The following is a 162,369-nucleotide window of genomic DNA, read 5'->3' as shown; positions in this document are numbered from 1 at the left end:
TCCGGGGGCTCCGGGGGCTCCGGGGGCTCCGGGGGCTCCGGGGGCTCCGGGGGCTCCGGGGGCTCCGGGGGCTCCGGGGGCTCCGGGGGCTCCGGGGGCTCCGGGGCTCCGGGGCTCCGGGGCTCCGAGACATCCGAGACATCCGGGGACATCCGGGGATGTCTGGGGCGCGTTGGGGTGGCCTTGGGCCGAATCGAGGGCCGGACGTCGTGCCCGGCCGGGCCGCTCAGCCCTTGACCTGATCGCGCACGGCCTGCCAGAAGGCTTCGACGACGTCGCGCTTGGTACGCTCGCGCCGGTTGCTGGCATCCGTATGGGCGAGACGGTCGCGATACAGACGAATCTCCATATCCAGATGCCAGGGCGCAGCCCCCTTGGCCGACGCCGCGAGATCGACCAGTTCGTCGCGCGCCACCGAATCGACCACGGCGCTCTCCGGCAAGAACGCCACGCCGTGCCCGGCGAGCACCATCGCCTTGAGCGCCTCCGCCATGTCCGTCTCATAGACCTTGTCGAGATACGGGGGGCTGGACGCATCGCCCGCGAGCAGATCGGCCATCCGTCCCAGATAAGCGTTCGACGTGTACGCCAGATAAGGCACCGGCGCCTCGGGCGTTCCCGGCAGACGGAAACGGGCCCGTTTTTGCGCCGTTGGCGCGCTGTAAGGGCTGAAGCGCTCGCTGCCGAGTACGATCATCTCGTAGCGCGCCGCGTCGAGTTGCAGCGGCTGACTGGGATGGTAGTAGCACATCAGCAGATCGCAGCCGCCGTCGGTGAGCGACATGGCGGCATCGTGCACGTTGAGCGCGCGCAGACGACTGCGCAACAGCCCCAGACGCTTCTCCAGCGTCTTGAGCCAGCGCGGGAAGAACGTCATCGAGAGCGTGTGCGGGACAGCGAAGTCGAGCACCGAATGGTCCGCCGAGCGCTGCTCGCGCAGCAACGCGCGCGCTTCCTGGGCCTGGGCAAGCAGCGTCAGGGCCTGCTCGTAGAACACCTCACCGGCGGGGGTCAGACGTGTGGGGTAGCTGGAACGATCGATGAGCTCGCTGCCGAGCCATGCTTCGAGCGACTGGATACGTCGCGAGAACGCCGGTTGCGTCACGTGACGCAACTCGGCCGAACGGCTGAAACTGTTCGTCTTGGCGAGCGACACAAAGTCCTCGAGCCATTTGATTTCCATGCGGCACCCCGCGTCGGCAATGTCAGCGCGCTAGTCTACTCAATCGCCCGACAGGATGACAGGCCTACGCCCATCATCCGCCGACCACCCGCGCACCATCGGCGCCAATGCCGCTCAGGACACCACCGTCGCGAAATGCGATGCCTCGGCATCCCCTTCCCCACCGCGACGCTGCTGCTGCAACGCCCACATCTGTGCGTAGAGCCCCTCGGCGTGCAGCAACTGGGCGTGCGTGCCGCGCTCCACGATGCGTCCCTTATCGAGCACGATGATCTGCGCGGCATGCACCACCGTCGAGAGGCGGTGCGCGATGACGAGCGTGGTGCGTTCGCGCGCGATATTGCGCAACTCCGTCTGGATCGCCTGCTCCGAGCGCGAATCGAGGGCCGATGTCGCTTCGTCGAAGATCAGAATGTGTGGATTCTTGAGGATGGTTCGCGCAATCGCCACGCGCTGCTTCTCGCCGCCGGAGAGCTTGAGCCCGCGCTCACCGACCATCGACTCGTAACCGGCCGGCAGGCTCTCGATGAAGTCGTGAATATGCGCGGCGCGCGCGGCGGCAATGACCTGCTCGCGCGACGCCGACGGATTGCCGTACGCAATGTTGTAGTAAATCGTATCGTTGAACAGCACCGTGTCCTGCGGAACGATGCCGATGGCCGCACGCAGCGAGTCCTGCGTGACGTTGCGAATGTCCTGCCCGTCGATGGTGATCTGCCCTGCTGCAAGGCCCGGGAAACCGACATCGTAGAAGCGGAACAGCAAACGCGAGAGCGTCGATTTGCCCGAACCGCTATGGCCGACGACCGCCGTGGTCGTGCCCGCGGCGATAGTGAAATCGACGTCATGCAGAATCTGGCGCGACGCTTCATAACCGAAATTCACATGCTCGAAGCGCACGCTCCCGCCGGTGCACACGAGCGGCTGCGCACCGGGCGGATCGGCGACTTCGCGATTGACGTCGAGCAGCGTGAACATGCGATCCATGTCGGTCATCGCCTGCTTGAGCTCGCGATAGATCACGCCGAGGAAGTTCAGCGGAATGTAGAGCTGCAACATGAACGTGTTGACGAGCACCAGATCGCCCAGCGTCATGCGCCCGCTCATCACGCCCTGCGTGGCGTGCCACAGGATCAGGATGAGGCCGCTGGCGATGATCACCTGCTGACCGAAATTCAGCACCGAGAGCGAGTTCTGCGAGCGGATCGCGGCGGCGCGGTAGCGCTTGAGATTCTCGTCGTAACGCTGTGTCTCGAACGCCTCGTTGCCGAAGTACTTCACCGTCTCGTAATTGATGAGCGAATCGATGGCACGCGCGTTCGCCTTCGAGTCGAGTTCATTCATCGTGCGGCGAAAGTGCGTGCGCCACTCCGTGACCTTGACCGTGAAGACAATGTAGAACGCGAGCGCCACGAGCGTGACGACGGCGTAGAAAGCCTCATAGCGCACCACGAAAAAGCCGAGCACGAGCGAGACTTCGATGAGCGTGGGCAGAATGCTGTAGAGCGAGTACGAGATCATCGACTGGATGCCGCGCGTGCCGCGCTCGATATCGCGGCTCATCCCGCCCGTCTGACGCTCCAGGTGAAAACGCAGCGATAGCGCGTGCAAATGACGGAAGACCTTGAGCGCGATTTGCCGCACGGCGCTTTCCGTCACCTTCGAGAACAGAATTTCGCGCAGCTCGGTGAACAGCGACGTGGACAGCCGCACGAACCCGTAGGCGATCACCAGCATACCGAGGCCGCCAACGACGATCAGGCTGGGATCGCGCGTGGCGCGCGCCGTGGCCGAGAGCGTCGCCACGGGGCCGAGCGCGTCGACGATGTGCTTCATGATGATGGGCACGCCGAGGTTGGCGACCTTGGCCAGGATCAGGCACGACAGGGCGAGTGTCACGCGTGCGCGAAACTCCATCAGATACGGAATCAGCGACTTGATGACCTGCCAGTCGCCGCGCGGCACCTTACGGGTATTGGGGTTGGGCGAACTGGCGCTCGCCGGCGCGGGCTCGGCCGGAGTGAAACGTCTCATGATGAGGTGGTGCGGCGTCCGGCTCGGGTGAGGGCTTTCCGCTAGAATCGTTGATGGCGTATTTTCGCAGAACCCGGCGTCTCATGCTGAACCGACGCCGGACAGCTTTCCCGCTCTAGCAAGGAACCTCATGAGTACCCCGACCCCCGCCCTCACGGCCCTGCCCGAAGAAAAAGAACTGGCGTTGCGCGTGCTGCCCATGCCCGCCGACGCCAACGCCCACGGCGACGTCTTCGGCGGCTGGATCATGTCGCAGGTCGACATCGCCGGCTCGATCCCCGCCGCACAACGCGCCAACGGGCGTGTGGCGACCATTGCCGTGAACTCGTTCCTGTTCAAGGAGCCCGTGTTCGTCGGCGATCTGCTCAGTTTTTACGCAACGATCGTGAAAACGGGGAACACCTCGGTCACGGTCTACGTCGAGGCGTACGCACAGCGCATGCGCCTGTCGCACGAGATCGTCAAAGTCACCGAGGCGATGGTGACGTACGTCGCGACCGACGAAGACCGTCGCCCGCGCCCGCTGCCCAAGCTCGACGACGCGAGTTGAGCAGCCGTTCGAGTCTGAGCGTCTGAGCTTACGAGAACTGACTGAAGTCCGGCTTGCGCTTCTCGAAAAACGCGTTGAAGGCCTCGCGGGCTTCCGGCGACAGGAGACGCCTGGCGAACTCTACGCCTTCCTCGCCAATACGTGCCTGCACGTCGCGCGCACCGTCGGCCTTCATCAACTGTTTGGTCACGCGCAGCGACCCGGCGGGCATGGCGGCCAATTGTGCGGCGCGCTTGGCAGCGTATTCCAGCAGTTCGGCGGCCGGCAGAATGCGGTTGACGAAACCCATCGCCACCGCCTCGTTGGCGTCGAACGGCTCGCCGAAAAGCAGTTTCTCGGCCGCGCGATGATAGCCCGCCACGCGCGGCAGCAGCCAGCTCGACGCCGCCTCCGGGCACAGCGCCAGTTGCGAGAACGGCAGCGAGAAACGCGCCGAGTCGGCTGCGTATACGACATCGCAGTGCAACAGCAGCGTCGTGCCCACGCCCACGGCATTGCCCGCCACGGCGGCCACAATCGGCTTGCTCGCCTGACTGATCGTGCGCAGGAACTGGAACACCGGCGCACGCTCGTCCTTCGGCGGGTTCTTCAGGAAGTCTTCGAGGTCGTTGCCCGCCGAGAAGGCCTCGGGCTGCCCCTGAATCAGGATCACGCGCAGCGACGGATCGGCTTCGGCCTCGGCAATGCCGTCGGCGAGCGCCTGATACATGGCGGCGGTAATCGCGTTTTTCTTGTGCGCGCGGTTGAACGTCAGCACCTGCACGGCGCCCTGACGCTGCACCAATACGTCTTCCATCGTGTATGTCTCCTCGGAACCAGATGACAGCGCCGGGGCCAGTCACGCATTCGCGAAACCGCACCCCGGCGCCCTGAGCCGTCATTTATTCAGTGGCTACCTGAGCCTCCAAACCCCGTCTGTCGAATACGGACGAACGGGGCCGGAGAGAGACGGCGTCCACTTACCTGCCTCACATGCGCTCGATAATCCCCGCAGCGCCCATGCCGGTCCCGACGCACATCGTCACCATGCCGTACTTCAGGTTGTGACGGCGCAGCGCGTGCACCACGGTCGCGGCACGAATCGCACCGGTGGCCCCGAGCGGGTGACCCAGCGCAATCGCACCGCCCATCGGGTTGACCTTGCTGGTGTCGAGCGACAGATCCTTGATGACGGCGAGCGCCTGCGCGGCGAACGCTTCGTTCAGTTCGATCCAGTCCATGTCCTGCTGACGCAGGCCCGCGGCACGCAGCGCCGCCGGAATCGCTTCCTTCGGACCGATGCCCATGATTTCGGGCGGCACGCCGCGCACGGCGAACGACACGAAACGCGCAAGCGGCGTGAGGTTGAACTGTTTGAGTATCTTTTCGCTCACGACGAGCAGCGCGCCAGCCCCGTCCGACGTTTGCGAGCTGTTACCGGCCGTGACCGAGCCCTTGTTCGCGAACACCGGACGCAGCTTGCCCAGACCTTCGATCGACGTGTCGGGCCGCGGGCCTTCGTCGAGCGAGAGCGTGCGTGTCTTGATCGACACGTCGCCCGTCGCCAGATTCGGGAAACGCTCGACGATCTCGATCGGGGTGATCTCGTCGGTGAACTCGCCCGCCTGCTGAGCCTTGATCGCCTTCTCGTGCGAAGCGAGTGCGAAGGCGTCCTGCGCGTCTCGGGTCACGCCCCACTGCTGCGCGACCTTCTCGGCCGTCAGCCCCATGCCGTAGGCAATGCCCACGTTCTCGTCGCGCTCGAAGATCGACGGCGAGAGCGACGGCGTGTTGCCCATCATCGGCACCATGCTCATGCTCTCGATGCCGCCCGCGATCATCGCGTCGGCTTCGCCCACCCGAATGCGGTCGGCCGCCATCGCGAGCGCCGTGAGGCCCGAGGCGCAGAACCGGTTGACGGTCACGCCGCCTACCGTGTTCGGCAGGCCCGAGAGCAGCGCACCGATACGCGCCACGTTCAGGCCCTGCTGGGCTTCGGGAATCGCGCAGCCGATGATCGCGTCTTCGATGACCGACGGATCGATACCCGGCGCCTGAGCGAGCATGCTCTTGAGGATGGTCGCGAGCAGGTCGTCCGGACGCGTGTTCTTGTAGCTGCCCTTGGGAGCCTTGCCGATCGGCGCACGCGTGGCGGCAACGATGTAGGCGTCTTGCAGTTGTTTGCTCATGTCAGTCTCCGATCGGCTTAGTTGCGCACCGGCTTGCCGGTTTGCAGCATGCCCATGATGCGTTCCTGGGTCTTCGACGTGCCCAGCAGTTCGATGAAGGCACGACGCTCCAGCGCCAGCAGCCATTCTTCGTTCACGAGGCTGCCTGCTTCCACGTCGCCGCCGCACACGGCTTCGGCAATGCGCGAGGCGATCAGGAAATCGTGTGCCGAGATGAAATTGCCGTCGCGCATGTTCACGAGCGACGCCTTGATCGTCGACACCCCCGAGCGACCCGCCACCGGAATACCGGCCGGCTTGAGCGGCGCACGATAACCGGCGATCGCCAGCGCCCGTGCTTCGTTTCGCGCAACCGAGAGCAACTCGTGCACGTTGTAGACGATGGTGTCCGTCGGCTTCAGATAGCCCATGTCGCGGGCGTCGAGCGCCGAAGCGGAGACCTTCGCCATCGCGGCGTTGGTAAACGACTTCGTCACGAACTGGAGATACTGAACGCTGCCCGCGGCCGTAGCCGCTTCGGCCGCACGAATCGCCGCTTCCTTGAGCCCGCCGCCGCCCGGCACGAGGCCGACGCCGACTTCCACGAGCCCGATGTAGCTCTCGAGCGCCGCCACGCGCTTGGCGCTATGCAGCAGCAGTTCGCAGCCGCCGCCCAGCGCAATGCCGGACACCGCCGAGACGACCGGCACCTGCGCGTACTTCACGCGCATCATGCCGTCCTGGAATTTCTTGATGAACGGCTCGATCCCCTTCGCGCCGCCCATCATGAAGGCGGGCATGGCGGCTTCCAGATCGGCGCCTGCGGAGAACGGACCGCCCGGCGCGCCGAGCTTGAGCGACGTCGGCTGCCATACGACCACGCCGCGATACTGCTGCTCGGCCAGATCGATGGCGCGGGTCAGACCGTCGATGACGTCCGGCCCAATGGTGTTCATCTTCGTCTTGAACGAGACGACGAGCACGTCGTCCTGTCCCGGGGTCTCGTCGACCCACAGGCGCACGGCGTCGTTCTCTTCGATGGTCTTGCCGAACTTGCGCGGGTCCGCGCCGGACTCGCCGACGAGCGACGCCGGGAACACCTGACGCTGGTACACCGGCAGCGTGCTGCGCGCGACGAAAGCGTCCTTGGCCGGCGCGTACGAGCCTTCAGCCGTGTGCACGCCGCCAGCTTGCGCGACCTTGCCGCTCGTGACCCACTTGGGCAGCGGGGCGTTCGACAGCGCCTTGCCAGCGTCGATATCTTCCTGCACCCATTGCGCAATGTCCTTCCAGCCGGCGGCCTGCCAGTCTTCGAACGGCCCCGTGGTCCAGCCGAAGCCCCAGCGAATCGCGAAGTCGACTTCACGCGCGTTGTCGGCGATCTGCTCGAGATACACGCCGATGTAATGGAACACGTCGCGGAACACGGCCCACAGGAACTGCGCCTGCGGGTTGGTCGATTCGCGCAACAGACGCAGGCGCTCGGCCGGTGCCTTCTTCAGAATCCGCACGACCATCTCGTCGGCCTTCTTGCCCGACTCCACGTACTCGCCCGATTGCGGGTCGAGCACCTTGATGACCTTGCCTTCCTTCTTGTAGAAACCTGCGCCCGTCTTCTGGCCCAGTGCGCCCTTCTCCACCAGCGCCTTGAGTACCGGCGGCGTGGCGTAGGTCGGTGCGAACGGGTCATCCTTGAGGCCATCCTGCATCGTCTTGATGACGTGCGCCATCGTGTCCAGACCGACCACGTCGGCGGTGCGGAACGTGGCCGACTTGGCGCGGCCCAGCTTGCTGCCGGTCAGGTCGTCGACGACATCGAACGCAATGCCGTATTTCTGCGCTTCGGCGAATACCGCCAGAATCGAGAACACCCCCACGCGATTGGCGATGAAGTTCGGCGTGTCCTTCGCGCGCACCACGCCCTTGCCGAGCGTGGACGTGAGGAACGTTTCGAGTTGATCGAGGATGGCCGGCGCGGTGGTTGCGGTCGGAATCAGCTCGACCAGATGCATGTAGCGCGGCGGGTTGAAGAAGTGCACGCCGCAAAAGCGAGACTTCAGGTCGGCGTCGAAGCCTTCCGAGAGTTCGGTGATCGACAGACCCGACGTGTTCGACGCGAAGATCGCATGCTTGGCCAGATGCGGTGAGACCTTCTTGTAAAGGTCGTGCTTCCAGTCCATGCGCTCGGCGATCGCTTCGATCACCACGTCGCAGCCGGCGAGCTTTTCGAGGTCGTCCTCGTAGTTCGCGGCTTCGATGTATTGCGCGTCGGCCTTGTCGGCGAACGGCGCGGGGCTCAGCTTCTTCAGGCTCTCGACGGCGCGCGTGACAATACCGTTCTTCGGGCCTTCCTTGGCCGGCAGATCGAACAGCACAACGGGCACTTTCGCGTTGACGAGGTGCGCAGCGATCTGCGCGCCCATCACGCCGGCGCCGAGCACGGCGACCTTGCGTACAACCAGGGGTTTGTTGGTTTGGCTCACGGTGATCTCCTCCGCTCTCAGAACAGGTCGACGTCGACTTCCATTTGCGTCTTCGCGCCGGCACAGGCCACGCGAATGTGATACGCGGTCTCCGGCAGCAGCTTGGCGAAGTAGAAACGCGCGGTGGCGAGCTTCGACGCGTAGAACTTGTCGCCGCTGTCTTGCTTGTCGAGCGCGATGCGCGCCATGCGTGCCCAGAAGTAGGCGAACACGAGATGACCGACCACGCGCTGATACGGCACGGCCGCCGCACCGACTTCGTCCGGATTGGCCATCGCCTTCATGCCGATTTCCATCGTCAGCTTCTGGACCTTGTCGCCGATATCCGCGAGCGGGTTGACGAACTCCTGCATCTCTTCCTTCGTGCCTTCGGCCTCGACGAATTCCTCCACGATCTTGCCGAACTTCTTGAGCTTCGCGCCCATGTCGCCGAGCACCTTGCGCCCGAGCAGGTCGAGTGCCTGAATCGAGTTGGTGCCTTCGTAGATCATGTTGATGCGCGCATCGCGCACGTACTGCTCCATGCCCCACTCGGCGATATAGCCGTGGCCGCCGTAGATTTGCAGCGCGTGGTTCGTGCACTCGAAGGCGTTGTCCGTGAGGAACGCCTTGATGATCGGCGTGAGCAGCGCGACCAGATCGGCGGCTTCGCGACGCTCGGCTTCGTCGCCGTGCGAGAGTTCCTTGTCGATGTGCAGCGCGGTCCAGTACGAGAAAGCGCGACCGCCTTCCACATAGGCCTTTTGCGTGAGCAACATGCGACGCACGTCCGGATGCACGATGATCGGATCGGCCGGCTTGTCCGGTGCCTTCGGGCCGGTGAGCGAGCGCATCTGAATGCGTTCCTTTGCGTACACCAGCGAGTTCTGATAGGCGACTTCCGTCAGGCCCATGCCCTGCATGCCCACGCCCTGACGCGCGGCGTTCATCATCACGAACATGGCGTTCAGGCCCTTGTTCGCTTCGCCGACGAGCCAGCCCTTCGCGCCGTCGAGATTCATCACGCAGGTGGCGTTGCCGTGAATGCCCATCTTGTGTTCGATGGAGCCGCACTTGATACCGTTGCGCTCGCCCGGTGCGCCGTTCGTATCGGGAATGAACTTCGGCACCACGAACAGCGAGATGCCCTTCGTTCCCGGCGGCGCATCCGGCAGACGCGCCAGCACGAGGTGAATGATGTTGGCGGCCATGTCGTGCTCGCCCGCCGAGATGAAGATCTTGGTGCCGGAGATGGCGTACGAACCGTCGCCGTTGGGCTCGGCCTTCGTGCGCAGCATGCCCAGGTCGGTGCCGCAGTGCGGCTCGGTCAGGCACATCGTGCCCGTCCACTCGCCCGAGACGATCTTCGGCAGATAGGTGGCTTGTTGTTCGGGGGTGCCGTGGGCGTGCAGGCACTCATAGGCGCCGTGCGACAGGCCGGGGTACATCGTCCACGCCTGGTTGGCCGAGTTGAGCATTTCGTACAGGGCGTTGTTCACGACCTGCGGCAGCCCCTGGCCGCCGAATTCCGGGTCGCACGCCAGTGCGGGCCAGCCGGCTTCGACATATTGCTGATAGGCCTGCTTGAAGCCCGTCGGCGTGGTGACGACACCGTCGCCCTCATACTTGCAGCCTTCGCGATCGCCCACCTGATTCAGCGGGAAGACGACCTCGCTACAGAACTTGCCGGCTTCTTCGAGCACCTGATTGATGGTGTCGGCATCGATGTCCGCGTGCTTCGGCAATGCCTTCAATTCGTTTTCCACGCCCAACAGTTCGTGCAGAACGAATTGCATGTCGCGCAGCGGCGCGTTGTACTGTCCCATGACCTACTCCTCCGAACAAATCGAATCGAATCGCGGACGGCTCGCGCCTCACCCGCGCTGATAAGACGAAAACAGTTTTTCCAGTGCCACCCGGGTCATCTCGACAGCGCCGGGCTCCCGAAGGAAACGCGCGTCGTGATGCAGGCCGAGTGTCAGGCTGTACATTTCAAAGAGCATCAGGCGCGGATCGGTGTCTGCACGCAGATGTCCCTCCTCCTTCGCTTGCGTAATCGCGCGCAGCAGGGCCGATCGCCACAACCGCACACTCTTTACCAAGGCTTCGCGCACCGGGCTGGCTGCGCGATCGTCGTACTCGACGGCACCGCTGATATAGATGCACCCCGTCGTGACTTCGCGAATACGCTTGTCCATCCAGCGATCCACCAGCGCTCTGAGTCGCGGCAAGCCGCGCGGCGCTTCCATGCTGGGAGCGAACACTTCTTCTTCGAAACGCCGGTGGTATTCCATCAGCACTTCGATCTGCAAGTCCTCGCGTGACCCGAAGTGCGCGAAGACACCGCTTTTGCTCATCTGCATGCGATCGGCCAGCAAGCCGATCGTCAGCCCTTCAAGCCCGTCGCGCCCCGCCAGTTCCAGCGCGGCATTCAGGATCGCGGCACGTGTCTGTTCACCCTTTCGCATATGTATTGCATCGCTTTGGTTATCCGTTCTTCGATGCTAACCAAAAAATCGAACGGCCGTCCTATTATTGGGGGACGCCCATGGGGTAACAAGGGATTTATTAGATCGGAATACCTAATCGGTATCGGCTGCCGCTGGGGTGTCGAAGGGGGTGGATTCAGGGGAATGTCACACCGGAAGAAAAAAGGTCTCCGACCAATGGCCGAAGACCCTGGAACCGCTGAAGACTTGCGCAGGAACGATGTCCCCAAAGTCGCAGCGGCACACACCGCGCGGACGTGGGAGGTTAGCGCCCGAGGGTGTTCACATGAGAGAGCACGCCACCTAGCGCATTGCCGACCGGGGCAAGCACGCCTGCATGGCTTGTCACGGTGCTCACGACCTGACTGACAGGCATCGCGGCTTTTGCCACGCCGACGTTGCTGACAAGGGACGTAATCGGCGCAATCGGCGAAGGGCTGCCGAGTGATCCCGTCACATTGCTCACGACCCCCGTTACAGGTCCAAGCGGAGTACTGCCGCCAACACCACCCAGCGCGCCGGTTACCCCGCCGACAACGCCGCCCAGCGCGCCCGTCACACCACCGAGAACGCCATTCAATGCGCCGCTCACGCCGCCGACGACACTGCCCAACGCACTGGTCACGCCGCCAACAAGTCCCGTGACTGGTGCGATCGGATTGCTACTGCCAACGCCGCCTAGTGCCCCTGTCAAACTACTGACGACTCCCGTCACCGGCGCAATCGGATTACTTCCGCCAACGCCGCCTAGTGCCCCTGTCAAACCACTGACAACTCCCGTCACCGGCGCAATCGGATTGCTTCCGCCAACGCCGCCCAGCGCCCCTGTCAAACTACTGACGATTCCCGTCACCGGCGCAATCGGATTGCTTCCGCCAACGCCGCCCAGCGTCCCTGTCAAACCACTGACGACTCCCGTCACTGGCGCAATCGGATTGCTTCCGCCAACGCCGCCCAGCGCCCCTGTCAAACTACTGACGATTCCCGTCACCGGCGCAACCGGATTACTTCCGCCAACGCCGCCCAGCGTCCCGGCCACACCACCGACGACTCCCGTCACGGGCGTAAGAATCGAGCCCACGTCAATCGGAAGCGGCGCAAGCGCGACAACGGGAATACTGCCGATGGATTGCGCAAAAACACCGGATGCCGAAACCATGCACGCACAGACCGAAGCCGTCTTGACTGCGTTGAAGATGAACCGTTGATTCGAGGCCATGATACCCCCCAGCTCAGAGTGGAAGATCGGCGTCGAAACCAAGGTGACGCCGAAGGCGCCGGTTGATCGGAAAGGTCAGTGCGCCCGCATTGCACGGCGCAATTCTTGTGCCACGCTTCGAATCGTCCCGACTCGTCTATTGACTCAAAGAACGTCAACGCAGCAGATGCACACGGGGCGTCGGAGGATCGCACTTCATGCGTCCGATTGAGACGCCATCGAGCGTTTCCCCTTGTTACGGTAAACCCCGAGTGTTACGTTACGCGACTCATCATCACCTCCGTCGTCCGGTTGCCCGGTCGTCCGGAAAGCCGGTGTCAGTCGTACTTGCCGCGCGTGAGGACGTTCATCGCGAGACGATAGAGACGGTAAGCCGCCCACTGACGGAAACGCCGCCAGCGCGAGCGTCCACCATACCGTTCGGGGTCGATGAGGCGCGCCTCGGCAAACGCCTTGCGAATATGGTCGCGCAACTCAATCACCACCGGGTCGTCGAGCACGACCACATTGGCCTCGTGGTTCAGGAAGAGGGACAAGGCATCGAGATTCGACGAGCCGACCGTCGCCCAGACATCGTCGACCACGGCCACCTTGCCGTGCAATTGACGCATGTCGTACTCGCCGATGCGCACGCCGGCGTCGAGCAGCTTGGCGTACAGCCAGGGCACCGCCGCGTCGAGCAGACGAAATTCCTTGCGACCGATCAGCAGATGCACCGACACGCCGCGTCTGGCCGCCTGCGACAGTGCGCGTCGCAGCCGCCGGCCGGGCACGAAGTAGGGATTCGCGAGCCATACTTCGTGGCGGGCGCGACCGAGCGCCATCAGATACGCCTTTTCGACCGCGCGGCGATTGTGCAGATTGTCACGCGCCACGAACGCGGCCTGACCGGCGTAAGGCGCATGCAAACGCCCCCGTTGTCCGCGACGCCGATGACGAAACGGCGTGCCCAGATACCCCGGCGCGAGCCGCAGCCACTGAATGTGAAACGCCATCGCAATCTCGGCGACGATGGGCCCGCGGCATTGCACCGCAAAGTCCCAGCGCGGGTCGCTCATGCGCGTGCCGCCCCCGCCGTTGAAGTCGTCGATGATGTTGATGCCGCCGACGAACGCTACCTCGTGATCGATGATGGCGAGCTTGCGGTGCGTGCGCGAGAAGCCGAACTTGCCGAACAGGTGCGGATTGTAGATGCGATGCATCACCCCGCTCTCTCGCCAGTCGGCAAAAAACGGCAGGCGACGACTCGTGCCGACACCATCGGTGATGACGCGCACCGACACCCCGCGTTGCGCTGCCCGTTGCAACGCGGCGCACACGTTCTCTCCGGCCTCGTCGGCCTCGAAGATATAGGTCTCGAGCGCCACTTCGCGCGTAGCGTCATCGATGGCTGCGATGAGCGCAGTGAAGTAGTTCTGCCCCTGATAGAGCAGCGTCAGATCGTTATCGTGGGAGAACGGCAGATACTTGCTCATCGGCGCGATGCGGCGGCTAGCGCACGCGTCGCGGCAACTGCCGGATGGCGTCGCCGTTCGACGGGGAGAAGCAGCGCTCGGCAGCCGCTTCCCACGGCAGCCAGGTGTAGGCAACGTGCTCGCGTGGGGCCAGCGTCACCGGCGTGTTCTCCGGCACGCACAGGCCGAACCAATGCTCGGTGTTGCGCGTGACCCCGGGCGCATAGCGATGCGCCCATCGCGGATAGATGCTGTACTGAATCTCGTGCTGCCAGTCGGTCAGCGCCGCTTCGGGCACCGCCGTCCCGTTCGCCACGCGAATGCCGGTCTCCTCAAAAACCTCGCGCGTGGCGGTCTCGACCAGTGGCTCGTCGAGCCGATCCTTGCTACCGGTCACGGACTGCCAGAAATTCTCGGCGTCGGCGCGTTCGATGAGCAGGACGTCGAGCGCCGGCGTATAAATCACGACGAGCACGGATTCGGGGATCTTGAAGGGCTTCATGCAGGCGGCGGTGGCTTGAAATCGACGCATAAACGACGCATAAACAACGGAAAACCGGCGATGCAAGGACCGGCTCGAGCGCCTCATTGTAATGGGCAATCGCGTCGTCTCGTTGCTGCAATGCCGCGTATGCGTCGGAACATCCGTCCGAAATCAGTTCGAAGTGTCGCGCTGCACAGCGCGCCAATAGATGCGCGGCAGATCGTCGGGACGCGCGCCGCTCACGTCGATCCATGCGAACGTCGAGTGTTCGTCGCTGACCGCCAACGGTACGGTGTCACCGGCTTCGCGGCGGCATTCGAAGAAGACGAGCATGACGTGGCGCGCCGGGATGACTTCGAACGCCGCGCTCCCCGCGTAGCCCACGCTGCCGACTCGCCAGCCACACTCTTCGAGCACCTCGCGCCGCACCGCGTCTTCGAGCGACTCGCCCGGCTCGGGCTGGCCGCCCGGCAGTTCCCACTCGTCGCGAGGGTTACGGGCGAACAGCACGGTGTCACCTCGTCGCAAGATCGCTTTGGCGCTAACTATCATCGTCACTCTCCAAAAACACCGCTGGCAGGCGCCTGATGACTGCCTGACCGATCGGCAGGCTGATACCGAATTCGAGCAACAACCCATGGAGTTGGTTAATCGTCTTGGTCCGATCCCGGATCAGCGATTCGCGCACCCGATGCAACGCCCCGAGCGTCTGCTGCGATTCGGTCTTTGGTACCACAAACCGCATGGCCGCACGAGACGCCGCTTCGCAAATCGCCTCGGCATCCACGAAGTCGTTCTTGTTGCTCTTGACGAAAGGCCGCACGAATTGCGGCGAGATGAGCCTGACCTGATGCCCGAAACCCACCCGTTGCCGGGCCATGTGGTGGGCTCCGGCACACGCCTCCATCACCACCGTGCAAGCATGAAATGTTGCGAAAAACTCAACCAATTGCTTGCGACTTACCCTTTTGCGAAACACCGCCTTACCTTGCCTGTCCTGCCCGTGAAGGTGAAACGTATGTTTGCCAAGATCGATTCCTACCAACGTCACGCTTTGCATGATGGCCCTCCAAAATGAAAACACCCTACCGCGTTACCCGCGTGTAGGGTGGGGGTGACCATCTCATTAACCCCCTGGGCCTTTCGGCCGAGGGGATTCGAAATCGGCACACCAGCGCGCGCCGGTGCCGTTGCTACCGTCAGGCCTTCGGCGCTTCCGGCTGACGCAGACGGATGTGCAGGTCGCGCAGTTGACGCTCGTCCACCGCCGACGGTGCCTGCGTGAGCAGATCCTGCGCACGTTGCGTCTTGGGGAAAGCGATCACGTCACGAATCGAATCGGCGCCGGCCATCATCGTGATGACGCGGTCCAGACCGAAGGCGATACCGCCGTGCGGGGGCGCGCCGTATTGCAGCGCGTCGAGCAGGAAGCCGAACTTCGCGCGGGCTTCTTCCTCACCCAGCTTGAGCGCGCGGAACACCTTGCTCTGCACTTCTTCCTGGAAGATACGGACCGAACCGCCGCCGATTTCCCAGCCGTTGAGCACCATGTCGTAGGCCTTCGCCAGGCACTTGCCCGGATCGGTCTCGAGGTAGTCGATATGCTCGTCCTTCGGGCTCGTGAACGGGTGGTGGCAGGCAACCCAGCGGGCGTCTTCTTCGTCGTACTCGAACATCGGGAAGTCCACGACCCACAGCGGACGCCAGCCGGCTTCGAATAGGCCGTGGCTCTTGCCGAATTCCGAGTGACCGATCTTCAGACGCAGGGCGCCGATACCGTCGTTGACGACCTTTTCCTTGTCCGCGCCGAAGAAGATGATGTCGCCGTCTTGCGCACCGGTGCGCTCGAGAATCGAGGCGACGGCGGCGTCGTGCAGGTTCTTCACGATCGGGCTTTGCAGACCGTCGCGGCCCTTGGCCACTTCATTGACCTTGATCCAGGCCAGACCCTTCGCGCCGTAGATCTTCACGAAGTCGGTGTAAGCGTCGATTTCGCTGCGCGAGATCTCTGCACCGCCCGGCACGCGCAGGGCGACCACACGGCCGCCTTCGGTCGTGGCCGGCACCGAGAACACCTTGAAGTCCACGTCGCCCATCACGTCGGTCAGCTCGGTGAATTCGAGCTTCACGCGCAGGTCCGGCTTGTCCGAACCGAAGCGGCGCATCGCTTCCGAGTACTCCATGACCGGCACCTTGGCGTCCAGGTCGACGTTGATCGCTTCCTTGAACACGTGACGAATCATGTTCTCGAACAGATCGCGGATTTCCTGTTCCGAGAGGAACGAGGTTTCGCAGTCGATCTGCGTGAACTCCGGCTGACGGTCAGCGCGCAGGTCTTCGTCGCGGAAGCACTTGGTGATCTGGTAGTAACGGTCGAAGCCGGCCACCATCAGCAACTGCTTGAAGAGCTGCGGCGACTGCGGCAGCGCGAAGAACATGCCGGCATTCACACGCGAGGGCACCAGATAATCGCGTGCGCCTTCCGGGGTGCTCTTCGTGAGCATTGGCGTTTCGATGTCGATGAAGCCTTGCGCGTCGAGATACTTGCGCACTTCCATCGCCACCTTGTAACGCAGGCGCAGGTTGTATTGCATTTGCGGACGACGCAGATCGAGCACGCGATGCGTGAGGCGCGTGGTTTCCGACAGGTTTTCGTCGTCGAGCTGGAACGGGGGCGTGACGGACGGGTTGAGCACTTCGAGCGCGTGGCACAGCACTTCGATCTTGCCGCTTGTCAGGTTGGCGTTCTCGGTGCCGGCCGGACGGCTGCGCACCAGGCCCGTGATCTGCACGCAGAACTCATTGCGCAGGCCTTCGGCGGCCTTGAACATCTCTGCGCGGTCCGGATCGCACACGACCTGCACCAGACCTTCGCGATCGCGCAGGTCGATGAAGATGACCCCGCCGTGATCACGGCGGCGATTGACCCAGCCACAAAGCTTGACCGTTTGGCCCAGTTGTTGCTCGGTCACCAGACCGCAGTAGGAGGTACGCATGGACATTTTGCTGTTCCGATTTTCAAAAAATGACGCCGACGGGTCCCGGTGGCTCAAAGGAGCGGGCCGGGACGTTGCTGGCGCGGGTTGTGGGCGGGCGCCACCACGCCCATCGATACGATGTACTTGAGTGCGGCATCGACCGTCATGTCGAGTTCGATGACGTCGCTCGTCCGCATCATCAGGAAGAAGCCTGACGTCGGGTTCGGCGTCGTCGGGACATAGACGCTCACGTACTCGCCCTGCAAGTGATTGACCACATCGCCGCCCGGCGCGCCGGTCAGGAAGGCGATGGTCCAGGATTCTCCGTGCGGATACCGCACGAGCAACGCCTTGCGAAACGCGTTGCCGTTGCTCGAGAGCAAGGTGTCGGAGACCTGCTTGACGCTGCCGTACAACGGTCCAACGATGGGAATGCGCGTCAGCACGGCTTCCCACCAGCCGACCAGCTTCTGGCCGATGAAATTATGCGCCAGAAGGCCGACCACGAACACGAACGCGAGCGTGACCACCACGCCGAAGCCCGGCACGCGCATGCCGAGCAGGCGCGAGGGCTGCCACTCGTCGGGCAGCAACAAGAGGGTCTGATCCATCGTACCGATGATCAGGCCCAGCACCCAAAGCGTGATGGCGAGGGGTACCAGCACCAGCAAGCCGGTGAGGAAAATCGTCTTCAACGCGGGTTTTTTAACGCTCATGGCAGGACTCGCGAATGTGGGCGGCGACTGGGGGCAGCGGGGGTGAAATGTTATAAACCACTCAAAACGGTACTGATACTACCGGGTACTGATGACGCATCCGGGCACAGCCCCGACACGTCGTGCCGCTGGGTCCGCCTTAGTGGCAGGCGCAGCCGCCACCGCATGCCGCCGGGGCGCTCGACGACTCGCCGCCGGACGATCCGGTCGATGCCGACGACGCCGAAACGCTCTCACTGGACGCCGCCGGAGCGGACGAACCCGCAGCCCCGCCGTTTGCCGGTGCGCTCGCGCCGCTGGCGCCACCCGAGCCACCACGGAAATCGGTCACATACCATCCCGAGCCCTTGAGCTGGAACCCCGCCGCAGTCACCTGCTTGCGAAACGTGTCCTTGCCGCATTCGGGGCACTGGGAGAGCGGGTCATCGCTCATTTTTTGCAGCACATCCTTCGCGAAACCGCATGTTTCGCAACGATAGGCATAGATAGGCATGATTCTTTCCGACGGAAAAAGGCGCGCAAAGCCTTGAATTATAACCGCTTCACAAGGCTTTCGGGATTTGTGCGGAGATAAATGGGGGTGGTGTGGCGCAAGATCAAGACCGGACGTGACCGCATTCGAGGTGGCGGGCCTCTATCGGACACCGGCCGAACATCTACCGCACGCTCGCCGGACGCCGACCGGATGCCGACCGGATGCCGATCAGGCGCCAATCAGACGTCAGCGAGACGCCACTGCGACGCTAAAACCGCCTCGCTACAACGCCAAAGGGCGGCCGCAGCCGCCCCGCTATCGAGCACGCCCCGCACACGGCCAATGCCCGTCTCTCGGACATCGACAGGCGAGCAAGTCCTCACATGCCGCTTGCCGATGGCATCAGATCGTCGACACGCGCTGCTCCGGCGGCTGACCGCGTTGCGACGCCGGTTGCAGCAACGAGCCGACGACCATCCCTGTGATCGATGCAAACAGACCGGCCAGTTGCGGCGGCACCAGCGCATCGGGCGCAAAGGCTTCGCAGGCAATCCAGACGATCAGCCCGAAGAACACGGCCAGCGTGCCGCCAAGCGAGCTCGAACGCTTCCAGTACAGACCGAAAGCCAGCGGCACGAAGCAGCACACGAGCGTGACCTTGTAAGCGCTCTCGACCATCTGGAAGATCGACGCCTTCGAGTTCAGCGCATACACCAGCACGAGCGCCGTGAAGCACAGCACGACGATACGCATCAGACGCAGCAGGTGCTTGTCGTCGATATGGCCCTTGAGCATCGGGCGAATGATGTTTTCCGCGAACGTCACCGACGGCGCCAGCAGCGTAGCCGACGCACAGCTCTTGATGGCCGAAAGGAGTGCACCGAAGAACATCACCTGCGCCACGATCGGCACGCTGGTGAGCACCAACTGCGGCAGGATCTGTTGCGGGTCGGTGCCGATGTACTTCTGCACCATCGACGGCGCGATCAGCAGCGCCGAGTAGGCCAGGAAGATCGGGATGAACGTGAAGAAAAAGTACAGCACGCCGCCGGTCACCGAACCGGAGACCGCGATGTTCTCCGACTTGGACGACATCACGCGCTGGAACACGTCCTGCTGCGGAATCGACCCGAACATCATGGTCACGCCCGCCGCAATGAACGCCAATACATCCGCGGGATTCATCTCCGGCAGGAACACGAACTTGCCGGCCTCCGACGCATGCGCGATCACCGCGCCCGCCCCGCCCGGCACCATGCCCGACACGACCACGGCGATATACACCAGCCCCACGACGATGATGATCATCTGGATGAAATCGGTGACGGCCACCGAAATCATGCCACCGAGCAGCGTATAGGCCAGCACTGACACAGCGCCGATGATCATGCCCGTCGGCTCCGACATCGCGCCGCCCGACACCGTGTGGAACACGAGCCCGAGCGCCTTGATCTGTGCGCCGACCCAGCCGAGGTACGAGATCACGATGGCGACACTCGTCACGACTTCGACCGTGCGGTTGTACTTGAGCTTGTAGAAATCGCCGATCGTCATGAGGTTCATGCGATACAGCTTGCGGGCGAAGAACATGCCCACGAGGACCAGACACATCGACGACCCGAACGGATCGGCGACCACGCCGCGCAGCCCTTCGCCGATGAACGTTGCCGGAATGCCGAGCACCGCTTCCGAGCCGAACCAGGTGGCGAACACGACAGCCACGACCATCCCGTACGGCAGACGGCGGCCGGCGACAGTGAAATCTTTGGTATTGCGGACCTTGAGGGCGGCCAACAGCCCGATGGCCACCGAAATGACCCAATACAGAATGACAAACCAGATCAGCATAACGCGGCCCCAGCCAATCCCCAGGGGCGACGGTCATGAGCCGGGAGACGTCAGCGGCGGGCGTGATCCGGCCGCATGAAGGCGCCGCGCAAGCCGACGAAACCGAGCCTTGGGCCGCAGCCTTCCGGGCAACAGAAAATCAGGTCGTGCATGACGGGGCTGATGCGATTCAGCGCTCGGGGGCGCCCGTTCTTGCCACCTGGCGAAAAAATTTTGGGCCGATTATAGCGGCGTGGGAGACGCGCGGGGGAAAAATCACAATTCTGCGTAGGGATCGTGGCAAATATCGGGAAATGCCTAGTGACTAAGCGGGCGTTACGTGCAATTGGCATCAACCGTCGATTGCGGAAAACGGCTTGCCAACGCGGATGAAAATGCCTCCCCACACCGTCCCGCACCGCCCAAGAACGGCCTGCACTGCCCAATGCCACGCAGCCGTCAACGCCGCCGCCAGACCATCCAGTGCTCGGCGCCGGCGAAGACGGGCACCGAATCGCCGACGAGCCGATCGGCTTCGCAGACGAAGTCCTGCGCCAGCAGCGCATGGAGGGCGTCCGCAGCGATGCCGAACGGCGGCCCCTTCGGCGTTTCCTTGAGGAAAAAGAATCCGGCCAGACGTGCGCCCTGCGGCAACAATTGCGCCATGCGGCGCGCGTAGTCCTGCCAGAGGGCGCGCGGCAGCGCGCAGAGAAAAGCCCGCTCGTAGATCACGTCGAGCGTGAACGGCGGCGTGTAGGTGAAGAAATCGGCTTGCTCGACGAGCGACGCGCGCGGTCCCAACTGCGCCTTGGCCGATTCGACGGCGACCGGCGCGAAGTCGATGGCCCGCACCGGCCAGCCTTGGGCGTCGAGCCACGCCGCTTCGTACGCAGCGCCGCAGCCGGGGATCAGCGTGGCGCGCGCTGCGCCCTCGCCCGCCACAAAGTCCCGCAGCGCCTGGGGAACGCCGGCGGCGTCCCAGGGCATGAAGGCGCTGGCGAAGCGCTCGTCCCAGAATTCCGCACGAGACGGATCGCGATGCGCAAACGACGGCACAGCGTTTGCGCCGCCGCTCTCCCCCCCGTCGCCTTCGCGCGGTGCGCACAACACCGCTTGATACTTGCGAATCACGCTCACGCCCGGCTCCTTTCAGACCATCAGCTATACAGCCAGACGAATGCCGTCAGCACGCCGATGGCGATCCCACCCACCAGACAGAACGCGCCGGTCAGCAGACGGTTGGTGCGGCGTTGCTCCTGAAGCAACGCAAGCAGCAGCGTGTCGTCCTGCCCGCGCGCCTGCACCGAGAGCGCCTGATGAATGAGCCGCGGCAATTGCGGCATCGTCTTGCTCCACTGCGGCACTTCGGCCTTCAGGCGTTCAAGCCAGCCGCGCGGACCGATCTGCTCGGCCATCCAGCGCTCGAGGAACGGCTTGGCGGTCTTCCAGAGATCCAGATCCGGATCGAGCTGACGGCCCAGCCCTTCGATGTTGAGCAGCGTCTTTTGCAGCAACACGAGTTGCGGCTGAATCTCGACGTTGAAACGGCGCGACGTCTGGAACAGTCGCATCAGCACCAGCCCCAGCGAAATCTCCTTGAGCGGACGATCGAAGTATGGCTCGCACACTGCGCGAATCGCCCCTTCGAGTTCTTCGACACGCGTATCCGGCGGCACCCAGCCGGACTCCAGATGCAGCGACGCCACGCGGTGATAATCGCGACGGAAGAACGCGAGGAAGTTCTGCGCCAGATAATTCTTGTCGAATTCGGACAACGCACCGACGATGCCGCAATCGAGCGCGATATAGCGTCCGAACGTGGCGGGGTCGAGGCTCACCAGAATATTGCCCGGGTGCATGTCGGCGTGGAAGAAACCGTCGCGCAGGAACTGCGTGAAGAAAATCTCGACGCCTTCGCGCGCCAGTTTCTTCAGATCGACGCCCGCCTCGCGCAGCACTTCGATCTGGCTGATCGGCACGCCGTGCATGCGCTCCATCACGAGCACCGAGCTGGAACTGAACTCCCAGTAGATCTCGGGCACCATCAGCATGCCGGAGTCGATGAAGTTGCGGCGAAGCTGTGCCGCGTTGGCGGCTTCGCGCATCAGGTCGAGTTCGTCGTGCAAATACTTGTCGAACTCGGCCACCACCTCGCGCGGCTTCAGGCGCTTGCCGTCCGGCCACAACCGCTCTACCCATCCGGCGAGATCGCGCATCAGGGCCAGATCGCTGTCGATCACGCTCAGCATGTTCGGACGCAACACCTTCACCGCGACTTCCTTGCCCGCATGCTCACCGTCACGAACCCGTGCGAAGTGCACCTGCGCAATCGACGCACTCGCCACCGGCGTGCGCTCGAACTCCACGAACACTTCTTCCAGCGGATGGCCCAGCGATTTCTCGATGCTCGCGCGCGCCACCTGCGGGTCGAAAGGCGGCACCTGATCCTGCAAGCGCGCGAGTTCCTGCGCGATATCCGGCGGCATCAGGTCGCGACGCGTCGACAGCACCTGCCCGAACTTCACGAAGATCGGACCCAGCGATTCGAGCGCGAGACGCAGACGCTCGCCGCGCGGCGCCTTCAGCCCGCTGCGGCCGAACGACAGCACGCGCAGCAGGGTGCGCGCAAAGGGGTGGGGAATGCTCGAGAGCACCAGTTCGTCGAGCCCATATTGATAGCAGACGAAGAAAATCTTGATGAGACGCAGCAGACGCATCGGTCAACGGCCTCCGATCGAGCGGGACGCCTGGGCGGCTGCGCCCGTCTGACGTTCCAGCTTTTCGATACGCTTTTCCAGCCGCGCGAGGTCATCGCGCAACGTACCGATATCGGCGCGCATCGCATCGAGCTTCGGACGTGCCACGAGCAGCGGATTCTCTTCCACGAAGTAATCGGCCAGCGAGCGCACCAGCGTGCCGCCCGTGCGGCGCGCACCGGCCACGGCGGCACGGCCAGTCTCGCTCACGCGATGCGCGGCGGCGTCGCCAATGACCTTGCTCAGGTCTTCGGCCACTTCCCAGCGCAGATGCTGGGCGAGATACGACACCGTGTTGGCGAATTCCGCGTCGCCTTCGATCTTGACGTGACGCATCACCGCCGCCTGCCCGCCACCCGCAAAGTCGGCCAGCGCCGCCGGGGGCACCGAGATACTGACGTCACAGGGGAAATTGGCTTCGGCGGCGGCAAGATAGCCGTCGTCTCCCACGCGCAGGCGCAGGTCGATTGCCGACATGGCCAACCGGGCGGAAGCACCGATGTGATGGCGCAGACGGTCGCGTGCCCACGGTTCGCGGGCAAGCAAATGGTTCACGGTGGCGGCAAAGGCTTTGGCGGCTACGGTCATGAGCTTGGCGGTCGGCCGGCGCTGAACACCGGTCGCACCGAAAGACGCCGTCCGGCAACAACTTCGGACGGCAAAAACAAAAGAGCCCGCGCTTCGAACGCGGGCTCTCATTGTAAGGCAGGTTACGCCAAAAACGTCGCGAGGCTTAGAGCTGCTGAATCCCGGCGAGCACCCAGCCACCGTTGCCGGCCACCGGCTTGGTCAGGTTCCAGACCTCGTTGAACGGCTCGGCCGGTGCGCCTTCGGCTTCGCGAATCAGGCCCGAGAAGCGAACGCTGGCCATGTACTCGCTGGTCGATTGCTCGATGCCGAGGAGTTCGGCGTCCAGTTGCACGACGTCCGTACGGTTGGTCGACTTGCCGCGTTCTTCGAGGTCCATCTTGATTTCCGCGAACATCTGCGGCGTGGTGAACTCGTTGATGTCGGCCTGATCGCCCTTGTCCCATGCGGCTTGCAGACGGTTGAAGTACACCTTGGCGCTGCGCAGGAAGCCTTCCGCGTCGAAACCGGCCGGCACACCGAACGATTCGACGGCGGCGGCACCGGCGGCGGCGGCAGGCACGGCCGACAGCGTCGACGAGCCCGGCTGCTGCGCCGGTTGTGCCGACGACTGGCTGTCCCACGACTGACGCAGCGAGTTGTTCGACGCGGCGTCGTTGCCCGCACCGACGTAGGCCGGCGTCTGCGACTGCGACTTATTGCCGCGCAGGCGGCGGATGACCCACATCACGGCAAAAGCGATGAGCGCAATGATGATGACGTTGGCCATCATGCTGGCGAACGCGCCGCCCATGCCGAAGTGCGAGAGCAGTGCGGCGATACCGAGACCGGCAGCCAGACCGGCAATCGGTCCGAGCCAGCGGTTGGCCGGCTTGGCGGCAGCAGCAGCGCCTGCCGCACCTGCGCCAGCGGCCGCCGGAGCGGCCTGGTTCGGGGCGGCTTGTGCCGGCTGTTGCGGCGTTGCCTGGCGTTGCGTCACGGTGTTGGACTGCTTGCCGATGCTCCGGCCGCCGCCAACGCGCTTGGCGTCAGCGTCCGCGATCGTCATGCCGACCGCCAATACGCCGGCCACAACGCCCAACAACAGCTTGTTTTTCAGGAACTGGAACATCGTTCTGGTCTCTCCGTGGAGTTATAAGGTTGTTGTCTACTGACAGACGTCAACCGAAATGGTTCAGCCGTTTTTTACGTACTGAAACCAGATAAGCGTCGGGCGATTCTGCCACAGCAGAATTAGCTTGTACTTAGGGAATACGAAACAAAGCGCCCCGGCGCGAGCATCTCCCGCACACCGGGGCGTCGGCATCGTGCCGGGCGGCTCAGGTAAGTGAGTGTGTACTCAGAACTTGCGGCCGATATGCAGCGCCACGACGCCGGCCGTCAGATTGTGATATTCCACGCGCTCCAGACCCGCCTCTTCCATCATCGACTTGAGCGTTTCCTGGTCCGGATGCATGCGAATCGACTCGGCCAGATAGCGGTAGCTGTCGGCGTCGCCCGCGATGCGCGAGCCCAGCCAGGGCAGCACTTTGAACGAATAGGTGTCGTACGCTTTTTCCAGCGGCTGCCAGACCTTCGAGAACTCCAGCACCATGACTTTGCCGCCCGGCTTGATGACGCGACGCATTTCCGCGAGCGCCGCATCCTTGTGCGTCATGTTGCGCAGACCGAACGCCACGGTCACCACGTCGAAGTAGTTCGACGGAAACGGCAGCTTCTCGGCGTCGCACAGCAGCGCCGGGGTGACGATCCCGTCGTCGAGCAAGCGATCTCGCCCTACGCGCAGCATCGATTCGTTGATGTCGGTGAGCCAGACTTCGCCGCTCGGGCCTGCCGCACGCGCGAACGCTTTCGACAGGTCGCCCGTGCCGCCGGCGATGTCGAGCACCTTGAAGCCGGGGCGCACGGCGGCGCGCCCGATCGTGAAGGCCTTCCAGATGCGGTGCAGGCCGCCCGACATCAGGTCGTTCATGATGTCGTACTTGCTCGCGACGGAATGGAACACCTCGGCAACCTTGCCGGCCTTGTCCTTCTCGTCGACGGTCTGATAACCGAAGTGGGTCTGATCACCCATTGCACTCTCCAAAATCATGTAAGCGGGTGCGCACCCAACGCGCGCACCGCCGGGGCCTCAATGGTGGTGGCAGCCACCGGCAGCCGGCGACGGCATCGGTGTGTCGCGATCGACACCCGCGGCCGCGAGCTTGTCCAGGTATTCCTGCCACAGTGCGTCCTGACGCACGCACAGCTCGTAGAGGTAGTCCCACGAATAGATGCCGGTATCGTGCCCGTCCGAGAAGACGGGGCGGACCGCGTAGTTGCCGACCGGCTCGAGGCCGTTGAGCGTGACGTCGCGCTTGCCGGTCTGCAGCGTCTCCTGCCCCGGCCCGTGACCGCGCACTTCCGCCGACGGCGAGAGCACGCGCAGCAATTCGAACGGCAGGCGGTAGTGGTTGCCGTCCTCGTAACCGAGTTCCAGCACCTTCGATGCGCGATGCAGCGTCAGGGAGACGGGAATCGGCGTGTCTTTCTCCAGCCCAGCCATGGTCTTGCTCCAGAAAAATCGGTCGAGGCGCCTGCATACGAGACATCTTGCGAGACATCGCGCGGCACATCGGCCGGCAGTATAGCCGCTCAGGCGCCAACGGTCATGCCGGCGCTACCGGCGCTCCCGGTGCTCCCGGTGCTCCCGGTGCTCCCGGTGCTCCCGGTGCTCCCGGTGTCTCCAGCTTACGCCGGCCACCCGGGGATTCGCTCCAATTCTGCCACGATGGCCTCGCGCAGCGCGGGCAACCATGCCGAGCGCTCGGCGAGCACGGCCTGCGGCAGCTCGCGTTGCGGCGCGCTCCAGACCGAGCCGGGGAAATGGATGTCGTCGCGATAACGCGGAATCACATGCCAATGCACGTGCGGCACCATATTGCCCAGACTCGCCACATTGACCTTGTGCGGCGACATCACCGTGCGCTGCGCCGTCTCGACGGCGAACACCACGCGCATCACGTGCTCGCGCGCCGCCTGCGGCAGATCGCTCATTTCCGCCACGTGATCGTGCCAGACCACGCGCGCGAAACCCGGATAACCGGCCTCGGCAGCCAGCACCACGCGCAGCACCGCATCGCGCCACACGACTTCGCCGCCGTCACCGGCGCAAAACGGACACTCCATGATCCCTCTCCCTGTCGTTAGCCTGCCATGGCCCGCATCCCCGGCATCAGCGGGACGCGTCATGTCAGCTTTTTCGCTTCTTGCGTTTGCCCGTGGCCGGATCGACCGACCCCAGCGCGAGTTCGGCGAAATCGATCTCGCTGAGCAATTCGCGCAGCGTCTCGTCGTTGATGCGATGCGTAATGCGCAAGCGCGACAACTCCACGCGCTCCGCCTGCAACGCCGCCGCCCGCAGGCGACGCTCGACTTCGACTTCCCGCACCGCGCGCTCGCGCATCTCGGCCGTGGCCGTCGACGCGTTGAGTGTGCGCCGATAGCGCCCCATCACCCGCGCGGCCGCCTCTGCGCACACGGCGGTATCGAGTTCGTCGCCCGACTTGGCGATCACCTTCTGCAACGATTCGACGGCGCGAATCGCCGCCTCCGACGCCGCGAGCCGCGCCTCGCCCATCTCCCGATTGCGCAGGTCTTCGACCGGCCAGCGCACGCCGCGCAGCAAGATCGGCAGCCCGAGACTCCCGCCGATGAGCGACAGCAGAATCACTCCGGCGGCCAGGAAAATCAGCAGATCGCGGCCCGGAAACGGCGCACCGCTGGGCAACGCAAGCGGCACCGAGAGCGCACCGGCAAGCGTCACCGCCCCACGTACGCCGGAGAGCGCCGTCACACCGGTGAAGCGAAGGCCCGGTTTCATCGTGATTTCGCCGCGACGCATGCCGAGGTAGAACATCACGCGCCACGCCATCCACACCCAGCAAAAGCGCAGCACGATCAGCACGGCCGAAATCGCGCCAACGTAGAACAACAGCTCACCCAGATTCTGCAACGTCCCCCACAGATGCTCGCCCGGACGCAACGCGGCGCGCACGATGTCGGGCAATTGCAGGCCCAGCAGCACGAACACCGCGCCATTGAACACGAATTCGAGCATCGACCACACGCCATTGCCGAGAATGCGCGTCGCCGTGCGGGTATTGAGCAGCTCGGTCGAGCTGACCGCCATACCGGCTGACACCGCCGCGAGAATGCCCGAAAAGCCGAAATGCTCCGCAAGCAGATAGGCGGCGAACGGCATGAGCAGCAGAAGCAGCACGATGGTCGCGGGCTCTTCTGTGGAGGCGTCCATCACGCGGCGATGGAACTGCATGAAAAGCCACGTGACCGCCCATCCGGCGAGCAGGCCGCCCAGTGCGATGACGAAAAAGGAGAACGTGGCGTTGCCGATGGAGAAAATGCCCGTGGTCGCGGCCACCAATGCGAACTTGAACGCGACGAGGCCCGACGCGTCGTTCATCATCGCCTCGCCTTCGAGCACGTGCATGAGGCGCGTGGGCATGCGCATGCGCCCGGTGAGCGCAGAGACGGCCACGGCGTCGGTCGGCGAGAGCACGCCGCCGAGCGCGAACGCCACCGCGAGCGGAATCGAGGGAATCAGCCAGTGGATGAAATACCCCACGCCGAGCACCGTGAAGATCACGAGGCCGAGCGCCATGGCGACGATCGGCACCCGCAGGTGCCAGAACTCGCGCTTGGGCATGCGCCAGCCGTCAGCGAAGAGTAGCGGCGGAATGAAGAGCAGGAAGAAAATCTCGGGGTCGAGATCGATGTGCAGCCCCGCGCCCGGATAAGCGAGCGCGGCGCCCACGGCGATCTGCACGAGCGGCACGGGCAGGAACCGGATGAAGCTGACCAGCACGCCGGTCAGCGCCACCACGAACAGCAGAATCAGCGCGGTAAGGACTACCTCCATGCCACCTCCGTGGTCCGTCGGTCAGGCATCGGCCGCGTTCCCCAGAGGCGCCAGGCGGGGCAAAAGGTGCATCAGACCAGCACGCGTTCGATGCCGCCGTTGTTCGCATCCTTCACATAGTCCACCAGCCACTGATCGCCCAGCACGTGCTTGGCGATCTCGACGACGATGTAGTCGGCGGTGACATCCGCGTCGTCGTGATAGCGCGACAGACCTTGCAGGCACGACGGGCAGCTCGTCAGAATCTTGACGTCTTCCACCTTGCCGTGCGCACGCAGCTTCGCCGCGCCCTTGCGCATTTCCTCTTCCTTGCGGAAGCGGATCTGCGTCGAGATGTCCGGACGCGTGACCGCCAGCGTACCCGATTCGCCGCAGCAGCGATCGTTCTTCTCGATCTTGTAGCCGTCGTTCTCGCTGCCCATCAACTGGTTCACGAGCTTGACCGGGTCCATCGTCTTGATCGGCGTGTGGCACGGGTCGTGATACATGTAGCGCGTACCCGCCACGCCTTCGAGCTTCACATTCTTCTCGAGCAGATACTCGTGGATGTCCACGATGCGACAGCCCGGGAAGATCTTCTCGAATTCATAACCGGCGAGCTGATCGTAGCAAGTCCCGCACGACACCACTACCGTTTTGATATCGAGGTAGTTCAGCGTGTTGGCCATGCGGTGGAACAACACACGGTTGTCCGTCACGATCTTCTCGGCCTTCTCGCCCTGGCCCGACCCGCGTTGCGGATAGCCGCAGCACAGATAGCCCGGCGGCAGCACCGTCTGCACGCCCACGTGCCAGAGCATCGCCTGCGTGGCGAGGCCGACTTGCGAGAACAGACGCTCCGAGCCGCACCCCGGGAAGTAGAACACCGCCTCCGAATCCACCGACGTGGCCTTCGGATTGCGAATGATCGGCACCACCTTGTTGTCTTCGATGTCGAGCAGCGCACGCGCCGTCTTCTTCGGCAGGTTGCCCGGCATCTTCTTATTGACGAAGTGGATCACTTCCTCGCGCATCGGCGGCTTGCCTACCGTTGCGGGCGGGCGGGCGGTTTGCTTCTTTGCGATCTTCTTGAAGATGTCCGCGCCGAAGCGCTGCGCCTTGTAGCCCCAGTCGATCATCACCTTGCGGGTGATGTTGATCGTCTCCGGATTGGTCGCGTTGAGGAAGAACATGCCGGCCGCCGCGCCCGGATTGAACTTCTTCTTGCCCATTTTGCGCAGCAGGTTGCGCATGTTCATCGTCACGTCGCCGAAGTCGATCTTCACCGGGCAGGGCGTGGCGCACTTATGGCAGACCGTGCAGTGATCGGCCACGTCGTTGAACTCGTCCCAGTGCTTGATCGACACGCCGCGGCGCGTCTGTTCTTCGTACAGGAACGCTTCAATGAGCAGCGACGTCGCGAGAATCTTGTTACGCGGGCTGTAGAGCAGGTTCGCGCGCGGCACGTGCGTGGCGCACACCGGCTTGCACTTGCCGCAACGCAGGCAGTCCTTCACGCTGTCGGCAATCGCGCCGATATCCGACTGCTGCATGATGAGCGACTCGTAACCCATCAGCCCGAAGCTGGGGGTATAGGCGTTGCGCAGATCCGCGGGCAGGTCGGGCATATCGAGCAGCTTGCCCTTGTTGAAGCGCCCTTCCGGGTCCACGCGTTGCTTGTACGCGCGGAACTCGCCGATTTCGGCTTCCGTCAGGAACTCCAGCTTGGTAATGCCGATGCCGTGTTCGCCCGAGATCACGCCGTCGAGCGAGCGCGCGATATCCATGATGCGGGCCACGGCCTTGTGCGCATCCTGGAGCATCTCGTAGTTATCCGAGTTCACCGGGAGGTTCGTGTGCACATTGCCGTCGCCGGCGTGCATGTGCAGCGCGACGAACACACGGCCATGCAGCACGCGCTTGTGGATCGCCTGCGCTTCGTCGAGGATCGGCTTGAACTCGCCGCCCGTGAAAATCTGACGCAGCTCCGCGCGGATCTCCTGCTTCCACGAAATGCGCACCGTCCGATCCTGAAGCAGATCGATGAGACGCGTCTGCGGCTGCCTGGCGAGACGCTCGTTGAGCACCGCGTCGATGTCGCGAATGCCGTGACGGTTGAGCAGCGGGATCGCGTCTGCGAGCGGCAATTCGAAGTGATCGCGCAGGAACACCCAGCGCGCGCGCACGTCGCGCAGCAGCGTGAGTGCCGTCTGCACGCGGTCTTCGAGCAGTTCGGCCGACGGAATTTCGTTCGCGTCGTCCGTCTTGCCGAGCGGCAGATTACCGGCTTCGAAGAACGTTTCGAGGGCGTCGACCAGTTGCAGCTTGTTCTTGAGCGACAACTCGATGTTGATGCGTTCGATGTGATCCGTGTACTCGCCCATACGGTGCAACGGAATCACCACGTCTTCGTTGATCTTGAAGGCGTTCGTGTGACGCGCGATCGCGGCGGTGCGCGAACGGTCCAGCCAGAACTTCTTGCGCGCCTCGGCCGACACCGCGACGAACCCTTCGCCGCTCTTGCCATTGGCCATGCGAATCACTTCCGACGTTGCCTGCGCCACCGCGTTGTCGTCGTCGCCAACGATATCGCCGATGAGCACCATCTTCGGGAACGCGTTGCGCTTCGACTTCGTGGCATAGCCCACGGCGCGCAGATAACGCTCGTCCAGATGCTCCAGGCCGGCCAGAATCGCGCCGCCCGCGGCCGTCTGCGCGAACATGTAATCCTTGATCTCGACGATGCTCGGAATCGCTTCCTTCGCCTGCCCGAAGAACTCCAGACACACCGTGCGCGTGTGCGCGGGCATCTTGTGGAGAATCCAGCGCGCGCTCGTGATCAGGCCGTCGCAACCTTCCTTCTGCACACCGGGCAGACCGGCGAGGAACTTGTCCGTGACGTCCTTGCCGAGGCCTTCCTTGCGGAAACGCCTGCCTTCGATTTCCAGCATCTCGGTCTTGAGCAGCACGGCGCCCGGCGCCTGATTGCCGTCGTACCACTTCAGTTCGAAGCGAGCGACCGGGATATCGTGAATCTTGCCGAGGTTGTGATCGTGGCGCGTGACTTCCAGCCAGTTGCCCTGCGGATCGACCATGCGCCACCAGGCGAGGTTATCCAGCGCGGTGCCCCACAGCACGGCCTTCTTGCCGCCTGCGTTCATGGCCACGTTGCCGCCGATGCACGACGCGTCGATCGACGTCGGGTCCACCGCGAACACCAGACCGGCGCGCTCGGCGGCTTCCGCCACACGGCGCGTCACCACACCCGCGCCCGAAAAAATCGTCGCGACAGGCTTGTCGACGCCCGGCAGTTGCGAGTACTCGACGTCGTCGAGCTGCTCCAGCTTTTCCGTATTGATGACGGCCGAGAACGGCGTGAGCGGGATCGCGCCGCCCGTATAACCGGTGCCGCCTCCGCGCGGGATCACCGTCAGCCCCAATTCGAAGCAGCCCTTCACCAGCGACGCCATTTCGCCTTCGCTATCCGGGGTGAGCACCACGAACGGATATTCCACACGCCAGTCGGTGGCGTCCGTCACATGCGAGACGCGCGACAGGCCGTCGAACTTGATGTTGTCGCTGGCGGTCGTGCGGCCGAGCACCTTCTTCGCGCGGCGGCGCAGCTCGGCCATCTTCTCGAACTCCGCGGCGAAATCCGCCACGGCGCGGCGAGCCGCCGTTTCCAGTTGCTCGACTCGTGCGGCGCGATCGCGACCGTTCACATCGGCGTGCTCCGCGACATCGGCGCGGCGACGCTTGTCGATCTCGTTCAGACGGTGGTCGAGCGCGTCGATCAGCAGCTTGCGGCGCTTCGGATTGTCGAGCAGGTCGTCTTGCAGATACGGATTGCGGCGAACCACCCAGATATCGCCGAGGACTTCATACAGCATGCGCGCCGAGCGGCCGGTGCGGCGCTCGTTGCGAAGTTCGTCAAGGATCGCCCAGGCGTCAGCGCCGAGCAGGCGCATGACAATTTCGCGGTCCGAAAACGACGTGTAGTTATAGGGAATCTCGCGTAGACGCGGCGGTTGAGCAGCTACGGCGTGCTTGGCGTCGTGCGGTTCGAAGGCAGGCAAGGGTGCGTTCATCTTGTCGGGCTCGTCAATGCGGCGGTGCATCCGCCGTCGGCGTTCGTCTCGCGAGACGCGCCGAAAGTCAAAATCGGGTGTGCGCATGAAATGCCGACCGCTGGCGCGAAGGGGTGCGCGCAGGCCGGCAAGGGGCGATCTGCGATCAGCGAGATCGACGACTGCCGTGCGAAGACGTCGATGACGACTCGTAACCGTTCATCGAGCAGAAGCACAGAGGGGTGAGGCCGTTGTTGCGCATGCCCAGATCTTTCTTCCGGCTTGGGAAAGTGTTGGTAGGGGAATGTAGGTCGGATTGTACTTCATTGCACCGCAACACGTCGCCGCCTCGCCCAAATCCCGCCCCGCGCGCGTGATTACCCTCATTGCCGGCAGGGTGACTGCCTCATCGACACATCGACAACACATTCAGACCCGTTCACAACCGCTCTCGCCCGCGTCGTCCGACGATGCTTTCACCAGAAACAAGACAAGCGCTATATCCGTTTATATACAACGACTTGAATCACATTCGCGCACTGAAATTTCCGCCGAATGGGAGTATGTTCTTACGGTCCCCGATCCATCCACCCGTCAAGAGGTGTCTCAATGGCTTCGTTCCAACTCAACGGCAAACCGGTGACGGTCGACGTCGATCCGGCCACGCCCCTGCTCTGGACCTTGCGCGACGCGCTAAACATGACCGGCACCAAATTCGGTTGTGGCATGGCGCTGTGCGGGGCCTGCACCGTTCATATGGACGGCGCGCCCATCCGAAGCTGCGTCACGCCCGTGTCCGCCGTCGAAGGCAAGAAAATCACCACCATCGAAAACGTCGGCGCCGATCCCGTCGGACGTGCCGTCCAGCAGGCGTGGGTCAAACACGACGTGCCCCAGTGCGGCTACTGTCAGAGCGGCCAGATCATGTCCGCGACCGCCTTGCTGCGTGAAAACAAGACACCCAACGACGAACAGATCGATACCGCCATGGCGGGCAACATCTGCCGTTGCGGCACCTACGCCCGCATTCGCGCGGCCATCAAAGACGCTGCGGCGTCGCTGGCCTGAGACTCAGGCATAGGAGACACCGACATGCGAGAACTTCGCTTCTCCCAGCGTCCCGGCGTTGCCGTGGGCGACTTCGCGGGCGTGAGCCGCCGCGGCTTCCTCAAGACCACCGCCATCGCGGCTGGCGGCCTCATGCTCGAAATGTCCCTGCCCGACGCGATGCGCGTGGCCGGCGCACAGGGCGCGGCCGCGGCGCCCGTCGTTCCGTCTGCGTTCGTCCACATCGCGCCCGACGACACCGTCACCATCCAGGTCAACCGGCTCGACTTCGGACAGGGCGTACAAACCGCCTTGCCTATGCTCGTCGCCGAAGAACTCGACTGCGACTGGGCCAAAGTGCGTGGCGAACTGGCGCCGGCGGGCGACGCATACAAAGACCCCATGTTCGGCATCCAGATGACCGGCGGCTCCGGTTCCGTCGCCCATTCGTGGCTCCAGTACCGGCGCATTGGCGCCTCCGCGCGCGCCATGCTCATTGCGGCGGCCGCGCAACAATGGAAAGTGCCTGCGGCCCAGTTGCGCACCGAAAAAGGCGTCGTGCTGGGCCCCAACGGCCAGCGCGCCACCTACGGCAGCCTCGCCGCAAAGGCGCAGGCGCTGCCCGTTCCGGCCAGCGTCGCCCTCAAAGATCCGTCCGCCTTCCGCTTGCTCGGCAAGCCCACCGGCCGATTGGATGCCCAAGCCAAATCGACCGGCGTGCCGATGTACGGCATGGACTTCAAGCTGCCCAACCTCAAAGTCGCGGTCGTGGCGCGTCCTCCCGTGTTCGGCGCCAAAGTCAAAACTTTCGACGCCAAGGCTGCGCGCGCCGTCAAGGGCGTGCGCGATGTTCTCGAAATCCCGTCCGACCGCGGCGGCACCGCTGTGGCTGTCATCGCCGACGGTTACTGGCAGGCAAAAACCGGCCGCGACGCCCTCAAGACCGAATGGGACACCGGCGGCGTCGAGCACGTCGACACTGCTGCGCAGTTGGCCAAATATAAAGAGATGGCCACAACGCCGGGCATCGTCGCCATCGACGCCGACATCTCCAAACTGAAGGGGGCGTCCAAGACCCTCGTGGCCGAGTACAGCTTCCCCTACCTCGCGCATGCGCCGATGGAGCCGCTCAACTGCACCGTGCAGGTTTCCGACAAGGGGGCCGAAGTGTGGACCGGCACTCAGTTTCAGACCGTCGATCAGGCGGCGATTGCGCGCACGCTCGACCTCAAGCCCGAGCAGGTCAAACTGCACACACTCATGGCCGGTGGCGGATTCGGCCGACGTGCCGTGCCGACGTCCGACTATGGCATCGAAGCGGCACAAGTCGCCAAGGCGTGGCGTCGTGCGGGACATCGCGAGCCGGTCAAAGTCATCTGGAGCCGGGAAGACGACATCCATGGCGGCTACTACCGTCCGATGTACGTCCACCGTGCCGAGATCGGCCTCGACGCCAAGGGCAACGTATTGGCGTGGAATCACACCATCGTGGGCCAATCTATCCTGCAGGGCACGCCGTTCGAAAAAATGATGGTCAAGAACGGCATTGACGGCACCAGTATCGAAGGCGTTTCCGGCACGCCGTATGCTGTGCCATTGCGTCTGACGCTGCACAGTCCCAAGGTCAACGTCCCTGTCTTGTGGTGGCGATCCGTGGGCAACACCCACACCGCGTTCGTCATGGAGACGTTGATCGACGAACTGGCCAGGAATGCGGGCCAGGACCCTGTCGCATATCGCTACGCGTTGTTAGGCGACAAACATCCGCGTCATCACGACGCCTTGGCGCTTGCGGTAGAGCGCTCCGGCTACGGCAAGACCCGATTGCCCGAGGGACAGGCGTGGGGCGTGGCGGTGCACGAGTCCTTCAATTCGGTCGTGGCCTACGTCGTCGTCGCCGAAATGCACAATGGGACGCCGAGGTTGGTGAGTGCGGTGGCGGGGGTGCATTGCAACTTCGCGGTCAACCCGTTGACTGTGGCGGCACAGGTCGAGGGGGCGGCGTTGATGGGATTGGGCACCACATTACCGGGTGCGGCGATCACCATGAAAGACGGGGAAGTCGAGCAGAGCAACTTCCATCAGTACACCGTGGCGCGATTGACCGACATGCCGGCCATTAGCGTGCATATCGTGAGTTCGGGTGAAGCACCGACGGGGATGGGCGAACCGGGATTGCCGCCGTTGGCGCCGGCGTATGCGAACGCGGTGTTCGCGCTGACGGGCAAGCGTTTGCGAGCGTTACCGTTCGAAGCAACGACCGCGTAAGAAGCCCGAAGGAAGCGAAGGAAGCGACGGTTGAAGGGGGACTCGGAAAGCATGACGGTAAGCTGGACCGGGGCCCCTTTCTGAACCGAGTTGGGTTTATGTCTGAGGGGCGGAAAGGGGCTCCGGTCCAGCCCCCGGACTTCGGAAGAACTACTGGTGGGGGGGGGTCGAGAGAACCACGCAACCAGACCATCAGCCGACGAGCAGATGTTTGAAGGGCGCGAGGATGCCTTGCCAGAACGATTCCGGCACCCGCAGCATCAGATAAGTGATGGCGATATAGCGAAGGGCCTTACCGATGGCGATATAGACGAGGCAGGTACGCCACGAGAGTCGAAGCCATCCGGCGAGCGTGCAGAGCGGATCCCCGACCACGGGCAGCCAGGAGAGCAGGAGCAGGGGAGGCCCGAAACGGCGCATCCAGCGGGTGTACCGTTCGCTCATCGGGGCTTTGCCGTCGTCGTCTGTCGTCCGGCCCGGAACGTCCATTTCAAGCGCCACGCCACCACTGGCGGAAGCCAGAGCCGAAGCCGAAGCCCGCGCATGCGCCCGTCGTCGCGCCTTGAGGCGCACAAAGGCCCGGCGAGCGGCGAACCCCATCCACCAGTCCAGCATCCCGCCCAGCGTGTTGCCCACGCTCGCTACCACGATCGCGGGCCAGAACATATGCGGATTGAGCGCCACATAGCCGAACAACGCGGGTTCCGAGCCCATCGGCAGCAGCGTGGCAGAGACAAACGACACGATGAAAATCGCGGGCAGGCCCACGCCGGGCAGCGCCAACACGCCCAGCAGCCAGGTGATGAACGACTCCATGCAACTCCGGAGAAAACGAAAACCGATAAAAAAGCGCCGCAGCCCCGTCAGCACCAACCGGCCAGACGGTCGGCCAATCCGGCCACCCATGCGCGCACACGAGTTTGGCAGAAACAAAAAGTCTGGCGCATAATGCATGCCCATGACCCGACCCTCGACGCCGCCCGTGGCCATTCTACTGGCAGGCGGACTCGGTACCCGCTTCGATGCGGCGGGGCGCCGGAACAAGCTGCTCGCGCCGCTGCCCGGAGATCCCCTGAACCGACCCGTTGCCCTCGCCAGCGCCCATGCGCTGCTGGCGGCATTGCCGCGCGTCATCGCGGTCGTGCGCCCGGACTCGGCCGAGTTGGAAAACGTTCTCTTGCAGGCGGGTTGCGAAGTTGTCATGAGCCACGCCACCAAGCGCGGCATGGGCGCGACGCTCGCGGCCGGCATCCAGTGCGCCGTCGACGAAGATCCGCCCCCGGGGCTCGAACACCTCGACGGTTGGCTCGTTGCGCTGGCCGACATGCCCTACATTCACCCCAACACCCTGCGCGCGATTACCGGCGGCCTCACGTCGCCCGAAGCCATCGTCGCGCCGAGTTACCAGGGACAACGCGGCCATCCCGTCGCGTTCGGCTCCGCCTACACCTCGCGTCTGGTCGCCCTCGATGGCGACATTGGCGCGCGCGACCTGTTGATTAGCGAGCACATTACGATCGTCGATGTCGACGACGCCGGAATCGTGCGCGACATCGACACCCCAGACGACCTACGCTAGGGCGCGCACTCCCCTTTCCCGTTTTTCCCCGAAAGACCAAGCGCGACCGCCCCGGCGGATGTGCTGGTCTATCATTGTCCTTTTGTTCCTTGATGTGCCTAACCTGAAGAAGCCTTAAATCATGTCCGACGCAGCTCCCGACTATCTGAAGAAGATCCTGACCGCCAAAGTCTACGACGTCGCCTTTGAAAGCGAACTCGAGCAGGCTCGCACGCTTTCCATGCGGCTGCACAATCGAATTTATCTCAAGCGCGAAGACAATCAGACGGTGTTCTCCTTCAAGATTCGGGGCGCGTACAACAAGATGGCCAACCTCAGCGAGGCCGAACGCGAACGTGGTGTGCTCACCGCGTCCGCAGGCAACCACGCTCAAGGGGTCGCCTACTCCGCCGCGCGGCTCGGCTGCAAGGCCGTCATCGTCATGCCCGTCACCACGCCGCAGGTCAAGATCGACGCCGTCAAAACGCACGGCGGACGTGCCGTCGAAGTCGTGCTCGCCGGCGACTCCTACAGTGACGCCTACGCTCACGCCATGACGCTGCAAGCCGAGCGCGGCCTGACCTTCGTGCCGCCGTTCGACGATCCCGACGTCATTGCCGGGCAAGGCACCATCGGCATGGAAGTCCTGCGCCAACATCAAGGCCCGCTGCACGCCATCTTCGTGCCCATTGGCGGTGGCGGCCTGGCTGCCGGCGTTGCCGCGTACGTCAAGGCCGTGCGGCCCGAGGTGAAAGTCATCGGCGTGCAATCCGTCGACTCCGACGCCATGGCCCAGTCCATCCACGCAGGCGAGCGCGTATTGCTGAACGATGTGGGCCTTTTTGCCGACGGCACCGCCGTCAAGTACGTCGGCGAAGAAACCTTCCGTCTGTGCAGCGCGTATCTCGACGAAGTCGTGCGCGTCGACACCGACCAGCTCTGCGCGGCCATCAAAGACGTCTTCCAGGACACGCGCAGCGTGCTGGAGCCGTCCGGCGCGTTGTCCGTCGCGGGCGCCAAACTGTACACCGAGCGCGAAAAACTCAAGGGCGAAACGCTCGTGGCGATCACCTCCGGGGCCAACATGAACTTCGACCGCCTGCGCTTCGTCGCCGAGCGCGCCGAAGTCGGTGAGGCCCGCGAAGCCGTCTTCGCCGTCACCATTCCGGAAGCGCGCGGCAGCTTCAAGCGCTTTACCGAAGTGGTGGGCAGCCGCAATGTGACCGAGTTCAACTACCGAATTAGCGAAGCGTCCAGCGCCCACATCTTCGTGGGTATCCAGATGCATAACCGCGACGAAGGCGAGCGCATCAAGGCAGGCTTCGAGCGCCACGGTTTCCCCACGCTCGATCTGTCCAACGACGAACTCTCCAAACAGCACATCCGTTACATGGTCGGCGGCCGCTCCGCGCTCGCCAGCCACGAAGTGCTGTACCGTTTTCAGTTTCCGGAGCGTCCGGGCGCACTGATGAAATTCCTCTCGGCCATGAGCCCGAACTGGAACATCAGCCTGTTCCACTACCGGAATCAGGGCGCGGACTACAGCAACATCCTCGTGGGGATTCAGGTGCCGGACAACGAGAAGGCCGCGTTCCGCGACTTCCTCACAACGCTCGGCTATCCTTACTGGGACGAAAGCGAGAACCCCGTGTACAAGCTGTTCCTCGCGTAAGCCGTCGCTTATCCGCACACTGCCAAACGACAGGAAATCGCCGCCACCATGCCGATCACGCTCGAGAACAAACTCGTTGTCGCGATATCCTCGCGTGCGCTGTTCGACTTCGAAGAAGAGAACCGCGTGTTCGATGCCGGCGTGGCGAGCGGCGACGACCAGTCGTACATGCAATACCAGCTCGACCGCCTGGACAAACCCGCACCGGCAGGCGTCGCCTTCCCGCTCGTGCAGAAACTCCTCGCGTTCAATCAGGGCAGCCACGACGGCAACCAGGATAAGCACCGCGTGGAAGTCGTCGTCCTCTCGCGTAACGATCCCGTGAGCGGCATGCGCGTGTTCCGCTCGGCGCGGCAATTCGACCTTAAGATCGAGCGCGGTGTCTTCACGCGCGGGCGCGATCCGTTCGGCTACCTCAACGCACTGGGCGCCCACCTGTTCCTGTCGGCCAACGAGCGCGACGTGCGCGGCGCACTCGCGGCAGGCTTCCCGGCGGCGCGCGTGTATCCGGAGTCGGCGAAAAAAGCCGAGCGTCATCCCGACGAAATCCGCATCGCCTTCGACGGCGACGCGGTGCTCTTCTCCGACGAGGCCGAGCAGGTCTTCCAACGCAACGGCCTCGACGCCTTCCAGCAACACGAAACCGAGCGCGCCGCCACGCCGCTGCCGCCCGGTCCGTTCAAACCCCTGCTGCTGGCGCTGCACCGTTTGCAAACCCTCGCAGGTCACGAAGTGCCGGTCAGAATCCGCACCGCGCTCGTGACCGCGCGCTCCGCCCCCGCGCACGAGCGTGCCATTCGCACGCTCATGGATTGGAAAATCGACATCGACGAGGCGATGTTCCTGGGCGGGCTGGACAAAGGCGCATTCCTGCGCGAGTTCGAGCCCGATTTCTTCTTCGACGATCAGACACGCCACTGCGAATCGGCCGCACGGGTCAGCCCGACCGGACACGTCATCAGTGGCATCGCAAATCATGACAACGCCTGAACAATCAACGCTAGGCAAGGAAGTTGCCTACACCGAGCACTACGACCCGTCTCAACTCTTCCCGATCGCCCGTGCGCCCGCACGCGCGGCCATTGGCGTGCCCGACGCCCTGCCGTTCTTCGGCGCGGACATCTGGAACGGCTACGAACTCTCGTGGATCAACGAAAAGGGCAAACCGCAGATCGCGCTGCTCACCGCCATCGTGCCAGCCGACTCGCCGAACATCATCGAGTCGAAATCGTTCAAGCTCTATCTCGGCTCGTTCGCGCAAACCAAGCTCGCCAATGTCGACGCCGCTCGCGCGCTCATTCAACAGGATCTGTCCGAAGCGGCGGGCGCGCCCGTGCAGGTGCGCCTGGTCGAGCCCAGTGGTTTCGCCAAACTCAAACTCGATGAACTCGACGGCCTGCTCGTCGACCGTCTCGACGTCGAAACGCACGTCTACACGCCGGACGCCTCGCTGCTCACCGCCGCATTCGACGAATCGCATGTGGACGAAACGCTCGTCTCGAACCTGCTCAAGTCCAATTGCCCGGTCACCGGCCAGCCCGACTGGGGCAGCTTGCAGATTCGTTACGTCGGCCCGCCGATCGATCAGGAAGGTCTGCTCAAATACGTGATTTCGTACCGGCGTCATACCGGCTTTCACGAGCAATGCGTGGAGGGCATCTTCATGGACATCCTGCGTCAGTGCAAACCGAGTCAGCTCGCTGTCTACGCACGCTACACGCGACGTGGCGGCCTCGATATCAACCCGTTCCGCACCAACTTCACGTTGCCGATGCCGGATAACGCACGCACGGCGCGTCAGTAAGTCGACGCAGGCGCAAAAAATGGCGACGCGCCGGTTCGACGCGTCGCCATTTTCATTTGGGCAGACCACCGCCCGGCTCAGCCTGAAGACCCCGTCATTGCCATCGATCGGCGTGCCGCCTCCATCATGGCGGCATATTGCGGCTGCCCTGCACAGCGTTGCACCGTTTCACGCATCGCCTGATTGGCTTCATTGAAGTGCCCCAGTTCGATCAGACACTTGCCCACGCGATACATCGGGCCGGGCGCCGTTTCGTCCATCAGGGCTGCGGCGAGGAATAGCGACAGCGCCGCCTTTGCCTCGCCTCGCCGATGGGCGGAAAGCGCCAACGCCATGGCGTAGTCGGGATGATGCGGGCACGCGCAGAGCAGCGGCGCAAAGTCATCGATGGCCTGCGCGTAATCGCCCCGCTCAAAGGCGTTGTATCCGCTGCGGTAGGCGCTGTCGCACTGCATGGCGTCCCACTCGCCGGGGCGTGGCATCCCCATCGCAACGCGTTGCGTCTCAGCATCGCGCAGCATCGCCAGCGTGACTTCAATCTTTTGCGCAACGGCATCGGTCGACGGCAGCGTCCCCGCGGCAATCTCGCCCGTTTTCATGGTCGTCCCCCCTCCCTGTTGGGGTCGAATAGCACCCGCGTGTTGAGCGACGTGATCTGCTGCGCCGCCTGTCGACGCACCATGATGCTCCGGTACACCTGACTGAGTCCGTACGTCACCGCCGCTGCGGACAGAAGGGCCATTGTCGTGCCCACTCCGTACCCCGTCCGCCGGTTCTGGTTTGCGGCTTCCGAATCGTCGACCTCAGCCGCCGCATCGAGACAAAAGTAAGCGCCGGCCACAAACCCCACGGTGCCGAGCACCGAGATTGCCACCCCCGACACCCCGGCGGCGAAACCCGCCCGTCCCAAACGACTTATCGTCTGAGACTGTCGGCGGACATCGTCTGGCGTCGAGGGAAAATCAATCGCGATAGGGGCTTCATCGGCGGACTCGACGCCCGCCTGATGTGGCGACACATGCTGCATCGCCCCTGCATTGCTCTCCGTTCTCACCATCCATCTCCTCTCAGGTCGGAAAAGAGGAAGACTGCACGCGCAGAAAACGCCCTGCCATCGAAGGCAAACATCAGGTTTTGCGAAACGGTTGCCGAGGTATCAGCCGATGTCGAGCTCGACGCCGAAGCTCGGCATCAAAGCAAAAAAGCCGACGATAATCGCCGGCTTCTTCACACACACGCATGCACGCACGCAGCCACGCACCTGCGCCGCGCGCCACTGCCCATGTGAGAGACGCTTACGCCGCAGGCTTCTTGTACGCCACGCAGTCCACTTCCACCTTGCAGTCGATGACCATGCTCGACACCACACAAGCGCGTGCCGGCGGATGCTCACCGAAATACTCCTTGAACACCTTGTTGAACGACGCGAAGTCACGCGGATCGTCGAGCCACACGCCGATACGCATCACGTGCTCAGTGCCGTAACCCGCCTCGCTCAGAATCGCCACCATGTTCTGGATGGCCTGATGCGACTGGGCGACGATGCCCCCATCGATCACCTCGCCGTCCTTCATCGGGGTCTGCCCCGAGACGAACAGGAAGCCATCGGCCTCGGTTGCGCGTGCGAAGGGCATGCGCTGGCCACCCGTGCCCTGCCCGCCTTCCACGCCATATCGTTTAATGCTCATCATTGCTCCTTTCAACGAATCGTCTTCCACAACACTTATTCAGAGAACCGGCTGCGGCGTGCCGCGACGCACGAAGCGTCCAGCGCGCGCACTCTGCGTAGGCGCACGGTCCTGCCACGACAGCACCCCGTTGACCCACACGGCCGAAATGCCATACGCCGGCTGCATCGGATCGGTAAATGTCGCGGCGTCCGCCACCGTCGCCGGATCGAACAGCACCAGATCGGCCCAGTAGCCTTCACGCACGAAACCGCGCCCGGTCAGGCCGAAACGCTCTGCCGAGAGTCCCGTCATCTTGTGGACGGCCTCGGCCAGCGGGAAGAGTTCCTGCTCGCGGCTGTAGCGGCCGAGCACGCGCGGGAACGCACCCCACAGACGCGGATGCGGCAACGGATCGTTCGGCAGCCCGTCCGAGCCGACGACCGTTGCGGGGTGACGCAAGATGCGTCGCACGTCATCCTCTTCCATGCAGTGATAGACAGCCCCCGCCGGTTGCAGACGCTTCGCCGCTTCCATCAGATCGACGCCCCACTCGGCGGCAATCGTCGCGAGCAGCTTGCCGCCCTGATCGGGATGCGCTTGCGACCACGTCACGAGAATGTCGAAGTCGTCGGTGACCTGCTTGAGATCGAGCGTCGACGAACTCGCCGTGTACGGGTAGCAGTCGCAGCCGACCGGCTGAAAGCGCTGGGCCTTGTCGAGCGCTTCGAGAATCTCGGCACTGCGCCCCCAGTTCTCTACGCCCGCACATTTCAGATGCGAGACGACCACGGGCACGCGCGCATGACGGCCAATGCGGAAGGCTTCGTCGAGGGCTTCGAGAATCTCGGCGAATTCGGTGCGCAAGTGCGTTGCGTAAAGCCCGCCCGCTTCGGCCAACGGCTCGGCCAGCGCGAGAACCTCCTCCGTGGGCGCCGCGTTCGCATTCGCGTAGGCGAGTCCCGTCGACAGCCCCAGTGCGCCGTGTTCGAGCGCCTCGCGCAATTGCGCGCGCATGCCTTCGATTTCCGCGTCGGACGCCGGCCGGTCGAGCCGGTCCATATGGTTGTTGCGCAGCGCCGTATGACCGATGAGCGCGGCCACGTTGATCGCTGGCTGCGCCTTCTCCAGCGCGTCGACATAGGCGGCAAAGGTCGGGTATCGGAACGCCTCGGCGTCCCCCAGCAGGTTCATCGGATCGGGCGGATCGCCCTTGAGCGTTACCGGCGACGCGCTAATGCCGCAGTTGCCGACAACAACCGTCGTCACCCCTTGCGAGAGCTTCGGCGTCATTTCCGGCGCCCGCACGACATTCGTGTCGTCATGCGTGTGGACGTCGATAAAGCCGGGGCTCAACACATTGCCATCGCCGCAGATGACCTGCGCGGCCTGCCAGCCCGACAGCGCGCCGAGCGGCGCAATCGTGTGGATGCGGCCGTCGCGCAGCGCAACGTCGAAGCGTTCGTTCGTCATGGGCGCGCCCGAGCCGTCTGCCAGACGCACATTCGTGATGAGCGTGTCGACGGTGCGATCCGCGAGAGGGTGGTCAGTCATGTCAGTCTCCCAGAGGCTGACGATCGCCGCCGCCCCGATGCGTGTCGAGCACGTACTTGATGCGGCGCAACAGCGCCTGGCTCTGCGGCTTGGCGAGCAACGCCAGTTCCGTGGCCAGGACGTCCATCGCCAGCAGCATCGCGTAACGCGACGACGACGGTTTGAAAATGAAATCCGTTTCCAGCGCACGGATCGGCAGCACCTCGTCGGCCAACGCCGCGAGCGGCGAACCCGTCGCCGTCATGGCCACCACCTGCGCGCCATACTCCCGCGCGATCTCGCATACCGACACCAGCTCCGGCGTGTGACCGCTCACCGAGAAGGCGAGCACAACATCATCACGCCCGAGCGTGGCGGCGACCATGCGAGCGAGCACGGCGTCCTGATAGCTCGCCACCGGGCGGCCCAGACGCACGAGCCGGTAGCGCGCCTCGTCTGCCATGAGCGACGAACCGCCGCCCATCCCGAAGGCATACACCATGCGCGCCGACAGCACGCGCGCGGCCGCACGTCGCACGGTATCGGGCTTGATCAGCCCGCGATGCACCTGCAATGTCGTCTGGATATCGTCCGCGATCCGGTCGATGGTCTCCACAGTGCCGTCCTGCCCATTGGCTGCGCTCGCGCCGAGAAAACGCTGACCGACCACGGCGGCCTGCGCCAATCGCAGCTTGAGATCGCGCACGTCGCGGCAGCCCATCGCTTTGGCAAAGCGCGTCACGCTGGCTTCGCTCACCCCGGCACGCTCGGCCAGCACGTTGATCGACGCCGCCGCCGCGCCCGCCACGTCTTCCAGTACCACTTGGGCGACTTTGCGTTCCGCCTGACTGAGGGCGTCGCTGCGCTCGGCAACACGCGTCACGATATCGAAGGTTTCGGCCATATCCCGGGTCTGAGAGGCGTCGCACTGCGTCGCCTGAGCGTTATCTGGAGGTCTTTTGCTTAATATTTGTTACTTTATAACAAATCTGTCAAACGCTGGTAATTAAACGCTATTATAGGAGCCGTCCGGCAGTCGCCAGCGTACCGATATGAGGAGAATTTCCAATGAGTGATACAAACTATCAACATGGCATGATCGATACCCTGAACAAGGGCCTGGGGGCGCTCGACCGCCCGCTCGCCCCGTCGGCGACGACCGGACTGGGCTGGAATCTACTCGACGAAGACCTGAGCCTGCCGACGGCTGTGCTCTACGAGAACAAGATCCGTCACAACCTCGCGTGGATGCAGCGCTTCGTGCACGAGTACGGCGTGAAGCTCGCCCCGCACGGCAAGACGACGATGGCGCCGAAGCTGTTCCGTCGCCAGCTCGACGGCGGCGCATGGGGTATTACGCTCGCCACCGCGCAGCAGACCTATGCGGCCTACCATCACGGCGTGCAACGCGTACTCATGGCAAACCAACTGGTCGGCAAGCGCAACATGACGATGATTGCCGACTTGCTGAAAGACCCCGATTTCGAATACTTCTGTCTGGTGGACTCCGCTGCTGCGGTGGCGCATCTGGGCAGGTTTTTCCGCGCGCGCGGCCAGACGATTCAGGTCCTCATCGAGTTGGGCGTGACGGGTGGCCGCACGGGCGTGCGCGACGCCGCCCAGCAGCAAGCCGTGCTCGACGCCATTGCCGAGTATCACGACGCGGTCAAATTGGCCGGCGTGGAAGTCTATGAGGGTGTGCTCAGCACCGAAGCGGACATCCGCGCCTTCCTGCAACGCGCGGTGAGCATTACGCGCGAACTGGTCGCGGCGGGTCGCATCGAGCGCACCCCGGCAGTGCTCTCGGGCGCGGGCTCGGCGTGGTACGACGTGGTCGCCGACGAATTCGCGCACAAGGACGTAGGCGCACCGCTTGACGTTGTGCTGCGCCCCGGCTGCTACCTCACGCACGACGTGGGCATCTACAAAGCCGCGCAGGCGCAAATCGCCACACGCAATCCGATCGCGAAGCAAATGCGCTCGCAGTTGCAACCGGCGCTGCAACTCTGGGCGTATGTGCAATCGATTCCGGAGCCCGAGCGCGCCATCATTGCCCTGGGCAAGCGCGACGCGGCGTTCGATGCGGGCATGCCGGAACCGGCGCAGCTATTCCGTCCGGGCGAGAGCAAGGCGCCGAAGGCGACGCCCGAACATTGGGAAATCACCGGCATGATGGATCAGCACGCGTATCTGCGCATTGCACCGGGAGACGATATCCGTGTCGGCGACATGATCGCGTTCGACATCTCGCACCCCTGCCTGACGTTCGACAAATGGCGTCATCTGCCCGTGGTCGATGGCGATTACAACGTCGTCGAGATCGTGCAGACGTTCTTCTGATTTCAACGCGGGCGACGTGGATGACGTGGACAACGAGCGCTCGTCGTCGCGCGCATCGCTGACGTTGAGCGAATCAGGCTTCGGACGGCGCACCGCTAAAGCCCCAAAAGAAAAGCCGCTTCGATATGCCGAAGCGGCTTTTTTATTGATGCCGTCGATTTGCTGCCGTCGATTTGCTGATGTCGCTCTGTTGATCGTAGATCACAACAACGGAATCACCCCTGACTGCGGGGACCGCGTTTTCGCGCGGGCACCGGTTCGGCGGCGGCAGTCTCGGCGGCGGTTCGCCGTTTCGCGTCGCCAGTCGATTTGGCATTTCCGTCGACCGCGTTGCTCACATTACCCGCCTTGGCGCGCGACGCCACCGATTTGAACTGCGCCTCGAGGTGGCCGAGTGCGCTCTCGAGCGTTGCGATCTCGGCGGGCGTCATGCCTTCCAACGCCTCGTCGAAAAAAGACTGACGACGCGGCGTCGCTTCGTCGTACACCGCCATGCCTGCGGACGTGAGCGTGACGTTCGTCAGCCGATTGTCCTCGGGATCTGTCGCACGAGACAGCCAGCCCAGCGCTTCCATCGACTGCAACTGACGCGTGAGCGAGGCCGGGTCCAGCCGGCAATGCTCCGCGAGAAACTTCTGTGAGCAAGTGCCGCGCTCGGCCAGCGCGAGAATGATTCGCCAGCGCGGCAGCGGGTGTCCGACCTGCGCGTCGAAGGCCAGCATCATCGCGCGATACGTCAGGCTGAGTTGTTGAATGACATTACGTTTTTGAGGCGTCGGCATCGCGTCACTCCCCTGCCGGCGGTTGCGGCTTCACGCCGCGCGTGAGGCGAATGAGCGGCACGCGTCTGACGAACCAGAGCCCTGCGAGCGCGGCTGCGAGCGACACCATCTGCCCGCTGTGAATTGCCGCAACGAGCGAGGTGCGCGCCGACTCGATGAACAGCGTTCCGTTTTGGCCCATGTGAGCGAGCGTCGTCAGGAAATCGCTTTGCGCTTGCGCGTTGACGAGGATCTGCGGGTCGGAGAGTTGCGTGCTCCAGCGGGTGCCTTCGTTTGCGGCGAGCGCGTCCGTCACGCGTGCCGTGTAACTGTGATTCACGAGCGTGCCGACGATGGCCGTCCCCAGCATTCCGCCGATCATGCGCAGCGATTGCATGAGCGCCGTCGCGATTCCCAGATGGGCGCGACCGGCAACTTCCTGCGCGAAAACGGTGAGGTTCGGCATCACGAAACCGAGGCCGAGCCCGGCGAGAAACATATACGTGGCGATCAACGCGTGCGGCGTGCCGCGATGCGTGGTGATCACGCCGGCACAGGCGAGCGCGAGCAGCAGAAAACCGCCGTAGAGCATCACGTTCGGATTGGGCAGACGGGTGATAAGACGGCCGTTCACGATACTGCCCACGGTAATGCACACGACCAGCGGTGTAATCAGCAAACCGGTTTCACGAGGCGAGAGACCGAAGCCGCCCTGCAGCATCAACGGCGCGTAGAACAGCAGACCGAACATGGAGAAACCTGCGAACACCGACAGCACGAAGAGCGCCGCCAGGCTTTTGTCGCGGAACATCTCGAAGGGCAGAATCGGATGCGACGCGCGCTGCTCCCACCAGTAGAGCGCGTACGACGAGGTCACGAGCACAACGGCCAGCATCACGACACCGCGCGAGAGTCCATCGGCGGGCAGCCATTCGACCAGCATCTGCAAGCTGCCGAGCGCGGCGGTGATGAGGGCCGCGCCGAGCCAGTCGATACTCGCCTTGCTGTGTTCTTCGGCGCGCATGTGCGGCAGGTGACGTCCGACGAACCAGACACCCAGCAGGCCGACCGGCAGGTTGACGTAGAAGACCGAGCGCCAGCCGTAGGCCTCGGTGAGAAAACCACCGAGCGAGGGGCCGATGGCGTTCGCGATGCCGAATGCGGAGCTGAGCATGACTTGCCAGCGCAGACGCACATGAGGGTCGGGGAACAGCTCAGGAACACAGGCGAAGGCCGTGCCGACGAGCATCCCGCCGCCGATACCTTGCAGCGCGCGAGCGACGACGAGGAACGGCATGCTGTTCGCCGCGCCGCACAGGACCGAAGCAGCGGTGAAGACGATGATGGCCGCCATGACGAAACGCTTGCGGCCGTAAAAATCGCCGAGTCGTCCGAAGATGGGGACGGTGATGACGGAGGTGAGGAGATACGACGTCGCGACCCAGGCGTAATACTCGAACCCTTTGAGTTCCGCGACGATGGTTGGCAACGCGGTGCCGACAACCGTCTGGTCGAGCGCCACCATCATCGTGCAGAAACAGAGACCGAGCATCGCCACGAGCGACTGCCGGAACGGCAACACCTGCCCCGCTGAATGCGGGGTACTAGGACTAGGAGCCATTTTTTGGACGGATCAATGTTTGATCAGTCAAGGATTCTAGCACGTTCGTTGCGTAGTGACGGCTGTCCATGAGGTCAACAGGAATCACCTGGCTGTGGGACGCTATCGGGGAACGCTCCCACACCGTCCCAGCCAGCCCTGTTCGGGCCTCACCGTCGCTTCTGAAACCGCAGCAACGCGATGAAACACCCGCCGCCCACCAACGCCGTCACCACGCCGATTGGCAAGTCTTCCGGGGCGATCAGCGTTCGGGCGAGCACGTCGGCCCAGATCAGCAGCACCGCGCCGAGCAATGCCGAGACGGGCAATAGCCGTCCGTGCTCCGCGCCGACGACCGGGCGGCATGCGTGAGGTGTCACGAGTCCGACGAAGCCGATCGCGCCGCTTACCGCCACCATCGCCCCCGTCACGAGCGCACCGATCAGGAACACTTCGGCGCGCACGCGCGCCACGTGAACGCCGAGCGTGACGGCCGCCAGATCGCCCGTCATCAGCGCATTCAGTTCGCGGCGGCGTCCGAACAGCGTCACGCTGCCCGCGAACATGATCGTCGCCGGAATGGCGAGCATGTCCCAGCGCGCGAGACCGAGTCCGCCGAGCGTCCAGAACAGCACGGACGATGCCGCGCGCTGGTCGCCGAGATACAGCAACAGATTGGCCGCCGCGAGCATCACGAAGGAAACCGCGATGCCCGCCAGTAACAGGCGATCCCGCTCGAGCCGCCCATGCGCGTGCGCCAGCCCGATCACCGCGAGCGTGGCAACGGCTGCCCCCGCAAACGCCAGCAGCGACAGCGTGAACGGCCCGAAGATCGCGCCGAGAAAGAGCGTCGCGAACACCGCACCGAAGGTGGCGCCAGCGCTTACCCCGAGCAGATGCGGGTCTGCGAGCCGGTTCGCCGTCACCGCCTGCAACGCGACACCGACCATCGCCAGCGCTGCACCGACGATCGCCGCGAGCAACACGCGCGGCAGGCGAATCAGCCACACCACGGCGTCCTGCGACGCACTCCAGCCATGCGCCGCCGCGTTCGCGCCCGGCGCGTCGCCCGTCAGATGCGCGATGACGATGCGCGTGGTCACCGACGGTGCAATCGCCGTCGAACCGAACCCGGTCGCGAGCACGATCGATGCCATCAGCGCGACGGCCAGCACGGCAATCGCGACACGCGCCCCGCCTCGCGACACGCGCTTCACTTCGCGAACGCCTTGGGATACAGGCCGCGCGCAATCGTCTGCGCGGCCTCCGCGTTGTGAATGCCGGGCGTCGCCGCATCGTAGGGAAGCACGATGAAGCGGCGCGCCCGAATCGCATCGACCTGACGCAGCGCCGGTTGATCCAGCAGGAAGGCGATCTTCTGCGCTGCCGTGATCGCACTGTAATCGACGATCACGATCGCCTGCGGATTGCGCTCGACCACGCTTTCCCAACTCACGCTCGTCCAGCTTTGCGCAATATCGTCCATCACGTTGCGCCCGCCGGCCGCTTCGATGAGCGCTGTCGGCATCGCGAGACGCCCCGCTGTGAAGGGAGTGCCCTCGCCGCTGTCATAGACGAATGTCCGCACGGGCGAAGACACGCGACCGATGCGCCGCTTCAGTCCGTCAAGCTGCGTTTTCATGCGGTCGATGAGCGCGTGCGCGGCGGGCTCGACATCGAAGATGCGGCCGAGGTTGAGCAGATCGGTGTAGACATCGTCGAACGATGCGGCACCGCGCGGCATCACATGTGCGCACGACTCGCTCAGTTCATACGTGCGAATGCCCAGCGGCGCGAGCATCGCGGGTGTGACCGGGCCGCCGACACGCATGCCGTAGTTCCAGCCCGCGAAGTAAAAATCCGCGCCTGCCTGCACCAGCACTTCGACCGACGGATACTGCCGCGCGAGTTCGGGCAGTCCGGCGAGTTGCCGTCGCAGCGCGGCGTTGCCGGTTTTCCATCCGCTGATCCCCGTGAAGCCGACCATGCGCGGCTTGAGGCCCAGTGCAAGCATCATCTCCGTCAGGTTGACGTCATTGCTCACCGCGTGTTGCGGCGAGCGCTCGAAGGTCACCGAGCGATTACAACTCTTCACCGTGACGGGATAGCCCGCGGCCTGCGCGGCCTGCACGCCGATCAACAGCGCAAGGGTCAAAGCGAGTGTGCCGAGACAAACGAAGCGTTTCATAGCGGATGAACGAGTGTGATACGTGGACGGTGCGTGACGGGATGCCGGTCGATCAGCGTCTCCACCTTGAACACGCGCGCGAGCAGATCGACCGTCAGCACGTCGGCGGGTGTGCCGTGCGCGACGATCTCACCGTCGGCCAGCACGTACACACGGTCGCAATACGCAGCGGCAAGATTGAGGTCGTGAATCGTCGCGAGCGTGGTGATCTTCAGCGAGCGGATCAGCCGCATCAGTTCGACCTGATGATGCAGGTCGAGAAAACTGGTGGGCTCGTCGAGCATGAGCACGTCGGGTTGCTGCGCAAGGGCGCGCGCGAGCAGCACGCGCTGCTTTTCGCCGCCCGACAGCGTGGCGAACGCACGATTGCGCGCCGCGTTCATATCGACATCGGCCAATGCCTTCGCGACGATCGCGGCGTCCTCAGGCGTATCGACATCGAGCAGACGCTTGTGCGGCGTTCTGCCCATCCATACGACCTGTTCGACGCTGAGCCCGAAATCGTCGGGCAATTCCTGCAACAGCACGGCGACGTGCTGCGCGGACCAGCGCGGCGACGCCCGCCAGAGGTCCGTCTCGTCGAGCGTGACAATCCCCGCCTGCGGCTTCGCGTAGCGGAATGCGCAGCGCAACAGGCTCGTCTTGCCGCTGCCGTTCGGTCCGATCAGCCCAACGAACTCGCCGCGCGCGACGTCGAGCGTGATCGACTGGAGCAGCGGCGCCTCGCGCGAGCGTGCGAGGTCCGCTGGCGACCAGCTCAGGCGGGCGATGTGGAGTGCGCCGGGCATGGTCGGTCAGGCGCTCAGAACTTCATCGTCGCAACGACTTGCGCCGAGCGCGACGGGCCGAGCAGCCACTCGGACGGCGTTTCGGAGGTCACGGCGTACGCGCGATTCCCCAGATTGCGCAGGTAGAGCGCCAGATTCACGCGTTTGGTCACCTGCCACTGCGCCGACGCGTCGAACACCGTGTAGGACGGAATCGGCGCAGTGTTCGCATTGTCGCTGTAGCGGCGTCCCACGTAACGCAGCCCCGTGCCGAGCACCACGTCGTGCACCGGCGAGTAGGTCAGCCAGAGGTTGGCAGTCTGCTGCGGAATATTGCTCGGCACATTCCCGTTGCGCGATACGGCTACACCGCCCACGCTCTCGTCGAAGTTGTCGTAACGCGCGCGCAACAGCGACGCGTTCGCCTCCACCGAAAAGCCATAACCGAGCTTCAGCGCGCCCGACCACTCGACACCGCGCGACGACTGCTGGCCGACCTGCTCGGAGAGCGTCGGATTCAGCGGATTGGTCGTCAGCAGGTTCTTCTTCACGATCTGATAGACGGCGAGCGTCCAGAAGCCGCGTCCGTCCGGCAGTTCCTGCTTGAAGCCCGCTTCCCACTGCTGGCCGGTCGCGAGGCTGAACGCCGTTTGCGATTGCGACAGCGTGACGAGCGAGCCGATGCTGTCTGCGCCACGCGTGTACTGGCCGTACACCGAGGCCGATGGGCTGAGTTGATACACGAGGCCAAGCCGCCAGCCGACGTTCGAGAACGTTCTGCCGAAGGTGCTGCCGGTCGCAAGCTGGCGACGCGAATAGTCGATGTAGTCGTACCGCATGCCGCCCACCGCCGACAGACGCGGCGTGATGTCGAAACGATCTTCCGCGAACACGGCGGCCTGACGCGTGAGCGTGCGGAATTCCGGCACCGTCGGATCGGGGCTTGCGAATACGCCCGGATTGAAGGCGTCCACGCTCACCACCGACGATCCGCCGAACGGGCTATTGCTGTCGCGCTGGAACGAAATCTGGTTCGCCTCGACGCCGATCACGAAGCGGTTCGCATGGCCGGCCAGGGTGCGGTCGATGGTCGCGTCGAGCCGGTTGCCGACCTGATGTTCTTGTTGAATGATCTCGATGTAATCGCTGCGCGTCACCAGACGCGTGGACGGGTCGAGTTCATAGGTTTCGCTGTCGCGCCAGTGCCGGTTGGTGTTCAGGTAGTACAACTGGTCGCGGATCGTGATGCCTTCGGCCGCACGGTAGACACCCGTGAGCCGCGTGGACTGGTCGAAATAGGCGATCAGCGCGTTACCGACGTTGAAGTTCTGGTAGCGCAAGCTCTGATCGAGCGTGCCGTTGTTCAGCGGTACGCCGAAATACGTTGCCGGCAGTTGGCGGCCGTAATCGTAAGCGAGCGTGAACGAGAGCTTCGGCGAGACGTCGAGCTTCACCGCGCCGCCGAACGAGGTCGTATGCGACTCGCCGCGATCGACCCAGCCGTCGCTGCGGTTATCGCTCACGTAGAAGCGGTACGACAGCATCGGGCCGAGCGCGCCGGTCGTATCGAGGGCGAAACGCCGCTGGCCGTCGGTGCCGATGCCGGCCTGAAGGGTGGTCGCGTAGTCGCGTTGCGGTTGCTTGGGGATGACGTTCACCACGCCGCCGATCGCACCTTCGCCGTACAGCACCGAAGCCGGTCCGCGCAGCACATCGATTCGCTCGACCTGCCAGGTATCGAACGGGAATGTCATGGTGCCCGCGCCCGGATAGAGACGCGTGCCGTCGTAGAGCGTCATCACCGATTCCTGGCCGGAGAAGCCTCGCACGGCGAGTGCCGTGCCGCCATTGCCGGGGGCCGCGTTGCTGGTGAAGCCGGTGGCGCGTGTCACCGCGTCGGTGACGGTCTGGTCACCCCGCGCTTCGATTTGCTTTGCGGTGATCGTCTCGACGCTCGCGGGCGTATCGAGGCTCGACAGGTTCAGGCGAGAACCGGTTGCTGTCGGCGTGGAGAGCGGGGCGTCGTCGCGCGTCTGTTGAGCGTTGACCGTGACGAGCGGCAGGCCGGCGTCAGCGGCAAAAGCAGAGGCGGAAGTGCCGCCGAGCAGCCAGAGTGCGGTGAGCGCGGCCGGCGTGAGGGCGAAGCGGCGCGTGGCCGGGGCCTTGGTGACGGCCGTCGGGCGTGGGTAGTGCATGGTATTTCCCCTGTCGTCATATCAGACGACTTGTCGTTATCGTGCGATCTGGTGCAGGCGCGGACTGTCATCGTCGTCTCGGCATTTCGGTGTTTCGGCCGAAGCAGACGGGTCCTGTTATGTGTCGTACGGAAGCGCCGGATCAGGCGATCAACGGCGATGCGAAGCGACAATGCGCCGGCGTCGCGACGTCGGCATGGCCGAGGTGGCCGGGGAGAAAGCAAATTCGCAGCGAGCGAAGCGTGCGCGTCATACGGGGTCTCCTGGGGTTTCGCGCCCCAAAACAAAGGTCGATGAGTCCGACGGCCAGGTCTGACTTCCCGTCGCGATGACGGGTCACAGTGGCGCGACCGCGCTGGATTTACACCAGCTTCCGGCCGTCGGTAGCGCGCATTCTACGTGTTCCGGTAGGTTTACGAAATAAAGCGGCAACACTCTTTCATGCAGTCCGCTCATTTCGTCGTCACGCACCGTCGCGCTTGCGCAGCAGATAAGTGTCCATGATCCAGCCGTGCGTGCGACGCGCCTCGGTCCTCACGCGCTCGATCTCGTCCATCACATCGCGAAGTCTTCCCGAGATGAGGATCTCGTCTGGCGTGCCGACATACGCGCCCCAATAGATGTCGAGGTCCTCATGCGCGAGTTGCCTGTACGTGTGCTTCGAGTCGAGCATCACGACCACGCTGTCCACGCCGGGCGGGAACCCGTCGGCGATGCCGCGACCGTTCGTGATCTCGATCGATCGCCCGATCCGGTTCAATGGAATACGATGTTGCGCAGCCAGCGCCTGCACGCTGCTGATGCCCGGAATCACCTCGAAATCGAACTCGCCGTTGCGGCGGCCGTCGATGGATTCGAGGATACGAATGGTGCTGTCGTACAGCGACGGATCGCCCCAGACCAGAAAGGCGCCGACCTCGCCGTCTTGCAGTTCTTCCGCAATCAGCCGCTCGAAGATCTGTTGCTTGTCGCGGTTCATCTCGTCGACGGCCGACCGATAGTCGGTATCGGACTCGTCTGCCCGTCGCTCGGGACTCGTGGCCTGAACCACGCGGTAATCGCGACGGCTCACGAAGCGTTCGATGATGTGCCTGCGCAACGCGATCAGCTTTTCCTTCGCCGCCCCCTTATCCATCACGAAGAACACATCGGCGCGGTTGAGCGCGTTGATTGCCTGAACGGTCAGGTAGTCGGGGTTGCCGGCGCCAATGCCGATGATCAGGATCTTTTTCATTCGTCGGTCTTCCAGCGTCAGGCACTCGCGTACAGCGATGAATCGGCAAACCCCTCGGCCGCCAACACACGCCCGACCAGAATCAGGGCCGTGCGCTCGATTCCCGTCTCGCCGACCTTCTCGCCGATGGTGGCCAGCGTGCCTGTGACACGCGTCTCGTCCGGCCAACTGGCGCGATAGACCACGGCGACCGGGCAATCCTCGCCGTAATGCGGTTTGAGTTCCTCGACGATGCGCGCCAGGTGCCGCACGCCGAGATGGATCGCCATGGTCGCGCCGTGGCTGGCCAGATCGCCAAGCGCCTCTCCGGCGGGCATGGACGTCTTCGTCGCGTAGCGCGTCAGGATCACCGTCTGCGAAATGCCCGGCAGCGTCAGCTCGCACCCCAGCGTGGCGGCACACGCCGCCGTGGCCGTGACACCGGGCACGATCTCGTAGGGAATGTCCAGATCGCGAATGCGGCGGATTTGCTCACCGATCGCACCGTACAGCGACGGATCGCCGGAGTGCACGCGAGCGACATCCTGTCCCTTCGCATGTGCCTCCGACAGCAGCGCCACAATGGCGTCGAGATCGAGATCGGCGGTATTGACGACACGCTCGGCCGTGTGACCGGCCAGCACTTCCTCGGGCACCAGCGAGCCGGCGTAAAGAATCACGGGACAACTTCGAATCAGGCGCTGTGCCTTGACCGTGACCAGCTCCGGATCTCCCGGCCCGGCACCAATGAAATAGACCGTCATACTTCGCTTCCTTTTGAACAGGCGTGGATAGTACGGACGCACGCCTCGCTACGCAACGCATCGAGCGCCGCCAGCAATGCCTCCACGGTGTCGAACACCCGTCCGGTGTCGACGGCGTCGGGGCGCGTCAGCATCACGACTGGCAGACCAAGTGCGCGCGCGACGTCGAGCTTCGCCCCGGTCGCCGCACCGCCGCTGTTCTTGCTGACGACGACATCGATGTCGTGCTGCGCAAACAAAGCGCGCTCGCTGTCGTGTGTGAAGGGTCCGCGTGCACCGATCACGGTGGCCTGCGCGTTGCCCGGATGATCGTCCAGACAGCGAACGACCCAGATTTGATGAGCAGGAATCTCGTCAAGATGAGCGAGTGGCTCTCGTCCCAGCGTGAACAGCGGACGCGAGAAGCCGGCCAGCGCCTCGCACATGCCCAGCCAGTCCGGCACATATCGCCAGTCATCGCCCGGCTGCGCCTGCCAGGGCGCGCGACGCAGCGCCCAGACGTCGACATTGGCCAGTTGTGCCGCCAGCGCCGCGTTGGCGCTGATCCTCGCGGCATAGGGATGCGTCGCGTCGATCAGCAAATCGACGCCGTGCGCGTCGATGTAGCCCGCGAGCCCCTGCGCGCCACCGAAACCGCCTGCGCGTACGTCGCACGGCAGGTCGTCGGGAACGCGTCCCAGACCGGCCAGACTGTAGATGTCGCGGGGCCGGAGCTGACGAGCGATCTTCATGGCGTCGCCCGTGCCGCCTAGCAAGAGGACTCGCGTCATTTCGTCACGCCTCGACAGCGAACGCTGCCTCGGGCTTCATCACCTCCAGCAACGTGATCGGCAGCGCGGGACGCCACGTATCGAAACCACCCAGCGGCTGAACTTCGCTGAGCGCCAGGCGCGTGAGCGTACCGCCGTGACGCTCGCGCCACGCCATCAACGTCGTCTCGCCCTGCAAGGTCACGGCGTTGGCGACGAGGCGTCCGCCGGCGCGCAACTGCGACCAGCACGCGTCGAGAACGCCCGGTATCGTCACGCCGCCACCGATGAAGATCGCGTCCGGCACCGCCAGCCCCTGCAAGGCATCGGGCGCCCTGCCCGCCACGAGTTCCAGCCCGGGGACGCCCAGCGCATCGCGGTTATGCGCAATGAATGCCTGACGCGCGGGCGACGACTCAATCGCAATGGCCCGGCAGGTCGGATGCGAGCGCATCCACTCGATGCCGATCGATCCGCATCCGGCACCCACGTCCCAGAGCAGCGCGCCGGGAAACGGCGCTAGGCGCGACAACGTGATCGAGCGCACGTCGCGCTTGGTCAATTGACCGTCGTTGAGAAACGCCTCGTCGGGCAAGCCCACGGTCAAGGGCAAAGACTGCCCCGAACTGGCGCAGCACGAGAGCGCAATAATGTTGAGCGCCTCAACCTGGCGGCTGCCCCAATTGTCGGCATCGCCATCGATGCGGTGCTCACGCGGGCCGCCGAGAGACTCGAAGACACTCATGCGCGTGGCGCCGAAACCATTGGCGCGCAGCACAGCGGCGACCTCTGCGGGCGATGCGCCGTCACTGCTCAGCACCAGCAGCCGCGCGCTGTCGCGCAGATGAAGGTTCAGCGCCGCGAGCGGGCGGCCCACCAGCGAGATCGTCTGAACCTCCTGCAGCGGCCAGCCGAGCCGGGCGGCGGCCATCGATAGCGAGGACGGCGCGCTGATCACATGCATTTCATTCGGCGGTATCCGCCGGGCCAGCGTTGCACCGACGCCGAACAGCATCGGGTCTGCGCTGGCCAGCACGCACACCGGCGTGCCGCGCCACGCTTGCAGATGATCGACGTCGAACGGCCGGGGCCACGGTTCGCGCCGGGCGCGGATTCGTGTGGGCAACATCGACAAATGCCGGGGTGCGCCAGTCACGATGGCCGCGTCGAGCAGTGCCCGCCTGGCGTTCCGCCCGAGGCCGGCAAACCCGTCCTCCCCAATGCCAATCACCGTTAGCCAAGGCGTCGTTGCATCGCCGGTCGTCATTCTCAATCCCTTGTTCGGGCAGCGCAAAATCGCGGCCAAAAATCGCAGAGCAGGCATAATACCGCTTTGCCAGCGCCCCCTCGGGGCGACGACCTGCTCAGACAGCCGACGCGCTGTCGCCGCTCCTGCCATTTCATCGAACGTTGGGTAACGCACCGTCCCTTTCCCTGCGGCCATCGGCCTGCCCGGCACTGTCACGCATCGTGGTTAGCCGCGATGGCGGGTTATGCCGCGTCAAGCTACCCGGTGGAAGACTCACCGCAGCGCAAGCCGTCGTCATTGCCGATACCTCCGAGGCCCTCGCTGCCGGCGTCATCGAACTGACCAACCGGGCCAATCTGCAGTTGCGCGGTGTGAAACCGGGCGCCGAGCCGCGTGTGAGCGAGTCGTTGATCGCGGCCGGTCTCGGCCCGCACGTGTCGGCATTCGGGAACGAGCGCCAGTTGGCGCGCCAGACGGCCGTTGCCGACGACGTGCGCAACCTGATGCTCAGCGCCGCCGCGGGCCTCGATGTCGACGCCCTGTGCGATACGACGCCGTTGGCCGCGCAAATCCTCGCCCGTCTGGAAAATGAGCCGCGTTTCGCCGCGCTGTCGCCCAAGTTCTCGATTCTGCTCGACGGCGGGGAAAGCCTTGCCGCCCTCGATCATCCACACGATCTCTGGCTCTCGCCGATGCCTGCGGCAACGAACGTCGAGCCGATGTTCGTGTTCGGATTTGCGGGACAACCCACCACGACACCCGGCGGCGCACTCGCTGCCGTGCGGTCAAGCGATGTCCCCGCGGTGGTGCAAGCGTTACTGCACACCTTCATCGATCTCGCGGCCGCCGATCACCGGCGCATGCGCGACCTCCTCCAGGTGCAATCCGCCGACGACATTGCCGATCGCGCGGCCGCGACCGCCGGTGTGACATTGCAACGCAACGCCGCCGTGCGTGCGTGGCAACGCGCTGCGGCAACCCCGCTGCGCAGGTTCGGCGCGTGGCCCCAACGTGGCACCGGCGATGCCGGCATGTGGTACGTGGGCGCTCAGGCGCCGCTGGGCCGCATCGACGCCCCCACCTTGCGCGCCATCGCGCAGCTCTCGCTCTCATACGCAGGCGGCAGTTTTCGCCTCACGCCATGGCAAGGCGTGCTGATTCCCGACGTACACGAACGCAACGTGCCGCACGTAGAACGAGAACTCGATCGTCTCGGCATGATTCGCGACGCTCAGGCCCCGCTGGGCCGGTTGATCGCCTGTACCGGTTCGACGGGATGCGCCAAAGGGGCGGCCGATACGAAGGGCGATGCCCGTGAGCTCGCGGCACGCCTGCACACCGGCCTGGAAGTCCACCTGAGCGGATGCTTGCGCTCATGCGCGGCGGCGCACCGTGCACCCTGGACACTGCTCGCCGTCGGCCCGGCGCGATATGACCTGTACCGCCGCACGCCCGGTCGCGCAGGACTCGGCCATCGTCCGGACGACGCCACCCGCTTCGGCAAACGCCTCGCCACCCAAATGACCATCGAAGACATCGCGCTTCGACTCAACCAGCAAGACCGGAACACCCTGCCATGATTGATTATGTCCGCGACGGACAAGCCATCTACCGCGAATCGTTCGCGACGATCCGTGCCGAAGCCAACCTCTCGCGCATCCCTGCCGACCTCGAAAAGCTCGCCGTGCGTGTGATTCATGCCTGCGGCATGGTCGATATCGTCGACGATTTGCAGTTTTCGGAAGGCGCCGGCACCGCCGGGCGCAACGCACTGCTCGGTGGCGCACCGATCCTGTGCGACGCGAACATGGTCGCGTACGGCGTGACCCGTTCGCGCCTGCCCGCGTCGAACCCCGTGGTATGCACGCTCACCGACCCCGGCGTGCCGGATCTCGCCCGCACGATGGGCAACACCCGTTCGGCCGCCGCACTCGAGTTGTGGCGTCCGCAGTTGGCAGGCAGCGTGGTCGCTATCGGCAACGCGCCGACCGCCCTCTTCCATCTGCTCGACATGCTCGATCGGGGTGCGCCGCGTCCCGCGCTGATCCTCGGGTTTGCCGTGGGTTTCGTCGGTGCCGCCGAATCGAAAGCCATGCTGGCCGCCGACAGCCGCGGCGTGCCCTACGTGACCGTGTCCGGACGCCGCGGCGGAAGTGCCATGGCCGCCGCCGCCATCAACGCTTTGGCATCGGAAATCGAATCATGACGACACCCGGAAAACTCTACGGTATCGGCGTGGGTCCCGGAGACCCTGAGCTGCTCACGCTCAAGGCGCTGCGCCTGCTGCAGGCCGCCCCCGTCGTCGCGTATTTCGTGGCCAAGGGAAAGAAGGGCAATGCCTTCGGCATCATCGAAGGGCATTTGCTGGATTCGCAGACCCGCATGCCGCTCGTCTACCCCGTGACGACCGAAGCGCTCGCGCCACCGCTGTCGTACGAGGCCGTGATCGCAGACTTCTACGACACGGCCGCCGCACTGGTCGGCGAACACCTGCGTGCGGGCCGCGACGTTGCCGTCGTTTGCGAGGGCGATCCGTTTTTCTATGGCTCGTACATGTATCTTCACGACCGGCTCGCCGAGCACTTTGCCGTCGAGGTCGTGCCCGGCGTCTGCTCGATGCTTGGCGGCGCGGCCGTGCTTGGCACCCCGCTCGTGTATCGCAACCAGAGCCTGTCGATCCTCTCGGGCGTGATGCCCGAGGAGGAACTGCGCCGCAAGCTGGCCGACACCGATGCGGCCGTGATCATGAAGCTCGGCCGCAACTTCGAGAAGGTGCGTCGTGTGCTCGACGACCTGGGTCTGGCCAGCCGGGCGCTATACGTCGAACGAGCGACCATGCCGAATCAGCGCATCGTGCCGCTCGCGCAAGTCGATCCGAGCGCTTCGCCGTATTTCTCGCTTCTCGTCGTGCCGGGGCAGAAATGGCTGGGATGAACACCCCGTTGCCAACCTCGGCAGCGCCTGCGATCGTTGTGCTGGGCCGCAGCGCCCTCCCTACGGCGCGACGTCTTCAGGCAAGTTTGCCGAACGCCACCCTGCACGGGCTGGAGAGCCGCGTGGGCGACGAAGCCGACGTGCGCTTTACACAGCTCGGCGAGCATCTCCAGGCGCTCTATGCGCGCGGTACCCCGCTCATCGCGCTGTGTGCGGCGGGGATCGTCATCCGCTGCATCGCCCCGATGCTGAGCAACAAAGGAACGGAGCCTCCCGTGCTGGCGGTGGCGGAAGACGGCAGTGCAGTGGTCCCGCTGCTGGGCGGACTCGCCGGCGTCAACGTGCTGGCGCGTGACCTGGCGCAGACGCTGGGCATCGCCCCGGCCATCACGACAAGCGGCGAACTGCGCTTCGGCACCTGCGTGCTGAACCCGCCCGAGGGCTACGTGCTCGCCGACCTTGAGCAGAGCAAGCATTTCGTCTCCGACCTGCTGTCCGGCGAAACCGTGCGCATCGACGGCAACGCCCCCTGGCTTGACGACACCGCCTTGCCCCGCGCCGAAACGGCGGCCTTGACGATTCGCGTCACCCCCTTCGTCTCGAACCACAATCGCGACGCGTTGGTGATTCACCCTCGCAGTGTGCTCGCCATCGTTCCCGAGACACAGGCCATCGGCGCGCAACAGGTGCGCGAAGCACTGTCGGCACAGGCACTGTCACCGCACGCGCTGGCCGCCGTCGTCGCGCCCGATTCGCTGATGGGAAATCCGCAGACGAAGGCCGTCGCGGACGAACTGGGCGTGCCGTTACGTTTTGCTGCGGCAGCAGCGCTGGAGGGGGAGGACGGAGAGCGTTGGCTGACGACGACGCTCGGCCCGGATCTCGACATTCGGCGTGACGCCAATCAAATTCGGCTCGTGCGGGCACCTGCGCCGATCGATCCGTCCCGGGTTGGCCGGGCGCGCGGCACGCTGACAGTCATCGGCCTCGGTCCCGGCGATGTCGGGCTGCGGGTGCCGGAAGCGAGCGCCGCCCTCGCCGCGGCGACCGACATTCTCGGCTATGCCACCTACGTGAAGATGGCGGGCCCGTTTCGCGACACGCAGCGGGTGCACGCCACGGACAACCGCGAGGAATTGCTGCGCGCGCGTCACGCCTTCGAACTCGCCAGCGAAGGCAGGCACGTCGTGGTCGTGTCGTCGGGGGACCCAGGGGTGTTTGCGATGGCAGCGGCCGTACTCGAAGCGCTGGACATCAGCACCGATCCCGCCTGGAGACGGGTCGATCTGCGCATCGTGCCGGGTATCTCCGCGGCCATGGCGACGGCCGCGCAAGCCGGTGCGCCGCTCGGTCACGATTTCTGCCTGTTATCGCTCTCGGACAACCTGAAACCATGGCGCATCATCTGCGAGCGGTTGCAGCATGCCGCCCAGGCGGATCTCGTCATGGCTTTCTACAATCCGATCTCCCGTGCCCGGCCGTGGCAGTTGGGCGAGGCGCTCGACATCGTGCGCCAATGGCGCACACCGGACACTCGCGTGGTACTCGGGCGCGACATCGGACGCCCCGGCGCAACCCTCATCAACACGACGCTGGGCGAGTTGCGCCCAGAACAGGTCGACATGCGCACGATGGTCATCATCGGCTCGTCGACCACACGCGGTGTCGATGGCGGCCCGCACGGGGAGTGGATTTACACGCCCCGCTGGTACGGCGAGCCCGGCAAGCGTTGAGGCTATGGATCTGAAGGGGTAGGCGGCGTAGGCGGCGTAGGCGGATCACGACGCCGATTCGGCCACACCGAGTTCGTCGTACCCCTTCGCCCGATAGATGACGAACGACACGAGCCACGACAGGATGAACACGCCGATGATGACGAAACCGAGATTGTTGAAGTTCTCGTTGAGTTCGCCGATCACGTCCCAAAACCCGCCCGTCAGCGCGTACTTGTTCTGGAACATGCCGAGCGTCTCGATACCACCGATCAACATCGCAACGACCACCGACACCAGCGTGATCGTCAGGTTGTAATAGAGCTTGCGAATCGGACGCACAAAGGCCCACTCGTAGGCGCCCAGCATCAGAATGCCGTCGGTGGTGTCGACAAGCGTCATGCCTGCTGCAAAGAGTGCGGGGAACACCAGCACCACGCCGATCGACACGCCGTGCGCCGCCTGACTCGCGGACAACGCAAGCAGACTCACCTCTGTCGCAGTGTCGAAGCCGAGACCGAACAGGAAGCCCAGCGGCAGCATCCACAGCGGGTGCGACACCAGACGAAACATCGGGCGGAACAGGCGAGCCAGGAAGCCACGGTTGTTCAGCAGGATGTCGAGATCGTCGTTGTTATAGGGCAGACCGCGACGCACCTTGTTGAAGGCACGCCACACACCACGCAGGATGAAAATGTTCATCGCGGCGATCAGGAACAGGAAAGTCGCCGAGATGCTGGTGGAAATGATGCCGCCCACATCACGCCATGCCTCGACCCGGTTTTGCAGCGCAACGGCCGCCACGGCCACGCCTGCCGCCACGAGCAACACAACGGCCGAATGGCCCAGCGCGAAGAAGAAACCGACGCAAACCGGGCGCTGCCCGTCCTGCATGAGCTTGCGGGTCACGTTATCGATGGCGGCGATATGATCGGCGTCCACCGCGTGCCGCAGGCCGAAACCCCAGGCGAGCACGCCGGTGCTCAGCAACAGGGGATCGCCGGCAAATGCGATGTAGGTCCAGATCCAGGCGCCGACATTGAAAGCCGTGAGCAAGGCATACATGCCGCCGACACGGCGACGCAACCGACCCGAGGGCGATGCGGTTTGAACGAAAGTGGACATGCAGATTTATCCTGAGGTCAAGGCTGTCCTTGCAACGGGCAACCCGCGTGCGAGTTGCTTGCGCCACGAGGAACCATCAGCACAAAAGGTTAGTCGTCAGCGCCGATCGACGTCAATTTCCGGACGGCCCGGCACCCTCGCCTGTTGTTTCGTCCCGTCATTGTTCCGTCCCCAATTCATACCGGGCGATCTCGTCCAGATGCACGCATTCGGCGCCCCATGCGAGCGCGAGTCGTTCGCTGCCGCCGAGCGTGATTCGTCCCCGCTCGCAATCGACCACTACCACTCGGTCTGCTGCGGATGGTCTCGACGGAATATCGTGCAGACGGCCGTCGGTCAGCACCCACAACACACGCACTTGCGACGCGTGACGTCGTCGGGCCTGATCGAGCAGACGCGTCGCGGCGGCCACACCGGCCGGCAAAGGCGTGCCGCCGCCACCGCCAATGGGCTCGATCCAGCGCTCGTTCCACCAGCGCGGCACAGCCGGCCCGAACAGCACCTCGGCACGATCGCCGCCGAAGCGAATCAGCGCGACGTCGGAGCGCTCTCGCGCCAGCCGGTTGAAGCTATCGAGCAGCCACCCTTTCGCCTGCGCAAGACTCGCGAGCATCGACGCTGACCCGTCGAGCACGAAGCAATGCAGCACACTGCTCGCCGCCTCGTGCCCGACAAAGCGCAGGTGCGTTTTGTCCAGACGGCGTGCGCCTTTGCACGCCAACGTGGGTCCCCAGGCAATGTGCGGCCCGACTCCAGACGTCTCGCCTCGCCGCTTGCGACCTCTCGCCCCGTCCAACCATCGGGAACCGCCGGGTGCTCCGGTGGTGGCGTCATCCCGATGGCTCAGCGTTTTTTTGCCGAAAGCGGCACCACGTCCTTGACGCGTGTCGTGCCGACGGGCTCGGGCGGCAGATAGCCCCAATCCGGGGCCTCTTGCGCAGACGTGTTCGCGGCCTCGGGGGCCTGACCTGCATCGCCTGCCCCATGTGCATCGTGTGCGGTGCCGCCGGCGCCGCCCGCGTCTCGTGACGGGTTCGCCTCGGACGGTGGCGCATGCCGCCGATGCCGCAGCACGGCCTCAGCCACGCGCTCGACATGCGTGCGCGTCACCGTCGCCGACGCTTCGAGCGCCGCCAGCGCCCGCGCCGCACGCAGCATGATGAGATCCGCGCGCATGCCGTCCACCTGTGCTGCGATGCACAGCGTGCTCACGGCGTCGTGAACGTCATCGCCGATCTCCACGGAAGCGAGTGCGGCGCGCGCGTCGAGAATGCGCTGGCGCAGTTGCTGCTGCGCGCTCGCATGGCGCGCGTGGAACGCGACCGGATCGAGATCGAAGTCCAGCCGTGTCTTGACGATCTGCTGGCGCACCTGCGGATCGAAGCAGTTTTCGAGCGCCACCATCAGCCCGAAGCGATCCAGCAACTGGGGACGCAACTCACCCTCTTCGGGATTCATCGTGCCGATAAGCGTGAAACGCGCAGCATGACGATGCGAGACGCCGTCGCGCTCAACGATATTGACGCCGCTTGCCGCCACATCCAGCACCACATCGACGAGGGCATCGGCGAGCAGATTCACCTCGTCGACGTACAACACGCCGTGGTGCGCACGCGCGAGCAGGCCCGGCGAGAACTTCACGCCACCGCCACGCAATGCCTCGTCGATATCGAGCGTGCCGATCAGGCGCGCTTCGCTGGCACCGAGTGGCAGGGTCACGAAATGGACGCTGGTGGCTTCGGGCGCTTCGGCCGAAGCTGGCAACAAATCGGCAAGCGAGCGCGCCGCCGTCGATTTGGCGGTGCCGCGCGGGCCACAGATCAGCACGCCGCCAATCGACGGATCAACCGCGACCAGCAGCAAGGCTTCGCACAACGACGCCTGACCGATCAGTGCCGTCAATGGAAACGGCGGGGGCAGCGCAATGGATTCCATATCGATCTTCCGGGTCACGACGATCTCCGTTCGACTTCCTGTCCGGCCGCGAGCAGATGCGCCTCGATTTGCTCGCGATACGCGCCGGGCGTCTGCCACAGGCCACGGCCGATCGCTTCGAGCAAGCGCTCGCAGACGGCCCGCAGCGCATGCGGATTGTGTTGCTGCATGAATTCGCGGGTGTTCGCATCGTTCAGGCAGGCATCGGTCACGAGCCCGTACTGATGGTCCGAAATCACACGCGCGGTCGCGTCATAGCCAAACAGGTAATCGACCGTTGCCGCGATTTCGGCCGCGCCTTTGTACCCGTGCCGCTTTACGCCGTCGAGCCATTTTGGATTGACGACGCGCGAGCGGATCACCCGGGCGATTTCCTCGCTCAGCGGACGAATGCGCGGGGCATCGGGACGGCTGTGATCCGCGTGATAAATCTCGGGCTGCCGCCCCGAAAAATGCCGCACGGCGGCGGTCATGCCGCCCTGGAACTGGTAGTAATCGTTCGAGTCGAGCACATCGTGCTCGCGATTGTCCTGGTTCTGCAAGACAACGTCGATGCTGGCCAGACGCGTCGCGAACGCCCCATGCGCCTGCTCGCCGGAACCGCCCTGCGCATAGGCATAGCCGCCGGATTCCCGATAGGCCAGCGCCAGATCCTCGTCGGTCTGCCACAGCCCGTTATCGATCATTTGCTGCAAGCCTGCGCCATACGTGCCGGGCCGCGAGCTGAACACGCGCCAGCCCGCACGCTTGCGTGCGTCGGCAGGATCGAGCCCGCGTGCGATCCATGCATCGCGTTCGCGCAGCACGCGAGCGCGGATCGGATTGATCTCTTCGGGCTCGTCGGCGAGTTCGGCCACCGCCTGCACCGCCGCGTCGAACAGATGCATGACGTTCGGAAACGCATCGCGGAAGAAACCGGAAACGCGCAGCGTCACGTCGATACGCGGCCGCTCCAGTCCGCCCGGCGGCAGGATCTCGAAGTCCGTCACGCGATGACTGCCCGCGGCCCACTTCGGCCGCACACCCAGCAGCGCAAATGCCTGGGCGATGTCGTCGCCCCCGGTGCGCATCGTGGCCGTTCCCCAGACCGACAGGCCGATGGCGCGGGGATAATCGCCGTGCTCCTGCAGGTGACGCTCGATCAACTGACGCGCCGACTTCACGCCAAGTGCCCACGCCGTCTGGGTGGGAATCGCGCGCGTATCGACGGAGTAGAAGTTGCGTCCCGTGGGCAGCACGTCGGGCCGGCCGCGCGATGGCGCCCCGCTCGGTCCCGGCGGCACGAACCGGCCTTCGAGGCCACGTTTGAGATGTCGCAGCTCTTCGCTGCCGCAGGCGTCCAGACTCGGCAGGACATCTTCACGCGCGCGTGCAAGCACGACGCGCGTCTCGGGCAGGTCCTGCGTTTGCCGATCCATCGCGGGGTCGTCTGCGTTGCCGAGCGTCTCGAGCAAACTCGCCGCCAGCAGTTCGAGCCGCTCGCGCGTATCGCCCTGGTGACGCCACGGCGCATCGCTGACCTGCGCCAGCCGTTGCGGACGCGGTCCTTGCCACGGCGTCGACCATTCGGCCTTCAGCGGATCGAATTGATCGGCGATCTGTAAATCCCGGGCCAGCGCGTCGATCAGGCTCGCGTCGCGGCCCTGACCGCTGCCGACCGGAAAACGCATCAGCGCGAGCAGCGTGTCGCGACGCTCGCGTCCCGCCGGCGAACGCCCGAAGACGTGCAGACCGTCGCGAATCTGCGTCTCCTTCAGCTCGCACAGCCACGTGTCCACGCGCGTGAGCAATTCGTCTTCGGCATCCGCATCGTCGGGCACCGCCAGACTCAGCTCTTCATGCAAACGATGGCGCACGATGGTCTCGAGAATCGTGCTGCGCAACAGCTTCGCGCGGCGCGCGTCGACCATCAGCGCTTCGTAATACTCGTCGACCTGCCGCTCCAGATCCTGCAACGGGCCGTAAGACTCCGCGCGGGTGAGCGGCGGCATCAGGTGATCGATGATGACGGCCTGCGCACGCCGCTTGGCCTGACTGCCCTCGCCGGGATCGTTGACGATGAAGGGATAGAGGTGCGGGGTCGGGCCAAGCGTCAGATCGGGCCAGCAACTGCCGGCCAGCGCCACACTCTTGCCCGGCAGCCATTCGAGACTGCCGTGCTTGCCGACGTGTACGACAGCGTCGACGCCGAACGTATGACGCAGCCAGAAGTAGAACGCGAGATAGGCGTGCGGCGGCACCAGTTCGGCGTCGTGATAGCTGGCGTAATCGCCTTCCACACGCGAGCGGGACGGCTGGATGCCGACGAACACGTTGCCGCATCGCCAGCCGGCGATCGTGAAGCGTCCCTGCCGAACGGTCGGGTCGCTCTCAGCCGTCCCCCAGCGCTCGTTCAGCGCATCGCGCACGTCCGCCGGCAGTTTCGCGAACTCGGCCAGATAATCGTCAAGCGCGTAGCTCTGGAACGCCGGGCGCAGGTCGCGCGTCTCGGGATCGTTCGTCACACCGCGCGTCAGGCGCGCCATCAGCGCATCGCCGCCCTCCGGCAATGCGTCAACGCGATATCCCTCGTCGCGCAGCATCGTCAGGATCTCGACGACCGACGCCGGCGTATCGAGTCCGACGCCATTGCCGATGCGCCCCTCGCTCGCGGGATAGTTGGCCAGCACGAGCGCGAGCCGCTTCTGCGCGTTCGGTTGCGTGCGCAGGCGGCACCAGCGACGGCTGAGTTCGGCGACGAAGTCGACGCGCTCCCTGTCCGGCTGATAGCGCACGACGTCGACTTCTGTGTGCTTGCAGCGGTAGTCCAGTCCCTTGAAGCTGATCGCGCGCGTAATGATGCGGCCGTCCACTTCGGGTAACGCCACATGCATTGCGATATCGCGTGAATTGAGGCCCTGGTTGTCCTTGACCCAATCGTCGCGATTGCCGCCACTGAGAATGACCTGCAACACGGGCGCATCGCTGCCGAACACCTGCGACTGCTTCGGGTCTTCCGGCGTTGACGTCGAGAAAGCCGTGGTGTTGAGCACCAGCCCGACGTCATGCGCCTCGCACAGCCGGTGCACCACATCGAGGCTCAACGCGTCCTTGAGCGACGTGATGGCAATCGGCAGCGGATTCAGGCCGCGAGCCGTCAGCGCATCGATCAGCGCATCGAACACCACGGTATTGGCCGCTTGCAGATGCGCGCGATAGAAAAGGATGGCGACGACAGGCGCACCGGCGTGCCAGCAGGCCTGCCAGTCGGCAATCGTCGCGCTATGGGTTTTCGGATGGTAAAGCGTGGCATTCGGCACGGGCACCGGCAGCGGCGGTTCGTCTCCCCAACCGAGTGCCTGCCAGGCGATGGCTCGCAAGAAGGCTTCGGCGTTGACCGGGCCGCCCTGGCGCAGATAACGCCACAGGCGTGTGCAGAACGCCGGGCTGGCGGTGCTCAGCGCCGTCAGGTTCGGGTCTTCCTGCAGGTCGCCCGAGAACATCACGAGCATCTGGCCGCGACGCTCCGCCAGTTCGACGATGCGCTCGATCCCGTACGGCCAGTACGCTTCCCCGCCCAGATGATCGACCACCACGACGCGCGCATGTTGCAGCACGTCGTCGATATAGAAATCGACGGAGGCCGGTTGCCGCAGGTAGGTAACATTGGCGAGCCGCAAGCTCGGGAAATCGTCGCCAAGCCGCTCGACGACACTCGCCAGCAGCGACAACGTCGTGTCGGCCGAGCTGAGCACGACGATGTCGGCCGGACGCTGGTCGATGCGGATCACGCCGGCGGCGTCGTCGACAAAGCCGCCGGGGACCGTGCGTAACAGATGCATTGGAGGCTTCGCCTATGCGTCAGACCGACGCTAAGGGAGCACGCTGCGCAGCGCCCAGGGCGGCATCGAATTCGCGCTGGAGCACGTCCGCATCGAGGTCTTCGCCGATCAGCACGAAGCGGCTGCCGCGCGCTTCGCCTTCACGCCAGTGGCGATCGAAGTAGCTATCGAAACGCTGGCCGACGCCTTGAATGACGAGGCGCATCGGCGAGCCCGGCAGCGTGGCGAAACCCTTGGCGCGGTAGATCGTGTGGTTCTGGACCAGTTGGCGCAACGCGGCGACGAGCGTGTCGCGCGAGGCCGGTGAGGCCGAGGCCGACACCATGACCGAGTCGAAATCGTCGTGGTGGTGATCGGCATCGTCCGCCGAGCCATGATGGTCGGGGCGCTGGTCGATCGTTTCCTCGGAGGCCGAGTTCAGACCCAGCAGCACGCTCAGGTCGAGGCTGCCGTTGCTCGCCGGCACGATCTTCACGTGCGCGGGCAGTTCCTCGCGAAGCAACGCTGTCACGGACACTTGCGCGGCTTCGTCGAGCAAGTCGGTCTTGTTGAGCACGACCAGGTCCGCCGCGCTCAGTTGATCTTCGAACAACTCGTGCAGCGGCGATTCGTGATCGAGATTCGGATCGGCCTTGCGTTGCTCGTCGACCGCGTCCGGGTCTTCGGCAAACTGACCGCTCGCCGTAGCTGGGCCGTCGACTACCGTAATCACCGCATCGACGGTGAAGCTATTGCGGATCGACGGCCAGTTGAATGCCTGCACCAGCGGCTTGGGCAGCGCCAGCCCTGACGTTTCGATCAGCACATGGTCAATCTGGTCACGTCGCTCGACGAGCGCCTCCATCACGGGGAAGAACTCCTCCTGCACCGTGCAGCACAGGCAACCGTTCGCCAGTTCGTACAGTTGGCCCTCGGTCTCCTGACCGTTTTCGTCGCATCCGATGCCACAACCCCGGAGGATTTCGCCGTCGATGCCAAGCTCACCGAATTCGTTCACGATGACGGCGACGCGCAAGCCGTTGTTGTTGGACAGGATGTGACGCAGCAGCGTGGTTTTACCGCTGCCGAGGAAGCCCGTAATCACGGTCACGGGGATCTTGCGCATGGAAGTCGACATGGAAATAGCAGAGCGTGGATTGACCATCTCATCCGGCAGGGTCTGTCCTCGGGCGCATGGCGTCTGGCCATGTCCGGCAAGGGACGGCTGCCGCCGGTGGCGACACCGCCGGTTCAGCGGATGAAACGCGACAAAGGTGAGGTATTGACTGCGCACCGCCTACCCGCAGTGCCAATCGTCTTCTCCGGCCGGTATCCGGGCTGACGAAAATGCCGCTTCACCTTCCCACGCCGCCGTCAATGGCTTCAGCGCAGTGGTCTCGCCCGGCAAAAACGCTTGCGGGGTTGAAGTCGGCCCGGCGCCGCATGACTGCGGCACCTTCGTTTTACCGTTGCGGGGGCAGCACAGCCAGGAGCCTCGCCGCTCACGATCGATTCGTGCCCGCGCGCTCCCTCTGTTTCCCGTTTAACTGCGCACGCCTGAACGTGTGCGCGAGCACCAGATTAGCCGCGAGTGTAGGTGCCGGATACGACCCCGTCAAGGCAGCGAACGGGCAATGGCCTGTGGTATCCTCGCCGCCAAAACCACAGTTCTGCATGGGCCCTCGCCTCGAGCGCCCATGTCTTTGCCCCCTGCGTCGTCTCGCAATATGATTCCTCGCCCCGACCCGCTTCCGGCAGCATCTTCCTGTCGCACGCCAGGTGTCGCCGCCCTCCCCGTCAGCCGTTCAAAGTCTTCGCCGCACGTGCGAGGCTACCGATGAGCCGCGCCTGGCTGATCGGTGCGGGCCCCGGCGATGCCGAACTGATTACCGTCAAGGCGATGCGGGCGCTGGCAGTCGCCGACATCGTGCTGGTCGACGATCTGGTGAACCCCGACATTCTTCAGATGGCAGGTGCGCACGCACAGATCGTGTATGTCGGCAAACGGGGCGGGCATGTCTCCACACCGCAGCACGACATCGTGGCCGTGATGCTGGAGCACCTGCGCGCGGGCCGAAGCGTGGCGCGCCTGAAAGGCGGCGATCCCTTTGTCTTTGGGCGCGGCGGAGAAGAGTTGCTGGCCTTGCAGACGGCGAGCATCCCGGTCGAGGTCATCAACGGCATCACCGCAGGCATCGCCGCGCCGACGACGATCGGTATTCCCGTCACGCACCGGGGGCTGGCACAGGGCGCGATCTTCGTGACCGGTCACAGCGCCGCAGACGCCGAACCGGATTGGCGGGCGCTCGCCGCGACGGGCCTGACGATCGTCGTCTACATGGGCATTCGTCGCCTTGTGGATATCACCGAGCAGTTGCTGCGTGCCGGTATGGCGCCGCACACGCCGTGTGCCGCTATCGAATCGGCCACGCTGCCAACGCAACGGCAGGTGTTGGCCACGCTCGATACCCTGCACGCCGAAGTGCGGGCTGCCGGCCTCGGCTCGCCCTCGATCATCGTGATCGGGAATGTCGTGTCGCTGGCGCCACCGAGCAACGCGCAGAGGCCCGCGCATGAGAGAACGTTGACGATCGGCCTCGGTTTTCGGGAAGGTGTCTCTGCCGATCAAATCGAAGCGGTCGTGCTCGACGCATTGGGCCCGCGTTCGCTGGACGAGGTTGCCACGATTGCCACGCTCGACAGGAAGCGCACCGACCCTGCCCTGACGACGTTCTGCCTGCGTCACAAGATTGCCTTGGCAGGATATTCGCCCGAGGCTATCGAGGCCTATCTCGATACCCGCCCCGAGCTACCGCGCTCAAGCACGGTATATGCACACACCGGTGTGCACGCCGTGTGCGAGCCCTGCGCGCTGCTGGCCGCGCCCGGCGGCAAATTGCTCCCGGAAAAATACGCCCGGGACGGCATCACGGTCGCCATTGCGACCCTGGCCGAACCGCACGACATGCCGCATAACGCACTCGCGGAGTAGACAACAGATGAAAACCGATAACGCATCCCACCAGCGCATGACCCAGCGACGTCGCGAAGGCCACGAAAAGAAGCAAGCGGCCGCGACGACGGAAAAAGGCCTGCTGATCGTGCACACCGGGAACGGTAAAGGCAAGAGCACGGCGGCCTTCGGCATGGCCGTGCGCATGCTCGGCCACGACCAGCGCATTGGCGTCGTGCAGTTCATCAAGGGCGCGCTGCATACGTCCGAGCGCGACTTCCTCGGCAGCCATGCGCAATGCGATTTCGTCACCATGGGTGACGGCTACACCTGGAACACCCAAAACCGCGACGCCGATATCGCGACCGCGCGCAAAGGCTGGCAGACCGCGGTCGGCATGATCGAAAGCGGCAACTACCGGATGGTGATCCTCGACGAGCTGAACACCGTTCTGAAGTACGAATATCTGCCGCTCGACGAAGTGCTTGGCGTGCTCACCGCACGTGGCCCGATGCAGCACGTCGTCGTCACGGGACGTCATGCCCCCGACGCGCTGATCGAAGCGGCCGATCTCGTCACGGAAATGCGACTGGTCAAGCATCCGTATCGCGAGCAAGGTGTCAAGGCGCAACAAGGCGTGGAATTCTGAACATGCCTGCGTGCCCTGCGTTGTTCATCAGCGCGCCGGCGTCGGGTCAGGGCAAGACCACGGTCACGGCCGGCCTGGCATTGCTTCACCGGCAGCAGGGGCGAAAGGTCCGGGTCTTCAAGACCGGCCCGGATTTTCTCGATCCGAAGATTCTCGAACGCGCGAGCGGCGCGCCAGTGCTCTCGCTCGATCTCTGGATGGTGGGCGAAGCGCAATGCCGGCGTCTGCTCGCCGACGCCGCGCAAGACGCCGACCTGATCCTGATCGAGGGCGTGATGGGGCTGTTCGACGGCACGCCCAGCAGCGCGGACATCGCCACGACATTCGGCGTGCCGGTCGTCGCCGTCATCTCCGGCAAGTCGATGGCGCAGACCTTTGGCGCGATTGCCGCAGGCCTCGCACGCTACCGGCCCGGTATGCCGATGCACGGCGTACTCGCGAACCACGTCGGTTCGGCTCGCCACGCGCAGTTGTTGCAAGAGGGCATGCCGGGCGACCTTCGCTGGCTGGGACACCTCGGCACGTCCGACGAAATGACGCTGCCGGCGCGGCACCTTGGCCTGCATCAGGCAGAAGAAATCGAGCGGCTCGGCGACCGGATGGCGGCCACCGCGCGCGCGTTGGCCGACACGGCGCTCGCAGCGCTGCCGGCCCCCGTCGACTTTGAAGCGCCGCCATCGCCCGTGCTGCCCCGGTTGCTCGATGGCAAGCAGATCGCCATCGCGCGCGATACCGCTTTCTCATTCGTCTACGCGCAGAACATCCGCCTGCTGGAATCGCTGGGGGCACGGGTGGCGTATTTCTCCCCCCTCGCGAACGACGCCGTTCCCGAAGCAACCGATGCGCTATTCCTGCCCGGCGGCTACCCCGAACTACATGCGGCGAGCCTGGCGGAAAACGCTGTCAGCGCGGCCAGCATCCGTGCGCATGCCGCTGCGGGCAAACCGATCGTGGCGGAGTGCGGCGGCATGTTGTATCTGCTGGACCGGCTCACGGATACCGCTGGCGCGTCGAGTCCGATGCTTGGCCTGTTGCCGGGCCATGCGACGATGCAAACGCGTCTTGCCGCGCTCGGCATGCAACAACTCGACACGACGCACGGCCCGATGACCGGCCACACGTTTCACTACTCGAACATCGAAACGCCACTGACACCGATTTACCGGGCGACGCGTCCGGGTACCGGTACGGCGGGCGAGCGGGTGTTCCGCGTGGGCGCCATCGTCGCGACGTATTTTCACGGCTACTGGCCCTCCAACCCCGCACTGACGGCAGCTCTCTTCCATGGCTCAGCCTTTTAGCGAACTCGAACGCGCTGCGGTCTACCGCGCCATCTACGAACGGCGCGACATGCGCCACTTCGTGCCCGGTCCGATCGACCCCGGCGTTCTGGCCCGGCTGATCGACGCCGCACACCATGCGCCAAGCGTGGGGTTCATGCAGCCGTGGCGCATGGTGCGCATTACGCGCCCGGCGCTGCGTGACGCATTGCATGGGGTGGTGGAGCGCGAGCGGCTGAAAACGGCAGACGCCATGGGCACTCGCCGCGACGAGTTCATGCGCCTGAAGGTCGAGGGCATGCAGCAGTGCGCCGAGGTGCTGGTGATGGCGTTGATGGACGGACGCGAGCGCCATGTCTTCGGACGCCGGACATTGCCCGAGATGGATCTCGCATCGGTCGCCTGTGCGATCCAGAATCTCTGGCTCGCCGCCCGCGCAGAAGGGCTGGGCATGGGATGGGTATCGATCTTCGATCCGCACGACGTCAGCCAGTTGCTTCAGATGCCCGCCGGCGCCAAGCCCGTGGCAATCCTCTGCCTTGGGCACGTCGAGCAGTTCTACGAAGCGCCGATGCTTGCGCTGGAAGGCTGGGCGTCGCGCAAACCGCTCAGTGAATGTGTCTTCGAGAATAGCTGGCCCGCCCTGTGAGATTCGCCCTCCCGGGCGCCAGCCCGCTTCGCCGGTAAACGCCCAGCAAGGGCCGCTTCACACGCCATGGCGTCGCATGACCAGCCTCACGCGCCCACGCGGTTCGAAGTAGGTTCCGAACCGGACAAGCCCCGCCTTCTTGAGATGGCACGTCATCTCGAAACTTATCGAGACCCCGGGATCCGCGTCGTTCACGGCTTCGACCTCCACCGCATTGATCCGCGGTTCGTAGGCAAGCAGGGTCTTCTCCAACTGCATCTGAAGCTCGCTTGCCGAGGCCGGAAGTGCGCGGTAGATCGTGCTCAGGTCCGACAGGCCATAGTCCGGCAGATGTTTGACTGCGCCCGCGCGAGTATTCAGGATGCGATGCACGTTGCGCTGCACGCTCAGGATCTCAAGCGTCCTGTCGTCGTGGGCTGCGACGGGTTCATCGTCGATGTGCCCGAGCAGCACATCGTACAGGGACGGCCCCGCTGTCACGAATTCGCCTCTACTTGCGGCGCCGGGCTCGACATCGGAGTGAGGCCGTCGCGTTCCTTCCGGGTGAAATCGATATCCAGTTGACCGTCTGACGACAGGCAAAGCGCGATGTCTTTCGTTACCTCCCCCGAAGCAAGACGTGTGAGCAACTCGTCCGAGAGGCTCGGCAGGATCTGCTGATTGATGAAAGCGTCGATGCTGCGGGCACCGGATTCACGATTCAGACATCCTTGCGCGAGCGTCGCAACCAGCCCATCGTCAACATCGAGCGACACACCGTGACCTGATCGCAGGCGGTCCGCGACCCTCGCCAGCTTCATGCCGACAATCGAGCGCAGCGCGTCGGCAATGAGCGGACGGTAGAGCAGCGTCTGAAAGCGGGCGAGCAAGGCGGGTTGGAAGTGAGCTACCAGCTCCGGCCGAACCGCATCGAGCAGCGCGCCATGCGAAATGTCCGGCATCTCCCGAGTGCTCGCCTCGATCGTTGCGCTGCCCAGGTTGGACGTCATCAGGATCACGCAATGACGAAAGTCGATCTCGCGCCCTTCCCCGTCGCGCATGGTGCCGCGCTCGAACACCTGATAGAACATGTCCAGCACGTCACGATGCGCTTTCTCGACCTCATCGAGCAGTACGACGCTGTACGGACGTTGCCGCACGGCTTGCGTGAGCACACCGCCACGGCCGTATCCCACATAGCCCGGCGGCGAGCCTTTCAACTGGGAGACGGTATGAGCCTCCTGGTATTCAGACATATTGATGGTGGTGAGCGCGGCAGCACCGCCAAAAAGCGCGTCGGCCAAAGCCAGCGCCGTTTCGGTTTTCCCGACACCCGAGGGGCCAGCGAGCAGGAATACGCCCAGCGGTGCATGCTCCGACGTCAGACCCGCCTTGGCCATGCGGAGGTGCTTCGACAGCGCCCGCACCGCGTAGTCCTGGCCGACGACGCGCGAAGCGAGCTGCGTTTCCAGCGAGAGCAGGCTACGGACCTCGTCGGACACCAGATTGCCAACCGGCACACCGGTCCATTCCGAGACGACACGGGCGATGGCCTGTGCATCGACATCGGCGCATACCAGCGGGGTTTGCCCCTGCGCCTCGATCAGGGCATCCAGTGCCTGCGGCAGCGCGTCTTCGTCACGCGCCTCCGGTGCTGTCTCGCGCAGCCTGAGCACGGCAGCGACCAGCGCTTGCTCACGTGCATAACGCGCATTCAACGACGCCGCGTTAGCACTTGCCTGCGCCAGATCCGTCTCGATGGCTTTGAGCCGTCCACCGGCGCCGAGAATGCCCTCGGCGGCGTCGGCCTCAAGCGTTGCCTGCTCCATCTCCAGCGCGCCGACCGTAGCGACGGCACGTTGCACCTCAACCGGCGACGTGTCTAAACTCATGCGCACTCGCGCGGCGGCAGTATCGATCAAGTCGATGGCTTTGTCCGGCAGTTGACGCGCCGGGATATAGCGGCGCGACAGCTTGACGGCGGCCACCAGCGCGTCGTCGCGAATATGGACCTGGTGAAACGTCGCGTAGCGCGTTTTGAGCCCGCGCAGCATGAGGCACGCCGAGTCGTCGTCGGGCTCGTCGACCTTGATCATCTGGAAACGGCGCTCAAGCGCCGCATCGCGCTCGAAGTACTCCTTGTATTCGGCCCAGGTGGTTGCCGCAATGGTGCGCAACTCCCCTCGGGCCAGCGCGGGTTTGAGAAGATTCGCCGCGTCTGCCCCGCCTGCCGCATTCCCTGCGCCAATGAGCGTGTGCGCCTCGTCGATGAACAGCAGCACCGGCACGCTCGATGCCTGCACGTCATCGATAACCGTCTTGAGACGTTGCTCGAACTCGCCTTTTACGCCGGCACCGGCCTGAAGCAACCCCAGATCGAGCGTAAGCACGCGGACATTGCGAATGACGCTCGGCACATCGCCGGCCGCGACCCGCAGCGCGAGCCCTTCGACCAACGCGGTTTTGCCGACCCCGGGTTCACCCACCAGAATCGGATTGTTCTTGCGACGTCTGGCCAGCACGTCAACCATCTGCTGAATTTCGCGATCGCGCCCGAAAACAGGGTCGATCGTGCCGTCTCGCGCCTTTTCGGTGAGATCGATCGCGTAGCGCGCTAACGCGTCGCCCTGTGCGGGCAAACCAGTCTCGTGGCTCCCGGCTCGCGGGTGCGCAGACGAAACCGCCGGGTGATGACGCGCGAGCGTATCCGGCACAGGCGGCGTGTCGTCTCGATCTCCGATGGGCCGACTGTCCGGTGCCGGTTGCGTTTCACAGGTGCGCTCGCCGAGACGCGACATGAGGCGAGCGATCTGGGCACTGCCGATACTGAGCAGCGGCCACGCATCACGTGCGCGCAATACGTGCGGCGCATCGACAATGGCCTGGAGCAAGTTGGCGGAGCGGATCTGCCGCTGGGCGTGTTGCCCGCAGGCATGTGTCCAGGCGTCCGAGAGGACTGCGGCCAGTTGAGGGGACAATGCCGGCTTTCCCCTCAGATGGCGCGGCAGTCGATCGATGCTGGACATCAAGGCGTCCCAGACGACATCTGCATCGATACCGTAGTTACGCAGAATCGCCGGAATATCGCCGTCACCCGCCTCAAGGAGTTTCAACAACCAGTGCTCGACAGTGATTTCATCCGCCAGCCGCATCCTGCAAAGACTCGCAGCAGACTCGAGGGCCGTCGCGCAATGCGCGTTGAGGTGTTGCAGGAGATGGGTCGTATCGCGAGAGGTCATGTCAGACAGGAGGGAATTCGGAGGAGCCGGGGATCGACGCCGACGCCGCAGACGGTGGCGCTGCGGCTGTCAGCAAATCGCTATCGTGGCAATGCGTCAGGCGGCCTTACCGCCGCGCTCGTTCCACGAATCCGTGTGCTGGATATTGCCGTCGGCAAACTTCCACTGGATGGTTTCATAGCGCAGTTCGACCTCTTCGAGGTGATTGTGCTTTTCGTAGGCGGGATCCTTGATATCCAGCATCTTGGCCTTGATGCGAACCACCTTCACGTTCTCCATCACGGTCGTGAAGTACTCTTCCTCCTTGCCTGCGCTGTCGATCGCGTATTCGCGGATCGTCACCATCTGCAGCGTCTGGCCCGACGTCAGCGCCTTGTACAGCTCCGGCGTGGAACGGTCCTTGGCTTTGGTCAGCAGGTACGGCTTGTGCACGCGCGTGCCCGTCAGCTTGCCGGTGTTGCCGTCCGTCGGGATATAGACATCGTGGTCATAGGCAACGAGCTCGACACTGCCCTCGCGCCCCTTGACGGTCACCGAACCGTCGATTTTCTTTCCAGCGTCGTCAGACAGAAACATATAGCCAGGAATTGCCATGCGTTGCTCCTAAATTGCTAGTGCGACAAGTGCCCGAAGGATGTGCCTGCGGGCGGTTGAATCCCGGAACCGATGGCGCCGGGGAAATAGGGAAATGGGGAGGGCGATGTCAGTTGCCGATCTCGGGCACCAGCGTAATTTCGACGCGCCGGTTTCGCGCACGCCCCGCGTCGGAGTCGTTGCTCGCCACGGGCCGCGTATCGCCGTAGCCCTGAATCGCAAACCGCGCCGGGGCAATGTCAGCCGCTTCCGCAAGCCAGTCCCGCACCGCTTCGGCGCGTGCTTTCGACAACGCCAGGTTGGCACCCGGCGCGCCGACGTTATCCGTGTGGCCGGCGATGAGCACTCGCTTGTCGGTATGCGCCTTGATCATTTCCACGGCATCGACCATGCGCTTCGTGGAACCGGCCTTGAGCGTTGCGCGACCGCTATCGAAGATCGCCATGCCGTCGAGCGTTATCACGGAAGGCGGTGTCAGCGGCGGTGTCGATGGCGGCGCCAACGGCAAGACATACGAAGCAATGGCCTGCTCAAGCGTTGTCATCAGATGCGCCCCGCGATACAAACCGAACGACAGACGCAGCGGCACACCCAGGCGCGCGTAACGATCCAGTTCGTCACGATCGCTCACCAACGCTTGCAGCGCGTCGCGCTTCGCGGCGTCATGGCCCGGCTTCACTGCGGCGTATCGCGCGAGATGGCCCTGAACCCGGACAAGCAGTGACTCGTTGTGCTTGCCTGCCGCCCAAAAAGCGAAAGCACCGGCGCAAGCAAACAGCGCCAGCGCATGCGCGACCGTGCGGGAAAGGGCGGACCAAGGCGAACGGCAATGAATCGCGGCAAGAAAGGCGTACGGCAACGGCCAAGGTTGCGGCGAGGCCATGACATCGGCGGGTCGTACGCCCGTGCGCAGGGCGACGCCATGCGCCCACGGATGTTGCCAATCTGCCGCTGGGCCGCAGTCGATCCACGCGACGCCTTGTACGCGTACGGGAGCTACCGGCATATCTGCGCCGGCGAGACTGCCCAGCACGGTGCGCATCGACCATGGCACGATCGACGCCAGGGCCGCCGCGCGGCTGACGGCCGCGCTCTGCCCGCCACTGCGTTGCGCCGCCTGCTCGGCAGACACCACGACGCGCTCACACTGGCGGGGTCCGATGAGCGCGTCTCCCGACACGATGCCGAACCACTCCGGCGAAACACTGGCAGCACCGTGCGACAAGCGCTGATAGACGGCCACATGCCCCGATAATCCGACGCCCATCCGCCTGGCCGCGTCGGCCAACGCCTGTCGCACACTGCGTAACATCCCCTCCAGGCTATCGAGGCTCGCGTGCAGCCCGGGCGCGACGCTAATCACCACGCCCTGCGGCGGGTTTCCGTTACGCCAGCGTTTTGCAGCAATCGCCACTTGCGGTAAATCGGCGGGATCGTCGACTCGCAGCCAGATCGCGCCGCCCCCATGATGGACACGGTGATCGTTTCCGACGTGCTCGAAGATCGCCGCCAAGCCGTCGCCCGTCACCAATAACATCGGCGTGTGCGCGAGTTGCTCGCTCGGGATGTCACCCAGTGTCGTGCGCAATGCCGCATGGATTTCTGCCACGCGCTCGCTCGGCGAGGCGCGCATTCTCCCGCCCCTGAACCGTACGCCGAGGACTGCCAACCCCGCGACGAGCACCATCAGCAAGATCGCCACCGCCGTTGCGCCAGGGCTTACCAGCCATAGCACGGTGAGCGCCAGCGCAGCAGCCAGTGCGAGGATGATTCCGCGAGAATGCATCAGGATCCCGGCAATGCGCATGCCCGTCACCGCGGCGCCGTCGCGGCGTGAGGTGCGGGGACGCGCTTGGCGGGCGCCACATGAGAGAGCTGAGCATCGAGTGCAGCGCTCCACGTACTCCATACCAGCACGGCGATCAGACACGACATCCCGGCCATCGCCCACGGGGACAGCCAGTGGACCCCATCCGACAGGCGCCGGCTTGTCCGCTCGATGACAAACGGCGGCTCTATTTGCGGGCGAAGGGCGACGATCCGCTTATCGAGCTCCGCGATGAACTCGCGCCGTTGGGTCTCACCCAATAGCGCATAGCGCCCCACGAAACCCAACCCCAGAATAGCGCTGTAAAACTCAAGAACATTCACGTTGGCGGTCGGTGTCGCCAGATGGGCTTCCAACTGCGCGAATACTCGCTCCCCTGCATCATGTATGCCGAAGCGCTGCACCTGCAGCGGGGCAAGCTCCCAGCCTGCGCGGTCCGCGTCGTGCAGACGGCGCAATGCGGTCTCGTCGAGCAAAGCGCACAACGCGACGCCCGCCTCCTTCCTGACCTGTTCGGCGATGCCATTGTGCCGGAGCACGGCGTCGAACTCGTCGAGTAACGTCTGGCCGCGCTCGCGCAAAGCCACTGAGTCCGGAACGGTACCGCCGGCGGTCAGCGTTGCGACGAGCAAAGCGGCATCGCGCATATAGGGACGAATCGGCCCCGTCGACGCAGCCTCGGCAGGTGCGCGCCGTGCCGCCGTGTCGGCCGCGCCGAGCGCTTCGGCCGCTATCAACTCGGCGCGTTCATTGGCAATGACATTCATGAGCGAAGCACCGCATAGAGTTCCACCGACGCCTCAGCAAGCGACGCCGGCAGGTAGATCTGACACGCGCGAGCCGCGAGCATGCGCGCGAGCGCATCGCTCGCCGCGTCGAGCGCGAAGAACTGGTTGTCCAGACGTACAGGAATCGCCGAGGGCACGCGTTGCACCGCACCCACGGGAATACCCGGCAACGCCGAGTTGACGATGCGCGCCACATCGTCCGGCGCACCGATCTTGCACAGACGCGCAAACTGCTGCACTAGCTCCGTGGCCGTCACCGGTGCGCTGACCGAGACGTACCAGTCCACGGCACCGGCCACGATCCGCTCGTCGAGAATCTGCCCGGTCCAGGTGGTTGCCGACTTGCGCAGCAACCCGATCGGCACGACACGAGACGGAATGATGGCGTCCAGCAGTTCCCGAATCGTGGACTCGAGCACAGCGAAGACCGCATCGGCGCGCGGGTGGTCGTACTCGGGAATATCGATGAGCTGAGCTTGCGTGGAGAACGTCATCAATGTGCTGGCCAACTGAGCCAGCGTGACGTACAGGACTTCGGTCGGGCGATTCGGATAGCGAGCAAAGTGCCGTAACTGCGGCCACGCCTGGTGAATGCAATGCAACAGCCAGAAGAGCTGCACGTCGGCCACGCCATACTCGGCCACCTGCGCCACCTGGTCGAGGCGCTCGTTGCGTCGCACGCCGAGCGCCAGACTCTTCGCGTGAAGAATGTCCGCAATGCGACCGAGTCGCTCGATGTGACGCGCATGACCGGCCAATGCCAGGCAGGGCGGCACGAAATCGCGATCGACACAGAACCGCCCGTTGGCCGAGCGAGACAAGCGTGCGACGGCACACACGGTGTCGTCGGCATGCGGCTCGAAATCGAACAGCAGTCTCACGGCGTGGCGCTCCGCGGCTATCTCGACCGATTCGGTGCCGTATTGATCGACGACTTTTACATAGTCACGGAACGAGCGCCGCGGGCGCGAGGTATGTGACGAATCGAGCTGGCAGTTCGAGCCGTTGGCGTCCGGCATCGCCAGTGCAGCGAGCACCGTGAGCGACTGCACGTCGGGCGCCAGCCCTTGCGTGAGATCGCGCGCAGCGGGCAACGCGTCGGCAAGTGTCGTGTCTATCGGCGTGCCATCGGGAAAACGCAGCTTGAGGCGACTGAGCTTGAGGCGCCCTGCCTCGAGCGCCTGTTCGTCCACTTCGACATCGAGCGTTCCCCATGGATTCGACAACTGGCTGTGTACAACCTGCTGCAGAGAAAATCCGGCCCAGCGATCCTGCTGCTGAAAATGCTGAGGAGAGAGAATCAACCCTTCGTGCCAAAGCGGCTTGTCAATTCGCATAAAGATCGCCGTAAAACCGAGCAAATAAGGCGGCGGATTTTATACGAAAATTCTCAACAACAACCCACCCCCAATCAATTTAACTCGACGCATTTATCAATGAAATAAAGTTGAAAATAAGTCATCTCCCAACCCCATCCATTCGACAGCGTGATAAGCGAAACAAAATTCAAAAACACGGTGAAATTTGGGTAAGTTTCCGTTTTTCTTATGATTTTATAATTTTGATTTTTCCACAACACCACCACCAAAACAAATGTCAATGAGATAAATCCCAAATGCTTGGCACTTAGAGACATTCCACTAAACCCTACGCGCTTTGACCAGCACAAAAACTGCGTGTTACATAGCTCTCCTTTCACATTCTCAGTCTCACGACGTGTAGCACTGAGGGTAGCCTTTTTTAAAACCGAAAGGGAAAGTGAGCCAATTGGACAGCTTCCAGAAAGAAATACCGAAGAATCGCGTTTCCATCACGCTTGATCTGCATACGGGTGGCGCTCAGAAGAAGGTCGAGTTGCCGCTCAAGATGCTGGTGACGGGAGACTTCAGCGCAGGGCGCGAGCAGGCGCCCCTTGCTGAGCGTGCCAAGGTCAACGTCGACAAAAATAACTTCGATGCGGTGCTGGCCGATTACGCCCCCGACCTCAAGTTCGCGGCCCCCAACACGCTCGCCGGCGACGATTCGGATATGCCGGTGAGTTTGCAGTTTCGCTCGATGAAGGACTTCGAGCCGGAGCAAGTCGCCCGTCAGATTCCTGAATTGCAGGCGCTCCTTGCCATGCGCAATCTGTTGCGCGATCTGAAATCGAATCTGCTCGACAACACCGGTTTCCGCCGCGAGTTCGAGAAGGTGCTCAAGGACAAGCGACTGTCGGAAAAACTGCGCGGGGAGCTGGCACAGATCGCCACGTCCGCCACGCAGGCCGAAGGTCACGCCTGAGCGCAGGGAGCCTGAACAGGCTCTCAACGCTTTTCACAATCGCAATACCACGTGCTCAACGAACACAGGCGGAAACCGAAATGAAGTCGAAAGAAGCGCAACAAGGCACGGCAAAAGCCGTGGTGCTGGACGCCGGCGAGGCGCCCAAGACTGCCCTCGATAGCGTATACGCATCGCTATGCAGCAGGATCAATCTCCAGCCCGTAACGCAAGCCCGCCCGATCGAGGCCTTCCGCGATAACGATATGCTGGCCGAGGCGTCGGCCGACGAGCGCATTGCGCGCGGTATGGACGCATTCCTCGAGCTGGTGTCGAAGTCGAGCCAGGTCGTCGACCGTCTGGACAAGTCATTGCTCGACTTTCACATTGGCCAGTTGGATCGGCAGATCAGCCGTCAGTTGGACGCCGTGATGCATTCGCAGGAATTCCAGGCGCTCGAGGGGCGTTGGCGAGGTCTGAAGATGCTGGTCTCGCGCACGGACTTTCGCAAGAACGTGAAGATCGAAGTGCTGGACGTCTCGAAGGCCGCATTGCAGCAGGACTTTGACGATGCTCCGGAGTTGATCCAGAGCGGTCTGTATCGCAAAACGTATGTCGACGAATACGACACGCCGGGCGGCGAACCGATTGGCGCGATGATCAGCGACTTCGAGTTCGAGAATTCGCCGATGGACGTGGCCCTGCTGCGCAATATCTCAAAGGTTGCCGCCGCGGCGCACATGCCGTTCATCGGTTCGGTCGGCGCTGCCTTCTTCGGCAAGCAGTCGATGGAAGAAGTCGCCGCCATTCAGGACATCGGCAACTATCTGGATCGCGCCGAGTACATCAAGTGGAAGAGCTTCCGTGAGACGGACGACTCACGATACGTCGGACTGACAATGCCGCGCGTGCTGGGCCGTCTTCCGTACGGCAAGGACACCGTGCCGGTTCGCGCGTTCAACTACGAGGAAGCCGTCAAGGGACCGGATCACGACAAATACCTGTGGGTCAACGCCTCGTTTGCGTTTGCGGCAAACATGGTCCGCAGCTTCATGAGCAACGGCTGGTGCGTGCAGATTCGCGGCCCGCAGGCCGGTGGCCGTGTCGACGATCTGCCGGTGCACCTATACGACCTGGGCACCGGCGTGCAGCCGAAGATTCCGACGGAAGTGCTGATTCCGGAGACGCGCGAGTTCGAGTTCGCCAATCTGGGTTTCATTCCGCTGTCGTTCTACAAGAACCGCGACTTCGCGTGCTTCTTCTCGGCGAGTTCCACGCAAAAACCGGCGCTGTACGAGACGAAGGAGGCCACGGCCAATAGCCGAATCAATGCGCGTCTGCCGTACATCTTCCTGCTCTCGCGCATCGCTCACTACCTGAAGCTGATTCAGCGCGAGAACATCGGCATGACCAAGGACCGCCGCGTGCTTGAGCTGGAGATGAACAGCTGGATCAAGGGTCTCGTCACCGAGATGAACGACCCGAGCGACGCGCTGCAAGCCTCCCACCCGCTGCGAGAAGCGAAGGTCATCGTGGAAGACATCGACGACAACCCGGGCTTTTTCCGCACGAAGCTCTTCATCGTGCCGCACTTCCAGGTTGAAGGCATGGACATCGGGCTCTCGCTCGTGTCGCAGTTGCCCAAGGCCAAGGGGTAATTTCGGTTTGACCGCATGAACGCCTCGGCGCGCCACCTGGCACGCCGAGGTACTGCCGTATTTGCGTTTGCAAGGAATACACGTGTCGACGTTTGTGCCTTCCCAGGCTTATGAATTGAAACTGGCGCCGCATCCGGCGCCGTTCTCGGTATTGAAGTTCACCGGATCCGACCAGGTCAGTCAGCTCTACCGCTACGAGATTGAATTCACAAGCCCTCATGCGGGCATTCCCATGGACTCGGTGCTCGGGCGGCCGGCCCGCTTCAGCATCGATCCCATTTCGCCCGGCACAAACTGGAGAGCGCTCGCGCAAGCCCCGGTGAATGGGGCATCCAACGCATACACCATTCACGGCATCATCACCCAGTTCGACGAATTCGAAACAAGCGCCGACCAGACCCGCTACCGCGTGGTTCTGGAGCCCAGACTTGCCGATCTGAACCGAGCGGTGAGCAGTCGGCTTTTCCAAAAGCAGACGTTGGAAGAAATCGTCACGGCGATGCTTCGTCACGAAGGATATGCGGCCGGGGTCGACTTCGTCTTCAAACTGCGCGACCAGAACTACAAACGGCGGGAATACGTCACACAGTACCGGGAGACGAGCATCGCTTTCATTCAGCGTCTTTGTGCTCAGGAAGGCGTGTGGTTTCGTTTCGAGCAGCAGAAAGATCGGGCCGTCGTTGTCTTCGGCGACGACATGCAAGCCTACGCGCGCAAACGAAGGGGGCTGCCGTATCGGCCCGATAGCGGTTTGGAATCGAGTGGCACGGAAGCCATCACAACGCTGCACAAGCGCACGTGCCGCGTGCCGGAAGCCGTTCGTCTGCAGGAATACAATCATCGCGCCGCCGATACGCCGCTGCTCGTCGAGCAGAGCGCCGGGAGTGACGATGCGACGACCCATGCCGTCGATTACCACTGGGGCGAGCATTACGAAACACCCGAGGAAGGCGATCGGCTTGCGCGCATTCGGCACGAAGCGCATCTCGCGCGGCAACTGACACTCTCGGGCACCGGTAATCCGTTCTGGCTCGAAGCCGGCGAGGTGTTACGTGTCGAGCCCGCGCCCAGCGATGCGCCTCACGGCATCTTTGTAACGTCGGTCAAGTCGCGCGGCAGTCGGACCGAGGCGTTCTGGATCGAGTTCGAGGGTATTCCGTCGAACCGTATGTGGCGCACCCACCTCGACGCGATCGAGCGCCCTGTTGTCGACGGGATATTGCCTGCGCACGTGGTGTCCCCCAACAACTACCAGTACGCCTATCTCGACGAGCATGGCCGCTACGTGGTCAAGCTGCCGTTCGATCTGGATCCGTGGAGTCCCGGCGGGACGAGCCGTCCCGTGCGCATGGCCAAGCCGTACAGCGGTGGCAAGTACGGGCATCACTTTCCGCTCATCGATGGCGCGGAGGTCGCGCTGATCTTCACCAACGGAGATCCTGATCGGCCCATCATCGTGGGGGCGATGCACAACAGTGAGCAGCCCGATCTCGTCACCAACGAGAACAAGACCCGAAACCTGATTGTCACCGCCGCCGGCAATGTGCAGCGCATGGAGGATCTGCAGGGCTCGGAGCATATTCACCTCTCGACGCCCTATCAGGCGAGTGAGTTGAATCTTGGGCATATGGTGAATAGCGACCATGCGAAGCGTGGCCAGGGTGCCGAGTTGCGTACCGATGGGCACTTGGCAGCACGTGGACCGAAAGGAATGCTGCTGACGACGGAAGCCCAGCCCGGCGCGTCAGGTCATCAGCTCGACATGGCAAGTGCCCGGGAGCAGCTTCAACGTGCCATCGAACGCATGGAATCGTTGGGCGAAGCGGTTCAAGCTGCCGAAACCACCCTGGCCGAACTCAAGCAACAGAAAGCGCTCTACGCCGATACTCTTGATGGGCTGAAGCGCTCAGCAATTCTCATGAGTTCAACGTCCGGAATCGGGCTTACGTCCGGCGAGCATCTTCAGCTCAATGCCGATCGGACCATCTTCGCCACGGCAGGCGGGAATGTCGATGTAGGCACCATGCGGAACTTCACCGTCGCCGCCGGCCGTCAAGTGGCTCTCTTCGCACAGGCACAGGGGATGAGGTTCGTCGCCGCGAAACAGGACGTCACGATGCAAGCGCGTACCGGCGCTATCAACTTGTCTGCATCGAAGGACGTGTATGTCAGCAGCGTCGATGGCGAATTTGTCGCGGCTTCCCACGGCGCATTGACACTTACCAGTGGAGGCGCCTACATCAAGATTGATGGCGGCAACATCGAACTTGGTTGCCCCGGCGACATCACTCTCAAATGCGGCAACTTCCACTGGAGCGGGCCGGGCAATCTCTCTGTGGACCTGCCAGCCATGCCGATCGGTCCGTGTAAGGAATGCTTGCTGGATGCTCACCGCGGCGTCGAAGCCATGACGGAGGTCTCGTAATGCAAGGTTCGGACATCGCCTCGCCGCTCGAAAACGAACTCGCGTGGGCAAACTGGCGTGAGCGCCTGCTGGCCCAGTTTGAAGATTTCTCGCATGGTGAACAACAAACACATCTCTATCTCGTTGTGGATTCTCGCGCCAATCCGGGTCTGGACAAGCTGTTGGCCCAGGTCCCCGGTCTCGCCTGGGCATCCCTCTGGCAGGACTCGGTATTTGAGTCCTATGTCGATATCGCCCCATACCTGATTAGGATCGACAGAACCGCATTTAGCGAGTCGCGAGATATTCAGAGTCGATTGGTCCGGCGCCTCTGGACGCAGGGGCGCGATGTCCACGCACTGACATGGCTATGGTCTGCGTTACCGCTCGATTCCTTGAGCAAGCATCTGCGGCATTTCAGCCACTACGTAACCGAAGACAGACACGAGTTCTTTCTGCATCTCTACGACAACCGCATTCTGATGCGTGTGCTTTCGGTATGGACCGAGGGCCAGGCGCGCGCGTTTCTTTCGCCGTGTGCGCAGTTGTGGTATGTCGATCGCGACCTCAATGAGATTGTCTACTGCAATCCCGCGCCAACCGTGGATATCGATATATCCGGCGAGCAGATGCTGTCGGTAGAGCAACACAAAGATCTGCTCCGGCACGGCGTCCCCGATAAGCTCGCTATGCAACTGCGCGACATGTATGGCGCGATTCTCAGCGACCTTTCCGACGCCGCGCTGTGGCATCGCGTGTCAGACCAGATCGAACGCGCGGCAACTTACCGGATACCCGATGAGGATCTCTTGATCTACGTTGCGAAGGGACTCGTAATTTCGCCGGCGTTTGACGAACATCCATTCATCCAGGAACGATTAGACCGCGCGGCACTAGGTGAACTGACTCATCGCGAGGCTTTGTCCAACATCGACCGGGAGGTACTGATCGAGGTTTCTCGCCTACATGCGAAGGCAACACCATTCGAAGGTGAGCCTGATCAATGATAGGTTCGATCAAACCGCGCGCTTCGCTCATCTTCGCTGTACTTTCGCTCACGGGATGCGATGCCAGCGAGCACAGCCCACTCGTCGCCAGTGCGCATGCCCCCGTGATCACAGAGCCGGGCAGCAATCGTTCGCCCAACGCCACCGAGACAGCCCATCTTGACGCCTTGGTGACCAAACGTCGGGCGCGGTGGAAAGAGTTAAACGACGCCGAAGCCGCTTACCTTGCGCTAAGGCACAAGAAACCTCCGGTGGACCCTGTCACGCTCGGGAAGGCGGCGGCACGTTGGCAAAACGCCAACGCACTACTGATGGCGGACCAGCGCGAGGTTGTGATGGAAAGACATCGCATTTCAAGATGATGCGACGATCACTGTAAGTAGTGCGATCAATTCACACCTGACATGGATAAGCAGATCAACTTCTTTACCGTCACCGTTATGCGCCGTTTGATAAGGCAAACCCTTCTGCTTTCGTTCGTTGCACTCGTATTGACAGGGTGCGATGCCCTCTCGTCTGAGCCGACCTATCGCGGCATTAACGTCTCAGGCATGAATTACACGCCCTTTAATCTCAGCCGATTCACCATTCACGACAAGTATGGCAATCGCGCAGGAGGTGGTGGTGATCTGATGCCGGGCGCTGGCGAGGGCACGCTAAGCTGCTGTTACAAGCTCAAGGGCACTGAGTTCACCGTCGACTGGGAGGTCTACGACGCGGACGAGGCCCAAAAAAGCATACTGGCGCATGAACCGATCAAGAAAATTCGCAAGACAACGCAAGTGCACTTCCCCAAGTCGAATATCTCCGGTGGGCCGGGAAGCGTAGTGCTGGCGGCTCACTTCTATCCCGACGACCATGTCGAGTTCGAGTTGCGCAAAGGTTTCGGCAGCAGCCGGATTGACTACGCGGAAGTTGATTATTGGTTCCAGACCAAGTACGGAAAGGCTCTCAACACCGGCGAAGAAGCTTCAGCATTCCGCCGAACCGCACGAATCGCATCGCAAGGCTGGCTGAAGTACCGACTGACGGATTCGGAGGATCTGCAGCAATACGTGTACTTCACGCTACTGATCAATCCGACATTTGACGAACACCCGTCAGTGCAACGCATCTTGCAGGAAACCAAAGGACAACCCGGCGCCTTCGGTGCTGCCATGCAAAAACTGCCCGAGTCCGTGGTCGCCGAGATTAAGAGCAACCGCTTTGATCGCGTTGCGTCAGGCACCTGACATGGATAAGCAGATCAACTTCTTCACCGCCACCGCTATGCGCCGTTTGATAAGGCAAACCCTTCTGCTTTCGTTCGCTGCACTCGTATTGACAGGGTGCGATGCCCTTTCGTCTGAGCCGACCTATCGCGGCATTAACGTCTCAGGCATGAATTACACGCCTTTTAATCTCAGCCGATTCACCATTCACGACAAGTATGGCAATCGCGCAGGAGGTGGTGGTGATCTGATGCCGGGCGCTGGCGAGGGCAGACTGAGCTGCTGTTACAAGCTCAAGGGCACCGAGTTCACCGTCGACTGGGAGGTCTACGATGGAGAAGAAGCATTCAAAGACATCTATGCGCCAATCAAAGTAATTCACAAGACAACGCAAGTGCACTTCCCCAAGTCGAATATCTCCGGTGGGCCGGGAAGCGTAGTACTGGCGGCTCACTTCTATCCCGACGACCATGTCGAGTTCGAGTTGCTCAAAGGTTTCGGCGGCAGTCGGATTGACTATTCGGAAGTCAACCACTGGTTAAAAACTAATTTTGGAAAAGCAGTCACCGGTGACGATAGTAGGGGAACAGTATTCCGTCGTACCGCACGAATCGCATCGCAAGGCTGGCTGAAGTACCGACTGACGGATTCGGTGGATCTGCAGCAATACGTGTACTTCACGCTACTGATCAATCCGACATTTGACGAACACCCGTCAGTGCAACGCATCTTGCAGGAAACCAAAGGACAGCCCGGCGCATTCGGTGCTGCCATGCAAAAACTGCCGGAGTCCGTCGTTGCCGAGATTAAGAGCAACCGCTTTGATCGCGTTGCGTCAGGCACCTGACATGGATAAGCAGATCAACTTCTTCACCGCCACCGCTATGCGCCGTTTGATAAGGCAAACCCTTCTGCTTTCGTTCGCTGCACTCGTATTGACAGGGTGCGATGCCCTTTCGTCTGAGCCGACCTATCGCGGCATTAACGTCTCAGGCATGAATTACACGCCTTTTAATCTCAGCCGATTCACCATTCACGACAAGTATGGCAATCGCGCAGGAGGTGGTGGTGATCTGATGCCGGGCGCTGGCGAGGGCAGACTGAGCTGCTGTTACAAGCTCAAGGGCACCGAGTTCACCGTCGACTGGGAGGTCTACGATGGAGAAGAAGCATTCAAAGACATCTATGCGCCAATCAAAGTAATTCACAAGACAACGCAAGTGCGCTTCCCCAAGTCGAATATCTCCGGTGGGCCGGGAAGCGTAGTACTGGCGGCTCACTTCTATCCCGACGACCATGTCGAGTTCGAGTTGCTCAAAGGTTTCGGCGGCAGTCGGATTGACTATTCGGAAGTCAACCACTGGTTAAAAACTAATTTTGGAAAAGCAGTCACCGGTGACGATAGTAGGGGAACAGTATTCCGTCGTACCGCACGAATCGCATCGCAAGGCTGGCTGAAGTACCGACTGACGGATTCGGTGGATCTGCAGCAATACGTGTACTTCACGCTACTGATCAATCCGAGGTTTGACGAACACCCGTCAGTGCAACGCATCTTGCAGGAAACCAAAGGACAGCCCGGCGCATTCGGTGCTGCCATGCAAAAACTGCCGGAGTCCGTCATTGCCGAGATTAAAAACAACCGCTTTGATCATGTCACGACGGGAGCCGAGCATGAGTAACACCACTCAACTCGATCCGGCCGATCAGACACCGCCTCACGTGTTGGCCGCGATAGGAGAGAACCGGAAGGCGTTTCCTAGCGATGCCTGTATTCCCTGTGGCGCAGTGATTCACATCGGATTCTTCTTCGACGGATTCGGACGCAACCGTGACCTCGATGATCCTTTGACGTCTCGCTACTCGAATATCTGCCGTCTGTGGGAAGCGCATCGAGATAACAAAGACGATCGGCGCAAGGAGCAACCGAACCAGTTCTGGTATCCGTTCTATTCCTCCGGGCTAGGTACCGTTCTCAATGCCGAAGCCCAAAACGCATTGAAGGGTTCGGCCCTGACCAAGCTCGCGTATGAGGGTGCAAAGACCACAGCAGACAAGGCCACAGACATCGGAAAGAAAATCATTGGCGCTGACCGCCTTTCGATCAGTCCGAAGAGCAATTTGACCGATGGATTCAAGAAAGGTCTCGAAGAATTTTCCGTTCGCCCGGTCGTCCAAGCCTACAGGGATCTGGTGGAGGATGCCAAAGCTATCCCGAAACAAATCGGTCGCGTCTGGAGACTGGCGAACGACAATCGCTGGGTGCGACGAGGGAAGGCCGCAGGACGCGCGATTATCTACGACCTCAAGAAAAATCCGGCGAAGATCTTAAATTCCGTCGTGAGGGAATCCGTTGGCGTCGGGCTGGATTCCATTCCGTGGTTCCGCGACAGCCGCGCCGTGGCAGGCCTGTTAGGAAAGGGCGTTAGTGATCGGCTATCCGCCGCGATGCAACAGTTTGAGGATGCCATCGCACACACGAAGTTGCAGATGCCACAGATCCAGCGAATTCAGGTCTCCATTTTCGGCGCTGACCGCGGTGGCGTGCTCGCGCGAGCTTTGGCAAACGAACTGACGAGCAAGTACCAGCACCCGGGCGTGGCGACACTCGCTTATATCGATTGGAAGCATCCCAACCGACCCGCCATCCCTATCGAAATCAAGTTTCTCGGTTTGCTCGATGCCGTGTCATCGTTGATGGAAGACAACAAGTTGTTGGGTATGCTGCCAGTGTTGGGCATGATCAAACAGAATTACGGCGACGAGCCGCTCGCAGTGCCTGCATCGGTCCAGCGGTGCGTGCATTTTGCCGCTGCACACGAACTGCGCTTCTACCAGCGACTCGACAGCCTCGAGAAGACGCGCGGCGTTCAGTATCTCTATCCTGGCACCAGTGAAGACATCACCGGTGGCGCACCAACGGGCAATCTCGGTGCCCGTGCCGAGCTGCAACGCGTGGCCCTGCGCGATATGCTCAATGAAGCGATCTCACACGGTGCGATGCTCGACACGATGGAAGATCAATACGAGTACAAACCCGATACCTTCGAAAAATTCACCCTCGCAAACCCGATCCCCGACGGCGCATCATCCTACAAAATCAGCGAATTGATCGACGCGTATCGCGAGATCGTTCCTTATGTCTCACGATTGAATTTCGTCGAGCATATGCAGGTCTTCCTTCGCTGGATGGCAGTGCGTTACCAATCTCAGCCCTTTCGCTCTGTCGTGACGAGTCGCCTCGATACGCTCGTGGCGAAACAACGCGCACTGTTACAGGAGCGCAACAACGCCGAAGCCGCCTACCTCAAGCTCAGAGGCCAGACACCTGTGCCAGACAGGGTGACACTTGGCAAGGCTGTCGCGCGCTGGGAGAGCGCAAAGGCGCAACTGTCGGACGTAACACAAGATGTTTTGCATGAGAAGCGCCGCCCTACGGAGGACGTTTGGGATCGTATTGAGCGCGAGTCGAAGGGCATGATGGATCGGGACGCCCGTCAGGCCAGCATGCTCAAGTACGACACTAGGTTTCAACAGATGGCGCAGCGAGGTGAGCTTCCCTGGGATGCAAACGCCGACGCCACCTCCGACATGATTCATTCGGTGATGCTCTCGCATAATCAAGAGGCGCTCGTGCAGGCATGGAAGCGTGGGGTAAGCGGATCAGATCCGCTTCCACCGAAGGTCATGGCGCTGTTCGATCTGCTGGTGCGCGACACGATGCTCACCAGTTGGCACGATCATTTGCTCTCGTCGAACCTCTACTTCCGTACGCGAGAGACCGATTCTTTCGGGGTACGCGACTACATAGAGGAAGAAAGAGAAGCAATGTATGCCGAACAAACTGTTCAACGCGTCGAGCAGTTGAAAGCATCCATGCAGCCAATCCGCCCGACGGCGAATCATCGTTGAGCGCTTGTCGCAAAGACTCCGACGTTCACGGCAAAGCGAGTACACCCCCCTGAAGGAAAAGAACATGGCAGGCATTATTCGCGTCGGTGATCGGCACACCGGCGGCGGCGAAGTTTTGGCCGGCTCCGCAACGCGTTTATTCTTTGACCGCGCAATCGCGCGGGTTTCCGATCCCGTGACGTGCCCGAAACACGGGGACAACCGGATCGCCTCAGCCACGTCCGGCGCATTCGACAACGGCGTGGAAATCGCACAGCATGGCGACCTCTGCGAATGCGGGTGTCGGCTGATTTCGTCGCTTCCCAATAGCGGCCGCCGCTAACCGATGGCGCTCGATTTCGACAAACTTCCCTCGGAAGTTGCTGTTCCCGATACGCCGCCCTCCCGATTTGTCTGGACCGCCGTGTTTGTCGTGCTGTTGCTATTCGGTGTCGCGGCCGTTCTGGTGCTCTGGCCAACGAGCGAGCCCACGCATACGCCGTGGTTCTGGACGTGCATCGCCCTCTATCCCGCGGGTATCGCCGGATTTGTGGTGTCTCGCGGCTTCAGTGTCTACGAGGGGCGTCGTCTCGATGCGCTCGAGTGGAACAGGGCGTGTAGGCAATTCGCGCAGGAGAAGTTTGCGCAAGAAGGCGTCCCACTGCGCATACTGGCAGCCGCGATCCGCGTGACAGAAGCCGACGCCAATAACCACGTGCGGTCCATTGTCGAGAAGACGATGACGCTCAATGCCAAGGCCTCCGGTCATGCAGCCAATACCTCGATTACCGCCCGCTGGTTTGAGCCAGTCGATGCCGCCCTGGCTGTGAACGAGGTCGAGCGCCATGAGTCGATAATCGAATGGATTTTTGACAAGTTGCTGATTGACATGTCCGAATCACTGAATGCGCAGCCCGCCGACGTGCGGCTAAGTGTCTTGCTCGACGTGTCGGGCTATTCCGGAAAGGCGGACCTCGTTGATATCTGGCAAACGCGGTGGCGCCATCATCGGTTTAGGAGTGCGCACGCTCAGCGGGTGCCAACCTCGATCGATCTGATGGCCGTCGACGCCTGGCTCGACGGCGAGACCGGGGCGTCTCCGTTCGATCAGTCCACCGTCCTCCTCATCTCAGCATCTCTGAGTGCAGTACTCGACGCAGACCCACCACACGGCACGGCGGAATGCGGTATCGGCCTGCTGATGACTTCCGCTGCATTTTCCGACCGGCACAAGTTGCGGCCGATCGCATCTCTTCATCGGCCATTGCGATCGAACAGCAAAGACCTGAACCATTCGCTTGTGTACGCGCTGCGGTGGGGGCAAATCAATCTCGATTCGATAAGTGCAGTCTGGCTAACCGGGTTCGACGGGCAATCCGTTGGGCCGCTACATGCAGCGATCAACTTTGCCGGAGGTGACAAACGCCGCGATGAACCACTGCCGGAAATCGATCTCGACCGGACTGTCGGTCACGGAAGACAAACGGCTGGGTGGCTCGCTGCTACCTGCGCTAGCCTGCGCGCCGCAGAGACCGCGGAGTCTCACCTGCTGGCTCAACGTCTCGATGACAAGACCTTCGTCGCCGTCATTACAACGGTCGATCATGAACCGAACCACACTGAAGTATTGGCATGAACAGAAAATTCAAACTTGACCTCTTTGGGGCCATTGTCGCCGTCGTCCTACCCGGTCTGATCGTTTGGATGAAGCCTCAGCTTGTGGGCCTCGCGGCGGAACAACGCGGACTCGCTATCGCCGTCTTGTGCGTTGCGTTCGTAGTGCTGCTACTTGTATTCAGCTTCGGCGACTCATCTCGTTTTGCGATTGCGTGGCGGGCCGTCAAGCAATCGGCTCGTGACCGGGGACTCTGGAGTTTCAACGCGTCAACACCCTCGCAAGTCAATGACGCGCAGTCGAGAACCTCGGCGATACAGCAAGCACTCCGCAACCGCCACGGCCGACGCTGGCGTTATCGCGAGCGCTGGCTGCTCGTCACCGGCAACGAGCAGCTTGTAGCGCGTTTGTCACCTACGCTCGTTTCAACCGGTTTCGTGCTCACCGCCGGGGCCGTTCTGCTTTATGTCTCCGACAAGCTCAGTGCTGCCGACCAAGACTGGCTTACGCAGATTCGCCGGCTTCGACGCCGTCGTCCGATTGACGCTGTGGTCGCGCTAACGAGCGATGCGGCGACACCCGCGCTGCTCCCACCGGAAGCACTGGCGCAGCGGCTCACCCGTATCGGGCGCGCACTTCGTTGGGCGGCCCCGGTATACCTGCTCGACCTCGCCCGGCTTGAGAACGACGTGCATGCACCGGACGAGGCCATCGGGCTTACCTGGGCCGGTGAGCGCCTGCGAACCGATGACGCCGAGGCATCGTTTGCCGCGCTGGCCGGCAATCTCGCAGATGCCGGTGTTGCTCGCCTGAGCGCCGATCCGACACGGCATGCCGCAGCTGCCCTCTCTCAGCACATCGTGCGCATGCATGGCGCCCTTTGCGCACTGCTCCGCGAGACCGCCGCGTCACAATTCTGGCGGCATCCGGTGCAAGGGATGTTCTTTGCGCCGCTCGCACCGGTGAGTGCCGAGTCGATGACCCACGCGCTTGCGACAGACGCTACATCGCATCGCGCCTCTCCCGGTGCCCCCTGGCACCCCAAACTCTGGCAACGCGTTGCCGTCCACAGTCGCTGCGTGCAAGGTCGTCGCGTAGGCTTCTCCATGTCAAACACCACTGCCTGGCTAGTCACCGGCGCGATGTTCGTCTGGATTCTTGGCATCAACCTGTCCGGCCTGCACAACCGCACTGCGATCGAGTCGGCGCAAAACGCCCTCGCAAAATGGAATCAGGCCACCGACCAGACCCAGCAGATGCTGGCCCTGAACGATCTCGGCCGCCAGATAGACACCCTCGAAGCACAACAGCGCCAAGGCGCTCCCTGGGCGACCCGCTTCGGCCTGAACCGCGATGGCGCCATTCTCGACGCGATGTGGCCCGGCTATGTTGCCGCCGCGCCGGCCCTTCTCATGACACCGCTGCGACACGCCCTTGAAGCGCGCCTGATACGGCTCGCGTCGCTCTCGGACGCCGAGATCGCCGACAGGGGCAACGTCCAGGCAGACGCCGCGCATGGCACGCTCGAGGCATACCTGATGATGGCCAACCCCGCGCGCGCTAACGCCGCTTTCCTGACGCCGCAATTCATGGCGACCGGAGCGCCTCTGCGGCCGAACCACTCCGATCTCTCACCCGGCGCATGGGCCGATCTGCGCGGCCAGACGCTTGCGTTCCTGGCCTCCCACATAGGCACCACGCGTAATGGCGTATCGCTGGCCATGCCGGCAGACCAAAGTCTGGTCGCGTCCACACGGCAGACAATCGTCAGCGTACGCGGCATCCAGAACTCCACCGACGCCCTCTATCAGAAGATCATCGACGAGGCACAGGCCAAGTACCCGCCCGTCACGCTCACGAGCCTGCTGGGCAGCGCCGCCGGCCATGGGCTCTTCACAACGAACGAGACGGTGCCGGGCGTGTACACCCGCGCGGCCTTCGAAGAACGTATTTCCCGGGCGATCGACGACGCCAGCGCTCGGCAAGACGTGACCGAGGACTGGGTGCTATCCGACGCCAAAAAGGAAGAGGCCAGCGAGTCGACCCTCAAAGCCGACTTGCGACAGCGCTACTTCAACGATTACGCACGTGCCTGGGAGACCTTCCTGAACAGCTTGCGCTGGCAAGCCGCGCCGTCCCTGACGGGTACCGTCGACCAGTTGCTCCTGTTGGGTGACCCACAACGCTCGCCCATGGTGGCCCTCGTGAACGCTATCGACTATCAGGCGAGCACCGGCGTTACGTCGCAGTCGTTGGCGGCAGGCCTGCTCGACAAGGCGCAGCAACTGGTCGGGCACGATCAGGATCCGTCCCGGCAGGCGCCGCCGCCGGCCGGACCGCTCGCCGACGCGTTCGGTCCGATACTGCGTCTGACCGGCAGCGATCTGGCGGCCGTGGCCAAAGGGAATCGAATGAGTGCCAATGCGCAGCCGGCGGCCAGCGGGAGTGATTTGAGTCTCGCGCGCTACCTCGAACGGGTAACGGCAATGCGCCTCAAGCTCCAGCAAATGATCTCGGCGCCCGATCCCGACGCGATGTCTCGCATGGCCGCGCAGGCGGTGCTACAGGGTAAAACCTCGGAGATCGCGGATAGCCGCGACTACGCCAGTCGTGTCGCGGCGAGCCTTGGCGGCCAATGGGCCGGCTTCGGTACCGTACTTCAGGCCCCGTTGGATCAGGCGTGGCGAGTGGTCATGCTGCCTGCGGCGGCGAACCTGAACGACGTCTGGCGCAATGGGATCGTCGCAGACTGGAACCGCGCCTTTGGAGGCCGTTACCCGTTTGCGGATTCGGACAACGATGCGTCGCTCCCTGAGATGGCCCGCTTCATGCGGCCCGACAGCGGCATCATCGCCCGGTTTGTCGGCACGCAACTCGCAGGCGTCATCGAGCGCCAGGGCGAGCGCTGGGTAGCGGTACAAGGTGCCAACCGGGGCGGTCTGGCTCTGGATCCCGAGTTCGTGAGCCGTCTCAACCGTCTCACCCGGGTGGCAAACGTGTTGTTCCCCTCAGGCGACGCCCATGTGCGCTTCGATCTGCGCGGCGTCCCCACACCGGGTATTACCGACGCCCGTTTCGTGTTCTCCGAGCGCGAGTTCCACTACTTCAATCAGAAGGAGGAGTGGATGCCCTTCGTGTGGCCCGGCGAGACGCTGGAGAACGTCACGCGAGTGCAATGGCAAACAGATCAAGGCGGCCTGCGCTCAGCGTTCGATGCTCAGGGTCGCTTCGGTCTCATCCGTTTGCTCGAGCGTGCGCAGGTCGAACCGCAGGACAGCGCGCGTCACGTGCTGACGTGGACGCCCGATCAGGCAGCCGTGCCGCCCTTGCGAGTGCAGATGCGAAGCGAGGTCTCCGCCGGTCCCCTCGATGTGCTGCAGTTGCGGCATTTCTCTCTGCCCGCACGCGTCTTTGCATCGGGCTCGATGACCCCGGCAAAGAAGCGGGCCACACCAACGCGTGCAACGCCTGCGCCGACAAGCTCGCGAACGCCGCCCGCTGGAGACCAGTGATGCTCGCCGGACTCGTGAATCGTTTGATCCCATCCATTCGGCACGCCGAGCAATTCGCTCGCACGCGACTCGACACCTGGAACGAATGGCTCCGGCCCCTATCCGGCAAATCGGAGACGGGGCGCGATCCCGGCTATGAAGATGCGTTCTTCACCATCAAGGACGAGTCGGGCAAGCTCGGTGGTATCGACGACGCACTGATCGTCGAGCACTGCGAGCGGCTCATCATGAGTACCGGCAAGGATCTGCGCGTGGCCGGTTACTATGCCGGCGCCCGTCTTCGTCGCGACGGCACGGCCGGCTTTTCCGACGGGCTCGAACTGGCCGCCGCCCTCGTCGACCGGTTTGGCGACAGTGTCCTGCCGGCACGCGTCGAAGCACGCAAAGGGGCGCTGGAGATGTTGGCGACACCACGCATGCTCGAATGCCTCTCGACGTGCGACGGCTTCGCCGCAGCGGATCGGGAACGGGCACTTGCAGCACTCGACGTGTTGCTCGGCCATGTCCGTGGCTGGCCGGAAAGCGTGCGGCCCGATCTGCAAGCGCTCGTGGCGCTGCTCGAAAGCCATGGCACCGCCGGTGCGAGCGCGGCAGGCGGCATTGCGCCCGCCGCCGGGCAGACACCACCCAGCGTGCCGGTCACACCTGCGCCGACAGCCATCAATTCGTCGCGCGACATGCTCGAACAGGCCCGCGTCATGGCCAACTGGCTGCGAGATCAGGACAGCGGCTACCTGAGCGCCGCGCGTCTGGTTCGCAGCGTCCGTTGGGACACGCTGGCGGATTTGCCACCGGCAGACAGCACCGGGCAGACTCGCCTCGCGTCACCCCGCGGAGAGCTGCGCCAGCATCTCCAACGCCTGGTATTGCGCAAACAATGGCTGGAGATTCTCGATCGGGTGGAAGACGCCTACATGGAGAGCGCCAATCACTTCTGGCTCGACCTCCAGTATTTCCAGCACGTCGCGCTCGAACACGCGGGGCCCCCCTACGACGGCTGGCGCGACGTATTGCGTACCGACGTTGCGCTGTTTCTCGAACGACTGCCCGGCATCGAGCGCCTGACATTCATCGATCGCACGCCTTTCGCAGACGACACAACGCTGGACTGGCTCGCCACGCATGCCGTGGTGCGCAATCTTGCCGCCGGCGAAGGCCCCGCGCCTCTGCCGGTGTCTGCAAGCGGCACCGGTGGTAGTGCAGGCGATTGGCCGGAGATCGAGGCACAGGCCCGGGAAAAAGTATCGTCCGAAGGGCTGGAAGCCGTCATTGTCTGGCTGGAAACACTGCCGGGCATGACGTGCCAACGTCACCGTTTTCTCCAACGCCTGTTGATGGCGCGCGTGGCAGAACAGGCCGGGCGCGCCGACACGGCAATTGCCCTGCTGACGGAACTCGATACCAGTGCCCGATCCGTCTCGCTCGTGCAGTGGGAGCCCGCACTCGTGTTCGAGATCAAGCAGCAACTGGCCCGAGGTCTCAAAACCCTCTCGGCTCGCAAAGATGTCGATCGTGTCACCCTCAGCCGCCGCGTAGCCGAACTTCAATCCGAGATGACTGTCCTCGATCCGGCACGCGCACTGGTCAATTCTCTACACGCTATCTGATGACGAACGACGATCCTATCCTGCGATATTACGAAGCGGAAATGCGCTACCTGCGCGAGGCCGGCAAGGAATTCGCCCGCGCGCACCCGGACCGCGCCCGCATGCTCAATATGGACCGCGTCGGCGCATTGGACCCTTATGTCGAACGGCTTCATGAGGGGTTTGCCTTTCTGACTGGCCGTCTGCGTCAGAAGCTCGACGACGAACTGCCGGAACTCACGGAAGGATTGGTGAGCCTGCTCTGGCCGCACTACTTGCGGATGATTCCGTCGCTTTCGATCCTGGCACTGCAGCCCGTAGCCGCCAAGGTGCAAAGCACGGAAGTGATCGAGCCCGGCGTTGTCGTGCGCTCCTCTGCGATCACCGTACCGGGCGCGGGCGAGGGCGATGCGCCAAGGAAGGTGCAATGCGAATACCGCACGACACAGCCAGTGGTCCTGCACCCCATCCGGATCACCCATGCCGCACCGGCGGTGCGCCAGGACGGACGGTCGGTCATCCGGCTGGGATTGGCCATCGATGCCGCTGCACGCCGTGACGAAACCGATCTGTCCCGTCTGCGCCTCTTTCTGAGCGCCGATCTGCCGACCGCGTTCTCCATGCACCTCGCACTGACCCGGCAGGTCGACACGGTGCTGTGCCGCGTGCCCGAGGTTCGCGGCGGCGAAGCCGTACCGCTCACGGGGATTTCGGTGACACCGGCCGGCTTCACCGCCGATGAACGACTCTGGCCAAAAGCCGAGAACGCCTTTTCGGGCTATCAGTTGCTGCTCGAGTACTTCTCGTTCCGCGAGAAGTTTCTCTTCGTCGACCTCTGCGGCTTCGATCTCGCCGCTCTGCCTCCGCAGGCCAGTCAGTTCGAACTCGAGTTCGTGCTATCGCAGCCCTACCCTGGCGATCAGCCGTTCGATGCGCAGAACGTACGTCTGTTCTGCACGCCGGTCATCAACCTGTTTACGCTCGACGCAGAACCCATTGAGATCAATCACCACGACGCCGAATACCGGGTGCGGCCGGCGGGCCCCCTGAGCGACCATACCGAGACCTATTCGGTCGACGCTGTCGAAGCGTTCGATCAGGCGTCTGCACGGCGTTACAGCTACGTGCCATTCTCGACGTTCAAGCACCGCGGCGGGATGTTGCGTCACGAAGCGCCGGAGCGCTACTTTCACACGCGGGCACGAGCGGGTGTCTCAGGCCTGCAGGAGACCTGGCTGGTTCTCGGTGGCCATGCGTGGGAGACCATGGAGGCGTTACCCGAAGAGAGCTTGTCTCTGCACCTGACGGGCACGAACGGCATGCTGCCGCGCAAGTCGCTGCGTGCGGTCAGCCTGTGCGAACTGACGTCGAACACGCCAAACATCGCTAGCGTGCAGAATCTCGTGGCCCCAACCTTGCCGCTGTATCCGCCCACTGGCGATCGTTTTCAGTGGCGTGTGCTCTCGCACCTGGCGCCGAACTTCCTGTCGTTGATGAATGCGGAGGTGCTTCGCGGCGCGCTATCGCTGTACGACTGGACCGACGCGGATCAGGGCGAACTGAACCGCCGGCGCCTGGACGGCATTCGGTGGGTGTCACAGTCGCTGATCGAGGAAGTCTCGGGCGGGTCCATCGCGCGCGGTGCCCATATTGAAGTGACGCTCGATGCCCACGCGTTCGCCGGCGAAGGGGATCTGATGCTCTTCGGCGAGCTGTTGCACCGGTTCTTCGAGATGTACGCGGAGATCAACCTGTTCACCAGACTGACCGTCATCAGCCTGCCGTCGCAGGCGCGCATCGACTGGCCGCGCAGCAAGACTTACCGGAATCCCCTGTGAGCGCGCGCGATCTTCCCGATCTGGACCCGTTGGTGCAGGATCTTCTCGCCCGCGCACCGCAGATGAGCTTCATGCAACTGTGCCGCGTGCTGGAGCTACGCGCACCGGACATGCCGGGCCTCGGCACTCGGAATTCTCCCGAGCATGAGGCGGTACGGTTTCGACCGTGGCCGCGTATGGGCTTCCCGTCGGCCGAGGTGGTGGCCGTCGAGCGTGACGAGGATCGGCCGGACGCCCCGCCCACGTTGCGCACGACATTTCTTGGTTTGTATGGCGTTGACGCGTGCGTACCGTCCCACATGGTCGACGATATTACGTTGCGCGAGGAAGGATTTGAAGCTGTCGCGGCGTTCCTCGATCAGTTCCATCATCGAACCGTCACGCTGCTGTATCGGGCGTGGAAGAAGTACCGCTACCCCGAGAACTTTCGCTCGGGCGGCCACGACGAGCACTCGCGCAGTCTGTTGTGTCTGGCCGGCTTCCCGGACGGCGACAAGCCCCAGCGCGCCGGACTGCCGGGCGTGCGTATGCTTGCGATCCTGGGACTGTTGATCCAGCGCACGCGCACCGCTGAAGGGCTGGCCGGAACCATTGCCGTGGCGGCGCCCGGTGTCGACGTCAAGGTCGAATCGTTCTTCGCGAAGACCGTCAGCGCCGGGACACCACGGCCGCTGACGTCGGCGCCGGGCGCGAACGCGCGCGGGCTTGGCGCGGATTACGTGCTGGGGCGGCGCCTCGCATACCGCCACGGCGCGGTAGAAGCGCTACTGCACCCAACCGATTCGACACAAGTCGATGCGCTACTGCCCGGCACCCCGCAGAACGCCGAGTTGATGGCGATGATCGCGCTCTACATGGGAACGACAGCCGACGTCTATGTGCGTCTGGTGGTGCCTTCGACGATGGCGCCCAAGCCGCGCATCGGCATCGCCGATACCGTGCATGCCCCCCGGCTCGGTTGGACGAGTGTCCTGCCCGGCGGCGAGCGCCGCGACATCGGTATCACGCTGGGCGTCCATCGCGCCATTCCAGCCGCAGAACCCAATCCATTCCTTACGACTACGAGCGCATGAGCCACCGAAATATGCCGATGTCCGTCCATCTCACCCGCCAATCGATTGCCCTTCTTCTCCCCGTGCTCCTCCTGTCTGCCTGTGGGGCATGGCAGACGGTATCCAATGGCACCGCGAATGCGTTCCAGGCGGTGTTCTACAAGCATGTGGAATCCGTCGACGTTGACGTTAGCGCGAGAGACGCCTTGAATCCAGACGATGCGGGCAGAGCCACATCGGTCGTGGTGCGCGTGTATCAATTGAAGGATCGCGAGCTTTTCGACGCGGCGTCGTATGACGATCTGCTCAAGCAGGACCGCAAAGTGCTGGGCGGTGAGCGTCACGCGAGCATGGCCGGCGTACTGAATCCCGGGGCGTCCTTAAACCTCTCGCAACCGATTGAAGACAACACGAAATACGTGGCGGTAGTCGCGTTTTTTCGCAATCCGGAGAATCAGCCTACGTGGAAATTCGTGATTCCGGTCAGCAAGCTCAATGCCAATGCGCCGCTGAAGCTGAGGTTGGGCAGTCATCGTATAGAAAAAGTGGACGAAATGAATCTCGACACCGACGCCTGATATGTGACGTAATCGATACCGCTAACGTCTCGGTTGAGCAAGCAGTAGAGATCGTTGTTCACCATCTGTCGATGTTATCGCCGGAGACTCGGGCGCTTTAGCGCTCGAAACCCTTCGCTTGCCTATTGACCCAAATTCGACGGGTTGATAGGATTGCGTCACTTTAAAACGCCCTCCCGGTCCGCCGGGAGGGCGTTTCGTTTTGGTTCCCACCACAAAGGAACCATGAAATGAAAGCAAACGTTGAAATCGGCGCCGGATCTGCTGCCACCCTTGGGTATGAACGATACGGCAATGGCCCCACTCACGTGCTGGTCATGCACGACTGGCTGGGGGATCACTCCAGCTATGCCGCCGTCATCCCCTGCCTTGACGGCCACACCTTTACCTATGTTTTCGTCGATTTGCGTGGTTATGGGCAATCCATTGAATTGTCCGGCGAATTCACGGTAGAAGAAATCGCCTCCGATTGCCTGGGACTCGTCGATCAACTGGGTTGGACGCGCTTTCACATCGTCGGCCACTCGATGACGGGAATGATCACGCAACGTATCGCTGCGGATGCTCCGTCGCGCGTCATCAGCGCAGTCGCGGTATGTCCCGTATCTGCCGCGGGCAATCGGTTGCCCCCCGAGGCTCTGGCCTTCTTCAAGAGCACGATGGAAGACGACGATGCCCTTCGGCGTCTGTTCAAATTCGTCGCCGGAGGTCTTGGCGATGCGTGGGTGGACCGCAAGATCAGACAAAACCGCGACACGGTCGCACCTGCCTGCCGGGCGAAATACCTCGACATGTTCGTCACCGCGGATTTCGTCGATGACGTTCGGGGTCTGGAAACACCGTATCTGGTTATTGTTGGCGACAAAGATCCGGGACTCGATTCCGCAGCGATGGAACGCACCTTTCTGGCGTGGCATCCGAACGCAGAATTGCACGTCATTCCGAATTGCGGTCATTACCCGATGCAGGAATGCCCGCCTTATTTCGCCAACGTCATCGAGAGCTTCCTGAAGCGCCTCACCTCTTGACCTGACCGGGACAAGCCCGGTGACGTGCGCAGAGATTCGGACTCAGGCTCGAATCTCTGCGCCCCGCGCCAAACCACCGTTCCCGCACCGATGACGCCTATCGGCCGCCAGCCTTGCACTGTCGGAGATCACAACGTCACGAAAAAAAGCCCGCCAGCAACAGGGGGCCCGAAATCCGTGTCGCAGGGCAAAATTCGAACACGGGACTTTACGGTACTGCAACATCTGATGTACATCTCTACGGAAAACCCGTACCGAAGATTTGTCGTCAGTCCGCCCTCTCCGAGCGTGTCATTCGCAACAACGCCCACGATGTTTCCGATGCACCGGCAGCAACCCCATCGACGCCAATTCAAGACGCCTGACGATCGGGAAGCAGCCGGTCGAACTCGCGCTTCACAACGTCGTAGCATTCACACGCACGCGCCTCTAGTCCCGCACGATCCAGTACCTTGATATGCCCGTGGCTGTAATTGATCAGACCGGCCGTCTGGAGTTTCAATGCAGCTTCGGTGACGCCGGACCTGCGCACCCCGAGCATGTTCGCGATCAGTTCCTGCGTCATGTACAACTCGTTGGACTGCAGGCGATCCAGACTCAGCAACAGCCATCGACATAACTGCTGATCGATGGAATGGTGACGGTTGCACACGGCGGTTTGTGCCATCTGCGTAATCAACGCTTGCGTGTAGCGCAGCAGCAATCGCTGTAGCGGCCCCCCGCGCTTGAATTCTTCCTTGAGGACTCGCGCACTCATTCGATACGCATGGCCCGCGCTTTGTACAATGGCCCGGCTCGGGGTGGTTTCCCCTCCCATGAACAAGGCAATCCCGATCACCCCCTCATTACCGACAATGGCAATTTCGGCAGACGCGCCGTCTTCCATCACGTAGAGCAAGGAAATGATCGCAGTGGTGGGAAAGTAGACGTGATCCAGATAGTCGCCGGACTCGTAGATCACTTTGCCGAGCGGCATCTCCACAAGCACGAGGTCGGATACCAGACGACCGCGGTCCTCCGGTGGCAGAACTGCCAGGAGATGGTTGGCATTTCTGTTCGGTTGCACAGACATCCCATCCTCCTTGTACCCAAAACGACACACACTTTTGCAAAGCCCGGTCGATGGACCGAGTCTGTCGGAAAGCGGCGATTGTTGAGTAAGACCCGCCAGAGCGGGTTCCGAAGCGGTCTCCATATGCGATTCGGCGCGCGATAGCCCCTCCGCATATACGAATTTTTGTCTGTTGATATCGGAATGTCAATCAGTGACGTCCTACGCGCTCGCGGGGTTTCGGCTGGCAAGCAGACACCGATTCTGGCCACCACGGCACGGGGTTTACGACGGGAAACGTTGGCGTGCGCCGCGGCTGGCTCAGCCCCCTGTCAACCACTGGGCACGGCAGCCGCGGGCCTTATTTCGGCAAAAAGGGCGAGCGGAACGACCGCAAGCCTGAATTCCGTCGGTGACTACGCGGCAGTCTTCAATCCCGAACCCGCGTTGACGGGATCGGCGCTGACCACCGCAAACGATATCGCCGCAGGATTCATGCTGTCGACCATCGACGACGGAATCAGAATGGTCGCACCCCGTTCCTTGGTCGTCTCGTAGATGATATTCATGGCGCGCAGTTGCAGCGCCTGCGGGTGTCCTTCATAGATTTCCGCAGCTTCCACGAACCGCGCAGCCACAAGCGCCTCGGCAGATCCGAGAATCATGCGAGCCTGCTTTTCGCGCTCGGCCTGCGCTTGACGCGACATGGCGTCCTGCAGGGCGACTGGAATCGCAACGTCGCGAACTTCCACCGACATGACGGCAATGCCCCATGCGGCGGTCTTGGTTCCAATCTCTGCGCGTAGTTGCTCGTCCGAGGCCTTACGGTCGGATAACAATGCCGAAAGCATCGATGCGCCGATCATCTCGCGCAACGATGTCTGAGACACCCGGTCGATCGCCTGACGGTAATCCGTGATCGCGAGGGCCGCCTTTTCGGCATCGTTGACGCGCCAGAAGATAATCGCGTCGACGTTGACCGGCACGGTGTCCTTCGTGAGCGCCTGCTCTGCGTTGAATGCCGTGGTTTGAATGCGTTCGTCGATCACGGCCGTGACGCTATCGATCACCGGCAGGATCATGAACAGCCCCGGGCCCTTCACGCTTTGCAATTTGCCGGCGCGCAGAATCACGAACTTCTGCCATGCGTTGGCCATCTTCAGTGTCGAACCCAGCAAGACGGCGGCGACGAAAAAGCATGCCCCCACATACGGATTGACGTAGACACCCGTCGCTGCCCCCGCGAGAAGAAGCACCAGTACCAGAAATGAAGTGATGGAATTCATGGTGTGTGGGCTCCTTGCCATTCGGACATCAGACTCGCGAATTATCTGCGCGCGAGGCAAACCGCACCCACCGGACAAGGCGGGTACGTAAGACATCGCTCATTTGTGTTTCTTCAAATCGTGACGGACGTGGCCGACATTGGCCTGCTCCTTGCCTGCGTTCTTTTTCACGGCACCGTCCACCTCCATTTCCTTGTTGCCGATCACCTTGCCGGCAACCTCTTTGGTCTTGCCTTCGACTTCCTTGATCCTGCCTTTGACTTGATCCTTGTTCATGTTTAGCCCTCTCGTTCACCGAAAAAATGGAGTGCCCTGATGACAGGGCTCTGGATATCACGCGACGGCGTGACGCTGTGGCTGACCCGGCGCCGACGGCGGCGGGCACGCGCTACGTTGAGCGCCTCATACACGCCCGGTGGCAAGCAGAATGATCGCGACGATCAGCAACAAACCCACGGCGCCGCTTGGGGCGTAACCCCAGGTGGCGTTGTAAGACCACACCGGCAACGCGCCGACCAACAGAAGCGCCAGGAGCGTCAGCAGCAGAACATAACTCGGCATGGCCAGGTCTCCTCGCGAGCGGCAATTTGCTCACCCACTCGTGCAATCTAGCGTTAAAGCGAGCGGATTTCGGTTCGGTGGCGTACCAAGATGCCACGATGGCAAGTCCCGCGCGACGCACGCATACCCTTCCATCGCGCCGGCGCATACATCGCCATCACTTCCGCTCACTACGCGCCATCCCCGCCATCGTCACGCGCATGCGTGGGCACATCGTCCCAGTAGACGGGCAGGTTGTAGTGCTTGTGGATACTCATTTCCTCCGGACGATCGAGTCGGGTCTTCGGGTCGTATGGCGGGGCCGCTTTCACCGCTTCGCGCGTGAGCCCCAGCGAGACAGTCGCATCGAGCCAACTCACGCGCTCGATCAGCTTCACCGGGACGGCGACCTGATGGCCCATCCACCAGTTGCTGGTATTGACGATGATGTAGCGCAACGCCCACGTGTGAACACTCACGAGCAGACCTTGCACGTGCCCGATGTCGCCGTTGCTGGCATGGATGTGATAGTCGGCCACCGCATCGGCACTGCGCAGATGCGGATCCTGACGGGGGTGATTCGCCATCTCGTCATGCGAATGCGTCGCATCGCGCGCCGCGCGAAATGCGTCCTGCTCGGAGCGGCTGCCACTGGCGAGGCCACTCGGGAATGCCCCTTCGCCCCAGGCATCCACGCCGCCCCAATAATCGGGGTACCCGTAATAAGCGAGATAGTCGGTTTCGTGCTGGCGCGACACCGGCTTGTGCGTGTCGATATCGGGACTGTGCCTGACCTGATCCTTGGTGATCGTGACCGGAATGATGTCGTCGAGCCAATCGCTGCGGCCAATCGAAATCGGCGAGATCAATACCTGCCGGTTCGCGAGCCACGTCCCGGTTTCTACAACGAGATACCGGACGACCCACGCCTTGTCGTCGAAATAAAGATCTTTCACCAGACCGACATCGCCATCCGTCGCGCGAATGGTGCAGCCCTCCAGTTCGTCCAGAGTACGTAACATGGCAAACCTCCCACGAATCGCTGGTTATTGACCGTGTCGGCCTGCCGCGCCTGTGCAAATGCTGCAAGGCTGCGATGTTGGTGACGATCGGAAGCCGAAGTCGTGACCACCCTACTCTGCCGTTTCCGGGGAGTCCGTTCGGTATCGAACCGACTTGCGCAGAAAAAGAAGCGACGATCGTGCGCAGCACATGCCACGCGTGTGCCATCAGGAGTCGATCATGAGGAAGGAACGCATATTGCTTCACGTCTATGGAGTGCGCCAGGACGCGGTCTGGACACTCACCTGTCTGGATTTGTCGTTTTCCTCGAGCGCCCCGGACCTGCTCAAAGCGAAGGAATACATCAGGGCCAACGCCTACGAATACCTGCAAGGCAAATTGGTCGGAGAAAACATCCAGTTCCCTGCCGTCACAGTGAGTGCGAATGACGTCTCCCAGCGCAAGATGAAATACTGGCTGGCTCGCCTCTGGCAACACGTCGACGCTCGCACGCGCGACCACATCTATGACGAAGTCGTCGGCCTGAGCGACAAGCATCCCGTGTTCTCCTGATCGCAGCGCAACGCCGGAGACATCGGCATGTGGAAACCGCCAGGCATGGCCAACTTTGCCGGAAATTCCCGGGGGGCGAGCGAATTCGGCCCTCCGGAAACCCCCATTAGGGCCGAGTTGTTCAGCCGCGACCGGCTGGAGCAGCACGCGCTGAGTCTGGCGCAGGCGCAGCAGGTCGCCGCTCACGCACCGCGTACCCGATCGCTGACCTCACGCGCCGCCGATAACGAGCGCGTCCTGCGCAAATGCTATGACGCTACCGCGCAGGCCACGTTGCAGCGTCGCTCCATCACCCCGGCGGCAGAGTGGCTGCTCGATAACTTCCGCACCGTCTCGGACCAGTTCAGAGAGGTTCGGCATGGCTTGAACGCGAAGTCCTTCCGTTCGTTACCGCGCCTGCTCGATGGTCCCTTGCGCGGCTACCCGCGCATCTATGGCGTGCTGTGGGCGTTCGTGGCCCATACAGACAGCCGCTTCGACCCGGAACTGCTCAGTTGCTTCCTTCTCGCCTACCAGCAGGTCGAACCGCTGACGATGGCGGAACTCTGGGCCATGCCGCTCACGCTGCGCGCCGTAATGATCGAGAATCTGCGGCGTTTGTGCGCGCACGTCACACAGGCACAGGTCAACCGGCAGGCAGCCGATCGTTACGCCGATGAGCTGCTCGCACGCAAGGCGTCCGTGTCGCCGACGACGGGCGAGTGGCCGACCGGACGGGCGGGTCTCGTCGAGCCGTTCGAACCGGCTTTCACGGTCCAGTTGATTCAGCGTTTGCGTTATCAGGACAGATCCCTTCAATGGCTGAGCGACCAACTGGCGCAACAGGGGCAATCGGCCGACGAGGTCGTTCAGGCCGAACATGCGAGTCAGGCCGCGGCCAACATGAGCGTGCGCAACGTGATTACCAGCTTGCGCGACATGCGCGCGTTCGATTGGCAGCCACTCTTCGAGGAAGTCAGTCTGGTCGACGCGCTGCTACGCCGCAACACCGGTTACGCGGATATGGACTTCGCCACTCGCGACGGATATCGCCACGAAATCGAGAAACTTGCAGCGCGGTCCGGGTTATCGGAGCTTGAGGTCACTCAGGCCCTGAACCTCAAGGCTGCGGCAGCGGCCACGGGCGGGGGGAGTGCCGTGAGCATGGGCGACATGCCACGACGCATGGATCCCGGCTACTACCTTCTGTCAGCGGGACGTCGCGAATTCGAGCGCGAAATCGCCTACCGCGCGCCGCTCACCCATCGCTGGCGGCTGCACAGCGCCCGCCATTGCGTGGCCGCCTACATCGGCGGCGTCTGTCTGCTGAGCGCGCTGCTGGTGGGCGCGCCCGTCTGGCTGAGCGCCACCGCCGGGGTGAGCGTAACCGGCCTTGTGCTGCTCGCCATATGCGGATGCTTCCCGGCGTCGGAACTCGCGGTGCTGATCATCGACCGCACACTGACCCGACTGATTCCCCCTCGCCACTTGCCGCGCCTCGATCTCGTGGACGGTATCACGCCGGACCTCAGAACCTTCGTTGTCGTGCCGATGATGCTGACCAACGAGGCGGACATCGCCGCACAAGTCGCACAACTGGAAGTGCACTATCTCGCCAATCCCGACGGCGACGTCCGGTTTGCCCTGCTCTCCGATTGGCGCGATTCGGATACGGAGCATATGGACAGCGACATACCGCTACTGGCTGTCGCCAGCGCACGCATCGCAACGTTGAACAACAGGTATCCCTGCGATACCTGTCGTGCCGATGGCATTACCGAGACGCCACGATTCTTCCTGTTTCATCGCCGGCGGCTGTGGAACGAAACGCAGCGCAAATGGCTGGCGTGGGAGCGCAAGCGCGGCAAACTCCACGAATTCAACCGCTTGCTGCGCGGCGCGACGGACACCTCCTTCATGGACATTGACGGGTGCGCACCGCAAGTGCCGCCCGGCGTGCGCTACGTGATCACGCTCGACAGCGACACGCGTTTGCCGATCGACGCAGTGCGACAACTCGTCGGCACTGCGGCGCATCCACTGAACCGCCCGTACTTCGATCCGGCATCGCGGCGCGTCGTGGCGGGTTACGGCATTCTGCAACCGCGCATCACGCCGACATTGCCCACGATGAGCGAGGGAACCCTCTATTCCCGTTTGTTCTCGGGGCCATATGGCATCGATCCTTACGCCGGGGCCGTGTCGAACGTCTATCAGGACCTGCTCGGCGAAGGCAGCTACATCGGCAAGGGCCTGTATGACGTCGATGCTTTCGAGGCCTCGCTCGCGGGACGAATTCCGGAGAACTCGATTCTCAGTCACGACCTCTTCGAAGGGAATTTCGCCCGCTGTGGACTCGTCACCGATATCGAATTGTTCGAGGACTTTCCATCGCATGCGCAGGTGGCCGCCGCGCGGTTGCACCGCTGGATTCGAGGCGATTGGCAACTGCTGCCGTGGATTCTGGGCGGGCGTGGCGAGGCGATTCCCGCCGCCGGCCGATGGAAGATGCTCGACAATCTGCGTCGCTCACTGACGGCGCCGGGCGCACTGGCGACGCTCGTGGGCGCATGGGCCATCGCGCAGGCCCCGATCGGCATCTGGTCGGCGCTGGTGCTGTTAGCCATCTCGGCCCCGGCCATCCTCATGGTGGCCGCCGGACTGGCGCCGTCGCAAACCGGCATTTCGATGTCGAGCCACTGGCGCGCCGTTCGGCAGGACATGTTCAGCGCGGTGGAGCGCACGTTTGTCATGATCTCGATGCTGGCCAATCAGGCATGGCTGTCCGCCGACGCCGTTGCGCGTACGCTATTTCGCCTGACAGTCTCGCGCCGTCGCCTGCTCGAATGGGTGACGGCCGCGCAGGCCAAGCTGAACGCCGGACGCTCGGTCGGCAACTTTCTCTGGTCGCTGCGTGGCGCCGTAACGCTCACGGCACTGTGCGCGGCCGTCGTCGCGTGGCTCAGACCCGACAGCCTTCCCTGGGCGTCGCCGTTTCTGATCCTGTGGGGCATCTCGCCGTTCGTCGCCCAATGGATCAGCCGCCGCCCCAGCCCCGTGCGTCCCTCTGTCATGCAGAACGGCGATCGCCACGCCCTGCGCGTGGCGGGCCGTCGAATCTGGCGCTTTTTCACGACCTTTGTCGACGACGACAATCACCACCTGCCGCCCGATAACTTTCAGGAAGACCCGCGCCCGGTGGTCGCGCATCGCAGCTCGCCCACCAACTTCGGCCTCTACTTGCTGTCGGTGCTCTCGGCGCGCGACTTCGGGTGGATTGGCGTGACGGAGACGCTCGAACGCCTGGAGCGCACCCTCGGCACGATGTCGACGCTTGCCCGTCACCAGGGGCATTTTTTGAATTGGTACGACACGCGCGATTTGAGCCCGCTGGTGCCGCAATATGTGTCGAGCGTGGACAGCGGCAATCTGGCCGGACATCTGCTGGTGATCGCGAGCGCGTGCGAAGACATCCCGCTGCAACCGATCTTCGACCGTGCGCAGCTCGACGGCATTCTCGACACTGTGGCGCTGCTGCGCGAAGCCATCGCCCATGAGAAAGACGACCGGCGAACGCTCACGGTGGACCGCAACCATCTCTACGAAGCGCTCAACGCGCTGGAGCTCGTGGTCCTGAAATCGACGCCGTCCATACAGCTCTCGCCCATTGCCGATGCTGCCGAGGGGTGGCGCCGCCGCTGGCACGAAATCGATCGTCTTGTCGGCACGCTGCTCGATCTCGTGCAGACCTTCGTCAATGAGCGTGGCGACGCGGCACATAGCGAAGTCCTTTACTGGGCCGGGGCGATCCGTGACGACGTCGATAGCCACCTGCGCGATCTCACGCCGACGGTGCTGCCCAATGGCGAAGCGCCACGCAGCCATACGCGAGCACCGCTGCCCGGCACGGAAACCCCGGACGCCGCCATCGCAAAACGATTCGCCGCCGTTGCGGCGTTGGCGCGCAAGCTGTTCGACGAGATGGATTTCCGCTTCCTGTTTGCGCCGGAGCGGCGGCTGTTCTCCATCGGCTATCGACCGGCGGACGGCACCCTGGACAACTCGTACTACGATCTGCTCGCGTCCGAGGCGCGACTCACGAGCTTCATCGCCATTGCCAAGGGCGACGTGCCCGCGACGCACTGGTTCCGGCTCGGACGGATCATGGCGCCCTACGGCAAGGCCGCAGTGCTGATGTCATGGTCCGGCTCGATGTTCGAGTACCTGATGCCCTCGCTCGTGATGGACTATCCCTACCGGAGCCTGCTGGATTCGACCTGCGCGCTTGCCGTAGCGAGCCAGATCGCCTACGGCAAGGCGCGTAGCGTGCCGTGGGGCATCTCCGAGTCGGCCTGCAATGTTCGGGATCGGGCGCTGACCTATCAATATGCCGATTTCGGCGTGCCCGAGCTGGCGTTGAAGCGTGGCCTGACCCGTTCGCTGGTGATTGCCCCCTACGCCACGGCGCTTGCCGCGATGTACGACGTGCCGGGCGCCATCGCCAACCTGAAGCGGCTCGACGCCGTGGGTGCTCGCGGCATTTTCGGCTACTACGACGCCGTCGATTACACGCCCTCGCGCCTGCCGAACAACTGTGCCGCCGTGCCGGTACGCACGTACATGGCCCATCATCAGGGCATGTCGCTGGTGGCGCTCTCGAACGTGCTGTTCGACGACGTGATGCGGCAACGCTTCCATCGACAAGCCGTCGTGCGAGCCGCCGACTTGCTGCTGCATGAGGCCAATCCTCGCGAAATATGCGCCGTCGATCTCGCCCCCGATATTGCCGACACCCCGCTGGGCGTCGAGGCAACGGTGCCCGTGATACGCCGTTTCGAATCCGCAGGACAAACGCCGCCCGCCACCCACTTGCTGTCCAACGGCGAGTATTCCGTCATGGTCACGGCGGCCGGCTCCGGCTACAGCCTGTGCGGCAACGCCGCGGTGACGCGCTGGCGCGAAGACCTCACTTGCGACCCCTGGGGCAGCTATCTGTTTCTGCGGGACACCGCCGACGACACCATCTGGTCCGCGACCTTCCAGCCGCTGGGCACCGAGCCCGATAGCTATGACGTGGCGTTCTCCGAGGACCGTGCGAGCATCGTCCGCCATGAGGGGTCGCTCGTCACAACGCTTGAAATCATGGTGTCCCCCGAAGACAACGCGGAAGTCCGGCGGCTGTCCATCACCAATAACGGACCGTTTGCGCGGGAGCTCGAAGTCACGTCCTATGCCGAAGTCGTGCTGGCGCCGATGGCGAGCGACACGGCACATCCCGCGTTTTCCAACCTGTTCGTGCAGACGGAATATCTGCCGGAGGTGCAGGGGCTGCTCGCCATGCGCCGTCCGCGCGGCGGCACCGATACGCCGCTGTGGGCGGCGCATGTCCTGGCGAGTACGACGCACGGCGGCAACGTGGGCTACGAGACCGATCGGGCACGTTTCATCACGCGGGCTCGCACGATCCGCAATCCGGTAGCGGTCATGGACGGGCGCCCGCTGTCGAATACGGTCGGCCCGGTGCTCGATCCGATTTTCAGCCTGCGAACAAGCGTCACCGTCGCGTCCGGTGCGACCGAGCATCTGGTGTTTTCCACGATGGTGGCGCCCACACGTCAGGCGCTGCTCGACCTCACCGACAAGTACCACGACCCGGCAAGTTTCCAGCGCATTTCGACATTGGCGTGGACGCAGGGACAGGTCAATCTGCACCATTTGGGCATCACCGATGACGACGCACATCTGTTTCAGTTCATCGCCAACCGGGTGCTCTACGCGGACCCGGCGATGCGTCCGGGCGCCGAGATGCTCAAGCGCAATACGCTTAGCGCCCCATCGCTGTGGAGATTCGGCATTTCGGGCGATCTGCCGATCGTCCTGATACGCGTGGACGATCCCGACGATCGCGACATCGTCAGACAGTTGCTGCGGGCGCACGAATACTGGCAAGGCAAAGGGGTTCCGGTCGACCTCATCATTCTCAACGAACGCAAGGTCTCCTATATCCAGGATTTGCAGACATCTTTGCAGACGATGGTGAGCGGCACGCAGGTCACGCCGGCGCAGAGCGGACGGCGTGGCGGCATCTCCGTCATTCGTGCCGACGGCCTCGACGCGACAGAGACGACATTGCTGCTGAGCGCCGCCCGCGTAGTGCTCGCGGGGGCAAGACAAGGCAGCCTGGAGGAACAAGTCGTTCGCATGGGGCGCAGCGATTCCGTGAAGCCGACGGGCATCGCGCGCACGCACGTTTCGCGCGGCGACGACTACACCGACACGTCGTTACCCGCGCCGGTGCTGGAGTACTTCAACGGGTTGGGCGGGTTCTCCGATCAGGGACGCGAGTATGTGACGGTGCTCGGGCCGGGCCAGCGCACGCCAGCGCCGTGGATCAACATCGTTGCCAATCCGGAGTTTGGTTTCCAGGTCTCGGAGTCCGGCGGGGGTTATACGTGGTGCTCGAACAGCCATGAGAATCAACTGACACCGTGGTCGAACGATCCGGTGGTAGATCCCTGTAGCGAAGCGTTCTTTTTGCGCGACGACGATACGGGTCAGTTATGGAGCCCGACCGCGTCGCCCATACGGCTGGAAGACACGCGTTACATTGCTGCCCACGGATTCGGGTACAGCCGTTTCGAACACGCCGTGCATGGCATCAGAACCGAACTCGTGCAATTCGTAAGCTGGCAAGACCCGGTCAAACTCTCCACGCTGCGCATCGAAAATCGGACGAAACGCTCTCGTAGACTTTCTGTCGCTGCCTACGTCGAATGGGTGCTCGGCACCGAACGTTCGCGCAACGCCCCGTTTATCGTCTCCGAGATGGACGCCGTCACGGGTGCGATGTTTGCCACCAATGCATGGAACGCCGATTTCGGTGCGCGCATCGCGTTCATCGACTGGCTGGGCGAGCAAACGCGTTGGACCGGCGACCGTACCGAGTTCATTGGCCGCAACGGCGATCTCGCACACCCTGCGGCGCTGATGCCCGATGTCTTGCTCAGCAACACGACCGGCGCGGGCATGGACCCCTGCGGCGCGCTGCTCACACAGATCACGCTGGCGCCGGGAGGTCATGTCGAACTCACCTTCATGCTGGGGCAGGCCCACGACCGTGAGGCCGCCAGAAAATACGTGCAACAGTATCGTTCGACATCGCCTGCCAAGGTGCTGGCAACGGTCAGATCGGAGTGGCACGGCATTCTCTCGCAGCTTCAGGTCGAGACACCGGATCGGGCGACCGATCTGATGCTCAACGGCTGGCTGCTGTATCAGGTCGTGTCTTGCCGTCTGTGGGCACGCTCGGCGTTCTATCAGGCGAGCGGCGCATTCGGATTTCGCGATCAGTTGCAGGATTGCATGGCACTTACTCATACGCGTGCCGATCTTGCGCGCGCGCATCTGCTCAGGGCGGCTGCGCGGCAGTTCGTCGAGGGGGACGTGCAGCATTGGTGGCACCCGCCCTCCGGGCGCGGTGTGCGCACGCGTATCTCGGACGACCGTCTTTGGCTACCGTACGCCGTCGAGCATTACGTCCGGATCACGGGCGACACGCCGATCCTCGATGAATTGTTGCCCTATCTGGAAGGACGTGCCGTCGCCGACGACGAGGAGAATGCCTACTACGTGCCAACGGTCACGACACAGACCGGCACGCTGTTCGAACATTGCCAGCGCGCCATCGATTGCAGTCTCGCCCTAGGGGCGCATGGGTTGCCGCTGATCGGCGGGGGTGACTGGAACGATGGCCTGAATCTGGTCGGGAAACAAGGCAAGGGCGAGAGCATCTGGCTGGGATGGTTTTTGCACGCCACAGCACTACCGTTTGCCGAATTGGCCGATGCACGGGGAGAGCGCGAAGCGGCGGCGCGATGGCGCTCGCATGCCACGGGTTTGCGTGCCGCACTGAACAACGGCGCGTGGGACGGCGCATGGTATTTGCGCGCCTACTTCGATGACGGAACGCCACTCGGGAGCGCGGGCGATGCGGAGTGCCGCATCGATTCGATCGCCCAGAGCTGGAGCGTGATATCGGGTGCCGGGGAAATCGACCGTCAGCGCCGCGCCATGGAATCCGTCGAATATTATCTGGTGCGCCCGGGCGACGACCTCATCCTGCTGCTCACCCCGCCCTTCGACAAGATGGAGCGCGACCCGGGCTATATCAAGGGATACGTGCCGGGCGTGCGCGAGAATGGCGGCCAATACACGCATGCCGCCACCTGGTGCATGATCGCGTTCGCGCAAATGGGCGACGGCAATCGCGCCGGCGACATGCTCAAGATGCTCAATCCCATCCATCATGCAAACACGCGTGCCGGCGTGCACGCCTACAAGGTGGAACCCTACGTGATGGCCGGGGACATTTACGCCGCGCCCACACACGTGCGCCGAGGCGGCTGGACCTGGTACACCGGCGCGGCCGGATGGGTGTATCGCGGCACCGTCGAGAACATTCTGGGGCTGCACAAACACGGGAACGCGTTAAGCATTCAGCCGTGCATTCCCCGCGAGTGGCGCGGATTCCGTCTGAACTATCGGTACGGTAAATCCACCTACCTGATCTCGGTCGTGAATCTGCATGGGCAGAGCCAGGGCCCCGTCTCCGTGACCATCGACGGACATCTTCTGGAACCCGGCGATCAGGACATACCGCTGATCGACGACGGACATCCCCATCGGGTGCTGATTCATCTTCTGCCACCGGCGTGAGCGCTGCGCAGATTTTCTAGTGGAGGCGTCATATGCTCGCCCTATCGAAGCAAGCGATCCTTGCCGCAATGCAACGTATTTCGGAAAAGGATGCGAAACCCTTGTCTGACGCCGTCACTGACGCGTTGCTCGCTCGCGAACTCATTCAGCGCGTCGGGAAACACTTCGAGCCGACACAGTTTGGCAAGTCTTATTGCCGCGCCGCAAACACGCTCAGATGGCGGTGGTAGATGCGGTGGTGGATGCGGTGGTGGATGCGGTGGTGGATGCGGTGGTGGATGGCGGTGGTATTACCCGCGTCTACATGGGAGATAACGGTGACGGATTCGCTGTGGGAGAGAACATCATGAGAAGCATGTCCTGGTTCTTTGGCGCGGTAACGATCGCGATCCTCCTGCTGATCTATTGGGGAACCAGGTAAGACGATCAGCGGGATCGAGCGCGCAGACCGATCATGATTCGGCCGGGCCGAGGATGAGGTCGACGGCTGCGCGTCCCGCAATTTCCGCAATCAGGTAGGCCCATCTACGCGAGTACGGCCCTTGTTGAAGCGCCACCCACTCGCCGAACGCGGCCACGCCGGACGGCCACAGGGGGCCGATGATGCGAAAGGAAACGTCGTACATTCCGGCGGTGGTGGGCGCTAAAGCCACGTGAATCTCAAAGCCTCGATACTCGATCGAACGCCTCATATGTCCTCCTTGCCGTGCACTTGAATCGAATGAAATGGACCGTGAGGCACTTCATTGGATAGTACACACGCGAGGACACGCGCGTCGTATTGATTTTCTCCCGTAACCGCGGGACCTCACAGCGCAAGTGCTTGATGCGCGAATGAGTGATTGGTGGCGTGAGGCCCCGCTGGTCATCTCGTTATCTCGTCATTCGTGCTGTTTCACGGCTTCAAAATCTCCCGGCTTCCAATGCTTGTCGAAAGCAGCGGCTTCGGGGCCATAGATACGGATGTAGGCGAACCAGCCTTTGCCCGGCGTCGTTTTAATCCATCGTCCCTCATGTCCCTTGGGGGCAGTCGGGCCGAAGTAGAGATCGACCGGCTTCGCGGTATCGACATCCTTCAATTCGAACAGTGAGCGCAAGGCCGCCTTGTCCTGATCCGTCTGCACTTGCGAGCGTGTCGCGGCATCGTAGACGGTGACCGACCAGAAGAGCTTGCCCGGTACCGGCTGAGGAATCGTCAGCTTGTAATTGCGACCGCCGTCCAGGTATTTGCCGTCCTTGTCTCGCGCCCCCAGCCAGTAGAGCGAGCCCGCGCCTGCATCTCGGCGGAACATCGCAGGAGACGCCACGATGGCCTGTGCAAACCAACGATCCCGCGCCTCCAAGTCCATACCCGCTGGCGTGGAAAACTGCGCGTTGTTCGAGACCAGACTGGCCCATTCCCATTGACGATCCGGCCAATTCTTGCGATCGGGACGCGCACTCGCGAAGGCGGAGACCAACATCTGGGCGCGACCGTCCTTCGCGGCATGCGTCAGAATGGATTTCATCCGTGCGTCCGGCGTGAACGGTTTGCCTTTCTCGATACCCAATTCCGCCAGCACGCCGTACATCGGCAAGAACGCAGGCACAAGGGGTTCTTCCTGAATCACCTTGTTGAGCACCTCCCAGAACTGCAAATTGTCTTCCCATCGCAGGGACGTGCTGTCCATCGCCTTCTGTGTCGTCTCGACGGCCGGCAGCGGCGTTGGGTTGCTCGCCTGCGAAAGCGGGTAGATTTTGATCGAGCGCAAGCCGTCGAGCGCTTTCTGAACATCGCCGCCCACCGGCAACGCACGCACCGCCACAAGGTTTTTCAGGGAGTGAGAGTGACCGACGTAATAGCCGTCGGGCACGTTGCCCGTGTATCCCGGCGGCAACACCAGATGCTTGCCGCCTTTACCTGCGTCCGGTCCAGGCAGTCCCATATCCTGCACCCAGCCCTGGTTGTGATCGTCAATCAAGCCGATGAACGGGCCTGGTGGCAACTCGACCACCATCGGCCCGTTGGACAGATCGAGGACGCCGGAGCCGTACGGCGTGTCGGAGTTGAGGGTGAACCCAACCTGTCGCGGCCCGGTCGACGCGATGCCCCATTGCTGGCCATCGGCAATGCCCACGGCACGGTTGCCATTGAAGATCCCTTCCACCGAAACCGTCGGATACCAAAAACGGTAGGCGATCAACGCACGCTGAAAGTCGGCGTCGTCGCTGGCGTGCTGCGCGGCTTTTGCGGTGGGAAAGCCTTTCTCGAAAGGATAGTTGGCGCCGCTGTGCGCAGCGGCATTGGCGGGTGACGACGCGATCGACAGCGCCAGACCCACGGCGCCCATGGAAGCAAGAATACGATGCATGACGGTAGTTTCCGGTAATGGTTTGCGTGGCGATTTATCGAACCTTCTCAACGTCGCTCGGCTTCCACGTCTGGTCGAAGAAGGGCTGTTGCGGTCCGTACAGCCGCAGGATCACAAAGAAACCCTCGCCCGGCACCGTCTTCAGCCAGTTCTTGCTGTGATTGGCAGGAGGCGTCGGCCCGAAGTACATATCCACCGAACCGTCGGCGTTCATGTCGGGCTTATCCATCGTATTGATCGACGGGAAGGGTTGCCCGTTGGCCAGTCCGGCCGCGGTGTCCGGTTTGTAGACAGTGACCGACCAGAAAATGCCGGCCGGAATATCTTTGGGCAGATGCAGCTTGTACGACTTGCCCCCGGAGAGCGGATCGCCATCCGAATCGGCAAATGCCACCGGATACTTCGCCCCCATGCCGGCCATGTTCACCGCCATGGCGGGACTCGCCGAATACGCCAGCGAAAAGAAGCCCGTGCGCAGATCGAGATACTTGAACGAAGGGCCGACGAAGTCGGTATTGGCGGGGAACGGGTTCACCCATTTGCGATCCGGATACCAGCGCGTGTTGGGCACGATCGGCGGGGGATCGTAGGCAATTGCGCGCCCGATGCGGTAGGCCGTTTTACCGGCCTTGTCGAGAATGTCGCGCGTGTGCTCGTCGGGTTTGAACGGCTGTCCCTTGATGATGCCGAGACTGGCCAGCATACCGCGCATGTCCGCATCGGCCGGGTCGACGTACTCGCTATCGATAAACCGCGAGAGCATATCGAACGCCAAGCCGTCCGTCGGATAGAGCATGTACGGCGCCGCTGCCGATCCGTCCGGAAATTGCATCGGCTTGGCGGTGCTCTTCTTGCCGAGCGGATAAATCCGGGTTCGCATGATCAGGTCGACCGGCTCCGATAAATTGGACGGGTCTTTGAAGAACGCTCGCCAGAACACGAACACGTTGTATGTTCTGGACTGATAGACGATGTATCCCTTCGGGATTTCGCCTTGATAATCCGGGGGAATGATCAGGTAATTCGCGCCCTTTCCCTTGTCGGGTCCGGGCAAGCCCACGTCGCCACACCAGATGTCCTTTGCATAGGGCGCCGGATACCAGGTTTTTTCCTTGACGGGCGCAGGGTTGCAGATCGGGCGCTGGAAAAAGTCGTCCAGAATGCCCTGCAATCCCGGCGGCACTTCCAGCACCATCGGACCATCCTGCTTCAGATCCAGATAACCCATCGCGTAGATCACATCGGAATTTGGCGTGGTGACCTGAGTCCTGGCGTTCAGACGCTCCTTCCAGACCGGCAAGATGTTGTAGCCCTTGCCGAACAACTTCTCCGAGCCTTCTTTCATCGCGAAGATATTCAAGGCCGGTTGCGCCCAAAGATAAGACTGCACCGCGCGCTGAAAAAGAAGTTCGTCTTTGAGCGTGCGCGAATCGCTTTGCGAAAGATAACCCTCGGTCAGGGGAATGCGAGCCAGCTCATCGAAGCGCGATGTCTGCGCTTGCGCACCGACAACGCCAGTCAGAATCGAGCAAGCCAGAAGCCAGCGGACAATCGTCGTCTCGTAAGTCATTTACACCCTCAAGTGAATTAAAACAAAGGCATGACGAAAACTGGAAAAACGACACAGGCACGAAGGCGCCGCAGGGCATTCCGGCGCGAACTCCATTCAAATAAATATCCCAATTGATAATTTAAATTACTTATCGGAAACGATTAGGTTTAATGATCTTTAGATAACCGACACAAAAAGTCAACATCGCAGAATGCGCATCTGGAGTTGAACGACCATTCATTTACGCATCCGGATTTGTGTCGCTTTGATGAAAGCGCATGACGCAATGGGTTCGAGAAATGTTTCAGGCGGGGTCTTGGCCGGCACCGCCGCGACCAGATGGGAAATACCTGACGTCGTCGAGCGCCTGGGTTGCACGAAACGCAAAACCGGCCCGCCACCCTGACACGAAATAGATTGTGCCGAAGCAGTAACCCGCGTATAAGTGATGTATCGAACATCAAGTCTGACTTTTATTGATCCAGCGTCGGTCTTACCGATCTTTGCGAGACACTTCCGATCTCTGAATTTCTTGTTTGTCCGCCACTGGCGGCCAGTCACGCATTTTGCGATGGCAGCACGCCGGGAAAACCAGGAGTTCGCATGAGCACCGGAACTGTTAAGTGGTTCAACGACAGCAAAGGCTTCGGCTTCATCAAACCGGATGACGGCGGCGACGATCTGTTCGCGCATTTCTCGGAAATTCAGCCCCAGGGGCGCACCGAGTTCCGTACCCTGCAAGAGAATCAGCATGTGTCTTTCGACGTCACACGCGGACCGAAAGGCTTGCAGGCGTCAAATATCAAGCCCGCGTAACCCGTAATCTTGTCGCTCTCACACGTCGCCGGGCTCATGTGCCAGGTGACATGAGGCGACTCGCCGAGCCGGAGGCAATATGGCCTACGTCACACCCTCCTACAGAGGTTATCGCCTGGAAACGTTCGTTTTTCGCGACCAGGACGCCGCCCCTGCGGAACACAAACACGATCGAACGCTTGCCGTTTCAGTGCGGATCTCTCAAAGCGCTGCAGACGACCCGGCGTCGCCCTTCGAACCGAAACTGTTTCGGCTCGAAAGCGTGCTCTTCGACGCCATCGGAGACGCGCGTCGCGCCGGCGATGAGTTCGGGCGCTCGTTAGTCGACGACATCATTCATGGAAACCAAACGGAGGTGTGACGACAATGTTCGCAGCGCCAAAATGGTTTCTGTATGGCGAGTACGAACCGCCGGACAGAACAAGGTTCTTCTGCGTTTCATCCGTGGCTTACGCAATAGGGTTTAGTCGCAGAAGCCTGGCTACGAGGCTTGCTCAGCATGGGCGTATCGGCAAATGGTTTTGCCCTCACCCCCGCGACAAGCACAATCCGCCCAGTTAGATCGAAAGACGAGTAACCAAGGGCCCATCTAAAACTCTTATAGGAGCATGTCATGCTCGCCCTTTCCACCAATGCCATCACGGCTGCACTTCAACGTATCGCAGAAAAAAGCCCCAAACAACCGTCGGACGCAGTGATCAACGCGCTGCTTGCTCGCGAGTTGATACATCGCGTGGGCAGGCATTTTGAACCGACTGAGTTTGGCCGCGCTTATTTCCGCCACGCGTACACCGTCAGACCGTCCTGGTAATAGGTCATTCGCATCGTGCCGACGGGAATACAGCGGAACAGCGAGTAACGCTTCCCCTGCCGAATCGCTCGGCCATCTGCGCCCGAACCGCTTGACACAGGCCTGGCAGTCACGTCGCGCGTGAATGCCAAGGCCGTGGTGTGCGTCAGCCATCCGTTGCATAAGAGGCGTGCACCTAATCAAAAAGTAGTCCCATCTCCAGCACCCGCAGTACAATCCACGCTCTGCGCAATACCTCCCCTCTGGCCTTTTCGACGTCTCCGAAACGGGCGCTCAGTTTCCCCGACATGGAAAGCTTGCGACCGGTTTTCGGTTGCCCGGGATGAGCGGAAATCGTCATGTACGCTCGTTACCAGGAATCCGACAACGCCCGGGGGCCCTTTTTCGCTCTTGAGGAACACAACTTTGGCACTATCGGAACACCAGTACGGCGAGGGCGGCAGCGCGGGGGCATCGGCTCCCACCGAATTGCGCCGCTCCCTCTCGGCGCGCCACCTGACGATGATTGCCGTGGGCGGGTCCATCGGCACCGGCCTGTTTGTGGCCTCTGGCGCCACAATCGCTCAGGCCGGCCCGGGCGGCGCCCTGCTGGGTTATGTGCTGATCGGCCTCATGGTCTATTTCCTGATGACCAGCCTGGGCGAGCTGGCCGCCGCCATGCCCGTGTCCGGCTCGTTCTCGACGTACGGCGCGCGCTATGTCGACGAGGGCTTCGGCTTCGCGCTGGGCTGGAACTACTGGTACAACTGGGCAGTGACCGTGGCGGTCGATCTGGTGGCCGCGCAACTGGTCATGGCGTACTGGTTCCCTGACGTGCCCGGCGTGTACTGGAGTGCACTCTTCCTTGCCATTACCTTCGGCCTGAATGCGCTGTCGGCACGCGGCTTTGGCGAAGCCGAATTCTGGTTCGCGCTGATCAAAGTGGTCGCCGTGCTGGCTTTCGTGGCGATGGGCGTGATGATGTTGCTGGGTATCATTCGCGGCGGCGAGAGCACCGGTGTGGCCAACTGGACGGTGGGCGACGCGCCTTTCGCCGGTGGCTTCGCGGCGCTGATCGGCGTGGCGATGGTAGTGGGGTTTTCGTTCCAGGGCACCGAACTCATCGGCATCGCAGCCGGTGAATCCCAGGACCCTGCACGCAATCTGCCGCGCGCGGTGCGTCAGGTGTTCTGGCGCATTCTGCTGTTCTACGTGGCGGCAATCCTGGTGATCGGCCTGCTGATTCCCTACACCGATCCGCACCTGTTGCGCAATGACGTGACCGACATCAGCGTCAGTCCGTTCGCCCTGATCTTCGAACGTGCCGGACTGCTCGGTGCGGCGTCGGTCATGAACGCCGTGGTGCTCACTTCAGTGCTGTCGGCGGGCAACTCGGGCATGTATGCCGCGACGCGCATGCTTTACAGCCTCGCTCGTGACGGCAAGGCGCCGCGCATCTTTGGCCGCATCTCGCGCAGCGGCGTGCCGCTCTGGGCGCTGCTGGCCACGGCCACCGTCGCCGCCTTGTGCTTCTTCACCTTCGTGTTCAGTCCCAACGCGGTCTACATCTGGCTGCTCAACACGTCCGGCATGACGGGCTTCATTGCGTGGCTGGGCATCGCCATCAGTCACTACCGGTTCCGTCGAGGCTATGTCAAGCAAGGCCGCGATCTGACCGATCTGCCCTATGTCTCGCCCTTCTTCCCATTCGGTCCGATCTTCGCCTTCGTGCTGTGTCTCATCATCACGCTGGGTCAGAACTACGAGGCTTTCCTGCAGGACAGGATCGACTGGGGCGGCGTGGTCGCGACTTATATCGGCATTCCGCTGTTCCTGCTGATCTGGGCGGGCTACCGGCTGGTGCGCCGGTCGCGCTTCGTGAAGTACCGCGACATGCGGTTCCCCGTCGCGCGCGCGAGCGCCCGCAGAGATATTCCGGCATCCAGAACGGCTACCGAGATTTTCTAGGCAGGCGCTGCCGGCACTCGGCAGCGGCCTGTCAGATGCTTGCCATCCAAATGGGTATCTCCGTGTCAGTTGGCCTTGGGCATTTGCGACGAATGATGGGTCGTGATTAACCACTTGCCGTGGTGCCAACTGTACGTGAACGTGTATCGCGCGGCGACCTTGCTTCCGTCATCGAACGTGAACGTATAGTTACCCGTGTCGATGGCCGTATTGCAGCCAATCTTGATTTCGCGGAAATCGATCTTGCCCGTCGGCTTGTGCTCGAGGAAGTGCGTGAAATAATCTTCGCGCGCCTTCGACGTCGTACGCACTTCGTCGGAGAGCGTTGGCAGGAGCACAGCGTCCGGGGCGTAGTTCGCATCGACCTTGGCCGGATCGCCCGACGCCAGCGCTGTGTTCCAGCGATCGAAGAGCGAAGCAATTTCCTTTTGCTGCGTGGCGTGGCACGTCTCGCTTCTTGCAAACGCCTGTGTCGAAGCAAACATGACGGCCACGCCGGTACCGCAGGCGAGTGCGACTTTCTTTGCGTTGAACTTCATGATGACTCCTTGTGTGCCATGAACGGCACAATCGTGCCCATCGCTGCACTGTTGGGGAAATCTCAGACGGAATTCTCGCGTCGGGCAGGGTAACGACGCATCTCCGGCTCGACATGGCTGCGGGGCTAGATTTTCAGTCCCGAACCGCACCGATCCCGTCCTCCCGAGATGGCAGTTCATCCCGGGATAAGGAAAGCATATAGCGAGGTTTCCCCGTGAAAACGGGGCATCCCAAAAGGGTCCGACGCGGCGTCGTGTGACGATTTTCTCAGGCAGAATCGCGCCGCATTCGCGAGTGAGTTGCTGGCATCCCGTATCGAAAAACCGTTGGTATTTTATTTTTCTGCAAGGGCGTGCCGCGCGCCCTTGCTCAGGAAATGCGCGTTACACGATGCTGTTCAACGCCTTTTCGAGTCGGGCGACTGCGCCATCGACATCGTGCAGTTTTTCCAGGCCGAATAACCCGATGCGGAACGTCTTGAAATCATCGGGCTCCTCACATCGAAGCGGAACACCCGCGGCAATCTGCAATCCGGCGTCGGCGAATTTCTTGCCGGTTCGAATGCCGTCGTCGTCCGTATAGTTGACCACGACGCCCGGCGCCTGAAAGCCCTCGGCTGCCACGCTCCGAAAGCCTTTCGCGCGCAAGAGCGAGCGAACGCGCTTGCCGAGTTCGAGCTGTTCGTCGCGTACCTTGTCGAAGCCGTATGCCTCGGTTTCCTTGATGACGTCGCGCAGTGTCGCGAGACTGTCCGTGGGCATTGTGGCGTGGTACGCGAACCCGCCGCTCTCGTAAGCCTCCATGATCTGCAGCCATTGGCGAAGATCGCAGGCAAAGCTGGTGCTCGTCGTGCCGTCGATTCTTTCGCGGGCGAGCGCGCCGAGCATGACCAGTGCGCAACACGGTGACGCGCTCCATCCCTTTTGCGGCGCGCTGATCAGGACATCGACGCCACAGGCCTGCATATCGACCCAGACCGTGCCGGAGGCGATGCAATCCAGCACGAACAAGCCACCGACGGCATGGACCGCGTCGGCCACCGCGCGCAGATAATCGTCGGGCAGCATCATGCCGGATGCGGTTTCGACATGCGGCGCAAAGACCAGGTCCGGCTTGTTTTCGCGGATCGCCGCGACGACCTCTTCGATCGGCGCCGGTGCATAGGCGGCTTGTCTTCCCTGCTCGACGGGACGCGCCTTCAACACGATCGATTCGGACGGAATACCGCCCATATCGAAAATCTGCGACCAGCGGAAACTGAACCAGCCATTGCGAATGACCAGACACTTCTTGTTTGTCGCGAATTGCCGGGCGACGGCTTCCATGCCGAAAGTCCCACTGCCCGGAACAATGATGGCCGACTTCGCGTTATAGACTTTTTTCAGCGACGCAGAAATGTCGCGCATGACGCCTTGAAAGCGCTGCGACATATGGTTGATGGATCGGTCGGTATATACAACCGAGTATTCGAGGAGCCCCTCGCGGTCGACATCGGGAAGTAGTCCTGGCACGTCTGCCTCCGATACTGGATGAATAAGAGAATGCAGAACAGATTACAACGAAATCCAGTTATCTTCATTTTTGGAGGGATGGCGAGCCTTAAGTTGCCCTGAACTCGTGCCGTTGTACATAGGCATCAAATCCTAATTACAACGAATAACGAAGGGGAAACACATGTACCGTCTGCGATTCATCGCTGCACTATCCATCGCATTACTGCTCAGCGCCTGCGCCACGCCAATGCGCGTAAGCCTCACACCCGAGCAGCGCAGCAAGATCACCGAACTCACGGCGCACGTGGTCGTGGTGCAAGACGAGGTGATTGCCGCCGTCCAGCCGTCCAACGCCGCGAGCATCGCCTTGGGCGGTGGCCTGATCGGCGCCGTCATCGACAGCAAGGTGACGAACAACCGGGTGAACAATTCGCAGCAATTGCTCGGCCCGTTCTACGCCGCCGTCGAAGACGTCGACTATCGCAAGGAATTCAACGATGCCATGGCCCAGGGACTCGCCGGGTATTCGATCAAGGTCGGCAAGATCACCACCACGCCGCGTTCGCTCACCAGCAAGACACTGAGCCGGCTGCGCGACGAACTGGCGCCAGGACAAGCGCTGTTGATCATCATTCCCCGTTACACGCTGACGATGGATTTCCGCAGCTTCGATTCGGAGTCGACCGTGTCGATTTGGGTCAAGTCGGACGGTACGAACCCGCTCGCGCCCAGCCAGCGCGGCGTGCTGCACTACCAATCGGCGCCTGTCGGCCCAGGCGGCAAGGAGTCGCTGGCGCTGTGGGCAGCCCAGAACGGCGCGAAATTTCGCGACGTGACGCGCGAGTCGATCTCGGAAACCGTTCGCATGGTGATGCTTGACATCGAAGTCGCGGCCGAGCCCTCCGCCCGGACCGAAGACCTCAAGTCCTTCCCCTACAACACCGGCGCCAGCATGAGCACGGTGCAAGGCCAGGTACTGAAAGCGAGCGATACGCGCACCATCCTGCTCGGTGCCGACAAGAAGCTCTATTCACTGCCCAATTCCGCCAGCGGCACCCGCGCCGCCACCGTGGCCCAGCAATGATTCAGGGGACGACCATGTACAAGAACACCACGATTGCCCTCGGCGTTGCTGCCGCCATGATCTTCGGCGCTAGCGCGTCGGCCGCCACGCCGGACAAGACGGACACGGCTGCCGCCGTCCCTGCCGGCTTCGGCGAAAAGGTCGACATGAAGTACGACGCCCTGGCCCGCGAGAACCCCATCAGGACATTCCAGGCGGGCAGTTGCACGGTGCATATCGTGCCGGCCGTGGACGCGCGCCAGAACAAGGAAACTATTGGCTCGTCCCTCAGCGGCGCGCTGCTGGCCGACGACGTCAGTCCCTGGATGAGCGAGGGCCTCAGTCACTTGAAGGATTACGGCTACGCCGTCTCCGAAATCGCCGATGGGGCGCCCGCCCCCGCGCAAGGCGTGACGATTCGGGCCAGCGTGACGCGCGCCTTTACCTGGCAAATCGGCTTGAAGCTCTTCAGCATGGTGGCGGTCAAAGCCGAGTTCATCGACCGTAACGGCTTACTGGAGACCAAGTACTATCGCGCCCACGGCGACAAAACCAATATGTGGGGAGCGAACGCGGAATACGTCACCACGCTCAACTACGGTCTGAACAACATACTGCCGTTCATCGCGCGCGATCTGGAATCGCTGTGCAAGGGAGAGAAGGTTGAGGAGTACACCTACGCCGGCCCGGACGGCGTGCCGCAAAAGTAAGCCGTAAGACGCCGGGACGGACACTCGTGCGCCCCGGTCCGCCTCAATTCGGGCCGTCCAGCGGCCCGAACTTCTGCACGTAAACCTGACTCGCCCAATCCACGAACACCCGAACCCTTGGTGCAAGTTGCCGATGATGCGGGTAGAGAATGTTGATGGGCAGACCAGGGCTCTCCCATCCCGGCAGCACCTCGATCAGACGCCCCTCGGCGAGTTCGTCCTCCACGTGAAAACGCGGCAATTGAATCAATCCGGCACCCCGCAGGGCGCAGACGACATAGTTCTCGGCGTCGCTCACCGATATCCATCGGCGTAGCTTGAATTCAACGATCTTTCGTTCGATGCGCAACTCTATTGCGTAGGAAGCATCGCTCGTCTGGGAGAAAAAGCCGACCGCTTCGTGCGAGCCCAGATCCTCGGGCGTCGACGGCGTGCCCGAGCGCTTCAGATACGCCGGGCTCGCACAGATCACTTGCGGCACCACCGCCAAAGGCCGTGCGATCAGCGACGAATCGCGCGGACGACCGCCCCGAACGACACAGTCAACGCCCTCGCGCACGAGGTCCACGAGGCGGTCCCCGCTACTGACCACCAGTTCGATGCCCGGATAGCGCGAACGAAACTCGTCGATACGCGGCAATACAACGCGGGTGGCATGCGTGCCATGCAGGTCGAGCCTCAGCACACCGCGCGGGTTACTTGTCTGATGCAAAAACGACGACTCCGCGTCGTCGATCTCACTCAGTGTTCGCAAGCATCGCTCGTAAAACGCCTGTCCGTCATGCGTCAGCCTCACGTGCCGCGTCGTTCGTTCGAGCAAACGTGCGCCCAGCCGGGCTTCCAGCGCCTTGAGCAAGCCGCTCGCCTTCATCCGGGATTGCGGTTCATCGAAAGTGATATCGCCTCGCCCGAGGCTCGGGAACGACTCGCGGCACAGGTTCGGGATACGCTTCCTCGATTGACGGTGCTCGTCAACAACGCAGGCATTCAGCGACGGGTTCCGCTCGCGTCCGAGACCGCCGACTGGCCGGCAAGACAGACCGAAATTGACACGCTGCTCAGTGGCCCGGTGCATCTCACGCAGATGCTCATCGATCACTTGCTGACGCAGGACACGCCCCCGCTGATTGTCAATGTGACATCAGGGGGCGCCTACGTTGCGCAACCCTTCCCCCCGCTCTACAGCGCGTGCAAAGCGGCCATGCACAGCTACACCATGGCGTTGCGTCACGCGCTTCGCATGACCGCTTGCCGTGTGGTCGAAGTCATTCCACCCGCCGTAAACACACAACTGTCGGGAACCGCGTTGGGCCACGGTGCCGACATCGACATCTTCTGCGACACCGTGTTCGCGGGTCTATGCGATTCGCGAGACGAGATCGATTTCGGCGCCACCGCTGGCGATGAAATCCGAACCGTGCGCCAAGGCGCACGGGCCCTCTTCGACAAGTTGTCGGAACGGTTTGCCGTGCCGTTGTTCGGCGCGCAGACCGAGGCCTTGGCCGCCTTTCGGCAGACCCAGGCCCTCACCTCGCCCCAACGGGTTTCGTCGCGCGCCGACTCGCCTCAATCGTCCAGCGACTGATCGTTAGGCGACTGGAACACGGACTTCAGCTTCTGGCTCAGCGGCAGATTCAGGTTGATGTTCTGCGGCGGGATCGGCGACATGAACCACTTCTGGTAGAGCTTGTAGGCGTCGCCGCTCGTCTGCATTCGGGCAATCGTCCTGTCGACAATCGCCTTGAGCGCAGGATCGCTCTTCGGCAGCATGCAGGCAATCGCCTCGAAGGTCTGCGGCTCACCGGTAATCATGTACTCGTCGGACTTGCCCGCCTTCGCCAACTCCGCCGACAGAACGTCCGAGTCCATGAAGAAGGCGGCCGCGCGACCCTGCTGCACCATCATGAATCCCTGCGCGTGATCCACTGCGGCCACGACCATCACGTTCAGCTTGCTGTCGGCAATGCGTTTGCGCAGATAACGCTCCGACGTCGTGCCTGCGGTCACGGCAATTGTCTTGCCATTGATGTCGTTGAACGACTTGATGCCCGAACTCTTTTTCGTCAGCAGGCGGGTCTCGGTAATCGAGATGGTGTTCGAGAACTCGACCTGCTTGCGACGCTCGGCATTATTCGTCGTCCCCCCGCATTCGAAGTTGATAGTGCCGTTCTGCACCAGCGCGATACGGTTCTGCGCCGTGATCGGCATCATTCGCACTTGCAGATTGGGGGCGTCGATCTCCTTGCGGATCTCATCGACGATGCGCATGGCGATGTCCTGCGAATAGCCGATCACCTTCTGGCCGTTGTCATAGTACGAATACGGCACCGACGACTCCCGGTTGCCCAGCACGATCACATTGTTCTCCTTGATCGTCTTGAGCGACCCGGTGAGCGGCGTGGCTGCCTGGGTATTCGCCACGCCGCCCATCAGCGCCAACAACACAACCCCGTAGTTCGTGTATTTCATCGTCTTGTCTCCACCCGCCATCGACGGCGGTCACTTATGGTTATGGGAAAGCCAACGCTACGTCCCGACACGCTGTCGGCGCATCACGTCAATGCCGCACAAGCCCGCGCGATACGTGCGCACGCTTCGCGCAGGTTGTCCATCGATGTCGCGAACGAGAGCCGGAACGCCGGCGAAATGCCGAAGGCTTCGCCCTGGATCACCGCGACGTCCTGGGTGTCGAGCAGGTAAAGAATGAAGTCGGTGTCGTTCTCGATAACCTTGCCTTGCGGCGTGGTCTTGCCGATCACGCCCTCGCAGGACGGGTAGGCGTAAAACGCCCCGACCGGCTTCGCGCAGTGCAGACCCTCAATCGCATTGAGCTGCTCCACGACAAGATCCCGGCGCGCCGTGTATTGCGCTTTCCACTCGACGAGGAAGTCGCGCGTGCCTGTAATGGCGGCGAGGGCCCCGGCCTGACTGATCGCCGACGGACTGCTCGTACTCTGCGATTGCAGCTTCGCAATCGCCTTGATGAGATCGCGCGGGCCGCCCGCGAAACCGATGCGCCAGCCGGTCATCGCATACGCCTTCGAGACACCGTTCACAGTGAGGGTGCGATCGAGCAGGTGCGGATTGGCCTGCGCAAACGTGACGAAGGCTTCATCGTCATAGACAAGGTATTCGTAGATGTCGTCCGTGAGCACCATGACGTTCGGGTGCAGCGTCACCACTTCCCCCAGACGTTGCAATTCTTCGCGCGTGTAGGTCGCGCCCGTCGGGTTGCACGGCGAATTCAGAATGACCCACTTGGTGCGCGGCGTAATGGCGCGCTCCAATGACTCGGCGGTGAGCTTGTAACCATCTTCGGCGCGGCAATCGACGATCACCGGCGTGCCGCCGTTGAGCAGCGTCATGTCCGGGTAAGACACCCAGTAAGGCGCGGCGATGATGACCTCGTCGCCGTCGTCCACCGTACTCGTGAGCGCATTGAAGATGATCTGCTTGCCGCCATTGGCGACCGTCACCTGATCGGTGCCGTAGTCGAGTCCGTTCTCGCGGCGAAACTTCTCGCAGATGGCCTGCTTGAGTTCGGGCGTGCCGTCAACGACCGTATAGCGTGTCTTGCCCGCCTTCATGGCCGCGTACGCCGCTTCGATGATGTGATCGGGCGTATCGAAGTCGGGTTCGCCTGCGGTGAGGCCGATGATGTTACGGCCCTGTGCGCGCAGCGCTTTGACGCGCCCCGTCGCCATCGAGCTGGGCGACGGCTTGATGCGGCCCATACGGGTAGCCAACAAACTCATGATGTATCGATTCCGTAGAGATATGAGACGGGAAAGGCGTTCAGGGATTCGGGGCTCAGGCGATCACGCCGAGCTTGCGCAGACGCTCGTCGATCCATTCGCGCTTGTCCTTGCCCGCGCGGATGGCGATCTTGCGTTGCGCCTCACGGGCGGCCTGCTCGCGCGCCTTGCCGAGCACATAGGTCCACTGATCGGGCGGGACGGCGACCACACCGTCTTCATCGCCGACGATGAGATCGCCGGGGTGGATTACGAGTCCACCAATGCTCACCGGCACGTTGACCTCGCCGGGGCCTTCCTTGAACGGTCCGCGATGCGTGTTGCCGCGTGCATAGCAGGGGAAATCGGCGGCACGAAAGGCGCCGATATCGCGCACGGCACCGTCGATCACGAAGCCCGCAATGCCGCGAACTTCGGCGTGAATCTGCATCAGCTCACCGACCAGCGCCTGCGTCACGTCGCCACTCGCGTCGACCACGATGACGTCGCCGGGCGCGGCCATATCCATCGCCTTGTGAATCATCATGTTGTCGCCCGGACGAACTTTCGCCGTGATCGCGCGACCGACGAGGCGCTTGCCCGCGTGATAGGGACGCAGCCCCTGAACACCGCAGATGCGCTGCATGCTGTCGCTGATATGCGAGGTGACGATGTTGGCGTAGGCGTCGAGAATATCGGCAGGGATCGGTTCGGGCATCGGCAGCACGCGGAATCCGGCCTGATTGTGTTCATTCATGGTGACCTCGTCGGAAATGGGAAAACGTCGTACGGACGCCGCCGTCATAGCGTGCGGTGTTCGCGCAGGTAAGGCACCAGCCCGCCCGCGTTCAGGATCTGGAGAATCTCCGGCGCAATCGGTGCGCCGCGCAGCGGGGTGGCCTGGTCGTTGATCCAGACTTCGGTCTGCTCGCCGAAGACCACGCGGACCGTATCGCCTTCACGAATGCACGACGTGTCGCACTCGAGCGCATACAAACCGTTGTTGATGGCATTGCGGAAATAGGTGCGAGCAAAGGTCTGCGCGAGCACCACGCGAATGCCCGCGCCGACGACGGCCGTCACCGCGACTTCCATCGCCGAGCCGCATCCGAAGTTCTTGCCCGCGACGATCACGTCGCCCATGAGCACGCTCTGTGCAAACTCGGGATGCGTGGTTTCGAACAAGTACTGACGCAGCACCTGCGGGTCGAGCGAATCGCGCTTTCTGCGCGAGGAAATGATGTAATCGGTGTTGACGTCGTCGCCGAAGCAGCGAGCGCGACCTTCAATGATTTGAGCGTTCATGAGCGATGGCGTAATGGATTCGGGAACGGCAGGCGCCACTCGCTTAGCGATGGCCGAGTTGGGACGGCGCTACGAGATAGCCGGCTACCGCGCTGGCCGCGCACACTTGCGGCGAGGCCAGGTAGATGTTCGCGGTGGCGTTGCCCATGCGGCCTTTGAAATTGCGGTTGGCGCTCGACACCACGTTCACGCCGTCGCCGGGAATCGCGCCGCCGGTGCCGCAGCACGAGCCGCAGCCGGGGGTCACGACAATCGCGCCGAACGCGAGAAAATCCGCCAGTTCGCCACCGCGCACGAGATCCTCCATGACCTCTCGCGACGCGGGCGTCACCACGAGTTGAACGCCCGGCGCCGGGCCGCCGTGCTCGCGCAGGACCGCGAGGGCTTCCTGGAAATCCTTGACGCGGCCGCCGGTGCAAGTACCGAGATACGCCATATGGATCGGCGTGTGCTCCAGTTCGGACACCGTCACCACGTTATCGACCTGATGTGGGCGCGCCACATTGGGCTCGACCGTCGCGAGGTCCAGGGTGAGGCGCGAGGCGTACAGGGCGTCGTCATCGGCAAACAGGTCGTCCGAGGCGTCGTCCGCGCCTTGCAGGGGACGGTTTGCGAGATAGGCCCGGGCAACGTCGTCAATGGGGAACAGCGCGTTCTTCGCGCCCATCTCGATGACCATGTTCGCGATCACGAGGCGGTCGTCGAAATCGAGTCCGACGATGCCGTCGCCACGGAATTCGAGCGTTTGATAGGCCGCACCGTCGGCACCCAGCCGGCGCGCCAGCGCGAGCGCAATGTCCTTGCCGCCCACGCCCGCAGGCAGCGCGCCAGTCAGTTCGACGCGAATACTCTCGGGCACCTTGAGCCAGACCTTGCCCGACATCATGACGCCTGCCAGATCGGACGATCCAATGCCGGTGGCAAAGCAGCCTGCCGCGCCGTACATCACCGAATGGCTGTCCGCGCCGACCAGCAGGCGACCCGGACGCGCATAGCCGTGTTCGACCATGAGCTGATGGCCGATGCCGGCCCCGACGTCGAAAACTTTGACGTGATGCGCCGAGGCGAAGCGCCGGATACGCGCCTGCAACAGTGCCGACTTCGCCGACGGTGCGGGAGCGTAGTGATCGAACGCGAAGACCAGTTGCTCCGGGCGCAGCGGCGCGGTGCCGCCCATTGCATCGAAATAGTCGAGCGCCATCGGCACGGAGGCGTCCGTGCCCAGCGCGAAATCGACCGTGCAAATGGCGATCTCGCCGGCGTGCACCGTCCGGCCCGCTTTACGGGAGAGCAACTTTTCGGAAAGCGTCTGACCTGCCATGTCCCCACTCCTGAATACTCGTTTGCGGCACGTAGGCTTCGTGCGTCTCTCGCAGACAAGTATGGGGACGACGCCTTTTTGAAACTAGCGAAAAAAAGGCGTCTTCAAGCCGGAAAAATTTTCACGCTTCGCGCCTCTCACGACGGACAGCGGCAGGCGGCGGCGGGTCAGTCCGGGGATAGGGCAGACGGGGACGGTGCCGGCAGGTATCGCGGCTTGTGGAAATCGCACAGGCGTTGCGCCAGCGCGGCGATGTCGGCGTTGAACTCCACCGGCCCGTCGTTGCGGTAGACGGCGTAATACCGCACGGTCGGCAGCGGCTCGTCCACCGGCACGCGTTTGAGCAGCCCCTGCTGGACCAGATCGTCGAAATAGAGGTCGGGCAGATAACTCACGCCGAAGCCGGCCACGGTCAATGCGCTGAGCGCGTTCAGGCTGTTGCCGGCGTACATGCGCCGAATCGACAACCCTTTGGCCTGAAACCAGCGGTCGAACACCGCGTCCACGCCCGACGTATCGATCTGCATCAGAATCGGATGCTGGGCAATTTCGCTCAACGCGAGCGTGTGCGACGTCTCGACGAGCGACGGGCTGCACATCCATTGCAGCGCCATCGTCTCGAGCGGCACGGCGGTGAAACCGGGGCCCGTGGCCGTGAGCGGGATGATCGCCAGATCGATCTCGGCGCGCTGCAACTTCGCCGTCAGCGCCGTGCTCAAATCGATTTCGGGCTCAATGGAGACGATCGGATACTTTTCGCGCATCTCCTGCACCAGCTTCGGCAACCAGGTCAGTCCGATGAGCTCCGTGACACCGATGCGATACCGGCGCACCACATCCACCGGCTTGCCCATGCGCTCCAGCAGACGATCGCGCAATTGCAGGATCTCTTCGCCCAACTCGAGCACCTCGCGCCCTTTCGCCGTGAGTTGCATGGTCCGGCCGCTGCGGTCGAACAGGGTCGCCCCGAGAAACTCTTCGAGCTCTGCGATGCGCTTGGATACGGCGGACTGTGTGGTGTGAAGCCGCTCGGCGGCAGCGGCGTGCGTGCCGAGCTTGTTGGCCCAATAGAGCGCTTCGATTTGCTTGAAGGTAATCATGATTTTTCGTCAGCGATAGGCGCCACCGCGGTTTGCACAGCAAACAATGCGGTGCAAACCCGTGTTCTCATCGCGTCATGATACGCAAACCGGTGCAGCAACACCTCTCGCGTCGAGCACTCCCCGATGACATCCCGGCGCGTCGTCATCCTTCATCGCCGACTTGTCGAGATAGTCGTGGAAGTGGACAGTGACCTGATCACGGTGTGTGAGATCGCCCGTGATGACGCAACACTCGGCGTCGGTGTGGTGCGCCAGAATGTCGTCGATACAGGCGACAAGGCGTTGATAGGGATCGAGTCCGTACAACAATTCGCCGGGCGTGACGAGGTGTGTGTCGGTAATGTGGATGATTTTGGTCATGCAGACAATTCCGGATAAGACGTCAAAGAAACGCATTGCCAGGGCGTCACAACGAGCACCGCAGCGGGCGCCAATACCGCCGTCGCGCCAGTATCGTCTGCTTCGATCTCATCATCCAATTCAAGTTTTTTGCCCCGGCCATATGTGGTTTCTATGGCAAAAAGTCGCGTACGACAAACGCTTGTCACCCCCCCATCATGATGCGGCCCACACCGCGCCCGCCCCTTTCGACGTGCGAATCGCCTCGACCAGATAATCGACGAACGAGGCAATGCGCGCCGAGATCGCCGTGTTCCGGTAGTAGACCGCATGAATCGGCTGACGCACATCCTGCGTCTGACGCGCCAGCAACTGCACGAGACGGCCGGACTCGCAATCGCGCACCGTCATGAAATCCGACAGGCTCACGATACCCGCGCCCTCCAGCGCGAGCTGACGAAGCGTCTCGCCGCTCGACGACATCACATCCGGTGCAATCCGATGCGGCTCACCGTCCTCACCGAGAATTGGCCAGACGTTCAGCGATTCGGGCTGCGTGAAGCCCAGCAGCGTATGCCGGGCCAGATCCTCGACCTTGCGCGGATGCCCGTGAGCGTGCAGATACGCGGGACTCGCGAAGAGGCGCACGCGGCTATTGCCGATCAGGCGGCTATGCAGCGTCGAGTCTTTCAACCGGCCGATCCGGATGGCCACATCGGTGCGACGCTCCAACAAATCGATGATGCCCTCGTTGCTGTTCAACTCGAGCTCCACCTCCGGATACCGCTCGCGATAGCCGGGCACCAGCGGCACGATCACGTGCAGCATGAACGGCGTGGCGGCGTCCACCCGCAACCTCCCTGACGGCTTCTCGCGCCGCGTCAGCATCTGTTCTTCGGCACTCTCGACCGAATCGATGATCGCGCGGGCGTTCTGCAAAAACGCCTTGCCCTCCTCCGTCAGTTCCAACCGTCGCGTCGTGCGGCGCAGGAGCGTCGTCTTCAGCTTCTCCTCCAACCGTCCCAAGGTACGGCTGGTGGCCGACACCGTCAGGTCGAGCTGCTGCGCCGCCGCCGTGATCGACCCGGTATCCACGACGGCCGCAAAGGCCTGAAGTTCGTCGAGCGTGATCTTCATTGTTGATTTCAAATCAAAATAATTTCGTTTATAGGCTACTTTTTCTGCAAAAGTAAAGCGGGCAGACTGTGCTTCATCCCGATCCTCCCCCGGAACCACTGCAATGCACCCGTCTTCCCCTGCCACATCGAGCGCGTCGGCACACGCCACGCTATCGTTGCTCGCCCTCGCCATCGGCGCCTTCAGTATCGGCACGACAGAGTTCTCGCCGATGGGGCTGCTGCCCGTGATTGCCGAGGGCGTCCACGTCTCGATCCCGACGGCGGGCATGCTGATCACGACCTACGCCCTCGGCGTGATGATCGGCGCGCCCGTGATGACCCTCGTCATGTCGCGCTGGTCGCGACGCACGGCGCTGATCGCGCTGATGAGCATTTTCACCATCGGCAACCTGCTCTCGGCGCTGTCGGCGAACTACACCACGCTGCTGCTCGCACGACTGGTGACGAGTCTGAACCACGGCGCGTTCTTCGGGCTGGGTTCCATCGTCGCGGCGAGCGTCGTACCGCGTCACAAGCAGGCCAGTGCCGTCGCCACCATGTTCATGGGGCTGACCATCGCGAACATCGGCGGCGTGCCGGCGGCAACCTGGCTCGGTCAGACGATCGGCTGGCGCATGTCCTTTGCTGCGACCGCCGGACTGGGCGTCATCACCATGCTGACCCTGCGCTTTGCGCTTCCCAAGGGGGAAGCCGGACGGATGCCGGATATTCGTCGTGAACTGTCGGTGCTCACGCGTCCCGTCGTGCTGATGGCGATGGCCACCACCGTGCTTGGCGCGGGCGCGATGTTCACCCTTTACACATACATCGCCCCAACGCTGGAGACGCTTACCGGCGCGTCGCCCGGGTTCGTGACCGCGATGCTGGTCCTCGTCGGTGTCGGCTTCTCGGTGGGCAATATTGCCGGCGGCAAGCTCGCCGACCGTTCGATCAATGCCAGCCTGATCGTCTTTCTGATCCTGCTCGTCGCGATCATGCTGGCCTTCCCGCTACTGGCCCAAACGCCTGTGGGCACCGCATTGGCCGTCGTCGTCTGGGGTATCGCCACGTTTGCACTCGTTCCGCCGTTGCAGATGCGTGTCATGCGCGCCGCAGCCGAAGCCCCGGGGCTCGCGTCGTCGGTCAATGTGGGCGCGTTCAACCTCGGCAATGCCGTGGGGGCAGCGGCCGGTGGCGCAGCAATTTCCGCCGGTTACGGCTATACCGCGGTGCCCATCGTCGGCGCGCTGATCGCCGCATCGGGCCTGCTGCTCGTGCTCGTTCAAATGGCAGTACAGCGCGCGCCGATGCAGCCGGCCAGCCACTGAGCGGCGCGCAGCCACACGTTTTATTTCACTCATTCTTTTCAGGAGCTCACGATGAGCAATATTCCCGCATTCGGTCTTGGCACCTTCCGCCTGCAAGGCCAGGTTGTCATCGATTCCGTGCGTACCGGCCTCGAACTCGGCTATCGCGCGCTCGACACCGCGCAGATCTACGGCAACGAAGCCGAAGTCGGTCAGGCGATTGCGGAATCCGGCGTGCCCCGCAAAGACCTGTTCCTCACCACGAAGATCTGGGTGGCGCACTATGCCAAGGACAAACTGGCAGCGAGCCTCGAACAGAGCCTCGCGAAGCTGCGCACCGACCACGTCGACCTCACGCTGATTCACTGGCCCGCGCCGGGCAACGGTGTGTCGCTCGACGAATTCATGACGGCGCTGGCCGACGCGAAAGCGCGTGGCCTCACCCGTCAGATCGGCATCTCGAACTTCAACATCGAGTTGACGAAACAGGCGATTGCCGCCGTGGGCAAGGACACCATCGCGACGAACCAGATCGAATTGAGCCCGTATCTGCAAAGCCCGACACTCGTCGGTTTCCTGCAAGCACAAGGCATCCATGTGACGTCTTACATGACGCTCGCCTACGGCAAGGTGCTGGGCGACGCAGTGCTCGGCGCCATTGCGCAACGCCACCAGGCAACGCCTGCGCAGGTCGCCCTCGCCTGGGCGCAGCACCGCGGCTTCTCGGTGATTCCGTCGTCGACGCGTCGCGAGAACCTCGCGAGCAACCTGCTGGCGCAATCGCTACATCTGACGGATGACGACATGGCGCAAATCGCCGCACTGGATCGCAATGGCCGCGAAGTCAGCCCGGAAGGTCTGGCCGCTCAATGGGACGACTGATCGTCGCCGCTATCGGGTATTCCCGTCGTGACCTGCAGGCCACGGCGACAACACGGAAATCATCATGACTCACGACCCTCTGTTTGACCCGCTGCAACTCGGCGCGCTCACGCTACCCAACCGCATCGTGATGCCACCCATGACCCGCTCACGCGCGAGCCAGCCCGGCGACGTTCCCAACGCGCTGATGGCCGAGTATTACGCGCAACGCGCCGGTGCCGGGCTGATCGTCAGCGAAGGCACCTACGCTTGAGTCATACAAGTCTGCTGGGCGGTCGCCAGCCGGTGTCGTCGTCGCCGATTCAGGCCGAAGGCGTCAACGTGTACGTGGCTGGCGAAGACGGTACGACACCGGGCTTCGTGCAGGCGTCTGCGCCGCGCGCGTTGATCTACGCCGGCGGCTACACAGCGGAGCGCGCGCGCACCGCTATCACGCAAGGGTGGGCAGATCTGATCGGCTTCGGCCGACCGTTCGTTGCCAACCCCGATCTCCCGGAACGCGTTCGTGCCGGTGCACCGCTCGCGCTGCATCACCGCGACACCCTGTTCGGCGGCGGTGCGCAAGGCCTGACGGATTACCCGACGTGGGGCAAGGCCGCGGCTTGACGCCTGAACGTCGGTGCGTCGAATGCGTGGACGTCACACGTTCTCGCCGGTCGCCGCGGGCACCGGGGCGGTGTCGCCCTTGGTTCGCCGGGCTCGCGTGGCAAGCCAGCAGAGAATCGAGCCGCCGCAGACCATGCACGCGCCCTGCCAGAACTGCCCTGACAAGGGCGCGCGCAGCAGCAATGCCGCGAGCGAGGCCGAGAGCACCGGGGTGAAATACGACGCCCCGACGAGGATCGTCACGTTCCCGCGCATGATCCCCTCGTTCCACGCCGCATAGCCGAACCCCAAGGCGGCGGCCGCGAGCACGAGATAGATGGCGGCGTGCATGTCGAGCGACATCGGACCGCCACCGCCCGCGAAGAACTCGATCCAGAGCACCACGGCCACCAGCATGAAGAACGGCGTGACACCGTTCTTCCCATTGGCGATTCTCGCCGTCACGGTGCAATACGCCGCCCAGATGATCGCGCCGGCGAACGCCAGACCGTAGCTCAACGGGTTGTCCGCGACGTTGACCAGCATGCCGGCCAGATCGAGCCCCTGATCGCCACCCAGTACCCAGCAGATGCCGAGCATCGAGAGCATGAATCCCGGCACGACCAGCCAGTTCGCGCGCTGCTTGTTGAAGAGGATCGCGGATACCAGCGTAAGCGTCGGCCACAGATAGTTCACCATGCCCACTTCAATCGCCTGCCGCCCGCTATTTGCGTTGCCGATGGACAGCGACAGACAGATCTCATACGCCACGAAAAGAATGCTGCCCCACACCAGATAGCGGCGGGGGAACGTGCTCAGCTTCGGGAAACCCACTGTCAGGACCAGGAACAGCGACGCCACCGTATAGATCGCCGCAGCGCCCCCCGTCGCGCCGAGACGCTCGCTCACGCCGCGAATCAGCGCCACGATCGACGCCCAGAGCACCACGGCGCTAAGACCGATGAGTGTCGCCTTGTTCCTGCTGTTCATGCGTGTTTCCTGCCTCGGGTGAATGGAAGTGGCCAACTCGCGATTATACGAAACGCCGTCTCGCAAAGCCGTATCTCACCATCGCCCGGCGCCGGTTATGCCGGATCACATCCCCGCCACAATGCCCTCCCCGAGCTTGCACGACACCGCCTCGCGTACGCGGCGGCCTGCCTTTCGCCCTTGATGCTCGCCCCTGCGAGCGCCCACGCCGACGTCACGCTCTACGGATTGATCGATACGGCCATCCGCTACGAGACCAACGCCAACGCGAATGACGCAAAGCTGTTCAGCGCCTCGCAAGGCTCGTTTACCGGCTCGCGCTGGGGCATCAAGGGGACGGAGCAGATAGCGCCCGATCTGGAAACGTTCTTCGTGCTGGAGAGCGGCTTCAATCTCGACGACGGTACGTCGTTGCAGCCGACGAAGAGCGCCGGGTTCGGGCAAGTGTCGTCGAACGGCGCGGGACGTCTGTTCGGCCGTCAGGCGTTCGTCGGCGTGCGCGGCAGCTACGGCGCACTATCTATCGGGCGACAGTACAGCGTGGGCTATACGGCAATGGGGGCCGCGCAGATCTTCCACAACCCGAACCTCGACACGCTGATCGTGGCGAGCAATTACGTCGGCAGCCGGCTCGACAATACGGTGAAGTACACGCTTGATGCCGGGGGTTTCTCGCTCGGCACGGCGTACACGTTCGGCAACGCCGCTGGCGATACGCATGCGAATTCGGGCGTCGGGGTGACGGCGGGGTATACCGCGGGGGGTGTGAACGGCACGCTGCTGTACCAACGTCTGACGTCCGCAGACGGCACGCAGTCGCGCAACACGTTCGGCTTCTCGACGGGGGCGGCGTTCGGTGCATGGAAAGCCACGGCGGGCTATCTGCACAGCCAGTTGACCGAAGTGGAGACGCGCAACAACGTCATGCTGCTCGGACTGAGCTATAACCCGCTGCCCGCGCTCACGTTGGGCGTCGGCGGGTTCGTCGACTGGCAGGCACAACCGGGCGGCAAGCGCACCGCCGTCTACGGCATGGCCGACTACCAGTTGAGCAAACGCACTGACGTCTATCTGGAAATCGACCGCAACAACATCAGCGGCAATTACACGCTGATCGCCTCACAAGGCACTTACGGCAGCAAGGTCGGCGTCTCGCTCGGCCTGCGTCACACCTTCTGACGAAGGCGAAGGCGGCGGCAGCCGTCGCGGGTATCGCCCGCGTCGCTGCCGCGCTCACCTGATGAGACACCTTACGGGCGCGTGCAGGACAGGTCACCCTCTTCGCAGTTGTTCATCTTGTCCAGACGTTTCGTTTGTTCCTTCGTCAGCTCGTCCATGCAGCTCGTGATCACGAGCGAATGGATGCTTCCGCCATCGGACCCCATGGTCTCGAAGGTGCACTGAGCGTCGCGCCACGCGATCCAGGCGCGCTGCGATTTCTGCAGTGCCGCCTTGCCTTGCGGGCTGAGTTTCTTGTTCAGCGTCTGGAAGGTCGTGTTGAGCTTCTTGTCCGACGCCTGATAGTCCTTCATCGCGCATTGGTTCATCGTCGCCTGATCCTGCGGGTTGTCGCAGGGCGATGCTGCGTGCGCAGCGGCGGTGACCATCAGGGCAGCCACCGCTGCCCCCCATCGAATCGTTTGCATGTCGTCTCCCGATATCCGGATACCCTTGAGTGAGGCGCTCATCCTATCTGAAGCCGCGCCGTTGCGGCGCATGATTCCCGTGGGTTCGAGGCTTGCCGGATGACGTGCCGCGTTGAATCCCGTACATCGCCCACGCGTGGCATGCGTCCGACGAATTCGCGCTCGGGCATCGAACGATGTTGAACAATGTCGCACGATGACCGGATGGCGGCGAACTGTTCTGCCGTATCAAGGGCAAATCTGTATCTGTCATTGCGACAGCGACGCATCTAGAATCAGGCCATCGCTCCCGCAGACCAAGGCTCGTTATGCTCCGCATTCTCGGCAAACCGTCGTCCATCAATGTGCGCAAGGTGTTGTGGCTTTGTCGCGAACTCGAGATTCCGTTCGTCAACGAAGCGTGGGGCGACGGCGATGCGTCGCGCAGGCTCGACGACCCCGTGTTCGCCTCGCTCAATCCGAATCTGATGGTGCCGGTCATCGAGGACGACGGCTTCGTCCTGTGGGAGTCGAACAGCATCCTGCGCTACCTCGCCACGTCGCGCGGGCACACCGACCTCTACCCCGTGTCGCCGCGCGAGCGCGCACGAATCGATCAGTGGATCGACTGGCAGTCCTCCGACCTGAATCCCGCATGGAAATACCCGTTCCTCTCGCTGGTCCGAGGCTCGCCCGGCTACGACGATCCCCAGGCGCTCGCCACCGGCGTCGCGCGCTGGAGCGAGTTCATGCGCGTGCTCGACAAGCAGTTGGAGACGACGCAGGCGTTCGTGAGCGGCAACGCCTTCACACTGGCGGACATTCCCATCGGGCTGTCGGTGCATCGCTGGTTCAGCGTTCCCATCGAACATCCGCCACTGGAGCGCGTTTGCGCCTACTACGAACGTCTTTCAACACGCGAAGGCTTTCGTCTGTACGGACGCAACGGCACCCCGTAACGTTTTAATTGACGAAACCCAGAGGGAAACGATACCGTCACGACCCATACAAGGATTTTTTCCCACCGTTAGGATTGCTGACATACCCCCCTATGAAAATCGATAGCGGTATCACTCACACGCTCACCGGCCGCGCGCAGACTGGCGCGGGCAATGGCCGCACCGAGATCGGCGCGTTTCAGGCCGTGCTGGCCGCAAAGACACAGCAAGCCAGCGAGACCACCGGCAGCAACGCGCAGCAGACCACGCGACAGGTCGACTTCAACGACATGACGCGTGCGCAGATGCGCGACTGGGTCAACACGCAGATTCGCAGCGCACAGATGTCGCTCGACGACAGCGCACCGTTCATGGCCATGACCATGAAAATTCCGGTAGACGGCAGCCCCGAAATTCCGGCGGAGAACGACCCGGAGCGCATCAATTTCGCGCAGCGGGCGCGTCAGGGGATCGCCGGTGCGCTCGCGCTGAACGACCCGATGAACGCCAGGCGCCTGCAATCGGCGCTCGATATCATGACCCGTCTTCAGGGGCAGACGGTCGGCATCTCGACCCGCGCCTGACGTCATCGTTTGCAGGCATTGCCCGGCCTCGGCCGGGCATCTCGCCCTATCTCTGCGCTACGGCCGCTTCGGCCATCGTCTCGCGCAACACCTCTGTCAGCGCGACGACACCCGCCTCGATATGCTCCAGCCGTATCGACGAAAAGCCTATTCAGCGCATCATATCGTTATCCATTTTTAGAAACAATTCGTTCCGAATAATTAAATCACCGTTTGACGATGCCCGACGGCTCGTCTAGATTCGGACGAAAATGAACAGGCAGAACAAGCGAAAGCGCATCGGAGCGTTGTCAATGCCGGTCGAGAACCTGTTTGGGTACAATACCGCTGATCCATTTTCCGGAACGGCGCATATGAACGACGCAGCGACTCAGCACGACTCCCCGTCAGATAACAAGGCGGATACCCCGACCCTGCGGGCGTTCGCGCTGCTCGAATATCTCGTCGCTGCCGACGCCCCGGTCTCGCTCGCCGACATGGCGCACGACATCCAGATGCCGAAGGCCTCGCTGCACCGCATGCTCGGCTCGCTCGAAGCGGGCGGGCTGGTGATTCGCGAACCGGGCCAGAAGAATGCCTACGTGATCGGCCCGCGCCTCGCGCAACTGAGTCTGGGCGTGATGATGCAGGCGGGCGCACGACGCATGCGTCACGCGATTCTCGGCCGTCTCGTGGCCGATCTCGGCGAGACCTGCAACCTCACGATGCTGCATGAAACCGAGGTGCTCTATCTCGACCGCATGGAAGCGCCGTGGCCGCTGCGTCTCGATCTCAAACCGGGTTCGCACGTGCCCGCACACAGCAGCGCGAGCGGCAAGCTGCTGCTGGCGATGATGCCCCGCGAGCAACGCGCCGCCCTGCTGCGGGCGATGAAGCTGCAACGCTTCACGCCGAACACGCTGACCGATCCCGAATTGCTGGAGAGCGAGCTCGACCGCATTGCGCACAAAGGCATTGCCGTCGATAACGAGGAGTTCGTGCTGGGGATTGCGTGCGTGGCTGCCCCCGTGCTCAAGGACGACGGCGCGTGTATCGCAGCGGTCGCCGTGCATGCGCCGGTGTCGCGCACGTCGCTGTCGAAGGCGATAGAGTTCGTGCCGCGTCTTCAGGAAGCGGCGAAGGAACTCGCGAAGACGTTCTGACGTGTCGGATCGCTCTGGCCTTTGCCTTTTCGTCTTCCGCATCGGCCTTTTTCGCCAACGCCTCCTCCTTGCTTGCCCGCTGCCAATCGAGCAGCGGCGCGAGCGCCGTCGCGGTTTCACGCAGCGTCGGGACCCGCCCCATCAATTGTTCGAGCGTCACGCGTGCCGTCTGTCCATGCACCGCGAGCATGGCGCGCACACGTGCATCGTCCGGCGCGCGCACCGGCACGCCCACGGCCACCATGCCCCGCACGAATTCTTCGTTATCGATGCCGATTCCTCGCGCAGCCAGACGATCGAGCTCCGCGTCGAGCAGGCTGGCGTCGGTGATCGTGCGCGGTGTCATGCGTTTGAGCGACAGACGCGAGAGCACTGAGCGTCTATCGATCGTGTATTGACGGTGCGTTGACCCTGCATTGACGGCAAGGGTTGCGGCGTCGGAAAAGCGGCGATCCACAGGGCGTGTCCTTCACCGGGACACGCCCTTTTTGCTTGCGAGATGCGTCTCGCATGATCGTGCTCAGTTCGCTTGCGCGCCATCTCGTGCGATGATGAAGGCACGTGAAAGCCTGTTGCCCCCATCCTCTGGCCCGCGAGACCGAATGCAGCGAGACCCGTCGATTGACACCCCCATTCCGGAAGATGAACCCGATCGTCCAGGCCCTTTGTCCGAGGCCTCCCTCCTGGGCGCGCCCTCGACGCCGCCCGGCCCCGCCCCGGCCGACGCCGTGCCGTTGCCCATCAGCGTCTATCCCGCGCTCATGGGCATTTTGCTGGGCTACGGCGTGCTGGTCGTGGGCAACGGGCTCTTCGTCACCGCCGTTCCCTTTCATGCGCTGAAGTTCGGCGCGTCGACGTTTACCATCGGCGTAATCCAGTCGTGCTATTACGCCGGCTTCCTGCTCGGAGCGTTCTACAACCGCACGCTGATCGAGCGCATCGGGCAGCATCGTGCGTTCGTCGCCTTCACCGCGCTTGGCGCCCTGTTCGTGATGGGCTTCGCCGTGAGTGAATCCATGCTCATGCTTTGCTTGCTGCGCGTGGGTACCGGCCTCGCCCTGATGGGCATGTACACCACCGTGGAAAGCTGGCTCAACGGTTCGGTACCCAACACGATGCGCGGGCGTGTGTTCGGCTCATATCTCACGATCAACTACCTCGCGGTGAGCACCGGGCAGTTTCTGCTCAACATCGGCGAGGCGGGCAGCGAGGGGCAATTGTTGCTCGTTGCGGGCCTGTTCGTCGCGGCGATTCTGCCCATCACGCTCATGCAGGGCTGGCCCACGCGCGTGGCCGACGAGCGCCTGCTCAAGCAACCGGCGCTCAGCCTGTTCGATAGCGTGACGGAACTGGCGCGTGCCACGCCGATCGCCATTCCAGGATGCATTCTCGCGGGATTCCTGTACAGCGCGTTCTACGCCATGATGCCGGTCTATCTCACGCGCATCGGCCTCTCCATCGGCAGCCTGTCGACCTTGATGGGCGTGGCGCTCTTCGGCGCGCTACTCATGCAATGGCCGGTGGGACGCCTGTCCGATCGCATGGACCGGCGCACGCTGTCGCGACGTCTCGCGCTCGCCTCCGCGGTGTTCTGCGCGCCGCTGATCTTCATTCAGGCGCACTGGCTCGTCTTCCTGCTGATGTTCCTGTTCTCTGCCGTGAACTTCACGCAGTACGGATTGATCGTCTCGCACGTGAACGACCGTACGGTGCCGGAGCGGCGTATCGGGGTGAGCGCCACGCTGCTCATTCTCTTTTCGGTCGGGGGCCTGCTCGGCCCGATGATCGCTTCGGTCGTCGTGACGGTGCTCGGCCCGGGCGGTCTGCACGTCTTCAACGTCGCGTGCGCGCTGTGCCTTGTGCGCGTAGCGCGGCGTGCGCAGGTGCTGGCGCCCTGACGTTCGTCGTACCGCTTCGCGAAGCGGGGCCGGCGGCCCACAGGCAAACCCCAACGGCTCGCCCTGCCGGCCGTCGGGGCGACAAGGCGACGCCCCCGCCGCACACTACGTAGCCCTCGGGGCTGCGATACCGCACCCGCGAGTCCCCCAGGGTTCAGTGCTCACGCCCCACTTTGGTGCCGTCACGCCATTCTCTGGTGCGACGCGTCACGACACAGGCGGAAAATCGGGGAAAAATCGAGGACAATAGCGCCGGCGCCGCCGCGCGCCTTTGAGCACGCTTCTTGCTCACCTATTCTGTACTCATTATTGCCGCCCCCGCGCCTGTTACGACCATGACCACGATCGATCTCGACGCCCCCGGACTGCTACCGCCCCGTTTGACAGCGGCCGACGGCGGCCGGCGCATCGTCATTTACGGCGACTTCACGATCTCCAGCGTCTTCCAGCCGGTTTTCTCGGTGTCGCACCGTCGCGCCATCGGCTACCACGCCTCGTTACGCACACACGACGCCCAGAGCCGTCACGTACCGTCGCACGAGGTCTTCACGATGGCGGCACGTCACGGCGATATGCTCGAACTGGGCCGCCTCGCCGAATCGCTGCACCTGGACAACTTCCACGAGTTCGACAGTCGCGACGCGTGGCTCTTTCTGAGCCTGCACCCCGCCGCGCTGATGGACACTGTCTACGGCGACGCGCTCATCGCCACGCTCAAGGCGACCGGCCTGTCGCCGCAACGCGTGGTGCTGGAAGTGCCAGAGCAGGCGGGCGGCGACACGCCGCGCTTCGGCGCCATCGTCGGCAGCCTGCGCAAGGCGGGTTTCCTGATCGCGCTGGGCGGCTTCGGCGCGAAGCATTCGAATATCGACCGCGTGTGGGATCTGCGTCCCGATATCGTGGTGCTCGATCGCGGCATTCTCGCGCAGGCAGCCGAGCAGTCGCATCTGGCGCGAGTGCTGCCGGGTCTGGTGTCGCTGCTGCACGAATCGGGACAACTGGTGATGATGGGCGGCCTGACGACGGATCGCGAAGCGCTGATCGCCCTGGAGTGCAATGTCGACTTCGTGCAGGGGCAATACTTCGCCGCACCGGCCTTCGATCCCGTGCCGCCGAAGGTTGCCGCCGAGCGCATGGACGCGTTGTCGTCCGCCCTGCGCACGCAACTCGTCGAGCGCGAGCGCGCGCAACACGCGCGGCTCGCGCCGTATGTCGCAGGCATCGAGTCTGCGGCTGCGCGCATGGCGCAGGGGATGGACATTCGTCAGGCGACGCACGATCTGCTCGCGCTGCCCGACGCCGCCCGCTGCTTCCTGCTAGACGCCGCCGGACGCCAGATCGGCGACAACGTGCTGCCGCACAGCCATTCGTCGCAACGCGCCAAGCGCTTCCGTCCGCTGCTGCATTCGGAAGGGGCGAACTGGGCGCGGCGTCCATACTTCATCGAAGCCATGCGTGAGCCCGGCGAAGTGCACTTCACCCCGCCCTATCTCTCGATCAACGAGGCGCACCTGTGTGTGACGGCGTCCATTGCATCGCCCGCCAAGCAGGGCCTGCATGTGCTCTGCGTCGACATCAACTGGTGACGACAGAGCAACGGACTTTTCATCCGTTGTCTTTCCGGTGACGCTCAGGGCTGTTCAGCCCGACTCAAGCCGGCTCCCACTCAGGCGGCGCGCTGCACCTGATAGCGCTCGAGCCAGTGCGCATACGGCGCGGGCAGCACCCAGGACGGACGGCCCACGTCGAGTTCGCGCGCGGCGTAATACGGCCAGTGCGGGTTGGCCAGCAGGGCGCGGCCGATCATCACGAGATCCATCTGGCCGTCGGCCACCACGCGGTTCGCTGCGTGGGGATCGTCGATCCCCCAGGACGACGCCACCGCAATACCGGCGTCCTTCCTGACGCGCTCGGCAATCGGCGCGAGGAATGCCGAGCCCCAGGGAATCTTCGCGGCAGGTGTGGAGAAACCGACGCTGACGTTAAGCAGATCGAGACCGCCTTCACGCATCCGACGCGTGAGCGCAATCGATTCCGTCAGCGTCTCTTCATCGCGGCCGTCGTACTCGATCACACCGAAACGGGCCGTGAGCGGCAGATGGTCCGGCCACACTTCGCGCACGGCAGCGAGCGTCTCCAGCAGGAAACGGCTGCGGCCGGCGAGGTCGCCACCGTAGACATCGTCGCGATGGTTCGCATGCAGCGAGAAGAAGCTCTGCGCCAGATAGCCGTGCGCGAAATGCAGCTCCAGCCATTCGAAGCCGGCGGCCAGCGCACGACGCGCGGCTGCCACGAAATCGGCCTTCACGCGCGCGATGTCGTCGAGCGTCATGGCCTTCGGCACCTTGCCGAGATGCGCGCCGAACGCCACCGCCGACGGCGAGATCGTCGGCCAGCCGCGCGGGTCGTCTCCACCGATGTGATCGTCGCCTTCCCACGGACGGTTGGCGCTGGCCTTGCGACCGGCGTGCGCGATCTGGATGCCGGGCACGGCGCCGTGCGACTTGATCGCCGACGCGATACGCGCCATGCCTTGCGCCTGCTCGTCGTTCCACAAACCGGTGCATCCCGGCGAAATGCGGCCCTCCGGCGACACAGCGGTCGCCTCGACGATCACGAGCCCGGCGCCACCGCGCGCCAGGCTCGCGTAGTGCGCGAGGTGCCAATCGTTGGTCAGACCGTCGACGGCACTGTACTGGCACATCGGCGGGATGGCGACGCGGTTGCGCAACTTCACGCTTTTCAGCTCAAACGGGGAAAACAAGGCAGACATGGGGGTTCTCTACAAAGTCAGGGGATAGCGGTGCCGGCTGGTCGCGCGAGTGGCGCGGGTGGCACCGATAGCGCCGCGCAGCGATTCATCGCGATTTCATGGCACCTCGACCGGCAGGGGGCGACGCAAGCAATGGTAGCCCCACATCACTATAATGAAAACCACCTACAAATTATCGATTCAATAACAGTTCATTATGGTGAATCCTCAATGGCTCAAATCCTTCGCCACGCTCGCGGAGTTGGGCAACTTCACGCGCACGGCTGACCAGCTAGGCCTCACACAGGCGGCCGTGAGTCAGCACATCAAGCATCTGGAAGAGGCATTCGGGACGTTGCTCGTGCGGCGTCCGCGCTCGGTGGAGCTCACGCCTGCCGGGCAGGCGCTGCTGGCCTATTGCGAGCAAATCGAGTGCGCGGGACGGCATTTGCGCGCCAGCCTGGAGGATGCCAACGAGGAATGCGGCAACGTCACGCTCATCACGCCAGGGAGCATCGGGCTGTATCTGTGCCCGATCCTGCTCGACATGCAGCAGGCCAACCCGGCGATGGCTGTTCGGCACCGCTTCGCGCCCGACCGGGAAGTGCTCGAAGGGGTATTGCAGAATCACTTCGAGCTGGGGCTGGTGACGTTGCGTCCCGACGATCCCCGACTCACCGCAACACCCTTCACGCAGGAGCCGCTCGAACTCGTGGTGCCGGCGGGAGACGACGTCCATAAGTGGGACGATCTCAAGCGCATCGGCTTCATCGATCACCCCGATGGCGAGGCGATGTCCACGCGCTTGCTGAGTCGCCGTTTCCCGGGCAATCCGGGCGTGCAGAGTCTGCCGTGCAAAGGCTGCACGAACCAGATCGGCCTGATTCTGGAATATGTCGCGCGGGGTCTGGGCTTCACCGTCATTCCGCAGTACGCGCGTCAGGCGTTCGCCTCGCAGCACGCCATTCGTGTCGTGGACTGCGGCCCGCCCGTGGTCGACACGCTGTGGCTGATCCACCGCTCGGAATGGGCGCTTTCGGCGCGCGCGCAACGCGCGGTGGCGTTGCTGCGCGAACGCGTCGACGCCCCGCGCCCGCGCGCCTTCGGTGGCGAGCGGGTGCCCGAGCCTCGGCGGACTATCGTGCAGCCTGCGTGAACTTGTTGAACGACGTATCGAAGAGATCGCGCACGTCGAAGCGCTTCGTGAGCGTGCCGGTCGCCACGAAGTCGTCGACACTTTTCTGCGCTTCGGCGATGGCGGTGTCCGTCAGCGGTTCATAGCGAATACGCGACGTGTTGAACCATTGATGCGCCAGCTTCGGATCGACGCGCGATCTGGCCGCCCAGACATCTGCATAGCGCTCGATGTGCCGCGAGTCCGCCAGCGACCATTCGCGCGCGCGTTGATAGCGTTGCACGAAATCCCCCAGCAATTCGCGTTTGGTGTCGATCGCCTTCTGCGTCGTGGACAGGTAGCTCTGCGCGGCAATCAGTCCGCGTGCGGTCACAACCGGGCGTGCGCCGGCCTGACGCAGCCGGGTCACGTACGGCTCCCACGTCGCCGTGGCGTCGACCTTGCCCGCCTGCAACGCCGCGGCCGAATCGACGGACGCCAGATACGAATATTTCACTGAGTCGAGCGGCAGCCCGGCTGACGTGAGCGCCGCCTGCACCAGTTGCTGCGACCAGCCGCCGCGCGTGACTGCCACCGTCTTGCCCGCGAGATCGGCCACGGTCTTGATCTGCGTGTGCGGGCCGGCGAGCAGCACGACGCTGTCGGGACTGTCGCGATAGATACCGATGACCTTGACGGGAGCGCCATGCGCCGCGAGGAACAGCACTGGGCCGTCGCCTTGCAAACCGATATCCAGCGCACCGGCATTCACGGCTTCGACGACCGGTGTGCCGGCCGGGAATTGCTTCCAGGAGACGGTATAGGGGGCGTCCTGCAATACGCCCGAGGCTTCGAACAGACTCTGGGCGTTGTAAGCCTGATCGCCGACGACGAGCACCGGCTTGTCCGCGGCCTTGCTGGCGAACGGCAGAATCGCGGCAACACTCAGCGCCACCGCCGCGCCACGACGCAACCGGGTGCGCCACGTCGGCCATCGGTCCTGAGCATGCGTGCGCAGATTGCCGCGCAGATCGCGTTTGGCCGAGTGCGCCAGCGTCTCGCGCACCATCGCAGCTCGCGACGGCGCCGAGACGTAAAGACCGAATGCAATGGCAGACGCCGCGATGAAGGCGTCGAGCACAGGCGCCGCATCAAGCACAGGCGCCACAGGCGGGGCGGCATGGGAGGCAGATTTCGTCATGTCATGACGCCACGTTCGAGCGCGGCTAAAGGAGTGGGAGGACGTGCCAGTGTAGGCACGCACCCCACCGTTCCCAACCATCGATTGATGCGTTTCATAGCGCGCCGGGCGCGAGTTTGCTTATGTGGATTTGCTTATCCACTTTCGTTGTTTGTGCCGGGAAGCAGCGCTCCCATATCGTGAACGTCATCGAAATCGAACGAGAGCAAGCTCATGAGCCAACCTGCCCGCAAGCTCCGGCTGGGTGCCTACATGTCGGGTTCCGCCGTGCAAGGCGATAGCTGGCGTCACCCCGATACGGACAACGACGCCGACTCGCAATTCGCCCGTTATCGTCACTACGCGCAGGAACTGGAACGCGGCTACTTCGATGCGCTGTTCTTCTTCGACAACCTCTTCATGTCGACCGACCCGGTCGCGCTCGCGCACAGCCCCGGCGCACCGCGCTGGGACCCGGTCGTGCTGCTCGCCGGACTGGCCGGCGCCACGAAGCACATCGGTCTGGTCGCCTCGGTCAGCACGACCTACAGCGAGCCGTATAACGTGGCACGCGCGTTTGCGTCGCTCGACCATCTTTCGGGGGGACGTGCCGGCTGGAATCTGGTGACGTCGACCGGCGGTGGCGAGAATTTCAATCGCGACGATCACGTCGACCATGCCGTGCGTTACGAGCGGGCCAACGAGTTCTACGACGTCGTGACAGGCCTCTGGGACAGCCACGCCGACGACGCCTTCCCGCGCAACAAAGCCACCGGCCAGTGGGCCGATCCGACCCGCATTCGCAAGCTCGATCATCGCGGCAAGCACTTCCGCGTGCGCGGGCCGCTCAGTGCGCCGCGTCCGGTGCAGGGGTGGCCCGTGATCGCGCAGGCAGGGTCCAGCGAGGCAGGGCGCGAACTGGCCGCACGCGCGGGCGAGTTGCTCTACACCGCGGCACAGGACATCGAGGACGCGCGCGCCTTCTATACGGATGTGAAAACGCGGGCGTTGACTTATGGCCGCCGGCCGGAACACCTCTTCATTCTGCCAGGCGTGTCGCCCGTCGTGGGACGCACGCAGTCGGAGGCCGAAGACATCTACGACAGTCTGCTCTCGCATCGCGATCCGGCGGTCGTGCTGCACGCATTGACGAATTACGCGAGCCTGGGCATCGACCTCGGCAGCCTGCCCTTCGATGCGAAGGTGCCGCTGCCCGAGCATGTGCCGGAGACGAACTCGCACAAGAGTCGTCAGAAGCTGCTGGTGGACTGGATAAGGCGCGAGCAGCCGACCGTGCGCGAGCTATACACGCGCTTCACCGGCGGCGGGCACCGCGTGCTGGTGGGCACGCCCGAATCGATTGCAGACGACTTCCAGCACTGGTTCGAGACAGGCGCGGCCGACGGCTTCAACATCATGTTCCCGAGCGCGCCCGTGGGCATCACGTCGTTCGTGGATCTGGTGGTGCCGGAATTGCAACGGCGCGGACTCTTCCGCACGAAGTACGAAGGCCGCACCTTCCGCGAGAATCTCGGCGTACCGGCCGTTCCCAACCGGTACTTTCCACCGCGCGACATTGCCTCGGCAGCGGGTGCGGCATCGGTGCATCAACCCGCGCAGACTACGGCCGCAATCGCCTGACCCACTTCGGTCGTGTTCGCGCGCCCGCCCATATCGCCGGTGCGCGGACCGTCCTTGATGACCTGAGTGATGGCGGCGAGGATCGCGTCGTGCGCGTCACGCGTGCGCTTGTCGCCACGTCCGATGAAGTCGAGCATCATCGCCGCGGTCCAGATCATGCCGATCGGGTTGGCGATGTTCTTGCCTGCGATGTCCGGCGCAGAGCCATGCACCGGCTCGAACAGCGACGGAAACTTGTCTTCCGGATTCAGGTTGCCGGACGGCGCAATGCCGATGGTGCCGGTACACGCCGGGCCGAGATCCGACAGAATGTCGCCAAACAGATTCGAGGCGACCACCACGTCGAAACGATCTGGGTTGAGCACGAAACGCGCGCACAGAATGTCGATGTGCTGCTTGTCCCACGTGATGTCCGGATACTTCGCCGCCGTCTCGGCCGCGCGCTTGTCCCACCACGGCATCGAAATCGAAATACCGTTGCTCTTGGTCGCAACCGTCACGTGCTTGCGCTCGCGTTGCTGCGCGAGATCGAACGCGAACTTCAGCACGCGCTCCGTACCATGACGCGTGAAGACCGACTCCTGCACAACGAACTCGCGATCCGTGCCCTCGAACATCACACCGCCAATCGACGAATACTCGCCCTCGGTGTTCTCGCGCACGATCATGAAGTCGATATCGCCCGCCTTGCGATTGGCCAGCGGTGACGGCACTCCGTCGAACAGACGCGCCGGACGCAGGTTGATGTACTGATCGAATTCGCGACGGAATTTGAGCAGCGAGCCCCACAGCGAAATGTGATCGGGCACCGTGTCGGGCCAGCCCACCGCACCGAACAGAATCGCGTCCACCCCGTCGAGTTGTTGCTTCCAGTCGTCCGGCATCATCTGGCCATGCTTGACGTAGTAGTCGCAGCTCGCCCATTCGATGTGCTGGTACTCGACGGGAATGCCGAAGCGCTTGCTGGCGGCGTCGAGCACACGCAGGCCTTCGGGCATTACCTCTTTGCCGATACCGTCGCCCGGGATCACGGCGATCTTGAACGGACGCTGGGGGCGTTGGGACGTGTCGGTCATGTCTGTCTCCTGGAATTTGGACGATGCCGTTAGGTTATTCCATTCCAACGCGGATAAAATCCCCCAATCGGTTAATCCACTATCCACGAATCGTGAATAAACCCCTGCCCGTCAATCCGAATCTCGACGACCTGCGCGTGTTCTGTCAGGTGGCGCGCCGCGCCAGCTTTTCGGCAGCGGCCGAGGCGCTGGGCGTCTCGCCCGCCTACGTGAGCAAACGCGTGGGCATGCTGGAGGCCGATCTCGGCACGCGACTGCTGCATCGCTCGACACGGCGCGTGGCGATCACGGACGCCGGCGAGCGCGTCTACGCGTGGGCAGAGAAGATTCTCGACGACGTGAATCACCTGATGGAGGACGTGTCGAGCACGCGGCAGGTGCCGCGCGGCACGTTGCGGGTGTCGAGCAGCTTCGGCTTCGGGCGGCATGTCGTGGCGCCCGCCATGTCGCGGCTTCGCGCGCTCCATCCGCAGCTCAATGTGCGGCTTGACCTGTTCGACCGGATCGTCGACGTCGCTGCCGAGGGTTACGACCTCGACGTTCGCATTGGCGACGACATCGCGCCGCATCTGATCGCCCGCAAGCTCGCGGACAATCATCGCGTGTTGTGTGCGTCTGCCGCTTATCTGGACACGCATGGCACGCCGCGTCAGTTGAGCGACCTCGCGGGCCACGCCTGCATCGTCATCAAGGAGCGCGATCACCCGTTCGGCATGTGGCGGCTACAGCAGCGCGGTGAGGCGGTGTCGCTCAAGGTGACGGGGCCGCTGTCGACCAACCACGGGGAAGTCGCCGTGCAATGGGCGCTCGACGCACAGGGCATCGTGCTGCGATCGATGTGGGATGTGGGGGCGCTGATCGCGCAAGGGGATCTGGTGCAGGTGCTGCCGGACGTCACGCAGCCGGCCAATGTCTGGGCGGTGTATCCGTCGCGCGTGGCATCGTCTGCCAAGGTACGGGCCTGCGTGGAATTCCTGGCGGAGGAATTCCAGACGCAGGCCTAGGGCGATGCCGTGATGCGATGTTACTCAAGCGTGAACGTCGCCTGTTCGACCTTCTGCGAATCGAGACCGATCTGCACGTTGAAGTCGCCCGGCTCGGCCACATATTGCAGCTTCGCGTTGTAGAACTTCAGCAGGCTTTCGTCGATGGCGAAATGCACGGTGCGCGACTCGCCCGGCTTGAGGCTCACCTTCTGGAACCCCTTGAGCTCCTTGACCGGACGCACGATCGACGCCGCCACATCCTGCAAATAAAGCTGCACGACGGTCTCGCCTTCGCGCTTGCCGGTATTACGCACGGTAACGCTCGCGTCGAGCTTGCCGCCGCTGGCCATCGTCTTTGCCGAGAGCTTCACCTTCGACACGTCGAACGTCGTATAGCTCAGGCCGTAGCCGAAGGCGTACAACGGACCGGAGTCTTCCTCGAAGTATTGCGATGTGTAGTTGGCCGGCTTGCCCGGCGTGAACGGCCGGCCGATGCGCAACTGGTTGTAGTACGTCGGAATCTGGCCGATCGAGCGCGGGAACGAGATCGGCAGCTTGCCCGAGGGGTCGTAGTCGCCGAACAGCACGTCTGCAATCGCATGGCCGCCTTCGGTGCCCGCGTACCACGTCTCGAGCATGGCGTCGGCATTGACCTTCGCCCAGTTCAGGTCGAGCGGACGGCCATTCATCAGCACCACCACCAGCGGCTTGCCCGTCGCCTTGAGCGCCTGTAACAGCGCCAGTTGGCTGCCCGGCAGCATGAGGCTGGTGCGGCTCGACGCCTCGTGCGACATGCCGCGCGACTCGCCTACGGCCACGATCAGCGTGTCGGCGTTGCGCGCAACCTGCACGGCTTCGTCGATCATCTGTTGCGGCGTACGCGTGTCCTGCACGACTTCCGGATTGTCCCAGTCGAGGAAGTTCAGATACTCAACAACGCGTTGATCGTCGGTGATGTTTGCGCCGCGCGCATAGGTGACTTGCGCGTTCGCGCCCAGCGCGTCGCGCACGCCTTGGAGCAGCGTCACGGCTTGCGACGACTTGCCCGCCGCCGACCAACTGCCCATGATGTCGATCCTGGCGTCCGCGAGCGGTCCGATCACGGCCACCTTGCCTGCCTTCCGAAGCGGCAGCGTGTCGTGCCGGTTCTCCAGCAGGACGAGGGACTTGCGAGCGGCGTCGCGCGCCGCCTCGCGGTGCAAACGGCTCTCGGCGTTCACATCCTTCGGGTCTTGCGCGGCATTGCCGATGCGGCGATAGGGGTCGGCGAACAGGCCCATGTCGTACTTTGCACCGAGCACTTCGCGCACGGCGCTATCGATGTCGCGCATCGGCACGTCGCCCGACTTCACCAGATCCGGCAATTGCTTGAGGTACTGCACGTCGGCCATGCTCATGTCGACGCCCGCCTCGATGGCGAGCTTCGCGGCTTCGCGTCCGTCCTTCGCCACGCCATGACGCATCAGTTCTTCGATGGCGCCGTGATCGCTCACCGTCACGCCCTTGAAGCCCCACTCGTCGCGTAGCAGGTCGCGCAGCAGCCATTTGTTCGACGTCGCGGGCGTGCCGTTGATGGAGTTCAGCGCGATCATGACGCCGCCGGCCCCGGCATCGATACCGGCGCGATACGGCGGCAAATAGTCCTGATACATGCGCATCGGGCTCATGTCGACAACGTTGTAATCGCGTCCGCCCTCGACCGCGCCGTACAGCGCGAAATGCTTCACGAACGCCATCAGGCTATCGGGGTTGGCGGGCGACGTGCCCTGAAACCCTTGCACGCTGGCGCGCGCTCTGCGAGACCAGGTAAGGGTCTTCGCCGAAGCCTTCCGAGGTGCGTCCCCAGCGCGGATCGCGCGAGATGTCGACCATCGGCGCGAACGTGGCGTCCAGACCGTCGGCGCTTGCCTCGACGGCGGCCACACGCGCCGCCTGCTTCACAACCGTCATATCCCAGCTCGACGCCAGCCCGAGGCTAATCGGGAACACGGTGCGATGACCGTGCACAATGTCGTACGCGAAAAAGATGGGGATCTTCAGGCGGCTTTGCTTGACGGCGGCGTCTTGCAGCGGACGGTTGTCGCCGCGCGTGACCGAGTTGAACGTGCCGCCCACACGACCGGCGGCGATCTCCTTGACGAGTTGCGGCTCCGGCATGTCGGCGCCGATGCTGATCAGTCGCAACTGGCCGATCTTCTCGTCGGGCGTCATGCGCGCGATGAGATCGTCGATGAACTTTTGTTTGGCCGACGCCAACGGCATGGCAACGGGAACATCGCCTGCGTTGCCGTTGTCCGAGACTTCAGCCGCGCTGGCAAAGGCCGGCGCCACTACGAGACTGGCCGCGAGGGCCAGTGCGGAGAACATTCTCATCTGTGATCGATCCAATGTGGCGCGACGCCGTGTGGCCCGCGATGTTGCCAACGTCATCAGACGCCGCATCGGGCCTCACCGCTTGTCGTATCAACTGGAATTACGCGATCCGGCGGCGTCTGGCTGGGTCTGGCCCTCGGGCCGGGTCTGCCCCGATACGTGCAGGATGCGTAACGCGAAGTGCGATACTTTGCCACAATTGGTATTTCCCGAACGATTTCGCTGCCGAATTCGCTACGTTTCCCGCGCAACGCGATGCCTGACAAGGCACGAGACGAAGTCATGCGAGACGCGATAATTGCGGCATCGTCACGCCCCCAACTACCGGAGAGATTCGTGCTTCTGTTTTCCCCCGCCATGCCCTGGCACCGACGCGTGCGCTCGTTCGTGCCGGCGCTCCTGGCAGGTGCCGCACTACTGGGTGCCGCGCATGCCCATGCCTTCTCCCTTGACGATGTGACCGCCCGCGCGAAAGCGCTCGCCGATCAGCCCTACACAGCGCCGGTGAGCAACCTCACGCCCGCCTTCGCGAAGATGCAGTTCGGTGACTACATCAAGATTCAGCCGCGGCGCGAGGCCTTCGAATGGAACGATCAGCCCACGGCGTTCAAGCTCGGCTTCTATCATCAGGGCATGCAATTCAGCACGCCGGTGAAGATCAACGAGATCGTGGGCACCGGCAGCAACGCGAAGATCGACGAGATCAAATACGACAGCAACCGCTTCGATTTCGGCGATCTCAAGCTCGATCGCAGCGCCACGCATAACCTCGGCTATGCGGGCTTTCGCGTGCTCTATCCGATCAACGAACCGGGCAAGCTCGACGAGATCATGAGTGTGCTCGGCGCGAGCTACTTCCGCGTGATCGGCAAGGGGCAGATCTACGGTCTGTCGGCGCGCGGGCTGGCCATTGACACGGGCCTGCCCATTGCCGAGGAATTTCCGGCGTTCCGCGAGTTCTGGATCGAGCGTCCGAACGCGGGCGACAAGCATCTGGTGTTCTACGCGCTGCTCGATTCGAAGCGCGCCACCGGCGCCTATCGCTTCGATCTGACGCCCGGCGAGGACTCGCTGCTCAAGGTGCAGGCGCGCGTATTCCTGCGCGACAAGGTGACCAAGCTCGGCATCGCGCCGCTCACCAGCATGTTCCTGTTCGGGCCGAACCAGCAGCGTGATCCGTACAACTTCCGTCCCGCATTGCACGACTCCAACGGTCTGGCGATTCACGCGGGCAACGGCGAGTGGATCTGGCGTCCGCTGAACAATCCGCGCAACCTCGCTATCAGCCAGTTCCAGGTAACGAATCCGCGCGGGTTCGGCCTGCTCCAGCGCGGCCGCGATTTCTCGCAGTACGAAGACCTCAAGGACCGCTACGATCTGCGTCCGAGCGCATGGATCGAGCCACAAGGCGACTGGGGCAAAGGTCACGTAGAACTGGTCGAGATTCCGTCGCCGGACGAGACCAACGACAACATTGGGGCGTTCTGGACACCTGACCAACTGCCGCCCAAGGGCCAGCCGTTGCAGGCCGACTACAACATCCGCTGGACGATGAACGAGCGCGGCATCATCGATCGCAATCTGGCCTGGGTCAAGCAGACGCTTCGTACCGCAGGCGAGATCACGCAGGCCAACCTGATCCGTCACTTCGACGGCAGCACGGGCCTGATCGTGGACTTCGACGGCGGCCCGCTCGCCACGCTGCCGGCAGGGTCGGTCACGGCGCAGGTCAGCGTGAGCGATAACGCCACCCTCATCGAGCAGACGCTGCAACCGAACCCGGTCACACACGGCATGCGCCTGAATCTGCGCGTGCTGGTCAAGGACCCGGCCAAGGTCGTCGAACTGCGCGCGGCACTCGTCTCCGGCGGAAAGGCGATCAGCGAGACGTGGAGCTATCAGCTCCCGCCTTACTCGGTGGCCAAGCAATAAGTTGCATTAATCCTCCCCGTGCGGCGGTGCCCCGCCGCCGCACAAGCCGCCCCTCCCGCACCGTCTGCGTCGCGTTTAAACAAACACTTACGAGCGACGTTCTCTGATGTAAAACCCTGAAAACCGCAAATTGCGCTTGCAGCCACCGATCATTTCGCGTTTACTGCATGCACAATATTGCATAAACAGCCACCCATCGTCGTTCATAGAGGTGGTTCGCTTCATTGGCGACGGTCTTCGGTCGCGCCGTTGAGGCTCGGCCCTGAGCCGCTTGCGTCGGTCATGACAGAACCCTGAAGACTCTCCGCGTTTCGACGGAGGGCGGATTCGTTATGGAGACACCCGCATGCGACACATCGACGTACATCATCTGGCCGACGAAGCGCGCTTCAACGGCTATCACGGACGCATACTGCTCTGGTGCGCCCTCATCATCATTTTCGACGGCTACGACCTTGCGGTCGCGGGCATTGCACTGCCGTCGATCATGAAGGCGATGAACGTAGACGCCACCAGTGCCGGCTTCATGGTCAGCTCTGCCCTGTTCGGCATGATGTTCGGCGCCATCGTGATGGGCATGGTGGCCGACAGCATCGGCCGGCGCAAAGCCATCGCCATTTGCGTGTTGATGTTCTCGCTCTTCACCGCGGCGGCCGGTCTCACGCACGAGCCGGTCAGTTTCTCGCTCACCCGCTTTCTCGCCGGCGTCGGCATCGGTGGCGTGATGCCGATCGTCGTCGCACAGATGACGGAATATTCGCCGCGCCGCTTGCGTGGCACCCTCGTCACGTTGATGTTCTCGGGCTATTCGGTCGGTGGCATGCTCGCCGCGCTGCTCGGCAAGGGACTGATCGAATCGTACGGATGGCAGTCGGTGTTTCTCGCCGCGAGTGTGCCCGCGTTGCTCGTGCCGTTCGCCATGAAGGCGCTCCCGGAGTCGATGCCGTTCCTCATTCGCACCGGACGTCTCGACGCGCTCAAGCAAGTGCTCGGCCGTCTTGCGCCGGACTACGTTGCGCAGCCGGGCGACCAGTTCGCGCTGCCGGGCACGGATCGCAGACAGGCGGCGCCGCTCTCGCGTCTGTTTCAGGACGGAAGGGGCTTCAGCACGGCCATGCTGTGGGTCGCATTTTTCATGTGCCTGTTCATGGTGTACGCGCTCAGCTCGTGGCTCGCGAAGCTCATGGCGAGTGCCGGTTACAGCCTCGGC

General features: G+C 63.1%; 131 protein-coding genes, 4 pseudogenes and 2 riboswitches (1 of these 137 running past the window's edge). Of the genes and pseudogenes, 57 read left to right on the top strand and 78 right to left on the bottom strand.

The genetic code is table 11. The features are described 5' to 3' along the window. Positions 1-226: 226 nt before the first annotated feature. Together ACIPHM_RS07825 and ACIPHM_RS07820 are read right to left on the bottom strand one after the other, a co-directional pair. Positions 227-1,183 carry a LysR family transcriptional regulator gene (locus ACIPHM_RS07825; RefSeq protein WP_400326410.1) on the bottom strand — a complete coding sequence of 319 codons (957 nt, stop codon included), beginning with the start codon at positions 1,181-1,183 and terminating at the stop codon, positions 227-229. 114 nt (positions 1,184-1,297) lie between these two features. Then, positions 1,298-3,217, bottom strand: coding sequence for an ABCB family ABC transporter ATP-binding protein/permease (locus ACIPHM_RS07820; protein ID WP_400326407.1), 1,920 nt, complete (start codon positions 3,215-3,217; stop codon positions 1,298-1,300). Positions 3,218-3,347: 130 nt separating this feature from the next. Here ACIPHM_RS07820 and ACIPHM_RS07815 point away from each other — a divergent pair, with 130 nt between their 5' ends. Continuing rightward, on the top strand, positions 3,348-3,767 hold the full coding sequence (locus ACIPHM_RS07815) for an acyl-CoA thioesterase (protein WP_400326404.1): 420 nt from the start codon (positions 3,348-3,350) through the stop codon (positions 3,765-3,767). A gap of 28 nt (positions 3,768-3,795) precedes the next feature. Here the strand turns inward: ACIPHM_RS07815 and ACIPHM_RS07810 are convergent, their stop codons facing one another. The 23 genes and pseudogenes from ACIPHM_RS07810 to ACIPHM_RS07700 form a co-directional block, all read right to left on the bottom strand. After that, the gene (locus ACIPHM_RS07810) at positions 3,796-4,563 is read right to left on the bottom strand and encodes an enoyl-CoA hydratase (RefSeq protein ID WP_400326401.1); all 768 of its coding nucleotides are present in this window, start codon (positions 4,561-4,563) and stop codon (positions 3,796-3,798) included. A gap of 172 nt (positions 4,564-4,735) precedes the next feature. Beyond that, a complete protein-coding gene (locus ACIPHM_RS07805) occupies positions 4,736-5,935 on the bottom strand; it encodes an acetyl-CoA C-acyltransferase (RefSeq protein ID WP_400326398.1) in 1,200 nt (399 codons plus the stop codon). Between the two features lie 17 nt (positions 5,936-5,952). Continuing rightward, a complete protein-coding gene (locus ACIPHM_RS07800) occupies positions 5,953-8,397 on the bottom strand; it encodes a 3-hydroxyacyl-CoA dehydrogenase/enoyl-CoA hydratase family protein (RefSeq protein ID WP_400326395.1) in 2,445 nt (814 codons plus the stop codon). A gap of 17 nt (positions 8,398-8,414) precedes the next feature. Beyond that, complete coding sequence (locus ACIPHM_RS07795; RefSeq protein ID WP_400326393.1) at positions 8,415-10,202, bottom strand: acyl-CoA dehydrogenase C-terminal domain-containing protein; 1,788 nt, start codon at positions 10,200-10,202, stop codon at positions 8,415-8,417. 48 nt (positions 10,203-10,250) lie between these two features. Then, on the bottom strand, positions 10,251-10,844 hold the full coding sequence (locus ACIPHM_RS07790; protein ID WP_400326390.1) for a TetR/AcrR family transcriptional regulator: 594 nt from the start codon (positions 10,842-10,844) through the stop codon (positions 10,251-10,253). A 286-nt stretch (positions 10,845-11,130) separates the two neighbouring features. After that, the gene (locus tag ACIPHM_RS07785) at positions 11,131-12,084 is read right to left on the bottom strand and encodes a hypothetical protein (RefSeq protein ID WP_400326387.1); all 954 of its coding nucleotides are present in this window, start codon (positions 12,082-12,084) and stop codon (positions 11,131-11,133) included. 317 nt (positions 12,085-12,401) lie between these two features. Next, the gene (clsB, locus tag ACIPHM_RS07780; RefSeq protein ID WP_400326385.1) at positions 12,402-13,559 is read right to left on the bottom strand and encodes a cardiolipin synthase ClsB; all 1,158 of its coding nucleotides are present in this window, start codon (positions 13,557-13,559) and stop codon (positions 12,402-12,404) included. Positions 13,560-13,575: 16 nt separating this feature from the next. Further along, complete coding sequence (gene nudB / locus ACIPHM_RS07775; RefSeq protein ID WP_400326382.1) at positions 13,576-14,070, bottom strand: dihydroneopterin triphosphate diphosphatase; 495 nt, start codon at positions 14,068-14,070, stop codon at positions 13,576-13,578. 123 nt (positions 14,071-14,193) lie between these two features. Continuing rightward, positions 14,194-14,574 (bottom strand): NUDIX domain-containing protein, encoded by a 381-nt coding sequence (locus tag ACIPHM_RS07770; RefSeq protein ID WP_400326380.1) that lies wholly within the window; start codon positions 14,572-14,574, stop codon positions 14,194-14,196. 7 nt (positions 14,575-14,581) lie between these two features. Beyond that, a pseudogene (locus ACIPHM_RS07765) lies at positions 14,582-15,082 on the bottom strand (IS110 family transposase); the annotation flags it as partial. A 139-nt stretch (positions 15,083-15,221) separates the two neighbouring features. Then, positions 15,222-17,024 (bottom strand): aspartate--tRNA ligase, encoded by a 1,803-nt coding sequence (gene aspS / locus ACIPHM_RS07760; protein ID WP_400326377.1) that lies wholly within the window; start codon positions 17,022-17,024, stop codon positions 15,222-15,224. Positions 17,025-17,071: 47 nt separating this feature from the next. After that, entirely contained in the window at positions 17,072-17,716 is a 645-nt protein-coding gene (locus tag ACIPHM_RS07755; RefSeq protein WP_400326374.1) for a DUF502 domain-containing protein, read from the bottom strand. Between the two features lie 139 nt (positions 17,717-17,855). Continuing rightward, a complete protein-coding gene (locus ACIPHM_RS07750; protein WP_400326371.1) occupies positions 17,856-18,209 on the bottom strand; it encodes an FmdB family zinc ribbon protein in 354 nt (117 codons plus the stop codon). Positions 18,210-18,593: 384 nt separating this feature from the next. Continuing rightward, positions 18,594-20,039, bottom strand: a complete 1,446-nt coding sequence (locus tag ACIPHM_RS07745; RefSeq protein ID WP_400326369.1) for a sodium:solute symporter family protein — start codon at positions 20,037-20,039, stop codon at positions 18,594-18,596. 438 nt (positions 20,040-20,477) lie between these two features. After that, complete coding sequence (locus ACIPHM_RS07740; protein WP_400326586.1) at positions 20,478-21,074, bottom strand: methyltransferase domain-containing protein; 597 nt, start codon at positions 21,072-21,074, stop codon at positions 20,478-20,480. Between the two features lie 101 nt (positions 21,075-21,175). Beyond that, a complete protein-coding gene (gene ubiB / locus ACIPHM_RS07735) occupies positions 21,176-22,735 on the bottom strand; it encodes a ubiquinone biosynthesis regulatory protein kinase UbiB (RefSeq protein ID WP_400326366.1) in 1,560 nt (519 codons plus the stop codon). Between the two features lie 3 nt (positions 22,736-22,738). Then, positions 22,739-23,362: an SCP2 domain-containing protein gene (locus ACIPHM_RS07730; protein ID WP_400326364.1), complete on the bottom strand. Its 624-nt coding sequence runs from the start codon at positions 23,360-23,362 to the stop codon at positions 22,739-22,741. Between the two features lie 145 nt (positions 23,363-23,507). Then, a complete protein-coding gene (locus ACIPHM_RS07725; RefSeq protein WP_400326361.1) occupies positions 23,508-24,473 on the bottom strand; it encodes a Tim44 domain-containing protein in 966 nt (321 codons plus the stop codon). 228 nt (positions 24,474-24,701) lie between these two features. Then, entirely contained in the window at positions 24,702-25,436 is a 735-nt protein-coding gene (ubiE, locus tag ACIPHM_RS07720; RefSeq protein ID WP_400326360.1) for a bifunctional demethylmenaquinone methyltransferase/2-methoxy-6-polyprenyl-1,4-benzoquinol methylase UbiE, read from the bottom strand. Positions 25,437-25,493: 57 nt separating this feature from the next. After that, entirely contained in the window at positions 25,494-25,907 is a 414-nt protein-coding gene (locus tag ACIPHM_RS07715) for a gamma-butyrobetaine hydroxylase-like domain-containing protein (protein ID WP_400326358.1), read from the bottom strand. A gap of 185 nt (positions 25,908-26,092) precedes the next feature. Beyond that, positions 26,093-26,530, bottom strand: a complete 438-nt coding sequence (locus tag ACIPHM_RS07710) for an HIT family protein (protein ID WP_400326355.1) — start codon at positions 26,528-26,530, stop codon at positions 26,093-26,095. A 64-nt stretch (positions 26,531-26,594) separates the two neighbouring features. Further along, positions 26,595-28,280 carry a Na+/H+ antiporter gene (locus ACIPHM_RS07705; protein ID WP_400326352.1) on the bottom strand — a complete coding sequence of 562 codons (1,686 nt, stop codon included), beginning with the start codon at positions 28,278-28,280 and terminating at the stop codon, positions 26,595-26,597. Positions 28,281-28,351: 71 nt separating this feature from the next. Continuing rightward, entirely contained in the window at positions 28,352-32,347 is a 3,996-nt protein-coding gene (locus tag ACIPHM_RS07700; protein ID WP_400326349.1) for a DUF3683 domain-containing protein, read from the bottom strand. A 588-nt stretch (positions 32,348-32,935) separates the two neighbouring features. Here ACIPHM_RS07700 and ACIPHM_RS07695 point away from each other — a divergent pair. Beyond that, entirely contained in the window at positions 32,936-33,394 is a 459-nt protein-coding gene (locus ACIPHM_RS07695; protein ID WP_400326346.1) for a (2Fe-2S)-binding protein, read from the top strand. A 24-nt stretch (positions 33,395-33,418) separates the two neighbouring features. After that, positions 33,419-35,641: a molybdopterin cofactor-binding domain-containing protein gene (locus ACIPHM_RS07690; protein WP_400326343.1), complete on the top strand. Its 2,223-nt coding sequence runs from the start codon at positions 33,419-33,421 to the stop codon at positions 35,639-35,641. A 192-nt stretch (positions 35,642-35,833) separates the two neighbouring features. Here the strand turns inward: ACIPHM_RS07690 and ACIPHM_RS07685 are convergent, their stop codons facing one another. Then, positions 35,834-36,457: a YqaA family protein gene (locus tag ACIPHM_RS07685; protein ID WP_400326340.1), complete on the bottom strand. Its 624-nt coding sequence runs from the start codon at positions 36,455-36,457 to the stop codon at positions 35,834-35,836. Positions 36,458-36,599: 142 nt separating this feature from the next. On the opposite strand from ACIPHM_RS07685, the gene ACIPHM_RS07680 reads away from it, so the two are divergent. The 4 genes from ACIPHM_RS07680 to queF all read left to right on the top strand — a co-directional run bounded on the left by ACIPHM_RS07680 (position 36,600) and on the right by queF (position 40,675). Then, complete coding sequence (locus ACIPHM_RS07680) at positions 36,600-37,220, top strand: NTP transferase domain-containing protein (protein ID WP_400326338.1); 621 nt, start codon at positions 36,600-36,602, stop codon at positions 37,218-37,220. 121 nt (positions 37,221-37,341) lie between these two features. Continuing rightward, entirely contained in the window at positions 37,342-38,871 is a 1,530-nt protein-coding gene (gene ilvA, locus ACIPHM_RS07675) for a threonine ammonia-lyase, biosynthetic (protein WP_400326336.1), read from the top strand. A gap of 48 nt (positions 38,872-38,919) precedes the next feature. Continuing rightward, a complete protein-coding gene (locus tag ACIPHM_RS07670; RefSeq protein ID WP_400326333.1) occupies positions 38,920-39,861 on the top strand; it encodes a 5'-nucleotidase in 942 nt (313 codons plus the stop codon). Then, positions 39,848-40,675 (top strand): NADPH-dependent 7-cyano-7-deazaguanine reductase QueF, encoded by an 828-nt coding sequence (gene queF / locus ACIPHM_RS07665; RefSeq protein WP_400326330.1) that lies wholly within the window; start codon positions 39,848-39,850, stop codon positions 40,673-40,675. The genes ACIPHM_RS07670 and queF overlap by 14 nt, the downstream gene beginning before the upstream one ends. Before the next feature lie 77 nt (positions 40,676-40,752). On the opposite strand, the gene ACIPHM_RS07660 is transcribed toward queF, so the two are convergent. From ACIPHM_RS07660 to ACIPHM_RS07640, 5 genes are all read right to left on the bottom strand, one after another. Beyond that, entirely contained in the window at positions 40,753-41,274 is a 522-nt protein-coding gene (locus ACIPHM_RS07660; RefSeq protein WP_400326327.1) for a hypothetical protein, read from the bottom strand. Continuing rightward, a complete protein-coding gene (locus ACIPHM_RS07655; RefSeq protein WP_400326324.1) occupies positions 41,271-41,732 on the bottom strand; it encodes a hypothetical protein in 462 nt (153 codons plus the stop codon). Before ACIPHM_RS07655 ends, ACIPHM_RS07660 begins: the two co-directional genes overlap by 4 nt. 238 nt (positions 41,733-41,970) lie before the next feature. Next, the gene (locus tag ACIPHM_RS07650) at positions 41,971-42,357 is read right to left on the bottom strand and encodes a RidA family protein (protein WP_400326583.1); all 387 of its coding nucleotides are present in this window, start codon (positions 42,355-42,357) and stop codon (positions 41,971-41,973) included. A 45-nt stretch (positions 42,358-42,402) separates the two neighbouring features. Further along, positions 42,403-43,896: an amidohydrolase family protein gene (locus ACIPHM_RS07645; RefSeq protein WP_400326321.1), complete on the bottom strand. Its 1,494-nt coding sequence runs from the start codon at positions 43,894-43,896 to the stop codon at positions 42,403-42,405. Position 43,897: 1 nt separating this feature from the next. Then, on the bottom strand, positions 43,898-44,779 hold the full coding sequence (locus ACIPHM_RS07640) for a MurR/RpiR family transcriptional regulator (RefSeq protein ID WP_400326319.1): 882 nt from the start codon (positions 44,777-44,779) through the stop codon (positions 43,898-43,900). Positions 44,780-44,943: 164 nt separating this feature from the next. Between ACIPHM_RS07640 and ACIPHM_RS07635 the strand changes: the two genes are divergently transcribed. Continuing rightward, positions 44,944-46,215 carry an amino acid deaminase gene (locus tag ACIPHM_RS07635; RefSeq protein ID WP_400326316.1) on the top strand — a complete coding sequence of 424 codons (1,272 nt, stop codon included), beginning with the start codon at positions 44,944-44,946 and terminating at the stop codon, positions 46,213-46,215. Positions 46,216-46,430: 215 nt separating this feature from the next. Here ACIPHM_RS07635 and ACIPHM_RS07630 read toward each other — a convergent pair whose 3' ends face one another. The 10 genes from ACIPHM_RS07630 to cbiE all read right to left on the bottom strand — a co-directional run bounded on the left by ACIPHM_RS07630 (position 46,431) and on the right by cbiE (position 57,719). Beyond that, the gene (locus tag ACIPHM_RS07630) at positions 46,431-46,997 is read right to left on the bottom strand and encodes a MarR family winged helix-turn-helix transcriptional regulator (protein WP_400326313.1); all 567 of its coding nucleotides are present in this window, start codon (positions 46,995-46,997) and stop codon (positions 46,431-46,433) included. 4 nt (positions 46,998-47,001) lie between these two features. After that, entirely contained in the window at positions 47,002-48,597 is a 1,596-nt protein-coding gene (locus ACIPHM_RS07625; protein WP_400326311.1) for an MDR family MFS transporter, read from the bottom strand. Positions 48,598-48,746: 149 nt separating this feature from the next. After that, a complete protein-coding gene (locus ACIPHM_RS07620; protein ID WP_400326581.1) occupies positions 48,747-49,733 on the bottom strand; it encodes a FecCD family ABC transporter permease in 987 nt (328 codons plus the stop codon). A 56-nt stretch (positions 49,734-49,789) separates the two neighbouring features. Further along, positions 49,790-50,764, bottom strand: a complete 975-nt coding sequence (locus tag ACIPHM_RS07615; protein ID WP_400326309.1) for an ABC transporter substrate-binding protein — start codon at positions 50,762-50,764, stop codon at positions 49,790-49,792. After that, positions 50,761-51,552: an ABC transporter ATP-binding protein gene (locus tag ACIPHM_RS07610; RefSeq protein WP_400326306.1), complete on the bottom strand. Its 792-nt coding sequence runs from the start codon at positions 51,550-51,552 to the stop codon at positions 50,761-50,763. Before ACIPHM_RS07610 ends, ACIPHM_RS07615 begins: the two co-directional genes overlap by 4 nt. Positions 51,553-51,566: 14 nt before the next feature. Then, the gene (locus tag ACIPHM_RS07605) at positions 51,567-53,726 is read right to left on the bottom strand and encodes a TonB-dependent receptor (RefSeq protein ID WP_400326304.1); all 2,160 of its coding nucleotides are present in this window, start codon (positions 53,724-53,726) and stop codon (positions 51,567-51,569) included. Positions 53,727-54,025: 299 nt separating this feature from the next. After that, positions 54,026-54,110, bottom strand: a riboswitch (adenosylcobalamin (AdoCbl) riboswitch). A gap of 79 nt (positions 54,111-54,189) precedes the next feature. After that, a complete protein-coding gene (gene cobF / locus ACIPHM_RS07600; RefSeq protein WP_400326301.1) occupies positions 54,190-54,960 on the bottom strand; it encodes a precorrin-6A synthase (deacetylating) in 771 nt (256 codons plus the stop codon). A 17-nt stretch (positions 54,961-54,977) separates the two neighbouring features. Then, a complete protein-coding gene (gene cobM / locus ACIPHM_RS07595) occupies positions 54,978-55,703 on the bottom strand; it encodes a precorrin-4 C(11)-methyltransferase (protein ID WP_400326299.1) in 726 nt (241 codons plus the stop codon). Continuing rightward, positions 55,700-56,473: a cobalt-precorrin-6A reductase gene (locus tag ACIPHM_RS07590; protein ID WP_400326296.1), complete on the bottom strand. Its 774-nt coding sequence runs from the start codon at positions 56,471-56,473 to the stop codon at positions 55,700-55,702. Before ACIPHM_RS07590 ends, cobM begins: the two co-directional genes overlap by 4 nt. 4 nt (positions 56,474-56,477) lie before the next feature. After that, on the bottom strand, positions 56,478-57,719 hold the full coding sequence (cbiE, locus tag ACIPHM_RS07585; protein ID WP_400326294.1) for a precorrin-6y C5,15-methyltransferase (decarboxylating) subunit CbiE: 1,242 nt from the start codon (positions 57,717-57,719) through the stop codon (positions 56,478-56,480). Positions 57,720-57,922: 203 nt separating this feature from the next. Between cbiE and cobG the strand changes: the two genes are divergently transcribed. Genes cobG through cobJ form a run of 4 tightly spaced genes read left to right on the top strand, consistent with a single transcriptional unit; the run spans position 57,923 to position 62,368 of the window. Further along, the gene (gene cobG, locus ACIPHM_RS07580) at positions 57,923-59,281 is read left to right on the top strand and encodes a precorrin-3B synthase (protein WP_400326291.1); all 1,359 of its coding nucleotides are present in this window, start codon (positions 57,923-57,925) and stop codon (positions 59,279-59,281) included. Then, positions 59,278-59,907, top strand: a complete 630-nt coding sequence (locus tag ACIPHM_RS07575) for a precorrin-8X methylmutase (RefSeq protein WP_400326288.1) — start codon at positions 59,278-59,280, stop codon at positions 59,905-59,907. The genes cobG and ACIPHM_RS07575 overlap by 4 nt, the downstream gene beginning before the upstream one ends. After that, positions 59,904-60,635 carry a precorrin-2 C(20)-methyltransferase gene (locus ACIPHM_RS07570; RefSeq protein WP_400326285.1) on the top strand — a complete coding sequence of 244 codons (732 nt, stop codon included), beginning with the start codon at positions 59,904-59,906 and terminating at the stop codon, positions 60,633-60,635. Before ACIPHM_RS07575 ends, ACIPHM_RS07570 begins: the two co-directional genes overlap by 4 nt. Further along, entirely contained in the window at positions 60,632-62,368 is a 1,737-nt protein-coding gene (cobJ, locus tag ACIPHM_RS07565; RefSeq protein WP_400326283.1) for a precorrin-3B C(17)-methyltransferase, read from the top strand. Before ACIPHM_RS07570 ends, cobJ begins: the two co-directional genes overlap by 4 nt. Positions 62,369-62,413: 45 nt before the next feature. Here cobJ and ACIPHM_RS07560 read toward each other — a convergent pair whose 3' ends face one another. The 5 genes from ACIPHM_RS07560 to cobW form a co-directional block, all read right to left on the bottom strand. Further along, complete coding sequence (locus tag ACIPHM_RS07560; RefSeq protein ID WP_400326280.1) at positions 62,414-63,472, bottom strand: HoxN/HupN/NixA family nickel/cobalt transporter; 1,059 nt, start codon at positions 63,470-63,472, stop codon at positions 62,414-62,416. A gap of 157 nt (positions 63,473-63,629) precedes the next feature. Continuing rightward, positions 63,630-64,268 (bottom strand): VWA domain-containing protein, encoded by a 639-nt coding sequence (locus ACIPHM_RS07555; protein WP_400326277.1) that lies wholly within the window; start codon positions 64,266-64,268, stop codon positions 63,630-63,632. Positions 64,269-64,315: 47 nt separating this feature from the next. Then, a complete protein-coding gene (locus tag ACIPHM_RS07550) occupies positions 64,316-65,407 on the bottom strand; it encodes an ATP-binding protein (RefSeq protein WP_400326578.1) in 1,092 nt (363 codons plus the stop codon). 14 nt (positions 65,408-65,421) lie between these two features. After that, entirely contained in the window at positions 65,422-69,228 is a 3,807-nt protein-coding gene (gene cobN / locus ACIPHM_RS07545) for a cobaltochelatase subunit CobN (protein ID WP_400326274.1), read from the bottom strand. A gap of 19 nt (positions 69,229-69,247) precedes the next feature. After that, complete coding sequence (gene cobW, locus ACIPHM_RS07540) at positions 69,248-70,345, bottom strand: cobalamin biosynthesis protein CobW (protein WP_400326271.1); 1,098 nt, start codon at positions 70,343-70,345, stop codon at positions 69,248-69,250. A gap of 168 nt (positions 70,346-70,513) precedes the next feature. Beyond that, positions 70,514-70,803, bottom strand: a riboswitch (cobalamin riboswitch). Positions 70,804-71,044: 241 nt separating this feature from the next. Here cobW and cobA point away from each other — a divergent pair. The 4 genes from cobA to bluB are packed head-to-tail and all read left to right on the top strand — an operon-like array spanning position 71,045 to position 74,738. Continuing rightward, positions 71,045-72,199, top strand: a complete 1,155-nt coding sequence (gene cobA, locus ACIPHM_RS07535; protein ID WP_400326268.1) for a uroporphyrinogen-III C-methyltransferase — start codon at positions 71,045-71,047, stop codon at positions 72,197-72,199. A gap of 7 nt (positions 72,200-72,206) precedes the next feature. Continuing rightward, positions 72,207-72,809 (top strand): cob(I)yrinic acid a,c-diamide adenosyltransferase, encoded by a 603-nt coding sequence (gene cobO, locus ACIPHM_RS07530; RefSeq protein WP_400326265.1) that lies wholly within the window; start codon positions 72,207-72,209, stop codon positions 72,807-72,809. A gap of 2 nt (positions 72,810-72,811) precedes the next feature. Continuing rightward, positions 72,812-74,110, top strand: a complete 1,299-nt coding sequence (locus tag ACIPHM_RS07525; protein ID WP_400326262.1) for a cobyrinate a,c-diamide synthase — start codon at positions 72,812-72,814, stop codon at positions 74,108-74,110. Then, on the top strand, positions 74,094-74,738 hold the full coding sequence (gene bluB, locus ACIPHM_RS07520) for a 5,6-dimethylbenzimidazole synthase (RefSeq protein ID WP_400326260.1): 645 nt from the start codon (positions 74,094-74,096) through the stop codon (positions 74,736-74,738). The genes ACIPHM_RS07525 and bluB overlap by 17 nt, the downstream gene beginning before the upstream one ends. 57 nt (positions 74,739-74,795) lie before the next feature. Here the strand turns inward: bluB and tssE are convergent, their stop codons facing one another. From tssE to tssK, 6 genes are all read right to left on the bottom strand, one after another. Next, positions 74,796-75,218, bottom strand: a complete 423-nt coding sequence (gene tssE, locus ACIPHM_RS07515) for a type VI secretion system baseplate subunit TssE (protein WP_400326257.1) — start codon at positions 75,216-75,218, stop codon at positions 74,796-74,798. Then, complete coding sequence (gene tssH, locus ACIPHM_RS07510) at positions 75,215-77,956, bottom strand: type VI secretion system ATPase TssH (RefSeq protein ID WP_400326254.1); 2,742 nt, start codon at positions 77,954-77,956, stop codon at positions 75,215-75,217. The genes tssE and tssH overlap by 4 nt, the downstream gene beginning before the upstream one ends. Positions 77,957-78,052: 96 nt before the next feature. Continuing rightward, the gene (gene tssD / locus ACIPHM_RS07505; protein WP_400326253.1) at positions 78,053-78,550 is read right to left on the bottom strand and encodes a type VI secretion system tube protein TssD; all 498 of its coding nucleotides are present in this window, start codon (positions 78,548-78,550) and stop codon (positions 78,053-78,055) included. A 109-nt stretch (positions 78,551-78,659) separates the two neighbouring features. Then, the gene (locus ACIPHM_RS07500) at positions 78,660-80,336 is read right to left on the bottom strand and encodes an OmpA family protein (protein WP_400326250.1); all 1,677 of its coding nucleotides are present in this window, start codon (positions 80,334-80,336) and stop codon (positions 78,660-78,662) included. A gap of 26 nt (positions 80,337-80,362) precedes the next feature. Beyond that, positions 80,363-81,145, bottom strand: coding sequence for a DotU family type IV/VI secretion system protein (locus tag ACIPHM_RS07495; protein ID WP_400326247.1), 783 nt, complete (start codon positions 81,143-81,145; stop codon positions 80,363-80,365). Further along, positions 81,142-82,503 (bottom strand): type VI secretion system baseplate subunit TssK, encoded by a 1,362-nt coding sequence (tssK, locus tag ACIPHM_RS07490; protein WP_400326245.1) that lies wholly within the window; start codon positions 82,501-82,503, stop codon positions 81,142-81,144. Before tssK ends, ACIPHM_RS07495 begins: the two co-directional genes overlap by 4 nt. 430 nt (positions 82,504-82,933) lie before the next feature. Between tssK and tssB the strand changes: the two genes are divergently transcribed. The 17 genes from tssB (at position 82,934) to ACIPHM_RS07405 (ending at position 104,805) form a co-directional block, all read left to right on the top strand. Further along, on the top strand, positions 82,934-83,446 hold the full coding sequence (tssB, locus tag ACIPHM_RS07485) for a type VI secretion system contractile sheath small subunit (RefSeq protein ID WP_400326575.1): 513 nt from the start codon (positions 82,934-82,936) through the stop codon (positions 83,444-83,446). An 80-nt stretch (positions 83,447-83,526) separates the two neighbouring features. Then, positions 83,527-85,083, top strand: coding sequence for a type VI secretion system contractile sheath large subunit (gene tssC / locus ACIPHM_RS07480; RefSeq protein ID WP_400326242.1), 1,557 nt, complete (start codon positions 83,527-83,529; stop codon positions 85,081-85,083). Between the two features lie 82 nt (positions 85,084-85,165). Further along, complete coding sequence (locus ACIPHM_RS07475; RefSeq protein WP_400326239.1) at positions 85,166-87,508, top strand: type VI secretion system Vgr family protein; 2,343 nt, start codon at positions 85,166-85,168, stop codon at positions 87,506-87,508. Further along, entirely contained in the window at positions 87,508-88,494 is a 987-nt protein-coding gene (locus tag ACIPHM_RS07470; protein ID WP_400326236.1) for a DUF4123 domain-containing protein, read from the top strand. Before ACIPHM_RS07475 ends, ACIPHM_RS07470 begins: the two co-directional genes overlap by 1 nt. After that, on the top strand, positions 88,491-88,856 hold the full coding sequence (locus ACIPHM_RS07465) for a hypothetical protein (RefSeq protein WP_400326234.1): 366 nt from the start codon (positions 88,491-88,493) through the stop codon (positions 88,854-88,856). The genes ACIPHM_RS07470 and ACIPHM_RS07465 overlap by 4 nt, the downstream gene beginning before the upstream one ends. 78 nt (positions 88,857-88,934) lie before the next feature. Beyond that, positions 88,935-89,726 carry a hypothetical protein gene (locus ACIPHM_RS07460; RefSeq protein WP_400326572.1) on the top strand — a complete coding sequence of 264 codons (792 nt, stop codon included), beginning with the start codon at positions 88,935-88,937 and terminating at the stop codon, positions 89,724-89,726. Positions 89,727-89,763: 37 nt separating this feature from the next. Then, positions 89,764-90,552 (top strand): hypothetical protein, encoded by a 789-nt coding sequence (locus tag ACIPHM_RS07455; protein ID WP_400326570.1) that lies wholly within the window; start codon positions 89,764-89,766, stop codon positions 90,550-90,552. Positions 90,553-90,589: 37 nt separating this feature from the next. Then, entirely contained in the window at positions 90,590-91,387 is a 798-nt protein-coding gene (locus ACIPHM_RS07450; RefSeq protein WP_400326567.1) for a hypothetical protein, read from the top strand. Beyond that, positions 91,380-93,617 (top strand): hypothetical protein, encoded by a 2,238-nt coding sequence (locus ACIPHM_RS07445; protein WP_400326232.1) that lies wholly within the window; start codon positions 91,380-91,382, stop codon positions 93,615-93,617. Before ACIPHM_RS07450 ends, ACIPHM_RS07445 begins: the two co-directional genes overlap by 8 nt. Before the next feature lie 64 nt (positions 93,618-93,681). Beyond that, positions 93,682-93,939, top strand: a complete 258-nt coding sequence (locus ACIPHM_RS07440; RefSeq protein WP_400326229.1) for a PAAR domain-containing protein — start codon at positions 93,682-93,684, stop codon at positions 93,937-93,939. A gap of 3 nt (positions 93,940-93,942) precedes the next feature. Next, complete coding sequence (locus ACIPHM_RS07435) at positions 93,943-95,232, top strand: hypothetical protein (protein WP_400326226.1); 1,290 nt, start codon at positions 93,943-93,945, stop codon at positions 95,230-95,232. A 68-nt stretch (positions 95,233-95,300) separates the two neighbouring features. Beyond that, positions 95,301-98,723, top strand: coding sequence for an ImcF-related family protein (locus ACIPHM_RS07430; RefSeq protein WP_400326223.1), 3,423 nt, complete (start codon positions 95,301-95,303; stop codon positions 98,721-98,723). Further along, on the top strand, positions 98,723-100,330 hold the full coding sequence (tssA, locus tag ACIPHM_RS07425; protein ID WP_400326221.1) for a type VI secretion system protein TssA: 1,608 nt from the start codon (positions 98,723-98,725) through the stop codon (positions 100,328-100,330). Before ACIPHM_RS07430 ends, tssA begins: the two co-directional genes overlap by 1 nt. Further along, a complete protein-coding gene (tssF, locus tag ACIPHM_RS07420; RefSeq protein WP_400326218.1) occupies positions 100,330-102,147 on the top strand; it encodes a type VI secretion system baseplate subunit TssF in 1,818 nt (605 codons plus the stop codon). The genes tssA and tssF overlap by 1 nt, the downstream gene beginning before the upstream one ends. Then, positions 102,111-103,220 carry a type VI secretion system baseplate subunit TssG gene (gene tssG / locus ACIPHM_RS07415; protein ID WP_400326565.1) on the top strand — a complete coding sequence of 370 codons (1,110 nt, stop codon included), beginning with the start codon at positions 102,111-102,113 and terminating at the stop codon, positions 103,218-103,220. Before tssF ends, tssG begins: the two co-directional genes overlap by 37 nt. Then, positions 103,217-103,777 carry a type VI secretion system lipoprotein TssJ gene (tssJ, locus tag ACIPHM_RS07410; RefSeq protein WP_400326215.1) on the top strand — a complete coding sequence of 187 codons (561 nt, stop codon included), beginning with the start codon at positions 103,217-103,219 and terminating at the stop codon, positions 103,775-103,777. Before tssG ends, tssJ begins: the two co-directional genes overlap by 4 nt. A gap of 230 nt (positions 103,778-104,007) precedes the next feature. Then, complete coding sequence (locus ACIPHM_RS07405; protein WP_400326212.1) at positions 104,008-104,805, top strand: alpha/beta fold hydrolase; 798 nt, start codon at positions 104,008-104,010, stop codon at positions 104,803-104,805. Between the two features lie 352 nt (positions 104,806-105,157). On the opposite strand, the gene ACIPHM_RS07400 is transcribed toward ACIPHM_RS07405, so the two are convergent. The 5 genes from ACIPHM_RS07400 to ACIPHM_RS07380 all read right to left on the bottom strand — a co-directional run bounded on the left by ACIPHM_RS07400 (position 105,158) and on the right by ACIPHM_RS07380 (position 108,704). Then, positions 105,158-105,877, bottom strand: coding sequence for a Crp/Fnr family transcriptional regulator (locus tag ACIPHM_RS07400; protein ID WP_400326562.1), 720 nt, complete (start codon positions 105,875-105,877; stop codon positions 105,158-105,160). Positions 105,878-106,272: 395 nt separating this feature from the next. Then, a complete protein-coding gene (locus tag ACIPHM_RS07395) occupies positions 106,273-107,142 on the bottom strand; it encodes a slipin family protein (RefSeq protein WP_400326209.1) in 870 nt (289 codons plus the stop codon). Positions 107,143-107,241: 99 nt separating this feature from the next. Then, entirely contained in the window at positions 107,242-107,418 is a 177-nt protein-coding gene (locus ACIPHM_RS07390; RefSeq protein ID WP_400326206.1) for a CsbD family protein, read from the bottom strand. A 126-nt stretch (positions 107,419-107,544) separates the two neighbouring features. Next, complete coding sequence (locus tag ACIPHM_RS07385; protein WP_400326204.1) at positions 107,545-107,703, bottom strand: DUF3309 family protein; 159 nt, start codon at positions 107,701-107,703, stop codon at positions 107,545-107,547. 170 nt (positions 107,704-107,873) lie between these two features. Then, positions 107,874-108,704, bottom strand: a complete 831-nt coding sequence (locus ACIPHM_RS07380) for a PRC-barrel domain-containing protein (protein WP_400326201.1) — start codon at positions 108,702-108,704, stop codon at positions 107,874-107,876. A gap of 220 nt (positions 108,705-108,924) precedes the next feature. Between ACIPHM_RS07380 and ACIPHM_RS07375 the strand changes: the two genes are divergently transcribed. The 3 genes from ACIPHM_RS07375 to ACIPHM_RS07365 all read left to right on the top strand — a co-directional run bounded on the left by ACIPHM_RS07375 (position 108,925) and on the right by ACIPHM_RS07365 (position 118,372). Next, positions 108,925-109,257: a hypothetical protein gene (locus tag ACIPHM_RS07375; RefSeq protein WP_400326198.1), complete on the top strand. Its 333-nt coding sequence runs from the start codon at positions 108,925-108,927 to the stop codon at positions 109,255-109,257. Between the two features lie 27 nt (positions 109,258-109,284). Next, positions 109,285-117,951 (top strand): GH36-type glycosyl hydrolase domain-containing protein, encoded by an 8,667-nt coding sequence (locus ACIPHM_RS07370; protein WP_400326195.1) that lies wholly within the window; start codon positions 109,285-109,287, stop codon positions 117,949-117,951. 217 nt (positions 117,952-118,168) lie between these two features. Next, complete coding sequence (locus ACIPHM_RS07365; protein WP_400326192.1) at positions 118,169-118,372, top strand: hypothetical protein; 204 nt, start codon at positions 118,169-118,171, stop codon at positions 118,370-118,372. Between the two features lie 31 nt (positions 118,373-118,403). Here ACIPHM_RS07365 and ACIPHM_RS07360 read toward each other — a convergent pair whose 3' ends face one another. The 3 genes from ACIPHM_RS07360 to ACIPHM_RS07350 form a co-directional block, all read right to left on the bottom strand. Further along, positions 118,404-118,604 (bottom strand): hypothetical protein, encoded by a 201-nt coding sequence (locus tag ACIPHM_RS07360; RefSeq protein ID WP_400326189.1) that lies wholly within the window; start codon positions 118,602-118,604, stop codon positions 118,404-118,406. Between the two features lie 228 nt (positions 118,605-118,832). Next, positions 118,833-120,302 carry a DUF1254 domain-containing protein gene (locus tag ACIPHM_RS07355; protein ID WP_400326186.1) on the bottom strand — a complete coding sequence of 490 codons (1,470 nt, stop codon included), beginning with the start codon at positions 120,300-120,302 and terminating at the stop codon, positions 118,833-118,835. Between the two features lie 34 nt (positions 120,303-120,336). Then, the gene (locus ACIPHM_RS07350) at positions 120,337-121,872 is read right to left on the bottom strand and encodes a DUF1254 domain-containing protein (RefSeq protein WP_400326183.1); all 1,536 of its coding nucleotides are present in this window, start codon (positions 121,870-121,872) and stop codon (positions 120,337-120,339) included. A 585-nt stretch (positions 121,873-122,457) separates the two neighbouring features. On the opposite strand from ACIPHM_RS07350, the gene ACIPHM_RS07345 reads away from it, so the two are divergent. The 4 genes from ACIPHM_RS07345 (at position 122,458) to ACIPHM_RS07330 (ending at position 125,428) form a co-directional block, all read left to right on the top strand. Further along, positions 122,458-122,670, top strand: a complete 213-nt coding sequence (locus ACIPHM_RS07345; protein ID WP_400326177.1) for a cold-shock protein — start codon at positions 122,458-122,460, stop codon at positions 122,668-122,670. Between the two features lie 79 nt (positions 122,671-122,749). After that, on the top strand, positions 122,750-123,031 hold the full coding sequence (locus tag ACIPHM_RS07340) for a hypothetical protein (protein ID WP_400326174.1): 282 nt from the start codon (positions 122,750-122,752) through the stop codon (positions 123,029-123,031). A 252-nt stretch (positions 123,032-123,283) separates the two neighbouring features. After that, a complete protein-coding gene (locus ACIPHM_RS07335) occupies positions 123,284-123,481 on the top strand; it encodes a hypothetical protein (RefSeq protein WP_400326172.1) in 198 nt (65 codons plus the stop codon). 405 nt (positions 123,482-123,886) lie between these two features. Then, positions 123,887-125,428: an amino acid permease gene (locus ACIPHM_RS07330; protein WP_400326170.1), complete on the top strand. Its 1,542-nt coding sequence runs from the start codon at positions 123,887-123,889 to the stop codon at positions 125,426-125,428. 65 nt (positions 125,429-125,493) lie between these two features. Here ACIPHM_RS07330 and ACIPHM_RS07325 read toward each other — a convergent pair whose 3' ends face one another. Together ACIPHM_RS07325 and ACIPHM_RS07320 are read right to left on the bottom strand one after the other, a co-directional pair. Further along, a complete protein-coding gene (locus tag ACIPHM_RS07325) occupies positions 125,494-125,967 on the bottom strand; it encodes an SgcJ/EcaC family oxidoreductase (protein ID WP_400326167.1) in 474 nt (157 codons plus the stop codon). A gap of 384 nt (positions 125,968-126,351) precedes the next feature. After that, positions 126,352-127,479 (bottom strand): aminotransferase class V-fold PLP-dependent enzyme, encoded by a 1,128-nt coding sequence (locus tag ACIPHM_RS07320; RefSeq protein ID WP_400326164.1) that lies wholly within the window; start codon positions 127,477-127,479, stop codon positions 126,352-126,354. 163 nt (positions 127,480-127,642) lie between these two features. Between ACIPHM_RS07320 and ACIPHM_RS07315 the strand changes: the two genes are divergently transcribed. Together ACIPHM_RS07315 and ACIPHM_RS07310 are read left to right on the top strand one after the other, a co-directional pair. Next, the gene (locus tag ACIPHM_RS07315) at positions 127,643-128,545 is read left to right on the top strand and encodes a hypothetical protein (protein WP_400326162.1); all 903 of its coding nucleotides are present in this window, start codon (positions 127,643-127,645) and stop codon (positions 128,543-128,545) included. Between the two features lie 14 nt (positions 128,546-128,559). After that, complete coding sequence (locus ACIPHM_RS07310) at positions 128,560-129,234, top strand: hypothetical protein (RefSeq protein ID WP_400326159.1); 675 nt, start codon at positions 128,560-128,562, stop codon at positions 129,232-129,234. Positions 129,235-129,277: 43 nt separating this feature from the next. Here ACIPHM_RS07310 and ACIPHM_RS07305 read toward each other — a convergent pair whose 3' ends face one another. Next, positions 129,278-130,105, bottom strand: a complete 828-nt coding sequence (locus tag ACIPHM_RS07305; RefSeq protein ID WP_400326156.1) for a LysR substrate-binding domain-containing protein — start codon at positions 130,103-130,105, stop codon at positions 129,278-129,280. Between ACIPHM_RS07305 and ACIPHM_RS07300 the strand changes: the two genes are divergently transcribed. Then, entirely contained in the window at positions 130,016-130,819 is an 804-nt protein-coding gene (locus ACIPHM_RS07300) for an SDR family NAD(P)-dependent oxidoreductase (RefSeq protein WP_400326154.1), read from the top strand. The two genes, ACIPHM_RS07305 and ACIPHM_RS07300, sit on opposite strands and share 90 nt — an antisense overlap. Here the strand turns inward: ACIPHM_RS07300 and ACIPHM_RS07295 are convergent. The 8 genes from ACIPHM_RS07295 to ACIPHM_RS07260 all read right to left on the bottom strand — a co-directional run bounded on the left by ACIPHM_RS07295 (position 130,801) and on the right by ACIPHM_RS07260 (position 138,173). After that, on the bottom strand, positions 130,801-131,703 hold the full coding sequence (locus ACIPHM_RS07295) for a transporter substrate-binding domain-containing protein (RefSeq protein WP_400326151.1): 903 nt from the start codon (positions 131,701-131,703) through the stop codon (positions 130,801-130,803). The two genes, ACIPHM_RS07300 and ACIPHM_RS07295, sit on opposite strands and share 19 nt — an antisense overlap. 83 nt (positions 131,704-131,786) lie before the next feature. Continuing rightward, on the bottom strand, positions 131,787-132,989 hold the full coding sequence (locus ACIPHM_RS07290; RefSeq protein ID WP_400326148.1) for an aminotransferase class I/II-fold pyridoxal phosphate-dependent enzyme: 1,203 nt from the start codon (positions 132,987-132,989) through the stop codon (positions 131,787-131,789). Positions 132,990-133,044: 55 nt separating this feature from the next. Beyond that, positions 133,045-133,725 (bottom strand): RraA family protein, encoded by a 681-nt coding sequence (locus ACIPHM_RS07285; RefSeq protein ID WP_400326145.1) that lies wholly within the window; start codon positions 133,723-133,725, stop codon positions 133,045-133,047. Positions 133,726-133,769: 44 nt separating this feature from the next. Then, positions 133,770-134,273 (bottom strand): alpha-IPM isomerase, encoded by a 504-nt coding sequence (locus ACIPHM_RS07280; RefSeq protein WP_400326142.1) that lies wholly within the window; start codon positions 134,271-134,273, stop codon positions 133,770-133,772. A gap of 43 nt (positions 134,274-134,316) precedes the next feature. Beyond that, entirely contained in the window at positions 134,317-135,594 is a 1,278-nt protein-coding gene (locus tag ACIPHM_RS07275) for an aconitase/3-isopropylmalate dehydratase large subunit family protein (RefSeq protein WP_400326139.1), read from the bottom strand. Positions 135,595-135,761: 167 nt separating this feature from the next. Beyond that, positions 135,762-136,694 carry a LysR family transcriptional regulator gene (locus ACIPHM_RS07270; RefSeq protein ID WP_400326137.1) on the bottom strand — a complete coding sequence of 311 codons (933 nt, stop codon included), beginning with the start codon at positions 136,692-136,694 and terminating at the stop codon, positions 135,762-135,764. Positions 136,695-136,769: 75 nt separating this feature from the next. Continuing rightward, a complete protein-coding gene (locus tag ACIPHM_RS07265; protein WP_400326134.1) occupies positions 136,770-137,057 on the bottom strand; it encodes a metallophosphoesterase in 288 nt (95 codons plus the stop codon). Between the two features lie 195 nt (positions 137,058-137,252). Further along, positions 137,253-138,173, bottom strand: coding sequence for a LysR substrate-binding domain-containing protein (locus ACIPHM_RS07260; protein WP_400326132.1), 921 nt, complete (start codon positions 138,171-138,173; stop codon positions 137,253-137,255). A 103-nt stretch (positions 138,174-138,276) separates the two neighbouring features. Here ACIPHM_RS07260 and ACIPHM_RS07255 point away from each other — a divergent pair, with 103 nt between their 5' ends. The 3 genes and pseudogenes from ACIPHM_RS07255 (at position 138,277) to ACIPHM_RS07245 (ending at position 140,949) form a co-directional block, all read left to right on the top strand. Beyond that, positions 138,277-139,482, top strand: coding sequence for an MFS transporter (locus tag ACIPHM_RS07255; RefSeq protein WP_400326129.1), 1,206 nt, complete (start codon positions 138,277-138,279; stop codon positions 139,480-139,482). Between the two features lie 51 nt (positions 139,483-139,533). Further along, on the top strand, positions 139,534-140,343 hold the full coding sequence (gene dkgB / locus ACIPHM_RS07250; RefSeq protein WP_400326127.1) for a 2,5-didehydrogluconate reductase DkgB: 810 nt from the start codon (positions 139,534-139,536) through the stop codon (positions 140,341-140,343). A gap of 64 nt (positions 140,344-140,407) precedes the next feature. Continuing rightward, positions 140,408-140,949, top strand: a pseudogene (locus ACIPHM_RS07245) (hypothetical protein). 33 nt (positions 140,950-140,982) lie between these two features. Here ACIPHM_RS07245 and yddG read toward each other — a convergent pair. Continuing rightward, the gene (gene yddG / locus ACIPHM_RS07240) at positions 140,983-141,918 is read right to left on the bottom strand and encodes an aromatic amino acid DMT transporter YddG (RefSeq protein WP_400326124.1); all 936 of its coding nucleotides are present in this window, start codon (positions 141,916-141,918) and stop codon (positions 140,983-140,985) included. A gap of 183 nt (positions 141,919-142,101) precedes the next feature. Between yddG and ACIPHM_RS07235 the strand changes: the two genes are divergently transcribed. After that, entirely contained in the window at positions 142,102-143,097 is a 996-nt protein-coding gene (locus ACIPHM_RS07235) for a porin (protein ID WP_400326559.1), read from the top strand. 71 nt (positions 143,098-143,168) lie between these two features. Here the strand turns inward: ACIPHM_RS07235 and ACIPHM_RS07230 are convergent, their stop codons facing one another. Then, positions 143,169-143,564 (bottom strand): lysozyme inhibitor LprI family protein, encoded by a 396-nt coding sequence (locus ACIPHM_RS07230; protein ID WP_400326121.1) that lies wholly within the window; start codon positions 143,562-143,564, stop codon positions 143,169-143,171. A gap of 308 nt (positions 143,565-143,872) precedes the next feature. Between ACIPHM_RS07230 and ACIPHM_RS07225 the strand changes: the two genes are divergently transcribed. The 3 genes from ACIPHM_RS07225 (at position 143,873) to ACIPHM_RS07215 (ending at position 146,207) form a co-directional block, all read left to right on the top strand. After that, positions 143,873-144,502 (top strand): glutathione S-transferase family protein, encoded by a 630-nt coding sequence (locus ACIPHM_RS07225; protein WP_400326118.1) that lies wholly within the window; start codon positions 143,873-143,875, stop codon positions 144,500-144,502. A 92-nt stretch (positions 144,503-144,594) separates the two neighbouring features. Continuing rightward, positions 144,595-145,065, top strand: a complete 471-nt coding sequence (locus tag ACIPHM_RS07220; RefSeq protein WP_400326115.1) for a hypothetical protein — start codon at positions 144,595-144,597, stop codon at positions 145,063-145,065. Positions 145,066-145,418: 353 nt separating this feature from the next. After that, positions 145,419-146,207: an IclR family transcriptional regulator gene (locus tag ACIPHM_RS07215; RefSeq protein WP_400326112.1), complete on the top strand. Its 789-nt coding sequence runs from the start codon at positions 145,419-145,421 to the stop codon at positions 146,205-146,207. Positions 146,208-146,295: 88 nt separating this feature from the next. On the opposite strand, the pseudogene ACIPHM_RS07210 reads toward ACIPHM_RS07215, so the two are convergent. Next, positions 146,296-146,595 (bottom strand): annotated as a pseudogene (locus tag ACIPHM_RS07210) (IclR family transcriptional regulator C-terminal domain-containing protein); the annotation flags it as partial. Positions 146,596-146,872: 277 nt separating this feature from the next. On the opposite strand from ACIPHM_RS07210, the gene ACIPHM_RS07205 reads away from it, so the two are divergent. Together ACIPHM_RS07205 and ACIPHM_RS07200 are read left to right on the top strand one after the other, a co-directional pair. After that, positions 146,873-148,105: an MFS transporter gene (locus ACIPHM_RS07205; RefSeq protein ID WP_400326110.1), complete on the top strand. Its 1,233-nt coding sequence runs from the start codon at positions 146,873-146,875 to the stop codon at positions 148,103-148,105. A gap of 335 nt (positions 148,106-148,440) precedes the next feature. After that, the gene (locus ACIPHM_RS07200) at positions 148,441-149,691 is read left to right on the top strand and encodes an EAL domain-containing protein (RefSeq protein WP_400326107.1); all 1,251 of its coding nucleotides are present in this window, start codon (positions 148,441-148,443) and stop codon (positions 149,689-149,691) included. An 80-nt stretch (positions 149,692-149,771) separates the two neighbouring features. On the opposite strand, the gene ACIPHM_RS07195 is transcribed toward ACIPHM_RS07200, so the two are convergent. Beyond that, complete coding sequence (locus ACIPHM_RS07195) at positions 149,772-150,878, bottom strand: NADH:flavin oxidoreductase/NADH oxidase (RefSeq protein WP_400326104.1); 1,107 nt, start codon at positions 150,876-150,878, stop codon at positions 149,772-149,774. Between the two features lie 196 nt (positions 150,879-151,074). Between ACIPHM_RS07195 and ACIPHM_RS07190 the strand changes: the two genes are divergently transcribed. Beyond that, complete coding sequence (locus tag ACIPHM_RS07190) at positions 151,075-152,013, top strand: LysR family transcriptional regulator (RefSeq protein WP_400326101.1); 939 nt, start codon at positions 151,075-151,077, stop codon at positions 152,011-152,013. Here ACIPHM_RS07190 and ACIPHM_RS07185 read toward each other — a convergent pair. Further along, positions 151,994-153,172, bottom strand: coding sequence for an ABC transporter substrate-binding protein (locus tag ACIPHM_RS07185; protein WP_400326099.1), 1,179 nt, complete (start codon positions 153,170-153,172; stop codon positions 151,994-151,996). The two genes, ACIPHM_RS07190 and ACIPHM_RS07185, sit on opposite strands and share 20 nt — an antisense overlap. A 213-nt stretch (positions 153,173-153,385) precedes the next feature. Here ACIPHM_RS07185 and ACIPHM_RS07180 point away from each other — a divergent pair, with 213 nt between their 5' ends. After that, positions 153,386-154,792, top strand: coding sequence for an LLM class flavin-dependent oxidoreductase (locus tag ACIPHM_RS07180; RefSeq protein ID WP_400326098.1), 1,407 nt, complete (start codon positions 153,386-153,388; stop codon positions 154,790-154,792). Here the strand turns inward: ACIPHM_RS07180 and ACIPHM_RS07175 are convergent. Continuing rightward, on the bottom strand, positions 154,759-155,868 hold the full coding sequence (locus ACIPHM_RS07175) for a tartrate dehydrogenase (protein ID WP_400326096.1): 1,110 nt from the start codon (positions 155,866-155,868) through the stop codon (positions 154,759-154,761). The two genes, ACIPHM_RS07180 and ACIPHM_RS07175, sit on opposite strands and share 34 nt — an antisense overlap. Positions 155,869-155,972: 104 nt before the next feature. On the opposite strand from ACIPHM_RS07175, the gene ACIPHM_RS07170 reads away from it, so the two are divergent. Next, positions 155,973-156,872 (top strand): LysR family transcriptional regulator, encoded by a 900-nt coding sequence (locus tag ACIPHM_RS07170; protein ID WP_400326556.1) that lies wholly within the window; start codon positions 155,973-155,975, stop codon positions 156,870-156,872. A gap of 20 nt (positions 156,873-156,892) precedes the next feature. Here the strand turns inward: ACIPHM_RS07170 and bglX are convergent. Further along, a pseudogene (bglX, locus tag ACIPHM_RS07165) lies at positions 156,893-159,011 on the bottom strand (beta-glucosidase BglX). A 573-nt stretch (positions 159,012-159,584) separates the two neighbouring features. On the opposite strand from bglX, the gene ACIPHM_RS07160 reads away from it, so the two are divergent. Together ACIPHM_RS07160 and ACIPHM_RS07155 are read left to right on the top strand one after the other, a co-directional pair. Next, positions 159,585-161,159: a glucan biosynthesis protein G gene (locus ACIPHM_RS07160; protein ID WP_400326553.1), complete on the top strand. Its 1,575-nt coding sequence runs from the start codon at positions 159,585-159,587 to the stop codon at positions 161,157-161,159. 346 nt (positions 161,160-161,505) lie between these two features. Then, on the top strand, positions 161,506-162,369 hold the 5' portion of the coding sequence (locus ACIPHM_RS07155) for an MFS transporter (protein ID WP_400326093.1). Its footprint extends 516 nt past the window's final position; 864 of the gene's 1,380 nt are visible here — the first part of the coding sequence; it begins with the start codon at positions 161,506-161,508; its stop codon lies off the right edge, out of view.

This window comes from Pandoraea sp. NPDC087047 (assembly GCF_044745225.1).
Taxonomy (GTDB): Bacteria; Pseudomonadota; Gammaproteobacteria; order Burkholderiales; family Burkholderiaceae; genus Pandoraea.
The sequence above is the reverse complement of the archived record's forward strand: the minus strand, read 5'-3'. Positions and strand labels throughout refer to the sequence as shown.

Bases quoted from the DNA above. Each gene is read 5' to 3' on its own strand.
- ACIPHM_RS07825 (WP_400326410.1), bottom strand. From the start codon at position 1,183: ATGGAAATCAAATGGCTCGAGGACTTTGTGTCGCTCGCCAAGACGAAC.
- ACIPHM_RS07820 (WP_400326407.1), bottom strand. From the start codon at position 3,217: ATGAGACGTTTCACTCCGGCCGAGCCCGCGCCGGCGAGCGCCAGTTCG.
- ACIPHM_RS07815 (WP_400326404.1), top strand. From the start codon at position 3,348: ATGAGTACCCCGACCCCCGCCCTCACGGCCCTGCCCGAAGAAAAAGAA.
- ACIPHM_RS07810 (WP_400326401.1), bottom strand. From the start codon at position 4,563: ATGGAAGACGTATTGGTGCAGCGTCAGGGCGCCGTGCAGGTGCTGACG.
- ACIPHM_RS07805 (WP_400326398.1), bottom strand. From the start codon at position 5,935: ATGAGCAAACAACTGCAAGACGCCTACATCGTTGCCGCCACGCGTGCG.
- ACIPHM_RS07795 (WP_400326393.1), bottom strand. From the start codon at position 10,202: ATGGGACAGTACAACGCGCCGCTGCGCGACATGCAATTCGTTCTGCAC.
- ACIPHM_RS07790 (WP_400326390.1), bottom strand. From the start codon at position 10,844: ATGCGAAAGGGTGAACAGACACGTGCCGCGATCCTGAATGCCGCGCTG.
- ACIPHM_RS07785 (WP_400326387.1), bottom strand. From the start codon at position 12,084: ATGGCCTCGAATCAACGGTTCATCTTCAACGCAGTCAAGACGGCTTCG.
- clsB (WP_400326385.1), bottom strand. From the start codon at position 13,559: ATGAGCAAGTATCTGCCGTTCTCCCACGATAACGATCTGACGCTGCTC.
- nudB (WP_400326382.1), bottom strand. From the start codon at position 14,070: ATGCGTCGATTTCAAGCCACCGCCGCCTGCATGAAGCCCTTCAAGATC.
- ACIPHM_RS07770 (WP_400326380.1), bottom strand. From the start codon at position 14,574: ATGATAGTTAGCGCCAAAGCGATCTTGCGACGAGGTGACACCGTGCTG.
- aspS (WP_400326377.1), bottom strand. From the start codon at position 17,024: ATGTCCATGCGTACCTCCTACTGCGGTCTGGTGACCGAGCAACAACTG.
- ACIPHM_RS07755 (WP_400326374.1), bottom strand. From the start codon at position 17,716: ATGAGCGTTAAAAAACCCGCGTTGAAGACGATTTTCCTCACCGGCTTG.
- ACIPHM_RS07750 (WP_400326371.1), bottom strand. From the start codon at position 18,209: ATGCCTATCTATGCCTATCGTTGCGAAACATGCGGTTTCGCGAAGGAT.
- ACIPHM_RS07745 (WP_400326369.1), bottom strand. From the start codon at position 20,039: ATGCTGATCTGGTTTGTCATTCTGTATTGGGTCATTTCGGTGGCCATC.
- ubiB (WP_400326366.1), bottom strand. From the start codon at position 22,735: ATGCGTCTGCTGCGTCTCATCAAGATTTTCTTCGTCTGCTATCAATAT.
- ACIPHM_RS07730 (WP_400326364.1), bottom strand. From the start codon at position 23,362: ATGACCGTAGCCGCCAAAGCCTTTGCCGCCACCGTGAACCATTTGCTT.
- ACIPHM_RS07725 (WP_400326361.1), bottom strand. From the start codon at position 24,473: ATGTTCCAGTTCCTGAAAAACAAGCTGTTGTTGGGCGTTGTGGCCGGC.
- ubiE (WP_400326360.1), bottom strand. From the start codon at position 25,436: ATGGGTGATCAGACCCACTTCGGTTATCAGACCGTCGACGAGAAGGAC.
- ACIPHM_RS07715 (WP_400326358.1), bottom strand. From the start codon at position 25,907: ATGGCTGGGCTGGAGAAAGACACGCCGATTCCCGTCTCCCTGACGCTG.
- ACIPHM_RS07710 (WP_400326355.1), bottom strand. From the start codon at position 26,530: ATGGAGTGTCCGTTTTGCGCCGGTGACGGCGGCGAAGTCGTGTGGCGC.
- ACIPHM_RS07705 (WP_400326352.1), bottom strand. From the start codon at position 28,280: ATGGAGGTAGTCCTTACCGCGCTGATTCTGCTGTTCGTGGTGGCGCTG.
- ACIPHM_RS07700 (WP_400326349.1), bottom strand. From the start codon at position 32,347: ATGAACGCACCCTTGCCTGCCTTCGAACCGCACGACGCCAAGCACGCC.
- ACIPHM_RS07695 (WP_400326346.1), top strand. From the start codon at position 32,936: ATGGCTTCGTTCCAACTCAACGGCAAACCGGTGACGGTCGACGTCGAT.
- ACIPHM_RS07690 (WP_400326343.1), top strand. From the start codon at position 33,419: ATGCGAGAACTTCGCTTCTCCCAGCGTCCCGGCGTTGCCGTGGGCGAC.
- ACIPHM_RS07685 (WP_400326340.1), bottom strand. From the start codon at position 36,457: ATGGAGTCGTTCATCACCTGGCTGCTGGGCGTGTTGGCGCTGCCCGGC.
- ACIPHM_RS07680 (WP_400326338.1), top strand. From the start codon at position 36,600: ATGACCCGACCCTCGACGCCGCCCGTGGCCATTCTACTGGCAGGCGGA.
- ilvA (WP_400326336.1), top strand. From the start codon at position 37,342: ATGTCCGACGCAGCTCCCGACTATCTGAAGAAGATCCTGACCGCCAAA.
- ACIPHM_RS07670 (WP_400326333.1), top strand. From the start codon at position 38,920: ATGCCGATCACGCTCGAGAACAAACTCGTTGTCGCGATATCCTCGCGT.
- queF (WP_400326330.1), top strand. From the start codon at position 39,848: ATGACAACGCCTGAACAATCAACGCTAGGCAAGGAAGTTGCCTACACC.
- ACIPHM_RS07660 (WP_400326327.1), bottom strand. From the start codon at position 41,274: ATGAAAACGGGCGAGATTGCCGCGGGGACGCTGCCGTCGACCGATGCC.
- ACIPHM_RS07655 (WP_400326324.1), bottom strand. From the start codon at position 41,732: ATGGTGAGAACGGAGAGCAATGCAGGGGCGATGCAGCATGTGTCGCCA.
- ACIPHM_RS07645 (WP_400326321.1), bottom strand. From the start codon at position 43,896: ATGACTGACCACCCTCTCGCGGATCGCACCGTCGACACGCTCATCACG.
- ACIPHM_RS07640 (WP_400326319.1), bottom strand. From the start codon at position 44,779: ATGGCCGAAACCTTCGATATCGTGACGCGTGTTGCCGAGCGCAGCGAC.
- ACIPHM_RS07635 (WP_400326316.1), top strand. From the start codon at position 44,944: ATGAGTGATACAAACTATCAACATGGCATGATCGATACCCTGAACAAG.
- ACIPHM_RS07630 (WP_400326313.1), bottom strand. From the start codon at position 46,997: ATGCCGACGCCTCAAAAACGTAATGTCATTCAACAACTCAGCCTGACG.
- ACIPHM_RS07625 (WP_400326311.1), bottom strand. From the start codon at position 48,597: ATGGCTCCTAGTCCTAGTACCCCGCATTCAGCGGGGCAGGTGTTGCCG.
- ACIPHM_RS07620 (WP_400326581.1), bottom strand. From the start codon at position 49,733: ATGGCATCGATCGTGCTCGCGACCGGGTTCGGTTCGACGGCGATTGCA.
- ACIPHM_RS07615 (WP_400326309.1), bottom strand. From the start codon at position 50,764: ATGAAACGCTTCGTTTGTCTCGGCACACTCGCTTTGACCCTTGCGCTG.
- ACIPHM_RS07610 (WP_400326306.1), bottom strand. From the start codon at position 51,552: ATGCCCGGCGCACTCCACATCGCCCGCCTGAGCTGGTCGCCAGCGGAC.
- ACIPHM_RS07605 (WP_400326304.1), bottom strand. From the start codon at position 53,726: ATGCACTACCCACGCCCGACGGCCGTCACCAAGGCCCCGGCCACGCGC.
- cobF (WP_400326301.1), bottom strand. From the start codon at position 54,960: ATGAAAAAGATCCTGATCATCGGCATTGGCGCCGGCAACCCCGACTAC.
- cobM (WP_400326299.1), bottom strand. From the start codon at position 55,703: ATGACGGTCTATTTCATTGGTGCCGGGCCGGGAGATCCGGAGCTGGTC.
- ACIPHM_RS07590 (WP_400326296.1), bottom strand. From the start codon at position 56,473: ATGACGCGAGTCCTCTTGCTAGGCGGCACGGGCGACGCCATGAAGATC.
- cbiE (WP_400326294.1), bottom strand. From the start codon at position 57,719: ATGACGACCGGCGATGCAACGACGCCTTGGCTAACGGTGATTGGCATT.
- ACIPHM_RS07575 (WP_400326288.1), top strand. From the start codon at position 59,278: ATGATTGATTATGTCCGCGACGGACAAGCCATCTACCGCGAATCGTTC.
- ACIPHM_RS07570 (WP_400326285.1), top strand. From the start codon at position 59,904: ATGACGACACCCGGAAAACTCTACGGTATCGGCGTGGGTCCCGGAGAC.
- cobJ (WP_400326283.1), top strand. From the start codon at position 60,632: ATGAACACCCCGTTGCCAACCTCGGCAGCGCCTGCGATCGTTGTGCTG.
- ACIPHM_RS07560 (WP_400326280.1), bottom strand. From the start codon at position 63,472: ATGTCCACTTTCGTTCAAACCGCATCGCCCTCGGGTCGGTTGCGTCGC.
- ACIPHM_RS07550 (WP_400326578.1), bottom strand. From the start codon at position 65,407: ATGGAATCCATTGCGCTGCCCCCGCCGTTTCCATTGACGGCACTGATC.
- cobN (WP_400326274.1), bottom strand. From the start codon at position 69,228: ATGCATCTGTTACGCACGGTCCCCGGCGGCTTTGTCGACGACGCCGCC.
- cobW (WP_400326271.1), bottom strand. From the start codon at position 70,345: ATGTCGACTTCCATGCGCAAGATCCCCGTGACCGTGATTACGGGCTTC.
- cobA (WP_400326268.1), top strand. From the start codon at position 71,045: ATGAGCCGCGCCTGGCTGATCGGTGCGGGCCCCGGCGATGCCGAACTG.
- cobO (WP_400326265.1), top strand. From the start codon at position 72,207: ATGAAAACCGATAACGCATCCCACCAGCGCATGACCCAGCGACGTCGC.
- ACIPHM_RS07525 (WP_400326262.1), top strand. From the start codon at position 72,812: ATGCCTGCGTGCCCTGCGTTGTTCATCAGCGCGCCGGCGTCGGGTCAG.
- bluB (WP_400326260.1), top strand. From the start codon at position 74,094: ATGGCTCAGCCTTTTAGCGAACTCGAACGCGCTGCGGTCTACCGCGCC.
- tssH (WP_400326254.1), bottom strand. From the start codon at position 77,956: ATGACCTCTCGCGATACGACCCATCTCCTGCAACACCTCAACGCGCAT.
- tssD (WP_400326253.1), bottom strand. From the start codon at position 78,550: ATGGCAATTCCTGGCTATATGTTTCTGTCTGACGACGCTGGAAAGAAA.
- ACIPHM_RS07500 (WP_400326250.1), bottom strand. From the start codon at position 80,336: ATGCATTCTCGCGGAATCATCCTCGCACTGGCTGCTGCGCTGGCGCTC.
- ACIPHM_RS07495 (WP_400326247.1), bottom strand. From the start codon at position 81,145: ATGAATGTCATTGCCAATGAACGCGCCGAGTTGATAGCGGCCGAAGCG.
- tssK (WP_400326245.1), bottom strand. From the start codon at position 82,503: ATGCGAATTGACAAGCCGCTTTGGCACGAAGGGTTGATTCTCTCTCCT.
- tssC (WP_400326242.1), top strand. From the start codon at position 83,527: ATGAAGTCGAAAGAAGCGCAACAAGGCACGGCAAAAGCCGTGGTGCTG.
- ACIPHM_RS07470 (WP_400326236.1), top strand. From the start codon at position 87,508: ATGCAAGGTTCGGACATCGCCTCGCCGCTCGAAAACGAACTCGCGTGG.
- ACIPHM_RS07465 (WP_400326234.1), top strand. From the start codon at position 88,491: ATGATAGGTTCGATCAAACCGCGCGCTTCGCTCATCTTCGCTGTACTT.
- ACIPHM_RS07460 (WP_400326572.1), top strand. From the start codon at position 88,935: ATGCGCCGTTTGATAAGGCAAACCCTTCTGCTTTCGTTCGTTGCACTC.
- ACIPHM_RS07455 (WP_400326570.1), top strand. From the start codon at position 89,764: ATGCGCCGTTTGATAAGGCAAACCCTTCTGCTTTCGTTCGCTGCACTC.
- ACIPHM_RS07450 (WP_400326567.1), top strand. From the start codon at position 90,590: ATGCGCCGTTTGATAAGGCAAACCCTTCTGCTTTCGTTCGCTGCACTC.
- ACIPHM_RS07445 (WP_400326232.1), top strand. From the start codon at position 91,380: ATGAGTAACACCACTCAACTCGATCCGGCCGATCAGACACCGCCTCAC.
- ACIPHM_RS07440 (WP_400326229.1), top strand. From the start codon at position 93,682: ATGGCAGGCATTATTCGCGTCGGTGATCGGCACACCGGCGGCGGCGAA.
- ACIPHM_RS07435 (WP_400326226.1), top strand. From the start codon at position 93,943: ATGGCGCTCGATTTCGACAAACTTCCCTCGGAAGTTGCTGTTCCCGAT.
- ACIPHM_RS07430 (WP_400326223.1), top strand. From the start codon at position 95,301: ATGAAGCCTCAGCTTGTGGGCCTCGCGGCGGAACAACGCGGACTCGCT.
- tssA (WP_400326221.1), top strand. From the start codon at position 98,723: ATGCTCGCCGGACTCGTGAATCGTTTGATCCCATCCATTCGGCACGCC.
- tssF (WP_400326218.1), top strand. From the start codon at position 100,330: ATGACGAACGACGATCCTATCCTGCGATATTACGAAGCGGAAATGCGC.
- tssJ (WP_400326215.1), top strand. From the start codon at position 103,217: ATGAGCCACCGAAATATGCCGATGTCCGTCCATCTCACCCGCCAATCG.
- ACIPHM_RS07405 (WP_400326212.1), top strand. From the start codon at position 104,008: ATGAAAGCAAACGTTGAAATCGGCGCCGGATCTGCTGCCACCCTTGGG.
- ACIPHM_RS07400 (WP_400326562.1), bottom strand. From the start codon at position 105,877: ATGTCTGTGCAACCGAACAGAAATGCCAACCATCTCCTGGCAGTTCTG.
- ACIPHM_RS07395 (WP_400326209.1), bottom strand. From the start codon at position 107,142: ATGAATTCCATCACTTCATTTCTGGTACTGGTGCTTCTTCTCGCGGGG.
- ACIPHM_RS07390 (WP_400326206.1), bottom strand. From the start codon at position 107,418: ATGAACAAGGATCAAGTCAAAGGCAGGATCAAGGAAGTCGAAGGCAAG.
- ACIPHM_RS07385 (WP_400326204.1), bottom strand. From the start codon at position 107,703: ATGCCGAGTTATGTTCTGCTGCTGACGCTCCTGGCGCTTCTGTTGGTC.
- ACIPHM_RS07380 (WP_400326201.1), bottom strand. From the start codon at position 108,704: ATGTTACGTACTCTGGACGAACTGGAGGGCTGCACCATTCGCGCGACG.
- ACIPHM_RS07375 (WP_400326198.1), top strand. From the start codon at position 108,925: ATGAGGAAGGAACGCATATTGCTTCACGTCTATGGAGTGCGCCAGGAC.
- ACIPHM_RS07370 (WP_400326195.1), top strand. From the start codon at position 109,285: ATGTGGAAACCGCCAGGCATGGCCAACTTTGCCGGAAATTCCCGGGGG.
- ACIPHM_RS07365 (WP_400326192.1), top strand. From the start codon at position 118,169: ATGGCGGTGGTAGATGCGGTGGTGGATGCGGTGGTGGATGCGGTGGTG.
- ACIPHM_RS07355 (WP_400326186.1), bottom strand. From the start codon at position 120,302: ATGCATCGTATTCTTGCTTCCATGGGCGCCGTGGGTCTGGCGCTGTCG.
- ACIPHM_RS07350 (WP_400326183.1), bottom strand. From the start codon at position 121,872: ATGACTTACGAGACGACGATTGTCCGCTGGCTTCTGGCTTGCTCGATT.
- ACIPHM_RS07345 (WP_400326177.1), top strand. From the start codon at position 122,458: ATGAGCACCGGAACTGTTAAGTGGTTCAACGACAGCAAAGGCTTCGGC.
- ACIPHM_RS07340 (WP_400326174.1), top strand. From the start codon at position 122,750: ATGGCCTACGTCACACCCTCCTACAGAGGTTATCGCCTGGAAACGTTC.
- ACIPHM_RS07335 (WP_400326172.1), top strand. From the start codon at position 123,284: ATGCTCGCCCTTTCCACCAATGCCATCACGGCTGCACTTCAACGTATC.
- ACIPHM_RS07325 (WP_400326167.1), bottom strand. From the start codon at position 125,967: ATGAAGTTCAACGCAAAGAAAGTCGCACTCGCCTGCGGTACCGGCGTG.
- ACIPHM_RS07315 (WP_400326162.1), top strand. From the start codon at position 127,643: ATGTACCGTCTGCGATTCATCGCTGCACTATCCATCGCATTACTGCTC.
- ACIPHM_RS07310 (WP_400326159.1), top strand. From the start codon at position 128,560: ATGTACAAGAACACCACGATTGCCCTCGGCGTTGCTGCCGCCATGATC.
- ACIPHM_RS07300 (WP_400326154.1), top strand. From the start codon at position 130,016: ATGCGTCAGCCTCACGTGCCGCGTCGTTCGTTCGAGCAAACGTGCGCC.
- ACIPHM_RS07305 (WP_400326156.1), bottom strand. From the start codon at position 130,105: ATGAAGGCGAGCGGCTTGCTCAAGGCGCTGGAAGCCCGGCTGGGCGCA.
- ACIPHM_RS07295 (WP_400326151.1), bottom strand. From the start codon at position 131,703: ATGAAATACACGAACTACGGGGTTGTGTTGTTGGCGCTGATGGGCGGC.
- ACIPHM_RS07290 (WP_400326148.1), bottom strand. From the start codon at position 132,989: ATGAGTTTGTTGGCTACCCGTATGGGCCGCATCAAGCCGTCGCCCAGC.
- ACIPHM_RS07285 (WP_400326145.1), bottom strand. From the start codon at position 133,725: ATGAATGAACACAATCAGGCCGGATTCCGCGTGCTGCCGATGCCCGAA.
- ACIPHM_RS07280 (WP_400326142.1), bottom strand. From the start codon at position 134,273: ATGAACGCTCAAATCATTGAAGGTCGCGCTCGCTGCTTCGGCGACGAC.
- ACIPHM_RS07275 (WP_400326139.1), bottom strand. From the start codon at position 135,594: ATGGCAGGTCAGACGCTTTCCGAAAAGTTGCTCTCCCGTAAAGCGGGC.
- ACIPHM_RS07270 (WP_400326137.1), bottom strand. From the start codon at position 136,694: ATGATTACCTTCAAGCAAATCGAAGCGCTCTATTGGGCCAACAAGCTC.
- ACIPHM_RS07265 (WP_400326134.1), bottom strand. From the start codon at position 137,057: ATGACCAAAATCATCCACATTACCGACACACACCTCGTCACGCCCGGC.
- ACIPHM_RS07260 (WP_400326132.1), bottom strand. From the start codon at position 138,173: ATGAAGATCACGCTCGACGAACTTCAGGCCTTTGCGGCCGTCGTGGAT.
- ACIPHM_RS07255 (WP_400326129.1), top strand. From the start codon at position 138,277: ATGCACCCGTCTTCCCCTGCCACATCGAGCGCGTCGGCACACGCCACG.
- dkgB (WP_400326127.1), top strand. From the start codon at position 139,534: ATGAGCAATATTCCCGCATTCGGTCTTGGCACCTTCCGCCTGCAAGGC.
- yddG (WP_400326124.1), bottom strand. From the start codon at position 141,918: ATGAACAGCAGGAACAAGGCGACACTCATCGGTCTTAGCGCCGTGGTG.
- ACIPHM_RS07235 (WP_400326559.1), top strand. From the start codon at position 142,102: ATGCTCGCCCCTGCGAGCGCCCACGCCGACGTCACGCTCTACGGATTG.
- ACIPHM_RS07230 (WP_400326121.1), bottom strand. From the start codon at position 143,564: ATGCAAACGATTCGATGGGGGGCAGCGGTGGCTGCCCTGATGGTCACC.
- ACIPHM_RS07225 (WP_400326118.1), top strand. From the start codon at position 143,873: ATGCTCCGCATTCTCGGCAAACCGTCGTCCATCAATGTGCGCAAGGTG.
- ACIPHM_RS07220 (WP_400326115.1), top strand. From the start codon at position 144,595: ATGAAAATCGATAGCGGTATCACTCACACGCTCACCGGCCGCGCGCAG.
- ACIPHM_RS07215 (WP_400326112.1), top strand. From the start codon at position 145,419: ATGAACGACGCAGCGACTCAGCACGACTCCCCGTCAGATAACAAGGCG.
- ACIPHM_RS07200 (WP_400326107.1), top strand. From the start codon at position 148,441: ATGACCACGATCGATCTCGACGCCCCCGGACTGCTACCGCCCCGTTTG.
- ACIPHM_RS07195 (WP_400326104.1), bottom strand. From the start codon at position 150,878: ATGTCTGCCTTGTTTTCCCCGTTTGAGCTGAAAAGCGTGAAGTTGCGC.
- ACIPHM_RS07190 (WP_400326101.1), top strand. From the start codon at position 151,075: ATGGTGAATCCTCAATGGCTCAAATCCTTCGCCACGCTCGCGGAGTTG.
- ACIPHM_RS07185 (WP_400326099.1), bottom strand. From the start codon at position 153,172: ATGACGAAATCTGCCTCCCATGCCGCCCCGCCTGTGGCGCCTGTGCTT.
- ACIPHM_RS07180 (WP_400326098.1), top strand. From the start codon at position 153,386: ATGAGCCAACCTGCCCGCAAGCTCCGGCTGGGTGCCTACATGTCGGGT.
- ACIPHM_RS07175 (WP_400326096.1), bottom strand. From the start codon at position 155,868: ATGACCGACACGTCCCAACGCCCCCAGCGTCCGTTCAAGATCGCCGTG.
- ACIPHM_RS07160 (WP_400326553.1), top strand. From the start codon at position 159,585: ATGCCCTGGCACCGACGCGTGCGCTCGTTCGTGCCGGCGCTCCTGGCA.